Genomic DNA, 230,686 nt, shown 5'->3' with positions numbered 1-230,686 from the left:
AGCTTAGATCGATTTAAGGAACGCTTCTTTGAAAATGCTTACGCAACTATGCATACCACTGGACAAGGATATATGATGGCTTTTCAAGCCTCTGGTCCGCATGCTGCTGACCGTGCGATGGAAGCTGTAGCCTTTGGCTATGATGAATTGAAGAGATTCCCAGAAAAGAAGTTTTGGGATAAGCCAATGGGAAAGTTTAATGTTCAATTAAATAAAAGTTGGAAACCAATGCCAAAAGGACTCAGCATGGTAGTAGGTTGCAGTACCTTTCCTACTTGGAATTCAGTACCAGGCTTATATGCGTCTTTAATCACTGGCAACCCTTGTATAGTCAAACCACATCCGGGTGCTATTTTACCAATGGCAATTGTAGTTTCTGAAATTCAAAAAGTATTAAAGGAAAACGGGATTGATCCAAATGTTTGTCAATTAGCCCCTGATACCTATGATAAAATGATCACTAAGGACTTAGCGGAAAATAAAGCCATCAAATTAATTGACTATACCGGAAGTGCTACATTTGGTAATTACTTGGAAGGTCTGGACGGAAAAACTGTTTTCACTGAAAAAACCGGTGTCAATTCAGTTATACTGGATTCAGCAGAAAATATAGATAAGGTAGCTCAAAATCTAGCATTTTCTGTTTGTCTTTATTCTGGTCAGATGTGTACATGTCCACAAAACTTCTTTATACCAGAAGATGGTATCAATACTCCTGATGGGAAAGTAAGTTTTGAAGATTTTGCTGAAAAATTAGTAGCTAGCATCAACGGACTCGTAGATAATCCGAAGGCAGGCCCATTTGTTTTAGGAGCTATTCAAAATCCAAATACTTTAAGTCACACTGAAGAAGCTAAAAAATTAGGTGGAAAAGTATGGTTAGAAAGTAGAAGTATTGCTAATCCAATGTTTGAAAAAGCAAGAACTGCTACACCAATTGTAGTTGAAATGAATGCATCAGATGAAGATAAATTCACTAAGGAGCTATTTGGCCCAGTAGTACTACTAATTAAAACAAAGGATACTAATCAATCAGTGGATTTAGCTTCCAGTTTAGCAGAAAACCATGGAGCCATATCGTGCGCTGCTTACACTACAGATGAAAATACCAAAAACCTGATTATGGATAAAATGGGAATGGCAGCTACATCTGTTAGTTTTAACTTAACAGGAGCTATTCATGTTAATCAAAATGCTGGATTTTCTGATTTCCATGTAACCGGTGGTAACCCCGCTGGAAATGCTTCCTTAACTAATCCGGAATATCTAATCAAAAGATTTACTTGGGTTGGGTTTAGAGAACCTGCATAAGTCTATTCAAATTTTCATTACGGTAAAACCTGAGCTGAATGGCTTGGGTTTTTTTTGTACTTAAGCTAAAAAAACACCTCATGAAATTTTAGCAGAAATTAAAATAATCATATTTAAGTAGATCAGGTATAAGCACTTTACTGTAAACACTTAAATTCAATATGGTGATTCACCTAAAAAAATAGGGCTTATCAGCCAGCAAACAAATATTTCATCACTAAACATGTGCTTCATCGGAAATCTCAATTATCTCGTCAATCTAAAAATCAAACCCATCGAAAACGAGCATCTTCATATAAGATAATTCGATATAACCCTTTATCATTGCGTAATCATCATCATTCATCTATTTTTTTATCGCTAGCAACATCAATAATCCTATACTCTTTAAACAAAAAACTGATGAAAGCACTTAATATTTTACAAGTAGAAGACAATGAGATTGATGTTCTGATAACTCAAGAAACTCTAGAGGATAGTTGGTTTGTAAACAAATTAGATTCCGTGAGCACTGCAGAAGAGGCAATTTTATACCTTAATAGAAAACCTCCGTTTCAGTCGGTAGAAACACCCGACTTAATCCTGCTAGACATAAATTTACCTGTTAGCAATGGTTTTACAGTTCTCCTAGAAGTTAAAACTAATCCCAAATTGTCAAATACAAAAGTTATAATTTTATCATCATCCACCAGTCGCTTAGATAAGGAATTTGCCATGAAAAATGGTGCTGATGATTTTTTTGAAAAGCCTCTTGAGATTGATTTGTTAAAAGCACTTATTCTAAATTGGAAAGGAAATTCTAAATTCAAAAATGGTGCTGTATCTGAAGCCCCACAATGATCAAGTCTGTTTATTTGAAAATCGCACACTTTAACTCAGATCAATAGATAGCAGAACCATTTGACTTTAAGTGCAAGCTAAACCTCTATTAGAATCGAGATTGTAAAGTTCAGAATAGTAAATGGAAACCAAAACCCCTTAACTTATACTTACTTACTACCTAAACCACGCGAAGAACCTATGTTCATTTCAGATAGCTTCTCACCACCTTTAATACCGAAATCAAGCGTTCTGATGGGAAATGGTATGGTAATATCATTTTTATCGAATGCTTCCTTGATAGCCATAATGGCTTTTGATCTCATTTCTAAATAACTTGGGTTAATAGGATACTCTATCCAGAATTTGATTTCAAAATTTATAGAACTGCTACCAAACTCAGCATAAGTGAAAATCATCTCGTCCTTTCTTATTACGTCTTCCAAATTATCTAAAGTGCTTAAAACTAAATCTTTTACCTTTTTTAAATTATCTCCATAAGATACCCCTACTGCCAAATCAATTCTTCGTTGCTTTAAAACTGAATAATTAGTGATAGGATTAGACAACACATCTTTATTAGGAACATAAACTTCCTGACCCTGAAAAGTCCGAATAACAGTTACTCTCAAGTTCGTTCTACTTACCTCCCCCATCAAATCTCCAAGCTGAATGACATCATCAATTAAAAAAGGCTTCCTAAAGGCTAAAATAACTCCTGAAACAAAATTTGCAGCTATATCTTGAAACGCAAAACCTAATGCTAAGCCCACTACTCCAACGCCAGCCAAAAGAGAGGTCACGGCCTTGTCCAAATTCAAAATATCTAAAATAATGAACAAGCCTATTCCCAGCATTGCATAATAAATAATAGTAGCAAATAGGTTTTCAAGAGCCTTATTATCAGACGACTTCTGAAATATTTTAATGAAGACTTTCCGTGAAAATTTTGCGATGACTAAAAAGAGGATTAAAAGAATCACGGATAATAACATATTGGGAATCATATCAACCAATATATCCATCCACGAATCAATTTTGGATGTTACAACTTGTAAGGGTTCACTTAATTCAGTTTTTACAGAATCTATTTTATTATTTTGCATTTTGGAAGGCTAGTATCTTTATGATATAAGTGATAAGTTCTAAATAAATTCTACAAAACCAAAATATTTTCTTATCATTAACCCATGTGCTATGATGTTGCTTATTTCACACAAAAGAAACAGAAATATAAGAAAAGGCATCCTGATAAGGATTTGAGCGCCTTGGAATCATTGTTTGACGAAAACGGAAACCCAGTTAAACCAATGTTTCACATCACGGGCTTCGATCATCCTAAACTGCCAGTGATCACAAATCTCAACCCAGATCAATTTGCATTGTTCGAATGGGGATTAATTCCTTTTTGGGCCAATGACAGGGAACAAGCAAATGAAATTCATAATAAAACCATTAATGCCCGTGGTGAAACCATGTTTGATAAGCCATCATTTAGAAAAGCATCAACAGACAGAAGATGCATAATTATGATTGACGGATTTTTTGAACACCAACATAAAAAAAAGCAACAGCTGCCGTACTATATTAGCTTGAAAGATAATTCACCTATTAGTTTAGCTGGAATTTGGGAAGAATGGGAAAATCCTGATAGTGGAAATACAATTTCCACTATCAGTGTGGTAACAACTAAGGCAAATCCTCTGATGGCAAAAATTCACAATAACCCAAAATTAAAAGAGCCACGAATGCCTTTGATTCTCCCCAGAGAGCTAGAAACTGAATGGTTGACAGATATCAATGATAAAGTAAGTGAAGAACAAGTAAAAGCTTTGATTCAACCCTTTGACGAAAACCTTATGCAAGCGTGGTCTGTGAAACCAGTAAGAGGAAAGAAAATTAAAACCCAAACAAAAGATATTATCGCCAAGCATGAGTATGGAGAGCAACTGGGGTTGTTTTAAAAATGACTTATTAAACTAACTTTTATAGATTATAGTTTTATGACTCTATTTTCATCAAAACAGTTGCAAAGCATATAGGGTAGATTTTCATTTAAGAAAGAAATAAGAAATGCAATGCTAAGTAATAGATTTAAGTCTTATTCAGCAAAACGAACTTCTCCTGATCGGCACTTCTTACTTTTTGTATAAAGTCTTTAAATTCCTCATACTTCTCAACGGGATATTCCCCATCCACCATCTTGAATTTCCTTACAAAAATTATTTCCTGTCCCTCTTTCTTTAATTCCCTGAAATATTCACCATATTCTGAATTCAATTCCAGCCTTGTTAAATCTTTTTCCAAAATATGAAATTGATCCATTTGATACCGAATAGTATCATATTGAGTATAACCATAGGTCACTTTAATAGCTGTTTCCCTATCCTTATTTGGTAAATTCGGTAAATAACTATCCAAATATCTCCCGGGAGATATAAACTTTCGATCTCCCATATTTACAAACTCAGAATTAGAAGTGAATTCTACCCTGTAGCCCGCTTCCGGGATCGGGTTATCCGTTAATGCAAGCAAGTTTGAATTTCCTATCTTTTGTCCTCCCCACTCGTGATGTTTTCTTAACCATTTTTTAAATTCATTGGAATCTTTCCAATATAATCGGTCAAAATCATGATTTTCAATTTGCATACCCTTATAATTCCTTTCAAAGGCAATAGAAGTTTCCTCAGCATCTGTCATATCCACTTTTACATAGGTAAACTGAGCATTAACATCCGGAGAATACTTCTTAGTACTTATCAATTTACCTCCTTCGGGAGTTATCATTAGCGCATTTCGATTGCTGGTAAAAGTGCCCGTATAACCAAATGGATTGGTTTGAGAAGTACACTCTAAAAAAATGGTGTCTTTTTCCATTGGAACCGTCACAATCGCATGATTAAAATGAGCATTTGGAAAATCCTCCTTTACTTCATTCTGATATTTTCCAGCTCTTATGAGAGTATAAAAACTGTAAACCTCATATCGCTCCAATAAGGCTTGTGTATAATTAGACAATGCTTTACAGTCACCATATTTCTTTTCATGTACAAAAGAAGCTTCGAAGGGCTGCCACCCCCCGATTCCTAATTGAATACTCACATATCTCGTATTATTTTGAAGATAATCATAAACTAACCTGATCTTATCCATGTCAGTGTTTGCATTCTTAATTCGGCCATCCAAATCAGATAGATCTAAATTTGAAATATCATCTCTTCCTTCATTTAATTTTGCCATCCATTTACCGAAGGATTCCCATGAAGACATATCGCCCTTCACTCCATCCATTTCAAAATTCTTAGGTGCTGTATATAGTATAGGGGTATAATCCTCTAAACTATAATTATAATACTCAAATTCAAAAGTCGATAAATTTTCTACTGTCCATTTATAAATATTTGCTTTGCCGTCTTTGCTTATTTTGGGTTCCGCTAATTGATACATTTTATATTGAATTCCGTTGCCCGAATAATCTTCAACTGTAAAAGAAGCACTTTTCACTTCCATATTTTCTTCCTGCTGCGGACGCCAGATGGGGTAATGCAATGAACCTGATTTATGCAATTCATAGGATACTTTCAGGATATAAGGATAACTGCTAAGTTTAGGTTCAAAGTATTTCAATCTGCTATCAGATGCAGTATTACTTAAACCAACTCCATAATCTTCAAAATCCTTTAGCTTTATTTTTTCAATCTGCTTGCCATCTAAACTATGAATAGATACCTCGGCATTTTTAATTTCGGTAAAATCATCATAAAAAATAGCAATCTCCTTTGCCCTCCCTGCATATTTATTTCGAATGATAGCTACATATTCATTTCGAATTACTGCTTCTTTTTGACTTTTGATTACAAAAACAGTTTGGTCCTTGAGCACAGTTGAATTTATTTTCACGCCGGATCCGGATTCTGCCATCGCTGAAAAGCTCACAGAAATAAGTAATACGGCAACTATTATTGAAAACTTCATTATTTCTTTAAAACAATTAGTTCGGAATGTTTCTTCTCTATCATTTCATAAAACTGCTTTAGCTGAGGATATTCCTGCGTTGAAAAATCTGTTTTAGCAATCGAGATATCACTTCTTAAATTAATTGTATTACCTTTTTGACTAATTTGATAGATAAATTTTCCGCCATTTTCCGGCAACTTGACTAGTGCACTCTCAGGTAATTCCGCAGTATAGCCTTCTGGAATAGTAAAGATCGTATATAATTTATAATTCTGCTGATAGGCAAAATCAATAGGTGAAAACCTACTTTCCTTTTTAAATGGATTTTCATTGATTGTACCATTAGTAGGGATTTCGACATAAATTATATCCGAGCTTTCATTGGTTTTGTGAACTTCGTACTTCATATCTACAGGTCTTGTAAGATCTAATTCAGATATTTCTACATTTGCTAATTGTCCAGTTTGACTACTGGCAATAATATCTTCTTTATATTTATCAACAGTGATTTCGTCAATTTTTTTGATCGTTTCAAGGGCTGCATAACCTTCATCTCTCCTACTCACATGGCTAACTATGGAATCAAGTGTTATTTCAGTTTTCACCATGGTTGTGTGATTGTATATCGAGTTTTGCTTTAGCTCAACCCAATTCCCTCCGCCTTCCGATACCAGCCAACCTTTACCGTTCCTACATTTCAACGGTAGCTGGCCAAATGGTAATTCACTAGCAACGTCACAGAAATAGCCCTTTCCATCTACTTTCACAAAAGCAATTACGTAATTAAAATCACTGTATGACGGGTATACAGGATGCACAATTCCATGACCTCTTGTACTCAAAATAATTGGATATGCTTCTATTTCCTTTTCTCGAAGTGCTGCAATAAAGCTGAGATTAATATCTGCTACGTTTCCTTTCTTATTGTCGTAAGCAGTTTTGCCTGCATCCCCACTTAGGAATGCATTTTTTTCATCCCAATCAAAATGATTTTGTAAATGGTCATATATTTCAATGGCATTCTGGGTTGAACTCTGACTGCTAACTTCAAAATCCCTTATAAATCTGCCTTTCTTCAATTTTTCACCGAAGGAATAACTTTTGATTAACTCTGCATTAAATTTAGGATAATTTCCAGCCACAACATTTACCGGGCTACGGGGAAAATTAGTAGAAACTAATTGGAATTCAAGCCGGCTGGGCACACTTCCCTTATTGTTCATAAACGGCTCGTCTTCAAGTGGCATAATATTTTTTGCTACCAACCTAGAAATTCTATCGGTCGAGGATATTTTGCCGCTACCTCTATCTATTTTACCATCAGTTCCCAAGTTAGACCAGCTGATAGTATAATCCCTTCTCATATTCTCTACTTTGGAATCTGCAAATACTACATTACCTAATTGAGAATTTTGATAATTAAACCATTCCGGAATGCTATACCTGAAATCACTGAAAGCTACTGGAATATCTTCTTGAAACTGCCAAGTATGTAAATTATTCAGATAATCAGATGTTTTAATATAGCTATATTCGACAATGGAACCAGATTTAATGTTGGGAATTGCAAAACTGTACTCTACCCAGTTCTCATTAATTCTCTTTTTATAAATATCCCTTCGGCTTAATTTGCTTTCTTCTATCTTCCCACCCACCAAATTATGAGAGTAGGCCTTAATTGCTCCAATATCTTCTTTAGATCCTCCTTTTTCTGGTTCATAGGCTCTGATTTTAATATTACCTGCATCATCGGCCTCGGTAATATCAAAGATTTTTTTTCTTACACCAACTTCTATTCTATATTGCCAGCCGGCATCTTGATCATATTGAAATTTCAAATCTCCATATTCAGCAATAATCATAGCTTTCGCATCAGGATAAAAACTGCAAGAATCAATAGCCATGTCTGCTTTATCTACCTTTCCTATTTTAAAAGGATACTTTTGGCTCAATATAGTTACAGGAAATAAAACTAGAAGGACTAGGACTAAGACGTAATTATTTTGCATACAATTGTTTTTTTAAACTTCTAAAGTACGTGAGTTTTTCAAAAATCAAAAATTGATAATGAAATTTTTATATAAATGTAAGGTCAGCTATATATAAATATGATTGGCATCATTATTTTCTGAAAGGATATTTCTTGAAATGTGTCACTGCCTATGAACAAATCGAATATTGGGTTTTGGAAAAAGTAGAGCAAAAGGATGATATCTTGTTGATTAAAGACAGGAAGTCAAATAATTACTTTACTCAAGGTGATACTTTAATTTTGTTGAAATGTACAAAAAAGCTGCCTCATTGATGTAATGAGACAGCCTTCATTAATTCTATTACTACTTTACTTAGTCAGCCGATTCCACTTCGGGTAGCAAGATAGCTTCCACAAATTGGTCTTCTTTTAGGAATTCATTAGCCGCTACTTTTAGGTCCTCAGCTTTTAAAGACTTAATTTTGTCTTCTGTAACAATAAAATTACTTAAATCATCATCGTAATAATAAAAGCTATAAAGTCTGTTTAACCAGTAGTCGTTCTTCTTTAAATCCTCTTTCAATCCCTTCAATTGTGCTTCTTTCACCTTATCTAGATCTTCTTCTTTCACTCCATTTTTCTTAATATCAAGTAAGATTTCGTGTGTAGTATTTACTAGATCTTCTACATTTTCAGGTCCACATGGAAAGGCAATCCTAAATGAATAACGATTTTCAGGCAATCTTTGCATACTACCTGAAGCACCTACGCCATACACCCCACTTTTTTCTTCTCTCAAAATATCAATCAATTCATTGGTAACCAACTCACCCAAAGAACTTAAATGATAACTTTTCTGCCTATCATATTCTGTTTCACCATGATACAATATAGTAGCATAACTTTTTTGGTCAGTTCCCTTAATGATCTCTTCCTTTACTACTCCTTCTGGCGGTCGAATTCCTAAATCAACCCAATTATCTTTTCTCTCCACACTTGGCAAACTACCTAGATAAGTTTCCAGTAAGGGTTTAATCCCTTCAACGTCAAAGTTCCCTACAAATACAAAAGTGAAATCACTAGCATCTGCAAATCGATCTTGATAGATTTCGTATGCTCTTTTAAAATCAATTTTATCTAAATCTTCAGCTTTAGGAAAGCCACCGCCTCTTGGGTTATCTTGAGAAAGGATCATGCTCAACTTATCACTGTAATAAAATTGTGGGTTAGACATTAAATTACCGTACAGCATTTTGTTTTTACTAACATATGATCCAAAAGCTTCTTCGTCCATTCTAGGGGCTGTAAAATAAAGGTTTGTTAATTGAAACATTTCCTCCAAATCTTGTGGACTGGCTTGAGCACTAAACCCTTCTGACAAACTTCCTATATATGGATTTACTCTAACTGTTTTACCAGAAAGCATTTTCTGAATATCTGTATTTGAGAAATCTGCAACTCCAGCCTCAGAAACTAATGATGTGGCATTAGTCGCAGAGTAATAATCTTCCATATCATATTGACTATGTCCACCAAAGCTAAAAGCTCTCATTTTTACTTCGTCATTTTTAAACTCAGTTGGTTTTAATACCACGCGAACTCCGTTGCTTAACTCTAATTCAGTTACACCTAAATCTGTTAACGAATTTTCTTTTACGACCTTGCCTGCTTTGGGAGCGGTGGTCATGAAGCTTTCGGCCACTTCTTCATCTTTATAAGGTGCAATATCGGAGCTTTCCACTTCGTTCAAAATTCCCAAAATAGATTCCTCTGTTGGCATCTCTACACCTTCCTTTTCAACTCCAGTCAAAACAACCACCCTATTTTCTTCTGTAATCCACCTATTAGCTAACTGATTGATTTCTGGAAGTGAAATAGTATTGATCAAATTTTTATAAAATTCAAACTCAAATTCAGCTCCAGGAATAGGGTTTTCGCTCAAGAAATGCTGGATGTATGCACTAGCAAACCTATTTGATTCTGTTTTATCCAATTCTTTAACTCGCTTTTCAGCATTATTTAAAAATGTCTTTTTGTAACGCTCTAACTCGGATGAATTAAATCCATGCCTCTTCACTCTTTCATTCTCTTCTACAATCGCCTTAACTCCATTTTCAAAACCATTTTCACCTACAATGGCAAAAGAGGAATAGGCACTCTTAGTTCGAACCATTGGTGAAAAATTAGTACCGGCAAACAAGAATGGCGGCTCAGCAGACTGACTTAATTCATTCAATCTTTGGCCCAACATACCGTTATACATACTGTAAACCATGTCCCTTCTCATGTCAGATAACTTCTTCATGTCCTCATTATCATGCTTGTAGTAGAGTTGAATTTGATTAAAGTTGGCTTCTTTATCAGATACGATGCTAACATAGGTATTTTCATGAGCTGGTACTTCATATAACTTCTTCTCTTTTGGTTTTTTAGGATTTTTCAAATCACCAAATCGCTTTTTGATTTCCTTTTCCATTTCAGTCGGATCAATATCACCTACAGCAATAACCGCCATCAGATTCGGACGATACCAATCCGCATAGAACGAGCGAAGCGTTTCATATTCAAAATTTTCTAAGATTTCCTTTTTACCAATCGGTAATCTCTCCGCATAACGAGAATCTTTAAAAAGAACTGGGAAATACTCATCTCTCATTCTTTGACTAGCACCTTGTCCTAATCTCCACTCTTCCAAAACAACGCCTCTTTCCTTATCGATTTCCTCCTCTGTCATTAGTAAACCGTTTGCCCAGTCTTCAAGCACTGTCAGGCCATTTTCAATAGTTTCCTTATCAGTTGGGATTGGTAAAATGTAGACGGTTTCATCAAAACTTGTGTAAGCATTCAAATCAGCACCAAATTTTACTCCTGCGGATTGTAAATAATCCACTAATTCATTCTTTTTAAAGTTTTCAGTCCCGTTAAATGCCATGTGCTCAGTAAAATGTGCCAAGCCCAATTGTGAGTCATTTTCTTGCATGGAACCTGCATTAATTACCAAGCGGAACTCCACCTTGTCCTCTGGTTTTTCATTTTGACGGATGTAATAAGTTAAGCCATTTTCTAAGGTCCCAATCTTCACTTTTGGATCCAATGGGATTGGTTTCTTTAAGGACTTTTCAATTTCCGAATTCTGCGACCACGCAAATCCTGCTGAAAGAAAAAGCAAGAATGCAATCGCTAAAGATTTCATTTTAAGCATAATTTTAAGATTTGTTTATTTTTAGAAAAGTGTAAATTATGTGAAAAATCTTACACACACAACTATCTCAATAGTTTTGTTTTAAAAACCCAACAAACAATGTCAACTGCCAGTCGTTCATTAAAAACTATGAAAGTAAAATTCAAAGAAGTTTCTAACGATAAGATTAAAGATAGCTTTCTGGAAGTCCTACATAAGTACCCAGACTTACATGATTTTTCTATAACTCTTTTTCAAAAAAGAGTAAAAGCTTCTACTATGCAAGCCCAACCAATCATTACTTTTAAAGATCTGTTTAAGCGCGTGAAAAAATATAGAATAAAACTAGGTGTTTATGTCAGTAGCAGTGAAAGCTTGAAAGTAGAAGACGTGCCCAAGAAAGTCTTAATTGGATGGTTTGCACATGAATTGGGACATTTAGTTGATTATTTATCTTACTCCACCGTAGGCATGATTAAATATGGCTTAAGGTACATCACATCCAAGTCATTTAAAATGAAAGCAGAGCATGAAGCGGACTATATTGCTATAAAAAATGGTTTTAGAGAAGAAATTATTGCTACCAAGGAATGGGTTTTAAACCATGATTTAGTAGGGCAAAAATATAAGGACGTTCTTAATAAATACTATTTATCAATAGAGCAAGTAGAACTGTGTAATATTGATGATGCTCCGTTTCAGCCAATAGTAAAATAAAAAAAGCTCCCAAATAGGAAGCTTTTTAAGTGAGATTTATGACCAATCTTTTAGCTCAGTAAATCTAAAATATGAGTTGGCCAGCGATTAATTACCACATGCTTCTTTAGTCTTCCTCATAATAAGGACTTGGCCAAACATCATTGCTACCGTTGACATCAGGTAGAATTTTATTTGGATCTAGTTCAATTTTTTCGACTTCTTTTCCAGTGCTTAATAAATGATTCCAAGAATCCCCTCTCTGCCAAATCTCAACGGGAAGTTCTACAATTTCATCAGTACCATCGGCATATGTTACTTTCATTTTTACCGGCATTGGTACATCTCCTTTATTAGCTAAAACCAATAAGTAACTCCCTTGATAAGGATAAACCCCGTCTAAAGCAATATCAATATTTCCATTTCCGTAGAACCAAGTTCTCCAGAACCACGACAGATTATCTCCAGAAACATTTTCCATAGTATTGAAGAAATCGCCAGGGGTTGGGTGTTTGTAAGCCCAACGATTTATGTATGCTTTAAATGCATTATCAAATCTTTCATGTCCCAAAATGTATTCTCTTAACATCAATAGTCCCATGGCAGGTTTCATGTATGCAATCATACCAAGATTTCTCGTGTTCGCCACATCAGGATATGTTGCGATTTTTTCTCTGTTTTCACTCGTCAACCAGCCCACATAACTTCTTGTCTCATCCAAATCATCAGCGAATTCTCCTTCATTAAATTCTTCCGATGAATAGAAGTTAATGAAAGTGTTAAAACCTTCATCCATCCATGCATATAACCTTTCATTACTTCCTACTATCATTGGGAACCAGTTATGTCCAAATTCATGATCAGTTACTCCCCATAAAGATTTGTTTTTAGATTTATATCCACAGAAATTTAATCCAGGATATTCCATTCCACCGATATCAGCGGCAACATTGACTGCGTTCGGATATGGGTATTCAAACCACTTATTTGAATAATGTTCAATTGAAGCTTTTGAATATTCTGTTGAACGTCCGTAGCCATCTTCTCCATCACTTTCTTTAGGATACGCTGACTGAGCCATAGCTTTTTTACCACTTGGTAAATCAATCTTAGCAGCATCCCAGATAAATGCAGGTGATGAACCCCAGGCCACATCTCTAGCATTTTCGATTTTAAATTTCCAAGTAATATTTCCAGATTGTTTTGGTCTTGTTATGGAAGGATCCCCCACTTCTTCTGCTGTGATAATATGTACAGTTTCATCACTTTTGGCAGCTTTTTCCATTCTGCTTTGCTGCTCTGATGTCAATACCTCACTAGGGTTTAGTAACTCTCCAGAACCCACAACAATATGGTTGTAGGGAACTGTAACATTGTATTCAAAATCACCATACTCCAAATAAAACTCACCAGCACCTAAGTATGGCTGAGTATTCCAACCTTGGATATCGTCAAAAACCACCATTCTAGGATACCATTGAGCCATGGCGAAGATAGTCCCATCATCAACTTTTAACTGACCCATTCTATCCATTCCTTTTACTGGAATCTTATATTCAAAATTCATACTGATGGAAGCGGTGCCACCATTAGCTTCAATTGGTTCATCAAAGAATACTTGCATACGAGTGTCATTGATAATATGCTTGCTTGAAGGATTTCCTCTTCTTCCGCTGATCGCCTTTACGTTAGTAATATTATAACCACCGTCCATATCTCCAGCATAACGGTTTCCTTGAATTGGAGTGGTCAAAGTTCCTCTTGAAGTCTCTGTAAATCGATTCTGCTCTAAATGAAGCCAAACAAATTCTAATTTTTCAGGACTGTTATTAGTATAATCAATAGTAATTTTACCATTGATCATTTCATTTTCCTCATCCAAAGTGACATCTATTTTATAGTCTGCACTATTCTGCCAATAATTATGCCCAGGCTTTCCAGAAGCTGACCGGTACTCATTACCATTTCTGTCACCAAAAAATTCGAATAGATCCTGATTGTTTTCTTGCGGGTTCTGTGCAAATAGGCTAGTCATCACTCCTACGCACATCAAAACTGTTAGCTTTAGTACTCTCATATATTTTATTTAAGGTTTAAATTCACTAAAACACGAAATTAAAAGAAATTTATTGCCAAGCATACTAATGTTTGATAAATGGAGTAAGGAAGCTGTTAATCCCTGATACTTTTATGCTAGCATAGGTTAACAACAAAGTAATTTATCGCGATTAATTGTCCATTCTATAAGTTTATAATTTCATATATTTTCGTAGATTAGAATGATAATTTGAAAGCCAAAAAATGTCCGACAATCAAGATTTTTCTTCTTTAATAGATACTCTGGAATGCAGATTTAAGAAAAACATGCATAGGCACGAAGAGCTTCAATGGCAGGAAATTCGTTCCAAATTAGACGCTAATAGAGAAAAACTGTTAATACTACATAATATGGAAGAAACTGGTGGTGAACCAGATGTTGTAGGTTTAGATGAAGAAACTTCGACCTATCTTTTTTATGACTGCTCCACTGAAAGTCCAAAAGGCAGACGTAGTATTTGCTATGATAGAGCTGCACAGCATGGACGAAAAAAATACCCCCCTAAAAGTAATGCTGAAGTAATGGCCGCGGAATTAGGTGTGGAACTTTTAAATGAAAAAGAGTATCGATATTTACAGCAATTAAATCCTGTAGATACCCAAACTTCAAGTTGGATCAAGACTCCTGCAGAAATAAGAGATTTAGGAGGCGCATTGTTCGGAGACTATCGCTATGGTGCTGTATTCATCTACCACAATGGAGCGGATTCTTATTATGGGGCGAGAGGATTTAGAGGATGTTTGAAATTATAGCTTCACACAATAAATAAAATTTTCGTGAACAATATTTCCCTAACGAACGTTTGTTTATTATATTTGGACAATGATTACCAAACCAAAAGTAAATAGAAAGCAGCAAATTATTGAAAAAGCCACTGAACTTTTTCAAAAGCAAGGCTATGCAGCAACTAGTATGCGCGATTTAGCAGGATATATTGGAATTGAAGCAGCAAGTCTTTATTCTCATATTAAATCAAAAGAAGAGATTCTTCAAAAAATTTGCTTTCAAATGGCTACCGATTTTTTTCAATCTTTAGAAAAAATAGAATTGGAGAAGTTAAGTGCTGATGAAAAACTAAAAAAAGCGGTGGTTTCACACGTCAATGTTTTGACTAAAGATAGTGCAGCTAGTGCCGTTTTCTTTTCGGAATGGAGGCACTTAAGTGAATCTTATTTGCAAGATTTTCTAACGATGCGAAATAATTATGAAAATAAATTTATACAAATACTAATAGATGGTCATAAAGAAGGTGTCTTCAAAAGAATGGATGCAAAATTCACTGTTTTGGCGTTGCTTTCTTCAATCAATTGGATGCCTTCTTGGTACAAACCAGAAGGTAAATTAAGTCCTGAAGAAATAGCTGAAAATGTAACAGATGTTTTCATTAATGGACTAAAAATTAGATCATAGATTATGCTAATAAGGCAAAAACAAGAGTAAGGTAATTGGGACCTGATATCAAGAACCAGGCAACAATTTCTTGTTTAATTTAAAAAACGTAAAAACGATAAAATTATGTACGGAGGCGGACAAGTATTTGAATCTTCATCGGTAAACAATGAATTATTGAAAGATGAAGACCCACAAAAATTAGCTGAGTTTGAAGCACGAATCGAGAGAGGTGAAAAAATTGAGCCTAACGATTGGATGCCTAAGTTGTATAGAAAGCAATTAGTTAGAATGATTGAACAGCACGGTCATTCTGAGATTATTGGTGCTTTGCCAGAAGGGACTTGGATCACAAGAGCTCCCGGCTTCAAAAGAAAGTTGGCATTGATGGCAAAAGTGCAGGATGAAGTGGGACATGCTCAATTGCTGTACGGTGCAGCAGAGACTTTAGGTAAAAGTCGCGAGCAAATGATTGAAGATCTGATTACTGGAAAATCTAAGTATTCAAACATTTTCAACTACCCTACCTTCACTTGGGCTGATTCATGTTTTATTTCATGGCTAGTGGATGCAGGTGCTATAGTTAACCAACTGGCTAATGCTCGAGGTAGTTACGGACCTTATTGTCGTGCTCTGGACAGAATTTGTGCGGAGGAATCTTTCCATTTAAAATATGGTCACCACTGTGTTATTCACTTGGCAACTGGAACTCCAAAGCAAAGGGAAATGATGCAAGAGGCAGTGAATAGATGGTGGGCACCAATGATGCATTTCTTTGGTCCTTCGGATAAGATGTCAACGCATACGCAAATCTTAACTAAGTGGAAAGTGAAAATGGCCACTAATGACGAATGTCGTCAGCAGTTCTTGGATATGTATGTACCTAAAATTTGGGAATTAGGATTGACTATTCCTGATGAAAATCTAAAGAAGAATTCTGAATCAGGTGAATGGGAATTCACAGAGCCAGATTGGGAGGAATTCAAGAGAGTGATTAATGGTGATGGGCCATGTAATAAAGAGCGTTTAGCAGTAAGGAGAACTGCTGAAGAAAGAGGAGCTTGGGTAAGAAGAGCATTGACGGCCAAAACAAAAGGCGAAGAGTACGTGGCACCGCTGGCTTAATAAATAATGAAATAGCTGGATCTTTCGTGATTCCCGCGAAAGCGGGAATCTTATTTAAGTAAAAGTAGTATTTATCATTAATTTCTAATTATTAATTTAAAATATGTCTGATTTTTTAAACTCTTTAGATCCCAGGATTAATAGATTAAATATCCCTGCTGATTTTGGTACAACATTCCCTTCAAAAGAAAACAAAGATCAATTTGTCACTTTTGAAGTATTCGTACAGCCAAAGGAAAATAAACCGTATCAGCATGAAGGTATCGTTCATGCCCCAACAATTGACATGGCATTTTTATTTGCTAAGGAACAATTCAGCAGAAGAGGCATGAGTTGCTCTGGCGTCTGGGTTGTAAAAACAGACAATGTGCAAGTATCGCCTATTACTGAAAATAATGAAGATATCTATGACTTCATCCATGAGGAGATAATGGAAGGAGCTGAAAAAGGGAAAACAGAAAAGTATGAAATCTTTCATTTGAAGAAAAGAGGTAAGCAGCATGCTCATATTGGTAGCTTAGAAGCTTCTTGCTTTGAAGAAGCACTCCTTAAAGCCAAGAACCAATTTCAGGAAGAAAAATCTGTGTTGAACATTTGGGTTGCAAAATCGGAGGAATTCATGAAAATTGACGGAGCTGATTTTGCAGATATTTGGGAAACCCTTCCTGAAAAGAAATACAGAGATGCCATGGATTATAAAGCAACTGAAAAAATCAAGAAATTTAAAGCAGAACAAAACGCATAAATCATGACGGAAGAAGCATTAAAAGATTTATTATATAAAATAGCGGATGATTTATTGATTTTAGGTCATAGAAATTCCGAATGGACTGGAGTGGGCCCATTACTTGAAGAAGATATTGCATTTTCTTCTATGGCACAAGATAAGGTTGGGCAAAGCTTAGCTTTTTACAATTTGTTGCATCAATTAGGAGAACAAGATCCGGACACTGTTGCTTTCACTAGAAACGCTGATCAGTTCCATAATAGTCAGTTTGTGGAATTACCCATAGGTGAATATGATTTTAGTTTAATCCGCCATTTCCTATTCGACCATGCAGATTATATTCGATTTAGCATGCTCGCTGATTGCCCAATAGAGGAAGTCGCTCAAGTTGCCAGAAAATTAAAAGGTGAGATTAAATATCACGTGATGCATGCCAATACATGGATTAAGCAATTGGCTACTGCAAATGAGGAGGCACATGAAAAATTGCAAAACAGCTTAAATGAGGCTTTGCCTTATGCTTTGGGTGTATTTGAGCCTTCCAAATTTGAAAAAGAAATCATCGAAGCTGGAGTTTACAAAGGTGAAAAAGCTATAGAAGATCAATGGAAAGAAAATATAGCCATTGTTTTAGGAGAAGCTGGTTTAAATTTACCTGATTGGAATACGGTTGAGCCGATTTACGGAGGAAGATACGGGGAACATACCAAACACTTGCAACCATTAGTAGAAGAAATGAGCGAAGTGTTTAGAGTTGATCCTACGGCAGATTGGTAATTATACTTTCGACAAAATAAATTCACTCTGCTTAGCCATGGTCAGGCATACAACAAAAACTGTCAGGTCTTTCTAAAATCAAAGACTATAAATGTGATATTTAGCATATTTAAAATCTTATGTAAACCTGACAGGTTTCAACACAAGAACGAGAGAAAAAGGATTACGCATTTGAAATAAAATATTGAAGAAATGATATTAACTGAGGATAAAATATTGGAGATGTTGAAGGAAGTAAAAGATCCTGAAATCCCTGTTATTTCATTAGTAGATTTAGGGGTGATAACTGGTATTGAAATTGATAATGATCATATAACAGTAAATATGACTCCTACTTTTATTGGATGTCCTGCTATGGATTATATGAAGCAGGATGTTGTGGACGTCCTAAATAAAAATGGAATTGAAAATCATACTGTCAATTTAAACTTGAAAACCACTTGGAGTTCTGATCTCATTTCAGAAGAAGGAAAAAGAGCTTTAAAGAAATTTGGACTTGCTCCGCCACCAGTTCATAACAATGTGATAGAAGACCTAGATATTATCGAGCATGCCGAATGTCCCAACTGTGACAGTACAAATACCACATTAAAATCACCATTTGGTCCTACTTTATGTAGATCATTGCATCACTGCAATAATTGCGGTGAAGCATTTGAAAGTTTTAAGCCGATATAAGCTATAACTGATTAAAGAATAAAGCCTGTCATATATCGTCTTATGACAGGCTTTATTATTTCCGGAACCTTCTTATTAGTAATTCTAGGAAATCACTACAGCAAAATCACATCAAGAACACTGTTAGGAATCTCAAATCCACAGAAAAATACTCCAACTCCTAACACTTTCTGTTTTATACTGGTGTTTTGAAGTGCTAATGGCAATGCGGTGACATTTACCATGGCATAAAAAATAGCAAAAACGATCAATGAAAGAATAATCAACATATCATTGGGGATAGTGAAAATTCCAATTGTACTCACTCCGGCAAATACTAAACCTATTATTAATAATTTAACTATATTTTCTTTTGTAACTCTTCGACTAATCACGATTGAAAAAATAGCTGTTAGGATCAACACTAATGAAGAGACCCATTGTCCGCTTATGCCCATTACAGATTTTAATTTATCTAAGTAATCTGGAAATACTTCAATGATAATTCCGGAGAACAGTCCCATACCAATTCCAAGAAAAATAACTTTTCCCATGTTGGTTTTAGGATTATAATCATCAGGTCGGGTTTCTTGACCCTCATCTGTTATTGCCATGGAGTTCTTTCGCAATAGGTAACCTGAAACTGAAACAATTATTCCTCCAACTGCGAATGTTGCGGCTCCACCCAAGAAGTCAATAATATCTACAATAACAGGTTCCAAGGAGTAAAGCAAATCAGAAGTAATTGTTAAAGCAGCTACGGTAATTGGCAATTTAGTACTTGGACTAAACATTTCTATTGTAGAAATAGCCGGACTTGTAAATAAGCTCATAGCAAATAGCCAGAGAATAACTAAAACAGGTAGTGCGTAAAGAACAAAAGACCTCGGAGGATTAACAATTAAAGTAAAAGCAACGGTCATAAAGATCATTGCAGCAAAACTAACGCCCAATGTAATTATACGAAGTCTATTTCCTAGTCTATCTCGATACTTATCACCCAAATAACCAGCCAATGGAGGAGTTAAAATAAGTATGATAGCTTGCCCCCAAATAAGTATAGGTGCAAACTCTTTCATATCAAATGTATCAAGAAGTGCTGGTTGGTATCTATGATAGGCGATCCAACCTATAATTACGGAAGCATAAAGTGCTAATAAGCTGATCATTTGCTTCCACTGAATTGCAGATGTTTTTTGATTGTCCATAATAAAAAAGTCTTTACAGTTTTTCCAAGTTACGAAAGCAATGTACTTTTCGGATTTTCTGTAAAGACTTTTTAACTTAAAATATTAGACTATTTGTCAAATGTTGACTTCAAATGTTTATCAGCATCAAAAGCATTGTTTTCTCTATTAACATCTGCCATACCTTCATTTTCATCAATCACCAAACTATTAATGTTAGAGGCGCTCTGACTCAATTCAAAAGTATAGCTTGGGTATACCCATGGCCAATCTGCCACCGTTTTCACATTCACATCTGATTTAAAAGATTTTTCACCTCTCATAATTCTCAAAGGAATATATATAACTTCACTTTTTCCGTCATTATAGGATACAGTTACTTCTAATGGCATTGGCATTTCACCAATTTTCTCCAAAGTAACAAAGGTTTTACCATTCTTTTCCAATACTGATTTTACTCCATAATCAATCTGTTTAGTAGAATAAACCCAATATTCTTTAAACCAATCTAATTCTAAACCAGATGCTTTCTCCATTACTCTGATAAAATCATTGTCATTAGGATGCTTGAATTTCCACTCATTAAAGTAAGTCCTCATGGCAGGATAAAAAACGTCCTCACCCATTATATATCTCAGCTGTCCTAAAAAAGTGGCACCTTTAGAATAGGCAGCTCTTCCGTAAGCGAAATTGGTCATATAATGATCCGCATGTGTACTCATGGGTTCTTCATAGCCACTTTCTGCTAATGCTAAATACCCTCTGTAATTTCCTGACTGCGGGTTTTCTTGGCCTTGCTCCATTATTTCATTCATAGTTTCAGCAGCTCCAAATGAGGTAAAGCCCTCATCCATCCATTCATATAACGATTCATTTGATGCTAAAACTCCTTGGTACCAGCTATGGAACATTTCATGAACCGTCACACCTACCAGACTTCCTAGACTTCTTTCTCCAGTAATTAAAGTAGACATTGGATATTCCATTCCACCATCGCCACCTTGAATAACTGAATACTGTTTATACGGATATTTTCCGAATGTTTTGTTCATGTACTCAAATGCTTTAACAGTATACTCAGGTAACTTTCCCCAGTTTTCTTCGGTATTTTCGTTTTTCTGATACAAGAAATGCAATTCTGGACCATTAGGAACCTGAGCCTTTACATGAGTATAATCAGGATCAGCTGCCCACATAAAATCAATAACCTGTGGAGCTTTAAAATGCCAAGTAAGCTTACCATTTTTTCCTTTGCCTGGCTTAACCCCATCAGCCTGATACCCGTGACCTACTTCATTAGGATTTTGAACATAACCTGTACCTCCTAATACAAAATCTTTATCAATGCTAATCTTCACATCAAAATCAGCCCAAATACCATGAAACTCTCTCCCTATATAAGGATTAGAGTGCCAGCCTTGGTAATCATATTCTGACATTTTAGGATACCATTGCGCCATGGAATAGCTAATACCTTCAGCATTATTTCGACCAGTTCTTCTGATTTGCTCAGGAACTTGTGCTTCAAATTCCATTTCGAAGGTTACGGTTTCGCCAGATTTAATAGGCTTGTTCAAATCTACTTCCAAAATAGTTCCGACTACTTCGTAATCTACTTTCTTACCATCTTGCTTAAGGCTGATTATTTTTTGATAGCCGATTTGATCTTCGCTTAGTTTACTTATTCTGTCCCCTACTCTTCTGTCTGGATCTTTAATTGTTCTTGAACGAACATCCATCATACTGTTAGGTTGAAAAGCATTAAAATACAAATGATAAAAAACCTTGTTCAGCTCATCCGGCGAATTATTGGTGTAGACTGCCTTTTGTTTCCCATCGAAACGGTGGGTTTCCACATCCATATCAATCTCCATTTCATATTTTATGGCTTGTTGCCAACGATCTTTTGTTTGTCCGAAAACAAGCGTGCTCATCAGACTAGCAATAAAAAATCCTATTAATTTTATTTTCATAATGATTAAAATTTGGTTTTACTTAATCTCAAAAATGGTTAAATCTATTTAATATGACAATGAATTTTATATAAGCTTCCTAAAATAGCTGATGAAAGCCCGTTAAAAGTACTTTCCCGATTAAAAAATTTAATTTTCATATGATAAAATTGTAATGCCTGTTATTTATTTCTAATTTTCTACCTTTGTGAAAGAGAAAGCTAAGAATATGTTAGATTATAACACCCAAAGACCTGAAATGAAGTTAAAAGAATATGGACGCAATGTCCAAATGTTGGTCAAACATTTGCGCACCGTTGAAGATAAAGAACAACGCAATAAAATGGCCTTCACTGTAGTAGATTTGATTAAGCAATTAAGCAGTGGTCCAAAAGACAATAGCAACGAAAACATGCAAAAATACTGGGATGATTTATACATCATGTCAGATTTCAACTTAGAGGTAGATAGCCCCTTTCCTATGCCTGAAAAAGAGATTTTAGGTAAAAAGCCACAACCTGTGAAATATGCTTCGGAGGAAGTAAAATTCAAGCACTATGGTCGTAATGTTGAATTATTGGTTGAAAAAGCAATCAGCCTTGAAGATCCAGAGGAAAAACAAGCCGCAGTTTATTATATAGGTCGATTAATGAAGACCTTCTACACGACATGGAACAGAGATAATGTAACCGAAGAAGCTATAGCTGACAACATCAAACAACTTTCAAATGGAAAACTAAGCGTTGACATTGAACATGTTAAAGCTACAAATGCATTTGATACTATCTTCAAAGACAATAGACCTAGAAACAACAATAAAGGGAAAAGACCTTCAAAAGGAAGCAACCAAAAAAGAAGAAGAAACTAATCAATGGGATCATTTAAAATAACCGGAGGGCAAAAACTTTCCGGTGAAATTCATCCTCAGGGCGCAAAAAATGAGGCATTACAAATTCTTTGTGCTGTTTTATTAACACCTGAAAAAGTAACTATTCATAAAGTACCTAATATTGTCGATGTCAATAAATTAATTGATTTATTGGAAGATTTGGGTGTGGAAGTCAATAAAATTGGTGAAGAAAGTTATGAATTTACAGCAAAGTCTGTAAAACTCGATTTCTTCGGTACAGCCGAATACACGCAAAAGGCGGCTTCATTAAGAGGTTCAATCATGCTGTTAGGGCCTTTACTGGCAAGGTTTGGAAAAGCGATGATTCCAAAACCAGGAGGAGATAAAATAGGAAGAAGAAGATTGGACACTCACTTTATCGGCTTTCAGAAGCTAGGAGCAAAATTCCTCTTTGAATCGGAAAAGAATTATTATCATATTGATGCATCTAGCCTTACTGGTGCCTATATTCATTTAGATGAAGCCTCAGTAACTGGAACTGCCAACATCATCATGGCTGCTTCCATGGCCAAGGGGAAAACCTCAATTTATAATGCTGCCTGCGAACCCTACATCCAGCAACTCTGCAAAATGTTGGTTAGAATGGGGGCGAAAATCGAAGGTATCGGTTCCAATTTATTACATATAGAGGGGGTTGAAAGCTTAAAAGGCACTGAACATACTATGTTGCCCGATATGATTGAGATTGGGAGTTTTATTGGATTGGCTGCTATGACCCAATCCGAAATCACCATTAAAAATGCTGGTATTCAGCATTTGGGAATCATTCCTGAAACTTTTAAAAGGCTTGGAATCACAATGGAGTTTAGAGGCGATGATATATTCATCCCTTCTCAACAGCATTATGAAATAGAAACTTTTATTGATGGTTCTATTATGACTATAGCAGATGCCATTTGGCCTGGTTTTACTCCCGACTTATTAAGTATTGTATTGGTAGTAGCCACACAAGCAAAAGGAACTGTCTTGGTTCATCAAAAAATGTTTGAAAGCAGACTATTTTTTGTTGATAAGTTAATTGACATGGGGGCTCAAATCATCTTGTGTGACCCTCATAGAGCCACAGTAATCGGACTTGACAGACAAATTAATTTGAGAGGTATATCCATGACCTCCCCTGATATTAGAGCTGGAGTTTCTTTATTGATTGCTGCTTTATCTGCTGAGGGGGAAAGTACCATTCATAATGTTGAACAAATCGACAGAGGTTACCAGAATATTGACGAGCGTCTAAACGCTTTAGGTGCCAAGATTGAGAGAGTGGATTGAGCTGATGTTGGAAGTTTTCAGACTTGCATGAAGGATCACAAATGTTGTAAGAGTCACTTGTTATAGCCAGGAAAGCAATTTCTACTTCGTTTTATTGTGGAATTAGTTCTAAAGAATTTTATAAAAGAAATTATGGCTGTAACATTAGTCACCTCGACTATGAATCCTTTCCTTATCTTTGTAAATTAGAATTAAAATTAATTGTATGAAAAGCTTAATTATATTTATTGCGTCAGCAGCTCTTTTAATAGCTTGCACACAAGGAAATGCGCAGGATAATCTTACCGTAAAAGAATTGAATGCCATTGAGTTCGATAAAGACGATAATAAAGTTGTGTTGGATGTTAGAACTCCACAAGAATATGCAGAAGGCAGAATTACTGGAAGTGAAAATTTGGATGTTTTAAAAACAGATTTCTTTACCACTTCAATAGCGAAAATGGATAAGGAAAAAACTTACTATGTAATCTGCAGGTCAGGAGCAAGAAGTCAAAAAGCAGTGGCTCAAATGAAAGAAGCTGGGTTTAAAGATGTTTACAACATTTCAGGAGGAATGCAGGCCTGGGAGTCTGCAGACTTTGAGACAGAAAAATGAGCAGATTCTTTAAAGAATTTAGTCAGTCTACCCTTTCATATTATCAAGCCTTTCAATTTGTGCGAAAACACAAGCTGAAAGGCTTTATTTTGGGTGCTGCTTTTTTCAACTTATTTGCATTTTTGTTTGTTGGGGTTGTCGCATGGATTTACACAGGCACCCTCATTGATTTTATCTATAGCTTTTTCAGCTTCCCTGAAGATTGGGAAGAATGGGGGAATTTAATTCAGATACTAACTGCAATATTTATCAGAATAGTCCTTATTTCTCTGTATATCAATCTTTTCAAATACGTTATCTTAATCATTTTCGCTCCTGTCCTTGCTGTTCTTTCCGAAAGGACTCAAAACATATTAAACCAACAAAAGAAATCCATTAATCTTATACGATTGATCTCTGAAATAGGAAGAGGTATGCTAATGGGATCTATTTTGATTGGTCTCAATGTTCTACTTTACTTATTTCTAATATTCCTAAGTTTAGTATTCCCATTCCTCTCTCCTGCTTTAGCAGTTGTAGTGTTTTTACTCGAAAGCTTTTTCTTTGGTGCGTCCATGCTAGATTATAGAAATGAATATTACCAACTAAGCATTAAAACAAGCTTACAGAAAATTTTCAAGCATAAAGGGCTTGTTTTGGGTAACGGTTTAGCTTTAAATCTGTTTATACTAATACCCTTTATTGGTGTATTATTTGCGCCCTCTTTTGCTTTAATAGCATCAGGAATTCATGCCAATAAAGTTATTAGTTAATTTTTTAACCTAAAAATTAGAACTGTTATGGCAATTGAAAGTAGAAACCCATTCAATAATGAGTTAATTAAAACATTTGAGGAAGAAACTGACCATGAAATTTTGAAGAAAATTGAGCTCGCACAAGTAGCTTATCTAGACTGGAAATCTACCAACTTTACCCACCGCAAAGAATTAATGCTGAAAACAGCAGTTCTACTTCGTGATAGAAAGGAGCAATATGCTCATCTAATGACTCAGGAAATGGGAAAAGCCAAAAGAGAGGCTATAGCTGAAATTGAAAAATGTGCTCTAGCTTGTGAATACTACGCTGAAAAAGCAGATGAATTCTTATCCAATAAAAAATTGGAAGTCCCAGAAGGAGAAGCTTACATTGCCCATGATCCAATTGGCATTGTATTGGCAGTTATGCCCTGGAATTTTCCTTTTTGGCAAGTTTTCCGATTTATTGCGCCCAACTTAATGGCAGGAAATATAGGCTTATTGAAACACGCTTCAAATGTACCACAATGTGCTCTAGCCATAGAAGAGGTCTTAATTGATGCCGGTTTTCCAAAAGGGTGCTTTCAAACCTTATTAGTTTCATCTTCTAAGGTCAATATGATATTGGACGATGATAGAGTAAAGGCCGCTACTTTAACAGGTAGTGAAGTGGCTGGAAGTAAAGTTGCAGAACGGGCCGGTAGCAAGCTGAAAAAAACTGTCTTGGAATTGGGTGGAAGTGATCCATTTATTGTGCTAGAGGATGCTGAAGTCAAAGGGGCAGCCATTTCAGGAGCAAAAGCCAGGATGATCAATAATGGGCAAAGTTGCATTGCTGCGAAGAGGTTTATACTGGAAAAATCAATTGCAGATGAATTTTTGGCCTATTTCAAAACAGAGTTTGAAAATATTAAAATTGGAAATCCAGCAGATGAAAATTTTGATTACGGCTCAATGGCTAGGGAAGACTTAGCTATAGAGTTAGAAGAACAAGTAGAAAAATCAATTAGTCAAGGAGCTAAAGTAATAATAGGAGGAAAAAGAAATAAAGCTTTTTACGAACCTACTATCTTATCCAATGTAACAGCAGGAATGCCTGCCTATGAAGAAGAATTGTTTGGGCCTGTGGCAGTGGTATTAATTGCAGAAGATGAACATCATGCTATTGAATTGGCAAATGATTCAAGGTTTGGTCTGGGCGGATCATTATGGAGCAAGGATATAGAGAAAGCAAAGCGTCTGGCTCGTCAAATTGAAAGTGGGGCTGTGTATATCAATAAATTAATGGCTTCTCATCCAGCAGTGCCTTTTGGTGGTGTAAAAATGAGTGGGTATGGTCGAGAATTATCTGAACTGGGAATTAAGGAATTTGTGAATCAGAAAACGGTTTGGGTGGCTTGAGTAAATTGGGCGCTACGGTCTAACAATTCTAGCATTGAACATTCAAAATACAAAAGAGCTTTAAGAGATGAATTTACATTTTTCGGAAAAGGCTTTGTCCAATAATTCAATCTCGTACTAACAATGTTTAGACAGTTCTAAACTTCAAACCGCGATAGGATAAACAATGTCTAACATTGGGGTTAGTCCACCAACACATTAGAAATGTAGGTCGATTTAGTCAGCATCCATAATAAGAAAAAAACAATTGCCCATTTTAAATAGACATCGTAATAATCCTTGGTGTCTTTATATCTAGTTTCTTTGATTTCTGCCTTTTCATATTCATCAATAATACTGAAAACTTGCTCAAGTGCCTGATTATCTGTAGCTCTGTAGAATTCACCCTCACCTATTTCAGCAATCTGCTTTAAGCCCGTTACGTCCATGGAATTTTCAATATATCTGGTCCTCCCAAAAAAATCTTTTCCATAAGGCACTTTTCCTTCTTTACCTATGGCAATCGTGTAGATTTTAATATCATAAGCATTTGCTAATTTCGCAGCAGTTTCTGGGTCAATATTACCAGCGTTATTATCTCCATCACTCAGCAAAATCAAAACTTTTGATTTTGAGTCTGATTCTCGCATCCTATTTGTCCCTACCGCTAAGGCACTACCAATTGCAGTACCGGATGCTTCCATCATCTTAAAATCAATATCAGAAATCTGATTCTTAAGCATTTTGTAGTCCGTAGTTAAAGGCGATAAAGAATAAGCTTCACCACTAAAAATGGTCAAACCAATTCTATCTTGAAATCTCCCATCAATAAAATCATTAGCCACTTGCTTGGCGGCTTCAAGGCGATTAGGAGTGAAATCCTGAATTTTCATGGATTCTGAGATATCCAATACCAGCATAATATCAATTCCTTCAGTCCACTGTTCTACTCTCTCATTAGTTTGTTGAGGTCGAGCCAATGCTAATAACATCAGCAAAGCTGAAAACAAAAGTAGCACAATAGGGATGAATCGTAAGATAGAGGAAAATTGAAAGCCAATACCTTCCCCGCGGAATGCCACTGGTACTTTTGGGCTTAATCTTTCTTTCAACCATTCCACGAACAAATAAATAATTGGGAGGGCAATCATAGCATAAAAAGCCATCGGAAATTCATATTCAAATGCTTTAAGCCTTTCGGGTAGAAACCAATCTAAACTTAACCAATCATTACTTTCCATCTGCTATCAATTTAATTCGTTCATCCAAAATAACATCGGCATAATTTAATAGAAATGAGAAGGAATCTGTAGCATTATTCTTTCCTTTTGAACTATATATCACTCGGTCTATAGCTTTCAGATTCTCATATAATTCATCATTCTGCTGCATTTGATTGATCTCTTTACTGGTCAATTTTCTATAAGGCGAATTAGAAATAAATTCGGCATGCTTTTTCCAACTATGAAGCAACTTTTCAATCTTATCAACAGACATTTCGCCAACAGAAGAAAGTTTAGCCTCCATTGATTCTCTAAATTTCTTGTGACGTTTGTTTAATCTCCATATTCGCCATTTCTTTCTTATTTTCTTCCCAAATATGATAATAATCAAAAGGGTAACAATACCTAAAGCAACTAAAAAAGCTATTAAATAAGGATAATTAAAGTCTTTATCAAGCTTAGTAATGATGGCATCAGTCTTCATTTTCAAACTATCAGAGACCACCTCAATCTCTTCTTTCAAAAATACAGAATCCAAATCGGCATAAACAGCGGTACTATCCTTGCCCTGAATAATAAAAACCGGAAGCTTTAATTTTTGAATTTTATCAATTTCAAAAGAAGTCAGCGTATAAACTACACTATCAAAACTTTGCGTACTATCTGATTGAGTAGGGAAATATTCTTTGCGACTATATTCAAATGGCTCGAAATTATAGAGTGAATCAGGCATTAGTATCTGAAAATCCGCTGGATACTTTATACTCAAACTGTATTGTATGCGCTCCCCTATGGCCATACTGTCCTGGAGGAATTTCCCCTTAGGTTCGATTTGTTGACCGAATAAATGTATTACAAATGCAAGACTGAAAATTAAGCTCAACCCGTATTTCTTCATGCTTTTTTCTTGCTTAAATTTCTGATTTTAAATAATTTAATTAACTGAGAAGTGTAATCTTCTTGAGTATCTATCAGCAAATAATCTGCCTGATTTCGTTTACAAATATCCTTCAATTCAGCAGAGTAGTCCTTATTTTTTTGCTGGAATTGCTTTTTAAAACTCGCACTAGAGGTATTAACCCATCTAGTTTTACCTGTCTCTTTATCCTTAATAGGGACAATACCTAACATTGGTAAATCCGTCTCCAGCTTATCCTTGATGTGAATTACTATAAGATCGTGCTTGCGGGCTAAAGCTTTTAAATGATGTTCATAGCCTTCATCTACAAAATCACTAATCAAAAATATGACACTTCTCCTTTTAACCAAGCCTAATAAGTACAAAAGCCCCTTATCTAGACTTGTTTTTAAGGATTTAGGCTTTAAACCAAAAAGCTTCGTTATAGCATAATAGCCATGCTTTTGTCCTTTTCCAGGTTTGACATAAAGTTCTCTTTGATCCGAATAACCGACCATACCGACCTGACTACCTTCTTTTAAAGCTGAGATACACAAAACCCCGGTGATTTCTTTGGCAATATCTGATTTCTGTTGGCCCTCCAATCCAATTTCTTGAGATGCACTAACGTCAATTAAGAAATAAACATTCTGCTCTTTATCTTCCTTGAAGGTCTTCACAAATGTGCCATGCCCCTTTGCGGATACGTTCCAGTCAATGGATCTGACGTCATCACCATACTGATAAGGACGCACATCGTCAAACTCTAAACCCGAGCCTTTAAATACAGAATGAAAATCTCCCTGCATTTGATTGTTTACGGCTTTCCGGATTTTTATTTCATATTTTCGAAGCTTTTTGAACAGCTCCCTCATAATAGCTCTTTTAAATTGTTAATTTTGCCTTGCATTAAAATCAAACGAAAAAGTAAACGATAATTGTCTTTTTCAGTTTCCAAAAATACTTTTGGCAACGAATTTGATAAAGCAAATTGTAATATTAGTATAAAAATGAGAAAACTTATCTACATCATCGCAATATTAACAATAGTTTCCTGTAGTGGAAAAGAAGAACTGCCAAAAGGCATTATCCCACCGGAAAAAATGGCACTTATTCTATCAGATATTTATCTGGCTGAACATAAAGCCGCCAATATTAGTTTAAAACCAGATTCTTCAAAAGTTGTATTTAGACACTATGAGTTAAAAATATTAGAAGATTACAATACAAATGACTCAGTTTATAAAGAAAGTTTTAGATACTATCTTGAATATCCTGAAAAATTAGAAGCTGTATATGACATTGTAATCGATACTGTCAGCTTGAGGGAGCAAGTTGAAAATGCCAAAAAGAAGCAAAAGTAAGCCTGAATTAATTTATGATATTACCCCAGGATTTTGAGCAAAGAATAGGATTTGATAAAATTAGAACGTTAATTTCTGATGAATGCAGCAGTAATTTAGGACAAGCTATTGTGGAGAAAATGAGCTTTATTAGAAAATTTGAAAAGCTTGAGCCACTTCTAAATCAAACTAATGAATTCCTAAAGATCTTTCAATCAGGAGAACACTTCCCCTCCAGCAATTTTATAGACGTGAGTCACTTCATTAAAAGGGCAAAGGTAAATGGAGCTTTTTTTACGGAAGATGAATTTTTCGACCTAAAACTAAGTCTTAAGACTATTTTGGACTGTATATCCTTTTTTGATGAATATGAAGAGGAATACCCTAAATTATTTAACTTAAGAAAGGCTGTTGAATTAGAACCGTCTTTATATAAAGCCATAGATGCCAAAATTGATGACAAGGGCGACTTAAGAAATAATGCCAGTCCAGTCCTACAGCAAATCAGAACTGACATTTTTAAAGCACAGGCACAACTGAGAAGGGAAGTTGAAAAAATATACAAGCAGGCCTCTGCAAATAAATACACTCCCGAAGATGCCTCTATTACAGTTCGAGACGGAAGGATTGTAATACCCGTACTGGCAGAATATAAAAGAAGGGTAAAAGGATTCATTCACGATCAGTCAGGAACTGGCCAAACGGTGTATATTGAACCAACCGAAGCATTAGAGCTTAATAACGAGGTAAGGGAACTGCAGTATGCAGAGCGCAGGGAGATCGTGAAAATTTTGACTCAGTTAACTACACTAGTTCGACCTGAGCTGGATAATCTGGAAAAGGCATATAAATTTTTAGGAATAGTAGATTTTATCAGAGCAAAAGCACGTTTTGCACAAAAAATCGGGGCCGTGCTCCCGCAATTGGAAAATGCAAGGATTATAGAATACCGAAATGCCGAACACCCGCTTTTAAAACTTAGCCTTGCCGAAAATAATAAAAAGGTAGTACCGCTTTCCATTCAATTGAAAGGTGATAAAAGGATTTTGATAATTTCAGGCCCCAATGCAGGTGGTAAATCCGTGGCATTAAAAACAGTGGGCCTTTTGCAATTTATGTTGCAATGCGGTCTGTTAATCTCTGTTCATCCTGATAGCAAATGTGGACTGTTTTCAAATTTATTTATCGACATCGGGGATCAACAAAGTATTGAGAATGATTTGAGTACTTACAGCTCTCATCTTCAAAACATGAAAAACTTCCTTTTGAATTCAAATAAACAGACTTTGTTTTTGATCGATGAATTTGGAACTGGTACAGAGCCTCGATTTGGAGGTGCAATAGCTGAATCAATTTTGGAAGAACTTTACAGCCAGAAAGCTTTTGGGGTGATTACCACACATTACGACAACATCAAAAACTTTGCAGTAAAAAATCAAAATGTTGTCAATGGTGCCATGAAATTTGATGAACGAAATTTAGAACCGCTATATGAACTAGAAATTGGAAAGCCAGGCAGTTCATTTGCAATAGAGGTTGCAGAAAAGATGGGCATCCCTCCTGCTATTCTTAAAAATGCCAAAGGAAAGATCGGTACCGAACGAGTAAATTATGATAAGCTTCTAAATCAATTAGGAAAAGAAAAAAGAGAGCTTGAAGCTAAAATCAAAGAAATACAGAAGAAAGAGGGACATCTAGAGAAAAGCGCACAGGATTATGATGAACTCAATCAATTTCTAAAAACACAAAAGAAACAAATCATCATAGAAGCCAAACAAGAAGCTAAATCTATTATTAAAGAGGCCAATAAACGAGTTGAGCAAGCCATCAGAGAAATAAAGGAGTCGCAAGCGGAAAAAGAGCGGACCAAAAAAGCCCGCAAACAGCTTACTGATTTTGATCAAAAACTGGAAGACCCAAAAGAGAAAAAAGTTCACGAGCCTGCTAAAGCCAGTTTCAAACATGCAGATGGGGAAATAAATGTGGGTGACTATGTAAAAATTAAAGGACAAGATACCATAGGTGAAGTTTTATCCCTAGGACAAAAGGAGGCAGAAATCATGTTGGGAGAGCTAAAATCTAAGGTGAAACTTAACAGATTGGAAAGGATGTCCAAAACGGCCATTAAAAAAGAGAAAAAGAAAAGTTTTTCAGGGACTTCAACTGGAATGATGGAACGCAGTACAAATTTCAAGCATCAAATAGATGTAAGGGGAATGCGAGCAGAAGAAGCCATACAGGCTGTGGATAGATTTATTGACGATGCGATGGTACTAGGCTATAGCGAACTGAGTATTTTACACGGTCGCGGAGATGGAATCTTAAGGAGATTTATCAGGGATTATTTGAAGCAATACAATTATGTAAAATCTTTAAAGAATGAACATGAAGAACGAGGCGGGGATGGAATTACCTTAGTTACATTGAGTTAGAAATTTAATTATTAAATTCCATTAAAAAGTTTTGTTTTCAAAAACTAAAATCCCTTTCTTTGCACTCGCTTAAGGGAAAAGCGGTTAATTTTCCCGCCTTTACATATAGATTTTGGTCCGTTAGCTCAGCTGGATAGAGCAACTGCCTTCTAAGCAGTAGGTCTCAGGTTCGAATCCTGAACGGATCACCACAAGCCTTGCAATTTTATTGTAAGGCTTTTTTTATGCTTTATAATTTTTTCGTTAGCTCAATCGAGTAGTGAATCCGTATTCAGTAATCGCTTTTACAACACCTACACCAGAGACAAACTTTTCAAATAGAAAAAAAAGTATAAAGATCTAGCAGTCTCACCTATAATAGACAGATTTTAAAATTGCTTTTGTCAAAAACTCAACATCACCAGCCACCCTAGGATCATGATTTTCTGAGATTTTACTTGAATAATGAGCTACTTCTCCATTCTCGAGATTTATAACCAACAATCGCAGATCAGAAAAAGGCTTAGATTGTGGGGCAATTATGAGTGAACTAGTCGCTATTCCAGTTGTTAAATTGTAATGGGGTTCATATAATGGATTGAATGTAGCTCTGTATATTAAAATCAAACCATATTTTGTTTCTGCAATTCCAATATTGTTCAAAAAGCCTTTTGGTACAATTTGACCATCTAATATATTTTCTGAAAATTCAAGGCTTTTGCATACTTCAAATAATTCGTCAATATCTTGATATGTGAGTTCTTGACCAACAATTGAATACTTAGAAGAAAGTGTTATTTTACTAATTTCTGATATAATAATGCTATTAGATGCGCCAATCAACAAGTTGTTTTTCTTATTTTCTCCGTCATTTTCTTCTACTAAAACTATTGGCGTCAGTAGGGTTAATGAATCAACTGTAGACCGCTCTGCTTTATAACTTGACGAGAATTTACCGGTAGTACATGCTGCTGTTGAAGCAAATATAGTAACTAGAACAATGTTCCTGATTTTCATTAGCCTTTATAATTTTGAAGCTTACCAACCTGAGAGCTTGCACTTTGATTTAATAAATAATCTTAAATTCGGCAGTTTTTCAATTAAATTTTAAGTTACTAAACAAATTGAAATGCAAAAATATTATGTTTCTTTCTGTTAGTATCAATTTTCTGTATATTCAGTTTAAAATAGAGAATATGCAAAAAATACTTATCGGCTTGTTGATCCTCTGCTTCACTACCGTAGCTATGGCTCAAAAAAGGAAGCTGCCAGCTACTCTTTCGAACTGGGATGGTAACGAATATGCACCAAAGCTTACGGCTGATGGACGCACCATCATCTATATGTCTGATTATACAGATTCGGGAGACCCAGAAATTTTTATGAGCAGTGCAACAGGCACTAGCTGGGAAAGGGGAATGCCTATTCAAATCCCCAATAAAGACATGATTCCTTTTGGTTCATATAATTTATCATACGAGGGTGATCAACTGATTTATTCATCCCGTAAAGGGCCAAATATTGGCGGCTATGATATTCTCTTTCAACAAAAAAAGGGAAGCAACTGGGCTCCAGCAATTAATCACGGAAAGCCACTAAATTCTCCCTTGCATGAGATGGATCCAACGCTTTCGGCCGATGGAAAAACCTTATATTTTAGTCGTTGTGAAACATTAGATCCAGTTGACGGCAACTGTAAACTGTTTTCAGCTGAGTATTTGGGAGATGTTTATTGGAAAGAGCCACAAGAGATCCAGATAGATTTAGCCTCGTCATCCTTCGTTAATCCTGTGATCTTGCCCGATAATAAAACTATATATTTTGCTGCACTTAACAGCAACGGCAACTATGATTTTTACATGAGCCGAAAGGAAAACGATAGCTGGAGTAAAGCTGTGCCCATGGACTTTTTGAATACAAGTGCCCATGACCGTTATATAGGTGTTACGGCTTTAGGCGATGTAGCTTACATCCACGAAAAAGGTGAAAGAGGTTATGATCTATATATGGTTAAAGTTCCGGAGGAATTTCAACCCGCTAAGGTGTACTATTTAGAAGGAACTGTCACCAATCTTCCAGCAAAAGCATTAGTTAAGGCAACTGATCTGGAATCAGGTGAAGAACTAGCTCGTTTAATACTCGGTTCTGACGAAAAGACATTTGGAATCTATTTACCGGAGAATCATCAGGTTGATTTTTACATTGAAACCAAAGAGCAGGGCTTTGGCTATTATAGTGAGTTTTTGAATCTGGACAGTATGCAATCTTCTAAAAAGGTGGTGAAAGATATTACTCTCCCCACTTTACAAAGGGGTGAGCTATTTCCAATCTCTATTCGATTCAAAGATTATACTTCTGATTTCGCAATCGGTGCGGAAGAAGAGCTGGCCCGATTGATTACACTAATGAAGCAAAACAGGGGCTTCGAGTTTAAGATGGAGATTTATCAGCAAAGCATCACCGAATCGGAGCAGTATGCAGATAGTCTTCCGGAAATTCGTTACGACACCGTTTTAGTAGACTATAATCAAATTGATACTCTTGCAACAGAGACTAGCATTCAATCTGAAGTTGATAGCACGGCTTTAGAAGAAAAACCGACAACGGAAATTGTATCCATCTACCACAATGATTTAACCCAAAAGAGAGCTGATGCCATTAAAGCCTATTTGCTCGACAAAGGAGTGCCGGAAGATATGTTTAGCGTGAGTGGAATGGGCGAAAGTCGTGAGCTGGATTATTCAGATATAGAAGAAGCAAAAAACAGTAAAGTAGTATTTCGATTGGAGTAGTAGGATACGTTTTTTTTTGTTAACAATTCTGTAAAGAAACTAAGGCTGCTTTATATACAATGTACTTTATTAACAATCTACTAATAAAACAGTCAATAAAAAAAGCCCATAATTAGGTTTAAATCAAACTCAAAAACTATTTCCATAGAATTAATAAATATTTAAATCGACACCTAAAAATGGATAAAATGAAACACCCATCCATATTCGGTACTATACTCTACAGCTGGGGCGGGAAGTTTGGTGAGATTTAAGGCTTCTAAAATCCCATTGAACAATTTGCTATTGCTTTTAAGTTGAGTATAGTCAATATCAGGAGATAGGAAAAACTGCCGGTAGCGGTTGATTTGGGGCGCTCTTTCTCCGCTGATCCAGTTAGGATTTTTAAATTCAGATAGCATCCCTCCCGCACTATAACCCACTGCTAAATTTAGCCATTTTGGGATGCTTTGATTGGGCATAAGTTTATGAATTCCCACACTCAACCAATAAGTCTGCGCATTATAATCTGTAAATAAACTCTCCAAGGCATTTTCACCTAAAACTCTGGGGTTCACTTTTGAGTAGCTAGTCGGGAAATACGAAAATTTGAATTTCACTACTTGCTCATCTGCAAATTTTTGCTGGAGCATAAATAATAGTGTACCTGCACTATTCGCATAAACGTCACCCCAAGAAAATCCATAACCTTCATACAAACCATCAAATATTTCTATGGGTAATTGGAAAATAAATCCTAAACTTCCACCCAGAAAAATAGCTGTGTTTTCATTAACACCACTCCATTTGAGCATTTCATAGCCTGCCCTGCTTTGATGATAGGCAATGTAAGCATGCGCTACCTTGTCCATCTGCTTCCACCCTGCATTATCATCGTAAAAATGCAGAGGTACCCTTTCATGGTCTTTATACCAAACTTCAGATAAATACAAAACACCAGCTGTATAAGAGGCAGCGGTCAAGCCCACTGAAATCCCTATTCGTTTTTTATTCAGTCGGGTTGAATCGTTTTGAGCAACAGATGACTTCGATAAAAAAAATATTAAAATAGTTATTAGAATTAGGTTCTTTTTCATGCATTTGATAAACTCTCTAACAACAGACACTATTTTTAAGGAAAAGGATTGAAATTGGAAAATATCATTGATTAATTATGCTAGTTTTTTATCTCAGGCATAAATGGTGTGTCGTCAACTATGGAATAAAGACTGGTCAGTGTGACACTTAGCGAATTCCATCAAGAATAAAATTTTAGTAAAAGTGAAACGGTACGATTAGTCTAATCAATTTATTCTTGATTTGATTATTGAAACAGAGTTTCAATACGACAAGATTCCTGCCTCCGTACTTGCAGTACGGGACAAGTTGCGCAGGAATTATGCACTGAACGGAATATTTCTATAGAAAACAATAGAGTAATATATTAGAGATTAACTCTCCGTCCCTTTACTATTCATACTCCTGACCGCTCTTTCAATTCCTGCTGGAGTCAGTGGAAACATAGGAATCAATTGCTTGATTAACTGAATAGTGTAAGTATGAGGCCAATATTTGATAGGCTCCGGATTAAGCCAGACACATTTCTTGAATTTTTTGGGGATTGACTTTAGACTTTCTATACTTAAAGAATTGATTTCATAAGGTGCCATGGCGGCATCACCCATGATAAAGACGCGATAATCTTTGTTGTGACTTAATAGCTTTTCAATAGAAATGGCTTTCGTTCTTCTTTCATCAGTGTAAACTCGATCATAAATAGTATTATGGAAATAATAAACTTCCAAATCGTGGGCAAAACGGGTGCGCATTTTTCGGAAGAGATTCTGAACCGTACGAACATAAGGCGCCATGGAATAACCACCATTGTCAATCAAAACAATAATTTTCAATTCCTCATTTTTCTCGCTTGACATTTCAGGAATAAATAACCCACCGCGCTTTAAGCCAGATTTAATCGTGTTGGGGACATCCAATTTCTCGGTGGCGCTTTCTTCAATAACTCCTTTGATAGAAGCTAAAGCCGCATCTATATTGTTATCATTTAGCGTAGAATCTCTGTCAATAGGAAAATAATTTTTGTCTCCCATCACTTTTCTGGCCATCTTCCCTCCTCCTTGTCCGCCTACACGAATTCCATTCTTTGCAGCTCCTCCATGTCCATAAGGAGAAATACCGCCTGTACCGATCCAATGACTTCCTCCACCATGTCGGGTTTTCTGCTGTTCACGGACTTTTTCCATCCGCTCGAGCAATTCTTCCAATGATAATTCGGAATAATCCGCCATTTTATCCAGTTTTCGTTCTGCAATCTCATCATCATCAGAAATCGGATCGGTGTCTTCCTGATCTGGATTGTCTTTGTCCCAAATCTCTTTACCAGAAACTACTTCTTTGATGTCATAACTGGTCAAATGTACTTCGTCCAGAAAAGTATTAATTAGCTCCTCATCCGTAATATCTCGATCAGCTTCTTCAACATAATCCGTTTTCCATGTTTGAAAAGTTTCAGATCGCAAAATGGCATCTTCTAAGGTTTGACCTGGCTTGATAGGAATATAAAGGAAATAAGCATAATAGGCTTTCGTAAATGGCCCCATATCTGCAGGCTCTTTTACAATTATTCCTTTAAGCACATTATAAATGTCGCCCAAGGTCTTTACCAAACCTTTTTGCATAGCTTTCCGCAGTAACAGCAAAGTGCGCACGTCTGCTTTCAGGCCATGTTCTCTGAAGTGTTCGGGTAATGAGCTGAGCATATTATTATATTTTAAATCGCATTACAAATGCATTTCTTTACGGATCCTCGTTACAAATGAGGACGAACAAATGAAGTAATTCCTATCTAGTCCTCGTTTGTAACGAGGATCCTATAATTATCGAGGGTTTAACTCGAATACCTTAATTCAAATTACTTCCAAAACGTTCATCAGCACCAATCATTCTACTTACTCTTTCCATGTCAGCCTGTGTTTTAATTAGTGCACCAATTCCTTCTAAGCCGGAAATCTTTTTGACAGCATCAGCAGGAGCCATTTCACTCATATATTTCAACCAATTCAAAATCTCTCTGGTTGTAGGTGCTCTTTCTAATCCTAGTCTCCTTAAATGATAAAAGACATCTAATGCAACTTTAACCACCTTTTCATCCATAGCAGGATGATGCTTATCAATAATCTTGGCCATAGTGTCTTGATCAGGGAAATCGATATAATGATAAATACATCTGCCTTTAAAGGCGGTTGGCAATTCTTGTTCTCGATTGGAAGTAATAACGATAGCAGGCATATCTTCCTCAGAAACTTCAATCACTTCTCCAGATTCAGGCATAATGAATTTTCTATGGCTTAAAGCATACAGTAAATCATTGGGGAACTCCCTTGGTGCTTTATCAATTTCATCAATCAATAAAACAGAATTAGGTTTGCTGTAAGCTTTAGCCGCAGGTCCTTTAACCACATAATCCTGTAATTTTTCAGGGTTTCTATCACCTGTAGTCAATTTGCTATCTAATCCTTTTTCCTCTCTTTGTGCATTGAGAATTTCAATTTGAGAATCACGTAAGTACTTTACGTGATCAAAGCGAGCAACAAATTGCTCTACATTACTTTTAGAGCCAACCGGATAGACTTCTAATTCTAGCCCCCTATCCTTTGAATAATGAATGGGCAATTCTGTTTTCCCTGTTCCGGGCTCTCCTTCTATCAAAAGTGGCATACCTAGAGTTCGTGCCATATGAAATGCCTGTGCTAAAGCGGGATCGCATAAATATTTTTCGGATCCTGTCCAATGAGATGTTTCTGCCATAATGTTTAAAACTGACTGAAGTGATTATAGTTCCAAAATGAAAAGCCAAAATTGAAATTAAATGTTTGGACTTCCAAGGAATCAGGTGTTGAGGTGAAGAAGTTAATAAGTATTGAGGTTGTTAGTTCTTCAATCCTATTCTTATGAAGCCTAATTCATCTTCAATATTTAAATGGAAATGGACTTTGCCGCCTTTTACAAAGAGCGGATTGGCATAATTATTAAACATCATCAATTCTTTTTCACCGATTAATTCCAGATATTCATCATATACAAGCATGGAAACTTTATATGTAGAATTTTCTCGTTTATCATCGTAAACGGCTTCATTTGTAAATCGATAAAACTTCATATTACTCTCATCCCAAAAAAACTCCGAAAATCTTACTTCTTCGTTTATCGAATAGATTATTTCAACTACTTCTTCTCGAGATTCGGAACTGTTTTTATACGCTTTTTCCTTTCCTTCTGGAATCAACTTATGATCAAAAGTTCTATATTTTAATTTGTTTGTATTTTCATTATAGATATAAACATCATTAAAGGCCGAATTTGAAATAATAATACTATCTCTTTTAAAACCGAACTGAACTCGCTCATGATGATCTGTTAGGTATCCACCATTTCTTCGAAAAACAATTTTATATCTTTTCAACTTATCAAATTCCGGTAGCAATATCCTTTCCGCATTTTTTTCTTCAACATTAAGTAGAAACATAAGTGGTTTAAAATTGTCGGTACCGAAATGCATGCCTGTAATGAGTGAACCGTCTTTATTTACTGAAGCAAATTCAAATCTTTCGGAGGCGGTTAAATCTCCTTTTATCCAATCTTCGTTAAAATTTACATTGTTAAGCTGATTTCCCTGCAAATCAAAAATCTTAAAAGACTCAAAATCCTCAATTCCAATATTACCATTGGGAAAAATTTTCAAACTCCGCACCTGGTTTGAACCTAAACCATTTGGACCTTCTTTTTGAAAATTTACTTTTTGGTCAAGCTTATAATTTTCAAGATCAATTATTTCAAGGACAAAACTATCATCATCAAAATTATAGAACACAGTCTTATCGTACGATATAGCTGGATTGTCCATATAAGCTCCGGCCATTAAAATTACGCCCTTCGAATCAACTTGAACGGTATCAATTTCTAATTCAAAATCGAAATAAGCTGATTTGGTTTGTTTTTCATTTACTGATTCGCAAGACCAAAGGATAACACTGAAAAAAGTTAATATTAATAAATCCTTCACGGAAAGAGGTTTAATTTGCTAGTAAACGCAATAAGGAAACTAAAATTTGATTTTACTCTTTAAATTTAGAAAAGAAAATTACCTTAAATCATAAGATGGTAATTTGGGTTCTCTTGAAAAATGAAAAGTATCTTTAATATATTTTAAAACGAAAATTAAAGCATCATTTTTGAAATATGATTATGTTTAAGATCTCAAAATTAGTGATTTTGGGTATCATCTGAAGTTTAAGAAATTATAGACATATGTGTATTCCAAATTAAATTTTGTGCTTTATACCTTTTCTTTTTGCTACTATATAACAAGACTAAAAACTAGCTAAAGCTGGAGATTTAACCACAGAAGAATCAAAAGAAAACAAAAGAACAGCCAAAGGCTGTTTAACCCTGGCTCATATCCTGTAACACAGGACCATTTTGTTATCTTCTTTGAAGTTCAGTTCAATAGACTGCGGTTACTTGAACAAAAAGAAACAAAAATTCAAGACAAAAATATGCTACAACCCACACCCTCGTCTGGCTTGTCTGCACAAGCAGGCCCGCATTCCTGCCTGCCAGCAGGCAGGTTTGTCCTCCCTCCCGCTCTCTATGAGCAAATTTTATTTGGCTTGAAAGCTTTGTAGTATTTATCAAGAGAACCCTAATTAGAAGGAGATATACCAATTGATCGGCACAGGCACGATAAATTAAGACTTTTTAAAAGTTAAGTCTAAATTTTCCGGTATAGCCTGTCTCGTGATACAGGAACGGTAGCTCTATTAATCAGGAAACTTGAACTAATTTTTCATATTAGGGATAATAAAACTGACTGTGGTTCCTTCCTTAGGTTTTGATTCAATCTTCACATCACCATTGAGCTTACTTACAGTTTCTTTTACAATATAAAGCCCTAGCCCAGAACCGGCATTATCGTCTGTTGCTCGGTAAAACATATCAAAAACCTTATCAATATGCTCTTTTTCAATTCCTCGTCCATTATCCTTTATATTGATTACAGCCTTTTTATTTTTAGTAGAGATATCGATATCAATCTTAGGAGACTTCCCGTTTCTGTAACGAATGGAATTTGATATCACATTGTTCATAATCACTTTCAATCTCCAAGGATCTGAATAAAAAGCATCTTTTAAATCAATATTCAGACTTTTTTCAACTCCATTATTAGCATTGGAATATTTCAATTGCTCGAAGGATTCATTAATAATCTTTTCAAAATCAATTGCTTCCTTCCTCACTTCCAATCTGGCGTTTCTTGATTGATCCAGGATTTCAGTAATAAAAGTATCCTGAAGCTTAGCACTTTGCTCTATTTTATTCAAATAAGTTGTTTTTAATTCAGCATCGCCATCTGACTTAGCCAAATTCAATAAGCCCAACATGCTGGCAATGGGCGCTCTTAAATCATGAGAAACCCTGTACACGAAATTATCTAATTCGGCATTGATTTTTCTCAGCTCCAAATTAGAACTTTTCAATTCCTCTTCTGCCTTCTTTCGGGTTGAGTTCTCTTTCTCTAGCTCTTTAGTTCTGGTTTGGACTATTCCCTCTAGATTAGAATTCAGACTTCTCAACTCATTCTGAGCTTCTGTTCTTTCCCGCTGAGTGGCAGACAATATAATGGTGGAGACACTGATTACTCCCAAAAAGATCTGCAATATCAACATGGCATTATTAGATGTCTCCATCACAAATGGGCCGATATCCTGAGTAGTCATGTAAACTGAAATTAATCCGATAATGATTGTCCCTGTCATGGCCACTGCTAAATGAAAACGGAAAGCCAACCACAGCAATAAGGGCAAAACCAAAAAAGGAATGGACTGTTGAACCGGATATCGAAGGCTTTCTTGACTTAGGAGCGTGAAAACAATCAATATGGCAAGACTAAAAAATATGACTTCTAATAAATGACCTCTTTTAAAATCTCTGCTAATAGGTTCTTTAAATGACAAAATGAATGGAGTGAAAAGCAGTATCCCCACAAGGTTCCCGACCCACCAGGTAACGAAACGAGTCAAGAATTCATCAGTAGATACTAATCCTTGGTAATAAAGTGCTCCAGTACCAATAATAGCGCTGACCAAAGCAATAATAAACCCTACCCCTAAAAATCTAAATACATGAATAGATTTACTGAAAAGCTGATCTTTTTGGATCCATTTCTCTATGAGAAAATTTCCTAAAAGAGCTTCTAGGGTATGACCCGCTGCAATAACAGAAGAGAGTAAAATTACTGAATCAGAAGATAAGTCTCCGGTATTCCAATAAGCTAAAATATTGGCTAAAAGCGCTCCTATGGTGATACCAGGCCACGCTTTTCTGCCTAATAAAATTAGAAAAGCTAAAGCTAAGCCTGATGGAGGCCAGGTAGGTAAAATATAGATATCCTCAAATACTAGAAAGTAGCCTAGGCGGGCAAAAAAGAAATACCCCATGGCTACGAATAGTATTATTAAATCTTGTTTATATTTAACTATAGCTTTTAGCTGCATTACTTAACTTGCTTATTATTAGTTAAATATGAAGCTTTTTTCTGAAATAGTTTCTATGAATTGCGGATTTTTATCGATAAGGGATATAAAAAAAGCGGTATAAGCGTATCTTGACGCACATATACCGCACTTAAAAGAAACCAAATATTAATATTTTGAGGCCATTATGGCATCCGACAATTCTTGAGCAATTTCCTTCATTCCTTTTTCTGAGTTTAAATATCTTTCAGATTCTGAATTTGAAAAATAACCAATATTATACAATACTGCGGGACTCATTGCATTTTTTAAAACATAGTTTCCCTCCGTATATCCTACTTTAAACTTTCTATTTATTTCTTCAAATTCCTTCGATAATAATTCTCCAAAATATTGAGATGCAGCTGAATGTTCACTTTGATAATTGTAAATAGCAGTCATCATCTCTTCTTCTTCATCTTCATGCAATTCCATATGAAGCGAAATAAATAAATCAGCACCTTCTGACTTGCTGACCCTATCTTTAAGACTCAGGAGCTCATCTTTATCTCTAGTCAAGGTAATTTCCACCTCATCAGAACTCTTGAAATTTTCAAATACCTGATTTGCAACCATTAAAGCTATTTCACTCTCAGAAAGATTTGAAGAAACAATACCTTGGTCTCTGCCTCCGTGGCCAGGATCTATTACTACTTTCAGTTTTTGATTGGGCTTACCTAATTTTATAATATCCTTCTTTTCAATTGAAGTATACCTTTTGAAATCAAAGTCATTTATAAAATCGACAGGGTTCAAAAATCCTTTATTAAGTTCTTTAACCTCATAATGGAGATGAGGGCCAGTAGATTCTCCTGTTGTCCCTGCCTTTCCTATGATGTCTCCTCTTTTGACCTTATCACCAGATTTCACTTCAATATCAGACAAATGAGCATAAACTGTTTCGAAAATCCCATTATGGCTAATTCTAATAATTTTACCCCAGGATATTTCATTGATAATCCCGGCTTCCACCACAATCCCATCTGCTGTTGCCAAAACTGGATTGCCCTTGTAGGTCTTTAAATCTATTCCCTCATGCATTCTTTCTACTTGTAAAATGGGATGGATTCGCTTTCCAAAACTTGCGGTGAGTTTTACACCTTCTGCATCTTTTAGTGGAAAAATAGAAGGTGTATAACTATCTGATAGATTGACAACATAGTCAAATACATCTGAGACATCGTTTTTTAAAGGAGCTACAAATTCCTCACCTTCTCTGCTTGAAAATGAAAAGATCAGAAAGACCATAAGCGGCAATATGAATAGATAATGCCATTTCGATAATTTTTGGTTTTTGTTCATCATTTTGATTCTGGTTTTAATGGTGTTCAATTTGAAATAGTTTGCAGAAGAAATTACTTTTTGTGCATTAATTTGTTGGAATAGTATTTCTTGATAAGCAATGGGATCTTGCTGCAAGGCTATCACTTCTGCATCAGCTTGAAATTCATGAGTTTCGATTAATCTGTTCCTAAATAAATAGAGCAAAGGATTGAACCAAAATATGGACAGTATGACTTCCATCAATACCCTATCTATTGAATGTAGCTTTTTGACATGAACCAATTCATGCTCCATAATGGTGTCAAATGAAGTCGAATCTAGTAAGCTCTTCGGAATAAATATAGATTTAAAATAGCTGAAAGGGCTTTCAATTTGACTACAATAAATCCTATGCCCATTTTTACTAATTTCTTTAGATTGTCTCTTTAACCTAATGAGTTCAAAATGACTATATATCAACTTCATTAAAAATAGAAGACTGATCAATGAAATTCCAGCAACAATCAATTCGGTAGTAAAATCTGATTGATTTATTCTTTCAACTGGTATTAGTTCAGCTTCTGTATTGGAAAATTCAGCCAAGTCTGACAGTTCATACCAAATAGGTTTATCAACTTCCAGATAAGGTTCATAGGATTGAAATTTCGGAATCGACATAAATGGAATTAAAAAACCAATAGCTAACGTAAAGATTAAATAAAATCTGTTGATGCTATGTCTTCCACTTTTATGAAAAATCAATGTATAAATCAAATAGAAGACAGCCTGGATAGCAATCACTTTAAGAAGATAAATTAATATTGCGTTCATTTGTTTTTCTTTTGGATTTCATCATCAATCATTTTCCTAATTTCTTTCAACTCCTCCACCGACAATTCCTTACGAGATGTAAAAAATGAAGCAAATTGCTTATACGAATTGTTGAAAAAATCACTAACCAATCCTTTCATTGAATGATTGGAATAATCTTCTTTGCTAATGAGAGGATAATAATGTTTGGACTTTCCATGTAAATCAAAACCAATAATACCTTTTCTCACCAAAACATTCACTACGGTACTTATAGTTGTATAAGCTGGTTTAGGTTCTTTATATTCATCAACTATATCTTTTAAATAAGCTTTTTTAAGCCCCCAAAGATGTCTCATTAATTGTTCTTCTGCTCTGGTTAATTCTTTCATAAGGCAATTATATTACTATTTTAGTAGTAATACAACTATTTTATAAATTATTATACTATATTTATAGTAATAAGGCGATCAAATTATTGAAATCTCACAAAAGCATATTTGAGAATACTTTAAAGCAGACACCTACACTGATTCTATATTAGTTGCTAAGCCAAATTATAATCCCTAGATTTGAACAATTATCAAGTAAAGCAGTTGCATTTGTAACTTTTTAGTAACCAAATCGCTATTTAAAGCTTTAAAATTTATAAAATTTCCAATACAGAAATTATAATTTAAAATCAGTTTTTAATTAACTTTTAAGTTATCTATGAACAAAATTTTAAGATTAATTCTCACCCTTTTTTTAATAGCATCTTCAGCCCAATTTTTACAAGCAAAATATTCACAGTCTAAGGATTCTCTGAAAGTCGAAGTTGAAATTATCAATCCCTCTTCTACAATCAATAATGGGGAAATCAAATTGAAAGTGACTGGAGGTACTGAACCTTATCAATATAGATGGTCTAATCAAAACACCGCTTTAACGGCTTCAAAAGCATCTGGACTTATAGAAGGGAAAGAATATACGGTACAAATTTCTGATGCTAATAATCAAATTATAGATAAAAAAATCACCATTGAAGCTGAATCCATTACTGAAAATTTCAACTCTGTTTTCGACCCTGTGGTGGAAATCATGGGAAATGTGCTTTTTTGGGATCCATTTGCCGCTATGGGATTGTACGACCCAATTGTGATGACCGATAAGGAAATGATAAGAACACCTGATTGGAATGCAAGAACAGATAAGATTTTTATACTTAAAGAGAAGCTAGTTCCAGATGGTCAACAAGTTAAAAAAGGTGATCCTATCGCCATCGTTTCTATAGACAAGAAAGATGCTGATACAGTGAAAGCAACGGCTGATGGTGAATTACACTTCAATGTAGAAGAAGGCAATGTCATTTTTAGCCCAAATAATACAAAAGATTTAATTGAACAAGGAGCTCAATTTTTCGCAAGTATCAAGTTTGATGAAGAACAACCGTTATTATACGCAAACGGAGATACAAGAGAAAATAGCATTCCATTTATAGTAGTATGGTTGATTGCTGGTGCGGCTTTCTTTACTGTAAGAATGGGCTTCATCAATATTCGCGGATTCAAACATTCCATAGACTTAGCCAGAGGGAAACACAGTGATCCTAATGCCCCAGGTAAAGTAACGCACTTTCAAGCATTAGCAACAGCAGTTTCTGCAACTGTTGGATTGGGTAATATTGCAGGGGTAGCTGTCGCAGTTTCTATTGGTGGTGCTGGAGCCACCTTTTGGATGATTTTAGCCGGTTTCTTAGGCATGTCCTCGAAATTTGTCGAATGTACGCTAGGTGTAAAGTACAGAGAGATTAAGGCAGATGGTAAAATTTTCGGTGGTCCGATGAACTACTTGCGGTACGGCTTAGAGAAACGTAATATCAAAGGATTGGGTAAGGTATTAGCCGGAATCTTTGCAGTACTGTGTATTGGTGCTTCATTTGGTGCTGGAAACATGTTCCAATCTAATCAGTCATTCCAAATTATGGCATCGCAGTTTACTGTATTAGAAGGCTGGGGATTCTGGTTTGGAATCGGATTGGCAGTTTTAGTAGGTATTGTCATTATCGGTGGTATTGAAAGTATTGCCAAAGTAACAGAAAAAGTAGTTCCAATTATGGCTATTGTTTATGTAGTTGCCGCTTTGGTTATTATTGGAATCAATTATGAAAATATAGGACCTGCATTTTCAGCTATTTATAACGGTGCTTTAAATTCAAGTGCACTTAAAGGTGGATTTTTAGGAGTATTAATTATCGGATTTCAAAGAGCCGCCTTTTCAAATGAAGCGGGTGTGGGTTCTGCAGCTATTGCACACAGTGCCACAAAGACACACAATGCCCCTTCAGAGGGTTTTGTAGGTTTGATGGAGCCATTTATTGACACGGTAGTGGTTTGTACGCTTACCGCATTAGTATTAATCTTCACTGGAATGCACGAAGTACCAGATGTTACAGGTGTGAAATTAACGGCTCAGGCCTTTGGTTCTGTAATCGGTTGGTTCCCTTATGTATTGGCTATTGCGGTATTCCTTTTTGCTTTTTCCACCATGATTTCATGGTCATATTATGGAATGAGAGGATGGACTTATCTTTTTGGAAAAACTAACAAATCAGAATTAGCTTATAAAATCACTTTCTTAGTATTTGTTGTAGTGGGTGCATCTGTGAGTTTAGGTGCAGTCTTGAGCTTTTCAGACATGATGATATTGGCCATGTCTGTCCCGAATATGATTGGACTTTACATTATGTCTGGTGAGGTAAGAAAAGATTTAGCTCACTACTTAAAGAAAAAGGCAGCGGGTAAATTAGGCCAACCTGATGATGATTTGAAAGCAGATGTATCTGCTATAAAAGGTGACGACTGATTATCTAATAATTCTATTCAAGACTTCCGACTTGTTTTGTCTTGAAATGGGCAACTGTTTGGATTTGACATTCAGACAGTTGCCTTCTATTGATTCCACCTTGCTAATGTTCACTATATAGCTTTTGTGGGATCTTATAAATTGTGCTGGAGGCAGTTTTTCTTCCATACTCTTCATCGTCATTAAGGAGATGATTTTCTGCGAATCTGTATGTATAATTACATAGTTTTCCATTGCTTCAACATAGCAAATTTCTTTTATCACTACTTTCTCCAGCTTTTGATCTGATTTCACAAAGAAGCAATCTAACGCTCGATCTTTTGCAGATTCCTGATTGTTTGAATTCTCCAAAACAAATCGATCTTTCGCTTTATTAACTGCTTTTAAAAAGCGATCGAAAGGATAAGGCTTTACCAGGTAATCAATCACATCCAGTTCGTAACCCTGTAAGGCATAATTAGGATAAGCAGTAGTAAAAATCACCATGGGAGGTTTAGAAAGTGATTTTAAAAATTCAATTCCAGTGATTTTTGGCATTTGAATATCAAGAAATATCAAATCAATTGATTGTTCAGATAGAAGTTTATTAGCTTCTAAAGCATTTTCGCAAGAAGCAACCAGCTCTAAAAATGCAATCTCCGCAACATAGGATTTTAAACCTTCTGCTGCCAGGTGTTCATCTTCCACAATTAAAACTTTCAAGTTCTTACTCATAATCAGATAAGTCTAGTTCAAGATTTACGATAAATAATTCATCTGTTCTATTGATCGCCAGCTGATGTTGATTTGGAAAAAGCAAGGCCAATCTTCTTTTTACATTGGCTAAACCAATTCCTCCCTCCTCTTTTGGTGCCGATTGCAGGTCAAAAGTATTTGATAATTCTATACTTAATTCTGAAGATTTTTTTTCAATCATCAAGTTAACAATATTCGATTTGTCGGTATCAGAAGAAAGGTGTTTAAAACAATTCTCCAGAAAAGGAATAATTAGTAAAGGTGGAATAGAAAAGCCCGATAAATCACCTCTCCTCTCAAAATTTACTTGCACTCGATGAGCTCTTCGAAGCTTTTCTAGCTCAATATAATTCTCCAAATACTGTAGTTCTTCCTCTATGCTAATCTGGTCCCCACTAAAGTCATACAGTTGGGAGCGCAGTAAATCAGATAATTTGATCAACATTTCCGCAGCCTTATCAGGATCCATTTTAATCAATACATAAACGCTATTGATGGTATTAAATAGAAAATGCGGATTGACTTGGGCTTTCAAATAGCTAAGCTCAGATAAAAGACTTTCTTGCTTTCGTTCCTTTTCAAACTTTTGCTGACGAGATTTGTCTATCATAGATTTGATCCCAATCAAAACTCCTCCCATAAAAAGATTAGAGATCAAAAATACAGAATATACCATAAGAAATTCTTTTCCGAAATAAAGCGGCATTTGATCTCCTAAAATCAAATAGATTACTCCATACATCACAAATGACAGGAAAATTGCGAGCAGTACATAGCCCATGAAAAATAACCACGGCTTGCCTTTTTTGAAACTGAAAGCTGACAATACATATTGCGATATATAATACATCATCGCATGAGAAACTACATAAACCGAAGTGACCAACAGCAAATCCATTTTATCTTCATAAAAACCGTAGTAGCCAGCCATGGCTATGGAAAAGTAAATTAGCCAACCGAAAAGGTGATGGATTTTGTATTTTTTTAACTGTTTCGCAATCATTCCCTAAAGATATTAAAGAAGACGCTATTCACAACTTGGCTTGACAAACTGCTTGTATGAATTGACGAATGGTATTTGGAAGTGATATTTCATAAGGCTCCTAGCGTTTTGTGCAGGAATGCAGTTGGTCAATACAATCCAGCCAATGGTCAATCAAATTTAATTAACTCAAAATTCAGTGCTTGATTTGAGCAAACAAAACAAAAAAGTCATGAAAAAATTATTCTTAAAATTACCAACAGCACTATTGAGCATTGCCCTTTTAATGATGGCTACAGAAGCAAAATCTGAAAACATACTGAGCACCACAATAGTTGGAAAAGGACAGCCTATGATTCTCATTCATGGCATGTCGTGTTCAGCCGATGTATGGGATGATGTAACAGCTCATTACAAAAAGGATTATGAAATCCATCTAATAACATTAAAAGGGTTTGGGAATAAAGAAAATGTGGAGAGCGAGCATTTCTTAAAAGAAGTCAAAAATGAGCTGATAGACTATGTGAAATCCAATAAATTAAAGAATACCATATTAATGGGCCACAGTATGGGAGGTTTCCTATCGCTTTGGGCAGCAGCAGAAGCTCCCACACTTTTTTCTAAAATCATTGCTGTAGATGGTATCCCCTATTTTCCTGCCGTACAGATGCCTGGAATTACTCCAGAAATGGCTCAAAATATGGCTAATCAAATGAATACCAATATGAAAAATGTAAGCGAAGAAGCTTTTGCACAACAGCAGAAGATGATTGTCGCAGGAATGATTGCAAATGAAGACAAACGACAGAAAGTAGTTGAAATGGGGGTCAATAGCAATAGAACGGTGACCACTCAAGCGTATGGCGAAATGTACACCACCGATATTCGTTCGGAAATGGAAAAGGTAAAAGCACCTGTTTTGGTATTAGGCGCATGGGCAGCATATGAGCAATATGGTAGTACCAAAGAAACTGTTGAAAATAATTACAAGGCGCAATGCAAAGATATTGATAATGTGAAAATTGCGGTTGCAGATGAAGCCTATCACTTTATTTTCTACGATGAGCCTAAGTGGTTTTTTAATCAGGTGGACAGTTTTTTAGCTTCAAAATAATTGAAATCTAGAGTGTGATGGTGATTCACACTCTATTCTTATTCACCAAAAAATAATAAAATCATGATGATCATGTCCGTATTATTAAGTGTGGCAATTACATTCTACATCCTCATAGTAACAGGGAAAATCAAAAAAGTAAAAAAGTAAAAAAGCCTTCCATTATCTTTTCCTGACTGGCTCTAAAATAATTCTAAGCAGAAGCACGGCAATCAGAATTGTTACTAAGGCTAAGGATTTCTCAAATATTGATGCCGCCAATATATTTCCTAGCGTATTTAACAGAAACATTAAAAAGAATAAACTCAAGCCTATTCTTGATATGATTAACCAGACTTTTGACTTAGCCCGCTGTCTTATTAAAATCAGTAAAAAACAGAAGCTTGAAGCCAGGATTGAAACCATCTCCAATTTTATAAATTCATTTGAACTTGTAATTTCCCCACCCCAGGTATATTTCATAAAAAAATCAATCTCAAAAAGCGTGAGGGATACAATCAAAATGTGAAATGCAATTAAGAAGCCAATCAATAACTGACTTATAGTTAGAGCCTTTCGAAAAGTAATAATTTGTGACATAGCAGAACTTTCAAAGATTTATTTAAAAAGTAAAAATTCAACATAACGGAAGGCTGATGCTAAAAGATTTGATCTTTCGGCTGCTTTCACCTCAAATGTATCGAGGGTAGTTCGATTGATCATTCTGCCCCCCGAAAAGACAATCTGAGGTTGTTCTAGAGTTGCTAAATTATCAAAAGGATTATCATCTACAAGCAACAGATTTGCCACTTTACCATTTTCAATAGTACCAAAGTCATTTAAGAATTTATGAGTTTTGGATGGATTTATGGTCGCTGTTTTTAAAACTTCATAATTTCTTAGTCCAGCTTGCTTGTAAAATGCCAGTTCCTGATGAATGGATTTCCCGGGAATAGTCACCCCTATTCCCGCATCAGTACCACAAACTATGTTTACACCAGCTTCGTGCAGTTTGCTAATAGCCAATAAATGAAATTCATGTTGATTTCTAATGCTAATTTCAATTGTGCTATCATTTCTTTTTGCACTATTCCATCGACTAAATTGCGCTTCACTATCCACCATCCGTATTAAGGGATTCATATAATTCAAATCCGATGAATTTAGAATACTATCATTTATAATCATTTTATAAATATTGTGATAGACAGTAAGTGTGGGACAAAAGGAAGTACCTTCAGCTTTTGAGAAATCTTCAACTACCTTTCCCAATTTTGCTGAATCCAATTTGTATTCCAATGGTTGCTGCACTATATCTTCCGCATGCTCAACTGATCTAATTTGTGGATTGAAATGATAATCATAAGCAACTTTATAACTCGGGTGGGCAGCAATATCCAAACCGCTAATCTTGGCTTGATCTATTACCACGTCAAAATATTCCTGAGGCAATCCATAATAGGTTTTGATGAAATCATAGCCTTTTTCCTTCGTATCGATAACTATCTGTCGAGCTTCCTCTTCACTGAAAATCTGAAAATTATCATCCCCAATGAATTCTGAACCTGTAAGCTTAGGGCCACTAGTAAAAAAATTAGGACTTAAAATCTCTCCAGATTCAATCAATTCCTTCATTCTTAAATGCATTGGCTGACCCCATAAGTTTCGTACTGTGGTGACTCCACTGGCTAAATACAAACCTAATTCGTATTCATCCCAAACATGCACATGCATATCGATCAAGCCAGGCATCAAGTATTGATCTTTACCATCAATGATGGTGTGTTGCTCCACGCTAATATCATTTGAAATTTCAGTTATCGCTCCATCTTCGATGAGCACCATTTTATCAACTAAAACAGTGTCGGAGGACATGGGCACAATATTTACATTTTTTATCAGATAAGAATTTCTTTCCGCTTCAGGAATGTTGGAGATTTTTAAATAATGAGTGCTTCGGTTATCCAATAAGAATACGGCCACAATAAAAATTACGATAACTGAAATAAGTACTGCAATAGCTTTAGCCGCTATTTTCAAGAGTTTCATTTCTTTTAAAAGTAAAGTCTACTAGAGTTAATACACCCGTAAATATAGTAGTTTCAGAATATTTAAAAATAGTATTATTAAGTATTTATCAACTTTTCACCTGGCCATTCTTGATCTCTCAGAGTTCTTTTGAACTATAATAGAATTGCATTATCCGGTAGAATCAAGCCTATTGACATACAGCTTGTCGTTTAATTCATTAGTCATTTAGGACAAAATCCAGTATTGATTGATTAAATCCACTTGGATTATCTAAAAAAGCTTCATGGCCTGCATTTTCTATTACTACAAATTTACTTTTACCAATGAATTGATGCGCACTATCCAATTCATTAAAGGGCGCAATATTATCGTAGAAACCTGTCATCAGTAGAATAGGTACTGCTATTTGATCTAAATCATCGAAGTAATTCACATTTTTCTCATTTTGCCAGAGCAAATCCCCAACCATATCATTATCCTTCCTTTTTAGGTATTTTACAGGGTTATACGGCTTTGAAAATATTACCTTAGCTACCATAGATAATGAGATTTTCCTTTTGCTTGCTTCAAAAGCTTTATCAACATATTCATTCCATTTATTGCTACTTTCAAGGTCGTCAATGACCTTTTGATGGCTCATCCAGTCATAAGCATTTTGCCAATATTCGGTTTTCACTCCTTTTTTGATATTGTCAGCTGCGATCAATTTCAAATATTCTGGTCTAAAATGATTATAGCGGGCATCCGAATAATCTGAGGTAAAAGGTGTAGAAGCGAGTATGGCGCCTGATAGAATTTTTGATCGTTCAGGATGACTGCTTAAAGCCTGTAGGATCATTTTCCCTCCTGCACTGTGACCAAACAAATAGACATCTACTTTATACTTATTCTGTAAATAATCCGCAATGGCCAATGCATCTAAACCAAATTGCTGATAGGTGATTTTTGAACTGTCAATTTGCGAGACTTTACCATTTAAACCTCTTTGATCATAATAGGCAATTGCTAATTCCTTTTCGAGAGAATTTTTCCATTTTGGATAATCAGATCTGGCAAAATCAATGGCTGTTTCTCCTGGCCCACCCTGAACAAAAATCAGCAATTTACCTGATTCCATATTACCTCTCACCAATACGGGGAAATCATAATTATCAAATTGAATCTTAAAGAATTCATTAATGAGGTGCTGTGCTGAAATACTATTTAGGCTCAGCAAGAAACCTACTACAATATATCTAATGCGCCTCATCTTTCTATTTTCAAATTACTCACTAGGTAAAGTTTTAAGGGAAATAAGAACATCCTCAATTTGTTGCCATTTTAAATTTTCTAATTGATTCTTGATCTGCTTTTAGGCTAACTCTGATCACTCTAATCCTGAATTTTTCGAAAGGATGCCTTCCTTTGTTTCCAAAATTCATCTTCATCCTCATTAGGCTTGCGGACAAAATCGTGTTGCCACTCTCCCTCTAAATTGTCATTGGAATCTATTCGTAAATGAAAATCGGCAAACATGGGCGTCACGGCTATTAAGTGCAGGGAATCCTTTGTACTTGATTTAACAACGACTGGATAGACTTCTCTTTTACGACTTCTCTTGAACGCGATTTCTCCTATCACTAAACCATTTTTAGTGCTTTCTAATGTGAGTTTGGCTTTCTTGCTTTTGCCATACAAAGAAGTGACTTTACCTGTCCATTCCCTAGTCAAGTACTCACTGTTTATATTAACACCTGCTTTTGCTCTTTTAGCATCCAGAAAAATTTGGGCGATGGCGTGTGCTTCTGCATCATTAAAGAATACATGTTCACCTGTATTACTCATATAAGCCAAAACTATCTTCTGTTCTGGCAAAAGCAGCCAATGCGTTCTGGCTGTAGGCATGCTTCCATTATGATGCCAGACTTCAGTATCGATTTTGCTGGAACCTAACTCCCATCCCAATCCATAGTAGGTCAACGCTCCATTCTTGAGATGTAATGACTTGGTCAATGTATCTACTGTTGATTTTTTGAGAAAATCGAAATTGATAAACTGATGCCCAATTCTGACCAAGTCTTCCGATGTTGACAAATAACCGCCCCCAGCGTACATGAAAGATCTGTTTTGAAAAGGTGCCAGTTCTCGCCTTTTTCTTCCTTTAATATAAAATTTACTGATGTCCTCAGAATCATGATTAGGAGAATCAAATGAAGTATTCTCAATTCCCAGCTGATCCCAGCTATCATTCATGATCTTTTCAAAAGAAACACCAGCAGCTTTCTCCATTAGAGCGCTCAAGAGTACCCAGCCGTAACTTGAATAGCCATATTCTGTACCAGGCTCAAAATCCAGTGGGTCATCGCGAAAAATAGTTACCGCCTCTTGAACTGTTTTGTAGTTTTTAGTTCTGAATTTAGGGTCGGCATCATTATAATGTCGGATTCCTGAAATGGAGCCCGCTAACTGCCTTACAGTAATTTCTTTCGCAGGAGCAGGATAATCAGGAAGGAAGTCTTCAACAGTATTGTCTAAACTGATCAGATTATCTTCCAGCAAATTTCCTAGTGCTATGGAGGTCAATGGTTTTGCAAGACTAGCCGTTCTAAACTGAGTTTTGCTCGTCACTGGAACAGCATTTTCCAGATCAGCATAACCCATGGATTCACTCCAAATCATTTCACCATCAATCATTACTGCAACTTGCAGCCCAGGAATATTAGTTTGCTTTTGATGTTCCTGAATGAGGAATCTCGCTTTGGCAATTGCTTGATCATATTCTTGTGCTACCAAAGAATAGCCCAATAAGAAATATGAAATTAATGCTGTGATTCTTCTGACCATCACTTCGAAATAGATTTATTATTAATAATGAATTCTTCTCCGCTTGATTTCACAAGCTTTAAGCTGTCCGTATTAATCAGAGTCCCAACATGCATTAGATAGTCACAGTAATTATCAAATAACTCTCTTGGTGTTTTGCCATTTACTGAATTTAATGTGTCCCCCAAATCAAAAGGTAAATCTTCAGTAGTTCTATCAACCACCCATTGATTATCATTCAAAACACCTGGAATGAATGGAGCATTAGGATCAATACTGACAGTCTTTCTTTCAATCAACTGAATTATATTCTTATCATAATTAATAATTACCTCAAAGTGCTTCAAAAACTCATTGCCCAAGAGCGCTTTTCCGTTTGCGGAGAAATTAACAGGAATACTAGTCTGAAATCCATCAATTTCAACTTCCAACTGTTTTTCAATAAGCGTATCCGCTTTGGCTCCGTAAATTCCAGTAGTTGATCTGTCGAAAAATAACTTTTCACTTCCTTCAAATTCTTTGGCTAAGGCAATGGGTAATACTAAACCACCATTATAGCCCACATCAAATAGGATGTTCTGCGCTTCCTTTCCACCTATTTTCATACTAATCAATGGCGTTCCAGAAAGCAATGGGTTATCAAATTCAATATTGTAAGCTGATTCTTTAACTACAAAGGGTTGATCTGAAAAATAGATCATCTGATGTTCGTAATCAATTTTCCAGTGGGCTAGCTTCATAATATTAGCCCCAATGATGCCATGCTGCGCTATGCAAGGACTGGCAGACTGCTCATCATACTCAACTTTTCCAGCTCCGACATTATAAAAAGCCGTTTCTCCAAAAACTAAGGAGTCTATTCTAGTGACCTCAATTTTTCTAGTTACTCCAGCTGCGGTAGAATTGGATTTGGTAGTGATGGTTTTCATACTGAGCGACTCTGCCAATCCCTTTTCAATTTTGCTATTGAAAGCGCCCGTATCAAAAATAAATTCTCGCTCTGTGCTATCACCATTTACTTTTGCTTTTACCACAATCAAGTCCTTTCTCATCTCAAAAGGGATGGCTTGTACAAACTTCTGACGCTTTAATTCTCCGCCACTTAATAACTGTACATTTTTTAAGTAACTACAGCTTATCAAAGTACTGGAAAGGATGATGACTACTAAGTAAAAAATATTTTTCATTTTGTGTTAAATTTTAATTCTGTTTTGTTTGTCCAGTATATTATAAATGGAATTCCGATTAGTGAAGGTAATGCAAAAGCTAAAAATGGATTCATGAATTCAAACCGTGTGACCATAGTAGAGAAAAAAGCGGTAAAGGTGGCAATATAGCCGCCCATCATATTTCCTAAATGATAAGTGTACCAATGATAGGCTTTTTCAGGTTTGGAAATAAATGGTTTCATATTGATGTAACTGAGGTACATTCCCCCAAGACCGAAACCTGCAGAAAGCAATACGCCAGGCACATTTATATCTGGTGTAACCGCATAATAAACGGCCATGCAAACAAATGAAAAGTTGGCTATGAAATTTATTGATCCTGCCAACCAATCAAACCATCTGGCTTCCTGCCCTTTGTGAAGCTTTTTCAATTTTAATATGCGAACTCCAGCAAAAACACTGTAGTAGCTGATGAAAGCGATTAAAAATAAGAACTTATTGAATTTATAAGAAGCTATTGTGATTCCAGTGATAAAGACCACTAACATTGCCACTGAGTATATTTTCCCAGCTTTTTGATGCGTTCCCTTCCCTTTGGTGGAACTTATGGCCACTGCGCCACTCAATATAGCAATTGCCCCTGCGCAAATATGCACGTATAATATATTTTGAACTATGTAATTCATATGATTAACGAGTATTTATGATTCTATTAGGATAAATAACCAATTGAATGATGTTGAATTCAAATTGATCGACTCTTGATATTTCTCCAGTAGGATTTTTGACTTTTTGTAGAGGATAATATCGAAGGTTTGTTCGTAAAATCCAGGTCTCCAATGGAGATGGAACTATGTCCCAGCCAAATATAATTCCAGGCGAAATCATTTTTGTTCTGGCTACTTCACTTGTCATCACATCATCTTCAAATTCAGCCGCACCCCATCTTTCATAGCTAATACTTGGTCCAATGAAAGGGACAAATCCATTGTAATCCCAGAAGAATTTGAACGCTTCTAATGCCACAGATCGTCTTCGAATTACGTGCTCTAGACCGTAGCTATTTGAATTTGAGCTGTAATCTCTATAACTAAAACCAATATGAAGCCCCGCATCATGAAATAAGTAGCCTAGCCCAAAATCCCAATTAAATTCGCCTTTATGCCGTGGTAAAGACTGCTGCTCACCTTGAGAGAATTGCGGGGCCTGCAAGAAATATGCTGCGCTCGGTGCGATACCAATAGAAAAGCTATTTAGTTTCCCTTTACTTCTCAATTCGTCTTCCTTCTTCTTGGTAGATTCATTTTTATAGCCTTTCTCTTCCTTTAGTGTCGTATCAAAATACTTTACAATCCCAACTGAAAAGTAATTTCGCGGTAAATGAAATATTTCTCTTTGATTTCGGCTCGTATAGAACTCTTTTTTGTTCGTGGGTACCCACATAAGTTCCGCATTGAGTTGCCATCCCTTATAAGCATAGGAAACCCCTGCTAAGGGCGATGCAGTGAAAAATAAATCATCTCTGCTTCCTAGCTCTTTATGATCCAACTTGAAAACCATCTGGTTAAATGAAACACCAGCATAAGGTCTCAATTTACCAAATTCCATTCTCCTTGGATAGTACCGAGCACTTAAATCTGCTCCTGGTTGAAAGAAATACTCAGTTTCTTCTGCCACTTTTTTATCCCCCAAATGACCAAGAGGAAGATTAACATTGAAATCCCATTTTCCCCAGAAATGCAAGCCTCCTATATTAAACCTTGGAGAAATAAGGGTTGGAAATTTACTACTCAAACCGTCTGATACAAATTGACCTTGTGTTGGTACTATCTGTGCATTAAATCCTATATAGGTTTGAGCAAATCTATGTTTGCTTTTCTCCTCCGTGTAGACTTGCGCATGGAGTATTTCAGTAGTGATTAAAATAATAAATGCTAATAGAACCTGCTTCATTTTTTACTTTTGTGTTTATGAATGATGAAGCAAATATGAGTTGTCAAATCAGCATTTGAGAAGTGATGAGTACTGTTTGGTATTAATGGGAACGATTAGGTGTAAAAAGGAAGCCCCTAAAAATTATGATTGATTTTCTCTTTTAATTCAGCAGATTTTGACCTGGCCACGGGAATGGAAACATTAGCATATCGTAGGATTACTTCAAAGTTTCTAGCATTACCCTGGACTTTCTGAATATGATTAAGGTTAATCAAATAACTTTTATGACAATGAAAAAAGGAATCATCTGGCAGCTGATCTGCTAAGTTCTTTAATCTATTCCTTATTAACTCCTTTTTGATTTCATTAGCTTCATTTATATAATATAAATCAAGATAATTTCCATCTGATTGTGCCCAAAGTATCTCCTTACTGGCCAACTGTAAGACCAACTGGCCATTTTCAGCTCTAATGGAATGTGTAAAGGCATGACTATTCTTTTCATGAGTTACCTTTTGGCTTAAATCCACTGCTTCCTTTAATTGCGTCCTCTGATAGTTATATTGCTCAAACAAAACCATAAAAAGTATGGGGAAAGCGCTAAATAAAAGCGTCTTGATGAAAACCATTCTAAACAAAGCAAAAGGACTACTATCTGCTATATCGATCCCTAAAAATATGATGAAAATGGTGAATGCAATCAAAATCAATACTGTGAAAATAAGAAAGACTTCCTTACCCAAGGTCCAAGCATCTTCATCCATCCATTTGGGAAAAGTGAATTTCAATAATTTCACTGAAATTAAAACCAAACTTGATGCAATTAGACCGAAACCTAGCGCAAAAGCCAAAACATAATTGATAGGAAGACTATTAAAACCCAGTGGTTTAAAAATAAAAATTAATAGAAAAGTAAAAATTCCGGGAATTACTATACTGGCAGAATTAAAAATGAAAGGATGTGGTTTTTGAAAAATGGAAAACATACTAGCAAAAGTAAGGGTTGCTTTTCACTTCCCTACAAAACTCAACAAATTAAAACTCTCAATTTTTTAATAATTGCTTTTTGCATTACTAATTATATATAACCAACCAATAATGAGCTAGAATGATTTTATAATTATGCGTTTAAGTAAAGAAATGAATTAAAAATCAAACAATAATTAATAGACTATCAATAAATTTTATTGGTTTTCAAAAGCACCCACATCAAAGCTTGCACCAGATGGTCTTGGCCTCCTCATGATGTCAATATCGACACCGAAGTTTGACACATTAGTTCCAGCATCAATTCCAGGCGAGTCTGGCAATAATTCAAACTCATAAGAATCTAGGTTCTTAAATTTCACGAAATTCAGATCTTGAGTAGCGATATTATGAGAAGTATCAATAGCGTCTATTTGTGAGCCAATGGCAATCAGCTGGTCGCTAGCATTAATTACCAAATTGTTTTTAAATCTTCGGACGGCATCTCTTTTATCAAAAATTACAAAGCCATATTCCCCAGAGTTTATAATATGATTATTAAAGAAATTTAAATATGGATTATCAAATATCAGGTCAAACTCATTTCCCCCATCGACACGAATACCACTTTTCCCAGACTCCATTATTATATTATTATAGACATCATTGTTTCCACCAATATTCAGCATCCTGAGTCCATTTCCTGTTCCTTTAATAATAACATTATTATAAAACAAACCTGTCATTGGTCCACCAATAAGAACGCCTTCATTTTGTCCATTTTCTGCACGAGTCCCATAATTAAAGATATAATTATCATAAATTTCAATATCTTCGTCTCCGTTTTTGATTTGCATACCATCATAACCCGTGTTTTCTATAATATTAGAAAAAACCTTAAGTCTTTTTATAACATGAGGATAGACAACATTAGGACATGAGTTACCAGTCCAACCAGCATGAAAACCATGTCCTATATATAGTCCTTCTCCGTTAACATTATGGACATAATTATTTCTAATAATAATGTCCGTCATTGTCCAAGGTCTGGCTGGATCTTCAAATAATTCACAATCTTCGTAGGGACTTGTTTTTAGTCCTATTCCAGCAAATCCGTCATTATTACCTGCAACTTCTAGATGGGCAATTTCAAATTGATTAGAAAACGTCCTCATCAACACATAAAATCCAGTGTTTGTAGTCACTTTAATACCGTAATTTGAACCACCACCATCTCCTAATAGCTTAAAATGTGAAGAATACTCAAAACTAATTCCTCCAGGTTTTGTGGCTTGAATAATTGCTTGACCATTACAATTTCTAATTATGACGGGGTTTGCCTCAGTACCATTGATGTTAGAAAACAACAGTCTGTCATAAGCTACCTTACTATCCAAGCATATAATATCACCGGGCTCAATATTCAATTCTTTACCATCCGTTTTGTAATCTGTGACTATGTACGTACAATCATCACAGTCAAAAGTCTCAAAATTAAAATCATTTGATGGTATTAGGGATGATTTACTTTCGGGCTCTACGTCACTGCTATTGCGACAACTTAAGGATAGTGATAAGGAAACAAAAAGAATAAGAATTGATAGTAAGGTCCTCATATCGCAATTAAATTTATAATAAAGATAGGAAAAAATAATATTAAATCAAGTTTTCTTGTAATATTTCAGTAATAGTCAAGACCCTTTAGCAGCGTCTTATGACTTGATAAAATATATAGAAATAAAAAATTCTCTCAAAACAGGATAGTGCTACTGTAGCTATTAAATATTTCAATTTACTTCTTCTACTTAAATAGCTATTCAATTGTTTTTGAAAAGAACTTGGATAGTTAAAAAGACAGTCCTAAACCAAGGTCATGTTTCTCTTTTTCTATTGCATCAAAGATTATATTTTCATCTGGCTCATTGGAACCATCAATATGATTCTTAACTTAAAGAATCATCCATACTTCAAAAACTTGTAAAAAATACTGAAAAGGTACTGACTTCCTTTTCAAATATTAGTTATCTTGAATTATGGACTGGATTTATGAGACAGACAAAACGGGAAATTACCGCTATTCCTTAGGTAAAAAAGGAAAAAAGACCTTGATATGCATTGGCGTAAATCCTAGTCAAGCAAAACCAGAACAGTATGATGGTACAGTTTCATCTGTTGAAAGAATTGCTCTTAATAATCAATTTGATAGTTGGATTATGCTCAACCTTTATCCTCAAAGAAGTGCCGATGCAAAATTGCTTCATCACAAAATTGAAAAGAAATACCATGAACAGAACCTAGAGATTATTGAATCTTATCTTGAAGAGGATGAGGTATTTATATGGGCAGCATGGGGAAATCTTATTGATTCAAGACCTTTTTTAAAGCATTGTCTATCAGATATTTTCAATATGAGTCAATTTTACGATTGTCAATGGCTTTCGGCTGGAGAACATTTGAAAGCTGGTCATCCCAGGCATCCTTTGTATTTAAAAAAGACTACAATCCTATCTGAATTCGATATGGAACACTATATGGAAACTGTCATTCAACCTGAGGATGATAGATTTTAGCTGCATTTTTATAAATCTCTTCTTTATCTAAAGTCATTGGTTTTAAATCCTTATTGACAAACATTTCCATTTGATCCGTATAATGAGGACTTTCAGGCTTGGAAGAAGCCCCATACGGCATAATAGATTCCAATTTTGGTAAACCCTCACCAAATCGAGCCAGTAAAATATAAGATTCTCCTACATAGGTCTTTTCCTTTAAGCCATCTCCGAACTTATTAGTGTACATTGGTGCAATCACATCAGGTAAACCCTCTATAGGCATTTCTGTTTCTCCACGCTTATGTACCTGCAGTTTGCTAAGCGGGACTTGAATGGTGCCAAATTCAGCTATCAATTGGGATTGGGATTTTTTAACAATTTCAACACCTTTAGCTTTATCGATCTTTTTTCCTTTTGCATGTGTGATTAACACTTTCATCAATCCGGCACCCACGCTTTCACTTTCCGCTTTTCGATCCCATTTCTGAAGAATGGTCAAATATTCTTCTATTTCAGGATAATCCTCAGGCGTTAAGCTGAAAATGATATTAACATCTTCAACAAATTGAAATTGATCTGGATATTGAATATCAAATTTTATCCTTTTGAAATCCTGATAACTCAATTTCACTTTCTTACTGATTAAGCTTTGGAAACGAACACTCCTATTGTTATCCTTTATAGAAAATCCCATTTCTGATGGAAAATCCAAGGAATCCAGATTTTCTTCGTATGCAGTAGCATTAAATGGAGTATTATTCATATTGAATAAATATCCTGATGCAGGATCGAGGTAGCTAGGTAGTTCATCATAGGAATGATACTGATTCCACAAGGTGGCAGAAGTATCTCCAGGCAATACCTTATCCCACCTATAATTAGTATTACGCAGTGGTAATTTAGCATTGCTAACATAGTAAATGTGATGGTCTCTATCTGCATAAACAACATTAAAGTCTGGAAGCTCTAAGCGTGAAATGACTGATTGAAATTCTTCAAAATTTTTAGTTTTGGTCATTTCATACCATTGCTGAATGGCTTTCAAATTCTTATTCGAGCTGAAGCTTACAGCAAAAAAACCATTTTTATTTTCTAAAACAGGACCATAAACACTATTGTAATAAGTTTTGGAAATCGGAATAGATATTCCCAATATCTTCACCTTAAGCTTGGCTTTTCGCTTTTCTAATGCCAAAACTTCACCATCAAAATAGTAATGCTCTTTTTTTTCATTATGCATTCTTAATTGATAAACATCCATTTTATCAGGGTGATTCACTGTATGTGCCCAGCCCAAATTTTCATTTACTCCATGGAAAATAGTAGGACTAGCAGGAAAGAGTGAGCCTAGCATATTCAATCCATCTTCACTGTGCATATGAACTTCATACCAACTTGCTGGTCCTTCAAAGGGTTGATGGGAATTCACGGCCAAAAAGCTTTCACCTGTAGTTGTTTTAGTTTTGCTGATAGCGATGCCGTTTGAACCAATACCAATATACGGATTATTGAATTTCTTGTTAGCAGCTATATCTCCTACAATTTTATCTACCCCACTCATGGATGATAATGATAAAACAAAGGCGGTCAGCATATCATCTTCGATTACCGGAAACAATTTTCTATGCAGTACTTCTTTATGGTGCTTTTCGGCATAAGCATTAATTCCTTGAATATACCCGTCCAATAGGGCTCTAAACTCTGGCGATAATTCGTTCTTCTCCTTTTCAACAAGATCGGGAGCACCAATAAATTGTGTAAAAAAATCAATTCCTGCTCCATCTTTCCCGAATTGTTGTCCTGCCATCAGTTTACCGGCAATCAATGTTGATTGAATCGTTTTAAAATCATCCTCTGCATGAGCCCAAGCTAATCCGTAGGCTACTTCTGCATCAGTTTCAGCATAAATATGTGCCACACCCCACTGATCTCGAACAATATCAATTTTTTGGGGTGTGATCTGGGCGCTAACGGATTGAAGATATAAAACCAAAAAGAATAGTAGGCTATATTTCATATAAGTCGTTAATTAAACTAAGTGTTAAATCTCTAAATTTATTAAGGAAAATTTAAAGTCAACATAATTTCCCTATAATTGTAATCAAATTTTTATGGAAAGATCATTCAAAAAGAATTATGATTAAATACAATCCCAAAAACTGGTTAGGTCTAATTTTTCATACCTATAGTAGACAAGTCGTTAAAACTTTGATGCCCGCTTTATTGATAATGGGAGCATACACTGGAATTGTTACTTTCTTGTTAGAAGATTACTTTAAATTAGAATTCAATAGTACAACCGTGGTGCACTCGCTGTTAGGTATAGTTTTGGGTTTATTCTTGGTTTTTAGAGTCAATTCTGCCTACGACAGATGGTATGAAGGAAGAAAATTGTGGGGATTGCTATTGAATAATTCCAGAAATCTGGCTTCCAAAATAAATGCTTTTATTCCAAAAGAAAATGATAAAGACAGAGCATTTTTTAAAGGATTAATTCCGGCTTTTGCATTTGCCTTAAGAGATCACTTAAGGAAAGGTATAAAACCGAAGCACTTGAAATTAGTTGATGAGGAAATTCTACATGAATTAACTAAGAAGGAGCATATACCTAATGCAATTACTTCCTTGATGTATCAAAAGCTTAATAAGCTATTGACTGAAAACAAGTTAAGCCCTCATCAATTTTTTGTTTTAGATAAAGAGATGAAAGAGTTTTCAGATATCTTGGGGGGCTGCGAAAGAATAAAAAATACACCTATCCCCTATTCTTACAGCATGTTTATTAAGAAATTTATCTTTACTTACACAATTACACTACCACTCGCATTTATTACAGAGTTTCATTACATGACGATTCCTATAGTTTTATTCATCTTTTTCATTTTGATCAGTGTTGAGTTAATAGCTGAAGAAATTGAAGAACCTTTTGGAGGCGATGTGAATGACCTACCTACTGGAGAACTGTCAGAAAAAATTGAAACGAATGTTAAAGAGTTGTTTGATTGATACAATTAACTTAGTCTTCGCCATTAAATAGAGTTATATCCTCATAAATTTTTATATTGCTGTGTAAATGAAATGTATTTATGGAGCGTTATGATTTAGTGATTATTGGAGCTGGCCCTTCTGGTTACGCTGCAGCCATGAGGGCAGTAGATTTAAAGAAAAAGACACTTCTAATTGAAAAAAATGTTTTAGGAGGAGCCGGTATTACCAATGGTGCATTATCTTCTAAAACGTTATGGGAACTATCCCGCGATATGTTAGCATTTCGCAAGAATTTGGATCGCTATCATCTTGAGCCTCCTAAAGCCGTGTGGGAGGAAATTCAATTGGAAGTTCAAAATGCAGTAAAAGAAAGGGTTCATTTATTATCCAGCCATCTGACAGAACTTCAGAATAATTCAAAATACAGTCCATACATCAATTTCATTGAAGGAGAAGCATGCATTGTTAGTGATCATATTGTAGAAATTGAAACCCAGCAGGAGCGATTAGCTGTTGAAACTGACTACATAATTATTGCCACTGGTAGCAGGCCCAGGTATTTGCCTAATATTCCAGTAGATGAGGAACATATTCTGACTAGTGATGGCATTGAATTAATGGATGGCTTTCCTAAGAGCATGGTTATCGTTGGAGCCGGAGTTATAGGTTGTGAGTATGCAACCATTTTTTCTGGCTTTGGCCAAACAAAAGTGTATCTAATAGATAAGGGAGATTCAATTCTTCCATTTGAAGACCCAGATGTTGTTTCTGTAATTGAGAAAAATTTAGAAATGCAGGGCGTGCACATTCATAGAAACTCTTCCCTATCTCATATCGAGAGAAAAAATGGAAAAGTTAGCTATACATTGAATTTTTTGGACGGGCACCAAGAATCTTTTGAAGTAGACAAAGCGCTGGTGTCCGTAGGGAGGGTTCCCAACTATGAGAATTTGTGGGAAGATGCTGTTCGTGTCAAAATGGGGCAAAGAGGCGTAGAAGATGATGACACCAAGACATCCGTGAGGAATATTTTTGCGGTTGGAGACATCACGGCAGACATCAACTTGGTGAATGTTGGAGAACTAGAAGGGAGATATGCAGTTGAAAAAATATTTGGTAATCCACGCAAGAAGCTTGTATACGAAAATATCAGTACCATAATGTTTCTAAATCCTGAAGTCGCAGGCGTAGGTTATAATGAAAAGGCAGCTCAAGAAAAGGGATTGAATTATAAAGTTGTAACTACTGATTATTCCACCATCGCCAGAGCCGTTGCCAAACGAAACACACAAGGTTTTATTAAACTGCTAGTGACTGATGATGAAGAAATGAAGATATTGGGAATGAGAGTAGTCGGTGAACAAGCTTCTGCTGCAATTCAAGCTGTAGCACTTTTAATTAGTATGAACAAAGGGATTGAGGAATTGGCTGAGTGTGTGCATCCACATCCTTCTATCACGGAAGGAATCCAGGAATCAGTAAGAGCTCTTTTAGGTAAATCCATTTTAAAATCAGGATTGTTGAAAAATAAAGTAAATTGTTATTGTTACGATTGCCACAAAAAAGAACGTATGACCATTTAATGGTGATGGACGGTTTAACAAAAATCCTTGCTGAAGGTTTGTAAAAATAAAAATCTATGAAAAATATTATTCTCGTATTCTGCTGCTTCATTACTTTAAATTTAAATGGACAAGATATAATTAAAACAAATGATGGAGATATTAAAATTCATCCAATTGTGCATGGAACCTTGGCCCTTGAATATAAAGAGTTTACAATTTATGTGGATCCCTACGGAGGCGCAGAAGGCTTCAAAGGGCTTAATGATGCTGATTTAATTTTGATTACTGATATCCACGGAGATCACTTAAATAAAAAAACGTTAACTGCCCTCAATACTAAAAAATCTCATTTTGTAGTTCCTGAAGCGGTGGCAAAACAAATGGAAGGAATTGATAATTCCGAAATAGAAATTTTAAACAATGATAACAGCACATCTTTCAAGGGTATTAAAATAACTGCCGTCCCTATGTACAACCTTCCCGTTGATGCTGAAAGTAGGCACCCCAAAGGAAGGGGAAATGGTTATTTATTGAATATTGCTGATAAAGTGATTTATATTTCTGGAGATACTGAAGATATTCCTGAAATGCGAGCCTTGAAAAATATTGATATCGCTTTTGTATGCATGAATTTACCCTATACTATGTCAATTGAACAAGCCTCTGATGCCGTATTGGAATTTCAACCTAAAATTGTTTATCCTTTTCATTTCAGAGGACAGGGAGGTTTTGCAGATGTAGAAAAATTCAAATCTGTAATTAATTCTACGAATAAAGATATAGAAGTAAGATTGAGGAATTGGTATACTGAAAACTAAAAGTAAAGGATTAAAAGCTTAATATTGTTTTGAGAGTATATTTATAATAAATTGAAGTGATTAAGCTTTAATATTAAATATATGCTGGTAAGAATAGTGATTTTCTTATTTTTTGTGTTTCCTGCAATTTCCTTTGCCAACGACCAAACAGACAGTCTTAAGAATGTATTGAAGGCGGAGATTGCAGACAGCACTCGGGTAAACATATATAAAGACCTACTTTATAATATGAGTACTTCGGAACCGTCTCAGGCGATTTTTTATGGTCAGCTCGGATTAGATTTAGCTAGAAAAATAGAGGATGTATATTCTGAAATTCAGTTATTAAATAATCTGGGAATTTCATACTACGGTTTAGGCGCTTACGAAAAAACCTTAGAATATTTTTTGAAGGTCTTAGAGTTGGAAAAGGAATTAGATAATCTACCCTCCTTATCCAGAGCGATGAACAATGTAGGGATTATCTACGATGAAATCGGGAGACTAGATAAATCAGCAGATTACTATGAAGAGTCTCTAAAATTGAAAGAGTCCTTCCAAGACTCCCTTGGAATTTCCACCACTATGAGCAATTTGGGATTACTATATCTCAAAATGGAAAAGCCTGAAAAAGCTATTCAGTACTTTCGAAAGTGCTATTTGATTGATAAAAGGCTAAATGATCCTGTTGGAATTTATAATTCCCTACACAATATTGGCATTTACCACAAAGATTTCGGAGATCAAGATTCAGCAGTATATTACATTGAAAAAGCTTTACTGGCTGTACCTAAAGGAGAGAAACACTTTGATAAAACCTATATCGTCAAAAGTCTGGCGCAAAGCTATTTGAGAGTAAAAGACTATGACAAAGCGAGCAAATACTTTCAAAGAGCTGTAAATTCCGCTATTGAAGTTGAAGCTTTGGATGTTTTGAGGGAATCCTACAAAGGCTTGTCTGAAATCTATGAAAACAATGCACAATTTGAAAAATCTTTATCGGCATATAAGAAATACAAGGCTTTAAACGATTCTATTTTTAACCAAGATTTTAATAGTAAAGTATCACAGCTAGAAAAGAACTTTGAAATCCAGTCTAAAGAAAAAGAAATTCAACTACTGACGAATAAAGCAGAGATTACTAGCTTGCAATTGACAAGAAGGGAATACACAAATTACTTTCTGATTGCCCTAGGAATTATGTTGGCTGTGGTGGCATTTATCAGTTACAACCGATTTCAAATCAAAAACAAATCACATAAAGTCCTCCAGCTAAAAAATGAAGAAATCAATTTACAAAAATCTGAAATAAAAGAAAATCGAGATGAAATTGCTGCTCAGAGGGATAATATTCTAGATCAGAAACATGCTTTAGAGGAAGCTAGTTCTGAAATCATGAAAAGTATCTGGTATGCACAACATATACAACAAGCGATACTACCCGATCTAAACCAGATCAAATCTGTTTTTCATGAGTTTTTCATGCTATATATGCCAAAATCAATAGTCAGTGGTGATTTTTATTGGTTTACTAAAAAGGATGATAAAATATTTTTCGCTCTTGCTGATTGTACTGGACACGGTATTCCAGGAGCATTTATGACAGTCATGGCCAATGATTTGTTGAATAGCATCGTCATCCAACAAGATGAACATGATTGCGCCAATATCTTGAATTTATTAGATGAAGCCGTCTTGAGCAGTCTGCAATACAAAGGCAATTCATCCAATGATGGATTGGACATTGCACTATTTTGTATAGATTCAAAATCACGAGAACTCACCTTTTCTGGTGCTGGAATAGATATGTTAGTATTCCAGAAAGAGGAATGGAGAACATACAAAGGAGAAAGATTCTCGATCGGTGGATTTAAAGAATCGGAATTTAAAAATGCTAGAAACAAAAAGCTAAATCTTGAAGATGACGCCCAGATTTATTTTTATACCGATGGCTATGTGGATCAATTCGGTGGGAAAGAGGATAAAAAATTTATGAGAAAGAGGCTGAGCTTAATTTTGGATGATATAAAACTACTACCTTTTGAGCAGCAGAAGTTAAAACTGGAAAAAGCCATTACTGAATGGAAAAGTGATCGGGAGCAGACTGACGATATTTCCTTTACTGGAATAAGGATTTGATTGGGAATCGGTTGAAAATCATCTCGAAAGAATGCCATGAATCCACTACGATGTACTAGTAGAAATCGGATAAAATGAAAAGCAACAAGACTCAAACTAGGGGTTAAAACCCTGCTAAATTTTTAATTAGAGTTCATTAAGCGAAATAATAAGATGACGGATTTCAAATAAGTACATTTAAGTCTATTACAGTACAGAATTCTTAAATCAATTTAATTCTTCAATAATACTTAAATCAAGACCCATCATCCTGACGGATGATGAGTGCTTTTCTTATACTTATCCAAATTTTCCTTTCAAGGCTGCTAATTTAGCCTGCAAATCTCCTTCCACTTCTTTTTCTTCCTGTTTTTTCTTGAACTTTCCTTTTGGTTTTTCTTCTTTTGACTGTTGCTTAAAAGGATCCTTTTTCATCGAAAACGATATTCGCTTTCTTGCCTCATCTACTTCCAAAACTGTTACTTCCACTTTTTGCGCCACATTTACCACTTCAGCTGGGTTACTTACAAATTTATCAGCTATATGACTTACATGTACTAGTCCATCTTGATGTACGCCAACATCTACAAATGCCCCAAAATTCGTAATATTAGTAATAATGCCTGGAAGTTTCATCCCTACTCTCAAATCCCTTATTTCATTAATTCCCTCTGTAAATGAAAAAGCTTCAAATTGCTCTCTCGGATCTCGACCTGGCTTGGCCAATTCCTGCATAATATCTTGTAGGGTTGGAAGTCCAACGGTTTCCGTCACATAGCTCTTCATATCCAATTTTTCCCTCAGTTCTTTTCTTCCCATCAAATCAGCAATGGTTGCATTCACATCTTTGGCCATCTTATTGACAAGTGCAAATCGCTCCGGGTGAACTGCACTGCTATCCAAAGGATTCTTGGCATCGCTAATTCGTACAAATCCTGCCGCTTGCTCAAAGGCTTTGTCTCCCAAGCGAGGTACTTTCCTCAATTCTTCTTTGCTCTTGAAAGCACCATTTTCATTTCTGTATTTTACTATATTTTCAGCTATGGAAGGTCCCAAGCCAGAAACATAAGTCAACAACTGTTTACTGGCAGTATTTAATTCGACACCCACATTATTCACACAGCTTACAACCGTATCATCCAAACCAGCTTTTAACTGATTTTGATCAACATCATGTTGATACTGCCCTACTCCTATTGATTTAGCATCTATTTTAACCAATTCAGCCAATGGGTCCATTAATCTTCTTCCAATAGAGACTGCTCCCCGAACTGTTAAATCATACTCCTTAAACTCTTCTCTTGCTACTTCTGAGGCTGAATAAACAGAAGCCCCGCTCTCATTTACCATGACTACAGTTATTGAATTTGGCAATCCTATCGAATTAACAAATTTTTCAGTTTCTCGACCTGCAGTACCATTTCCTATAGCTATAGCTTCTACATTATATTTTTCTACTAATTGTAATATCAAAGCTGCAGCCTTTGCAGTTTGTCTTTGTGGCTCATGCGGATAGATGGCTTCATTAAACAATAATTTTCCTTGTCTATCAAGGCAAACCAATTTGCAACCCGTTCTAAAGCCCGGGTCAACAGCCATCACATTTTTCCTCCCCATTGGAGCTGCCAATAAAAGTTGTCTTAGGTTATCTGAGAACACTTTGATTGCTTCTTCATCGGCCTTTTTCTTGGTGAAAATACGAATTTCAGTCTCCATACTAGGTTTCAGTAAGCGTTTGTAAGCATCTGTAACAGCCAATTTTACCTGCTCTGCTGCTTCATTTTCACCCTTTACAAAATGCTTTTCCATTATAAAAATTGCATCTTCCTCCTCCGGACTGATATCCAGCATTAAAATCATCTCCTTCTCTCCTCTTCGCATGGCCAAAACTCTATGGGAAGGAGCAGTTTTAACATTTTCTTCCCATTCAAAGTAATCTTTGTACTTCTGACCTTCTGTTTCTTTTCCGCTGAGCACTTTAGATTTGAATTTCCCTTTTTCTAAAAATAGCTTACGAATGTCGGTTCTAACTTCCGCGTTCTCATTAGCCCATTCTGCAATGATATCTCTAGCACCTTGCAAAGCAGCCTCAACATCTGCCACTTCTTTTTCTTCATCAATAAATTTGGCTGCCTCAGCTTCTAGATCAATGCTGCCTTGTTCAAAAACAAGTTTTGCTAAAGGCTCCAGGCCTTTTTCTCTGGCAATTGTAGCTTTGGTTCTTCTTTTCGGCTTGTATGGCAAATAAATATCTTCCAACTTAGCCATCGTTTCGGCCGCATTGATTTCCTTCTCCAATTCAGGAGTCAGTTTTTCTTGCTCTTTAATGGATTTAAGGATAGCCTCTCTCCTTTTATCTAAATCACGTAATTGCTGTACTCTATCCCTGACATCAGCAACTGCAACCTCATCCAGACTACCTGTCATTTCTTTTCGGTAACGAGAAATAAAGGGTACGGTAGCTCCCCCATCCAATAATTCCACAACTGCTTTAACTTGTTGAGGACGAACATTTAATTCGCCCGCTATTTTAATAATATGATCCATGTTTTCCTTCAGATTCTAGACTTTCTAAATGTTACTTGAAATTCAAAATGCTAAGATGTCTACCCGTGCTTATTCATTCAATATCCTAACACCTTACGCACCCTCCCAATAGTTTTCGTAGCAATTTCAGTTGCTTTTTCTTCTCCCTTTTCTAATTTTTTATGGAGCTCATCTAAATTCTCCATATAATGATTGAAGAGTGCTCTTTCTTTAACAAATTTTTCAACTATCAATTCATATAGAGCTTGTTTGGCATGACCATAACCATAGTTCCCAGCTTCATAGTTTTGTCGCATTTCAGCAATCTGAGCTTCTGAAGCTAATAATTTATAAATATTAAAGACATTGCAAGTATCAGGATTTTTTGGTTCTTCCATAGGCGTACTGTCCGTAATAATTTGCATTACATTTTTACGGAGCTTCTTATCCGTTTGGAAAATATCTATGGTATTACCATACGACTTGCTCATTTTCTGTCCGTCTGTTCCAGGGATGGTCATAATTTGCTCATCGATTCTAGCCTCGGGCAATACGAAAATATCACCATAACGATGGTTAAAAGCACTTGCAATATCACGAGTCATTTCCAAATGTTGCTTTTGATCTTTACCAACAGGCACAATATCCGCATCATAAAGAATAATATCACAGGCCATCAATACAGGATAAGTAAATAGCCCAGCATTTACATCTGCCAACCGGTCCGATTTATCCTTGAAGGAATGTGCGTTGGCCAACATAGGAAAAGGTGTATAACAGCTCATATACCAATTCAATTCCGTGACTTGTGGAACTTTCGACTGTCTGTAAAATAAATTTTTATCCGTATCAAAACCAAAAGCCAACCAAGAGGCAGCTACAGCATTAACGTTATCTTGGCGAACATCCGCATCTTTAATAGTAGTTAGTGAATGTAAATCCGCAATAAAAAAGAAGCTTTCATTTTTTGCATCTTGAGATAATTTAATAGCTGGAATGATAGCGCCTAGTAAATTACCCAAATGTGGTTTTCCTGAGCTTTGAATACCCGTTAAGATTCGTGACATTTTATAAATTTTTCTTTCTGATGATTTTATCTAAACTATAATTCCCTCCTCCGTTCAAAGCCGTAACAGAAAAAACTGCTGCATATAGTAGTCCTAACTCCTGCTTTCCGAACGGATCACCACCATGGACTACTAAAGCGGCAATCAACATGGTGAATAAAACGGGTACACTCGCCAAACGGGTGTAAAGCCCTAAAACTACTAAAATCGAACAAATAAATTCTGCAAAAACAGTTGCAAACAGACTGACCTCTTCCCCCAAACCAATAGGATCTGCAAAGCTGAAATCCCCACTTAGTAATTTCATAAACTTTGGATAACCATGGGTAAGCATCATCAATCCACCTGCAAGACGCAATATTAACAGACTTGTATTTTTAAATGGCATAATTTTTTAAATGAAATTCATGAATTGTTCTACATTTATTAGGAAATACAAAATTCATTGAGAATTGTAGATTTCAAAAAAGAAGATTTGCTTATCTTCGTTAATAACAAAAAACGAATTTATGAAGAATATTCATTTGCTTAAAAGTTCACCTGCGATTGTTTTTCTATTTTTTATCCACATTACAGTATTTGCACAAAATAATACCGCTAAAATCACATTTCTAGAAGATAAGCACGACTTTGGAACTATAGAAGAAACAGGAGGGATTGCCGAGTATAGTTTCAAATTCGTAAATGATGGGACCGATTCTATAAAATTAACATCTGTAAGGGCTTCATGTGGTTGTACTACTCCATTTTGGGAGAAAAATGCTTTAATGCCCGGGGATACAGGTAAAATCGAAGTTGCCTACAACCCGTTAAACAGACCCGGTAAATTTGACAAAACGGTAACAATCAGAACTTCAGGAGAGCCAGAAACTAAAATCTTGCGGATTGCAGGATATGTACAACCCAGACCCAAAACTATAGAAGATGAATATAGTACTGAAATCGGAGGCATCAGGTTAAAAAGTAAGTTTATTAACTTTGGAAATATCACCACAGAAAAACCAATAAGTAAGCAAATTGAAATCTATAACCAAACTGAAGATACTATTAAGGTTTTGGATAGATTTGTTTCCGCTGATTTCATCAAAGTAACCAAACTACCTGCGATAGTTCCACCTAAGGAAACCACTGAAATTGAAATCAACTACCTTCCTAAATCAAGGGCTGATTTAGGCTTTATGAATGATCCTTTGACACTTTTTACTGATGAGTTAGAGAATAGCAATAAAGCCATAAATGTGATAGCCACCATTAATGAATACTTTCCTCCCATGACTGAGGAAGAACTGGCTAATGCACCTCATATTGTATTTGAAACGCAAGAATACGACTTTGGACATATTAACGAGGGGGAAAAAATGACCCATAGTTTTAAATTTACTAATACTGGGAAAGACTCCTTAAACATTCGAAAAACCAAAACCACTTGTGGTTGCACAGTTTCAGAATTATCCAAAATGGATTATGGACCAAATGAATCAGGTGAAATAAGCATTACCTATGATTCCAAAGGAAGAAGAGGCACTCAGATCAAAAGAATAACGTTGTTTTCTAACGATCCAACCGCTCCAACTCAAGATTTGATTATTAAGGCTTATGTCAGGGATAATTGATAGAGATTTGATTTGTGCCTAATTTATCATTTGTAATTTTTTACAAATCTAAACACGGCACATAATTTGATTAGGATTTGTTATATTAGCTTCATGTCGTCAACTTTTAAATAATTGAAAATGAGAATCCTATCAATCTTATTATCGTTCTTATGTGTAGAAATGAGTTTCTCACAAGAAGTCAAAAACTACTCCCCGGACGAAATAATTGTAAAATTAAAACCGAGCTCAAATACAAGTCCAAACAATCGTCTAATAAATCAGAAATTTGGGATTAAGCTTTTGGATTCAATTAATAGTGTACAAGATTTTGATCAATTGAATTTAATTGGTAATAAGGAAAAAAAAGATACTTATCTATTAAAATTTAAATCCGCTAAGAACATTGATCAATTGATCAATATTTACGAAAATACGGACTTATTTGAATACGTGGAACCAAACTTTATTGGCACAGGCGGGGGGCAAAGAGGAATGTCATCGCCAACCGATGACCCGTATTTTTCGCGACAATATGGGCTATTTAATGATGGCTCCTTTCAATTATCTCCGTCAGTTCAAGATGCAGATATTGATATGGAACTAGCTTGGGAAATAGAAAAGGGAAGTTCTTCAATTACTGTTGCTGTACTTGATGCCGGACTTAGAATGAATCATCCTGAATTTAACGGAAGAATATGGAGCAATCCTAATGACACCATGGATGGGGCTGACAACGACAATAATGGATATACGGATGATCTGCATGGGTGGGATTTTGTAAATGAAGATAATGACCCCTATGATGATCACGGTCATGGAACCAATGTAAGCGGAATTATCGCTGCCGGTCATAATGAAATTGGATATGCAGGAGTTGATAAATTTGCAAAGCTTATGACTTGCAAAATTCTAGACGCAAACAATTCTGGTTTGTATTCTTGGTGGACTGAAGCGATTTATTATGCCGTTGATAATGGCGCAGATGTAATTAATATGTCTGTAGGAGGCTCTGGCTTTTCAGCATCAATGCAAGAGGCGATAGAATACGCTTACAATCAAGGTGTTACGGTTGTAGCATGCATGATGAACGAAAATAATGATGTTACCTACTATCCAGCAGGCTATTCAAGCACGATTGCCGTAGGCTCAACAAATGCAAATGACGAACGGAGTTCACCATTTTTCTGGAGCCCATCTAGCGGAAGTAATTTTGGTAATCATATTGATGTGGTTGCTCCAGGTAATTACATATATGGCTTGAGCCATACATCTGACACCAATTATGATACTTATTGGGGTGGTACTTCACAAGCAACACCATTGGTTACTGGCTTAGTTTCTTTGCTATTATCACAAGACCAAAGCAGAACACCAAATACTATTAGGAAAATAATCCGAAATAGTGCGGAGGATCAAGTCGGAAGTTTTCTTGAGGATAAAGCAGGTTTTGATATTTATTACGGCTATGGACGAATCAATGCACATGTAGCGCTACAAGATGAGGTATTATCTGTCTCTGATCCATTAAATGAAAAAAGCTTAAAAATTTTTCCAAACCCAACAACTAACTTCATACAACTTGAGAGTTCAAGTGATTATGAGGAAATAAGAGTAACTGATTTAAGAGGTACTGAATTTTACAATAAAAAAACTGATTCCAATTTAGAAGTATTGACAATTAATATTTCTGATTTCCCAGTCGGTTTATATATTGTCAACATAATAGGTAAGGACAATCAACTTATTCAATCCAAAAAGATAATCAAGAATTGACAGACGAGAAGCTCTAATGTTGTAACATCCCATTCTACAGGCCCTTCTGAAGGACCTTTGAATCTCTTATTCAATACGAACACTGACAGCTTCTTCTCCTATTACTTCTAGACATGTGACATACACTTGCTCCCCAACCATACAGATGCTTCCACCTTCCTCTGCCGTTTCATATCCCAAACGAACCCGCTGGCCATCTACGTAATCAAAGTTCCATAATGGATCTTCCGTTGCGCCTTCTGGCAATGGAGGAGTTCCACACCAGCCCCATCTCCAAACAGGCTCAAGGTAATCACCATTGTCTAACTGAAAAACAAATCCACAACCATCCATACCAGTTAGATCGACAACTGTTGCAGAATAAATACAATCTTTTGAAGTTTGGGTCTCATGAAAGTCACAGGACCAAATACAAAACAAAAGAAAAAATAATCCAGTGAATGATTTCATAATAAAATAGTCTTGATCGTCTTTAAGACCCAGTTTTGATGTAGATGGTTGGAAAATACACACTTCACGAAAGTCTCAACAGGATAATGCATATTTGGTATCAATCTAGCTGGGGGAACATATTGGCGTTCTACCCTCTACAAAACTAAAGCATATTCAATCATCAGAGTAAAAACTTAATACATTAAAAATATTTATATAGAAAATATGCTTAAATTGATAATAAACGCTAGAAACATCTCATGCAGCAAAAGATAAGTACTACTTCAATAATATTCTTTATTCTGACCACAGTTAGCAGTTGTAATACTGATAATAATAAATCAAATGATATGGCACAGCAAAACGAACACTCAGGCTCTTCACTTTTACGAGGAGACACCACACCAAAAGTGACAGAAATTGGAGGGATTTTCTTCTTTTCTGAAAATCCAGAAAAAACTAAGAAGTGGTACTCCGACAACTTAGGGCTTGAAACTAATGAATGGGGTTCAAGCTTTGAATTCAGGAACGCAAATAGGCCAGAAGAGATAAACTATTTGCAATGGAGTCCATTCAAAAATGGAAGTGAATATTTTTCTCCATCTAAGAAAGAATTCATGATCAATTATAGAGTTCAAAATATCGAGGGACTTGTGAAAAAACTTAAAGATAATGGGGTGACGATCCTTGACAGTATAGAATCCTTTGATTATGGAAAATTTGCTCGCATAATGGATGGAGAAGGAAACAAGATTGAACTATGGGAACCTATTGATAGTGTTTTTACTGAAATGGGTGGTAAAACTACCAAATAAACAGTAAATTCAATTGATCATTTCAGTTCCTTGAAACTATAATTCACACTTGATGAATTTCACAAGAACATGAAAATTGTAATTGCTATTTTCCATATGTGATTAGAAGATTGCGACTATAACGAAAAAAATTAAAATGTATATAATTTACAGGAAGGATGAGCAATAGGGACCAAATTCATAAATTTTATACCGCTTTGTCTGCTGGAGATAGTAATGAAATGGTAGCATGTTATCACGAAACCATTAGCTTTCAAGATCCAGTTTTTGGGTTATTGGAAGGAAAAAGAGCCAATAAAATGTGGGAGATGCTACTTTCAAAAAACACTGAAAACACGAGATTCACTTTTTCTGGCATTGAAGCCACCACTGAAATAGGAATGGCTAAATGGGAAGCTGAGTATTATTATGGGAAAAGGAAAGTCATTAATAAAGTAAAGGCCGAATTTAAATTCAAAGACGGGAAAATAATTGAACATATAGACACCTTTGATATGTGGAAGTGGACCCAACAAGCATTTGGAGCAACAGGCTATCTATTGGGCTGGACTCCTTTTATGAAAAAGGAGATTCGAAAAACTGTAAATAAAAAACTAGACAGATTTATTGAAAAAAATCCGGCTTAATAACAAAATAGCACCAAGGAAAATCCTCAGTGCTATTTTATTTTTTAATGAATTAAAAACTGCTTGAAGATACTTTAGAAAAGCATTTATTGATAAGAATCAAAACAGGCTAATTCCAAAGAATATCTGTAAAACGCTTATTATAAAAATTGCCCCTACTACAAATGGAGATATAAATCGTACCATGAATAAAATCATCTTCTCTAAAAAGGTGCCTTCCAAAGTTGCATTGCCAAAATAAAGCTCTTTTTGAAATCCTTTGTTTTTCCAAGACCATCCTGCAAATATCGCAATAAAGAAGCCACCTAAAGGAAGTGCTAAATCAGAAAAGACATTTTCAATTACTGTAAAGAAATCTTTATCTGCCCCTCCATAATAAGTGAAGTTGGTAAAAAATTCTGAAGCCCCTTGTGAAAGCATAGTTGGCAATCCTACAAAGAAAATAAATGTTGCTACCAAGTAAACGGTTTGTTTACGATTGGTTTTAAATTGATCTGTAACAAATGCAACTGGTACCTCTAATAAAGATACAGTAGAAGTTAGTGCCGCAAAACATAAAAGTAAAAAGAAAGAAGCTCCAATAAATGGTCCAATGCCCCCCATTGTTTCAAATATTCCCGGCAAGGCTACAAAAACAAGTCCAGGCCCCGCATTAGCTTCAATGCTTGGTTGGCTAAACACTAATGGGAAGATCATTAATCCCGCTAAAAAAGCAATAGAAATATCTGCAATGGTAATCAAAGCAGCAGCTCCTACTATACTATCATCTTTACCTACATAAGAACCGTAAGTAATCAATGCGCCCATACCTAGCGATAGTGAGAAAAAAGCTTGCGCTAAGGCAGTGTAAAAAGTATTGGCGTTGATCTCTCCAAAATCAGGGACGAGGTAAAAGGATAATCCGTCCATTGCACCATCTAGAGTCAATCCATAAGAAATTAAACCTAAGATCATTGCAATTAATAATGGCATCAGGATCTTTGTCCACCTTTCAATTCCTTTTTGTACACCACCGGCCACAATCAAGGCGGTTAAAACCATAAATCCTATTGAGTAAAGAAGATTATCCCAGATATCCGAAACAAATCCACCAAAATATTCGCCATAGTTTACACCTTTACTTAGTAGACCGCCAAAACCAATCTGAATAAAATAACCAAAAGCCCAACCTGCTACTACATTGTAAAAGCTAAGAATCATAATACCAGACAAAACTCCTAGCAAACCAACTAGACCCCACTTTCGATTTCCAATTTTATTGAATGCTCCGAACGGGTTTAATCTTGTATTTCTACCAATCGCTGTTTCAGCCAACATTATAGGTAGGCATATTAAAAATGCACAAGCTAAATAAATAACTAAAAATGCAGCTCCTCCATTTTCTCCTACTTCATACGGAAACTTCCAAATGTTACCTAAACCTACTGCAGAACCTGCTGCAGCTGCTATAAAACCTAAACGGTTAGAAAAACCTCCTCTTGATGCCATGAATTAATTTTTAGGTCGTAAATATATAGGATTAATCCAATAGCGCAATATGAATTACTTACTGATGTGAAGAAATTGTTATGAATGGATAAAATTTAGCTTTTGAAACCAGGTATTAATTGGTTTTTCATTAAATAAGCGATGCCAAAAGTTGAGATAAATGAAAAACTACTGTATAGAATAGCCATTGTGCTTATATCCGCATTTCCCACAACTTGATTGGCGATAAATAATGCTAGCACACTATTTTGTAAACCTAACTCAATAGCAATAGTAAAATTTGACTCATGACTTAAGCCAATGAACTTGCCGATTCTGTAACCAATCAGCATTGTAATCACATTAAATAAGAGTAATGGAATAATAAGATTTAAATGGCTAAAATAATCTATTTCCTTGTTATCCTCATCCAAAAATATGACTGCCAAAAGTGCAATTATTAATAATGCAGGCAAAATAATCTTTAATGGCTTTTTCAATGGTTTAGTGAAATTTTCTGACGTAAACTCATTAATTAGCACACCTAGAGATGCTGGAATAATGACCGTATAAAATACCGTGGCAGTCGTCTCCCAAAAATTCAATTCAATAGTCTGCTCCTTTCCCAAAAACAAGAAAAAACTTAATTGCAAAATTGCTGGAATCGTAAAAAGAATAATAAAGCTATTGAAAGCAGTCATAGAAATAGAAAGTGCTACTCTCCCACCCAATATCTTCGTCACTAGATTTGAAGCCGTACCTCCTGGACAAGCAGCTAATAACATAAGACCTACTTTATAAATAGGTTCAATTGGCCAAAAATAGACCATTAACAAGGCGATCAAAGGCATTATAAGCATTTGACTAATTACTCCTGAGATGACCGCTTTTGGTTGGATAAAGACTCTATGGAAATCTTTAAATTTTAATTCCAATCCAATCCCCAGCATAATCAGGGCAATGGTAAATGGCATAATAAAATCGACAAAAGATTGTTGCATAAAAAGCTTATTGAACCTAATTAAGAAGCATTGTATTCAGATAATATTTGGATAAAAAATTTATGCTACTTAACTTATAGTTTGAATTAAATAAATTAAAAATCATGAAAAAATTTTCAACCCTATTTATTACGCTCATAATATCTATAAGTTCTACATCATATTCTCAAGTGAGCTGGTTAATTAACGAAAAAATTGCAAAGGCAATTGCAACGGAAAAAGACCAATTAATTCTAATGGATTTCTGGGCCACATGGTGCGGACCATGCCGAAAAATGGACAGTGACATGTGGAACACTGAAGAATTTAAGGCATTATCTGAAAATTTCGTGCCTTTAAAAATTGATATCGACAGAGAAAAGGAATTAGCGAGATCCTACAATGTCAGGTCAATTCCTCATGTCGTTTTAGTTACTGCCTCTGGTGAGATTGTTTGGGAACAAACAGGCTACAGTCATTCAGCACCTTATGAAAAGATACTAAAAAACTTACCGGAAAGTTTAAATGGCATTAACACAAAATTGTTGACTTTAAGTGAAGACTTCAATGATGAAGCTTATTTTTCTATTGGAGACAGCTACTTGGAATTAGCTATGGAAAACAGTGAAGATTTGAAAAGAGGTTTCTTTGCACTAAGCGATAATTATTACAAAGAAATTACAAAAAACAGTGACAGTAATGAAAACATTGCATTAGCTGAAATGAAAATGCTATTGAATGATGCATATTTAGGAAGATATAATAGAGCCGTTAGAAAAGTAGATAAAATCGAAATCAACCAAAATGAAGAATTAGCAGATATGAAACAATTTATTAAAGCATATTGCTTCAAGTGCGAAGGTGATAAAAAAGCTTATGAAGAAGCAAAATCACTTATTACATCGGAAGAATATTTATCTCAGTTAGAAGAATAATAAGCTTTAAATTAACGAATGATACAATGAAATGGCCTGATAATAATTAAGTTATCAGGCTTTTTTAATTTCAGTACCAATCAATAAACTAATTGGTTTTATTCAAACACTAAATTAAGATTAATTAAAAATCTTTAAAATAGGGTTACTGACAGGATTGTTTTTTACAGAAATTATTTAACATCTTTTCAATAAGCAGGTTATTTCGGCAAGGCATATTTTATATCTTTGCCACAGCTTAAAAAATTAAAATATACTATGGAAAATATAGCAGTAATTGGTTCTGGAACTATGGGCAATGGCATTGCGCATGTATTTGCTCAGAATGGTTTTAAAGTTTCGTTAATAGATATCAATGAAGCCGCTCTAGAAAAAGGAATGGCAACTATTGGTAAAAATTTAGACCGACAAGTCAAAAAAGAAATAATAGACGAAGCCAAAAAAACAGAAACATTAAATAACATTACTACTTTCACAGAAGTATCAAAAGGAGCTAAAAATGCAGATTTGGTTGTTGAAGCTGCCACTGAAAATACTGATTTAAAACTAAAAATCTTTAAGGAATTAGATGAGGTTTGTGATGCTAAAACTATATTAGCTTCTAACACCAGTTCCATTTCAATCACAAAAATTGCTTCTGTTACCAATAGACCAGAAAAAGTGATTGGCATGCATTTTATGAATCCAGTTCCAGTGATGAAATTAGTTGAGATTATCCGTGGATACTCGACTTCCGATGAAGTAACAAATAGAATCATGGAGATGTCTAAGAAACTAGGCAAGATTCCTGAGGAAGTAAATGACTACCCTGGATTCATTGCTAACAGAATCTTGATGCCGATGATTAATGAAGCTATTTTCAGTTTATTTGAAGGTGTAGCGGGAGTAAAAGAAATTGATTCTGTAATGAAATTAGGGATGGCACATCCTATGGGTCCATTGCAGTTAGCTGATTTCATTGGATTGGACGTTTGCTTGAGTATTTTAAATGTATTGCACGATGGCTTAGGTGACCCTAAATATAGACCGTGTCCGCTACTAATCAATATGGTACAGGCTGGAAAAATGGGAGCTAAATCGGGCGAAGGCTTTTATAACTACAGTCATGGAACCAAAGACTTGGTAGTAGCCAATACCTTCAAAAAATAATGGAAGGATTAAATCCTGAAATTCTAAAAGATTTAGTCAGAGTAAAGATGCCCTTTGGAAAATATAAGGGCACTTTACTTTGTAATCTGCCAGTCTCCTATCTGGAATGGTTCAAAAGAAAAGATGGCTTCCCGTCTGGAAAATTAGGAATGCAAATGGAAACATTATGGGTAATAAAAACTAATGGATTGGAAGACTTACTTCAACCGCTAAAGAGGTAAACCATAACCACAAAATTATACTAAAAACACACTGTTTTAGCTAAGTACTTTTAGAATGAAAGACTTTAAAAACTCTTTCATAACTGAGATTTTTAGGGATTGTAAACATACGTAATTGACAAAAGTCAAATAGATATATCTTTCTCCAACTCTATAAAAACCTTTATACTCTTAGCATTTAATTTTTTGTACGCTGAATATAGATGGCCGGGATTAAAAGCACCATCAAAGTAGGATTTATAATCAATCGATGGATAAAACTAATATACATATGGTCGATGGACGTGTTAAATCGTAAAATGAAATAGGGTATCAACAAGAAGAAAAAACCTACTGCTTCAACCATCAAGCCAAATTTCACATACTTTTTCTTATAAAATAAGCCATAAATCAATAAAAGAACCAAATTATCATTGATCAAAAACCTAATTGTTCTATTGACAATAAACTGATATTTTGAATTCAAAGATTCAGAAAATAATAAACTATAATCAAAACGTTGCCCTATAAAGACAATAGCTAAAGCGGTTAAACTTATAATTATAAGTGCTACTCTAAGCGTCCTATCTGGTTCCAGCCAGTCTTTACTTTTCATTTACTTTAAAAATCCAAAGTGCCCACATACCAAAAACTGCAACATAAATAAATGCAGTAAATAAATACTTATGACTGAAATAAAGGAAATCAGGCATTGATATTGTAACATGAAATAATAACAGAATCCGTAGAAGATTAAATATATGAATGACCAGTAATCCTAAGGGAATAAACCACAACATTTTGTTACCAACATTTCCATAAGCAAAGAGAAAAGCAAGAAAAATTACCATTACATTCAGCCCATTGCATCCTTCATAAACTGATAAAACGGCTCTATCGGCCTTAAAAATATAAATGCTTTTTAAATCTTCTTTTGGACCAGTAGAAATTTCCACTTCATAAAGATCAATGATTGCTGCAGTTTGTTCCGTTACCCACTGCGTCATAATATCAGCTTTTCCTTCAGCAGCGTCCAAATAGAAGCCATAGATAACATTCAAGATGATATATAAGCCAATGAACTTGGCTAGAAAGAGAATTGATGGCTTAAAATCCTGATATAAACTCACTGATCCTTAATTTTTGCTGGAATCCCAATCGCTGTTTTATTAGCTTCCAGGTTTTTTGTTAGCACACCACCAGACCCCAAAACAGAATTTTCACCCATTCCCAAACCATTCAGAACATTGGCACCACTACCAACAAAAGCACATTCTCCTAATTTTACATCTCCAGCTAAATTAGAAGCAGGCATCAAAGAACTATAATTGCCTAACTGGCAATCATGTCCAATTGTGGCATTCAAATTCACTACCACATAATCTCCAATTTTAATATTCGTGGTCAGGTTAGCACCAGCACAAATAATACTACCTTTTCCAATATGAATAAGATCATTGAATATAGCATATGGAGATATCACTCTTGAAAACTCAACTTTAGGATTCGTTATTTTCTGCACTACCTTCTTTCTAGTTTTACCATCTCCAATTGCTACAGCAACTGAAATGGGTCTCTCCCAATTATTAAGCTTTTCAGTATTACCTAAATACAAATCACCAAATTCTTCTGATTTATTTTGATCATCAAAAAAGCCCAAAAAATGATACGGATAGCCCTTTTTTATTAATTGCTGGACTATCAAATTCACTTCCCTGCCAAAGCCACCTGATCCAAAAATTGCGATCTCCGTCATCTATAATGTTTATTTAACTATTCTTGCTGGATTTCCTACCACAACCGAGTGATCAGGAATGTCTTCCACAACAACTGCCCCAGCTCCTATTGTGCACCACTTACCTACTTTTATTAGTGGAATAACAGTCGCTCCTGCCCCTATTAAAGTCCCTTCTCCTACCTCTACGCCACCGCATAGGGAAGCATTTGGTGCAATATGAGCAAAACTTCCAATTTTACAATCATGGTCAACACTTGCCGAAGTGTTGATAATCACATGCTCTGCAATTTTAGTATCCGCATTAATTATAGCCCCTGCCATAATAACCGTTCCCTCTCCAATTTCAACATGCGAGCCAATATTGCAAGTTTTATGAATTGCAGTACCAAACTCAGCATTTTTTAATTGATCAACTACTTTTTTACGGGTACTATTTTGGCCTATTGATACGATACATTCTTCGATAGCTCCTTTAAATTCAATCGTTTTACCGAGCACAGGAATCCCCCAAAGTTCCTTTTTGGTTTCATCTTCATCATAAAATCCAATAACCTGTACCTCTTGTGATAAAAGAATGTCCACAATTACTTTTGCATGTCCACTTGCCCCAAATAAATACATTTACAATAAGTTTTTAGTAATAATCGGTTTTAAAATTAACTACATAAATAGTTATGATAATATATTATTTAACGACTAATAACAAAGAAATACCTCGATTGTACTAAATAAAGTATCCCTTAAGGGGAATTAAGCGACTTGCACTAATCAAATACAATCTCAAATTCCACTCTCCTATTTTTTCTTCTGCCCTCAGCTGTGTCATTACTTTCTACTGGTTGCATTTCTCCATATCCTACAGCATCTAATCTTAAAATAGCAATACCATGATCCATTAAATACCTCTTAGTGGCTTGTGCTCTCTTATGGGACAGTAACAAATTGGCATCATCATTTCCTTGATTATCTGTATGTCCGGAAATTTTCAATTTGTAATCAGGGTTTTCTCTCATTACAGTTACGACTTTATCCAAAATCGGCAGGGATTGTTCTCTTATTACATCAGAGGCCAACTCGAATTCAATTCCTTCCAAGGCTTCCTTGAGTACTTCCTTTGTTTCTTCAGTAATTTCAGGGCACCCCTTATTTTCAGCAACTCCTGCTAATGTTGGGCAATCATCTTCGGTGTCAATAATACCATCTTGGTCAGTATCTTTTGGTTTCGGTTTTTCCCAATTCATACTAATTATTTTTATGGTAATCCGATCTTCCAGTGCAATTCCATTTTTTAAGGCTAAATCTGTAATTGAATAGAAAGATTTTTTTTCTCCAGCACCTTTTATTCTCAATCTATCGCGATGAATATTTTTCTTTTCAAAGTATTCACTCACAGCTTTAGCTCTATTATAAGCTAACCTATCATTTTCTGCAGCTAATGGTAATTGGTTAGTATGTCCTGTGATTTCAATTTGCATTTGAGGATAGCTTTGTAACAAAGATGCAAACCTATCTAATTCAAAATATGCATCAGATCTGAAGATATCAGCATTACTCACGAAAGTAATGTGATGAACAGGAATCTCAGAGCCCACTGCAACAGGAAGCATTCCTAACTTCTGCTCCTTTTCGAAGTACTCAGTTAATTTAGTTAAATCTTGATATTGCAGGATTCCAATATATCCTTTTTTTACAGCTACATACTGATAGAGCGTACCACTTTCTAAAATGTGAGAAAACCCAGTTTCTGCATCGGAAATGACATCCTCCTTCTTCTCATAATTATTAGTATTAACAAATTCAATTTGAGCTTCTAAATTATCACCATTTGAAGCGTTAAGTACCTCCCCTTTTAAAATCAAGACAGGGTCAGGTCTAAATTTGTAAGGAAGTATCATTTCATAAATATCCTTAGAACCCGCTATACTGCCCTTAGTAGTTACAAAATAGGCGTTTTCTCCTGCAGCATCAATTGTATAATACGCTTCAAATTCTTTGGAATTTACATCCGCACCCAAGTTTTCGGGTTTTGACCAGTTCTGCCAGCTGTCATCCAATCTTTTGGAATAGAAAATATCAGCATCGCCATATCCGTTGTGACCATAAGAGGAAAAAAATAGTGTTTTATTATCAGCTGCGAGAAATGGGGAGAATTCTGGAGATGTGGTATTAATTTGTCCACCCAAATTTACAGGCTTAGACCAATTCCTTTCATCAATTCTAAAACTGACGAATAAATCTTGATCACCAAAGCTTTCTTCCGTTTCAATTGCTAATAAAAGGGTTCTTTCATTATTGGATAGGTAATAATCAATATATTCATTTAAATTATAAAATTCTTGAATGTAAATCATCTGAGGATATTGCCATCGTCCACCTTTTCTATAAGATATAGAAGCACCATCCAGCACGTCTCCATACTCATTATAGCCGTTAATAACCAGCAAAGTATTACCATCAGGCGTAACTGAACTTACTCCATTAGGATATTTATCATTCAAGGGCTCTCCAATATTTCGAGCCTCCGACCAAGATCCATTTTGCCGCTGAGCAATATATATATCTTGAGGATCTTTAGAACCTGAATAATTCTCAGGGTAATTCTGTCTCGCAAAAAACAAGGTATTACCATCAGGTGAAATCACGGGCTTTGTTTCTTGATATGATGAGTTAACGTTGGAACCTAAGCTTTTAGGTATTTCTTGCTGTGCCCAACATAGGTTGCTTGTAATAATGGCTAGAAGGACTGATAGAACTTTATGCATGAGTCGCTATTTTATACAAATTAATCGAAATATATGCATTTTCAGAAAGCATCTACTATTACTTTTTAAAATTTGCCATCGAGAATGCCTTCTTTCACTAATTCTGTAATAATTAATTCTGTCATATCACTTTTAAATCGGAACTCATCACGAATATCCATCACGTACGCCTTAACTCTCATTTTATAAAATGAATTGGTATTATTCACTTCATTCAGGAAAAGTACAGTAATCGACTTTCCCAAATAAATATATTTAGACACTGTGGCTGCTTGTGTGGCAATTTCTCTCGTTTTAATCGTATCAACTGTCAGTGGCAAATAAATTTCAGCCACTACCTGGCAGTTCGGCTCTCCAGCATTGGAATTGGATAGAGAACTGTTCATCATCACTGCATTCGGAACTGAAACTAAAGAATCATCTGGTGTAACTATTCGTGTTGATCGCAAACCTATTTCAACCACTTCACCATAGTATTTGTCCACCTCTATTTTATCCCCAGAGACAAATGGTCGATCTAAAAGAATGACAATTCCTCCAAATATATTCTTTAAAATATCTTGTGAAGCAAAACCTATAGCAACTCCGATAGAAGCGGACACGGCTAGCATTGATGCGACTGATGGTTTGTAAATAACTACAATTATTAAAATCAGTACGATCATCCAACCCACGATTTTAACAATTGGGATTGAGCCTTTAAAGGCAATTCGGTATTTGGTGCTGCGTTCCGCTAAGGCATTTAGGATATAAGTAAGGATTCGAATAAAAACAAAACCAAATAGCAGAAATACAATGGTATAGAATATATTTCCACTAGAAACCAAGTTTGTCAACTCTTGTATTTTATTGTCGTCTATCCCACCCTCTTCCGAACCACTAGCCGTCTTTAAAACTAGTGTATCAGCTACAGCATCTTTCTTAATTGAAGAGATCGGCTCTGAATATTTATTATTGGTTCCTTTTTTGCCTATTTCCTTTACTAGTTTATTGGAATCAACTTTAACTTCAGGACTTTGAATTGAATCGATCCTAATTTGTGGTAGGCTTGAAACAATTGGATCTTTCCCTTCAAAAATACTGTCCTTGCTAACTTCCGTACTGTCTTGCGCCTGACTAATATTTAAAAGAAAAAACGCAAGAAGAAAGCAGAGAATCCATTTTACCTGTCCAGTTTTCATAATAGATTTTTTGATTTAAGTAGTTGAACAGTATTTCTGTAAATAATTGGGTTCACCAAAAATTGGCCTCCTTTCTCTATCAAAACTCCATCCTCTAATAGTTCTATAAGTAGGAATTTCGCTTTGGTTTTGCTGTACGACAACACGATTGCAAGTTGATCTACATTTAGTCCATCGTGCATAATCAAAGCTTGTACAATAAATACCCTATCGCTTTTTAAGGAGGATAAAAAGCTAAAGTCAGGTTTTTTGAAGCTTCTGATAATGATGGTTTGATCATCGACATTTTTGGTGGATAGTAACCAGAACATTAATGCCATACTGATATTACTTTTGGCAAAATTATTTAAATCTTTGAAAAATCGATCTTTTAAGTACTGTTGCTTCTCGCGATCATCAAGCTTTTTAAACTTCTTGTCATTTGCATCTTTTTCCAAAGCCTCAAATTTAATTTTGAAGCCGCTAATTCTATTTCTTTTAATTATCAATTGACTTATTTCATCGTCTTCTAGAGGCTCCAATGGCACATGATAACTAAAAAATGCACTCATTTTTAAAGACCTTTCCAAATATTCAAAAGTATAAATAGACATGGAGCCAATCCAGAATACATTTTTCTGAGTGGCTGTCATTATATCAACAAATTCGACCAAAGATTTCTGCCCGTGCAGTTTTCTCAAAAATAATTTCTGCAAATTCTCAAAAATTATGATACGCTTTTTACCTGCATTTAGATAGTCGATAATTGCCTGTTTGTCTGTCAATCCGTCCTCCAATTGCTCAGATAAACTATTAAATAAAACTTGCGGATCAGGGTCATTAAATTTCAGCTCTATGCGTATTGGAACAATATTGAATTTAATATTTTTCACTGCATAGTTTATTAGAGAGGTCATTCCGCTCCATTTTTCAGCGGTGATCAGCACGGAAGCATACTTGCCATTTATCCATGCAGAATAGGCTTTTGATATTTTTTCAATCTCACTCTCCCTCCCTTCAAAAAGAACCATGTCGGTCAATGGTTCAATTGCATACAACTTCTTGTAGATAACTGGCAAGCCCTCAATGACTTGATTAGATTCATTTAAAAAGTCAGAAACGGCACGATTAGGTTCATTTTCGATTGTTGCAGACAAAAAGCGCTTTGATAATGCTACCTTTAACTCCCAAGCCCTTTGGTAATACCTTAAGGCGAATTCCTTGAGAATATTATAATAACGCATTGTAAAATCTAAAGCCTGCTGTGTAATTGCCTCAGATTTTTGAATAGCCTTCGCTTTGCTGATTCTTAATTTTACAGCAGATACGTTTTCATTTGCCTTTAATTTTTGGAGTTCTTGAATCAATTCTGCACTCATTTCATTTAATTCTATCTGTGCATTCTTGATAATCTCTTGAAAATCAGCGCCTACTTCTTTAGCTGTATTTTCAGCTCGTTCGAACCCATCAACAATAATATTTCTTGCTTCATTCTCATCTGCTTCTGCATCTAACGAATTGGAAGCTGTGCTCAATACATATTGTACAATCTCATCAATATCACCCACCTTAACAAGTAAATTACCCATCTTCTGAAAAATAACACTTTTCAAAGTTTCTAGTTTATCACTTAATTTAGGTTCAATCTCAAATGATAATAATTCATAATTAGAAATACAGGACAATTCACTATCATCCAAAGGCCCATCAAACTGATTAGATTTGGTTACTACATACTCAGTTCCAAGCTTTTCTATACGATCGCTTACCAGATATTCTAATCTATCTAACTCGTTGAGGAACGTGTTTTTAGATAAACTCTCTTGCATCTTTTGAATCAAGCCTTTGTCTAACTGCATATTTGTGATATACTTTACTTGAGTTATCTTTTTAGCTATATTCTCCTCTGTTTTCCCATGCTCATTAAATGTAGCTTGAGCTTCGGCCAAAAATTGTTCGATTGGGTGGATATAATTGTTCTGCAATTGTTTATTCCATTCAGCTACATTTAAATCTAAGCCTTCAATACTTTCTTGTATGAATGATTGTAAAGCAGATAATTCCAACTCGGAGCGCCAATCTTCGAAAAGCGCGTAAATTGTATTATTCCATTTGTGAACCCCTTTAGAGAACTTTTTATTATATTGATGATACTCTTTTTCTAGGCGCTTTGCTGTTAGTAATTTATCATTTAATTCAATTGTTCCTGCTATCTCAAATTCTGAATCATAAATCTCACATAACTGAACGTACTTTTCATTGATATTTAGTTTAATCGTTTTAAAAAAATCCTCATTAAAGCCAATTCCTTCTGTCTGGAAATCTTGCTGATTTTTATCAACGGGAAGATCTTCATACGCTCTAAGCCGATCTAAAGAAGCTGTAAATTCTCTTAATATTTCTTGACTAATCTCATTAAAAGTTTGCTGAAAACCGTTGAGAAAATGTCTCTGAAATAAGGTCTTTGCTTTAATTTGATGCTTCCAAAAAACAATAGGCTTTTTATTCTTCCTAAAAAGATTGGTGAAATGCTGCGGTAGCTTTCCCATTCTAAAAAAGAAAATCTTAAAAACCTTTCTAAATTTTAAGCCAAATCCATCTTGTTCCTGAATATGAAATCTTGCTGCCTGTTGGTGTTTAATAATAATGTCAGGAACGTTGATTAAATTATTTTTAAATTCTTCGATCAAAGATCCGTGAAGGTTCTCAAAGTTTGCCTGCTCTAAGTGAGGTCGTTCAGCGATGGTGTTTTTGATATATTCAAAAATTGCTTGCTTATACTCATCAGTTTCCTTAAAACTTATACTTTCAGACTGAGTTGGCTTTTTCTCTTTTACAAATTCAAGATGGCTAATAATAAAATCCTTTTTTTCCTGAATAAGCTTTTGAAAATAATCTTGCAAAAATGAATGCCATTGAGAAGCAAGCTGTTCCTGATTTTCTTCCATTAATTAATTAATAAACGCTTTTAAATTTAGTGCATTTTAGTAAATAATCAATACTGTAACAAAGAAACAAGATGGAACTTGGTTTGTAGCTCCAATTCCATTTCAAGATTATCATATTGTATTTTTTCTTAAATAACTCTCTACTAAAGCTTACCACTCTCAATGAATATCCTTACCTTTGCGCTCTGATTGAAAAAATGCTATGATTAATACCAGTAATTTAACCCTCCAATTTGGAAAAAGAGTTTTATTTGATGAAGTAAATATCAAATTTACACAAGGAAACTGCTATGGTGTAATTGGTGCCAATGGAGCAGGAAAATCCACTTTCCTCAAAATTCTCTCTGGAGAAGTAAACCCTACCAAAGGTTCTGTAAGCTTAGACACAGGCAAAAGAATGGCTGTCCTAAAGCAAAACCATAATGAATTTAATGAGCACTCTGTGTTGAATACAGTGATGATGGGACACGATAAATTGTGGAACAACATCAAAGCCAAAGAAGAACTATACAGCAAGCCTGATTTTTCCGAAGCAGATGGTATCAAGGTATCAGAATTGGAGGAAGAATTTGCTGAAATGGATGGCTGGAATGCTGAATCCGATGCTGCGGCACTTTTGAGCGGACTAGGCATAGAGGAAGAGCATCACTATAAATTATTAAAAGACATTACAGGTAATTATAAAGTACGAGTACTTTTAGCACAAGCTCTATTCGGTAATCCTGACGTTTTGATTCTCGATGAGCCTACTAATGATTTAGATATTTACACCATTGCCTGGCTAGAGGATTTCTTATTAGATTTTAAAAATACTGTAATTGTAGTTTCTCACGACAGACACTTTTTAGATACCGTTTGTACGCATATAGTAGATATTGACTTCAGTCAAATCAATATGTTCTCTGGTAATTATTCATTTTGGTATCAATCTAGTCAATTAGCATTATCCCAGAAGTCATCAGCTAACAAAAAGGCGGAAGAAAAAAAGAAAGAATTACAAGAATTTATTGCTCGATTTAGTGCCAATGCCTCTAAATCGAAGCAGGCTACAAGTAGAAGAAAATTATTAGACAAAATCAATGTAGAAGATATAAAACCCTCTACTCGTAGATATCCTGCCATTATTTTTAATCAAAAAAGAGAGGCAGGAGACCAAATTTTACAAATAGAGAAATTGAATAAATCCGTAGAAGATAAAGTCTTGATTAAGGATTTAGATTTATTTGTGAATAAAGGCGATAAAATTTCTGTTTTAAGTAAGAACAGTTTGGCGACCACTGCCTTATTTGAAATTTTGAACGGCAATATGCAAGCTGATTCAGGTAGTTTCAAATTTGGACAAACCATCACGACCGCCTATTTACCAAATCATAATGATGAGTATTTCCAAGGCAATGAAAACCTAATCGATTGGTTGAGAAACTATTCAGATGAAAAAGATGAAGTTTACATCCGTGGGTTCTTGGGTAAGATGTTATTTACTGGAGAAGAGACTTTCAAATCCGTGAATGTATTGTCTGGAGGAGAAAAAGTCAGATGTATGGTTTCAAAAATGATGCTTACAGGTGGTAATCTATTGATGTTAGATGAACCTACCAACCACCTTGATTTGGAGTCTATTCAGGCTTTTAACAATGGCCTTAAGGATTTTCCTGGTACTGTTATCTTTACATCGCATGATCACGAGTTTACCAATTCAGTGGCAAATAGGATTTTAGAGCTTACACCTAACGGGGCTATCGACAGTTTAAAAACTTACGACCAGTATATGGACGATGATAGAATCCAGGAACAAAGAGCTGAACTATACGGCAAAGTGACTGCTTAAGCTGCACTAGAACTTTAAATTCATTTTTCAGTTTAATAGGATTAATGAAAACATTTTTAAAAATCATAAAAGGCTTACTAATCGTAGTAGCCTTTTTCTTTTTAGGTTATTATATGGTAAAATATTTTGTCCCTTCTGTCGGTAAAGCTCCAAATTCGGAGGAAATGGCTCAGTCTCCTTACTATTTTAAAGGGAAGTTTATTAACTCGGTACAAACTAAAAGTGCTGAGTTTAGTCAGGTTCCACAAATAGTAAGGAATTACTTTAAAAGAGACGTGGAGACAAACCCTAGCACTGACTACATTTTTACTGAAACAAATAAGCTAGAAAACGACAGTATTTTACAAGTGAATTGGTTAGGACATGCTGCAATGTTGTTTTACAAAAATGGAAAGTATGTACTGGCAGACCCAATGCTGGGCGAAAGAGCTTCGCCTTTCCAGTTTATGGGTCCAAAAAGATTCAGTGCCCCACCAATATCAGCTGAAAATCTTCCGGAATTAGAAGCTGTAGTGATTTCCCACGACCACTATGACCATTTGGATTATGAGACCATCAGAAAGATTACGGCTAAGACCAAATACTTTTACGTACCTACTGGCGTAGGCGCTAGTTTAGAATACTGGGGAGTACCTTCAGAAAAAATAAAAGAGTTTAGTTGGTGGGATACTCATACCGAGAATGGAATTAGTATCACTGCCACTCCAGCACGTCATTTTAGTGGCCGATTATTTAGTCAAAACAACACTTTTTGGGCCTCGTGGGTGATTGAAATGGAGGGAGAAAACATTTATTTTGGAGGGGATACTGGCATTTTTGATGGCTTCAAAGAAATTGATGAAAAACTAGGACCGTTTGACTTAGCAATTATGCCCATCGGAGCGTACAATGATGCTTGGCACGATATTCATATGGATGCTAAAGAGGCTGTTGATGCTTTTCAACAAATGAGGGCTGGAAAATTATTTCCAATTCATTGGGGAACTTTTGATTTGGCATTGCACAGTTGGTTTGAACCGATTTTGGAATTGGAAAACATATCAATTGAGAGGCAAATCCCCTTACTAAGCCATCCTCAAGGTAAATGGTTTAGAGTAGATGATGATAGTGATAATGCTTGGTGGAAGAAATATTCAAAGGAGATAAGTGGTGAGTGAGACATCCCTGGAAGTAATATATAGAGACGAGCATATAATTGCCATCAATAAGCCGCATGGCTTGTTGGTTCATCGCACAAAAATAGCTACCGAGACGGATTTATTTGCATTGCAACTCCTGAGAGACCAAATTGGTCAAAAGGTTTATCCTGTTCATCGGATAGATCGAAAAACCTCAGGGATACTCCTGTTTGCACTAAGCGAAGAAGTAAATTCCAGTTTGACTGCTGTATTTAGGAATCAGAAAATTGAAAAAACATATTGGGCCATTGTAAGAGGATTTACGGATTCAGAAGGTACAATTGATTATCCATTGAGAAAAGAAAACGGCCAAGTTCAAGAAGCTACTACCCATTATCAAACCTTAGCACAAACTGAAATCGATGTTCCATTAGGAAAATTTGAAACTTCTCGCTATTCTTTGTTAGAAGTTGAGCCCAAAACTGGAAGAATGCATCAAATTAGAAAGCATTTAGCTCATATTGATCATCCCATAATAGCGGATCGACCCCACGGGTGCAATAAACAGAACAAATTATTCAAGGAAAAATGGAGCATGGATAGCATGCTTTTACATGCCAAGGAAGTCAAGTTTAAACATCCTGTAAGCGGTGATGTTGTACATATAAAAGCAAATATTTCTTCGGAATTTGACAGAACCTTAGGCTTTCTTAATTTTGATTTGAAATAGAAATAATGCTTTCAAATATCCAGATTTTTGGAGGCTTTATACGTATATAACTATAGGATAACCAAGATGAGTAAGAAAAATAAAAAACATAGAGACGGGATTGTTTATTCAACTTCTAATGATTTTGAATATGATTATGAAAGCCAAGAAGAAAAAGAAACAATACCGCCTTCGGAGCAAAATTTAAAAGTGCAATTAGATAAGAAAGCCAGAGCAGGTAAGAAAGTAAGTCTGATTACTGGTTTTATTGGAAGGGAAGATGACTTAAAAGCCTTAGGAAAACAGTTAAAATCAAAATGCGGTGTTGGTGGTAGTGTGAAAGATGGTGAAATCTTAATTCAAGGTGATTTTCGAGATAAAATACTAGAAGTTTTACAAAAAGATGGCTACAGCAAAGTTAAAAAAGTGGGCGGTTAGACGAATACGTTTTTACAAAGACAAATATATATTTAAGCTCAAACGATACACTATTGCGGTACTCAGCTCGGATAAATCAGATGTTTCCATAGCCTTTAGTTATGCTTTTGGGACAATGATTGCCCTCTTGCCTACACCTGGTTTTAGTACAGCAATAGGTATAGGCTTTATGACTATTTTTAAACAGCTTAACAAAATGGCTGTTCTGCTTTCCATGATGGTATGGAATGCCATCACTATAATCCCTATTTTCTGGTTGAGTTATAAAATTGGCAGTAGCATTTCCAACACTCTTCCTGATGTGGAGGTTCAAAATGAAACTGTCCGACAAGTTCTTTTATTCTTCAAGCAGTTTGCTTTGGGCAATTTAGCTCTAACCATCCCGATTTCAATTGGAAGTTATTTTTTGGCGATTTTACTTTTACAATTAGCAAGAAGAATGAGGCTAAGAAAGACTGAATATAGAAAGAGAGAATCTGCTTAAATAATCTGTTCCTCTTCCGTCACTAATAATGACATATATCAGGTTTTCAACTAATTGAGGTCAGTGAATCTCACTATAGTTATTTCTACATTTATGATACAGATCACAAAATCAGTAAATCAATGTGATTCGTTTAGTTGAAATTCTTAACCTATAAAAAATAGAAGCCATGATTAAGCACATATTAGTCCCAACCGATTTTTCCGATTGTGCATTAAATGCATTGGAATATGCCTTACAATTTGCTAAACAAATAAATCCAGAGGCAGAAATTACAATACTGAATGCGTATACAGTACCCTTAGCCTACGCTGATTTAAATATAGCCTACGATGTGGGTGAAAGCGAGGTAGATATAAAGCAGTACATCGATTCAGAATTCAATCAATTAGAAGACAAACTTCCACTTTTAAAGGAATTCGAATATGAGACTATAAAAACTGAGAACTACGTAAAAGATGCCATTGAAGAATATTCCCTTGATAATCCTGTAGATTTAATCATCATGGGCACTAAAGGAGTGAGTGGAATAGATGAAGTGATTTTAGGAACCAATGCACACCGAGTAATAAAAGCTGAAATAGCACCTGTATTGGTAATTCCAGGAGAAGCTAAATATGAAGACATTAAAAATATAGCATTGTCAAGTGACTACAAAGGAATTATAGCAGAGTTGTTGGATCCAGTAAAAGCAATCAGACAGGCTTATTCATCTAAAATCCATTTGATACATGTAAGTCAAGAACCCATGTTGGATAAAGAGAAAGCCGAAGAAGCTAAAAATCTTGAATTGCATTTAAAAGGACTTCCTCATCAGTATCATTTCATGGTCAACAAAAATGTCGAAGAGGGAATTGATGAATTCGCTGACAACAATAAAATTGATCTATTGGTAGTGTTACCTAGAAAGAAGGGATTGTTTGAAAGCCTTTTTGGAAAGAGCGAAAGCAAATCCTTGATTTTCCATACCGATGTGCCTCTGCTAGCACTCTCACCTAATAAAAGGAAGATTATTGAGGCTGATTAAGAGGGAAAAGATAACTTCCGGTCTGTGTACCACCGACTGGAAGTTTCTTGCTTGCAGACTGAAAGGAAGTACATACTACTAATAAGACAGTAATACTACTGTGATTCCCTATGCAACAATTGCTACAAAAAATATGAAAATAAAATACTAAATTAGTAAAAATCAAAAACATGAACATAAAAAATCAAATAGGGCTAGATAATGAAAAAGCAAAACAACTAGCAGGAAAACTGAATGAACTTCTTGCAAACTATTCAATCTTTTATCAAAATACTCGAGGATATCATTGGAATATAAAAGGTGAAAAATTCTTTGAACTTCATGTGAAATTTGAAGAATTGTACAACGATTTGATCTTAAAAATTGATGAGGTAGCAGAAAGGATTTTAACTTTAGGTTATACTCCCAAACATAATTATGCCGATTACCGATCAATTTCTAAAATTAAGGAAAGTGTAGAAGTAAAAGATGGGATAAAGGCTATTGAAAATATATTAGAATCCTTTAAAACAATAATTATATTTCAACGGGAATTGCTTACTTTATCATCTGATGCGGATGATGAAGGAACAAATGCATTAATGAGTGATTATATTCGAGAACAAGAAAAATTGGTTTGGATGTACTCTGCTTTTCTGAATAAATAATAAAGAAGGCATTCGTAATTTATTGAAAGCTCAGAAAAAGTTGAAATTAAAACTCCATAATAGGACACTACCTATCATGGAGTTTATTTTTAACACCAATTTGTACCGATAAATCCTCAATAGTTTCTAAACCCAATTCTTTTGCTTGTTTTTTTCGCATCAAAATGGCAAAGGTATTATTGAATCCTAGCGTTGGGAACCACTCAAATTGAAATTGACTACTGGATTCCTTTTTCACGAAATCATATACCATTTCGGGATTAGAAATTAAGTTAGCTCTCTCCTTTCCATCTGTTTCCAAAAGCAATAATAAGGCTGTGCCCGTATATTCAGGATATATATCAATTTCATCATTCTTCATGGCGTCCATCAATAATTTAGTGCCACCAAAACCTAATTTCAGCTCTACGTTCAAATCAGTATTTTCCTCAATGATCAATTTAAAAAGATGAGCCAATATGTAGTTTTCAGTAAATGCCTTACTTCCAATTTTAATTGATTCCGTTGACAGATTTACATTATCAGAATTCCCTAGCATTTCTTTGGATTCAAGAAATTCCAGTGCCACTTCTTCGGGTTGCATTTTTTGTTCATCTACCTTAAAATTCATTTCCATCATCTCCGCATTGCTGATCTGGTTTTCCAGTTTTTTCAGACTTGTGCGAATTTTGGGATATCTGTTAATAATAGATTTTCTAGCAACAGGTGCTGCCTCATAAGGAGGGAAATAATTACGATTATCGACCAGTGTTTTCAAATCGTAGGCTTTAATTCTTCCATCAGTTGAAAATCCACTAATTACATCTACTTCTTTACTGGCCAACGCCTTATACATCAATCCTATTTCCATTTCAACATAATCCAGCTCGAAATCATAAGCTTTGAATAACCCTTGTAGTCCATCTTCACGATAGACAAATTCGGAAGGAAATCCACCTAACAAATCACTTTTGTCTGATGCAATATTCAATTTTTGGAAAGCAGACATTAGGAGATAGAACAAAACCCCTCCAAACAGAATGACTGAAAACCCACGAATGACTTTAAAACTACTTTTCTGAATTCTGCCTAAAATAGCATCGAAAAATAAAGCCAATAATGAAGCAGGAATCGCACCAGCCAAGATCATATTGGTATTATTCAGTTGAATCCCTTGAAGAATAAATTTACCTAGACCACCTGCAGCAATGAAAGCACTTAATGTGGCCACTCCCACGTTTATAACAGAAGCCGTCCTAATTCCAGCCATGATGTATGGCAAAGCCAGAGGTAATTCCACTTTAAATAGAACTTCCACAGGTTTCATTCCCATAGCTATTGCAGACTCCTTAACAGAGACATCCACCTCGATTATCCCTGTGTAGGTATTTCTCACTATGGGAAGCAAAGCATAGAGAAATAGTGCAATGATGGCAGGAACTACTCCGATCCCAAAAAATGGCAGCAGAAAGCCCAATAAAGCTAAACTGGGGATAGTTTGGATGGTATTGATCACTGAAAGAACCGTTTGGGTCGATTTTCTGAATATGGCGATCAGTACACCAATTACAACACCCAATACTACCGCAATACATAAAGAGACTAATGTCAATTCAAGGTGTTCTAATATTTGCTTTAGAACTTCCCTTTTATTCTTGAGCAAGAATTCAAAAAATGACATCATCCTTTAGCCTCCTTCCATTTATAAAAAGCTTCTATAATCAATGCATGCTGCTGACTATCGGAATTCTGTAAAAAATCAAGAACAGAAATACGATCATTTGATTCTTTCAAAATATTCTGTTCTAAAAATGGTTGAATTTCAGATATAGAAACAGAAGCCAAGGAAGCTTGGAATTGATCACCTTTTACGAAATTCTTTACTAGATCATTTTTAGGTTGAAATAATATTTCTTGCGGAGTTCCCAATTGTTGAATTTCACCATTGGCCAACAAACAAATCCGATCTGCCAAACTTACGGCCTCCAGCACATCATGAGTTACCATCACTGCTGTAAGTTTTTCATCTTGTTGAATTTGTCTAAACTCATTTCTGATTCCTACTCTGGATATGGGATCCAGGGCACTGAATGGTTCATCCAACAAAACCATCTTTGGATGGGCAACTAGTGCTCTTGCCAACCCGATTCTTTGTGCTTCACCACCACTTAATTCAGATGGAAACTTCTTAGCATAAACGGAAGGTGACAATCCCACTTTATTTAACCATCTATATACTTTCTCTTTAATAATTTCTTCACTTTCACCTTTCAATCTCATGATTGATGCAACATTATCATAAACCGAATAATGCGGAAAAAGCCCAACTTTCTGAATAACATAGCCTATTTGCTTTCTTAAGTTATATAGTTGATGTTTTCTTAAATCCTTATCTACAATCCTAATGGAACCGGAATCAGGGTTTTCTAAACCATTGATCATTCGGAGCATAGTAGTTTTTCCACTTCCACTTGCTCCTAACAAAACCATTAGCTCTCCTTCTGTCACTTCTAAATTAATACTTCTCAGCACTAATTGATTATCAAATTTTTTCTCAATATTTTGGAAGGCAATCATATGCTTGAATTTACTGCTGAAAAGCTTAACAGAAAAAGAATGTTTCCTAATTTTCAGCCAAAGCAAACAAAATAAGATCTAATTGGTATTTACTAAAACGATTTGCCAAGATGCTACACATAGATACAGACTCCATCTCTAAGATGCAAAGTCGATACCAAGCTAATTTCTTTAACACAGTGTCAGGATTTAAGAGTGCCAATTTGATTGGAACTGCTAATCAAAATGGCCATACGAACTTGGCAATCTTCAATTCAGTTATCCATTTGGGTGCTAAACCTCCACTTCTGGGTTTCATTTTGCGACCAACAACTGTTGACAGACACACCTATGAAAACATAAAGAAAACAGGTTATTATACTTTTAATCATGTTCACGAAAGCTTTATTGAAAAAGCTCATCAAACTTCCGCCAAATATGATCGAAAGACATCGGAATTTGAAGCTTGTGGATTTGAAGAGGAGTATTTTGACAGATTTCATGCACCCTATGTTAAAGAATCTCATATCAAATTAGGACTAAAATTTAAAGAGGAGCATTTAATCACAGCAAATGATACCATTTTGATAATAGGAAAAGTGCTGCATGCTTATTTGGATGAAAAATTGATTGCAGAAGATGGCTCGGTTGATATTAGTTCTGCAGGAACCGTGACTATTTCGGGTTTATATGAATATCTAAGAACAACAAAGCTGAAAAAATTTGAATACGCTAAACCATAATTCAAATTGTACAAAACTTTATATATGTAAATGAGTATAAGAAGCAACAAGCAAATAATATTACAAAAATGAAAAGAATTAAAATAGGGAAATCGGTAAGTGTGGTAGCTATTCTTTTAGCATTAAGTTTTCAATCATGTGCACAACAAAACAATAGTTCAGAAAACAAAAAAAGTTTAAAGTCGCACACTTTTGAGGTGCAAAAAACTGAAGCAGAATGGAAAGAAATTTTAAGTCCGCTAGAATATAAGGTTTTACGAGAAGAAGGAACTGAAAGAGCCTTTACAGGAATATATAACGATTTTAAAAAAGAAGGTATATTTATTTGTAATGGTTGCAAGACTGAACTCTTTAGCTCAGAAACAAAATACGAAAGTGGGACGGGCTGGCCAAGTTTTTATAAGCCCTTAAATGATCAAAACGTTCTGGAAGTCGTAGATCGTTCTTTAGGAATGGTTCGAACAGAAGTTGTTTGTGCTAGCTGTGGAGGTCACTTGGGACATGTTTTTGAAGATGGACCAAAGCCGACTGGATTAAGATATTGCTTAAATTCTGCTTCTTTAGACTTTAAAGAAAAGTAAAACTTAGCGCACCCCTTTTTCTGGATATTTTCCTTTGATCGGTCTATAAAAATCTTTGATCTTTTCAATAATTTCAAACATATCTCCATTTGTTGAGAAACTAGGACCGACTCCAGCTATTTTATTTTCATAGTCTAAATATCCACATAATATTGGTACACCAGCACCTTCAGCTACTCTATAAAAACCAGTTTTCCATTCAGGTTGATAACTTCGAGTACCTTCAGGTGTTACTAATATAACTAGCTCCTCACGTTCATCAAAAAGCTGAATCATTGCCTCTGTCATGGATTGTTTTTTACCGCCTTTGTGTGTCCTGTCTATTCCAATAGCACCAAAAGCATTCAAAATCCATTTCAAAGGACCTTTTAATAGTTCTTTCTTAACAGTGTAACGTACAGGTATTTTGAGAATGTAAAAGGCAGATCTTGCCCAGATCAAATCCCAATTTGAAGTGTGAGGCGCAGCGATCATTACTGCTTTTTTAACATTTGGAGGTATTTTCGCGGATACTTTCCAACCACCGAGCCAAAGAATAAATCGAGCTAAATAAAGCGCCATACTGTATAAGAATTAGTACGACTCAAATATAATCAGAATCGGATTAGTTATTAGTTGTTTACACTAACAAATACAGTATTTCTCTTAGAATCGTACACATCCGCTTCAGTTAAATCAATGGATTTCTGTATCTCATTTGATTTCTGTGCAGAATATTGAGAATTATCCTGCTTATAATAACTATTACTGATAACTAAGCTTGACGCTACTATTGTTAGTAACAAAAATGTGGTAAAAAATCTTCTCATATTTATATCCTTCCTATTGTCTCAGTAGTAATGACACAGAAAGGTTGAGAAAGGTTGGTGTAAGATTTTAAATAAAATTGAATTACTTGAATAATACAAATATTATAATTTACAGAATTTAGCAATAAATCATCTATACTAGCTTATTAAAATCATAAACCTAAAATGATTAATCTTTTTCCAAAGTGTACATATATTAGAAAAATATAAGTATTTTTTTAAATAAAAGTAAAAAAGCTTATCAAAACAAATGGAGCATTTGATTCAATAAGCTTTCTAATAATCAATATTGATATTTATTATGATTTAATTTTACCGTACTTATCAGCCCATATATCTTCTAGTTCCTCAAGGCTTCTTCCCTTGGTTTCAATGATATATTTATTTGTAAATATGATCAACAATAATATACATGCTCCAAAAATGACATAAGGTAAAGATTTATTCCAAACAACTTCATTGTGCTGACTATCAGCAATAATTGGGAAACTTTGAGAAACAAGATAATTCCCCCCCCATTGAACAGCCACTGCTATTGACATTGCAATACTTCTGATTTTGTTTGGAAACATTTCAGAAAGTAATACCCATGTAACGGGTCCCATACTCATAGCAAATGAAGCAATGAATAATAAGACTCCTATTAGGGAAATTAGGCCAACTTGCTCAAAGTATAGAGAACCTCCTAACAATATAAATCCCGTAAGCATACCGAACGAACCAATCATTATCAGAGGCTTTCTACCTAGCTTATCAACTGTGAACATAGCCACAAACGTAAATACAAAATTCACAGCTCCCAGCAAAATCTGTTGGGCTAATACATCATCTTGCGTATATCCTAAAGCTTTTTCAAAAATATCACCTCCATAATATAACACAGCATTAATCCCCGTTAATTGTTGGAATAAAGACAATAAAGAACCAATTAAGATAATGGCTAAAGCACCTCTTTGGAATAAATTAACCTTAGTTTTTTCAACTTTTCTTTCTTTAGCCAAGGAAAGTTTTATTTCAGATAATTCAATCTCGGCTTCTTTTTCTTCATGCAAAGAATCTAACACTTTTTTAGCTTCTTCATCTCTTCCAACCAATACCAACCATCTAGGGCTTTTAGGAATGAATAAAGTAAGGACAAAAAAGATAATACATGGGATTAATTCAGACCAAAACATCCATCGCCAGCCTGAATCTATTTTACCTTGTTCAGTAGCATAGCTTTCACCGATATAATAAGTTGCTAAGAAAACCACAAAAAAACCAGTTACTACAGCCAATTGATAGAATGTCACCAATACTCCTCTTTTATCTCTTGGTGATATTTCAGCAATGTAGGTTGGTGCAGCCATGGAAGCCAATCCAATAGCTAATCCCCCTACAACCCTAAAGAAAACTAATAAACCAACACTCTCAGGTAAAAACGGGGGTAAACCAGAACCTGCTGCAGAAATTGTGAAAAGTGCCGCTGAAAAAATAAGTGTTACTTTACGGCCAATCTTTGTAGTCATAGGCCCAGCAATCAGTGCCCCAACGAGACACCCTAGCAAAGCACTACTCACTACCCAACCCTTCATGGCAGAACTTAATTCAAAATATTTACTAAAATAATACTGGGTGCCGTTTATAACACCTGTGTCATAACCAAAGAGTAAACCACCTAAGGCAGCAACTGACGCGATTAGTATTAAAAGTCCTTTCTTCGACATTTTTCCAAAGTATTTTAAAGTGAGAAGCTATATTACCAAAATTTTTTGGTGTATAAACATCTAACTGCAGTAATTTTTATAGATGGCATTATATTTAAACCTATGGAATTAAAATTATTTCGGTAAATCAGGTTTCTGTGAATAAACCCTTACATAGTCAATCACAAATTCTTGAGGAAAACTAGCTTCGTCAATACCGTGTTTTCCACCCCAATTTCCACCGACTGCTAAATTCAAAATTAAATGAAATTCATGATCAAAAGGCCATCCCGATTTTCCCTCACCATTTTTATAGACAGCATGATAAGGGACATCATCGACCAACCATTCAATTTTTTGTTCCGTCCATTGAATAGCATAAGTATGAAAGACTTTATGTGCATCTTTGAGCTTTATTGAATCTGATTTTTCCGTACCTTTTGTATGATTATAGTTTTCGGTGTGAATGGTTCCATAGACTGTCCCTGGATTATAACCAACATACTCCATAATATCTATTTCACCATCTCTCGGCCAATCCATTTTGCCCTCAACGGTGGGTAACATCCAAATTGCAGGCCATGAACCTTTACCTATGGGTAATTTTGCCCTAACTTCGATATATCCGTATTTCCAATCACTTATTTCTCTGGTGGTAATTTTTGCTGAAGTAAACCCTTTTTCGTTGTCCTCTAAAGCATTAATAATTAGTTTACCATCCTCTAATCTAAGATTTTCAGCGTTTTTGGTATAGTATTGTGCTTCATTGTTTCCGAACCCACATAAATCTGGACAACCATTTCCTTCTGTTATATTCCAAAATTTTGAATTGGGCAATCCACTTCCATCAAATTCATCAGACCAAATCAAATAATCATCCTGCTCCTTGCATTGGCTAAAAAATAATAGAAGGCCGATTATAAAGACATATCTCATTTTAACTCAAATTTTTTGTATTGCTCTACAGTTGAGTTCGTGCCTATAAAGACTCTGAAATCACCTTTTTCCAACGTTAAATCCCCATTTGATTTATAATATGAAAGCATCTGTTTCTTTATAGAAAATTCAACCTGTACAGTTTGTCCTGCTTTGACTTCAACCTTTTGGAAAGCCTTCAGTGACTTGATCATTGGCGTTTCTTCTGCCTCTAAGTCTTGAATATATAACTGTACAATTTCTTGTCCGTCCACTTCACTAGTGTTTTGAATAGTTACCGTGGCCATTATTTCTTCATCCTCTGTCATTGAATTCTGCGATAATTCAATTTGTCGATAATCAAATTTTGAATAACTTAAGCCAAAACCAAAAGGATATAAAGGTGAATTATCCACATCGGTGTGATGGGTATAAAATACTTGCCCAGGAGCTGTTGAAGGTCTTCCAGTTGTTTTATGGTTATAATAAATAGGTATTTGACCGACTTGACGAGGAAAGCTCATCGTCAACTTTCCTGATGGATTATTTTGGCCTACTAAAGTCTCTGCAATGGCAATACCAGCTCTTTGCCCGAGATGCCAAGCCTCCAATATGGCCGGGATATTTTCATCTTCCCAGCTCAGCTCTAATGGTCTCCCATTCATTAATACCAATATAATATTAGGATTTACTGCATGGATTTCTTTAAGCAATTCTTTTTGCAAGCCTGGTAAACCAATGTCTGCTCTACTTCTACCCTCACCGGACATATAAGCAGTTTCGCCTAAAGCCATAATTACCAAATCTGACTTCTTGGCTAATGCTTTTGCTTCTTCGAATCCGGATTTATCTCTCTCATTAATTACTTGTTCTTGAAAGAAGTTATTAGGTCCAATCGATAATTCCACTCCCTCAGCATATTCAAAATTTACGTCTTCAGGAAAAGTCTGTTCCAAACCTTCATATAACGAAACTGCTGAGTTAGCTACAGCTTGAGCTCTCCAGTTTCCTAATGGTGTATCTTTGTCTTTTGCCAATGGTCCAATTACTGCAATGTTTTTAGCACTTTTAATGGGCAATAAAGATCTTTCGTTCTTTAGAAGCACAATAGACTCTTTGGCTATTTCCTCCGCTAAATCATGATGCATTTCATTCCCAACAATTTCGTTTTCTCTTTCTGAATTAGAGTATTTAAAAGGGTCATCAAATAAACCCAATTCAAATTTTAATTGTAGGACATGTTTTACTGCCTTATCTATTGCAGCTATGTCAATTTCACCTTCTTCCACTAATGAAGCAAGGTTTCTAATATAGGCCGTTCCTTCCATGTCAATCTCACTACCAGCAGAAATGGCTTTTTTTGCAGCATTTTTCAAATCTGGGCTCACTCCATGATTAACTAACTCCCCTATGGAATTCCAATCTGAAACAACAACTCCATCATAGTTCCATTTTTTACGAAGAATGTCCTGTAGCAAATATTGGTTAGCAGTGGCAGGAACAGCATTGATATCATTAAACGCATTCATGAAGCTTGCTGCATTTGCTTCACTGGCAGCTTTGAACGGAGGCAAAATATGATTGTGAAGAATGTAGTTATTGATATTAACTGAATTATAGTCTTTACCGCTTTCAGCGTATCCATAACCGGCAAAATGTTTGGCAGTCGCAGCTATGGTTTTATTATGGCTCAAATCATTTCCTTGAAAACCATTAATCCTTGCTGTAGCAATTTCTGATTGTAGGTATGGATCTTCTCCAGCCCCTTCCATGACTCGTCCCCATCTAGCATCAACAGTCACATCAATCATAGGAGCAAAAGTCCAGTGCAAGCCAGAGGCGGCCGATTCTGCTGCAGCGGCTTGTGCAGTTTTTTCCATTAGCTCCAGATTCCAAGAAGCACTTTCGGCCAAGGGAACTGGAAACATTGTTTGATAACCATGGATTACATCATAGGCAAATAGTAAAGGAATACCCAGTCTGGTATTCTCAACTACTAACTTTTGCATTTTTAATGTATTTTCAGCTCCCAATAGGTTCAAAACCGAGCCTACCTGACCAGAAATCAATTGCTGGTAGCGAATACTATCTTGCCCTTTTTTGTTGCCAGGACCCGTAAACTCGCTTCCTAAACTATATTGATTTAATTGACCAATTTTTTCTTCCAAAGTCATTATTGAAAGCACTGAATCAACTCGTGCTTCATATCTATTTCCTGTTTCTTCGACTCTATTAGGCTGATTGCATGAAAGAACTATTAGTGAGAGACAAATCACCCCAATTATTTTTTTTAGGAGTCTGGTCATAGCTGTTTTAAAGTTTTATGGTTGTAGGTCAAATAATTTATTCCGGTTGTTGAAAAACTCTTACGTAATCAATCCACATTTCCTGTGGAAAGGTAGTGGTTTCATCGGGATACTGTGGCCAGTTACCGCCAACAGCAACATTGAAAATAAAGAAAAACTCCTCCCTAAATTCGTCCAAATGAGATGGGGTCGTGTCAATGCTTCCATAAGGCTGATCATCAATAAGCCATTGAATTGAATTTTCATCCCATATTATTGAAAAGACATGAAATTTATCTGCCAATGTGCCCTCTGAAAGATTTCTACTATGTCCAAAGTTTGCATAGCCTTGATTACTTTGCCAATGAACAGTTCCATGGACAGTTCGTTCCCTACCTTGACCACCGATCATCTCCATTATATCAATTTCACCACAAAATGGCCAGCCAACCTGTCTGAAATTTGATCCAAGCATCCATATTGCTGGCCATATTCCTTGTCCATATGGCATTCTGGCTCTTATGTCAAACCTACCATATTTAAATTCTTTTTTGCCTTCTGTTATAATTCTAGAAGATGTGTATTCCCTGCCTTGAAAATTCTCTTCTTTGGCTTGAATCACTAGATAGCCCTCATCTAGGCGTGTATTCTCTTCTCTATAATACTGCGATTCATTATTTCCCCAGCCATTACTCCCAGTGCCAATTTCAAAAGTATAATCATCTGAAAGTTGTTCAGCTTCGAATTCATCTTGCCACACTAATTCATAGCCTTCGTATTCCAAAGGGCTTTCATAACCTTCAAAGGAAGGCTCGAATGGGTCTTCTGGATCTTCTTCATCTTCTGGATTAACATCCTGAATTTCAATGTCACCCGTCTCACTGATAAAATCATCGCTGGTTGCGTGTGCTTGAACAGTGATTTCATACTGACCTGATTGTTCATAAGTATATTGGGCTGTACCGCTTGTAGATTCTTTAAAATCATCTGGGTTTTCTCCAAAATAAAATCTATAAAAATTGACCAAATCGGCTGAGGCGTTGACTGATACCACCCTAGGATTACTTTCTGATTTAACAATCTCAATTGCAAGATTTTCAGGTAATTTCACTACATCATCAATAGGAGCATCCTCGCAAGAAGCGAGGACACCCATGATGAAAAAACAAATTAAATTAAACTTAAACATTACTACTTTTTATTGTACATCAACATCATCAACATAGAAAGTACCAGTGCTTGGAACCTCCCAGCTTGGGAATAGCACTAATCTGTCTAACGAAAGTCCTACTCCAGCTGATAAGTCGAAACTTAGCTCAGTCCATTCTTCTCCAACACTAACATCAGCATCTACTTCAACAAATTCACCAGCTGAATTTTCCAGCTTGATTCTGAACACTCCAGTAACAGGAGCCCAAACTTTTAGCGTTAAAGTAGTGCCCTCTTCAATGGTAGGAGCCTCTGCCAAGTCAAAAAATGAACCAGAGAACCCTTGAAATCCTTTCACTAATTGTAATACGTTAGAACTAGTGTTGATTCCCGATTGGTCAGGATTTTCAACTATTGATGCCTCATTTCCTTCAAAAGATGACAAATCAGGAGTTTGAGTCTCAAACCCAATCGGTAGCGTTGCTTTTACTGAGCCACCAGGATTACTGTCAAATCCTTCTGGCACCAATCTTAAATACCAAACAAGATCAGCATTGGCTGCGTCTTCAAATTGAAGAAATAATTCATTCTCAGAAATACTCACTACTTTGTAAGTTTGAACTCCAGTATAGTAGCCAATAAATCCATCTTCATTTATACTTAGTGTGGTATCACCTTCTTCACCTTCAGCAGGAAAGCTTAAGTTCCAATTTAAGTTTTCTGCAGGGGTAAATGGAGCAGTTAAATCACCAACACCAGGATCGTAAGCGTCAGGAAATTGTTCTTCTTGCTGAGCATTCAGATAAATATCTCCTTGGGTGGCCATGTCAAATCCAAAATCTGCTAAAATGAATGTATATCTATCATTATACATACCTGCTCCAACTTTTTCATTCACACCTGCAGCGTAGTATTTAGGATAATCACCATCATAGTCTCCATTTTCAGGACTAGGTCCAACACCAAAATGACCAGCAGATGCGGAGTCTACTGCCCAAGTCTTTGAACCACCACCATCGACACCTCCAGTTAGAAGATTGTAAAGTGCATTATCAAGCAATGTTGGGTCTGTTTCAGCAATTTCAATCTCTTGAGTATTCGATGCACTTCCTCCGTCATTGAAAACTGTCAAAGTCACCTCATAGCTTCCAGCATTTGGGTAAGTACCTGTAACAGTTGCTGATTCATCAGCGCTCTCTCCATTTCCTAAATCCCAAACGTATCGATTAAAACCATCAACCGAAGCTGTAAACTCTAGAATATTATCGCTTTCAGCAGTGGCCTGAAAGGTAAAAGCAGCATCAGCTTCAGTTGGGGGATCTACCAATGTTGGCTCTTCTTCTTCATCGCAGCTCATCAATACGAATATTGCTGCAATCATCATAAATTTTCCAAATAGATGTTTCATAGGTAATTATTGTTTTAGTTATAGATTTATATTAGTTATTAGTATCCTTGATTTTGATCCCAAGTGCCACCGGCCAAATCGATTTCGGTTTGTGGTATTGGGAAAAGCTCATTTTTATTAGACTCAAATCCGTCAATTTGCGCAGCAGCCTGACCTGTTCGCACCAGGTCCCAGAAGCGGTATCCTTCCCCGGAAAGCTCTAATCTTCTTTCTTTCCAAATTGCGGCAGTTAAGCTTTGACCGCTAGCACTAATAGCTGGCATTCCTGCACGTTGACGAACTTGATTTAAATAGCTCTGAGCGAGGGCGTCATTTGCTCCTGATTTTCTATTATGAGCTTCTGCAGCCATTAATAATACATCAGCGAAACGGATGACTCTGTAGTTTACCGGACTTGTTAAATCATTATCTGGTAAACCTAACTCTGCAGATCTTTTAATATATTTATTATTGAAGTATCCAGTATGACCTCCCCCACCCACAGCATAGCTTACACTAGGGTTAGATGTGGCAAAGGCTTCTATGTCTAGAATTGTTCCATTCCTCCTGATGTCAGAAGGATCAAATTCATCATAAAGATCTTGAGTAGGCAAATTGTAACTGTTACCATCACCATAAATCGGTCCGCTATATTGTCTAATCCCGTGGAACCCCACAGCAACATTACCTTCTAAGCAAACAAAACAATCATAAGATCCCCCTTCTAGGCCGGTGTACTGAATTTCAAAAACTGACTCTTGGTTTCCCTCTTCATTCACGCTAAATAATGCTGCAAAATCCTCGGAGGTGTTTACTTCAACCAATCCGTATGGACCTTCATCAATTACCCGGTCAAAAATTTCAGCCGCTTCAGTAAATTTATCCTGATAAAGATAAACTTTCCCTAAAAGGGCTAGGGCAGCGCCTTTGGTCACCCTTCCTTTGACAGGATTGCTCCAATCTAGTACTTCATGAGAAGAAATTAAATCAGCTTCAATCTGACTATATATATCACTAGCTGCTGCTCTTTCAATAGAAGTGGCTTCCTCAATACCGATCCTTCGGTCAATGATTAATGGCACTGCTCCAAAAAACTTTGTTAATTCAAAATAATAGTAAGCTCTCAGAAAATAAGCTTCCGCCAAGATTTGATCCTTACCTTCAAAATCAATCTTCTCCTGATTTTCAAAAATGTAATTTACTCTCGTAATACCGGCATAGTTATATCTGAGAACACTTCTTAATTCTTCATTAACCCCACCATGAGTCATCGTTTCAATTTCGTGTAATCCACGAGTATCATTAACACTCTCGCCACCAGCAATCGCATTATCAGAAGCAATTTCTCCTATCCATTGTGTTAAATATGAAGTTTGTAATAAATCATAAGCCCCTATCAAGGCACGCTGATAATCTTCAGGTGTATTAAAAAAGTTATCGGCATCTTGTGCATATAAAGGATCAATTTCTAGCTTATCGTCACAAGAGGTGAAAAGCCCGAATATGCTTATAAATGTAATTGTATATAAAATCTTTTTCATAGTTCAATCAGATTAAAAGTTTAATGAAACACCGCCCATGTATACTCTTGCTTGTGGGTAAATACCATTGTCAACCCCAGCTCCAAATGGAGAAGGTGAACCCACATCAGGATCAAATCCTAGATATTTTGTAATAGTTAAAAGGTTATTAGCAGACACATAAACCCTGAATTTTGAAATCTTTGCTAAGTCCAACCAGCTTTCGGGAAAAGTATAGCCCAATTGAATGTTTCTCAACCGAGCAAAAGATCCATCTTCTACATAGAATTGTGAAAAGTTTGTATTTTGTGTTTGCCCTGTTGTCACTCTTGGAACTTCACTACTACTTCCAGGTGAAGTCCAGCGATTTAGAACATAGGAAAGTTGGTTGGCGTAAGGTTGTTGACGTTCATAATTCCTAATAATTTCTTGGCCTAAAGCTGCAAACATATTAGCAGAAATATCAAATCCTTTGAATGAAGCAGATAGATTCAACCCCATTGTAAAATCTGGAATAGGACTGCCAATCATAGTCCGGTCGTTATCATCGCCAAATGAAATTTCTCCATCACCATTTTGATCAACAAATCTCAAATCACCTGGTCTTGCATTTCTTTGAGTTGGACCCGCGTCTATTTCTGCTTGATTTTGGAAAATTCCATCTGTCTCATAGCCAATAAAATAACCAATTGGTTTTCCCGGTTCCAATCGAGTTGCCACAACTCCTCCAACTCCAAATTGGGCACCATTTTGAAATTCTAAACCATCGGGAACCGCTAAAACTTCATTTTTTAAATATGTGATATTATAATCCACACTAAATCTTAAACCTGAAGCTGTTTTATTACTGTAACCTATTTCGAATTCGACACCAGAATTTCTCACATCACCCCCATTAATAATTGGAGGCTGGCCTCCAGCTCCATAGGTACCTAAAATCGCAGGTGCAGGCGGTTGAAATAATAAATCTCGTGTGTCTTTGATAAAATAATTGGTCGTGAAGTCCAAATTCTCTAAAACCGTCAAGTCAAATCCAATATTTGTTTGCTGAGTAGTCTCCCATTTCAAATCAGGATTGCCTGCCCGACCAATGGCTGCACCAATCTGAATTACCTCATCAAACACATAGTTCCCTTCACCACCAAGCAGCGCCCGGTATCCGAAGTCACCAATTCTATCATTTCCAATAACCCCAAAACTCGATCTCAACTTTAGGAAATCAACAAAGGAGAAATCAAAAAACTCTTCGTCTGATATAACCCAAGCACCAGATAGAGATCCAAAATATCCTATCCTATTATTAGGACCAAAGCGAGTAGATCCATCTCTTCGAATAATTCCAGAAAGAAGGTATCTTTTTTGATAATCATACTCCGCCCTTAAAAATTGAGAAGATAATCTTTGAAAACCCTGACTAGATCCTGTATTATTTAAATATCCATTTACAGCCAAGTTTGTTGATATATCGGCTAAATCAATATCATTATTAGGAATATTGAAGGCAGTTCCACTAAGCCCTTGAAATGAGGTTTCATTATATGATACTCCTAATGTGCCCTTTACGGTATGAACATCGTTGAACTTTCTTTCATAATTAACAAAGCCCTCTAAAATGTAATCAAGATAGGTTGTTCTTGCTTCCGTAACGCTTGCGCCTCTTTCAAGAATAATTCCATCATTTTCTGGATCGCCAATTTCAATTAAAACGGGATCTAAATCTTCATTTGCGGCAGAATTTTGTGCTTTTCCAAGACCATACCAAACCAATGGATTAAAACCCTTAAAGTCAACGATAGAATAGTTGTATCCTAGGCGACCGTTAACAGTAAAATGCTCATTTAGATCATAAGCTAATTCCTGCTTCCCTGTAATTTTATTTACAAAAGTTTCATTGAATGAGTTTTCCATTTGAGCCAATGGATTTATAATATCAGCAATTCTATCTAGGTAGGAATACCTTCCATCGGTTCTAACAGACTCAGTCGGATAGGCATTTATGGTATTGTACAAGACCGAACCTATGCCGTTCTCTGGTAAGCCACTACTAATCTCGTGTGTGAATAGCAATACATTAATAAATCGCATTCGATCAGAAAAATCCGTGGTGAAATTTAGTCTGCCATTATATCTTTCAAATTTAGCTTTCTCACCTCCTACAATACCTTCTTGATTAAAGTAAGATCCACCAATATTATATGAAGTATTTTCATTTCCACCAGATAGACTCAAATTATAATTTTCGATTGGAGCCTGTTGAAATACTTCACTTTGCCAATCTGTGCCTTCTCCAATCTGGGTATTAGCAAAAGGAACTGTTTGGTTATTTGCGCTGAATGCTTCATTTTTAATAACTGCATATTCACGAGCATTTAATAAATCTAGCTGCTTTGCTGTTTCTTGAATACCGTAATACCCATCAAAACTTAAACTTGGTTTCTTATTCTTTTTTCCTTGCTTCGTTTCAATCAATACTACTCCATTAGCAGCCCTAACACCGTATATACTAGCAGTAGCATCTTTTAAGACGTTAACTGATTCAATATCCGATGGATTCAATGCATTTAAGCCAGCCTGATCATAAATAACTCCATCAACAATAATTAATGGGTTATTATCACCATTTGTAGATATACCTCTAATTCTTATATTTGATGAGCCTCCAGGAGAACCAGAGTTTGTAGTTATATTTACACCAGCCACGGCTCCTTGCAAGGCTTGATCCAAACGAGGAACTTGCCGTTCCGTGATTTTCTCAGCATTTACTTGTGAGGTGGCTCCTGTCAACTCTTTTTTGGTCGAAGTACCGTATCCCACCACTACCACCTCACTCAGAGAACCAAAGTCAGGAACTAATTTCACATTAATAACAGAACGGTTGTTGATGCTCTCTAAAACAGTTTCATATCCAATAAAACTAAACCGAAGTTCAGCATCTTCATTAACTAACAGTTTGTAGTTACCATCGAGATCTGTAGTAGTACCTTCAGTGGTCCCCACTATCATAATATTGACACCAGGAAGTGGCTCATTATATTCGTCAGTCACTTTCCCGGAAACGTTCACCTGTCCTGCTGAAACGAAGGCGCATAAAATAAAGACAGCCAAAGATAAAATTTGCTTCATATTTATTTTGTTTAATTGTATCAATAATTTTAGAAGCTTTCCTAGCAAAAGCTCTGACCAAATGACCATTAAATAAAACACTAAGCAAATTTTAACAATACATCATAACTACATCAAGTCACAAAAACATACTTCTCAAAAATTCATCAAATAAATAGATCTTCTGTATTTAAACACAATAAAGACCATTTATTGTAATAAAAATTTTTCCGTTTTTTTCTACACTATATTCTCCAACATTACTACAATCTTATCATATTTTACTAAATTGTAAACTATTAATGATATGGAAATGAAATACTACAAGGGATTTTTATTACTCATTATTGGACTCCAACTATTAGCTTCTCATGGGCATGGCCAGTCTACAGGTTATCCATTTTATAAATACTATTCAAGTCAGGATTATCAAGGCGGAATTCAAAATTGGAAGATTACTCAAAGCCAGGCAGGTCTCCTGTACGTTGCCAATAATTTTGGACTTCTGGAATTTGATGGTACCAATTGGAACAAATATTCTTTAGAGAGTGGTACAAAGTGCAGAGATGTATATGTTGATTCAAATGGAAAAATATATATAGCAGCTCAGGGTGACTTTGGTTATTATATTCCTGACCAAAAGGGGAAATTAACTTTTGTCAGCCTGGCGGATAGCATTCCTGATGAAAACCGGAACTTTGATGAAGCATGGAGGGTCTTTAAAAAAAATGATCAAATACTATTCTGTACTTTTGATGATATCTTCATATATAATTTATCAGGTCGATTAGTCAATATTGTTAAACCAGAAACCGATCCTGATAATTTTTTCCTGGTAAACAACAAATTATTCCTAAATCAAGCCGGTAAAGGTCTGTCGGTTATGGAAGATGAATTGGTAAGACCTACATCCTACGGTGATTATTTCAGTAAAATGACAATAAGTGGAATAATTGAGCTGGACAACGATCAATTGCTAATCAGCACCTTGAAAAACGGAGTTTACTTGAAAACAGGCGGCCATATTGACGTTTGGAATAAGCTTAGTCAAGCGACTTTTAAGAACTCTAACATCAATAAAATGAAGAGGCTTCGGTCGGGTAATATTGCCATCGGGACTCAAAATGACGGCCTTTATGTTTTGAATGTTAAAGGTGAAATTCAATTGCATTTAAATAAGGGAAAAGGAATAGAAAACCGAACCGTTCTTTCTCTACATGAAGATATTCAAGGGAATCTATGGTTAGGTCACAATAACGGAATTTCTTCCGTTGCCTTAAATTCTCCCTTCGAACATGTAAACGAACAAACTGGATTACCCGGCACTGGATATGATGCATTGCTAATTAATGACACCCTCTTTTTAGGAACAAATAATGGCCTTTACTACAAAAATATTAACCATAAAAACCACTTATTCGAAGAGGTTAAGAATACGATAGGTCAGGTCTATACGGTTCAAAATATTAATAATGAAGTGATTCTTGGTCATCATGCCGGCACTTTCAGAATTAGAAATGGCACGGCACAAATCATTTCTGAAATCCCTGGAACTTGGACTTTTTTGGATTTAAGGAAATATCCAAATTACGTCATTCAAGGTAATTATAAGGGTTTATCATTATTTAAGAAAACAGATAAAGGTATAGAGTTGCTGCATGAACTTAAAGGTTTTGAAGAATCATCACGCGTAATGGAAGAAGATGAAAATGGTAATATTTGGATGACACATGGATATAAAGGTGTTTATAAAATAAAATTAGCAGATGATTTAGAATCTGTAAGTGCTGAATATTATGGGATTGAAGAAGGCCTACCCTCTAAGGTTTTAATTAATGTATGGCGACTTAATAATACCGTTATATTCTCCACTGAAGATGGCCTTTACGAGTACGACCAAATGAAAGACCGCTTTGTCAAATCATCTTTCTTGTCAGACCATTTTCCGGCTGAAACACAATTTGTAAGCTTTGCAGAAGATGCATTGGGAAATATCTATTTCGTAAGTATGAAAGAAACAGGAGTCCTAGAAAAAAGTACTAACGGAAAATATAGGAAACATACTTCCGTATTTAACCAATTGAAGAATGCTTTAAATGATGATCTGCACAAGATAATTACTTTGGATGCAAATAAGGTGCTGTTCGCTGCAAAAGAAGGATTTGTTCAATTTGATAATACGATTCAAAAATTACAGGACATAAATTTTGATGTCATCTTTACCAAGGTGGGGATTTCTAACTCGAAGGATTCAATCATCACCTATGGCCGGCAAATGAAAGGGGATGCAGTTTCTTTCAAACAATTAAATCAAGAAATCGAAATTCCGTATAAAGAAAATTCTATAAGACTGGAGTATAGTGCTCCATATATGAATGGGCAATTCCAGAATGAGTATCAATATTGGCTTAAAAATAATGAAACTGGTTTTAGCGATTGGTCAGTGAGAACAGCTAAAGAATACACGAATCTAAAAGAAGGTAATTACATATTCCAAGTGAGAGCAAGGAATGTATATGGTCAATTAAGCAATGTAGCTACATTTGAATTTACGATATTACCACCCTGGTTCAGAACAACTTGGGCATATAGTCTATATGTAATAACAGGACTTGTCTCTTCTATTTTAATATTTCTGTTCATTGAGTTAAGATATAAAAAGAAAACCGAGATTATAACTGAGGAGAAGGAGAAAGAAATTACGAGAATAGACAGTGAGCTCAAAACATCCGAAGAACAGCTTGAACATCTTAAAAATGAAAAGCTAAAATCAGAAATAAAGCTTAAAAATAAAGAATTGGCGACATCTACAATGCACTTAATTAATAAAAACAGTTTTATTAATAGCATTAAATCAAACTTGAATACAATATCAAAAAGAAGCAAAAATCAAGAAGTTAAGCATGAAATCAGTAGAGTGGTTCATAATATAGACAAAAACATTTCTGCAGATGATGATTGGGAACATTTTTCCATTCACTTTGACCAGGTCCACGGGGATTTCATAAAAAGATGGAAAAATGATTATCCTAATTTGAGTCCACAAGAGATTAAATTAAGTGCATATTTAAGGATGAACTTAAGTACTAAAGAGATTGCTCATCTGCTGAATATTTCAGTTAGAGGGGTAGAAATCGCAAGATATCGATTGAGGAAAAAACTGGAACTAGAACGTGCCGACAACCTGCAGGAGTTTATATTGAAGTATTAAAAATTAAATAAACCTGTCAGGTTTTGAAAATACAGAGCATAGACTAATCACATTATGCAAAATACAATCAATGAAACCTGACAAGTTTCAGAAAATTATCAAAAGGATTACTGCCCCAACACGATGGCAAAGATCAACGGTGCCACTATAGTTGCATCTGATTCAACAATAAACTTAGGAGTATCAATATCTAATTTACCCCATGTAATTTTCTCATTAGGAACCGCTCCAGAGTATGAGCCATAGCTAGTAGTTGAGTCAGAGATTTGGCAAAAGTAACTCCAAAACGGAACATCTGTGTATTCTAAATCTTGATAAAGCATAGGAACTACACAAATCGGAAAGTCACCTGCTATACCCCCTCCTATTTGAAAGAATCCAACTCCTTCTGTTCCAGCATTCTTCTTATACCAATCTGCTAAGAAAGTCATGTATTCAATTCCAGATTTCATTGTTGAGGGTTTAAGCTCTCCTTTTACACAGTAGCTAGCAAAAATATTCCCCATTGTGCTATCTTCCCATCCAGGAACTATAATCGGTAGGTCCTTCTCTGCTGCAGCTAACATCCAGCTATTTTTAGGGTCAATTTCATAGTACTGTTCTAAAACACCAGAACGAATCAATTTATACATAAATTCATGTGGAAAATAACGCTCCCCTTTTTCTTCAGCGTCTTTCCATATTTGAAATATGTGTTGTTGTAATCTTCTAAAAGCTTCCTCTTCAGGTATGCAAGTATCAGTCACTCTATTTAGCCCTTTTTCCAACAAATCCCACTCTTGCTGGGGGGTTAAGTCTCTATAATTTGGTACTCTTTCGTAATGGCTGTGAGCTACTAAATTCATTAAATCTTCTTCCAAATTAGCTCCCGTACAACTGATTATCTGCACTTTGTCTTGCCGGATCATTTCAGCAAAGGAAATCCCTAACTCAGCTGTGGACATAGCTCCAGCTAAGGTTACCATCATTTTCTTGCCTGATTCTACATGATTCTTATATCCATCCGCTGCATCAATTAAAGCAGCCGCATTAAAATGTCTATAGTTATGTCTTAAAAACTCTGTGATTTTCATAATTAATTATTTGTCAGTAAAAATAATCAAAAATGCTGAAGGGCTAATAATATCAAGCGATAATTCAGTAAGTTTCTAGAACAGCATTTACATTTTTCTTTAAAACTGCCTTAACTGGTAACTGTCTCATTTTAGCCACCAATATTGACCCATAAGTTGTAGTCAGCAGCATGCTTACCATTTCTGAAACATCTGAGCTTTTGGTTACTTCGGTTTGGAATATGGCTTCAAGCATATACTTCTCTAATAATTTATCAAATGCCAATACCTCCATATTTTGGATTTCTTCTTCGTGTGGAAAAAGCAATAGTTTTTCAGCTTTCTTTATACTAATGGGTTTTAAAACCAATGGCGAGACCGCATGGTACTTTATTAGGTGTAGGATTACGGAATGATAATTTTCACATAAATTACCATAACGATCAAATATTAGTTTTACGGCTTTAATACCTTTAATATCATTCTTTTGTAACTCCATGCTGAGCTCAAAAGCCCATACTCGCATAAAATACAAGAGAAGATCTTCTTTCTGGGGGAAATACCTAAAAAATGTAACCTTTGATATTCCCGCCTTTTTACAGAGTTCAGTCACGTGAATATCTTGGAAATTTTGTTGCCTAAGCATTGTTTTGGCAATTGATAATATCAGTAATTTCAATTTAGCTGACTTCCTTTCCCTTAAACTTATCCCCTCATTAGCCATTTAGCCCATTTAAATTTTAATGATAGTGAATTCAACCCTGCGGTTCAACTTACGGGTAGCCTCTGATTTATTACTAGCGATTGGTCGAGCACCACCATATCCTTTACTTTCTAATCTACCAGCTTCCACCCCTTTCTCAACTAAATAATCCTTAATCCTATCTGATCTTTTCTGCGACAGTTCAATATTTAATTTTGCACTACCAGTATTATCAGTGTGACCTGAAAGTTCGATCTCAATTTTTGGATTCTTTTTAAGCATGCTATACACGCGATCCAGTTCTTCGAATGAACCATCCAAAATATCGGCAGTGCCTCTTTGAAAAAGAACACTTTTAAGCTGGATGGTTGTCCCTTCTTCTAAACTAATTAGTTCCAACCTGATCGTTTGATTTGCATTGATAGTATCTGTTTTGATCGTCTGCAAGTCGTCTAAGTAACCATCAACAGAAATATCCACGGTGTAAATAGAATCCTTAAATAATTTGGTCTTGTAGGATGAGGTTCTCCCCATAACTATTTCGGAATATGAGCTTTTACTCATTTCGTTGACCCCTTTGATGAGTAATTGAGGTTTTAGTTGACTGCCCGTGAAGCCATCAACCACTTCAAATTGTACTTGAATTTTCTCACGAACTGTAGCATTATTCTTGTTTGAAGTAGTATTTAAAGCCAAAACTGATTGCGAAGAAGCTGTCATACTTTTTTCAGGCTCAGGCTCAATTACCACCTGGTTTGGCGTTTTTGTTTTCAAAATATTACCTAAACCAATACTATTAACAGTATTAACTAAAAGAGCATTTTCCCCATCATCAATAAGTTTAAAGTACCAATCTGCTCCCTCTGAATTTACACTCGCAAGATTTACGACTTCTGACCAAGTAGTCCAAGTGGCATCCCTCCTTTTCGTGTAAAAAACATCTCTGCTACCTTTTCCACCTCTTCCATTTGAACTAAAAAACAATGTTTTGTTATCGGAGGCTAAATAGGGTGTTAATTCTTGAGCCTCTGTATTGATGTCAACTCCCAAATTCCTTAATTCAGTCCATTCATCAATTGATTTTCTGAAAGTATAGTATATATCTTCGTTTCCTCTGGTAGCAAAACTTTCAAGGCTTAAAACCATTATTTTTCCATCCTTGCTAAGACTTCCTGATAAATGCTCGGATTTGTTTTTGTAATAGGGAATGTCCACTGGTTGAGGTTCACTCCAATTCTCCCCAATTCTCCTTGAATATGAAACTCCACCCTTTCTAGGATTTTTATAATTTCCTACAACATACATAATATTGTCGTCAGGAGTGATTCCAATTACAGCATTATAATTTGTATTGTTCACAGGTCCTCTAAGCCTTTGAGCAACAACCCATTCCCCATCAATTTTTTTGCTGAACCAAATATCACCCAAGTCTCTTTCTCCCCCAGCATTCTGTGGATGATTCTTTTTTGTGAAATACATTGTCTTTTCATCTGCTGACAACACTGGGGCTATATCGTCATAAATGCTTTCCAATGAATCAATAATAACAGGTTTCTCTTGACCCTTACAAAGGAAACCAATGGAATGAAACATGATGAAAAACATTAAGCTTAATCGCATTCTTTTAAATTTTTATAACACAATATAATTGAAAACAACAAATGTTACAATTGGCAAACAGAACAAATCTTACTTCAAATTCTTAAGATAATTTAAGGTAAAGAATCATTATAATTAAATATTTGGATGCTAATCTAATACAATTTTTGCTAAAATCAACTTAAAGTTATAAAATAATTAAAGCTGTGTTTAAAGTTGTTAATCAGATACTTATGAAAAAATAAAATTATTGAAAATTAAAAAATATAGTAGATTACATTAGAAGGAAATAAACCTCTTTACATAAAATTGTAAATAAAAATATTGAATTCCAGTACATCAAAGTCTAAAAAAAGAAATAAAACGATCAGCATAAAGCACAATTAATTGTCCTTCTCCTGATAGATTAAAAGAGGATGGGTGCTTAAATATGTAATTTCTGTTGATACACTATTCCCCAGCAATTTTTCAAAGAAATTCCTTTTTCGCTTCAGTAAAACAAGAACATCTCCCTGTTGTTCATTAACAAACTCTTCTATTCCACTGCTTATATCTTTCTTGTATTCCTTTAAATAGTAACTAATTTTATCATAACCTAAGAAGCTAGATAACTCAGTCTTAAATTCCTCGTAGCTTTTTTCATTCATCACATTCTTAGAATGGCTTACGTGTACAAAGCGAATCCTGCTTCGAAAGGAATAAACAAAACTAACTAATTTCTGCATGGTGATTTTGTCATGTTCAGAGTAATCAGAAGCATACACCACAGAATTCCAATTTGTAAAATCTGCATCTAGTGGAACTGTCAATACAGGGATTGTAGAATTTTCAACAGTTCTCAAAGTCCTACTCCCTATTATGGTTTTGCGACTATACCCGTTTCCTTGCGTTCCCATGATGATTAAATCATACCCATGCTTAGAGGCATACTGACTAATAGAGTTATTTATATCTCCTATAGAAAGAACAAAATCACATTCAAACTCATACTCTTTTTCAATTTCTTCTGCTAACGTACTCAATTTTTCCTTGGCATGTTGCTTCAAATTATCAAAACTAGATTTTTCATCTTCCAATGAATGAAGAAATTCTTTTTCAGAAAAAATATGGATGAGTGTCATACTTCCTTTTCTGATTTGCAAAAGTTTTGAAGCATACTCTAATGCATTAAGGGAATAAGCTGAAAAATCTACTGGGCACAAGAATCTATCCATCGTATTATTAATTTATTCTAATTTATAAAAAAAACATTTTATTACGGCTGACTAATAAATTTATTTCCATAAATGTAAAACCTCCAAGGTAATAAAGCATCCTCCTCCGCATAATCAATACCAATTCGTGTAGTTTTCACAATTTTATCTATACTATTGTTGCCCTCCGCTATAAATAAATCATCATTATTTACGAGATCAACCCCATTATAGGATTTATCTATTGCCAGAGCTTTGCATAATTTACCTGGACCGGAAAAAGCTAGGGGAGTTATTTTATCGGTATTCCTTCTTTCCATCATGATATTAGTTCCTCTAATAGGTTCAATTGCCCGTATCAATACTGCATCAGCTTTTCCTGCATTGTTCGTGACAATATTTAATAAATTATGAATACCATAGCATAAATAAATATATGCAGTACCTCCCTCTTGATACATTGTTGAGCTTCGTTTCGTGAATTTTCCCAAATGAGCGTGACATGCTTTGTCCATCAATCCGGAATATGCCTCTGTCTCAGTAATCATAGCTTCACAATATATCCCGTCAATATTGCTGCAAATTACTTTACCAAGTAAGGCTTGTGCTACACCAACCACATCTGGATTTGTAAAAAATGTTCTACCTAGTCTTTTTTTTGTAACTTTCATTCAGAAAAGCAGTTTTTGATTGCTAAATACATTTTAATTTTACTAAAAAACATAATCATTATGAAAAGATCAGTATTACTATTTACTCTATCTATTTTAATAATAGGTACGGTTGAGCTAAAAGCCCAAATTGAAATCCCGCAGCCTTCACCTAAAGCAAAGGTCGAAACAACAGTTGGATTAACAGATGTCTCCATAAGCTATTTTAGACCTAGTGTTAAAGGTCGTCAAGTTTTTGGAGCGGGAAATGATTTTCTTCAGCCCTACGGAGTTCTATGGAGAGCTGGAGCTAATAACGGGACAGTGTTAGACCTAAGCACTGATGCCGTGATAGCTGGAAATAAAGTTGAGGCTGGAAAATATTTGGTTTTAATGACTCCAGGCGAAAATGAATGGGAATTTATACTTTACAGTGATCTCTCTTTAGGGGGTAACGTAGGTAATTTTGATGAATCCAAACAAGTTATTTCAGTAATTCAAAAAGCAGAAAAATTAGATGAAGCTGTTGAAACTTTGACCTATCAAATATCAGATATTTCTGCAACTAATAAGTCAGCAAACATTCATTTCGAATGGGAGAATGTAAGTGTAAAGATTCCATTTGAAGTAACATACGATGATAAAGTAATGGCTCAAATACAGCAATATACTAGAGTAAGCCCAGGAAACTTAATTACAGCTGCTAATTACTATTACACAAATGACAAAGATCTAAACCAAGCATTGGAATGGATTAATACGTACCTGGCTGAAGGGAAAAATAGTGATCAATTTTGGAATTTGCACCTAAAGGCTCAGGTCCTAGCGAAAATGGGAAATAAAAAGGAAGCAAAGAAAGTAGCTGAAAAATCAATAGAGTTGGCTAAAAAGAACAGTTCCGGTGACTTCGGATATGTAAAAAGAAATCAAGATTTAATTGACTCTTTATAATTAAAATTTTTAAAGAAGGGGGAAATCACCCCCTTCATTCATCAAATTTGGAAAGATCTAAAATTTTAACTTCCGCTTTACGAGATCTATCTTCACTTCCACCAGAGAGGACTCCAAAGCCGCGAGCTGCTAATCTATCTTCCTCTATTCCTTGGCTTACGAAAAATTCGAGCACTGACTGCGCTCTCTTATTGGACAACTCATAATTATATTTGGGATTTCCATCAGATGAAGCAAATGCAGATATTTGAATACCTAAATTTTGATGGGATTTGAGAAATTTGCTCATATCCATTAATTTTGCTTCATGCCTTTCTAAAATATCCGTAGAATTAACATCAAAGTAAACCTGATAAGCTGAAATGTTTAATACTGAGTCTATTAATTTTTTTATCTCTAATTCTTCATCGGTCACAAATTGATTATCCGTTTTCTTCAATTTAGCAATTCTATCCCTAGCCGTAATACCTAAATCTCCCACATGCTTAACCATATATATATCCGTAAACCCCAGTCCTTCTTCTCTAACCGATGCTAGGTACCCTCTTTCGCCATCAGAGGTAGGATGGAAATACACCTCATCGTCCACCGTGTTTACTGGGTAACCCAAATTCTCTGGCTTAATCCAGTTCTCTGTTTTCGGATCATATTTAGAAGTAAATACATCAAACCCGCCAAAACCTTTATGGCCTTTGCTACTAAAATATATTGTAATCCCATCTTTCGCCATATATGGCCCATCTTCATCTTCTTTAGTATTGATTTGGGGTCCCATGTTAAAAGGTCTTTTCCATTGCCCTTCCTCTTTATAGCAGCCGTAAATATCAAAGCCACCAAAACCACCTGGTCGGTTTGAAGCAAACATCATAAATTCCCCGTCTTCAGAAACCCAAATTGATTGTTCCGCAAATCCTTGAGAGTTGATTCGGCCTTGTATTGGCTTAGGTTTACTCCATTGTTCATCTGCACCCTCAGTTGCATAATAAATATCTCCATTCCCTTCATCTGAATAAATATAAAGAGTTTTGCCATTACTACTTAAAAACAAATTTGAATCATGATAAGGTGTATTAATATTTTGACCTATATTTTTTGCTTTACCCCAAGTCACACCTTTTCTCTTCGAGATGTAAATGTCTTCAAAATAAAAATTGTCTTTATCCACATTTTCATTCGTATTTTCCTCCTGCCTTCGTGATGTGAAAATCATGACGGTTTCTTCTTCATTTAAAACAGGGGCATAATCAGGCCAGGTAGAATTTACATCCTTTCCCACATTTTCAATCGTATAGGAGGAAGGCATACCAATGATTTCCTTAGCATTCCTACATTCTTCAATTCTGTCATTAACATCATAAATTGATGTCTTATCTCCGCCACGATAACTTTTATTAGCTTGTAGTCTCCTTTTATAGAGATCAAAATGCGATAATGCTTTTTCAAATTCTAAGCCGTACTGATATCCACGCCCAAGAAGATAATCTATATTAAACCTGTATTTAGGATCCATCCTTTTGACCCTTTCAAAATACTTAGTAGAGTAATCTCTATTAACTGTTTCTAAAAACAGCTTGCCAGCCATATAATTAGCTCTAATATTCATGGTGTCAGCTTCTGTGGCCTGAACGTAGATATCTTTCGCTATTTCTATTGCATCTTTTGCTTCCGCATAAACCTGATCCGCCTGGTCCATATAAATTTTTGCCAACTCAGGGTCTTGCGTCAAGCCATTAAAGCTAAAGAGGAGCGAAATCAAAAAAGAAAATAACTTTATTTTCATATAGATTAGAAAAATACAACTAGAGAACGAAATCTCCAAATATTGCACAAAATACAACTTGAATAAAAACTACAAGTAAAAATAAAAGATTCTGTGTAAGAGCTCACCTATTCTTAAAAAATTGATAAACTAGTCCAGTCATAATCACAATCCCGCAACCAAGGAGATTGAACCATAAATATGCCATTTCACTAAAAAAATAAAAATACAATACGACAGCTTGAGCCACCAGAGCCCCGATAAAAACAGCATTACCTTTAATATAATTAATAAAGAAACCGGATAAGAATACGCCCAAAATAGTTCCATAAAATATTGATCCGAGGATATTTACTGCTTGAATAAGATTATCCAATAATCCAGCAAAAGTGGCAAATAATACTGCTACAATTCCCCAAAATAGTGTAAAAAGCTTTGAGGCGATTAAGTAATGCCTCTCACTTCCATTTTGAAAAATATTACGTTTATAAATATCAATTATGCTCGTGGAAGCCAAGGCGTTTAGCTCGGAGGCAGTAGAAGACATAGCAGCAGAAAAAATGACTGCCAACAAAAGACCTATAATTCCCTTGGGCAAGTTTTCCATCACGAAAGTAATGAAAACATAGTCTGTATCAGTTGTCTCCAAATCTTCATTTGTATTTTTAATTATAGTTTTAGCTTCTTCTCGAAGTTGATTCTCTTGGTCATGAATTTGAGCTATACTTTGCTTCAGTACTTGAATTTCATCTCCTTGAGCTTCAGACAATAATTGCACTTGTCTTCTCTTTTCTTCAAATAGATTGGAGTACTCTTTTTCTACAGCTTGATATTTTTCTTTTTGTACAGGATATAGGTACACTTCATCTTTTGCAGCTTCATTGAAGAAAACTGGGGCTTGATTAAATTGATAAAATACAAAAACCAAGGCTCCAATAAATAGAATTACAAATTGCATAGGGATTTTCAATAACCCGTTAAACATCAACCCTAATCTACTCTCTGTTAATGACTTACCCGAAAGATACCGAGCCACTTGGGACTGATCGGTTCCAAAATATGATAAAGCAACAAATAATCCTCCAAGCAATCCTGTCCAGAGAGTATACCGATTTTCCAAATCCAGGTCAGTATTGATTAATTCCAGCTTCCCCATGTGCCCTGCTAATTTGGTCGCTTCTGCTAAACCAATGTCCTCAGGTAGTAATTTTATTACAAATAAACCGGCCACAATCATCCCTCCCATCATCACAATCATCTGATGTTGTTGGGTTTGACTTACTGCTTTTGTACCACCACTTACGGTATAAATAATTACTAATGAACCTATCACTACAGTGGTATAGACTAGAGGCCAACCTAAAATAGTAGAAAGTATAATTGCAGGAGCATATATTGTAATTCCAGCTGCTAATCCTCTCTGGATAAGGAAAAGAAAAGCACCCAAAACCCTAGTTTTCAAATCAAAACGGGATTCTAAGTATTCATAAGCAGTGTATACTTTTAATTTATAGAAAATTGGTAAAACCCAGATGCTCAAAATTATCATGGCTAGGGGCAAACCAAAGTAAAACTGAATAAAGCCCATCCCACTGTTATAAGCTTGCCCTGGGGTAGACAAGAAGGTGATAGCACTGGCTTGAGTAGCCATGATGGACAACCCAATAGTCCACCATTTCATACTGTTATCTCCTTTCAAATAGGATTCTATATTTTTACTTCCTTTGGTTTTGTAAACGCCATAGCCCACTATAAGCAAGAGCGTTCCGAAAAGAATTATCCAATCTAATGAGCTCATTTAAAATACAATGTTATAGCATAAAAAATACTTATTAAAATGACCAAAACAGTGATCAACAACCAATAAAAGTTTTTCCATCTGCCTAAAACAGGTGGTTTATTGTCTTCTAAATCTTTATCATTTTCCATTGTTGGAAATTAGATGGATTTTTCGAAAATAAAAAATGAGTTTTGGTGAATGGTAATAAATCAAAAATAATCCTTGGATCTCCTGAAAACAGAAGGCTTCGTAGCTCCATTAAGGTATTATTTCCAATACGAACGGCACAAAGGAAATGCCCAAACAAACCGATCTATAATTTTGACATAAAGATGTTTTGGTATATAATTACACAATCACTTTACTTCAATCGTTTCTTTTTCTGTCAGTATTTTCTTCATAGCAACAGCAACACCATTAGTCCATCCAAAACCATCTTGCAATGGATATTCGCCTCCACCTGCTTGCAAGCTAGTATCTGCTACATTATATTTTTCCATCATCTTTCCCGTCTGCTGGTAAACTTTCTCATTTAAACCTAACCATCTATCCATAACCTCAAGCCCCAAATCATGCTGTCCGTAGTTGAATAATGCCTGCACTCCAATCCACTGCAATGGTGCCCATGCATTTGGGTAATCCCACTGCTGTCCACTTTCTATGGTAGTAGTTACAAACCCTCCAGAAAGTAGAAGACTATCTTGCATTTGCTTAATGACCATTCGAGCCTTGTCTTTTGGAGCAATTTTAGCGAATAGTGGATAAGCAATCGCCATGCTTAAAATACTAGTATGTTTCTTGTTCGAAAAGTTATAATCCGCATATCTTTTTTGCTTTTCATCCCAGAGGATGCTGTTAATGGCATTTTTTCTGCTATTCGCTTTCTCTAAGTATAAGTCGGCACTATCGAGTTGCTCATTCCAGTTGTATGCTTGAGCAATTTTAATTTCTGAAAAATACAACAACACATTCAAATCAATCGGAATAATACTTGTAGTTTCAATCGTTTCCATTTTCTGTGAATCAGCCATCCACCTACTACTATAATCCCATCCAGATTCTGCCCCTGCTCTTAAGTCCAGATATGCTTTTTCATTTGGTAAATCATATTCATGTACCAATTCATAATCTTCTTTAAAAGACTCCGGTCTTGGTCTTGAAAATGCATCATAATATCGGTTTAAAACAATATTATCTTCCAATAAAACCACTCTACCCGCAGCAGGTTGCATTTCGGTTAAGGTCTCCTTACCTTTCATCCAGAATCCATATTCCTTCTTTAATTGAGGCAGATATGATATAAAACTTGTACGATTACTTGAATATAACTCATCAACCATAAGCGCAAAAAATGGGGGTTGACTTCTTCCTGTGTAATATGCACGGTTTCCATTTGGGATGAACCCTAAACTATCAATAAGAGAAGCAAAGTTATCCAGCATGTTCTTAGCCAATTCATCTTTACCGGAGGCCTTTAAGCCCAGCATAGTAAAATATGAATCCCAATAATATATTTCTCTAAAACGTCCACCAGGAACAACATAAGGTTTTGGTAAAGGAATGAGGGAAGAGTTTTGTATCGTATCTTTTGATCGAGTTAAAATTGGCCATAGACTTTCGATATGTTGGTACATATCTTTTTCCTGATCTGATTGAAAATCAGTGATTGGATTTTGCGGTAACTCAAAATGTGCTAGAACAAAGGACTTTAAGTCAAAATTCACTTGACCTTTTTCAGCCAGATAAGTAGCCTGAATCTTTTCTAGACTTACTTTGGGTATGCAATCGACAAAAGTTTTTGAATCCTCAAAAACCTCTCCTAATTGAACGGCCCTAAATAACTCAGAATCATAAAATTCTAAGTAGTTGTCTAGTTGATTTCGGTCGGTATTTCCTTGTTCATTTTCTTGCGAACAAGAAGTTGAAAGCCATATTAAAATGAACAAATAATAGATTTTTGATTTTGTCACACGATTTCCCATCATTTAGTTGGTAGCTATTGCCTGATTATCTCTAAACTTCAATTTTTTCCTAATCAAATCCCCTATTTTATTTCCTTGCCAAATACCTTCTTCAATAGCTCTTCTGTAATGAATACCTCCGTACAAACGACTAATAGCTGCTTCTTGTGAAGCCTCCTTAAATGAATTAAATTCACGACTAGGTAATCCAAATTTTACTTCTGTGCTATCCACAAAGCTAAAGTTATCGCCAAAAACATCTGTAAGCGCGTTTGCAGCAGCAGTAGAAATCACACTATGACCACTAGTATACTCAGGAAAAGGAGGCGTTTGCAAAGTAGGTGTCCAGTCTCCATCAATACTTCTATTAATGATTGTTTCTGGACGAATTAGATTGGAACGGTATTTCTCGTCCCAGCAAGAAATAAATCCATCTGCCAATGCGATAGAGGTTTTAGTGTAGGCGTGACTGCTTTTTATTAAATCAGCTGAATCTAGAAGGGCAGCTATTTTAGTAATTCCCATCCAATGTCCACCAGGAGTGATTTTTTTTGTAGCAAACATAACATGGCCTGTAATATTCATTACATATGGATTACAATCCCAAAAGGAAGCTATTTCCTTCTTCTCTTCATCAACCTCTTTCACCACTGTGTAAACTTCCATCATTTCTTTATAAAATGGACTGTTTTCTTCCATACTAAATTCGTATGGAGGCTGTGGAATATATTGGTCGGCACTATCCAAAACAAAAGTTCTAATTTTGTTCCAATGTGGTTCAATGGCTGCCATATAAGCAGGAGGTGTGGGCTCCCAATGATGTGCTTGATCACTTAACGGATGCTTAGACATGGTTCTAGTTTCCTTGTAATTGTCTTCATTTGCCCAATCAACCATATGTTGATGAACCTCAGTTGCATATTCAACCGAAGCTTTCCATTCTGAATCATTTAGGCCTCGTTTCTCTAAATCAGTCTTCCAGTTGGCTAACCACTCTTCTATTTTTTCTTCTGAAAATATCAACTTTTTAGACATTAAGTAATTGGCATAAAGTGCAGAAATCAACAAATTCACCTGCTCATCTTTTGGCCTAGGTATCGGGTTTAATCCATTGATCTGACCAGCTAAGGAGGAATAACTAGAATCCTGCAATGCTAAAACCTCGTAGCTGGAAATCGCAGAGTAAACGTAAACTCTACTAGCAACTGGTGGAGAAAAAATATCATGGACTGTAATATCAGTTACTTCTTGCATTAAAGAATGCAAATCACCTGCGTTTACCGGAGTTTTATGATTATTACTTTGAGAACAGGAAAAAAATATCCCAAAACCTATTAAAAAATATAATACTTTTCTTTTCATTACTGAATTATTTACTTTTTTCAATTGCAATTAATTTTAAGCTATTATCATTTCTTGCAACCAAAATATAATTATTATCATTCACTTTTATCGACTGCATATTCCTGACCTGACCGTCAAGTCGTAAGTTTCTCGCCTTTTTGACTTTAATAACTGAATCTTGAAATTGAAAAACGGTGCCAAATTGTGCATCATATTTACCCATTTCAATATTATTCTCATAAAAATTACCCGCCCCTAAAAGTTCCCTACTACTATCAGCATCAATAAATTCAATTGCATTTAAGGTTGAAATCTGCAACTCCATAGGTAAGACTTGGGCTATAAATTCTCCATTTCCATCATTTTGATAATAGTAGCTAGAAAAATCATTAGCTGACAATTTCTTAGATTCTTCTAAATCCGTACTTCCAAAAATTTCGTCCAAATTAGCTCTAGAAAAATCTTGGGCATATTTCCACTGCTTCTTAAGGTTCGGTAATTGCTTCAATAATTCAGCATGATTAGCAAAGGGGATTTCACGACCATCAAGAAAATAGGTTAATACAGGATCTGTTTGACCATTGTCATCAAAATCCTTAATATATAAATTGACTGGCTCCTTTTCTGTGGGTTTTATTCTGGAATTTTCTCCTGTATTGCCTGCAATTATATCTACTAGTCCATCGCCATTAAAATCTCCAGTCTTCACATGCTTCCACCATCCTTTTTGAGGTCCCACATCCCGAAGGCTGAATTTATCACCTTCGTTCAGCATGATTTTAATAGTTCCCCACTCTATTGCCAAAACAATATCATTTTTTCCATCTCCATTAATATCTGTTGCACTTGCATCCGTAACCATTCCTAAATTATCCAAAAAGGGTGCAAATGACTTATTTGCTAATTTGAAACTACCGCTTTGATCGTTTATGTATAGCTTCGACTCTGGATCCAGACCATATCCGTAAGGAATAGCTCTCCCACCAAAAAAGACATCCACGTATCCATCATCATTAAAATCAGCAACCGTGACGGTTGAAGCAGTCATATGACTATGCTCAAATACATACTTTTCATTGAAATTACCTTGTCCATCATTTAGATAACCCCTTTGTGTGATATACTCAGAATCACCTCTGTATTCGTTTCCACCTGAGGCAATGATTATATCTTGATCCCCATCATTATCAATATCAGTAAAAACAGCATCGACATCTTCAAAAGTACTATCACTTTCGATCAATGGTTGTTCGGTAAGTTGAAATTTCCCTGCATTTGTTTGTATCCATAGCTGACTGGCTACTCTTTTTGATGAACCGAAAAAGAAATCCTCTTTTCCGTCCCCATTTACATCAGCAACCGAAAGTGCAGGGCCTTCGGAGGAAACCATATGAGGCATTAAGGGCTCCCTGAGAAATTCAACAAATGGATTTTCTTCATGAACTACTTTCAAATCCAATGAATCTTGCATTTCGGTAATTTCATAATCATATTCTTGCGGATGCAATGTGCTAAAATCAAATTGAGGTAATCCTTTTTGATATTCTACTTTGTACAACCTGTCATATCCTAAACTGCTTAAGCTTTGAACTTTGTCATTGGGCCAGATTAACTGAATACTTTCTACTTGACTACTGTCACCCACAGCAATATGGAATTTATCTTGAGCTGAGCTTTGAAAACCTTTAACTGGATAGTGCTCATAATTTATTGATTGGCCATTTTTCAACTTTACAATGACCCTACTACCAATGGCATTGCGATTATTTTCAGTACCCAAAAGATCCAATTGAATAAACTTACCACTTCTGCCCTTTTCAACAGCAGTATTTTTATAGATAAAAGGCTTGTCCTCTAAATTGTTAACGACAATATCCAAATCACCATCATTATCCATATCAACATAAATAGCTCCATTGGAATAGGAGTTTTTGTTATTGGAAATATAAGAACTGACATCATCAAAGGTTAAGTCAGCATTGTTGGAGAAAAAACGATTGGGCAGCTTTATTTTTGGCATTTTCTCTACTATTTCTAGATCTTCTTTATCAACCATGCCCATCTCGGTTTTTTTACGTTGATCGATATTGGAGTTCATGAAATTCATATAGTCAATATCGTTCATCCTTCTAGGAATTCCATTGGACACAAATAAATCCTTTTGTCCATTATTGTCAAAATCCATAAAAAGGGGCGCCCACGACCAATCAGTTGCATAAACCTCTGAATAAAGTGCAATCTCACTAAAAGTACCATTTTGATTGTTTAATTGAAGGTTATTCCTAGCAAATTGATCATTATATCCAAAATCCTTTTTAAATCGGTAAACATCAAAAGCATCTTCTCCCAAGCTACTTTTTAAAATTTGGGGGTCATAAGGAAGCATATCAAGAGAAATGATATCACTAAATCCATCATTGTTAATATCTGCCAGATCTACACCCATAGAAAACCGGCTCGTGTGCTGAATTTGTTCAGTCAGGATTTCTTTAAAGGTACCGTCCTTCTGATTGATATAGAGATAATCATTTTCATGAAAATCATTGCCCACATATATATCAGGAAAACCGTCATTATTCACATCTCCCACAACAACTCCCAGGCCATAGCCAATCACTGAACTATTAATCCCGCTTTCTTTGGTGGCATTTACGAAGGTACCATTATCATTTCTAAAATACCTATCTCCAGAAACATTACTAGTTTCGCCCTCAAAAGAGTCTCTTTTTCCGAACGTCCCATTTTGATGAATGCTGTGATTAAGCTGAAACATATCTAAGTCTCCATCTTTATCAAAATCGGCAAATACTGCTTGGGTACCGAAGCCTGCCAAATCTAAATCATAAGCAATAGCTTCATCCTCAAAAACAGGAATACCGTTTTCTATGCTTTTGCAAATAAACAGCTGATTTGAACCTTTAAGTACTTCATGATCACCTACTACATTCACATAGATATCCAGCATACCGTCCTGATTTATATCTACCACTGAAGCACCAGTGGACCAAAACCCTTTTCCTATAATTCCTGCTTCTTTACTTACATCCTTGAAATTAAAATCCCCTTCATTAACAAAAAGTTTGTTTTCTCCCATATTGGAGGTAAAAAATAAATCAACCAATCCATCCTTATTGAAATCCCCAGCAGCCACTCCTCCTCCATTGTAAAAATACATATAATCAAAAAAGGAGAAATCTGTTGTTTGCTGTAAGTTGTTCTCGAAATCTAAACCAGTTTTCTGAGCATCTAATAATTCGAAGTAGTTTTCCTTTGAATCATTACAAGCGGAAACTACTTGGAACAGAAGAATAAGTAAAATAGCATTCGAAAACTTTGAAAGCTCATTCTTCATAGAACAAAATCTTATACTCGTTACTTTCATTTAAATTATTTTATTTGTAATACTATTGGTTTATCATCATTGATTCCAAAGAGTAAATGCTCTTGATTATTAATATTAATGGCGCTTATTGATCGGACATTACCGTTAATACCTAGACTCTTATGCTCTTCCACCACACTAAATTCACCTGTCCCGTCTCCGAAGAGCACTAATCCATCATTTGCATCTAATTTACCATATTGCGGTTTAAAATCTCCCTCATTTCCAGCTAGAATCAAGTCTAAATTACCGTCTTGATTGACATCTATAGCCTTTATGGCATGAATTACTGAAAATTGTGCCTCAAAAGGTAAATCCACTTTTTCAAAATCACCATCCCCCTTATTCAACATTACAACAGTTTGAAAGGTATTAGCAGCTTTATAGGAAGCATTTTCTATCTTGTCAGCCCCCATTAAATCTACAATTGACTTTTTACCATAATCTTCATATTTCAAACTTTGCTTTTTCAAACCGGGCAATTGACCGATCATTTCACCTTTTTGCTGTAGCGGGATATCCCTTCCATTAAGGGTTCGAGTTAGAATTTTATCTTTATCACCATTGCCATCAAAATCCTCCAACCATATTTTTACAGGCATTTCGTCAGTAGCGGTAAAATAGAAATTATCTCCTCTATTTCCTACTACCAAATCAGCAAGACCATCATTGTTCAAATCAGATATTTCAACTGTATTCCACCAGCCTTTTAATTCTTGCAACGGATTTTTCTCTAATTTTTTTAATTGTTTTCCTGTTATTTCAAAAATTTCAACTCCCATCCATTCACCTACAAGGATTAGGTTTTGATTTCCATCTTGATTGATATCTGCTAATTTAGCATCTGTTATCATTCCTAAATTATCCAAGTCTATCGCTCTTCTAATGGTCATATCTTTAAAATTTCCATTACCGTCATTTTCAAAAAGGAAACTTTTTGGACTTTGACCATATTCTTGAGGTACAGATCGACTGCCTACAAATAAATCTAAATCCCCATCATCATCATAATCAAAACTTAAAACCACTGATGTATTAAGACCAGTTTCCGGAATTGCTTCTTTTGATTTTTCAAAAGTCTCCGACTTAGTTTGTACAAATAAGTGATCGTTAAAAACAGGGTTATTTTCTGATTGATGGTTACCACCAGATCCAAAATAAAGATCTAATAAGCCGTCACCATTAGCGTCAAAAGCATGAACGGCAGTTACTTCATTTTCAATGTCACTGAGTTGAGTGGATTTAAAACTACCGTTAGGCAGTTGAAAATAAACAGATGAACTTTGTCCTTTTGCAGCTCCCATAATCACATCATCTAACCCATCCTTATTCAGATCGATTACTTGAAAAGTCGGCCCTTCCTTAGAAAGCATTCTCATGATCAATCCTTCATAATAGAAATCTACATGATGATCCTCTTCGTGAGATTTAAAATCATGATTAACTTGCTGAAAATATTGTTTAGTCGTTTCTTTTAACAATGGAGTTACTGCTTCTCCTTCTTCTTTGGTTTCGTCCTTATAATTAATTTTGAGTAAGGTATCAATTGGAGGATTTTGAATTAAACTACTTAGTTTATCGGGCCAAATGACTCTAATGGAATCAATCTTTTGAATGTTGCCAAGACCAAAATGTAAATTATAATCTACAGAAGACTGAAAACCTCGTGTGGGCATCATTTGTCTGTGAAATTGCTTTTCTCCTGAATAAACTTGAACCTTTGCCCCTATGGCATCCCTATTGGGCTTTTCAAATGCTAAGGCTACCTTCAGGAAGTGAGTACTGTCCGTTTTAGCATTACTTTTATAGATTGTAGAAAGATGATTCAAGTTACTGACAATGACATCCAGGCTACCGTCATTGTTTAAATCGGCATAAGCGGCACCATTAGAGAATGTTTCCTGACCCATTCCCATTTCATGTTCTTTACTATTAAATTGCAAGTTGCCTGAATTGATAAATAACTTATTGGCTTGTGGATTACTAGGCATTTTTGCCAAAACATCCTCCATTTTATCTTTCTTGCCTGTCAAAACCATTCTTTGCACCACATCATTGGCAAAGAAATCCATGAAATCCGCATCAGTTACATCTTGATAAACACCATTACAAACAAAAATATCATTATAGCCGTCCATATTGGCATCAAACATCAAGGCGCCCCAACTCCAATCAGATTGGGCTACTCCAGCATACCATGCAATTTCCTGGAAGCTCCCATTTCCGGTATTTAATTGAAGCGCATTGTGCATGTACTGATGATAAAAGTCTCTGCGGAGCTTCAGTTGGTAAGTATTATAATTCTCGAATTGTAATTTTTGCTTAATCAGTTGATCTGTTTCAGGTATCATCTCTGTGGTGAAGATTTCCGGATAACCGTCATTATTAATATCAGCCAGATCCGCTCCCATGGAGGCTAAACTCATATGACCCATCCATTTTTTGCTCTCTTCTGAGAATGTACCATTTCCTTGATTGATATATAGATAATCCCGCTCAAAGAAATCATTGGAAACATAAATATCCTGTAAATGGTCACCATTGATATCACCAACAGTTACTCCTAATCCAAAGCCTATTAAGGAACCGTAAATTCCTGCTTCTCTGCTAACATCAACAAACTGTCCATTATCATTACGTAGTAATTTGTCTCCCCCTCCTTTTACAAATTCCTTTACATCCCAATCTTCTGCATACAAATCCCTTTTATTACTATTATTCAGGGTATTAACTGGAATAAAGGAGTTATTTAGTATATAAACGTCTAAATCACCATCCCCATCGTAATCAAAGAAAGCAGCATGAGTGGTGTAGCCTGGCTCATTCAAGCCATATTCTTTTGCCTTTTCCGTAAAGGTATTATCACCATTGTTTATAAATAATTCATTAAACGGATTTCTACCTTCTTCATAACCAGCATTACTTACATAAATATCTTTGTAGCCATCTTGGTTGATATCTACTATACTAACCCCAGTACTCCAACCCCCATAGCCTTTAAGACCAGCACTTTCTGTAATATCTTCAAATTGGAAATTACCTTTATTGAGATAAAGCTTATTATTGACCTGATTCCCAGTAAAAATTATGTCTTGCAGGCCATCATTGTTGATATCTACAACACCTACCCCACCGCCATTGTAAAAATTTCTATAGGAAAAAATATTGAACTGATCTCTATTTTCTACTTGATTGAGGAAGGTAATGCCTGTTCTAGAAGAATCTAGCAATTCATAAGTAATAATTTCTTTTGTAGTAGTCTTTTCATTTGTGGAATTGTTATCACAAGCCAAAAAAGGAATAAAAATAAGAATTAAATAAAAAAATGATTTTTTAATAGACATGATTATTTAGGCTTTTAGAAGCTTAAATGTATAAAAAAAGGATAATGAAAATAAATTCATTATCCTTTTTAAGTTGTTAGTTAAATTTAATAACCTGGATTTTGTTCTAAATTAGGATTGGTACTAATCGCTAAAGAAGGTATCGGAAATAATACCCTAAATTCTTCAGTATTATCCTTATACGACCATGGCTGGGTAAAAGTCCCAAAACGAATCTGATCTTGCCTTCTCCAAAATTCAATATACATTTCTCTACCTCTCTCATCTAACATCTCCTGTGCATCCAATGAAGCTAAAGGAGAAGCTCCTCTAATATCTCTTAAGTCATTTACTAGTTGAAGTGCTTCGCCAGTATTGCCTTTCCATAGGTTAGCTTCAGCTTTCATTAATACAGCATCAGCATATCTGAATAGAATTTGTCTGCCTGGGAATGCACCCCCATTGTCAGGATGATATTTAAGTACCCTAATTCCAGTTGCTTCACTATTGCCAGCTAATCCCGGTAATTCCGACTTAAATGCAAGAGGCTCTCCATTTCTAGTAGATAATTCCTGTCCATCATAACCGTATTGTTGTCCAACAAGGAATCCATAACCATAACCTTCTTCAGGAACAAAGCCCCTTCTAGTTTCTTGGTTAGACCCAGGAGTATTGGAATTTGCATCACCTTCAAAGATGCTATAGAATTCAGCAGTAGTACAGAAGCCATTCCAGCCACCACCAGCATTTCCATCAATTTCATTATGGTTATAATGAAGTGTATTCCAAATTCTACCTCCTGCATCTCTTTCTAGAGTAAAGATAGATTCATTATCAGGAGCAGGATCAAAAATCTCAAAATAATCTTCTTCCAAAGAGAATCCAGCAGCAGTTACTGCATCTACAGCTTCAATTACTCGATCCATATCGGCATTATCTGGTGCAGATCCAGACGGATTACCTAATAAGATGTGCTTATTAAGGTAGAACTTAGCTCGTAAAAAATGAGCTGATGCCTGAGAAGCCCTTAAAATCTCACTATCATCTCCAGGCCCGATATTCGGAAGATTTTCTATTGTTGTATTACTTAAATCTTCTTCTATCAATGTAACTGCCTCTTGCCTGCTCAAAACACGAGGGTCAGTATCAACACCATCATTTGGATCTCTAAACGGAACTTGTCCCCATAGATCCATAATAATGAATACATTCAATGCTCTAAGGAATTTAGCCTCCGCCAATTGCTGAGGGTCAGCTTCCGATTCTGGAGCAATTATCTGATTTAATGCAAAAACATTCGAATTTTGATTATTCCATGCATTTAAATTAAACTGATGAGTTGCATCCCAAGTGTGCTGATGCAATGTTCTCCATACCCCGTTGTCACCCCAGTCGGTACCTCTAGTAGGAACTAATTGGGCATCAGAGGAGACCTCCATTAAAGCATAAGTATTATCTTGGCTTCCTACGGAATTTGCAGTGCTTACGTAAGCACTAGTGAGGTTTTCACCTGGATTCACACCACTAAATTCACCAGAAACATCATCTACCACGACAGAATCCAGCTCCTCTACCTCCAAGTCAGTACAAGACCATGCAAGCACTGACAATCCAACTAATAATATTTTAAATTTATCCATGATTAATATTTTTTAAAATGTAACATTCAAACCAACTGTTAAAGTTCGTGGTCTAGGGAAAGAAGTATAATCAATTCCTAAAGACGGAACACCATTTAATGATTTGTTAACGTTTACTTCTGGGTCTAAGCCTGAATAGCTAGTTAACACAAATAGGTTTTGAGCATTTGCATACATTCTTAAATTTTTAACAAAAGTATTCCCACTAAGATCAAAATTATATCCTAGTGAAAGGTTTTGTAATCTTAAAAAATCACCTTTTTCTAAAAATCTTGTAGAAACATCAGGAGCGTTAATTGGAGCTTCGTCAGATTCCAATACATCAGCAGTAACATTTCTACCATTTCCATAAGCACCAGCAGTGAAGAATGCATTAGCAGTGTTGTTATATATATAATGTCCAAACTGACCATTCATGTACACACTCAAATCCCAATTTTTGTAGTTAAAAGTGGTATTAATACCCGTATTATATAGTGGGATAGGGCTGAAACCTAAGAATTGTTGAAAATCTCCATCATTATATTCAGCTATGCCGTTTTCGTTATAGCCTGCAAAATCACGCAAATAATAAGCAAATAGAGGTTGTCCCCCAGTGATACGCTGTGCAAATGCACCTGTTAATCCTTGACCAGAAATTTCACCGGTATCAATAGAACCGTCATAATCATTTACTTGATTCTTATTATACGCTACATTAAATCCAAAATTCCAACTAAAATCTGCATTATCTATAATAACGTAATCCATAGACAACTCAATACCTTGATTTACAACATCTGCAGGTAGGTTGAACCATGTAAATGGTTGTGGCGCTGGCTGAGCAGAAGTAACTTGTATTAATAAGTCAGTTGTATTTTTTCTATACAAATCAAAGGTACCTGATAATCTTCCGTTTAAAAACCCGAAGTCTATACCAACGTTAGTCATGGCAGTCTCTTCCCATCTTAAATCAGGATTATCAAAAGCCACCGTAGTCAAACCAGGTCTAATTATATCTCCTCCATCATTAAATCCTATATCTCCATAGTTTTGTCTTCTTTGGTGCAAATTATGCGGTATTTCTTGATTACCTGTTACACCGTAACCTAACCTAAATTTCAGGTTATGGAAACTATCTGGAATAAAAGATTCATCCGACACTCTCCATGCAAAGGCTGCAGATGGAAAAACACCATATTTATTTTCTCCTCCGAATCGAGTTGATCCATCAGCTCTTATTGTGGCCGTAAATAAATACTTATCTAATACATTATAGTTCACCCTACCGAAAAATGATTGCAATTCATCTACTGTTGCAAAACGATTTTCAATTAACTTTTCAACTGGCATAGTTGGCCTAGCTCCTAAATCTTCTGATCCTTCTTCTAATCTATTAACAAAAAATTGATCGTTTCCTGGATCATACCCAAACTGTTGATAATCACCTGAAATAGCACCTCTAACAGCACCACCTGCAGATTCAAGATCGGAGATCATTTGATTCATGTCGTTAGTATTAAAACCAAATCCTTGCAGCGTATTTCCACTTCTGTTAAATTCTTGATAAGAATAACCACCCAAAATATTTAGGTTCCCCTCGCCAATTTTTTTGTCAAAGGTTAATAAAGCTTCGAATAAATTACTGCTTGATTCAATAGTCGCTATACCACCTCTTCCATTGTCAAGAATATTACCAGCCAATAACTCTGGTGAAGCCGCTTGATTCCTCACTGAATTAGCATTGTCAAAACCCCCATTTATTCTAAAATTCAATTCTTCAGTAATATCATAATCAAGAGATAAATTAATTAAAGCTCTGTCAGTTTGTGCCTCATCTAAATTATACTCCAACATAGATAAAGGATTTCTAAGTCCTCCGACTTGACTGCTTGCATCAGCTGGAAATGTAGGATTAGCAATGTAGGCAGCACCGAGTAAATCTCCTTCAAAGCCTGCATTATTTGTAATTGGAGGCGCAACATCATTAATTCTTGATAGTGTTATCTGCGTAGAGAAGTTTAATTTATCATTTAAAAAACTTTGATTAAAATTTAATCTGGCATTTAATCTTTCCATTGCAGAATTCTCAATCACACCTTGTTGATTTTCGTAACCAGCAGAGACTCTATAACTACCAGTCTCATATCCATTAGCATAAGATATATCATGTTTGTGGGAGATTGCAGTTCTGGTAATTTCATCTTGCCAATCAGTATCCGCACCAAAATCTAACTCATTTGGATCTGCACCGTACTCACTTAGGTTCCCTAAATATTCTTCCCTATCTAATAAATCAAATCTATTTGCAGCACTTGCCACACTTACTGACGTATTGTAAGAAATGTTATTTTGCAAACCTTTACCACTTTTGGTAGTAATTAGTACGACACCATTTGCTCCCCTAGCACCATAAATAGCTGTTGCGGAAGCATCTTTCAAAATATCCATACTTTCAATATCATTAGGATTTAGAAAGTTTAGCGGGTTTCTTGGTGAAGAAGTACCGCTACCAACATCAAGACCTCCAGCTGTTACATCATCTCCGGTCAAAGGAATTCCATCTACTACAAATAAAGGATTATTACCATTTCTAACAGATGATGTTCCTCTAATTCTAATGTTCACGCCCGCTCCAGGCTCCCCAGAAGCAGAAGTGATTTGTACACCAGCAGATTTACCTTGAATCAATTGTTCGGGAGAAGCAATTACACCACCATTAAACTCTTTGGCAGTTACACGTTCAACAGCACCAGTCGCATCTTTGGCTTCAACTTGTCCATAACCAACAACTACAACTTCTGAAAGCTGCTCCACGTCTTCTTGAAGTTTAACATCAACCACACTTCTGCTCCCGACATCAATAGTTTGAGATTTGTAGCCAATATAAGAAAATTTCAAATCCACGTCTCCTGAAATGGATAACTTGAATTTCCCATCAAAATCAGTAGTTGCACCATTAGAGGTCCCCACTACCAATACGTTTACCCCCGGAAGACCCTCTCCGGTTTTTGAGTCCGTGACAGTTCCCGTGATTGTCCTGTCTTGTGCATAAAGGCTACCGAAGGATAACCAAAACACACTTGTCATAATTAGTAAAAAGTGTCTCATGAATTTTTGAATTTTAGCCGTTTAAAAGTTCCATAATTTAATTTTAGTTTTTGTAATTTTTCATTTGTTTTAAAACATCTAAATCATAACTGTTTATATTATATTTGGTTTTTAACTTAAACTTAACAACAATGTAAATATTACATAATTTCCCTGCAAGGCTTTCAGTGTATTTTGTACACTTAGTTAGTTACGTAATCGTTTACGTAAATATATTTTCGTTTTATTTATAATCTTTCTAAATAAAAACTGCTACTTTCATCAATTTAATATCAACATGAGCAAACATAATATTAGACTGAAGGATATTGCAGAGGAATTGGGTATCAGTATCCCCTCTGTATCCAGGGCCTTGAATAACAAACCAGACATTGGAATTGAAACAAAAAAGAAGGTATTTGAATTAGCAGAGAAGCTTAATTACCAGCGAAATCAATTTGCCATTAATTTCAAAAACCAGCAATCTTTTATAATTGGTGTAATAATACCTCAGATAGTACACCACTTCTTCTCAAACGTAATTAGCGGAATCATAAACGAGGCCGAGAAAAGAGGCTACAGTATTATGCTATTTCAAAGTAACGAATCATTTGAATCAGAACTCAAAGGAGTAGAAACCTTTCAGAAAAGTATGATTGACGGATTGATCATATCTCTATCCGACAACACAAATGATGTTAGTCATCTTAAATACCTGCAAGAGCATAATGTACCTGTAATTCTAATTGATAAGATTACTGATGAATTAACATCTGCTAAAATAATTTGCGATGATTTCAAGGGGGCATACTTTGCAACTGAGCATCTTATTAGTTTAGGCAAGAAAAAAATTGCCCATATAACCGGCTCTTTAAATCCATACACTACAAAAGAAAGATACAGAGGATATAAGTCAGCATTAAAAGACTATGGCTTAGGTTTTAACGAAAAATTGGTTAAAAAATGTAACCTGGTTTCACGAGAAGAAGGCTATACCACAACTTTGGCCCTTTTAGCAGAAAATGAAATACCCGATGCGATTTTCTGTGCTACAGATCCTACCGCAATAGGAGCAATTAAAGCAATTAAAGAAAAAGGATTGCGAATTCCTTTTGATATCGCAGTCATGGGATTTAGTGATTGGAAAATGTCTTCTGTGGTAGAGCCACCACTTTCTTCGGTATCCCAACCTGATTATGAGATGGGTAAAAAAGCCGTTGAGCTTATTACAGAAGAAATACACTTGACTAGAGCAAATAAGCCCATAAAATATGAAACCTTTGTCATGGAAACTTCACTAGTTATTAGAGAATCCACAATGGGAAAAAGATAAAAGCACCTGTTTAACTTGGCACTTCTATCATTTTAAGATCAATTAATTTTGATTCCTCATAACCAATAGACATGTAGCCAAAAACCCCTCCTGCAGACTCAGCTACTCTCTTAGCAATATCTTTCATGGAGCTTATAAATTGCGTTGCCCAATCCTTATCAACTTTATTTAATACTGTATTTAACTTCTCCAAGTCCTCAATGACTACCTTACTTCTTACTTCCGCATCTTGTGGATAAGAATTTAGCAATTCATTAAGACTCTTTTCAAAATCAGGAGCGATTTCCTGGTAATAACTTAACAGCTCCCTCCGAGCTTTACTCTGCTTAATTTTTGTAAGGTTTACTGCTTCTTTCAATTCACTCTTGCTAATTTGGTCATCTGCACCAGCAATTAAAATAGTAACCATCGCTGGTATTTTTTTAAGTAAATCGATTTCTGATTCCGATAGGTTTTTTAGTTCTGTTATCATAGTTTATGCAATAGTTAGATTCTTAGGCAATATATGTATTCAAAAAAATTATTATTACTGATTTACAAATTAATATTCTATTTTCGATTAACCTATCCCAATGTTCTGTAAACTTGGGTACTATTTCGGAAAATTCTTATGATGATTAATAGTCTCTATCTGATATTGATGATGTTTCATATGCGCCACAAAAAATTGCATGGTTTGGAGTATGTTTAGCTTCCCTACCGCAGGATGGGAAAATATGAAATGACCGATTTTCTCTTTATCAAAATCAGTTAAAAAAGTAAACATATCACTTCTGATCTTGTCCCATTGATGTGAAAATTGGTGCGGATCCTCGCTTATATTTAAACTTTCTTTTTTTTCACCAAGAATTTTGGGTGCTTGATATTTCTTCCTTGAATTCAGTCTATTTACCAGCATCATTGTTTTGACCGCAGCTTTTAATCCTACCTTTTCATTTTTTCTGTTGAAGTCGAAATTTTGCATAAACTGTAAACTTATGTGCTCAGATGTATACAAATGCTGCATCACATCAAGCATTGACCATGACCCTACTTCTGGGTGAAAATTTAACTGCTCTGGACTGAATACTTGAAGTAAAGCATCGTAATAAGCTTTACCCTCTTCCATACGTTGCCAGTGCTTCTGAATTTTTGAATCCATAATAATTTCTAAAAATTTAAAGAATTTGAAATTAGGAATTTTATTGAAAACAATTACTTAATTATAGCAAAAGTCATCCATACAGGTAGGTGGTCAGAAATATCTTCTGCATCTCTTAAGACGTCAGAATCAATTTTTCGAATCTTGTTATTATTATAAAATATATAATCTAATCTTTCATAAGGATCTTCTGAATTGAAAGTGAAGAAGCGCGATTCATTCTTAAGGTATCTATCTTTATCTATTGCCTCACCGATGAACGGACAATCTAAAAATATTTTAATACTTTTTTCAGCTTCACCCACACTTGTAGCAAAAGGTGGGCGACTATTAAAATCTCCCATTAGTATTACAGGAAACTCTTTTGCAAAATTATTAAAAACTTCTAAAACTATTTGAGCCTGACTTTCTCGAGTCTCCTTATCGAAGGCTTCCAAATGAACATTCATGATAATTAAAGTATCTGCACCAACTTGCACTTTACTTATTTGAAGTACTCTATCCAAATAAAAGGCATCATAATAAAAGGGTGTATTAAATGGTTTATCCAATACCACTAACTCGTTAGATAGTATTTGACTTTTACTAAGAATACCTTGCCCAGAATACATCCTTCCAAAATGAATATTTATTGGAAAGTAAGGGAATGGAACATATGATTTATCCCAGTTTACTGAATAGGCACCCTGTCCAAAATTCAGATATTTTCCTAAGCTGTCAAATTGGTTATATGTAAAGCTCCTAGCAGAATTAAAATCAACTTCTTGCAATCCTATAAAATCAAAATTGTAGGGCTCAAGAAGATTCACTGCTCTTTCAAAATTACCACTAAACAAGGACTCCTTTCTAGTAATTGAAAGGTTATTTGTCATACCTGATAAGTACCCTATATTATAACTTAAAACGGACAAAGTATCATAGTCCCTTTTCAACGAATCGCCATAGGTAACTACTTGATCATATTGACTCTGATCATTAAAGGATGAACTAGCCCAGAAATAAAAACCAGTAGTAGCAAAAATTACTAGTACGGAAATGGATACCAAAATCTTCTTCATTTTATGAAAATACAAAACTCCAAAGAAACAAACTGAATAATAGAAAATAAATTCAAGATCTAGCAAAAAATAATATTTAATTATTCTAAGATCCAAAAAATAACTAAAACAGAAGAGAATGAAAGTAAACTTAAATCAAACTTCTTATGCACCTTCATCAGATAAAATACTAGAAAACTACATATCAATATAATACCATTTACAGCTTAGAAATAAATCTCACATAAACATTAGTGATATTACATTTAAGCGAAAATACGCATTTTGGTAATGGTAAAAATAGACCAAATAATATATGGACTGTAAAATAAAACAAAGAACTTCACCTGGGTAATTAATTAAAGTAATACTACACTTAGCACCGATTATAATTTCATTCATAACATCTTATAACAAATCAACCAAGTATTACATTAATATGGAAATACTGTCCAAATAATATTCTGTTAAGGAGCATTTTTTTATTTACGCTAAAAATTAAATAAGCAGATGATATTTTAATAAAATTCTCACCAACATCGTTTAATACAATTTTTATTTATTAAGATCAACGTCATCAAGGATGCTAATCACTGATAATTTTTTAGGTTTTGAAAAAGATACATAAATTAGATATTCACTAAAATTGCACTTTAACAATCTACCCCAGCCTTTTCTGTAAATTCTTAAAACTATCACCAATTGCTTAAGTTTGTGATGGGACCCATAGGAAAAACAGATATGAAAAGATTTTCTAACATTGAGCAGTACGGTACATTTTTCAAAAGCTTAATTCAGAAAGAAAGGAAAGCAGAAATGGAGTTTCATTTGCACGAAATTCAGCACTACTCAGGCCGGCAACGGGAAGCAAAGGGCAGGGCCATTTTAGGCTTAACTGGTAAGGATGCAGGTTCAGGAATTGGAGGTGTATTTTTAGTAAAACTGGTCAAAGCGTCTGGGCTTTCTGACAATGAAATTTCCAATGGTGATGTAGTCATTATCTCGAAGGAAACACCAACCGGAAAAGAAGACCAAGCCACAGTGGTGAGCAAGACAAAACGCAGTATAACTATAGCATACAATAAGCTACCACCCTATTTGGTTTTTGGCAGAAATTTAAGATTAGATTTGTTCTCTAATGATATCACTTTTCAAAGAATGACGGAGGCAATTGACAAACTACAATTGCTGCCTTCCTTGCAAAAACACATACAATCAGTAATTGCATTAAATGAAGAAAAAAATAATTCCGATTTAAACAATATTGATGATGACATCTTGAATAGCAGACAAAACAAAATCATTCAAAAAGCACTTTCATCAAATGATATTTTTCTAATACATGGCCCACCTGGAACTGGTAAAACCACTACCCTATCCCATTTGGTAAAAGCATTGTTCAAAAAGGGTAAAAAGATATTGCTGACAGCTCCTTCCAATACCGCTGTTGATAATATTTTAGAAAAATTGCAGAGACTCGAAATTCCTGCTACCCGAATAGGTAACCCTATTCGCATGGATGAAAACCTACTTAGTTTGAGCTTAGATGTCCAGTTGCAAGATCATCCTGATTACCAACAAGCCAACAGTATTTGGAATAGAATTCAAGTGCAAAAAAAAGAACAAAATGATTACGTTCCGGCTACAGGACAAAACAGAAGAGGGCTAAGTGATAACAAAATAATACAATTGGCTAGCTCTAAAAAACCCTACAGGGGAATACACTCTGCAAAGCTCAGAAAAATGGCAAAATGGATTTCAATTCAGCAAGAGATTAACAAAAATTATGAAGAAGCTCAGGCTCTGCAAAATAAAGCAATTGAAAGGATTTTGGAGAAAAGCCAGGTGATTTGTACTACAAACTCCTCGGCCGGCAGTGATCTTTTGAAGGATATTATTTTTGATATTGTATGCATTGACGAAGCAACTCAATCAACGGAACCAGAATCTCTGATCCCATTGGTAAAAGGAAAAAAATGGATTCTAGCAGGCGACCATCAACAGCTACCACCAACTGTAAAAGCTAAAGAAGCAAATGAATTAAAAACCAGTTTGTTCGAAAGATTTCAATCGGAACTTCCGTCTGACCGAATGGATCTATTGACAATTCAGTATAGGATGCATCAGGAGATAATGAGATTCTCAAATGAAAATTTTTATCAAAACAAATTAAAAGCTCATCCCTTGGTTTCAAAACACAGTTTAACCGATCTACCTGGATTTGATCCTTATCGTTTTGTAAACCCAATGATTCAAGAGGTAGTACAAGCTTCTAAACCAGTTGTTTTTCTTCCTTGTCCAGAAGGAATTGAAAAACAGTTAACAGACAGCTATTCCTTTTTCAATCAAGCAGAGATAGATTTAACTAAAGAAGTCACTGACGCTTTATTGTCTTCCCGTTTGTTTCCTGAAGACATCGGAATTATTTCTCCATATGACCAGCAAGTAAGCCGTTTAAAGTCTGCACTAAGGGATTACCATGTCGAAATAAAATCCATTGATGGATTTCAAGGAAGGGAAAAAGAAGTCATTGTCTTAAGTTTAGTAAGATCGAATGCAGAAGAAAACATAGGTTTTTTAAAGGATTATAGGCGTTTAAATGTTGCACTTACTAGAGCCAAAAGAAAATTAATAATAATAGGGAACCCTAAAACATTGATTTCAGATCCCATGTACAAATCTTTGATCAAAAATAACTATATTCAAGAACAAGCATGAATTAAGACTTATATTTATGTTTGTGGCAATAAAATCGATTATCCTGCATGAGATTTAACTTTCTGATACTTTTTACGGTTTTCTTCAATTTATCTTTTGAATTACACCCCCAACAATTATCTAGTTCCCAAGACAGTATCATTACAACGCTTAATTCCTTGAGATTCAATTATCCTGATTCTGCTTTGGATCATATCAATAACGAAATACAGGCAACAAAAAATACTAAAAGTGACTACTACGCAGAGTTACTTTTCCTAAAATCAGCTATTCAGTATGTACAAAGTAATTATCTGGAGTCCAGAAATACGTACAGGAAACTATATAATCTATCTCATGAAATCAGTAATGATATAGGAATTGCCCGAGCATTAAATGGAAGAGGATTAATTTATCTAGGAAGAGAACTCTATGACGAAGCTGTAGTTGAATTCAGTAAAGCACTAAAAGTCAATAAAAAAATAGGCAATCAAAGAAATATTACTGTCAATTTACTCAATATTGGAATTTGCTATCAGGAGTTGGGAGAGTTAGAAAAAGCACTAGATTCTTATAGAAAGTCTTATAGTATTGCAGAGCAAAATGATCTCCCTATTTACGCCTTGATGAATATGAATAGACTAGGGACAGTTTTTTTAGACCAACTGGAACTAGATTCGGCTGAATATTATTTACTAAAAGTATATTATGACTCACCAAATCAATGGGAAAAAAGCTATAATTTGAGTGGCTTGGCTGAATTAGAATTAAAAAGAAAGAACTATCACAAAGCAATAGAATATGGAGCTGAATCATTAAGAATTGCCAAGGAAATTGGTGCTAAATGGGATGCCTCGGAAGTTGCTCTTAAATTAAGCCAAGCACATGAAAAGTTAGGATACACCAAAAAAGCCCTAGAATTCCATAAATTACATAAAAGCTATAGTGACAGCCTGTTAAATGAGGAAATGAATCGCGAAATCAACTGGGCCGAACTACAACAAGCTAAAGCTGAAAATAATCAACTCAATATTGAAAAAGAACTACTTTCCGCCAAATCAGATAGGAATATGCTGACCATCTATTTGATGAGTGCTCTCATTTTATTTTTGGTAATTTTGGCTTTTCTATATCGGAGACATTTAAAACAAAAAGACAAATACAATCAAAATCTAAGCAGCATCAATAAGCAGTTAGCTGACAAGAAACTTTTAATAGAAATACAAAATCAAGAGTTAAAAGAAATCAATAATACTAAAAACAGGCTCTTTTCAATTCTTTCTCATGATTTACGATCTCCGATTAGTTCTGTTAAACAATTATTAGAAATTGGTGACAAAATCTCTACAGAAGACTACACAAAGTATAGTAAAAAGCTAACCAAAGAAGTTGGGAAAGTTGATGAACAAATCAATGCCCTCTTGAAATGGGCTAACACGCAAATGGATGGTTTCGAAACCAATCCCCAGAAAATCAAATTAAGTGATTATATCAGTGCCTACATAGAAGACATTAGTTTTATCGCAGATGAAAAAGAGGTGGAAATCATTCATCATATAGCAGATTTTTATGCGTGGATTGACCCGTTTCAATTAAAAATAATTGTGAACAACTTACTCAATAACTCGCTAAAATATACTTCCAAAGAAGATCAAATTAAAATTGATTATTTAGCACATGGCAATCAAATCCAAATACGTATTGAAGATAGTGGAATGGGAATGGATGAGGAAACCTTAGCAATAATTAAATCCAGTAGTAATAATCGAACCTACTCAAAAGAAGGTACCTCAAAAGAAATCGGAACAGGTTTAGGAATGCTTCTTGTGAAACAGTTTTTGTCCTTCAATCACTCATCAATGGACATAGAAAGCAAAGAAGGGACAGGAACACGTTTTGTTCTAAGCTTCCCTAAAGCGAAAGATAACTGACTATGATTTTCACTCTTATTCATTATAGCCTGCATTTTATTGCACCATTAGCTATTGCATATCTATACAGCCCTAAAAAATGGAAAAGGGCTTACTTGATTTTAATCGGAACTATGCTGGTTGACCTAGATCACCTGTTAGCAAGCCCAATTTTTGATCCTGAAAGATGCAGTATTGGTTTCCATCCTCTTCACTCCTATTTCGCAATATTGATATACTTATTCTTATTATTTCCAAAAATAAGTCGTCTGGTGGCAATCGGCTTGCTTTTTCACATGTTTACTGATGGCCTAGACTGTATACTTCAAGGAACTTTCTAAATAGGCTGAAACGGAAAAATTATAGGTAAAAAGACAGTTGCTAAAATCCAAAATAATAAATTAAGCATCACCCCTACTTTCGTGAAATCGGTGAATTTGTAACTACCGGCTGTATAAACCATGGTATTAGTTTGATAACCAATAGGCGTCATAAAACTTGCAGACGCAGCAAAGGTAACCGCCATCAAAAAGGGCGTAGGCAGTAAACCTAGTTGCGTACTTATCGCTATTGCAATTGGTGCCATTAATGCAGCAGTGGCATTATTAGACATTAGTTCGGTCAAAAATGATGTTGCCAAGTATAATCCACTTAACACTACAATGGGGCCGAATGAGCCTAATTGACCTAAAAGTCCCCCAGCGATTTTTTGATCTAAGCCGGTATTGGTCAATGCTACTCCAAAGCTTAAGACCCCTGCTAATAAAAAGACTATCTTCCAATTTATGGCTTTATAGACTTCTCGCATATTCAGGACATTCAACAAAACCAAGGCCACAACTCCTGCCATAACCGAAATTACAATATCTAGTATTCCGAAGGTCGCTAAAGCAATCACGATACCAAGCACGGAGATTACAATCAAAAATTGCTTCTTATTAAAGTCAATTACATGATCAGATGAAAGGAGAGCAAAAGGAGCGTTCTGACTCATTTCCTTTTTGCGAAGCTCTTTTACGTAGTGAGATTTCACTTCTGCCAATAACACATCCCCTGCTTTTAGTTTAATATCATATAAATCTTCGTGCAAAACCTCTTCCCGATGCTTTATTGCTAGCGGAGAAGCCCTGAATCTCCTACGAAAGTCTACTTCCTGCAAGTTTTTACCGTCAAATTCGGAATTAGCACTAATAACCATCTCCACCAGCGAAGTACCAGTACCTTGCAAGTTATCGCCTGCCATTTTCAAGGATGAACCTTCCAATACTTTAGCTCTGCTTTTTAACTCTTTAATATTTGATAAATTACAACGCACCTTAAGTATATCTCCAGCATGTAAAATAAAGTCCCCCTGTGGTAAGTTGTAGCGCGTGCCATTCCTATTGATTTCTAAGATGTCAATTTTTAAATCATTAACCAATGCGCTTTGCATTATGGTTTTTCCTATGGAATCAGTGTTTTCTTGTAATTCAATTTCAGTGAGATACTCTCTCATACCAAATTTCTCTTCAAGATTTTCATCGTTTCTTCGATTTTTAGGCAAAATCCGTGAACCAATTAGCATCATATATAAAGTACCTACCAAAACCAAGATTAAACCAAACGGCAACAATTGAAACATACTAAAACCTTCATAGCCGTACTCTTGCGCTATACCGCTTACTAAAACATTTGTAGAAGTACCTATGTACGTACAGGCTCCTCCAAAAATGGAAGCAAAAGAAAGTGGAATTAGTAATTGAGAAGGACTTTTACGTGTACTCTTAGCAATTTGTATAACCACCGGTATAAAGACAGCAACCACCGGTGTATTGTTTATAAAAGCGGATATCAGCGCAATCAATAACATCATCAAAACCAATCCCCAACGGAAATTCCTCTTGAATATGTCAGATAGTTTATAGGCCACAAATTGCAAAGCGCCAGTTTTCAAAAGAGCTGCACTCATGACAAACATAAAAGCCACAGTAATAGTGGCGGTATTGCTAAATCCTTGAATTCCTTCAACCGGACTAATTACACCAGTTATCACCAAAGCACAGATAATAACCAATCCGATCAGATCAACTGAAAGTTTTTCAGTGACAAATAAAACAATTGCCAATAGAATGACCGCTAGCGTCACAATAACTTGAAAATCCATACATTAGGTTTAGTCACACAAATATAGGATGGAAATACTATAAATCTACTAAACCTATAGAGAATTAGATAAATTCAATGATTGACGATTAATAAACAGCGATGAGAATGATTATTGGGGTTAAACCAAAACGATAAATACTAAATACTTTTCAGTACCTAATAATCATTGAAGTAAATCAATTAATTTCTAAAACAATGAATAAAAACTTCAAAGAAAAAATCTACGTTTCTTTAAATACTATCATAAATAGCTAAATTACAATAATGGACCATGTCAGATTTGAAAAAATTCAAGATACAAGTTTCCTGATTCTCGATTATTCTAGGGCTTCGGAAGACTTGATGATAGATAGATTAGAATATGCAAGAGAATTACTTTTAGAAAGAAATATAATAACACCTATCATCATTATTGTTAATGACAAAAACTACTTCACACCAAAATTTATGAGGAAGAGTGAACTTGTCTATGCCAAAATAAAGCACTTAATAAAAAAGGATATTGGAATTCTTGGTTTATCCTCAACCCAAAGACAAATTCTAAAGTCATTCGTAATACTGGGTAACCGAAAACTTAGAGAGTTCCATTCAAAAGATGAGGCAATAAAATTTCATCGCTTTGGAGCCTCTTAAAACTAACCACCTGATTCGTTTTATATTCCATATTGCATACAAAACAGATCCATAATATTGCCTTTTAATTATCAAGATTTGTCAAAAACTTAAATGGAGTACCACCTAGGTTTCGCTCTCCAAACTGTTTTTTCAAAATAGCGAATTCTTTTTTGTGATTAGTAGGTAATACGTTTCGAATGGCATTCAAATTCTTGATATTGCTTATTAAATCTACATCTAATTGATCGTAAGGTAAACCAATCATTCCGCAAATTTTCTCCCCTAAAAGATAAGCCATCATGGTTTCAGTTGGAAAACGAAATGGAAGAGGTTGATTTTTAATATAGTTTTGTAAATTTACAGCCAACATTTCACCTTCTTTTGAAGATCTAAAATTTCTGCTTTTTATCTTGTGCTCTAAAATAAAAGCATCTTGATTATTTTCAGGAAGAAGATGACTTTCTACTCCCAGCATTTTCCCGATAATATTCCAATACCTAATATAGTGCAAAGAATCACTACTTGAGATGCTAAAACCCAATTTTCTCAAGCCACGAATGGCTATCAAAGAGAAAGAAAGATTAGTCCCTGCCATGTCCTCCTGATTCACAGGGACACCTAGATCAGAACTCCATTTATTAGATTTATTTAAATGGTAACGGATGGCCGCATGCATCAATCTTACCTTAGCTATACTAATAAATCCTTTCCCGTTTGGAGTAAAAGCTTCCGGGCTACAAACATCAAAAACGAATTCAGCCGTTTCCGTTAATCGCTTTTCAGGCTGTTCATATATCCTTTTGGAAAAACTCAGTACTTTAGCACCCTCAGCTGCAGCATAACAATATGGCAATGAAAGCATTCCTAAACACAGCATGATGGCGGAAGCATGCTCAACATAAAAGTTTGCCCCCCTCTCTTTAAGATTTTCGTCAATTTGGTAGGCTTTAATTTCTTTAAAATACTGTTTCAAACTCTCTGGAAATGCATCAGGAATGTTCTGATGATTGAAGACCAGTTGATTGTAAGCGTTATTGGATAGCGGATTAAAGCCACGTTCAAATAAGTCTTTTACTGTTTCATCGGCTAAATTATCACCTGTTTTATGGGCTAAATCAAGAGCTTCGTTAGGATATTTAATTGCTTTTGTTTTCACTATATGCTTAACTCAAAAGTAGAGAAATTGATTTGATAACTTACCAATAATTAAGCTGGAGAAAACAAAAAAGTTGCTAGGTGCATCCTAAACCCATCCTCAAAAAGAATGAATAGTATCAACCCTACTTCTCAATATCTCCCATCTGAATATTTAAAGCTTTTACGCTGATTTGAATTTCTAGAATAGAAAGCAATAAGGAAATCATCAAAAGCACCAGAGAAAATCCAAAAATGATACTGCCCACCATTTGATATTCTTGATAAATTGTGAACATGCTTACTACGCAAAAGAATAGGGAGGAAATCCCTAATAACTGCATATTTCGAATCAAAATCACCCTTTTTTTCAAATTGGTAATTTGAGCTTTAATATTTACATCTTTCTCATTCATATACCTACCATGCAAATTTCTTATCAAATTGGCTAAAGCTAAAAACCGATTGGTATAGGCCAATAATAAAAGAGAAATTGCTGGAAACAATAATGCAGGTGTCGTTAAGGAAATCTCCATTAAAATTTACAAATTCATTTTCTTCAATTCAGAAACGGCAAAATCTACAGCCCGTGCCGTTAATGCCATATAAGTTAGGCTTGGATTTTGACAGGCTGAAGAAGTCATAGCAGAACCATCAGTTACAAATACATTGGGTACTTCATGCAATTGGTTATGTTTGTTCAACATAGAAGTTTTGGCATCTCTTCCCATTCTGGCAGTTCCCATCTCATGAATACCGAAACCCGGAATTGCAGGTAAATTCACTGCCTCAATATTTTTTCCCCCAGCAACTTCTAGCATTTCTTTGCCAGTTGTCATCATATCCTTACGCATGGCTTTTTCATTGTCTTTGAACTCGCAATCGATATGCAATGTAGGCAAGCCCCATTTATCTCGTACATTTTCATTTAATGTTACTTGATTGTCTTCGTATGGCAATGTTTCTCCAAACGGCATAAATGACATTTCCCAAGGACCTGGTTTCATTAAAGCATCTTTAAAGTCAGCACCGAAACCAGCTAATCTGTTTCCATAGCCCCATCCTACTCTATTCCCTCCTCCTTGAAAACCATAACCTCTAATAAAATCAGGATGTTGCGATTTTATATTTTGGAAGCGGGGAACGTAAATACCGTTGGGTCTATAACCTGTATGATATTGATCTTTAAAATCATCAAATTCTGCCTTCACATACACTTCAAAATGATGATCCATCAGATGTTTACCCAAAGTACCGCTCGTATTACCTAGTCCTTCTGGAAAGCGATCACTTTTGGAATTGAGCATAATCCAGGTTGAACCAAGTGTAGAGGCGCACAGGAAAATCACTTTGGCATAATATTCATGATACTCATTAGTTTCTGCATCAATAATTCGAACGCCCTTAGCTTTATTGGTTTTATCGTCTAATATTACCGATTCTACTATTGAATGAGGTCTTAGAGTCATATTTCCAGTAGCTGAAGCTGCTGGTAGCGTAGAGGCCTGACTGCTAAAATATCCCCCATAAGGACAGCCCCTACTGCAAAGATTGCGGTATTGACATTTTGTTCGGTTATGTTTATTTTGCGTTAAGTTTGCCGTTCTACCAATAGTCATAAATCGGTCATCCCAATTCTTTTCTATAGCTCCTTTTACTTTGTCTTCAACGCAATACATATCCATGGGAGGTTGAAATTTACCGTCAGGCAATTGCTCATAGCCTTCATTTCGGCCAGAAACCCCAATAAATTCTTCAACTTTATCATACCATGGCGCTAGGTCTTCATATCGAATAGGCCAATCCACTCCTATTCCATCTTTTGCATTAGCTTCGAAGTCCATCGGAGCTAATCTATAACTTTGTCGTCCCCAAGTTAAAGATCGACCACCAACATGATTACCTCTTATCCAGCGGAATTCTTTGTTATCAGGATGAGTATACGGGTTTTCTTTATCATTAACCCAGAAATGTTTTGAGCCCTCATCAAAAGCATAAGTTTTACTCTGAACATAGTATTCTTCCTGAACTTCTCTTGATTCCTTTCCCCTATGTTCAAACTCCCATGGAGCCCTGTTCATAGTAGGATAATCTTTAATATGCTCAACATTCCTACCTCTTTCAAGCACCAATGTTTTCAGGCCTTTTTCACACAATTCTTTTGCTGCCCATCCACCAGAGATTCCCGATCCCACTACGATGGCATCAAATTGATTTTTTCCTTTACTCATTCTTAAAAATAATTTCCTACTCTTAATTTTTGGTTTGATTTCATTGGTTCACAAGCTAGAAGTTGTGATGGAACTGGGATATAGTCCAAATGCTTTGTCATAATTTCTTCAGAAGTGAAATACCCTAATAGTACAAGTTCCTTAAGCATAAGAAAGAAAGGTTTTTTCTGAGGGGCAGAATCAAAAGATAAGTGTTGTATCTCGCTTTCCAGACCATATAAGAAATCGTACTGTTCTTGATTGTTTAAATCTGTAAAAATTTTTCCGTTCTTTAATTGACTTTCTTTTTCAACAGATGCTAACCCATTTAAAAATTGCTTTTGTTCATCATCATTATAAACCTCATCTACCATTTTATCTACAAAAACATCAACTCCAACATCTAGTGCTCCAGGGGTATTTGTTCTTGGTAAAATTTGATCAACCATAGCAGCTATTATCAATGCTTGTTTTTCATCGAGGAATTGAGGCTTCCATCCCAAAGGCTTTTTACTATCACAAGACTGAATCAAATGCATCAACAGTGGTGAAGTAGCAGCAAAACCTAATGCCATTCCTGTTTTCTTTATCGCTTCTCTTCTGTTCATTCTCGAAATTTATGTAATCAAATTTAATATTAAGTAAGTTATTGTTTAGTTTCAAGAAATAAGAAATGAATTCGAATAAAGTTTATATAAATGGGAAAAGATATCTATAAAATCAGCCATTTATGCAATTCCTTTCCTGATAACTCCAGTTGAACAGTGCTAATTCGACTCGCTGGCTATGAGTCACTGTCATAAAAATATGGTTTGATTAGAAATTAAAATTGAAGAACTTAAAAGGTTTAATATGAGCAGGATCTTAAAAATGGGAATGATTGGGGGCGGACCTGGCTCCATGATCGGAGATATACATAGAATTACAGCCACCACTGGTGGCAAAGCTGAATTAGTATGCGGTTCTTTTAGTTCCACATTAGAAAAGTCATTGATTAAAGGCAAAGAATTAGGATTGAAAAGGAATAGGATTTATGAATCCTACCAAGAAATGATTGAGAAGGAAGCTCAATTAAATGAAAAAGAACGGATGGATTTTGTAGCTATTGTAACTCCAAACCATCTCCATTTTGAAACAGCAAAACTGGCATTGGAAGCTGGTTTCCATGTTATTTGTGATAAGCCTCTAGCTGTAAACTATGCAGAAGCCTTGGAATTTCAAAAAACGGTGGATAAAGCCAAAGGCGAATTTGCTATGACCTATACCTATAGAGGTTATCCACTACTGGAAAAGGCGAAAGAATTAATACAATCAGGCCATTTAGGACAAATAAAAAAGGTAAAAATAGATTATTCTCAAGGCTGGTTGTCACAATTAATTGAGGCAGATGGACATAAACAAGCAAGTTGGCGAACGGATCCGAAAAAGTCAGGAATTGGTGGCACTATTGCGGATATAGGGACGCATGCCTTCAACTTATTGGAGTCGGTTAGCAGCCTCCAAGTTAAATCGCTTACAGCTGATGTCTCTACTTTGGTACAGGGGCGGAAAATTGATGATGACACCAATGTTTTGATGGAAATGGAAAATGGTGCCAAGGGATATTTGTCAGCCAGCCAGATTTGTACGGGTGAGGACCAAGATTTGAGCCTGCACATTTACGGAAGTAAAGCTGGGTTAATATGGGATCATAATCAACCCAATTTACTCACTATCAAATATCCCGACTTCAAAGAAGAATCCATTAAGGGTTTGGAAAAAGAAGCAGGAGAAGGTAGTAGAGTAAATATACCCGGTCATTCTCCTTATTTCACCGAAGCATTTCAACGAATTTATGAAGGTTTCTTTGATTCTATACTTAGTAATGAAAGTAAAAAAAGCTTCGTACAGGCTGGAATTAAGGATGGTGTGCGGGGGATGTTATTTATTGAGAAAGCGATTCAGTCTTCTAATGAAAGGAAGTGGGTGTCCATGTGAGCCTTTCAAATATTTTAACAATAGCTTAAAATCAATAGACCCCTACCTTCACAGTGCTGACGCACACAATAAAACAAGCAGGAAATATAATATGTTGAATTCAATTTCCTGCCCAATTTCACACTCCCCTAAATTTAAAATAGTAATTTTGCTTTTCATTTAAAGTTAAAGCATGAAACCCAATACAGATCCCAATAATTTTAAATTTTCTGAAGATATTCAAGTTCGATGGACTGATTTAGACCCCTTAGCCCATGTCAACAATTCGATCTATATACAGTACTTTGAAATAGCCCGAGGCAGATATATGCTAGAAGCATCCCCATCATGGGATTGGCATAAGAATATGTTCTTACTCGCCAATATCAATTGTAATTATTTATTGGAGTTAAAAATTGGAATGCCGAGTACAAAATGCTGGGTCCGTACAAAGGAAATAGGCAAGAAAAGTTTTGTTATAGAATACATGATCACAACAGAGGATAAGGTGGTACATACAATTGGTACATCTATTCAGGTGATGTTCGATATGAAAAGTAAAAATACTATTGAAATTCCACATTGGTTAAGAGAAGAATTAATTGCCTATGAAAAAGATGGCAGTATTATTATGAAATCTTAACTTAATCCTTTTCGAATAAATATTGACTGAATAAAAACAATGAATCTTCTTGAAAAAGCATCAAAAATAGATTTATCAGAATACCACTACGAATTATCAGAAGATCGAATTGCTAAGTTTCCATTGGAAAAAAGAGATCATTCTCGATTATTGGTGTATCAAAATAAGCATGTTCATCACCAGCATTTCTATGACATTACTTCTTACCTACCTGAAAAAAGTAGCCTGATATTCAATAATACCAAAGTCATTCCAGCGCGAATTCATTTCAAAAAGCAAAGTGGAGCTAAAATTGAGATCTTTTTACTTTCTCCTATTGAGCCAACTCCTGAAGTAGCCCAGGCTATGTTAGTGAAGAAAAAGTGTATATGGCACTGCATGATTGGCAATAGGAAAAGATGGAAAGCTACAGATACACTAGAGCGCTATTTTGAGTCGGAATATGGAAAAGTTAAAATTTCAGCCACTTATACAAATTATGAAAAGAACGAAATCCAATTTGAGTGGGACAATCAAATAATTCCTTTTGTAGAAATAGTGGAAATGATGGGAAGCACACCTCTTCCACCCTACTTAAATAGATCGGCCACTGAGGAAGATAAACCAAGATATCAGACGGTTTATTCAAAAAATGAAGGAGCGGTAGCTGCTCCAACCGCAGGTTTACACTTTACTGATGCTATTTTAGATAAGCTTCAGCAATCACATGCTATTCATGAATTGACTTTGCATGTAGGGGCTGGCACCTTTCAGCCGATTAAATCAGAGAATGTGTTGGACCACAACATGCACTGCGAACAAATTCAAATTGCTAAAGCTACTATTGAGTTTTTAGCAGAAACAGAAAAGCCCATAATTGCTGTCGGGACCACCTCAGTTAGAAGTTTGGAGAGTGCGTACTGGTTTGGAGTGCAATTGATTAATGCAACAACCAAGACTTTTCATATAAAGAAGCTTTACCCTTATGAGCATGGGTTTGAAAACTTACCTAGCAGAAAGGATAGCTTTCAGGCCGTATTGGAGTACATGAATGAAAATCAGCTAGACAGTTTACATGGAGATACTGAAATATTCATTTTTCCAGGTTACGAATTCCAAGTTGTAAATGGATTAATCACCAATTTTCATCAACCAGAATCAACATTAATGCTTTTGATTGCAGCATTTCTTGGAGCGGATTGGAAAATAGTATATGAAGAAGCTTTAAATAATAAGTATAGATTTCTATCTTATGGAGATTCCTCCTTATTATTACCTTAAATCACTATATTCGATTTATGGAATCATTTGAAACTGGAATAAAAGACTTTTGGGCAAAATTAAACGAATTACTGAATGTAGTAATTTTTGATATTAAGGGCAGTGATTTTACTTTGCTGACACTGATGTTCATTATTATTTCCAGTATATTATTAGTTTTTTTATCTAAAAGACTTAGTAGAATACTTGTCAAGCGTGTCTTAAACAGATACATCAAAGACACAGGCGTTTCTGATTCTATAGGTACAATTTTCAGATATTCTGTAATTGTGATTGGATTCATTACAATCTTTCAATCCGCGGGATTTGATCTTAGTACTCTAGGTTTATTAGCAGGGGCTTTGGGTGTAGGTATTGGTTTTGGTTTACAAAACGTTACCAACAATTTTATTTCAGGAATTATTATCCTTTTTGAAAGACCTATTAAAGTTGGAGATAGAATTGAGGTTGGTGATATAAATGGTGATGTACATTCCATTTCGATGCGTTCTACCACAGTGATTACAAACGACAACATATCCGTCATAGTTCCTAATTCAGAGTTCATTAATAGCCAGGTGATTAACTGGAGCCATAATGATAGAAGGGTTAGATTTAAGTTTCCTGTAGGAGTTTCTTATAATGAAGATCCAGAAAAGGTACGAGCAGTAGTATTGGAAGTAGCCAATAACCATCCTGGTGTTCTAACCGAGCCTGCTCCTGACTTATGGTTTGAAGGATATGGTGATTCTTCTTTAGATTTTAATTTAACGGTTTGGACCTCAAGTTTCATTCAAAGGCCAGGTGTTTTCAAGAGTCAATTGTACTATGATATTTTCAAGAAGTTTAGTGAACACAATATCGAAATTCCTTTCCCGCAGCGAGATTTACATTTGAAATCAGGATGGGAGAAGACCACTGACCTTAGAAAATAATCTAAAAAATAAAGTACTTGGTGTAGAGAAGTTAAAATAGTATTAGTATGGGTTAATTTAAGCATATTAATAACATAATAAAGTGCTCAATATTGATTCTTGTAATCTGCAACATGTTTTCTAGAATTTTAATACCTAATCCTCAAAATGGACAAATTTTTCATCATAGATTTTGACAGCACGCTGACAAGAGTTGAAGCAATGGATTTATTGGCTTCTATTTCACTTCAGGGTTTACCGCAAAAAGAGGCCGCTGAAGCCAGAATTAAAGAACTAACTGATTTGGGAATGAATGGTGAAATCTCATTTCGCGATTCTTTAAAAGAAAGACTTTTGTTATTGGAGGCAAATATATCTCATCTACCTCAGTTAATAGAATTACTAAAGAAGCAAGTTTCTATATCATTTCAGCGAAACAAGGAGTTTTTTGAAAAGTATGCAGAAACAGTATTTGTAATTTCAAACGGATTTAAAGAGTATATTACACCTATAGTTACTGAATTAGGAATTAAAGAAGACCACATCTATGCCAACGATTTACTATTTGATGCAACTGGCAAAGTAACAGGGTTTAGTGAAGATAATCCATTATCACGTGATGGCGGCAAGGCCGAAATTATTCGCAAACTAGATTTGGATGGTGATATTTATGTAATTGGGGACGGACATAATGACTATGAAATAAAAGCTGCAGGATTAGCCAATAAATTTTATGCCTTTACTGAAAACGTAAGTCGCGAAAAAGTAATGAAAAAGGCAGATCATATTGCACCTTCACTAGAAGAAGTACTATTTGAAAACAAAATTATGTCAGCATTTTCGTATCCTAAGAACAGAATTAAGGTTTTACTGTTAGAAAACGTTCATCCCATTGGGGTAAATCTTTTGGAGAAAGAAGGTTTCACGGTAGAAGAATACCCAGCCGGGCTAGATGAAGCAGAATTGGCAGAAAAAATAAAAGGAGTTTCAATTTTGGGGATACGTTCCAAAACACAGGTTACAGCTAAGGTCTTAGAAAATGCCGATCGACTAATGGCTATAGGAGCTTTTTGCATTGGCACCAACCAAATTGACTTAGAGGAAGCGCAAGAAAGGGGAATAGCAGTTTTCAATGCACCTTTTAGCAATACACGATCCGTTGTTGAATTAGCAATTGGTGAAATTATAATGCTTACCCGTAATATATTTGATAAAGCCGTTTTAATGCACCAGGGAAAATGGGATAAATCAGCAACTGGCAGCAAAGAAATCAGAGGTAAAAAACTGGGAATTATCGGGTATGGTAATATCGGTGCTCAGCTATCTGTGGTAGCAGAAAGTATTGGCTTAGATGTTTACTATTATGACTTAGAAGAAAAATTAGCACTGGGGAATGCTACCAAGATTGATAGTTTAAAAGATTTGCTTCAGACAGCAGATATAATCAGCTTGCATATTGATGGAAGACCGGAAAATACAAATGTAATCACGGAAGAACAATTCAAGCTCATGAAAGACGGGGTGATTTTCATCAATTTAAGTAGAGGCCATGTTGTAGATATTGCAGCATTGAAAGGCAATATAAAATCTGGTAAGATTGCTGGTTGTGCAATAGATGTTTTTCCTGACGAGCCCAAAAGCAACAAAGACCCTTTTGAGTCCGAATTGATCGATTTACCCAACACTATACTGACTCCCCACATTGGCGGAAGTACTGAAGAGGCCCAAGTAAATATAGGTAATTTCGTTCCTAACAGGATAATGGAGTATATCAATACGGGAACGACAACAAATAGTGTAAATTTTCCGAATTTAACTTTACCTAGGTTACAAAATGCTCATAGACTAATTCATATACATAAAAATGTTCCGGGCATCATTGCTAAAATCAACCAGCTTTTTGCTAAGCATGAAATCAATATTGCTGGACAGTATCTAAAAACTAATGAAAAAATCGGGTATGTTATTACTGATATTGACAAAGCCTACTCCAAGGATTTGATTAAGGAATTGAGGGCGATTGAGCATACTATTAAATTTAGGGTCTTGTACTAAGTTCAGAGGTTTTTAGGTAAATAAGTATCTAAACACTCTCCAGAGTCAACATTTTTTAGTTTAAGCAGTATAAGGCTATAAAACAGCTTATGAAAAAAATTATAGGAATCATTAATATTGTATCTGTAATCGCCATTGTTTATTGGAATTATTATGTAAGCACTGCGGCAATCAATGGCAATAAGATGGGCCAACTAAGTGATGAAATAAACAGTCTCTTTACTCCTGCTGGCTATGCTTTCTCCATCTGGAGCATTATATATTTAGGCCTATTGATAAATGCTATTTGGTACTTGATTCAAGCTTTCAAAAATAAGTATTCTGAAACATTGACTCAACAAGGGATTTGGCTGGCCCTTGCTAATATTGCTTCTGGATTTTGGTTATGGTATTGGTTAAACGAGCAGTTTTTACTGTCCGTAGTTTTCATGCTAGCGATTCTAATTGCCCTAATGATAGCGGTAATTCGCTTGGGAATGGAAAGATGGGATGCGCCAGCCAACATCATAGGTTTTGTCTGGTGGCCAATTTCTTTGTACAGCGGATGGATTACAGTGGCGACAGTAACTAATATCGCAGCATATCTTAAGACGGAAAATTTCAGTCTATTCTTTTCTGAAGAAGTTTGGACCATTATTATGATATTGGTCACTACCATCCTGTTTCTATATTTCTTATATAGACGATATATGCGTGAGTTTAATGCTGTGGCTGTTTGGGCATTAATTGCAATAGCAATTCGACATATGAATGATTTTAAATCAATAGCATATACTGCTATTTCTTGTGCAGTATTGATTACCATTTTATCCTTAATTCAAGGGTTCAAGTACCGGAAAGACAATCCTTTTGTTCCCAAATTTCTAAAATAGGAGATTGAAGCAGTTAGATGACTAAAGAGTTACAATCGAATTATCTACTGGGTAAAGGAGGATCACTAATAGGAGGTTCAGGTATCAGGAATTGAATGAGAAAACCAGCACCAACTCCTATTACGGCAGTGCTTACAAGTTGTAAACTTAAGGGAATTTTTCTCTTGATAATGAAATAATCAGTATAAACGACATCATCACGGTTTCTTTTATCGCTAATTCGGAACCTATAATTATCGCCTGGTTTAACTTTTACAGGTATTTGAATACTAGTATTTCCATTATTAGGCCTTTCTTCAAAAGAAACGATTAAATCTTCTCCTCTGTATAGTTCAAAATTCAAAATATTATCTCCTCTACCCCCTGACCAAATGACATCGTGCTCCTTACCTCTTTCGAATTCCCTCCCTTCTGTTATTCCATCAATAGTAATAAATGGAACATAGTAATTTCCTTTTAATTCAAGTGAAATGTCCCCCTCAAAGTCAGCTCCCAATTCATTTTTTGCATGCCAAATCAACTTTTTATTATTACCAACAGGTATATCTACTCCTACATCGCCACTCACCTGCTCCATCGGTTGAATAAAATTATCCTTGGAAATGTAAAGATTCACAGTATAACTGCGATCAATTCTTTCATCCAGAAGGTTGTACATCACTTCAATGTTTTCACCCTTCATTTGCACGTTCATGATCTGAATTTCCTGGGCATAGGAATAATAACCAAAAACCGTTCTTAAAAACAAAATGAGACATATATTTTTCAATTTCAAAATCATAATGAATTCATTAATTGGCCACAAATACAAAATCACTTCCATTTTCATCAGTTCCAAATTCACCAAACCTAGGAGTTGTGCTTAATCTCTCCATATACAATTTGATTTCATCCAAAATGAGAATTCTATCTTCCCCTCCATAAGTTTTTAATGCCTCTAAAAAGCTTTTAGCAAAAGGAGAATGTGATCCTCTAACGCCATCGGACACATATTCTTTTCCTCCAGAAGTCAGATATTTTCTTGTTCGCTTAGATAATTTCTTGACCAAATAGGCTTTGTCATCAATATCATCGTATAAGGCAGATCTTGAAGACGCTAAAACTGGATCAAAAGTACCTCCGAAACAAGCATCCATTGCTAAAAAGATGTGTTCACACGGAATGTTATTAATATTACTTCGGATTCTGTTGTGCGATATATAAGTATTTTTACTCACATCATTTATGATGGAATTTCTGGCCACCAAGAAGCCCTCTCCGAAAACTTCATCGTAAATGCCATGACCTGCGAAAAATATAAATAATTGATCTTGTGGTTTATATTTTCTTTGCGCGTATTCCCGCAATTTTGTCATTACCTGATCTTGGTTTGGATCCTTTACAATCTCGATTTCAAAGCCATACCTGTCTTCTAGTTCCTTTCCGATTGCCTCAGCATCGAATATTGGATTAACTAAATCATTCCAATTATCATATCTATTGGTAGCAAAAAGCAATGCATAGTCCTTTCGATCAATGGTGACAGCATCTCCTATGGCATCCAATCCTACCATTATGCTTCTATGCTCTTTTACGATGCCTCCTTCCTCATTTGTAGCAGTGAGTTCGATCCAGTTTTGACCTTTGATTACATTCATAGTCAAATCTATTTGTACATTAAAAGGATCATCAATTTCACCAGCCCTTGAACCAATTTTTCTTCCATTTTCTCCCAGACTGACATCAAGCATAACACTTTTTAAGGGAATACTAGAAGTTATAATTGCCTTTAATTGCACATAATTTTCCTGGGTATTGGTATATTCAACTTTTGGAAAAACCCAATCAATGGTCGGTAGTGAAGTATTAAGTTCAACACCTTTATAATCTATAACAATTTTATTGGTCTTATCTGTCACAATTTGAGCAGATGCCCAGATTGCCACCATGGAAAACATAATTGTTAGCCCAGATTTCAAGCTCTTAAAATTCATATTATCCATTCTCTATTTATTTAAAATTACTTTTCTGAATATCGTTTGCCCATTAGGACCACTTACTGCCAATTTATAAATCAGCATACCAGAACTTACATTTTCAAAATCCTCAAAATCTAGTTGAAAATTGTAAATACCTGCTTCATAAACCCCTTCTGCCAAAGTTGCTAACTTACTACCGTCAGCACTATAAAGTGAAAGCAAAATCTCATAATTCTCCATTGCCTCTGGTAACAATATATTCACATTGTTCATGCGGTTCGTTGGATTAGGATATGGATTTCCCATCAACATTTTAAACGGAAGTGGCAGCTCATTTTTATTTTCAGTGAGATGAATTGAGATTTGATGGTTATCCTTTATATCTAGGGAAATGCTGTTGATCTCATTCATATTGACCAGGACCCCATTCTCTTCATCAATTATCCATAGCTGCTTCACACTATTTTTAAATGCTTCATTATCCCAGCTTAGTTTTACGGTTCCTTTCAATTGATTGGAAGACAAATTAAATAGCCACCTCTCTATATTAGCGGAAGGTCTAATATCTTGCTGGAAATAAGGGTAAAAATAATCCTCATGACGAGTATACATCTCTGTGAATTCCACAAATCTAGGAACTTGCATCTTGTCTAAATGATCCTTTCCTAATAGAGCTTCTTCCGACATCCCGATGTTAGCTATGTTTTTCAATCCATTTGCAAACTCAATATTTATTGGACACTTCCATCGAGCTTGGTCAATATTACCAGAAAAATAATTCTCTTCATTCCCGGCTACTCTAAAGGAAGAAGATCCCCGTAAATTGATCACTAATTCCGTGTCAATATCAGACCAAACAAATGCACCTTCAAAAGCATTAATTAAAATATCTTCTTCGAACCCATTATCTTGAGGGTCGTAAGTTAAAGTCCTTGCAACGCTATTAAAAACTTGATTTGCAGAACGTACAACATCCCAATTTAAGGTGACATTATAGGGATTACCAATTTGGTTCCACCCTTCACGCAAAACCATATTAAAAGGAGATGCAATATTCACTTTTCCACTTCCAACTTTAATTTGGGTTTCCTCTTGGGATTTAAAATTTAGCCAATAGCCTTTGCCAAGTTCTATTCGATTAATACCAGCACCTGCGTCCACATAGTTAGTTCCATCATAATGCACCAATCGCCACTCGGTTTCATATTCCAGCTGACCAAGGCTGCTGAAAATAGTTTCTATTAAGTTATCGTCTAGAATATATGGAATTGAAAACATCTGCCAACGCGAACTTATGTTCAAAAGTGGAATTATGCTACTTTGTTCGTTACTAAAACTTCTGGAAATTAGATTTCTTGACCTCAAAATACTTGTAATACCATCTGTAATAAAAAGCTCAAATTCAAAGCCCAATTCATCAAGCATGAACTCTTGAACCGTAAACCTGTACTGCTGGTTACCTATGGTCGTCAAGAGAACACTATCTTGCCAATTATTGTCCAGTATCCCTTTGTATCGAATCAGGCAGCTTATTTGCCCCTGGCCTCCACCGAGTTGAATATCTATGGGAACTGATTCTTCTCCAGACCGAAAATCCTCTTGGAAATCAAAATTAGATAAAGCTAAGGTTTGAGAATTGGTGGAAACTATTACTTCAACTGCATTTGAAGGAGGTGAAACACCAGATGAATTTCCTGCTTTAACTCTGTATTTGTAAGAATTCCCTTCTACTAAGTTAGATACGCGACTTGGAATGGCCAAGTCAATAATCTGTTCGGTGTAGGTAAAAAAATCATCGTCTGTCACCTCCAAAATATAATAATCAGCACCAACTGATGGATCCCAATTAGCAGTAAAGGAAGTAGCAGCCACGGTTGAAGCATCTCTAGCGATCGGTTGCGCAGGAATGGTTCTAAAAACATATACATTAGAATAAGCTGAATTTCCAGAGCCATTTTGGGATTTTAATCGCACCTGGTATTGAAGGCCAGGACTTAACTCTTCAATGAGAAATTCATTATCATCTACTGCGATTCCTTGGTAATTATTAATATAAGTTTGAAATCCATTATTTGATACATCCAAAAGATATCGATTTGCTCCTTTTACATTTTCCCAGCTAATTAAAGCAGTATTTTGCTGTATCTCCAGAGCTGTCTCCAAAAATGGATTAGCAGGAATCGTGACAAATGAAGTATCACTATAATCGAATGGCGTTATTAGACCACTGCTTCCGTTTTCATTTGTAGATTGCAGTCTGGTGTAATAAGTGGTACCCGGTTCTAAGTCCTCTAAAATTTGAAAAGCCACTGCAACAGGAAAATTCTCAAATATTGCACTATCTGTCAAATATTCCGGACTAGTATTAACATCAATTAAATACGATTCCGCTCCGGAAGGATTACTCCAGCTTACAGAGGCTGAGTTTTGAGTGATATTATTGATAATATTAAAAGAAGGCGCTTTAGGAATGGTCTCTATTGCAACCACATTAGAATAATTTGAGCCTCCTGAACTATTAAAAGCCCTGACCCGAGCAAAATAGGTTGTACCTGCTTCAAGATTTCTTACTGTATCTGTACTTTGACTTTTGTCAATCGTTCTCGAAATTTCATCCTTGCCATAACCAGCTAAAAATAAGTTTTCATTTGAAAAGCTAAAGTCAAGAGAAAGTTGTAATTCGTAGCCATCAAAAATTTCAGGAATGACCTCCCAATTTAAAATCGCGTCATTTTGTGTAACTCCCGACAAATAATTAGTTGTGTTAAATATTGGAGCTTCAGGTCTAGTTAAAATCATTAAAGTATCGGAGGTCTCTGAAACTCCAGATGAATTCTCGGATAACAAAGTAACGAAATATTCGCTTCCAGGCACTAAATCATTTATTATGAATGTATTTACATCTTTTGAAATATCCACTCCATTGAAGGAAGTTACAAGATTTTCAAATTGCATATCTTCAGCTAAATATAGTATGTACTTGTCAAACACTCCAGTTCCAGGATTCCAAATTAGCTGAAAACTGCTCTGCGTTATTGAATTACGAATAGTAGTTTCATTTAAATCTGGAGCCGAGGGTTTAGTAAGAAAACTAACTACATCACTATAACGAGAGCTACCTGAACTATTATTGGCCTTAATCCTGCCATAGTAGTTGGTCCCAGAAGAAAGCCCCTCTATCAAAGTGCTATTTATGTCACTGTCAATTGATTTTGAAGCATATCCTGAAATCAAATCTGCCTCATCCGTGAATGTTGAGTCAGTAGAAATCTGCAAAATATATTCATCAATTTCGCCAGCTAATAAATCCCATACTAGTACAGCATCTCTCTGATTTAATTGTCCTTTGGTGATGGGTTTAAATGAAGGCTTAGCAGGCAAGGTTAATACTTGATTTTGATCTGTAAAGTCTGACTCTCCATTAGCATTTATTGCCTTAATTCTATAATAATATTTGGTGGCAGGATCTAAATCTCCTATAGAAATACTTCTATCAGTTATATTGAACTCAGAGATAATATCACTAAAGTCCTCTTCAAATGATAATTGAACTTGATAAGACGAGGCCCAAGCCTCATCAAAACTTATGCTGAACGAGTTAGATTGAATAGTATCGAGAGGATATAAATACGGTTTCCCTGGTACAAAAGTGATTTGCCAAAGGTCATTATATCCAAGCACAGTATTTGTCCTTCCCCCAAATAACCAAAAAGCATTATTATCATTTTTAAATCCCATGGCGCGTTCTCTGTTGCCAATAACGTTAGTCGGATCAACAATTCCTTTGGTTCCGTAGTTACTAAAATTATAGTGTGGGGCCAGAAGAACTAATTCGTCAAATGTTGCCTTACTACCTCCAAACCACGTCCATTCATTTGTTCTGACATCATATCTCCATAGGTCATTGAACCATTCGCTAACTGCAACTCCACCAAAAAGCCATAAATTACCAACATTATCTTTCCAATGCGTATAACCATACCTTGCTGGTGGATTATTATCGGGATTAGGAACACCTAAAGTACCATAATGACCAGTTGCATTGACGCTATTGGAACCTTTCATCCATATCCAATTTTTCGTTTCCGGATTATATTTCCATAAATCGTTAAGCAGCCCCAATTGTGAGGCTTTGTCTCTACCTTGTCCACCAAATACCCAGAAATTACCTTCATCATCAACCCAAGATCCCGTATATCTTCTTGACCCAATTTCATTTTGGTTGTTTTCCTCTCCTTGCACTCCATAAGACCCCGGAATATTTTGGCTGTTGCGGCCTGAAATCCATGTCCAAGTTTTAGCAGTCGGATTAAATTTCCACAAATCATTGTAGTATTCGAAGCTTTCATATCCACCAAATAGCCAGAAATTGCCCTGTTCATCTACCCAAGAAGTGGCACTGCTTCTTGCTCCTGGACTATTATTAATATTAGGAATACCTTTGGAACCATACTTCCCTTGTTCATTTGCTTGACTGCTACCACTTTCCCAAGTATAAATTTCCCCAATAGGATCATAGCTCCAAAGATCATTAAGCCAAACGATATCTCCTCCATCACCAGCAGCTGAAATTCCACCAAAAAACCATAGCTTGCCGTCATTGGCATACCAGGAATTACCATGCCATCGTGATCTGGGTTTGTTGGTTACTGCTCCTAGTCCTTTTGTTCCATATACTCCTTTTGTGCTATCTGCATCCACCGACCCACCATAATAAGTCCAAAAGTCATTATTGGAATCGTATTTCCACATATCATTCAGCATCCCTAATCCTGAATTAGCATTGGGACTGCCTCCATACAGCCAAAAATTCCCATCATTGTCAACCCATGTGTGACCTCCATTTCTTGCTTTTGGAAATAGTTTAGTTCCAGCTCCTAATTCACCAATCGAGCTTGTTACCCTTAGACCGGCAGTTTGATTAATTCCGTCTAACCATGTCCACTCTTTTGTTTCAATATTATAACTCCACAAATCATTATAAGTACCTGCTCTACCTTGAGTAAACTTATAGCCACCAAACATGATTAGCTGACCTTCATGATCAACAAATGTATTTCCATTATCACGAGCCCCCGGAATGTTTTCCGATGAAGGAATCCCTAATTCACCATAATTGCCAGTGTTTCCAGCAAAGTTAGGTCCACCCTCCCAAGTCCAAAAATTACTATTAAAATCAAAGGACCAAAAATCATTGAGTCGATCTAAAACTTGACCATTGACATCAACTCCCAATCCTCCAAAAACCCAAAGTTTATCATCTTGGTACCAAACTTGCGCACCTGACCGTGCGCCAGGTTGATTAGAGGGATCAGCCTCACCAAGGGCAGTATAAACGCCAGCTTCATCACCCTGATCTCCTCCAGAAACCCAAGTCCATTCACTATTTTGAGGATTATATTTCCATAAATCGTTTCGATTACTATTTTCACTAGATGTTTGACCGCCAAAAAGCCAAAAATTACCTTCTCCATCTTGAAAGGTGGAAAATAACTTCCTTGATTCGGGAATAAAGTTTTCATTTGATACCCCTTTTCCCCCGTGGTTACCTAAGGAATTAACTGTATCAGCTCCAGCCAACCAAGTCCAAATATTATCTCCAATGTCATAAAGCCATAAATCTCCCAAAAACCCAAGTTCACCATTTTTATCATAGCCTTCACCCCCGAAAATGAAGATGGAATCATTGGTAATCCAACCATTCGTGGCGAGTCTGGCCCCTGGCCGATTATTGACATTTGCTTCATTGAGATTACCATATATTCCACTTGCATTGTCATCTTCAATACCTGAAATAAAATCCCAAGTTGAGGTTTCAAAATTATATTTTCTTAAATCAGCAGTCATTACCTCACTGGCAAATTCATCTAGGCCTTTACCTCCAAACATCCATAAATTACCGTCATTATCAGAAATATAAAAACTTTGAGATTTGGAAATTTGGGCTTTTCCATCCTTTCCTGGCACCCAATTTGAGGTGCTATTAGGAATTAATCCACCAGATGAGAAATCTAAAAACGGAAAATTAAAATTTGTGAATCCAATTTTGGAAATAAAATTACCGCTTCCATCATTAATAATATCTGAGAAGTTATAGAAGCTTTCGTTTTCCAGAACCCCGTCAATATAAATTCGAATCCTTTCATTTATTCCGCTGATATCTTTTTCAATTGTAAATGCCACATGATGCCATTGGTTATCCGTAATATCATTGCCATTCTTCCTAACGCCATAAGGCCCTCCGACATTAAATACATCAACTGCCAGACCTCCACTTTGTATAAAAAAAGTGATCCCTCCTTCAAGCCAGAAACTTTCAGCCCCTGGTGGCGCCCACGAAAATAACGTTCCATCTTCCGCGGTTTTGAACCAGGTTTCAATAGTATAGTTATCCTTAAAAACTGCTAGGTTAGGAATTTCAATATTATCTTTTAAACCATCAAATTTTAAAACTCCTGTAGATTCAGCTGCAGCAGGTAAAGTACTTTGATTAAAATTGGAATTAATACCATCTAAATCAAATCCAATGATATTGCCATCGAAATTATTAGAAGTATTATCTAACACATGTGAAATTCCGCTGTTATCCCCCTCAGGAATTCCGTCATTAAAATCGAAATAGGCCATGAGCCCAGCACTTTCAGGATCTACATCTAATAAATTGTTGACAAGCTCTTGTTCTGTTCTTGCCACGTTCCAGACTCTTAATTGAGCTATTTCTCCCTTAAAATAGGGAGCATCTCTATTTGTAAAATTAACTAGCTTTCCATCGAAATCATTGATTGATTTGTCGGCCAAAGTATCGAAAGCAATAGTTTCCAAAACTTCCGTATAAGACACTGCAAATCCCCCTCCTCCAGGGCCACCTGTGGTAGAGGGATCTTCCGTGTATTGTGAGAATTCTACATCAAAGTATCTGTTCTCCTCTGGCAAAAAAAGTGAAATCGGATTATCCACAAAGCCCTCGGGACTATAGTACATATTTAAGTAAATCTCATAGAAGGTATCATAACTTTCTGGCTCAGCTTCTGCGGTAGTCCCTGTCGCCCACTCGGTCTTAAATGGTTGGTCAAAAGAATTGAAAACAGGAGTAGTAGCATAATTAAATAATGGATAGTCATTTTCCCTGGTAATCTTTACGTCAGGTGATAGCCTCCATTGGTTTTCCACTAAACTATTATCTACAGAATCTTCCCTCGAAAAATATTTGATTTCTGTATCTAGAATGATGGTTTCAGTATTATCGCCATTTGCAATACCTTGATTAAAATCAAAGTAAGCTGTTAATCTACTATCATTCGGTAAAACGGCAGTGTTCAATTCGTTTATTACTTCGCTTTCTGTCTTCGCGTAATTCCAAATTACTACATCATCAATTGAGCCTTTGAAATACGAAAACCGTTGACGACCAATCATGGTCGCCATCAATGTAGTATCAGTATCATCTATAAGCGCATCGAAATCATCTTCAAGGGAATTGATAAAATCTCCATTGATATAAAACTTAATCAATTCATTTGCACCATTTTCATTAATTTCCACAGACATGGAGATATTATTCCATTCGTTGGTTTCTATATTATTAGAAACAAAGTGTTGGACAAATCCGGGACGTTCAAAATATAAGGCATTATTAACCAAGAATAATCCGAAATTGGTGCTTACACCATCTGGATAGCAACAGCTAAAATTGTCTAGAGAAATAAGCCCTTGATAAGCATTATTGTCAACTCCTTTTCTAAATGTAACTTCCCATGTAAAATCACTTCTATACGGGATTAAGCCGTCTACTTGAACGTAATCATCTTTTCCGTCAAATCTAAGTGCATTGTCATTTTCTGCTATGCTATTAACTGCTATATTTCCACTGAGGTACTTCCAAACACCATTGTCTTGGTCATATTGCCAGAAATCGTTTAGGATTCCGTATTTCCCCTCGGATGAATATCCTTCCCCACCAAAAATATAATAATTTCCATCTTCATCCTGCCAAGATGCCGCAAACTGCCTTGGACCAACATAAGTCTTTTGTAAAGAACCAGAGGGATTCACAGTCGTATCTCCCCCAACCCATTTAAAATTAGGGGTTTGACTATAAACTTTAATGCTGAAAAGAATCAATAAAATTATAAGAAGTTTTTTCACTCTATTACTCAATTTTTGCAACCACCACAAACAGTAAACTGAACTGCTATTATATACTTTTCTGAATATCAGTAGCTTACAAAAACAATGTAGCAAAAAAACTTATCTCATGCTATTTTTAGGATATATTTTTTACTAAATATTAATATTTTAATATTAGTATCGGGATATTTCTGATTATCAACAGAATATATCAGAAACAGATGAGCGAGAGCAATAAAAATGATTCAATAGCTTTTTCCTGAAATTATGAAACGTGAGAACTAAAAATGAAGTAATACTTTGTCTAAAAAGGTTCTGCTATTATTACTAAAAACTATTAATTGTAGAAGTGCCTTAAAATTAAGGATAAAGAGGAAATTATTCTTACTGCAATTCAATCTTATCAATAATCAAGCGGAAGCTTTCTTTTTTCTTATTGCCAATCAAAAATACCAGCTGTTCAATCGAATCTCCAGAAAAATTGGGCATATCTAACTTTCGACCTCTAAATGACGGGGACATCTCGTGCAAAGGAATTGAAATTTCCTGCCATTCGCCAGAAGTGGGAAACTCATTAATGTAGGAATAATAATCGCTTTGACTTGCCTTAATTCTAAATTGATATTTTTTCCCATCTCCTTTTAATCTAAGCACTACTTTATTGTAGCCTTTTACACTCATCTTTTCAAACTCATATTGAACAGAGGAAAAACCTCCATTATTTTCCGTAGTTACATATCCAGTGAACACTCCATGACCATCCTTAGATAACTGAAAAGTTCCATTTGACATCCCTCCCATTACGGCATCATCCACTACACTCCAGGTATTTATATCTTTATTGGAATCGAAATCAAAGATTATGTTGGTATGCATTGTAAATAGGATTAAACTGATAAATATAAATTTGAACATTATGCATTATTTATATATTCTTACTAATGCGATGAAAACAACTAGGAAAGTGGATTTGTTTATATTACCTGCATGGCATCGGAGATTAGATGATTAAGCACTAAATAAAGCTAAATTTATTTTAAAAAATACTAAAATAATTTCTTATGAAATCAGAATGAATTGACACAAAAGACCTGAATATACCCAATGTCTGTTTTCTATCACAGAAAAAGATAATGAAAGAGAAGTTTAAACAGCAAAGAATCGAGAGAGGGTTTGACGAGAGTGAAACATGGGGCCTCGATCACACCATTGCTAGTTTTATCATTCCCCGATTGGAATGATATCAAGAAATAGCGAATAAGAGATTAGCAAGGGATAAAAAGCAAGTTGAAAATGATGATACTGTTTTAGAAGCTATGAAATTGATTGAAAGAGATGAAGGAATTCATGATTGGAAGAAAGAGGAAGAAGAAACAGTTGCAACAGGCCTAGCACTCTTTCCAAAAGTGTTTTTAAAGTTGTGGTGGTGACATGATTTAAAATTGTTTCATATATTCTACCTTAAAATATTGATTTCAATTTCAGACAGACGCTATTCAAATTCAGAAGAAAATTCAAAGGTACTACTAAGTGAAAATTTCCTTTAGCGGAGATCCAAAGATATGAATAGAATTTTTAGAAAAGTGAAAAAGTAATAGCTAAATTCATTAAGCATTTGAGTATTACATTTATAAATAGGAATAAGAGTCCTAGATCTATTCCCTAAACCAATTAGCTCAGGGAAATAAAAATACTATGAATCACTTTATAATATGGAAAGATATGAGGGTGTTTTACGGCAGCCACCCTCGAACTATCACAAATCACAGCCACCCTATAATTCAAGTTGTGGTAGCCGTGAGTGACAATTTTTTATCAAAGGATCATTTAGGTAAATGGGTAAATAAAAAGGGTCTATTAATTGCGCCGAATTTTCCTCATGAGTGTGACGCCAGCAATATTCCCATAATCAGCATCGAAATTGATCCCGAGTCCAGTCTGGGAGAATGGATATTGAATAATCAATTGAAAAAACATGCTATAATTGATATTTCTTTAACTACTCTTGATGCAATGGATATCAATACATTTTTAGAAAATCTTAATCATAAAAACTGGTCAGCAATTCGAACTATGATCCATGAGGCTTTCTATTTAACGGTAGACGAAAATGTTTCTCGAAAGGACGAACGGATCACCAATGTGGTAGAATATATTTCTGAAAATATTCATCAAAATCTAAATACAGAAAGCTTGATGGAAGTAGCTCACCTCAGTGAAAGTAGATTGCTACACCTTTTCAAAGAAGTGATGGGCTTGCCGATTCGTAATTACATTTTATGGCACAGACTTCAAATCGTAATTGAAATGGTTATGCAGGGAGAACCCCTCACTGCTGCATCTTACCAAGCTGGGTTTGCCGACCAAGCCCATATGACAAGAACTTTTACTAAAATGATAGGGATTCCTCCGTCCCTACTAACTAAGAATAGCAAATTCGTTCAAGTTTCCATTCCCCACTAGCAATAGCTTTGTAAAAAAGAAAATACAAAGTTATGAGTAAGACAAACAGAATATCATTAATTGTGCTAATCGTATCGGTAGTAGTTATTGCTATCAATCTAGTGTTTATTTTGAACAGTGGAGAAAACCCGAGTAGAAAAAATTATAAGCTTCCTGCCACCGAGTTATCCGAGAAAGCCTGGGGAGAAATATTAGCTAATAATTCAGCCATCGATCAATTTAAAGTACTTAAAACAGGGTCTGTTAAAGTCCCTCGCAGTGGGATGTTAAATACTGATAAATTAGACGATAAAAGTAAATTAAAAGAGTTTTTATGGGTAGATGTATTTGTTTTCATGTTCCATCATCAAGATAGAGGCTGGTACATTATTGATACGGGACTAGATAGTTCCTTCCAAAAGGATGGTAATATTAACGGATTTTTGGCCTCTAATTATATTATCGAGTCAAAACAGACTTCAGGTCAGAATATTGGCGCACAATTACAAAGAGAAAACAAAGAGATCAAAGGAATATTCTTTACGCATTTACATGGAGATCATACTGCTGGAATGCCCGAGATTGATCGTTCTATACCTAAATACATTGGAAAAGGAGATAAATACCTCGATTTACCTTTTTTATATAGCTCCAACCATCTAACTTCTAAATCAATACTTTACGAAATGGATTGGGCGGAAGGATTCAGCAAAAAACCTTTTGATTATGTAATGGATATATTTGGTGATGGATCAATATTAGCAATTCATACACCTGGTCACTCTAAAGGTCATCTGTCGTATTTATTAAATACCACAGAAGGTTCCATACTTTTAACCGGTGACGCCAGTCATACTAAGTACGGCTTTAAAAACAATATAGAACCAGGATGGGTGGATGATCAAAAAGCTGCAGTAAACAGCTTAAATCAGTTAAGAAGTTTTCATGAAATGTTCCCTCAGGTCGAAATCATCTATGGCCATGAGCGCTAATCTAAATCAGTGTAGGATTAAAAATAAGCATTTAACAAATTGGCAGTACTTTATGAAATAAAATAGATCAAGAAATGAAAAAAGCATATATATTTTTATTTGACGGGTATTCAGATTGGGAGATTGCATTTTTAACTCCTGAGTTAAAGAAAAGCAAGGATTGGGATTTAGTTTACTTTTCTCAGTCCGGTAGCATGGTATCTTCTGCAGGGGGGCTTCAAATACAACCCAGCATTTCGCTAGAAAATCTAATTATTGAAGACATTGACCTATTAGTGCTACCCGGAGGTGATGCTTGGGAAAAGGGATCTAATAATGCTCTGGAAGCAATGCTAGTAGAGCTAATCGAGGCTGAAAAGCCTATTGCTGCAATATGTGGGGCGACTACTTTCCTTGGTCAATTGGGCATATTAAATGGTATAAAACATACCAGCAATGATCTTTACTATCTGAAATCAAGTGCCCCAAAATACAAGGGAGATGAAAATTATCAAAATACACTTTCAGTTACTGATGACAATATAATTACAGCCAATGGCATCGCTCCGATTGAGTTTTCAAAACATGTTTTTGAGTTTATTGAACTTTATGAAAGCAGTATTGAAAAGTGGTTTCAATTGTTTAAAAATGGGATTTGGAGTGAATAGAATAGTAAGAACTGAGACAAAGAGCTCATAAATTTTCCAACTGAAAGCACGAACCAATATGTTGGTCAACCTAAAAAATAACTTATGTTAGAAATAAGATTGAATTGTGAAAATTGTAACAAACAACTTTCAAACGATAGTAGCGAGGCAATGATATGTACCTATGAATGTACATTCTGTAAAGATTGTGTCGAAAATGTTCTGCAGAATGTCTGTCCTAATTGTGGCGGAGGTTTTGAAAAGCGGCCTACAAGACCAAAAGAGATGCTTAAAAAGCATCCCGCTAGGGATAGCAAAATCTATAAACCTGTAATAGAAAATAAATATCTAGAACTATACGTGGATATTAATCCAAGAGAAAGATAATGGAATGAGATTCCTTTGCCAAAACTTGCTCAATAACTTAGGCAAAGTAATTCAAGCAGTGTGGGGAAAGAAACAAATAATTGTATGTATAATCACCTATTAAAAACAGGTAAATAATGAAAATTCCGATTTATCAGATTGATGCTTTTACTGATCAATTATTTGGGGGGAATCCAGCTGCTGTTTGTCCGCTGGAGAATTGGCTAAATGATAAGGTACTCCAACAAATAGCTATCGAGAATAATCAAGCTGAAACAGCATTCTTTGTAAAGATTAAGTCAGGCCAATACCAATTAAGATGGTTTACACCTGAATTCGAAATGGACTTGTGCGGGCATGCCACCTTAGCATCAGCTTTTGTAATCATGAACCATATTGAAACAGCTCTGGATTCCATAACCTTTGAAACCCAAAGCGGCACCTTGAAGGTTCAAAGAACAGGAAAGTTTTACGAATTAGATTTTCCATCTAGGCCAGCAGCACCGTCTTCTCTTCCTACTATCATTTCAGATTCTTTAAACATACAACCTAAGGAGGTATGGAAAGCACGTGATTATTTATTATTATACGATAGTGAAGAAGAAATACGTAACCTAAAACCCAATCAGCAGCTATTAAACCAAATCAATATTGATCCCGGAGGAATAATTGTAACTGCTAGAGCTGATCGCAGTGAAGTAGACTTTGTTTCTCGTCTTTTTGTACCTCAAGCCACTATCTTTGAAGATCCTGTCACGGGTTCGGCTCATTGCACGCTTGTTCCTTTCTGGGCAGAAAAATTAAATAAAACTCATTTTAGTGCCCATCAAATTTCAGAAAGAGAGGGCCAATTAATTTGTGAATTACAAAACGATAGAGTCTTGATCAAAGGAAAAGCAATTCAATATATGGAGGGAGTAATTGAATTATAAAGCAAGCAAGTCTCGATTATATTAAACATAACTTCATTAAAGATATGGACCAGTTCCCAGGTAATGCTTCATCAGCAAGAATGAGCAGTCCTTCTTGGTGCATCATAAAATCCAAATTGCCGTTGTCCAGGTGCAAGGCGCCAAGATAATCGTTTTTGTTGGGGATTTCTATAGGAAAGGAAAGGTTTTGGCCTTATGGAGACCCTAAGACCAGAGTGGGTTTAGGGATGAATTCTTTGATTATTGGGTTGATCCTAGGGATAATGTAGAACCAAAAGATTTAATTCTATTGCTTTTACTTCAACTCAATCTTATCAATGATTAAGCGGAAACTCTCCTTTTTCTTATTCCCAATTAAAAAGGCGACTTCTTCAATTGAGTTCCTAGAGAAATTAGACATATTCAGTTTCCTACCTCTAAAAGAAGGGTAAAAATCACTGAGAGGGATTGATATTTCTTCCCATTCACCTGTGGTAGAGAATTCCCTAATGTAGGAATAGTAATCGCTTCTACTAGCTTTTATTCTAAACTGGTAATCTTTTCCATCACCTTTCAATTTTATCACCACATTTTCATAGCCTTCCACACTCATCTTTTCAAACTCATATCGAACAGAGGAAAAACCTCCATTATTTTCCGTAGTTACATATCCAGTGAACACTCCATGACCATCCTTAGATAACTGAAAAGTTCCATTTGACATCCCTCCCATTACGGCATCATCCACTACACTCCAGGTATTTATATCTTTATTGGAATCGAAATCAAAGATTATGTTGGTATGCATTGTAAATAGGATTAAACTGATAAATATAAATTTGAACATTATGCATTATTTATATATTCTTACTAATGCGATGAAAACAACTAGGAAAGTGGATTTGTTTATATTACCTGCATGGCATCGGAGATTAGATGATTAAGCACTAAATGAAGCTTAATTTATTTTAAAAAATACTAAAATAAAAAAGTCTCTCAAAAATTAATTTGAGAGACTTTACTTATGAAATAGTACACCCGAAGGGAGTCGAACCCCCAACCCTCGGAGCCGAAATCCGATACTCTATCCAGTTGAGCTACGGGTGCATTTCTAATTAAGAATTAGTGAATTACGAATTACGAATTTTAGTATTGCCATTCGTAATTCGTAATTATTCAATTCATAATTCGTAATTAAGCTAGAGCTTCTTTTACTCTTTCTGCTGCATCTTTCAATACAATGGCAGAAGTAACTTTCAAACCTGACTCTTCTATGATTTTTGCGCCTTCTTCTGCATTTGTTCCTTGTAAACGCACTATGATTGGCACTTTAATGTCTCCTATGTTTTTATAAGCTTCTACCACGCCTTTAGCCACTCTATCGCAACGAACGATACCGCCAAAGATGTTGATCAAGATAGCTTCAACTTTAGGGTCTTTCAAGATGATTCTAAAACCTGCTTCAACAGTTTGCGCATTTGCGCTTCCCCCTACATCCAAGAAGTTAGCAGGATCACCACCTGATAGTTTAATGATATCCATAGTGGCCATTGCAAGTCCGGCACCATTTACCATACAACCCACATTACCATCTAATTTTACATAATTCAAGCCTGATTCAGCCGCTTCAACTTCAGCCGGATCTTCTTCTGACTTATCACGCATTTCCGCAAGATCCTTATGTCTGAACAATGCAGAATCATCCAAATTCACTTTTGCATCAACTGCTAAAATTTTATTATCAGAAGTTTTAAGGACTGGATTGATTTCAAACATCGATGAATCAGTTGCATCATAAGCATTGTATAGTGAATGAATGAATTTCACCATATTTTTGAAAGCATCCCCTTCCAAGCCTAACTTAAAAGCAACTTTTCTTGCCTGAAATCCTTGTAAACCAACTCTAGGGTCGATCCACTCTTTAATAATCTTCTCTGGTGTATTTTCTGCAACATCTTCAATATCAACTCCACCTTCTGTAGATGCCATGATTACATTACATCCTTTGGCTCTGTCTAGTAATATACCAACATAATATTCCTTTGGCTCATTTTCACCAGGATAATAAACATCCTGAGCTATCAATAATTTATTGACAACTTTTCCTTCTTCACCAGTCTGATGAGTTACCAATGTACCACCTAAGATAGCCTTAGATTTTGGGGCAACATCTTCTAAGCTTTTGGCCAATACAACACCATTTGAGTCTGTTTCTTTCACTTTTCCTTTTCCTCTTCCTCCTGCATGGATTTGTGCTTTTAGCACATACCACTCAGTACCAGTCTCTTGATTGAGCTTTTTGGCAGCTTCAGTAGCTTCTTCCGGTGTATCGGCAACAATTCCTTTCTGAATGGTTACTCCGTACTTTTCAAGTATTCCTTTAGCTTGATATTCGTGTATGTTCATTCTTGGATAATTTTTGTGCGAATGTACGGCATTAAATATTATTATTCAACCAGAATTGGCAATATTCAAGTGAAAAAGTGTTGATGTATTGAGGTGGGCAAGGGTTGGGGTTTTTAGGCGGATTAGTTTTTAGGTGAGCAGCTTTGCAGGTTTGCAGCTTTTCAAGTTGGTTTTGTACAACAAGATTTAAAATAGGATGCTGATGATTGAATTTTTTTTATTTTCATATTCCAGATAATTCAACTTTCATATTTCAAATTTCTTGTTTTCATTATCTTTGAGCCATGAGTATATTGAGAGCTGAAAATATTCAAAAGCATTACGGAGACTTAAAAGTCTTAGACGGTATTGATTTCAAGCTAGATGCAGCAAAAATTAATGCTATCGTGGGGCCCAGTGGTGCTGGAAAAAGTACCTTATTACATATTTTAGGAACTTTAGATCAGGCCGACAGTGGCGAACTTTTTTTCAATGATCATGATATTAGTAAGCTTTCCGGAAGTAAATTATCCAATTTCCGTAATAGCTCCATTGGTTTTATTTTTCAGTTCCATAATCTTTTGCCTGAATTTACCGCTGAAGAGAACATTTTAATCCCCGCCTATATTTCCAAAATAGATGAGAAATCTTCGATAGCTAGAGCTAAAGAATTGATGAAAATTCTTGGTATCGATAAAAGAGCAGATCATAAACCAGGTCAGCTTAGTGGTGGTGAACAACAAAGAGTGGCGGTTGCGAGGGCCTTAATGAATAATCCGTCTATCGTATTTGCAGATGAGCCAAGTGGCAATCTAGACTCTAAAAATGCTGAAGAGCTTCATTCACTATTCCTGAAATTACGCGATGAATTTGGGCAGGCGTTTGTAATCGTTACGCATAACAAAGACCTTGCTGCTATTTCGGATGAACGACATCAAATGAAGGATGGTAAGTTAAGTAGATTGCTTTAAGTTTACCATTTGATTAGGTCATTAATGCCCTAATTACCTTTTTCAAGAGAACATACTAAAGTCGAGAGAAAAAACAAATCAAATATGGTAGCTGATTAATAATGCTTCCTTATCACTCCTAAGAAAGACTATTTTACATAAATTCTAGAATTGTCATTTTACATTCAGATTTCAGGTTTCTTTTCTCCCCTAAGTATTTCCCCTAATTATTATTTCCGTTTTCTGCCGATTTATAGGATGATACTGTCCCGCATATTTGTAATATCATTCATCAAAATAAATCAAAATGAAAAAGGTATTCATCATTCCGACCATTTTAGCATTCTTGTTAGGATTCAAAATGAATTCAAAAGCCCAAGACGTTTATTTCTCACAGTTTTACGCCAACCCTATTTATTTGAATAGTGCCTTGGCAGGTTCCGAAGGAAATCCCAGATTAACTTTAGCCCACAGACAACAATGGAGCAACTTGCAGGCTTATAACGCCTCTTATTTTTCATTTGATACGCCTTTGGGCAAACAATCGGGTCTAGCCATACATGCACTTAACGACCAGCAAATGGACGGGGTCATCAAAAATAATGCAATAGGTACTACCTTATCCCACAGAATAGAATTAAATAATAGAGCTGTAATCGGTAGTGGTATTTCCTTAAACTATTTTCAAAAATCATTTGACTGGAGCGGCCTAACTTTTGAAGATCAACTTAGCGCAGGTAGCAGTGACCGCTACCCAACAGCCGAACGATTTGGTCAGTCCAGAACCAATATGGTGGATATTGGTGTAGGTTTTGTATATGCAACAGACAAGTTAGTGGCAGGATTAAATATTTCTCATATCAACACTCCTCAAGAAAGATTTAATCCAGAATCAGATGCTATTTTACCGAGAAGATATTCTGCTCATATCGCTTATAGATTTCAAAAGTATTCTTACAGCAAAAAAGCTTATTCCCTCACGCCATCTATTGTTTACGAAAACCAAGCGGCTATGGAATATTTAAATGTAGGTGGCTATTGGAGTAACAACTTCCTGACATTAGGAACATGGTACAGACTGAAGCAGGCAATGGTTTTTACCATTGGTTTTTCCTATCAACAATTCAATTTAGGATATAGCTACGACCACAGCTTACAAAATGCACAAATTAATTACGGGGCCACCAACGAATTCACAATGTCTTACCGATTTCAATGGAAAGGAAAAGACCCAAGCAAACAATATAGAGGGAAATGTCCTGATTTATATAAAAGCTTAAGATAAAACTAAAAATATTTGGGGAGTGATGACCCTAAATGATGGATGATGATGAATTGGGCAGATTGTGCAAGCAGTCTGCCCTTTCTATTTGACTAGATTTATAATTAAAAGTGTCAACAAGAATAACATTTTCACTTCTCATTTTTAGCTTGAAATTAAAAAGCTTAATTTCGCTTTTATAAATTTATGGAAATGATCAACACAGCATACATTGTAGATATAGCCCGAACTCCGGTTGGCAAATTCGGAGGCACTTTAAGTAGTATAAGACCAGACGATTTGGCTGCACACATCATAAAAAGCCTACTGGAAAGACAAGCTAATTTTGACAAATCATTACTGGAGGATGTCATTTTTGGCGCTGCCAATCAAGCAGGGGAAGACAACAGGAACGTGGCGAGAATGGCTGGATTAATGGCTGGTTTACCCTTAGAAGTTGGCGGGATAACTGTCAATAGATTATGCGCTTCGGGTTTGCAGTCCATTATGGACGCCAGTAGGGCCACCATGTTAGGCGATGGTGATGCATTTATAGCCGGTGGGGTTGAAAGCATGACTCGCGCTCCTTTTGTAATGGCAAAAGCAGAAACAGCTTATTCCAGAGTCCAGGAAGTTTACGACACCACTATTGGATGGAGATTTATAAATCCCAAGTTAGCAGAAATTCATTATCCTTTTGCAATGGGTGAAACGGCAGAAAACGTTGCAGAAAAATGGAAGATTAGCAGAGATGCACAGGATGAATTTGCACATAATTCCCAGCTTAAGTATGATGCCGCACACAAAGCAGGAAAATTCGATAATGAAATAGTTCCAGTGTCTATTCCTCAAAGAAAAACAGATGATATATTATTCGATAAAGATGAGCACCCAAGGCTCTCTTCTGTTGAAAAATTAGCTTCATTAAAACCTGCTTTCAAAAAGGACGGCTCTGTTACCGCAGGAAATGCTAGTGGCGTAAATGATGGTTCGGCCGCCAGCCTAATCGTAAATGAGGAAACATTAAAAAAATTCAATTTAAAACCAATAGCGAGGGTTGTGAGCATGGCAATCGCAGGAGTAAGTCCTGATACCATGGGAATAGGGCCAGTGCCAGCTACCCAAAAAGCATTGAAAAGGGCCGGACTTAGGGTATCGGATATTGATCTGATTGAATTGAACGAAGCATTTGCTTCTCAATCTATTGCCTGCATACAAGATTTGGATTTAAATCCAAATATCATAAATGTCAATGGTGGTTCTATTGCAATAGGTCATCCTTTGGGTGCTAGCGGAACTAGAATTTCAGCTACACTTTTACATGAAATGCAAAAAAGAGGTGATGTTAAATACGGATTGGCGACTATGTGCGTAGGAGTAGGCCAGGGCGCAGCTATTATATACGAAAAACTTTAAAGAAAATGGATTTAGAGAGAGTAAAACGATTTTCATCATTTATCTATTGGATCCCAGCGGTAATAATCATAATGGGCAAACTTCCAATTCCTGAAATGGCATTTATTGCATTGCCACTCCCCTATTATGCAGTATTCTATTTTCTATATACTAAAACAGAAAAATCACAAAGAAATAGAATTGAATTTGCCCGTTTGATACTGGTCACAATTTCACATTTTGTATTATATTATATGATGTTTCATAGGTAATTTTCAGCCATTTATTAACTTTAAAAATTATTTCAATACACAGCAATTAAATCAAAGCAAAATGAAACAGTACCACGACCTAATGCAGCACATTTTAGATAATGGAACACAAAAAGGCGATAGAACCGGGACCGGTACAATCAGCGTTTTTGGGTATCAAATGCGTTTTGATTTATCGGAGGGTTTTCCAGTCGTGACTACTAAAAAACTGCACTTAAGATCCATTATTCATGAATTGCTTTGGTTTTTAAAAGGGGAAACGAACATTCAATATTTAAAGGAAAATGGCGTATCGATTTGGGATGAATGGGCAGATGAAAATGGAGAATTAGGGCCTGTCTATGGTTCTCAATGGAGAAATTGGCCTACACCAGATGGAAAGCATATTGACCAAATCAGTCAAATAATTGATCAAATCAAAAATACTCCTAATTCGAGAAGAATTATGGTAAGTGCATGGAATGTATCTGATGTTCCGAACATGGCTTTACCACCATGCCATGCCCTATTTCAATTTTATGTAGCGAATGGTAAGTTAAGCTGCCAGCTATATCAACGCTCGGCAGACGTGTTCTTGGGAGTGCCTTTTAATATTGCATCTTACGCACTTTTAACTATGATGGTGGCTCAGGTTTGTGATTTAGAAGTTGGAGAATTCATCCATACGCTAGGAGATGCGCATTTATATTCCAATCATTTGGAACAAACAGAATTGCAACTTTCCAGAGAGCCCTTCCCTCTTCCTACAATGAAAATCAATCCAGATGTTAAAAGCATATTTGATTTCAAATTTGAGGATTTCGAATTAGTGGACTACCAATGTCATCCACATATTAAAGCAGTCGTTGCAGTCTAATTATTTTACATATTGAAAAAGTTAATTCTTGCTGTACTCATACTATTTTGTAGTTTTTCAACGATAGCGCAAAGTTATGATTGGTATCTTAATGGTCAAGTCATTAAAGGCTTTATTCTCAAGCATAATGAATACGTGAGTCATTTAGCCAATTCTCATCCCACTGGAATTGAATTCAGTTTGCAGCAAAAGCTAAATGGGAAAAGAGAATGGGAAAGCCTGTACAATAAACCTTTGGTCAGCTATGGCTTGTCATATTACAATTTACACAATCCAAAGTTAGGTCATTTAGTGGTGGGAAGTGCAGCAATGGATTTACCACTTCGCAGAACTGAAAATACTGCCTTATATTTTCGCATTGGTACAGGATTGGTTTTTAGTACAAATCCTTATGACAGGGAAACCAATAACCAGAACAATATGGTGACTAGCACCATTACTTATCTGTTACAAACTAGATTAACTTATGAAATAAAGTTTAATGAAAACATAAGTTTTACACCGAATCTCAACATTACACATAGTAGCAACGGAGCACAAAGAGCCCCTAACAGGGGTGTTAATATTATTACAGCTAATATTGGTTTATCTTATAAAATCAAATCTGCAAATGAAGATGAGTCCCGCGAAATCAAGCCTTTAGATGCACCTCCCTATCAAATATATCTCTTACTAAGTGGAGGAAGAAATACCAGAACTTTGCAAGTAAGGAAACCAATGCCCTTTTTCAACCTCCTTTTGTTCGGCCAAAAATTTGTTAATGCTAAAAGCGATTGGGGACTGGGCCTAGAATATTTTCATAGTTATGCTTTAAAAGAACAAATCAGAACCAGTTGGTTTAGGATTAATCGTAATGAAGAAATACGTGACTTTAGGCGTCTAGGTCTACTCATTGGTCATGAGTTGAAATTTGGAAAGCTAGGATTTATTACTCAATTGGGTCTGTACATTTATGATCCTAGTAAATTAAATATGCCAATTTACCAACGCTATGGCTTGAAATATCAATTTCATGAAAACTTTTTGGCACAAGTAGCTTTGAAAACACATGCAGCAACCGCTGAACAGGCAGAAATAGGAATTGGATGGAGATTTTAAGAAGAAATATCGTACTAGTATTTGCATTTTTGTTCATCACTATTGGTTCAGCTTGCGATTCTGAAGAAGCTTTTGACTGCTTCAAAAAATCAGGAGAAGAAATTACTATTAGAATTAATGACTTTGGAAGTTTTAATGAACTCCTAATTTATGATGATATTGAATTGGAAATAGTGGAAACGGATCGTGAATTCTTTGAATTAACTTATGGCGAGAATTTGATTTCCAAAATAGAGATGGAAAATGAAAATGACTCCCTTAGCTTTTTCAACCAGAATTCCTGTGGTTGGACCAGAGATTTTGAAAAACCAAAATTAAAATGGTTCACTAATAAAAGTACTATCAATATTCTATGTTTGAGTGATGGAGACATTTCAGCTCCAGATACAGTTAGAAATGATTTAAGATTAAGAATTGAAGATGCCAGCAATGAAGTTGATTTAAACATCAATAATAATAACACCAACATATCAAGCAATTCTTCAACGAATTTTAATGTATCAGGAAAAGCAAATAGCTTAAGAATTGCAGCTTATTTTAATGATGGACAGTTTGATTGTAGCGAATTAGTAGCAAATAGGGCTACAGTACTACAAAGAGGTTATAATGATATTATTGTCAATGTAAAAGATAGTCTGAAAGGCAGCATTGAAAATGCGGGAAGGATTCTCTACACTGGTAATCCAGGAGTAGATGTTTCCGTTAGTAATGGTGGAGAGTTAATCGATTTGGAAAAAGAGTAATTATGAATATCACCAAGCCAACATTATTACTAAATAAAAATATTGTTTGTAAAAATATTGAAAGAATGGCTGCAAAAGCCAAAGAATTCAATTGTGAACTTCGGCCTCATTTCAAGACTCATCAATCGCAACAAATTGGAGAATGGTTTAGGGAGTATGAAATCAACAAATGTGCTGTCTCCTCTTTAGAAATGGCAAAGTATTTTTTCAATGCAGGATGGACAGATATTACTGTGGCTTTTCCCTTAAATATATTGGAACATACCACAGTTAACGATCTAGCAGGAAAGATAAAATTGAATTTATGCGTTGAATCTCTTGCAACTGTTCAAGCACTGAATGACTTTTTGGTGCATCCTATTGGTGTTTTTTTAAAAATAGATGCAGGTTACCATAGAACAGGCCTTGGTGCTGAAAATTATGAGGAAATTGAAGACATCCTTATAGCTTTGGAAAGTAATAATCTCATTACCATAAAAGGTTTTTTACAGCATGCCGGACATACTTATCAGGCTAAAGGCAGAAAAGAGGTTGGTAAAATCCATGATTATACTTCAGAAAAAATGATGAAGTTGAAAGAGCATTTTAGTCAAGAATTCCCGGATTTGATCATTTCAAATGGAGACACTCCTACTTGTAGTGTATGCGAAAACTTCGATCGTATAGACGAAATGCGCCCTGGTAATTTTGTATTCTATGATGTGATGCAAGCAGAAATTGGTTCTTGCAGATATGATGATATAGCCGTAGCTATGGCCTGTCCGGTAGTGGCCAAACATCCCGATAGAAATGAAGTGATTGTTTATGGGGGTGCCATTCATTTCTCCAAAGATCGAATAGAGAAAGATGGCAATACTATTTATGGTCTGATTGCAGAATCAGGAGAGCATAGCTGGAGCAATCCTAAGAATGGCTGGTTTGTCAAAAAGCTTTCCCAAGAGCACGGCACAATTCATGTACCTGATGAAGCTTTTGATTCTATTAAGATAGGAGATCTGCTGTACGTTCTTCCCATTCATTCTTGCCTCACTGCAAATTTAATGGGAAAATATCATACGCACGATGGCGAGGAGATTAAGATGTTTCAGTACAGAAGCTAGAAGTTTGGAGCAAGAAGCCCGTAGTGTCTCAATCCGCCTCCATATAATCCAAAGTCAAATTGATAAATGCTTTCACTCCTGTGAGCATTCCGCTTTCATCAATATAGAAATCCGGGGTGTGGTGACCTCCTAAAGCTTGTCCTTCTAACTCTGTTTCCGGTTTCCCACCGATAAAGAAATATAGCCCTGGAATTTCATTTTGGAAGTATGAGAAATCTTCTGCTCCAGTAATGGCCTTCATTACATGCAGTTTTTCTTCTCCTACTGTTTTTTGGAGAGATGACACCATCTGATTGGTTAAATCAATGTCGTTATAGGTTAATGGCGCATTTTCAACTATTTCTACATCCGCAGTTGCCCTGGCTATTTCAGCAATATTAGTAGCGGTTAATTTAATTTTTTCATGAATCATTTCTCTCATACCTTCATCTAAAGTCCTGATTGTTCCTTCCAACATGGCTGATTCTGGAATAATATTAAATCGGTTACCTCCTTTCATGATTCCTACTGTCACCACAGCTGCTTCTTTAGTCAACTCTGAGTTTCTAGAAACAATATATTGCAAACTGTTGATGATTTGAGCTGAAACAGCAATTGGATCTACACTAGCCCAAGGAGTAGAACCGTGAGCTTGCTTACCTTTGATGTTGATTGTAAATCGATCAGAAGCAGCCATTATGCCTTCTGTTTTGTATTTAATATGTCCGACTGTAGTTCCGGCATTAATGTGCAAACCAAAAATAGCTTCTACATCAGGGTTTTTCAGCACACCTTCTTCCACCATCATTTTGGCTCCTCCCCTTTCTCCGGCAGGAACACCTTCTTCCGCGGGCTGAAATATAAACTTTATGGTGCCAGGAATATCTTCTTTTATCTCACTGAATACTTCTGCAACGCCCATCATAATAGCGATATGTGTATCATGACCACAGGCATGCATTACTCCTGTTTCCTGACCGTTATATTCAGTAACGACTTCAGATTTAAAAGACAAGTCATTTCGTTCAGTAACTGGTAAAGCATCTATATCAGCTCTTAATCCGACTACTGGCCCTGGCTTCCCTCCTTTTAAAATAGCTACAACACCAGTGTGAGCAATCCCGGTTTCAACATCTAAACCTAAATCTTTCAAATGCGCTGCTATTTTTTTAGCAGTTTCATACTCTCTATTGGATAATTCTGGATTTTCATGAAAATACCTCCTCCATTCTACTACCTTGCCTTCAATAATATCAGCTTTTTGTAAAGCAATTTTGTGTAAATCTTGTGAGTAGCTAAAGGCAGGAAATATTATTATGGCCAATAGTAAAGTAATGAGCTTTTGCATGATGTTAAGATTTTAAAGAAGCTTAAATATATTAAAATAATTTAAGGAAATGTATACAGGTTTGAGCCAAGTAGTTTGAGTTGGAACTAAACAAATATATTTTATCCCCTTTTAAAAGCTAATTTGCTATCTGTTGAATCTTTTTCATCAAAGGCGTAACCATCCAAATCAAAGGCTTTTAGATCCTCTACTTTGCCAATCTGGTTTTTAACAATATATCTGGCCATCAATCCTCTGGCTTTCTTTGCGAAAAAGGAAACAATTTTATATTTCCCATTATTAAAATCCTTAAACTCCACGTCAATGATTTGGTAATCCTTTTTCAATTCTTTTATATTGACAGACTTAAAATATTCATTCGAAGCCAGATTGACTAATATTTTATCGCCCTGTGATTTGATATCCTTTCTGAGTTGGTCGGTGATTTTATCTCCCCAAAATTCATAAAGGTTATTGCCTTTATCCGTTTCCAATTTAGTACCCATTTCCAATCTGTACGGCTGGATTAAATCTAAAGGTCGAAGTAAACCATACAAACCAGATAAAATTCTGATATGTTGTTGGGCAAAATCGTGTTCTTCCTGAGTAAAATCCTCAGCTACCAAACCTTGATAAACATCTCCTTGAAAGGCTAGCGCAGCTTGTTTGGCATGTTTTGGAGTTCGCTTTTTAAAATTATCATATCGCTCCACATTTAATTTTGCCAAACTATCACTAATACTCATCAAGTCCTGAACTTCCTCTTCTGATTTCGTTTTGAGCACTTCTATTAATTGATGAGTTTCCTCATTAAAGCGTGTTTTTGTACTTCTTAAATCAAATTGTTTTTCAAAATCCAGACTTTTTGCTGGTGAGAGTATTGCAATCATGTTTTTTCTTTATTTTGAATTATAAACTTAGCACTTATTAAAATGTTACGAATTAGATATTAGAAGCTAGAGTCTAGAATCTAGATCCTAGATTAATTCGTGCTTTTATGCTTGAGTCCATAGTATTACATGCCAGTTACTATTATAAAATCTTTCTTCCATCTTTAGGCTGATCAAAGCTATTAATATCATTTCCATCTTCATAATTTAGCCGTTGTATTGTTCCCCCATTGGGGTTTATCGGGCTTTATACTTTTCTTTCATTTCCTCAGGAATCCTCTTTGGCCTTTTGCTTTTTGCATCCAATAAACACCAAAAAGTTCTAGCTTCTGCTTTGGTCTGGGCTGTTTCAGGATTAAAAATTCGCGTCATTCTTTCTGATCTCACCCCTTCCATGGAAGCCACCCACGTTTCAGCAATAATTGGCTCATCGGGTCTAATTTCCTTTTTGTAATCAATTTCATGCCTCAATGCTACCCAAAGATTGACTTCATCATCATTTTGACCGGAAATATGTTTCCAATGCGCTTCGGCAACATCCTGCACCCATTGGAGATAAACCACATTATTTACATGTCCCAAGGCATCAAAATCAGTGGTTCTGGGTTCTATTTTTAGCTGGAATTTCTTCATTTGAAAATAATTGATTGACTAGCTTTAAGCTTCCCATTGTCCAAATTTTCTTGCCCGTAAACAAACGTCTTCGGACTAACTTTCAAAGTTTGTGATTTCGATGATAAATTATGGATAACATGCAGTTTCTCATCATCAATAGCTCTAGTGAATGCCAAAAGATTTCTATTCTGATTTTCAAATTCTTCGATACTGCCTTTTGTCAGTAATTCATTGTGATTTCGTAAATGAATCCACTTTTTATAATGATTTAATAAGGAATTAGCATTTTCCTCTTGTTGGCTTACTGGACCCACTGTTTCATCTGAGGTAAATTCAGGATCCATCCAACTCGTTCTCAAAGTATCACTATTGGCATCTATCCATAAAAATGGTTCTCTGATATTAGGATCGGGTTTTTTGCCCAACATCCCGATTTCTTCCCCGTAATAAATATACGGAGTACCTGGCAATGTTAATAAAATGGAAGCTGCCGTTTTAGCTTTAGTAATATCTCCTTTAAAATTACTCATCACTCGGTTTTGGTCATGGTTACTTAGAAAAATAGCATCTTGATAATCATCCGTAGCAGATTTAAAAACTTCCCTTTGTTTAATCAAACGACTAATCAAATCCTCATTTTCTAGATTCACCCATTTAGGTCCTTCAATAGTTGCTGCAACATTTTTACCTTGGATAACTGACTGCTGTATGCTGCCAGCTAAATCAAAATTAAATAGCGCTGGCAGACCTTTAGCAAATTCTTTTACGATTTCAGATGAAGACCAAACTTCTCCTACCAAATAGACATCCGGCTTAATCTTACGCATCTCGTCTCTGTATTCTTGCCAAAATTTGTAGGAATCTTTTAATCGATCATCTGGAAAAATATGCTTGGCCGCATCCAATCGAAATCCATCCACTCCTATATCGTCCAGCCAGAATCTTCCTATATCATATATTTCTTGCCTTACTTTAGGATTATCAAAATTTAAATCTGGCATGCCGCCCCAGAAGAAACCATAATAATGCTTTTCATTTTTTTGATTATTCACAGCATGCCATTGGGTGATATTATCAGAATCTTGGGTTACTTCTTTTTTAGCAATTTGATCTGCTATACTATCTCGATCTGCCCAAACATAATAATCTCTATAGGGGTTATCACTACCTTTTTTAGCTTCCTGAAACCATGGATGATCAGATGCGGTATGATTAATAATCATATCTATCACCACTTTGATATTTCTTTTATGCGCCTCTGAAAGGAAAATTTTAAAGTCCTCCATGGTACCATAATCAGGATGAATGGCTTTATAATCTGTTACATCATACTTATGGTAACTGGGCGAAGGCATAATAGGCATCAACCAAACTGCTGAAATCCCTAAGTCCTGTAAGTAATCAAGCTTCTGAGTAGCGCCTTTAAAGTCCCCGATTCCATCACCGTTACCATCTGCCCAAGATTGGATGAAGATCTCATAAGCCACTCCATTAGGAAAATCTGCTTCTGCTTGGGATTTTTTTTCTTTCATATCTGGCTTATTACAGGCGGTAAAGTTTAACAAACAAATAAGATAAAAAATAGTCTTGAAGGAATTCATAAGGCTGCGAATTAAATAATCTTTGTAGAATTTCAGTATAGTAAAAATAAGAAAAGTTGCCTGGAATTATGTTCTAAAATTGTAAATCTAAAATTCAGCTCTATAAAAATAGAAAAAGCACAAGCTCTAAGCCTGTGCTTTTAATCCTTTATTCTAGGCTGTAAGTTCTAGACTCTAGATTCTATCAATTACGCCAATTTATTTATACAATTCAATTCTTTAAAAGCTTGCTTCAAACGTACAACCATACTTTCTTCTCCTTTTCTTAACCAAGCTCTTGGATCATAGAACTTCTTATTTGGAGCATCAGGATCTTCAGAAGTTCCTATTTGTTGTTGTAACCTATCTTCGTTATCGTTATAGTAATTTCTTACTCCATTCCAGAATGACCACTGCATATCTGTATCAATATTCATTTTTACTGCTCCATATCCGATAGCTTCTTCAATTTTTTCTGGTTCTGAACCAGAACCACCATGGAATACGAATAATACTGGCTTATCATCTGTATTATGTTTCTTTTGGATATGATCTTGAGAATTTTTTAAGATGTCAGGACGCAATTCTACATTACCTGGCTTGTAAACTCCATGAACGTTGCCGAAAGACGCAGCAATTGTGAAATTATCGCTCACTTCTTTTAACTGCTCATAGGCATAAGCAACTTCTTCCGGCTGCGTGTATAATCTACTGCTGTCCACTCCTGTATTATCAACACCATCCTCTTCACCGCCTGTAATACCTAACTCAATCTCTAAATGCATTCCCATTTCAGCCATTGGTTTCAAGTACTTTTTACAAATCTCAATGTTTTCTTCCAACGGCTCTTCAGATAAATCAATCATATGAGAACTGAATAATGGCTTTCCATGAGTTTTATAGAATTCCTTTCCAGCTTCCAATAATCCATCAATCCACGGTAATAATTTTTTAGCGCAATGGTCGGTATGCAAAATTACTGGAACACCGTATTCTTTAGACATTAAATGCACGTGATGAGCACCCGCAACTGCTCCTGCAATTGCTGCCTTTTGCCCTTCATTTGACAACCCCTTACCAGCATTAAAAACCGCACCTCCATTGGAAAATTGAATAAAAACAGGAGAGTTGACTTCTCTCGCAGTTTCCAAAACTGCATTGATAGAATTATTTCCTATCACATTTACTGCAGGCATTGCATATTTATTGTCTTTCGCATGATGAAGCAGGTTCATCATTTCTTCTCCGGATAATACTCCTGGTTTAGCCATGTTTTTATGTTTTAGTGAGTTAATTTTATTTTAGAATCCAAAAATGACAATAATGGTACAAATATAAAAGAGAAAGCGGTTTTAATGTTTATGATTTGATGAGCTCACAAACTGATTTGATAATTTAGCATGTAATGTAGGAAATATGATATTGATTTAAAAAAAACAGGGAGCAAAGCCCCCTGCATTTTCGTTTTATAGTTGTTTATGAAGAAGAAAAACTTTAATTAATATCCATCATTTTGTTCTAGTTCAGGATTAGCTGCCAGGTCAGTAGCCGGAATTGGAAATATTTCTAAATGATTACTAATTGAAGTACCATCAATGTTATTTCCTTTCCATGGCCAAGTGTATTCTCCGCCTGTATAAAGACCGAATCGAATCAAATCAGCTCTTCTATGACCTTCCCAATATAATTCTCTAGCTCTTTCATCCAAGATGAAATCCAATGTCAAATCTCCTGCAGCAATGTTCCCAGAATTATCACCATAAGCTCTTTGTCTTAGTTCATTAATGAAGCCTAAAGCTGTGGCTTCACTGCCGCCTCCACCTCTCAAAACAGCTTCTGCATACATTAAGTACGCATCTGCTAATCTAAACATGGGATAATCAGTATCTGCGAATTCAGTATTACTTCCCTGTTCTCCATCGGTGGTCAAATTTGTATATTTTGGAACTGCATAGCCTTCCGTGAAAACGGTTAAATCAGCGATCTCTAAAGACTGCCCATCAGTGAAAAATATAGCCCTATTATCAATATCACCTGTTTCATCAGGAAACAATTGAATCAAGTTTTTAGTAGTCCTTAAACCTGCCCAAGCTCCACTAGTACCGTAATCAGCAGATACCATATTACCGCCCATTGAACCGTTGATTAAAAACGTTGTACTTCCATATCCTTGGGTCTGGATACCATCTGAAGGTAAAGTAAAAATCAGCTCATTGCTTGTGTGATTATCTGCTCTAAAATTCAATTGATAATCTCCTTCAATGGAATATGGGCCATTTAATACTTTTTCTAATGCTGTAACTGCTTCAGTATAATAGTCTGTACCAGTATAAACCTCTCCATTAAGATATAATTTTGCTTGCAGCATCCACAGGGCAGCTTTGTCAGCTCTACCATATTCATTTTGCTGAGGATCAGGCAATTCATTTTCAATGGCACTTAACTCATCTGTTATGAAATTAAAAACCTCCTCTGGATTGTCCTGAACAGGAAAATCAGTAGTAATACTTGTCACAATCGGTATATTTCTAAATAGATCTAAAGCATGCCAATAAGCAAGCGCTCTCAAAAAGCGAACTTCACTTCTATAGCTCTGTGCCAATGCTCTTTCCTGCTCATCATATCCATAATCAGCCAACAAATCATCTGTACTTTGCTCCAAGAAGTCATTGCTATATGAAATGATCAAAAATAATCGGTAATACAAAACCCTAACGAATTGATTGTCTGATGACCACGAATGAGTATTTAAATCCTGAATACCCGCATCTTGCCAAGCAATAACCGCTTCATCAGTGGTTAATTCTTGAGCTTTCCAATAAGCTCTGATGTAGGAAGTAAACCCCTCATCATTTACCAATGCTAAATCAGCATCACCTGCCGGTCCTTGCTGACCAGTTAAACTATAAGATGCATAAATCTTAGCCATGTACCTTTCCAAGTTTTTAACATCTTGAAAGGCTATATTGGCTGTTTCTCCGAACTCAGGTCTTAAATCCAAATCAGTACATGAAAGGGTGAAGCCTGCTAGAATTATATATATAAATTTCTTCATTTTCTTAGATTTAAAATTTTGCGTTTATACCGAAAATAAATGCAGTTGATGGCGGATAGATGTTGTTGTCAATCTGAACTTCTGGGTCCAATCCACTATATCCTGAAATCGGAAGCATATTTTGAACAGTACCATATAATCTCAACCTAAAATCTTGGATAGCATTAAAATTATATCCTACAGTAAGGTTATCTAACTTTAAGAAATTACTGTTTTCAATGTAGTAGTTTGACAGTAGTTGTCTATTCTGAAAACCCGTTTCAATTACAGATTCATGCACATTATTCAAAATTTGTGCTTCAGTCAACCTACCATACCATCCATTGGCGGAGGCGGTGTTATTATAAGTTTGTCCACCTAATTTTGCTCGTAGCGTCAGCGCTAAATCAAAATTCCCATATCTAATGTTTGATGCGAAATTTGTCAAAATTGGGTGAATGGCTACACCTTGCGTTTGTAAGTCATTTTCGTTGATAATGTTGTCACCATTAACATCTTCATAAATGCTGTTTGTACCACCTACAAGTGGTTTTCCTGCAGCGTCATATAAATGATTGTAAGAATAGAAAGTAGAAATCGGCTGCCCAACTTGCAAAACCTGTATTGTTCTACCGATATCGCCTGATATTCCACCTACCTGAATCCCAGGGCTATCTTCATCAATTTCATTATTAAGTTTCACAATTTTATTTTGATTATAGGTGAAATTATAGCCTATATCCCAGCCAAATTTTTCGTTGTCTATTGCTATGAAATTCAGTCCCAATTCAACTCCTTTATTGTTCATTTCTCCAATATTGGTAGTTACCCTATCTCCAACATTAGTTGCAGCAGCTACTGGTACATTAAATAACAACTGATCAGTTGTTTTATCATAAAAATCTAAAGTACCTGATAATCTTCCATTTAGTAATGAAAAGTCAATTCCGATATTGGTTGAAATTAATCTTTCCCATTGAATATTCGGATCCACTGCAGTAGGTCTTAATAACTGAATATATTCATCTCCAAATTGGTAAGTCGCACTAGCATCACTCAAGAAATAGAATTTATCATATAAGTAATCTCCAATATTCTGATTTCCTGTTTGACCCCATCCTACTCTTAATTTCAAATCGTTAAATGTTCCTGTCAAACCCTCGAAAAAATCTTCTTCAATAATTCTCCAACCTAGGGCCGCTGAAGGGAAAAATCCATACTTATTTCCAAAACCAAAGCGAGTGGAACCATCCATTCTTCCGGTTACTGTCAGTAAATATTTATCATCATAAGAATAATTAATTCTTCCGAAATAAGATTGCAATTGATTGGTAATTGGAATCGCTCTGTATAGATCTATAAATTCTCTTGGTATAACAGTTGGATCGTTAAAGCCTTTGCTATCATCAGTTAAATTAATACCTTCATAGCCAGTCGTTTCTCTAAAAACTTCTTGGAATTCATATCCTCCAAGCACATCAATATCATGTGATCCAAACGACTTATTATAGTTTAAAGTAGTAAATAAAGTGGTGGTGTATGCATTGTTAGTGGATCTTTGCATATACCCATCTCTATTGTCATTTCTTAAGGTGAATGGCTCAAAAACCTTATTCTGACCGTTTCTTAAATCATAAGAACCGGTGGCACTCCATGTCAAACCTTCTATGCCCGGAATCTTTAAGTCAAAATTAATTGAGTTAAAAGACCTTCTATTTTCACCGATACTTTGAGTTTGTTCAAGTGTTGAAACTGGGTTAATCGGATCAATAGAAGAAACATCCCATTCATAATAGCCTCCAAATTCTTCTGCTTCAGAATCATAAACTGGTTTGGTTGGATCGAAAGATACCGCGCCACCCACAACATTTGGTTTATATTGATCGTTCGTCAATGCATTTTTGGTATTAAAAGTAATATCCAAATGATCATTCAAGACCGTAGTTTTTAATCGCATACTCAATCGAGTCACTTGGTTCCTGTCTCCTCTTAATACTTCTTTATTATCCATATGATTGACAGAAACCAGATAATTAATTTTTTCAGTTGCACCAGAGAAAGACAAATTATGATTTTGACTTAAAGTACTTCTAGTTACCTCATTGAACCAATCTGTGTCTTGGTCACCTAATCGCCCTTCGTTTTGGGGACTAAATTGACGGATTGCATTTCTGAAATTTTGAGTACTTAAAAAGTCTGGTTCTCTTAAAACTTCTGAAAAAGCAAATGAACCATCATAAGTAACTGTGTTTTGACCCTTTTTACCCGACTTGGTGGTGTATAAAATAACCCCTGCAGCCCCTCTAGAACCATAGATTGCTGTTGCAGATGCATCCTTTAAAACAGTAACACTTTCGATATCGGCTGGATTTATGAAATTATTCGCGTTTCTTGTTCCAGAGCTACCATCATTGCTAATGGGAACACCATCGACCACAATTAATGGTTGAGCCTGTGCATTTATTGAGCCCACTCCTCTAATAGTGATTCCTCCACCACCAGCTCTTGTGTTCCCAGGAGTCACGTCAACTCCAGCAATTTTACCGGTTATCAAGCGCTCTGGACTAGCAATTTGTCCTCTATTGAATGACTCTTCCTTTACCGTACTTACAACACCAGTCACGTCCTTTTCTTCTTGCGTTCCATAACCAACAACCACTACTTCTCCCAATTGAGAAATATCTTCCTGCATCTGAACATCAATTATAGACCGAGCGCCTACCACTATCTCTTGCTTGGAATATCCAATAAAAGAAAAAATCAAAACATCATTAGCATCTACTTCAAGCTTGTATTCCCCTTCCAAAGAGGTAGTTGTTCCTTGCGAAGTTCCTTTAATTTTAACACTGGTTCCAGGTAGAGTCTCACCAGTAATAGCATCAGAAACCGTTCCTGAAACGGTCCTTTCTTGCGCTTGCAATTGTAAAGTGATAAAAACCACAAGGAAAGCTGTGAGCATCCCTTTGAAGATAGCCGTGCCATCCCTCCGTAGCGTCCCACTTTGTGAGTATGTATAATTTTGATCCATATTATGATTTATTTAAAAAATTAAAACTTTATGATTTTTTGTTGTTTGCGAATACCCTCTTCTTGAAAATTGACTAAATAGACTCCTGAATCCAATTGAGATAAATCAATTACAAATCGATTTTGGTTTTCTTTTATTTCAAACTGGATGGATTTACCACTTAGGTCTGTAATAAAAATATTTTCAATTTGCTTTTCTGTCTCGATGAAAATCTGATTTTGAGCAGGATTTGGAAAAACTTTTACATTTGAACTCCAGCTTGATTTTTGACGAGCAAGAACTAATTCTTCTTGATCTTCATCATCCACATAATTTTCTATAGGCTCGCTGGTCAATATTCTAAATTCCCCTGCGATTAGAGTAATGGAGACTTCGTTTCCAATTTCATATTCTTTTCCAGTGAAGTAGTCATACCATGTACCCGCTTGAATAATCTGTTGGTCAAAAGTTTGAGTACTTTTACTGAAATTTCCCACCATCACTATTTTTACATCATTATTATTAAACCTAGCCCATTTCAAATCGCCACTCGCAGACCATTGGAAATTATCCTTGTTAATATAATCAGTTCTTGTTTTCAATTTGATTAGGCTTTGGTAAACCTGAAAAAGCTTTTTTCGCTCCGGATCTTCAAGGTATTCCCATCGGGTTGGCTTTACCCCTAACCTATCATTGTTCAATTCCTCATCGTAACCAAACTCACCAAATTGCCAAATCATTTTAGGCCCTGGAGCCATAAAGAATAAAGCCGTATTCAACTTCAATCTTTGCATTTGATCTGCTAAGCTACTTGATGAACTATTTTTCAAATCCCAGGCCACTCTTTCCTCATCGTGGCTTTCCATATAACCAATTACATGAGGCTCTTTCCAACCTTTGCTTTGATAACTCAAGCCACTGACTGAGGCACTATTTCCTTTGGCCAAATTTCTAAAATTGTGGTTTTCATTACCCCAAAGCATCATACCATAATCAGCCAGTTCTCTTTCTTCAGAATTTTCAGCAAAATGTTCTAAAATCACGTATGATTCTGGATCAACTGACCATTGAAAATCGGCTAGCCTTTTTAATAATGTAATTCTTGAAGCATCATATTGACCCCAAGCACCCACGTTTCCTAGTGTGTTTTTTTGAGTGAAGCCTTTAGATAAATCATATCGATAACCATCCACGTGGTATTCTTGCAACCAATAAGCCACTACCCTATCTACATAATCTTGGGTGTATTGACTTTCGTGGTTCATATCATAGCCAACATTAAAATCGTGACGTGCACTGGTGTTAAACCAAGGGTTTTGTGAAGTTGGGTTACCGTAATCTCCTTGATTAAATAATCTTGCCAAAGAATTTCTACCAAACTGGTGGTTTAAAGCAATGTCTAAAATGATCGCGATTCCACGATTGTGGGCTTCATTAACCAGCGTTTTAAAGTCATATTCCGTACCGTAAAATTTATCCAAAGCCAACATCGCATAAGGATTATATCCCCAACTCAAATTTCCTTCAAATTCCATTACAGGCATAAATTGGATGGCATTAATGCCTAAATCTTCGAGATAATCTAATCTCGCAGTTACAGCATCGTATGTCCTTAATTCTGTGAAATCCCTGATCAATAATTCATAAATCACTAAATCTTCATTTGCTGGCTTCTGAAAACTGTCATCCGTCCAAGGAAATTGGACTTTATTGGTTTGAATATAGCTCACAGCATGAGCTGTTTTTCCGGATGGATATGGCATTAAATCAGGGTATCGGTTATCCCTAATTATTTCAGGATCATCATATTCCGACCCTATTTTTTCAGCATATGGATCAGCAATGGTAATTTCTCCGTCCACTAGGTATTGGAATTGGTATTCTTGGCTTGGTGTTAAATTGCCAATTTCAATCCAAAACTGATCCCCATCTTTTTTCATTAGAAACTCATCCGAAAGGCTCCAATCATTAAAGGTACCAATCACAAATACATTTTCCTTAGCGGGAGCAGTCAGTACAAGGTGGACAGCAGTGTCATCTTCGCCATAATTTATTCCGTTTTGCAAACCATCAGGAAGCGGTTCATTGCCAACTACTGGATTCACTATATAGGAATAATTAAATAACTCCTCATCCGTACCATTTCCTGCTTTGATGATTAAGTCGTGAGCTTGACCATCATCAATTACAGTATGCTCGTAAGAAAATTCGGAAAAGTCTGATTCTTCATATTCCAAATTTCCATCCACAAAAAATTGAAAATGTGCTGGCTCAGAAGAAGATAATTCAATACTTACAATCTCATTTGCTTCATAAAATCCATAATTACCTGTTGGGGAAGCAATATTCACTGAAAAACCTTTACTTATTTCTGTAATAAAGTCTTCAGTTTGACCATCAGCCCAATCATTGCCTTTTAAGAGCATTCCTATTTGGGAAATAACATCAGCGTTTTGGTCGTAAAATGTCGTGGGAGTTAATGAAATACGGAATAAGGTTTGACCGTTTTCAGTTATTTTTTCAAGTTTAGCTTGATTGCTTGCTTCTGGATCAGAATCTGCAGGATTAATATTGGAGGGCGCATCAATACTTTTATCAGGTAGCCACATCCACATATAGGCATCATCGAGTGAAGCTAGGTTTGTTCCTGTCACATCATATGTGATGGTAATCTCTTGATCCGCAGAAAAGAACTCAGGGGTAATATCTGGTTGAATATCACCTTGAGCCTGACTTAAGGCAGGAATACAAAATAGAATTAGGAGGGAAAGTAACTTGTAAAATTGTTTCATATAAATCTTAAAAGAAAGACATGAGCTTTGGCTCATGTCTTAAAAATATGTTTGAATTTTATTATTGAGCAGTAATGGAAGAAGTATAATTCTCCCCATCAAATGTCAATGTTACCGTATAAGTACCATCAGCATCTACACTTAAATTATCTCCACCTGCAGATAGTGCAGTTGGATCACCACCTAAGTTGAAATCCCAGCTGTCACCAGCTCTGAATTTATACTCTCCACTGAAATCTCCTGTAAGCGTATAAGTGGTAACACCTTCCGCGAAACCTTCAGCAGTCATGTCTAAATCTTCATCCCAACTTGCTGATGGAGAACCTTCACCGATTACTCCCCATCCAGTAGCACTCATAGTCGAAATCCAAGTATCACCTTCATCTGCGGTAGATAGCGTTATATAATAAGCTCCAGCAGCTGGCGCTTCAATATCCGCTCCATTCACGGCTAACGTAGCTTCTGACCCATCAGCAGGCAATGTTCCGCCTATGTTGAATGCCCAGTCATCATTTGTTCTGAATTTAAATCTTCTTCCTTGATCATCAACACTGTTTTCACCAAAATAAACTACACCTACCCATTTATGTACTCCATCAGTTTCACCAGTGTAATGTAAGTTTCTGTCAGCGTCAAATCCATTAGCATTTGCACTTCCTATAACTCCAAACTGGTATTCTGCAGGGTCAAAAGTAATTTCTTCAGCTTCACCAGTCTTGTTAAATTCAACAAATGCACCCCCGTCATTTTGCAACTCTACACTAATGGTGTACAAACCATCCTCTTCTGAAAATGGAATATCACCTCCGCCAGGAACAAGTGCATCAGCAGCACCTCCATAATTAGTAAATGCAATATATCCCGTTCCTTCTTCATTACTTCTAATGATTTTCCAGCCGTTATTGATTCTTAATTTGTAGTTTTCATTTTGTCTTATTTCAACATCAGTAACTTCAAATGCAAAGCCATCTTCTGGATTTGAAGAAACTACATCCATATTAACATCAGACCATCCAGAAGGAGCACCAATGAAAGAAACGTTTACAACTTCCATTACAATCAATTCAGTAGTTGTTTCATCATATGAAATCTTAAAGAATCCATCATTAGCAATAGTAATTTGGTCTCCACCTTCTTCCATAATTGCCAAGCTATATCCAGATGTCACTTCATCTCCTGTTAAATCTTCTCCAGCTACTTCTGTCATAGCCCCTCCTAATGTTGAGGTAATTTCTCGAGATTCAACTGAAACTAGATTATAAGCACCAGCAGATAAAAACACATAGTTTCCAAAAAAGCCTTCTCTTTCAACTGCAACATTCCCTTCACCTTCTACCGTTTCTGGCTGAAGTCTAGTGTTCTGTGTTGGGTCTTCACCATCTACTGCGAAATAGTAGCCATCCGCAAGAGCAAGACCATCCTCATCAACATCAATTGTTGGCTCGTCTTCATCACATGAGACCATAAACATAGCTGCGGTCAGCAACAATGCTAGGCTCCATAATTTTGTTAAGTTTTTCATAATTTAATTGTTTTAAAGTTTACTTAATTTTTCGGTCCTAAAGTCGCTTTATTTTTGTTGCGCAACTCTATTTTCCACTGTTCAAGTTTAGTGTAAGAATTAGCCTCAAAACAGTTGAAAGGAATATTTTTTACCGCAATCGTTTGCGCAATCGTTTGCGTAAACCAATGTTTTTTCAGATGTTTGATGGATTTAAATTCTTAATGAGATAAACTGGTGATTATCAATTAAAAATTTGATTTTTACCGCTATGTCTTCTGGAAAAAAAAATTGAAAAGTAGGAGTTACATGCCATAAGTATTAAATGGTCGGTGCGCCACCAACCATGGTTGTAGAATGATCGGCATGACACCGACCAGCAAGAAGAAGATTAAATTAAAAACCAATGAAAAAAGCAAACATCACCATAAAAGACATAGCGAAGGAATTGGGAGTCTCTCCTTCTACGGTTTCTCGTGCCTTGAAAGACCATCCAGATATCAGTGTTGATACCAAAAAAGAAATCAACGAATTAGCCAAGAAACTAAATTATCAACCGAATACAGTAGCCCTAAGCCTTCGACAAAGCAAAACCAACACTTTGGGTGTGATTATACCCGAAATTGCCCATTTCTTCTTTTCTGCCGTCATTAGCGGCATTGAAGATATCGCCCATGATGCCGGATATCACGTCATTATCACGCAATCCAATGAATCCTTTGAAAGGGAAGTGATGAATACCAAAGCCTTATTTAACTCTCGCGTTGATGGTATCCTGATGTCGGTTTCTAGAGAAACAGAAAATTACGATCACTTACAAAGTTTATTGGATTATGATATCCCATTGGTTTTCTTTGACCGGATTATTGATTCGCTTAATGCATGTAAAGTGATTGTCAATGATGAGCAAGGGGCCTATGAAGCCACCACGCATCTCATTGAACAAGGTTGTTACAGAATAGCTCATTTGGCTGGACCACAAAACTTAGCCATCAGTAAAAACAGATTAAATGGATATAAAGCCGCATTGGCAGATAACCGGTATATGATAGATGATAATCTGATCAAAGTCTGCGGTTTGGGCACCTTTGAAGAAGCCGAATCTATTACCAATGAAATTTTGGATTATCGTTTTCCACCGGATGCCATCTTTGCTAATAATGATGTGGCCGCTTATGGGGCTATGATGGCAATTAGAAAGAAAAAGTTACGCATTCCAGAAGACATTGCCATTGTGGGCTTTAGTAATTGGCGGTTTTCAAGTCTCATCCAGCCTGCTCTGTCTTCAGTCACCCAGCCAGGCTTTAAAATGGGGCAAGAGGCAACGCGCTTGTTAATGAAGCAAATCAATAAGGGCGAAGATGAGGAAAGCATTACGGAGACCATTTCTTTGAAGACCAATTTGGTAGTAAGGGAATCTTCGAAGAAGATTTAAATAGATTCACAAGCGATTTTATTTGACCACTACTTAACAGGTATTTTTTGGCAGAAATACTATAAAAAAAATCTTAACTCTTAAATAGAATGTACCAGTCGCATAAGTATCCGTCAGTAGCGGGACGCTGGCGACAGGGTGAGACAGTGGAAATTGCTGTCGCCTCTAGCGGATTTATTGAATGCATTATTTGTCAAAGCGAATTTTCCACTATCCGCAAGCTTGAAAAATTACAAATCGTATACCTGTAAGACCCCTATACACTTTTGGTTCTCTACCACTAAAAGCGCATTAATTTTATACTCCATCATTAATTCTTCGGCTTTCTTAAGTTTCATTTCTTTGTCAATGAATTTAGGTGAGCTAGTCATGATGTCTTTCGCTTTCATATCCATAAAGGCATTTTTTTGGTTTTTCATCCCTCTTCTCAAATCACCATCTGTAATGACACCTGCTAACTGCCCGTTTTCTTCCACTATAGCAAGCCCTAGCCTACCATTAGACATAGTACCAATCACTTCATCCATTTCGCGTTCAGCATCAATTACGGGCAAATCCGTAGAGCGCATCACATCCTTCACCGTCATTAATAGCCTTCTACCTAATGATCCTCCCGGATGAAACAAGGCAAAATGCTCCGGTTTAAAGTCACGCTCTTTCATTAAGGCCACGGCTAAAGCATCTCCCATCACTAAAGTAGCAGTAGTTGAAGAAGTAGGCGCTAAATCAAGCGGGCAAGCTTCTTGCTCTACATTAACATTTAAATGAAAGTGCGTATTTTTAGCCAATGTTGATGCGGGATTACCACTTACTCCTATCACCTTATTACCATTACGTAAGAAAAAAGGTATTATTTTTAACAATTCATCCGTTTCTCCTGAATTGGAGATGGCCATCACAATATCATGATCTTGAATCAGTCCCAAATCCCCATGGTACGCTTCTCCAGGATGGAGAAAATAACTTGGGGTTCCTGTGCTGGAAAATGTTGCTGCAATCTTCTTTCCAATAATACCAGATTTACCCATTCCTGTGACGATTAGCTTTCCTTTGCTTTCCATGATGGCGTTAACAGCTTTCTCGAAATCATCCGTCAACAAACTAGCTAAATCCTGTACTGATTTAGCTTCAATGGCAATCGTTTCTTTAGCAGATTCTAAAATTCGACTCATGCTGTTAATTTTTTTATTAAATCTTTTAAATCCTTTAAAAACAATTGGTTTGGTCCGTCACTCCATGCCTCCTCTGGGTTTGGATGTGTTTCAATAAAATATCCATTGGCTCCAAAAGCTTTTGCTGCCAATGCCATATTTGGAACAAATTCACGATTCCCACCGGTTTTTCCTCCTGCTCCTCCAGGTCTTTGGACCGAATGAGTACAATCCATCACAACAGGAAAGCCATGCTGCAACATATCTGGGATATTCCTGAAATCAACCACTAAATTATTGTAGCCGTACATATTGCCACGCTCTGTCAATAAAAGCTGCTTGTTTCCTGCTTCAGTTACCTTTTGGCAAGGATATAACATATCTTCTCCAGACAAAAACTGTGCTTTTTTTATATTTACAATACGACCTGTTTCGGCAGCTGCCAACAATAAATCAGTCTGACGGCACAAAAAGGCAGGGATTTGCATAATATCCACCACATCCTGCAATAATGCTGGTTGATACGATTCATGCACATCAGTTGTCACGGGCAGATTGTAGGTTGCTTTGATTTCCTTTAACCATTCCTTCCCTTCTTCTAAACCAGGACCTCTTTTAGCTGATGCTGAAGTACGATTTGCCTTATCAAATGAAGATTTAAAAATAATCTCGACTCCTAATTCATTTTTAATGCTCACCAATTCTTTGGCTACTGAATGCAGTAAATCCATACTTTCCATCACACAAGGGCCAACAATAAAAAATGGCTTATCTGCGGTTAAATTCTGATATAGTTCTTGCGACATCTATTTAATAATAAATATTATAACTGTTAAAAGTAAATCTGAGTGCAAAGTTGCTATTTTAAAATTCAAAATAGAAATAAATGAATTCCAATCCATAAAAAATATCCCAAAGAGTTATCCCCCTCCAGAAAACCCCAAAAATCGACCAATTTAAAATCCTGTAATAGCTATATAATTTAATTTTTAAATACAAAAAGTTAAATTGCAAACGTAACCGCAAACGATTGCGCTGATTTTATAGTTAATTGAATACTATGAAATTTTAATATTCAATACTTTAGCAATTCTTTTAAAGGATAAATAGATGATTAGTTCACAAACCATAAATAAACCCAATCTCAACCTTCACTGCGGAAAAATTGAAAACTATAAGCGCAATGCTTATGGAATTTCCGGAAAAACCGAAAATGCCTTTTTTAGAATATCCGTTGTACAAAAGGGGATTTTTAAAATTCATATAAGCAGAACAGAAAATTTTGACGAACATTCTTATGCAGTGATCTCTAAATCGGTAGGTATTGATTTCTCCATTATTGATTCTAACGGACATATAGAACTAAAAACTGAAGCGCTAACTTTAGAAATTAAAAAGGATCCGTTTACTGCTATTTTCAAAGATATAAATGGTGAAATAATCAGTGAGGATGACCATGCATTGGGAACTTCCTGGATTGGCGAACAAGTTACCACCTACAAAAAGCTACAAAAAGGAGAGAGATTTATCGGATTGGGTGAAAAAACGGGACCGCTGGACAGAAAAGGCACAGGCTACCAAAACTGGAATACAGATCATTTTGGATATCCACCAGATAGTGATCCTTTGTATTGTACGACTCCTTTTTATATCGGCATCCATAGCGGTTTGAATTACGGTATTTACTTAGACAATTCACATAAAACTCATTTTAATTTTGGTGCTTCAAACAGACGATTCTCTAGCTTTTCAGCTGATCAGGGAGATATGGCCTATTATTTCATCCATGAAGATTCTATTGAAGATATTATAAGTTCTTATACCGATCTGACTGGTCGAATGGAACTGCCCCCTATTTGGAGTTTGGGCTACCAGCAGTGCCGTTACAGTTACAAACCCGACAAAGAAGTAATTAGTATAGCTAAATTTTTCCGGGAAAAAGAAATCCCAGCCGATGTAATTGTTTTGGATATCCATCATATGGAGCAATACAAGATTTTCACCTGGGATGGAAAAGATTTCCCCAATCCAAAGCAAATGATTGAAAAGCTTGAGGAAATGGGATTTAAAGTGGTAGTGATTTGTGATCCTGGAATAAAAATCGAAGAAGGCTACGAAGCTTATGATTCCGGTAAAAAAGAAGATGTTTTTATTAAATATCCTGACGGTGAATACTATGAAGGAGAAGTTTGGCCCGGATGGTGCCATTTCCCTGATTTCACCAATGGACAAGTCCGAAATTGGTGGCAAGATAAACTAAAAGCCTATACTGACTTAGGAATTCTGGGGCTTTGGAATGATATGAATGAAATTGCCACCTGGGGGCAATATTTACCTGATTTAATGGAATTCGATTACGAAGGTGAAAAAGCCTCGACTCGAAAAGCCAGAAATGTTTATGGCATGCAAATGGCCAGAAGTACCTACGAAGGGGCTAAGCAAAATTCTCCCAATAAAAGAGTATTTAATCTAACAAGAGCCGGTTTTTCTGGGATTCAGAGATACGCTGCCGTTTGGACTGGTGATAATGTTGCAGATGACGAGCATATGTTATTGGGCGTTCGTTTGGTCAATAGCTTAGGATTAGCAGGAGTTGCATTTTCGGGTTATGATATTGGAGGTTTTGCGGGAGATGCAGATAGTCAATTATTTGCTCGTTGGATTTCCATTGGGGCTTTCGCACCATTCTTCAGAGGACACAGTATGATTAACAGTAGAGATTCTGAACCTTGGGCTTATGGAGAAGAAGTAGAAGAGATTTCCAGAAATTATATCAATCTAAGATATAAAATGATGCCTTATATCTATTCAGCTTTTTACGAAGCACATGAAAAAGGTATTCCGGTAGCTAGAAGTTTGGCTATTTATCATCCTCATGACGAGAAAATCTATAACTCTTTGTACGAAAACCAGTATTTCTTTGGACCGGACATCATGGTGGCTCCCGTAGCCAGTAAAGTTAATTTAGCAAAAGTATACTTTCCAGAAGGGGAATGGTACGATTTATTTGATGATACTTTCTATAGAGGGAATCAGGAAGTCATCGTTGAATGCCCAATTGAGAGATTACCTGTTTTTGTGAGAGCTTCGGCAATAATTCCAATGCAGGACAAACTGGAAAATTTAAGCCAAAACAATAATGATTGTCTGCATTTGCATATTTACGGGGGCAAAGAAAAAAATAAATATGAATACTATGAGGATGATGGAGAAACTTTCAATCATGTGAGTGGAGATTTTTATAAAAGACTGATTGAGTTCAAGCCTGAAAACAGACAGTTGACTCTACATCAAAAGGAGGGAAATTACAATAGTCAATATCAGAAAGTTAAGGTTTTCTTTCATGGATTCGAAGGAAAATTAAATGGGAAAATCCACATTAATCAACAAACCATACCGTTGGACAAAGAAGATTTTAATTTTGTAGATCAAATTTCTAACTTCGATCCCTTACCTGAAAATGAAAGAATTAATTTAAAGGTAAACGATCTACCAAATGCTATTTTCAATTTAGAAGATGGGAGAATAGATATTGATTATTAGTCCTTACTATGCAACTAGATTTTTATATGCAGAAAAACATCTTTTTAATCGCCATTGCCATATTTCTTTACTCTTGTGAATCTGTTAATGAGAACCATCAACAGGAATCTATCTTATCATATCCTGAAAAAGCTAAGGCTATGAATATTTATGAGGTAAATATTAGGCAGTATACTCCAGAAGGTACAATTGAAGCCTTTCTCCCTCATCTGGACAGATTAAAAAATATGGGAGTTGATATTTTATGGGTTATGCCTGTTCAACCTATTGGAGTAAAGAACCGGAAGGAGCCTTTGGGAAGTTATTATTCTATTAAAGACTACACTGCTGTAAATTCCAATTTTGGTGTTTTGCAGGATTTCAAAAAATTGGTTACCAAAGCCCACGAAAATCAAATGATTGTACTATTGGATTGGGTGGCTAACCATACCGCTTATGATCACCATTGGGCACAAGAACATCCTGAATTTTACAATTTAGATTCTGCAGGCAATCTACAATCACCTGTAGCAGATTGGACTGATGTTGCAGATCTTAATTATGAAAATGAAGATTTACATCAAGCCATGATTAATGAAATGAAATGGTGGATTACCGAAACTGACATTGACGGTTTCAGATGTGATGTGGCAGGAATGGTACCAAATGAATTTTGGAAAAAAGCTATTGATAGTCTTGAGGCTACAAAAGATGTTTTTATGTTGGCAGAATGGGATGAACCCAAAATGCATGATGCAGGATTTGACATGACCTACGGCTGGGAATTTCATCATTTATTGAATGATATAGCAAAAGGACACGCAAATGCTGATTCTCTAGTAGCATACCTGAAAAAAGATGTTGAAAAATATGATTCTTCAGCTTTCAGAATGTATTTCACCTCCAATCATGATGAAAATAGCTGGAATGGGACGGTTTTTGAAAGGATGGGGAATGCTTATGAAGCTTTGGCTGTCTTAACTGCAACAGTTCCAGGAATGCCGCTGATATACAGTGGTCAAGAAGCAGGACTGGACAAGCGATTACCATTTTTTGACAAAGACACTATTGACTGGTCAGAATTAGCTTATGAAGACTTTTATAGCCGATTGTTGCTACTTAAGCATAATAATCCTGCCTTGTGGAATGGGGCTTTTGGAGGAAGTTTTCAAGAAATTAATAAACCCCAAAATTCATCTAAGATGCTTGCGTTCAGCAGAAAAAAAGATGATAATGAGGTGTTAGTCATCATGAATTTATCTGATTCTACGCAATCATTTGTCATTGATAAGAACTATACAGGAAAGACCTATCAGAAGGGTAATAATCCAGAACTTACAGTTACCTTTTCTGAAAATCGAGAACCTCTTGCCTTTGATGCTTGGTCTTATATGATTTTAACTCAAAACAGTTTGAAAGATAAATAATGGATAACATATCGATAGCCTCTGAAAAACCAAAATTAAGCTTTTGGGAAATTTGGAATATGAGTTTTGGTTTTTTAGGTATTCAATTTGGCTTTGCCCTTCAAAATGCAAACGTAAGTCGGATATTTGAAACACTAGGTGCAGAAAAAGAGAGTCTACCTATATTATGGTTAGCCGCTCCAGTGACAGGCCTAATAGTGCAGCCCATCATCGGCTATTATTCGGATAAAACCTGGATTCCAAAATGGGGAAGGCGAAGGCCGTTTTTTGCTATTGGTGCTATTCTAGCGACTATTGCATTATTTATTATGCCAAATTCTCCTAGTCTGTGGATAGCAGCCGGAATGCTTTGGGTAATGGATGGTTCAATCAACGTCAGTATGGAGCCATTTAGGGCTTTTGTAGGCGATATGTTACCTAACGAACAGCGATCCAAGGGATTTGCACTACAAGCATTTTTCATAGGAATTGGAGCGGTGGTTGCCTCTGTATTACCTTATGTCCTAACCAATTGGCTTGGATTCAGCAACGAAGCCCCGGATGGACAGATACCTGATTCAGTCAAATGGTCATTTTATATCGGAGGTGTTGCATTTTTAGCTGCGGTAATGTGGACCGTTTTCAATACAAAGGAATATCCTCCGGAAGATATTGAGAAACTCAAAAAGGAAAATAGTGAAAGAGGCGTTTTTACAGGCTTAGCAGAATCATTTATGGGAATATTTAAAATGCCCAAAACAATGGTTCAATTGGCATTCGTCCAGTTTTTTTCATGGTTTGCTTTGTTTGCCATGTGGATTTATACCACTCCAGCAGTAACTGAACATATTTATGGAACCACTGATCCTAAATCCATTCTTTATAATGAAGGAGCTAATTGGGTGGGAGTTATGTTCGGTGTGTACAATGGAGTAGCGGCTTTTGCAGCATTTTTATTGCCAAAATTATCCAAATACTTTGGTCGCAAAGGAACACATATGATCGCATTGTTTTGTGGTGCTGCCGGACTCATCTCCATATTTTATATTAGCGATCCAAATTTATTGGTATTCAGTATGATTGGCGTAGGAATAGCTTGGGCTAGCATACTTTCCTTGCCGTATGCCATGTTAAGCAGTGCTTTACCTTTTGATAAAATGGGCTATTACATGGGTGTTTTCAATTTCTTTATTGTAATCCCACAAATTGTGGCCGCGGGAATTTTAGGATTCATACTGAAAAATTTCTTCAGCAACGATGCAATTTATGCTTTAATCATTGGAGGCACTTCTTTAATTCTGGCTGGAATATTAAGCCTTTTTGTTACTGATGATGATAAGGAAAAACAGCTGGCTTAGAGAAGAAGCAAATTCCTTTAAAGCGATTAAAATTTAACCCCTAAATATGAAAGATCAGGATTTGATTTGATAGATGTATTAAATCTTTACAATTTGATCAAAAATGCTTGGCTTTATTTATTAAATTTATGATTTATGATGTCATCAGTTTAGACATTTGCTAAAACATAGAATTGATCGAAATGAGGCTACAACGATTTTTAATATTTTTAATTGTTTTTTTTACCGGCTTTGTTTCGCATGCTCAGAATTCTAATGGGCAATTTTGGACGGAAAGTAATGCTAGAGCTTCTGCAAGATTAATTTCGACTGAAAAACAAAAAATTTACAAATTAGCTGTTGACCAGTTAAAGGCAAAATTAAATCAAAATTCAAAATTAAATTTTAGCATCCCCTACCCTGACGGAGCATTTCAGGAATTCAAATTGGAGGAAAGCCCTATTATGGCACCGGCTTTAGCTAAAAAATATCCCAACATCAAAACCTATAGTGGGAGAAACCCTACAACTGGTGAAACTCTACGATTAGACCTAAGCAAAAAAGGATTTCATGCCATGGTCTATTCCACTGAAGGCGTATTTTTTATTGACCCCGTCCAAGATCAATCCAACGACTACCAAATCTATTATAAAAAAGATTTGAAAAGAGATCCCAAAAAGCCAAGATTTGAGGAATTAGAACCTATCATTGCAGATGATGTTCAATTTCAACGAATGCAATCCATGGTTGAATCTGGTAATGTAAATCAACCTTCCGGAACACAATTAAGAACCTATAGAATAGCCGTGGCAGCAACGGGCGAATACACTGAATTTCACGGAGGTACTGTGGAAGATGGTTTGTCTGCCATAGTGAGCACTATGAACAGGGTCAACAGCATTTATGAAAAAGAAATTGCAGTAAGAATGGTGTTAGTAGAAAATAATGATGAAATTATTTTTACAAATAGTAGTACAGACCCTTTTACAGTTGATGATGTCGGGATATTAATTGATGAAAATCAAGTAGTCCTAGACAGTATAATTGGTAATCAAAATTATGATTTAGGGCATAATTTCTCAACTGCTGCTGGTGGACTAGCAGGATTAGGAGTGGTATGTAGATCAAATTCAAAAGCAAGGGGAGTAACAGGTATTAATCAACCCATTGGTGATCCCTTTGATGTGGACTATGTTTCACACGAAATTGGTCATCAATTTGGGGCGCCACACACATTTAATGGAACAGTCAGTTCTTGCGGGCAGAACCGTTCCGCTAATTCCGCATATGAGCCAGGTAGTGGTTCCACCATAATGGCTTATGCTGGTATTTGTGGTGGCGATAACATTCAAAATAATAGTGATCCATATTTTCATACGGCCAGCTTAGATTTCATGAATGCGTATATTCAAGATAATGCGGGGAATAATTGTGCCGACATTACGGAGACAGGCAACAACCTTCCGATAGTAGAAGCTGGCCAAGGTGGTTTTACAATCCCTATTAGTACACCTTTCCAGCTAAATGGGTTCGCTACAGATCCTGATGGCGATCAGTTAAATTACGCTTGGGAGCAATTTGATTTGGGACCTGCCGGTTCTCCGAATTTACCTCAAGATAATGCACCATTATTCAGATCCTTTTCACCTACTCTTGACAGTTTTAGAATCTTTCCACAAATATCGGATATCCTTAATGGTACACAGACCAAGGGTGAAATATTACCGGATTATGCAAGGAATCTTAACTTTAGACTTAGCGTACGTGATAATCAAGCAATAGCGGCTGTGGATCATGATGAAATTAGTTTTAGTGTAACAGATATAGCCGGCCCGTTCATTGTTGATACCATTTCTGGGGACTACAGTGGACTCAATATTATCACAGTAAGCTGGGAAGTGAATAATACCAATATAGCTCCGGTAAATGCAGCATTTGTGGATATATACCTCTCCACTGATGGAGGACAAACATTTTCTGTAAAAGTGTTGGAAAATACAGAAAATGATGGCTCAGAACCTATTGAATTACCAAATATCAATACCAATCAGGCAAAAATAAAAGTGGTCGCCTCCAATAATATTTTCTTTAACATTAGCCCGGACGTTTTTACCATTACAGAAACCACCGAGCCAACCTTTACTTTGGAAGCTGAAATTGACAGTGATCAATATTGCCCTGAGGATGAAATTACATTTACCATCAATATAACTTCTATTTTAGAATATGATGAAAGCATTAATTTATCAGTAAGTGACTTAGCAGATTTTGAGGTTAGTTTCGATCAAAATACACTTGCCCCTGGGGAAAGCACTATCTTAACAATCACCAATACCAACCAAAATACAGGAGAATTTAATTTCACATTGGAAGCCAATACGGTGGACAAATCAAAAAGTAAAGAATTGAGCTTTAATGTAGTTGATTTCCCGACAGCACCCAATATTACTTTTCCTGTGGAAGCGGACAACAATATCAATTTAAGCCCAACTATAATGTGGGAAGACAGTAATTTGGAGGCTAACTACTTATTAGAAATCGCTTTAGATAATAATTTTAATGAAAAAGTAGATTCTGTAGAGGTAGTTAATGCAAAAGAATATAAACTACAAGAGAACCTGCAAAGACTCACAAGCTATTTTGTGCGTGTAAAGGCAATTAATAATTGTGGGGAAAGTGATTTTTCTGATGTTATTTCCTTTTCAACTGCAGATATTATTTGTGATTTATACGAAGGAACGGATTTGCCTTTATCAATTTCATCTGAAAATGTAGATACAATTCAATCTATTATAAATATTCCATACTCAGGAAAAGTTGAATCTATTGGCATAAGCAATTTAGTAGGTACGCATTCCTATATTAATGATTTAAGTTTCATATTAGAAAGCCCTACTGGTACTCAAATCACTTTACTCTCCAATATTTGCGATGATCAGGATAATTTTAACCTATCCATTAGTGATGAGGGAACATCATCAGAATTACCTTGTCCTCCAAGCGATGGGGAAACCTATCAATCTGAAGAAGCCCTCAATACCTTAAATGGAGAAGAATCAGAAGGAGAATGGAAATTAATAGTTATTGATCGTTTTGCAGCAGATGGTGGAGAATTGCAATCATGGTCACTTGATCTGTGCTTACTGGATGTTGTAGCTCCTGAAATTCTAGCACCCACTAATTTAACCGCGAATGAAAATGTAACAGGAACTGTGGAACTCTCTTGGACAGATAATTCTGAAAATGAGACTAGTTTTATTATTGAAAGATCGACAGACAACAATTCAAATTTTCAGGAATTTGCTGATGTAGATTCCAATACCTCAACATATTCTGATACCGATATAGTAGGACAAACCCAATATTTTTATAGAGTGAAGGCTGTATTAGATATATTTTCATCGGATTATTCGAATGACATCAATATTACTACCCAATTACAAGTACCTCCTGCCCCCTCTACAATAACTGCCTCTAATTTAGAAAGTGGTAATGTTTTGATTCAATGGACAGATAATACTGATTTAGAAGAAGGTTATATATTGGAAAGATCGCAGGGTGATAACACTAACTATAGTAATTTAGCAGAATTAGAAGCAAATTCCTTTGATTTTGTAGACGAAACAGTTGAAGAAGAAAGTGTATATTTCTACAGAGTAAAGGGATTTAATGAGAACGGAGACGGCAATTATTCCAGCGAAGTAGAAATTGAAACTTTGATTGGATTGCCGCTTGCCCCAACCGATCTAGACTTTGAGTTATTGAATGATAGTACGGTAAGGCTCAACTGGGCTGACAATGCTCAAAATGAAAGTTCTTACAGGGTACAAAGATCTGATAATGGAAATGATTTTATTTCTGTGGCTGAATTGGAAGTTGACAGTAAAAGTTATGAAGAAATATTAAATTCTGGCAACTATAATTATAGGGTATTGGCTAGAAATACGAGGGGAAATTCTAACTTCAGTAATGAGGTTACAGTTGAAATAGATCTAGAAAATGGTGTTCTTAGTGTTCGAGATGAATGGAAATCAAAAATTACTTTATTTCCCAATCCTGCCCAGCAAATTGTTAATCTCAAAAATGAGAGTCAATATGAAATTGAAAAAATTCAGATTAGAAATAGCTTAGGCCAGAAAATAAGAGATGTTAAATTTAATGATGCAACGGAACTCGAGATTTCTATTCAAGATTTGAATAGTGGGATTTATTTCATTTATCTGGAGACCATTGATAATGTCCTTATTAAACAGTTGATGGTCAAATAGTTTTTATCCTATGGTCGATTTTAAATCTTGATTAAATACATTCAGAGTGTCATTTAGGAAATTTTATTTTTCCAATCAAAGAAAAATATCTGAAATCTTAAGAAGATATACCGATGGGTTGGCATAAGTAGTATAAATTCAGACTTTTGAAAAAATCAGGTCTTAATTTCGGTAACTCAGTTAAAATTCCACATGCCTTGCAAACCACATAAAATATTGATTGAAGATTGCGGGTATGAGAACAAACCTGCCTGCTGGCAGGCAGGAATGCAAGCCAGACGAGGATGCGGGTTGAAACTTATTTTTGTCTTGAATTTTTGTTTCTTTTTGTTCAAGCAAAAAGAAAAAGTAGACACTGCAAAAATATAATTTGATACATACTTTATTAAAAAACATATAAACCCCCAGATATTGTCAATATCCTTCGATTTTAGGGTTTTGTATATGATTGTAATCTATAAAAGACTTTTTAAATTTGTTTAGAAGCAATTTTAGAGTTTTGTTTAATAATCAAGAGTACCCTAATTTCCCATCATAGCCTATTCCGCTTTGAAGAAACGATAGTTTTATTAATCGAATTCAAGTTTTTACTGTTAAAACCTCTTGAGTCTTCTTCAAGCTCTAGGGTGAAATTCCTTCAAAGTCTGACTTAAGAAATCTCTATCCAGATGGGTGTAAATCTCAGTAGTGGTGATGGATTCATGCCCCAACATTTCTTGCACCGCCCTAAGATCGGCCCCGCCTTCAATCAAATGAGTAGCAAATGAATGCCGAAAAGTATGTGGACTTACCTTTTTTCTCAATCCTGCCATCACTACTTGTTTTTTAATCATTGTAAATACGGAAACACGACTTAATGAACCTCCAAATCGATTTAGGAATACAAAATCCTTTGCCTCTGGTTTTGGCTGTTGATGAATTCTCACTTCGTTGATATAAATTTTCAATTGATTGGCTGCAGATTTCCCCATGGGAACCAATCTTTCTTTACTCCCTTTCCCAATTATCCTCAAAAAGCCGATATCAAAATAGGTATTCGATATTTTCAATCCCACCAATTCACTGACCCTCAATCCTGACGAATACAAAACCTCAAGCATTGTTCTGTCCCTTTGGCCATTTGAAGTACTTCTATCAATTGAATTAATAATGCAATCAATTTCATCAAGACTTAGCACATCTGGTAATTTTCTACCCAGTTTCGGTGCTTCCAACAACTCAGCAGGATTCTCAGCAATAATATCTTCAAACAAAAGATACTTGAAAAATCCTTTTATGCCTGAGACGACTCTAGCTTGAGTATGCACTGTCATCCCCAGTTCATTTACATATTCTAAAAAATCATGTAAATCTGTGGCAGAAACTTCCAGTGGTCCAACATTTCGATTGGAGATATCCAAAAACTGTTTTAGCTTTAAGACATCATGTACATAAGCAGCAACAGAGTTTTCTGCTAATGAACGTTCCAATTGCAAATAATTTTTATATTCAGTTAAAAATATGTCCCAAGCCATAATCGAATGTAATGGATAAAAAGAAAATCATTATTATCAATGGTCCAAATTTAAACCTTTTAGGCAAAAGAGAACCTGAAATTTATGGTGCTTCCGGCTTTGAGGAGTATTTCTTGCAATTGCAAAAACACAATCCTGATTTGGTGCTCGAGTATTACCAATCAAATATTGAAGGGAAATTAGTGAATAGAATTCAAGAGACTGATGGCAAATATGACGGCATTATTCTTAATGCAGCTGCATATACACATACCTCGGTGGCCATTCATGATGCTATTGGGGCTATTTCAGTACCTATATTGGAAGTTCATATCTCCAACATCTACAAAAGGGAGGAATTCAGACATAAAAGTATCATTTCATCTAAATGCATTGGAATGATTTCTGGACTTGGTCTAAAAGGATATCAATTGGGATTAGAGTACTTTAAAACTATGAAAAGAAAAAAATGAAAATCGCTATAATTGCCCATGATGGAAAAAAGCCCGAGATGGTTTCTTTCCTGAACAAAAATAAAGATAAACTGAAGGAAATTGAATTGGTAGCCACTGGAACAACTGGTAAATATGTGGAAAATACAGGCTTAAATGTAGAAAAACTACTTTCTGGCCCGATTGGCGGAGATGCACAAATAGCTGCACTTTCAGCTGAAAAGAAATTGGAGATGGTACTCTTTTTCAGAGATCCATTAGGCAAACACCCACACGAACCTGATGTGCAGATGTTAATGAGAATTTGCGATGTCCATAATATCCCGATCGCCACTAATCCAGCTACAGCGCAATTGCTTATTGACGCATTTTGGCGGAAACAAATGGACTAAGGATTCTTAAATACTGATTATCAATAGATTAATTTAAATTATTCGACCAACGCTATTGCTAAAACTTATGAATTGTATTATATTACAAATAACTATAAACTTTTCATGCAATGGGCGATCGCGAATTTATTCAATCAGGCACAACAGGTCCACGTCTGAAATACCTTTCTAAAATCTTCAATAGCTACACGAGCGCTTGGATAATTTCAGCCCTATTAGTAACTGCTACCTACGGATACTTTTTTCAATCGGAATACCTGCAAGAATCAGGTCCATGGAAATTAGCATTGACTTTAGGGGGTGAATTCATTCTTGCACTCATATTGACGGGATTCATTACTTTATTTATTTATGATAAAAGGCAAACCTCTACTCCTATTCAACGTGTTTTTCCAGTGGTCATATGGGGTCGAAAATTTCTTGTGAAAGTAGGTCCATTACTGCGACAATACCTATTTTCTAATGACCAAGAGGAAACACCTTATAATAGAATCACCAGAAACTGGATATATGCGACTTCAGCAGGAGTTAGTAACACCATTGGCTTTGGTAGCCAAATAGACATGGATAAAGTAGGGACTACGCTTATAATGCCCGCCACATTTACCAATACCAAAACTAAGACAGGAGATGAAACAGGTCAATTTTATAAAAAAGTAATTGGTGAGCATACGGGAGTTCAAACCTATACTTTAAATCATTTTGTTCATATCAGTGCCATGTCTTACGGAGCTCTTTCTTACAATGCTCATGCTGCTTTGAGTAAAGGAGCTAAGTTGGCAGGAATACTTCATAATACTGGTGAGGGATCATTAGCCCCTTGCCATGAATATGGTGGAGCAGATTTAGTATTCCAGATTGGAACAGCCAAATACGGGATTAGAACTGAAGATGGGGATTTGGATGAATCACTTTTAAAAAAGATGGCTGATCATCCTCAAGTTAAAATGTTTGAGATAAAGCTGGCACAAGGAGCTAAACCTGGCAAAGGAGGCATGTTGCTAAAAGAAAAAATCACTGAAGAAATAGCAAAAATAAGAAAAATCCCGATGGGAAAAGATGCCTATGCACCTGCAAGGCACAAAGAATTCTCTGATGTAGCTGGACTTTTTGACTTTATAGATAAAGTGCGGAAAATCACCAATAAACCTGTGGGCATAAAAATGGTGATAGGTCATACTGTAGAGATTGAAGATATAGCCAAAAAAATGAAAGATGAGCCAGGCAGGGGACCTGATTATATGGTTATTGATGGCGGAGATGGCGGTACAGGTGCCTCCCCGCATGTTTTGAGTTCTTATGCAGGCTTACCTATGAAGCAAGCAGTAGCCGTAGCTGACTGGGCTTTAAGACACAATGGCGTAAGAGATAAAGTAGTGCTTTTTGCTAGCGGTAAAATCGCTACTACCATCGATATTGCCGTTGCCATGGCCTTAGGAGCTGATGCCGTTTACATTGCCAGAGGCTTCATGCTTTCATTAGGCTGTATTCAAGCCTTAGAATGCCATACAAACGCGTGCCCTACAGGCATAGCAACTCAAAACAAGCGCTTACAAAAAGCCTTGGATATAGAAGCCGCAGCCAAAAGGATTGCCACCTATGCTGATGCGCTCTATAAAGAAACTCAAATGCTTGCTGAATCATGTGGTTATGAAAGCCCTAATCAAATTACAGCCGATGATATCATGGTCGTCACTTCCCCTGGTCATTTAGATTATCTTTCAGAATTGCAAGGTATATCCGCCTTTGAAGCTAGTCAAGAAAGAAGATTGGCTAAAGAAAAAAACATGAGTGTTGGAGAAATGAAGATGAGGCGAGAAGAGGTTTGATGAAAAATATTATTAAAGGCAGCTTTCTTTTTCATCAAATTATCGATTTTCTATGCTTTAGGTGTCTTGTCCTGAAATAGCTTTACACAAATAAAGCTAATCATGGGAATAAAATACAGCGAAAGTACAATTTATGAGATCTGTAGAAGGATAGACACAGGCGAGATCAGCTACAGCGATGCACAGAGAGAATATGGCGTAAAAAGTCAAGGTACTAGTGGCCCTTGGCTTAGAAAATATAGGGCAGAATTGCCCCCCAACTGACGCACGCGTGTCGCGTGTGCCTATCTGCAACAAAGCCTATATATGCTAATTTACAAAATCAATTTCCAAAACACCTTTACCACCACTATAATCAATAGCACTACTATATTTCCAATGATGAGCCTCATATACAAAACCTGCAACTACTGGATTCTGATGAATGTAATTAACTTTTTGATCGATCACAGCATTACTGTACAATTCTATAGGTTTATTATTATGTTGCCACAATTGACTGCTTTTCACATTACTGCTCTTTGAACCAGCCCTTTTAAACATCCAAAGCATCCATTCCTTTCTACTTTCTTGTATATTTTCCTTTATGGATGCTTGCAATTGCTTGGAGGTAAATTCTTTAAACCTTCCTAAAACTTTTTCCGGGTTATTTTCTTTGGCTCTGAAAATCAAATGTAAATGGCTTGGCATAATACAATAACAATAAATTTCCATTCCTTTATTTTTTCTACAGTAATCCAAGCTATCAATAAGGATTGAAAAATACTGTTCCCGTACCATCAAATCAATCCAATATACTGTGGCAAAACTTACGAAATACAGACCTTCTTTATTATGAAATTTGTACTTTCTGCTCATATACAACTAGGTTAAGGTTGATAATAAATATTTTCTCAATTATTTTCTGACTTTGGTTAGAGACTCCCAGCTAGCGCACGCGTGTCGCGTGTGCCTATCTGCAACAAAGCCTATATATGCTAATTTACAAAATCAATTTCCAAAACACCTTTACCACCACTATAATCAATAGCACTACTATATTTCCAATGATGAGCCTCATATACAAAACCTGCAACTACTGGATTCTGATGAATGTAATTAACTTTTTGATCGATCACAGCATTACTGTACAATTCTATAGGTTTATTATTATGTTGCCACAATTGACTGCTTTTCACATTACTGCTCTTTGAACCAGCCCTTTTAAACATCCAAAGCATCCATTCCTTTCTACTTTCTTGTATATTTTCCTTTATGGATGCTTGCAATTGCTTGGAGGTAAATTCTTTAAACCTTCCTAAAACTTTTTCCGGGTTATTTTCTTTGGCTCTGAAAATCAAATGTAAATGGCTTGGCATAATACAATAACAATAAATTTCCATTCCTTTATTTTTTCTACAGTAATCCAAGCTATCAATAAGGATTGAAAAATACTGTTCCCGTACCATCAAATCAATCCAATATACTGTGGCAAAACTTACGAAATACAGACCTTCTTTATTATGAAATTTGTACTTTCTGCTCATATACAACTAGGTTAAGGTTGATAATAAATATTTTCTCAATTATTTTCTGACTTTGGTTAGAGACACATGCGACACGCGTGCGCTAGCTTTGCTAATGTATTGTCCTAAAATTACTATAAATACTAAAGTAATTAGTAGGAAGAATTTAGCAAATTATTTTTAACTAAAAGTTTAATAAAAAATTAATAACAATATAAAATATCTTCTATAATTATTAATAAGTAGCATTTACTTAGCTACTGGCAGTCATAGATTGGCGCACGCGTGTCGCGTGTGCCAATCTATTTCTCAAAACCACCTTAAAACCCAATTAAACATAATATGACATCAAGGTGACACCACTATGTCGTAACAAAGTCCATCATTTAAAAATAGTTTTGTACTTTAACAAATCGAAAAATGATGGAAAAAGAAAGTATCGCAAAAAACTTAGTTTACTATCGTAAACAGCAAGGATTATCTCAAGAAAGGCTATCGGAAAAGTCAAGTGTCACGGTAAGAACAATCCAAAGAATCGAGAAAGCTTCCGTTAATCCGCATCTGGACACTCTTAAATTATTGGCAGTCGGATTGGGTATTCAACTAGAAGATTTAAAGCCTTTAGATAACCCAAAAGAAGAAAGCATTCAAACAAAATGGCTATTGCTCTTTCATGGTTTGCCACTATTAGGAGTAGTAGTTCCTTTCTTCAATATCTTTACGACTTTGTTCCTATGGGTACATAAGCGAGAAGACAATCCAATCTATGATTTACATGGTAGAAAAATCCTTAACTATAACATTTCAATTACCCTAATTTTTATCATTGCATTTATTGCACTACTAACTGTGGAAGGTTATGGCTTCCTTTTCTTTGTAAGCGTTGTACCGATCAATTTTGCCATCATCATTTTTAATATGTTTTATGTGGTGAATAAACAAAAATGCTATTACCCTTTCGCAGTCCCTTTTCTTTCACTCAAAAGAAAAGCAAAACATGTTCTAATCGCACTGCTAGTTATATTTTCTTCCTGTTCAGCTCCTACTGAGCATGTCATAACTCGCTTAGATGGAAGCAAACTAACCCTTGACTCACTGGAACAAAAGGTAAAGCTCCTCATAAGCAAAGCTGAAGTCCATGGTTTAAGCATGACTATTTTAGAAAACAATAAGGTTTCCTATCAAAATTCATTTGGCTACAAAAACTTTGAGGATAAGACCGTTTTAACTGACACCACCAGTATTTATGGGGCATCCCTTAGTAAAGCTGTATTTAGTGTTTTGGTAATGAAATTAGTGGAGGCAGGCGTTTTAGACTTGGACACTCCATTGGAATCATACTTGCCCAAGAAGATCTACCAGTATGAGCCACAAACCCGTTGGCACGATGACTATTCAGATTTAGAAAATGATACGCTCTACCATAAAATCACCACAAGAATGTGCTTATCCCACACTTCTGGCTTCCCAAATTGGAGATGGTTTGAAGCTGATAAAAAGCTGAGAGTTAAATTTGAACCTGGAGAAAAGTATCTCTACTCTGGTGAAGGCATGGTATATCTCCAAGTAGTCATTGAAAAAATTACAGGAAAAGGATTAGAAGAATTGGCTCAAGAAAAAATCTTTACCCCTTTAGAAATGGACAACTCCAGCTTTCAATGGCAAACCCAATATGAAGCAGATTTTGCTTATGGGCATAACAAAAAGGGCGAACTGTATCAAAAAGACAAGGACAATGAGCCCAGAGGTCCCAGCACCTTAGAAACTACCGCATCAGATTATGCTTTATTTCTAGAAGCAGTTTTAAATAAAAAGCTCTTGAGTCATCAAAGCTGGAATGAAATTCTACAACCTCACACCCGAATTAAATCTAAAAGACAATTCGGACCACTCTCCAATGAAATAACTGATGAATATGATATCATTCAGCTTTCCTATGGATTAGGCTTTGGATTATTTAAAACACCTTATAGATGGGCAGCATTTAAGGAAGGGCATGGCAATGGTTTTCAACACTATTTCATTCTGTTTCCAAAAACAAAAAGCGGAGTTATGCTCATGACTAATAGTGATAATGGGGAGAGTATTTTTAAATATCTATTAGAATTATCTATTAAGGATACTTTTACTCCTTGGAGGTGGGAAAACTACCTTCCGTATGATCATGAAATATGATTTACTTTCTATGTGATTTATATATCCTAGTAATATTTTCTAGAATGTTAAATAGGATATATAAACTCTATTAAAACCGCAATTAGAACATCCAAATCCGAATTGCGTTTTAATAACAATATAAGCAAAGTTAATTACAATCATGAAACGAAGAATTCTCTGATTAGAAAGTAGTTTTCAGAGTACCCCATCTCATTTTATCAAAAGTTGTATTTTCAACCAAACATTAATATCAAATTAAGTTTATCTTTAATATTAAAACTACGATATTACAAAGCACTGTTAAAAACAATTACACCTGACAAAATTGATTAGCACGATTAAAACAAGTATTAAGATCTTTCAGCCTACCAGCGGGGAAAATTAATTTATTAATAATAAATATTGTTTTTATTCATTTTTTCTCCAAAAACAATAACACAATCCTATGTTTTAAAGTTTATTGAATGTATTTTACATTATTGCTATGTAATACAACTAGTTCAGGATTAAATTAGAACTACAATCGATTCAAATATGATCCTATGAGTTAGAGCCTGAAATAAATACTGAGGATAATATATTCTATTTCAATATTTCTTTAGTAAGTATTTTCAATTATTTAATTTTATGCAAGCTTTTTCATTCTTTCAATTCATTTGAACTAATTTAATAATGAGCCATTGATTACTAATTCAAATAAAACTAAAAGAAATCTTAGAGACGCGAGTAGTGAGTCTAATCTGCTATCTAAAATAATAGTTATTTTAGTTTTGATTTTGTTGTCAGGTCATGAGAGCTTGTGTCAATTCTACCCAGCAAAATTATATTCCGTTCGTGATGGAATGCCTACAAATGCTATTTATGACATCACCCAATCTCCAGATGGGACCTTGTGGTTCATGACTTCTAAAGGTGTTGCCGAATATAACTCGCTTGACTGGAAACTTTACCCCGACAGTCTCCAGCTTCCTAACTCCCCTTATTCTTTCATTAGAGCACTTGATGATGGGTCAATTTGGGTTGCGGGCCAGAACAGTGAAGGTTTTACGATTAATTATTTGAAAAATGAAAAATGGCATTCAATTAAGACTGAAGCGATCGATAAAGTAAAAAGTAAGTTCACTTTTGATGTTAAAATGAAACAGAAGGGTTACCAATTGGTAATAGGCAATCAAAATTATCTACAGATATTAAATACCTCAGAGGATAAATTGGAGAGAGTTCTGTTACCCACTACTAAATCCGCTGAAATCTACTCGGTCTCTTTTCGTGAGGATAAAATTTACATTCCTAGTTCTGAAGGGCTATTTGTATTTGACGAAACTATAAAGTCACATGAAGTGACTAAGCTTTTAGGCTCGAAAAAAGAAATTCTTCAAATTACATGGCACAATAATCACTTATATCTTTTGGGTAAGAATTGGCTAGGACATTATAAAAACGATCAACTGGTGTATTTAAGCAAGAATACTGGGGTCAACAATATTAGTCAATTCAATAAGCATAATTTAACCATTGACCAGTTTGGAAGGATATTTTTTAGCAGTATGAGTTCTGCACGCTTTTTAGATCCTGCAACAGGTAAAAGCGAAATCTTGTTCGTGAACGGTCGGATTTTCAATGCAAAGAGTAATAAGATTTTTGTAGATGACGAAAACAATATCTGGGTTGGAGATCATCGTGGGCTTTTCAAGTTTAATGTATTAAGATTCCAAAATTACAATGAGAATATCGGATTAGCTGATGACGAAGTTACTGCTATCTCCGAGTATCAAGATCAACTAGTTTTAGCTAATAAAGCCTATTTGAACTTTTTAGAACAAGGGGACATCAAGAAAAAAATCCCTGTAAACTATGAAGTAGGCATTAGAATACTTGACATTGCATATGATGGTCAAAACGTATTGTACATGGCCACCAATTCAGCTGGTTTACAAGTATATAATGGCACTAAGGTAGCTAATATTAAATTACCAAAGCTTCAGGAAAATAGGATAACTACCGTGGAGTTTATCGATGACAAATTGTTTTTTGCTAGCATGGATGCTTTGTTTTCATATGAGGGAGGACAAATAACAAAAGAGGTTTCTGTATCTGGAATTAGAAACATTAAAGATTTAAGTGCCGATAGTATTGCTGCCGTTAGTACAAACAATGGTTTGTATTTGTACCACCCTAAAACAAAGGAGCTAAAACACATCACGTCTAAATCTCTCAATTATCGAAACGTATATGATATCTGTAGCTGGAATGGCCAATACTTTGTTGGTACAAATGGTGGATTGGCAATAATTAAAAACAATGAGATTATTCCCTATTTCACAACTGAGAAATTAAATAGAGTTGCAATTTATAGTGTATTTGTAAGTACAAATAATAAATTATGGATAGGGACCAACGAAGGTGTATTTATATGGGATGAGGAAAAACTAGTTAATTACAATCGTTCGCACGGACTAATTGGTGATGAAATAAATAGAAATGCCTTTCTTCAAATCAATAAGAAGAAAGTTTGGATAGGAACTGAGTTGGGTGCTTCTGTTTATGATTACAGCAAAGACATCAGTATGGAGATTATTCCGAATCTAAAAATAACCAAAGCATCTACATTAAACGGCCAGTCCTTAAAAGAAGACAGTAATATTTTAAATTATGATGACAACACTATTGAATTTCAGTTTATAGGAGTATCATTTTTTGACGAAAATCAAGTAAAGTATCGATATAAGTTAGTGGGATTTGATAATAAGTACCTCTATATAAATAATCCAAATTCAAATTCTATTCGGTATACTAATTTGCCCCCCAATGATTATGAATTTCTAGTGGAAGCTAGCATTGATTCTAACCATTGGAGTAATCCAAAAAGCATAAGTTTCACTATTGAGAAACCCTTTTATTCGACCTACTGGTTCTTGATTTCTTTGGCCCTACTTATTATCATCATTCTTTATTCAGTTTACAGAATCCGCTTTAATATAATACTCCGAAATCAGAAAAAGCTTAAAAAAGAGGTTAGTCAAAGAACCCAGGAAATTCAACGGATGAATGACGAAATTCAAGCTCAAAATGAAGAGCTAATGAGTCAAAGTGAAGAAATAGCTACCAATAATGAGCGACTAGAAGAGGTAGTTCAAGACCGAACTCAAAAACTGCAAGAGCAGAATGAGCGCCTATCACGTTACGCTTTTATGAATTCCCATGAATTAAGAGGGCCAATATGCAGAATGATTGGCTTATTAAATGTCCTAAAAATCACAAAACCAAAGGAGCAACAAAAAATATTGGATCTGATACAAGCAACAGGATTTGAACTTGATGCTATAACAAGAAAAATAAATCAAACGCTGGATAGTGGAGATTTAAGCGAGGCATATGAATCATATAGTATAGAAAATATTAATGCTGAAATCAAAGCTAATAAAGAATCGAAAAAGTGAAACTATGCTGATCACATCAACTTGATAGGTTTAAATAGTCCAATGGTATTGAATTTGTATCTGTGCCAGTCCTAAGCCTTGCTTAAACTACTTATTTCACCTTAATCAACACACTGAAAAACATCTGTTAGCTGTTCTTCAAATATACGTTGCTGATTAATCGCAGCAAAGTTCATACATAAAACAACCCCCTTCGCTTCTAACACGAAGCAGGTAAAAATAAAAAAGTCACGAGCGGATTACTCATACGCACTTCCTTGCTGCACTTGCTCTCGTGAATCTGCGCCTTCGGCTTGATTTCGAACCTTCGGTTCTCATCCGCTGGAAAGCTTATGCATAAAAAAACCTCCTACCCTATTGCTAGTGTAGGAGGTAAAAATAAAGAGGTCACGAGCGGATTCGAACCGCTGTAGATGGTTTTGCAGACCACTGCCTAGCCGCTCGGCCACGTGACCATTGTCGCATTTGCGATTGCAAAAATAGACATATTATTGTGCTTGTCAAATAGAGAATTCAATTATTATTAAATAATTTCACATTAAGCTGACTATGAATAGGATAAATATATCCTCAAAAAATAAAAAGCCATCTACTTATTCAGCAGATGGCTTTCCTATATGATTGAAAGAAATAAGATTTACTCTTTATCTTCTTTCTTATCGTCAGCTTTTTTCTCTTCAGCTTTTGCCTCTTTCTCATCCGCTTTAGCTTCTTCCTTCTTGGCTTCTGCCTTCACTTCATCCGCTTTTGGCTCTTCTTTCTTAGCTGCTTTTTTAGCTTCAGCTTTTGGCTCTTCCTCTTTTTTAGGAGCAGCTTTTTTCTTGCTTCCGCCTTTAGCGTCATCTTCCATCTGAGTTTTCAATGCTGATAGAGCATCTAAATCACCCAATGTGGATGAAGAAGCCTGTTGCTTAGGAGCTGATTTCTTCTTACCACTGCCAGTTGCCGGCTTCTTCTTAGGAGCCGCTTCTTCAACTTTTGCGTGTGTATGTAAGTGAGAAAGAACAATTCTCTTATCATCTTTAGAGAATTCTAATACTTGGAATTCTAATGACTCTCCAACTTCTGCCATTGAGTCGTCAGCTTTCTTCAAATGCTTAGTTGCAGCAAAACCTTCAATGCCGTATGGAAGCTCCAATATCGCACCTTTTTCGTTTTTGTTCAACACAGTACATTTGTGCTTCGATCCAACAGTAAATACTGATTCGAAAGTATCCCAAGGATTTTCTTCCAATTGTTTATGTCCTAATGCTAATCTTCTGTTATCAACATCAAGTTCTAAAACAACAACGTTCAACTCTTCTCCTACTTTCACGAATTCAGATGGATGCTTGATTTTCTTAGTCCAGCTTAAATCAGAAACGTGAACCAATCCGTCAATACCTTCTTCTAACTCGATGAACAAGCCGAAGTTAGTCATATTTCTAACCACACCTTTGTGCTCAGTACCAACAGCATATTTCGTCAATACTTCTTTCTTGTTCCAAGGATCTTCAGTTAGTTGCTTGATACCAAGAGACATTTTTCTTTCTTCTTTATCCAAAGTAAGAACAACAGCCTCTAGCTCATCTCCAACATTGATGAAATCCTGTGGATTTCTCAAGTGCTGTGACCAGCTCATTTCAGAAACGTGAATCAAACCTTCAACACCTGGAGCAATTTCCAAGAATGCACCGTAATCAGCAACATTAACAATTTTACCTTTCACTTTAGAACCTACATCAAGGCCTTCAGCCAATGAGTCCCAAGGGTGAGAAGTCAATTGCTTCATACCTAAAGAAATACGTTTCTTGCCTTCATCAAAGTCTAATACTACAA

171 protein-coding genes and 3 tRNA genes (2 of these 174 running past the window's edge) are annotated in these 230,686 nt (G+C 35.6%); 77 read left to right on the top strand and 97 right to left on the bottom strand.

Translation table 11 applies throughout. The annotated features are described in order from the left end of the window. On the top strand, positions 1-1,311 hold the 3' portion of the coding sequence (paaN, locus tag AAC601_RS09275; RefSeq protein WP_340153065.1) for a phenylacetic acid degradation protein PaaN. It extends 351 nt beyond the left edge of the window; 1,311 of the gene's 1,662 nt are visible here — the last part of the coding sequence; its start codon lies beyond the left edge, outside the window; it ends in the stop codon at positions 1,309-1,311. Between the two features lie 402 nt (positions 1,312-1,713). Continuing rightward, positions 1,714-2,151 (top strand): response regulator, encoded by a 438-nt coding sequence (locus AAC601_RS09270; RefSeq protein ID WP_340153064.1) that lies wholly within the window; start codon positions 1,714-1,716, stop codon positions 2,149-2,151. Positions 2,152-2,300: 149 nt separating this feature from the next. On the opposite strand, the gene AAC601_RS09265 is transcribed toward AAC601_RS09270, so the two are convergent. Beyond that, complete coding sequence (locus tag AAC601_RS09265) at positions 2,301-3,236, bottom strand: mechanosensitive ion channel family protein (protein ID WP_303268980.1); 936 nt, start codon at positions 3,234-3,236, stop codon at positions 2,301-2,303. Positions 3,237-3,320: 84 nt separating this feature from the next. On the opposite strand from AAC601_RS09265, the gene AAC601_RS09260 reads away from it, so the two are divergent. After that, a complete protein-coding gene (locus tag AAC601_RS09260; protein WP_303268979.1) occupies positions 3,321-4,094 on the top strand; it encodes an SOS response-associated peptidase in 774 nt (257 codons plus the stop codon). A gap of 130 nt (positions 4,095-4,224) precedes the next feature. On the opposite strand, the gene AAC601_RS09255 is transcribed toward AAC601_RS09260, so the two are convergent. The 3 genes from AAC601_RS09255 to AAC601_RS09245 all read right to left on the bottom strand — a co-directional run bounded on the left by AAC601_RS09255 (position 4,225) and on the right by AAC601_RS09245 (position 11,252). After that, on the bottom strand, positions 4,225-6,105 hold the full coding sequence (locus tag AAC601_RS09255; protein WP_303268978.1) for a DUF3857 domain-containing protein: 1,881 nt from the start codon (positions 6,103-6,105) through the stop codon (positions 4,225-4,227). Next, the gene (locus AAC601_RS09250) at positions 6,105-8,096 is read right to left on the bottom strand and encodes a hypothetical protein (RefSeq protein WP_303268977.1); all 1,992 of its coding nucleotides are present in this window, start codon (positions 8,094-8,096) and stop codon (positions 6,105-6,107) included. Before AAC601_RS09250 ends, AAC601_RS09255 begins: the two co-directional genes overlap by 1 nt. A gap of 336 nt (positions 8,097-8,432) precedes the next feature. After that, positions 8,433-11,252, bottom strand: a complete 2,820-nt coding sequence (locus AAC601_RS09245) for a M16 family metallopeptidase (protein WP_303268975.1) — start codon at positions 11,250-11,252, stop codon at positions 8,433-8,435. Between the two features lie 138 nt (positions 11,253-11,390). Between AAC601_RS09245 and AAC601_RS09240 the strand changes: the two genes are divergently transcribed. After that, on the top strand, positions 11,391-11,957 hold the full coding sequence (locus tag AAC601_RS09240) for a hypothetical protein (RefSeq protein ID WP_303268974.1): 567 nt from the start codon (positions 11,391-11,393) through the stop codon (positions 11,955-11,957). A gap of 106 nt (positions 11,958-12,063) precedes the next feature. Here AAC601_RS09240 and AAC601_RS09235 read toward each other — a convergent pair whose 3' ends face one another. Continuing rightward, positions 12,064-14,013: a M1 family metallopeptidase gene (locus AAC601_RS09235; protein ID WP_303268973.1), complete on the bottom strand. Its 1,950-nt coding sequence runs from the start codon at positions 14,011-14,013 to the stop codon at positions 12,064-12,066. Positions 14,014-14,237: 224 nt separating this feature from the next. Between AAC601_RS09235 and AAC601_RS09230 the strand changes: the two genes are divergently transcribed. The 6 genes from AAC601_RS09230 to paaD all read left to right on the top strand — a co-directional run bounded on the left by AAC601_RS09230 (position 14,238) and on the right by paaD (position 18,730). Continuing rightward, the gene (locus AAC601_RS09230) at positions 14,238-14,786 is read left to right on the top strand and encodes a DUF4256 domain-containing protein (RefSeq protein WP_340153063.1); all 549 of its coding nucleotides are present in this window, start codon (positions 14,238-14,240) and stop codon (positions 14,784-14,786) included. A 70-nt stretch (positions 14,787-14,856) separates the two neighbouring features. Then, positions 14,857-15,444 (top strand): TetR/AcrR family transcriptional regulator, encoded by a 588-nt coding sequence (locus AAC601_RS09225; RefSeq protein WP_303268969.1) that lies wholly within the window; start codon positions 14,857-14,859, stop codon positions 15,442-15,444. Between the two features lie 105 nt (positions 15,445-15,549). Further along, a complete protein-coding gene (gene paaA / locus AAC601_RS09220; RefSeq protein ID WP_340153062.1) occupies positions 15,550-16,548 on the top strand; it encodes a 1,2-phenylacetyl-CoA epoxidase subunit PaaA in 999 nt (332 codons plus the stop codon). A 103-nt stretch (positions 16,549-16,651) separates the two neighbouring features. Beyond that, positions 16,652-17,293, top strand: a complete 642-nt coding sequence (locus AAC601_RS09215; protein WP_340153061.1) for a phenylacetic acid degradation b — start codon at positions 16,652-16,654, stop codon at positions 17,291-17,293. A gap of 3 nt (positions 17,294-17,296) precedes the next feature. After that, positions 17,297-18,052, top strand: a complete 756-nt coding sequence (gene paaC / locus AAC601_RS09210) for a 1,2-phenylacetyl-CoA epoxidase subunit PaaC (protein WP_303268965.1) — start codon at positions 17,297-17,299, stop codon at positions 18,050-18,052. Positions 18,053-18,244: 192 nt separating this feature from the next. Beyond that, positions 18,245-18,730 (top strand): 1,2-phenylacetyl-CoA epoxidase subunit PaaD, encoded by a 486-nt coding sequence (gene paaD, locus AAC601_RS09205; protein ID WP_303268963.1) that lies wholly within the window; start codon positions 18,245-18,247, stop codon positions 18,728-18,730. Between the two features lie 95 nt (positions 18,731-18,825). Here the strand turns inward: paaD and AAC601_RS09200 are convergent, their stop codons facing one another. Both AAC601_RS09200 and AAC601_RS09195 read right to left on the bottom strand, forming a co-directional pair. Further along, positions 18,826-19,917, bottom strand: a complete 1,092-nt coding sequence (locus tag AAC601_RS09200; RefSeq protein WP_303268962.1) for an MFS transporter — start codon at positions 19,915-19,917, stop codon at positions 18,826-18,828. An 89-nt stretch (positions 19,918-20,006) separates the two neighbouring features. Then, positions 20,007-21,869: a M1 family metallopeptidase gene (locus AAC601_RS09195; protein WP_340153060.1), complete on the bottom strand. Its 1,863-nt coding sequence runs from the start codon at positions 21,867-21,869 to the stop codon at positions 20,007-20,009. Positions 21,870-22,056: 187 nt separating this feature from the next. Between AAC601_RS09195 and AAC601_RS09190 the strand changes: the two genes are divergently transcribed. The 5 genes from AAC601_RS09190 to AAC601_RS09170 all read left to right on the top strand — a co-directional run bounded on the left by AAC601_RS09190 (position 22,057) and on the right by AAC601_RS09170 (position 26,757). Beyond that, entirely contained in the window at positions 22,057-22,716 is a 660-nt protein-coding gene (locus AAC601_RS09190) for a DUF4290 domain-containing protein (RefSeq protein ID WP_303268959.1), read from the top strand. Between the two features lie 3 nt (positions 22,717-22,719). Beyond that, on the top strand, positions 22,720-24,027 hold the full coding sequence (gene murA, locus AAC601_RS09185; RefSeq protein ID WP_303268958.1) for a UDP-N-acetylglucosamine 1-carboxyvinyltransferase: 1,308 nt from the start codon (positions 22,720-22,722) through the stop codon (positions 24,025-24,027). A gap of 205 nt (positions 24,028-24,232) precedes the next feature. After that, a complete protein-coding gene (locus AAC601_RS09180; protein ID WP_303268957.1) occupies positions 24,233-24,622 on the top strand; it encodes a rhodanese-like domain-containing protein in 390 nt (129 codons plus the stop codon). Next, entirely contained in the window at positions 24,619-25,374 is a 756-nt protein-coding gene (locus AAC601_RS09175) for an EI24 domain-containing protein (RefSeq protein WP_303268955.1), read from the top strand. The genes AAC601_RS09180 and AAC601_RS09175 overlap by 4 nt, the downstream gene beginning before the upstream one ends. 27 nt (positions 25,375-25,401) lie before the next feature. Next, positions 25,402-26,757, top strand: a complete 1,356-nt coding sequence (locus tag AAC601_RS09170; protein ID WP_340153059.1) for an NAD-dependent succinate-semialdehyde dehydrogenase — start codon at positions 25,402-25,404, stop codon at positions 26,755-26,757. A gap of 182 nt (positions 26,758-26,939) precedes the next feature. Here the strand turns inward: AAC601_RS09170 and AAC601_RS09165 are convergent, their stop codons facing one another. Genes AAC601_RS09165 through AAC601_RS09155 form a run of 3 tightly spaced genes read right to left on the bottom strand, consistent with a single transcriptional unit; the run spans position 26,940 to position 29,732 of the window. After that, on the bottom strand, positions 26,940-27,977 hold the full coding sequence (locus AAC601_RS09165; RefSeq protein ID WP_340153058.1) for a VWA domain-containing protein: 1,038 nt from the start codon (positions 27,975-27,977) through the stop codon (positions 26,940-26,942). Beyond that, the gene (locus AAC601_RS09160) at positions 27,967-28,857 is read right to left on the bottom strand and encodes a hypothetical protein (RefSeq protein WP_340153057.1); all 891 of its coding nucleotides are present in this window, start codon (positions 28,855-28,857) and stop codon (positions 27,967-27,969) included. The genes AAC601_RS09165 and AAC601_RS09160 overlap by 11 nt, the downstream gene beginning before the upstream one ends. Further along, complete coding sequence (locus AAC601_RS09155) at positions 28,854-29,732, bottom strand: DUF58 domain-containing protein (RefSeq protein ID WP_303268949.1); 879 nt, start codon at positions 29,730-29,732, stop codon at positions 28,854-28,856. The genes AAC601_RS09160 and AAC601_RS09155 overlap by 4 nt, the downstream gene beginning before the upstream one ends. 135 nt (positions 29,733-29,867) lie before the next feature. Between AAC601_RS09155 and AAC601_RS09150 the strand changes: the two genes are divergently transcribed. From AAC601_RS09150 to AAC601_RS09140, 3 genes are all read left to right on the top strand, one after another. Then, positions 29,868-30,221, top strand: coding sequence for a DUF4296 domain-containing protein (locus tag AAC601_RS09150; protein ID WP_340153056.1), 354 nt, complete (start codon positions 29,868-29,870; stop codon positions 30,219-30,221). A gap of 14 nt (positions 30,222-30,235) precedes the next feature. Then, entirely contained in the window at positions 30,236-32,632 is a 2,397-nt protein-coding gene (locus tag AAC601_RS09145; RefSeq protein WP_340153055.1) for an endonuclease MutS2, read from the top strand. 114 nt (positions 32,633-32,746) lie between these two features. Continuing rightward, positions 32,747-32,823: transfer RNA gene (locus AAC601_RS09140), tRNA-Arg, on the top strand. 157 nt (positions 32,824-32,980) lie between these two features. Here the strand turns inward: AAC601_RS09140 and AAC601_RS09135 are convergent. Beyond that, the gene (locus AAC601_RS09135) at positions 32,981-33,628 is read right to left on the bottom strand and encodes a hypothetical protein (protein ID WP_303268911.1); all 648 of its coding nucleotides are present in this window, start codon (positions 33,626-33,628) and stop codon (positions 32,981-32,983) included. Between the two features lie 179 nt (positions 33,629-33,807). Between AAC601_RS09135 and AAC601_RS09130 the strand changes: the two genes are divergently transcribed. Further along, positions 33,808-35,403 (top strand): OmpA family protein, encoded by a 1,596-nt coding sequence (locus AAC601_RS09130; RefSeq protein WP_303268909.1) that lies wholly within the window; start codon positions 33,808-33,810, stop codon positions 35,401-35,403. A gap of 173 nt (positions 35,404-35,576) precedes the next feature. Here the strand turns inward: AAC601_RS09130 and AAC601_RS09125 are convergent, their stop codons facing one another. The 7 genes from AAC601_RS09125 to AAC601_RS09095 form a co-directional block, all read right to left on the bottom strand. After that, positions 35,577-36,479 (bottom strand): DUF2279 domain-containing protein, encoded by a 903-nt coding sequence (locus AAC601_RS09125; RefSeq protein ID WP_303268907.1) that lies wholly within the window; start codon positions 36,477-36,479, stop codon positions 35,577-35,579. Between the two features lie 354 nt (positions 36,480-36,833). Then, positions 36,834-38,159, bottom strand: coding sequence for a hypothetical protein (locus AAC601_RS09120; RefSeq protein WP_340153054.1), 1,326 nt, complete (start codon positions 38,157-38,159; stop codon positions 36,834-36,836). A 142-nt stretch (positions 38,160-38,301) separates the two neighbouring features. Further along, the gene (locus tag AAC601_RS09115; protein ID WP_303268904.1) at positions 38,302-39,207 is read right to left on the bottom strand and encodes a MoxR family ATPase; all 906 of its coding nucleotides are present in this window, start codon (positions 39,205-39,207) and stop codon (positions 38,302-38,304) included. A gap of 121 nt (positions 39,208-39,328) precedes the next feature. After that, positions 39,329-40,462: a DUF4221 family protein gene (locus AAC601_RS09110; protein ID WP_340153053.1), complete on the bottom strand. Its 1,134-nt coding sequence runs from the start codon at positions 40,460-40,462 to the stop codon at positions 39,329-39,331. Between the two features lie 775 nt (positions 40,463-41,237). Then, positions 41,238-42,953 (bottom strand): MASE1 domain-containing protein, encoded by a 1,716-nt coding sequence (locus AAC601_RS09105; RefSeq protein ID WP_303268900.1) that lies wholly within the window; start codon positions 42,951-42,953, stop codon positions 41,238-41,240. A 147-nt stretch (positions 42,954-43,100) separates the two neighbouring features. Then, positions 43,101-45,065 (bottom strand): N-acetylmuramoyl-L-alanine amidase, encoded by a 1,965-nt coding sequence (locus tag AAC601_RS09100; RefSeq protein WP_303268899.1) that lies wholly within the window; start codon positions 45,063-45,065, stop codon positions 43,101-43,103. Further along, on the bottom strand, positions 45,062-45,436 hold the full coding sequence (locus tag AAC601_RS09095) for a BlaI/MecI/CopY family transcriptional regulator (protein ID WP_303268898.1): 375 nt from the start codon (positions 45,434-45,436) through the stop codon (positions 45,062-45,064). Before AAC601_RS09095 ends, AAC601_RS09100 begins: the two co-directional genes overlap by 4 nt. 319 nt (positions 45,437-45,755) lie before the next feature. Here AAC601_RS09095 and AAC601_RS09090 point away from each other — a divergent pair, with 319 nt between their 5' ends. After that, a complete protein-coding gene (locus AAC601_RS09090) occupies positions 45,756-47,888 on the top strand; it encodes an amino acid carrier protein (RefSeq protein WP_340153052.1) in 2,133 nt (710 codons plus the stop codon). Here AAC601_RS09090 and AAC601_RS09085 read toward each other — a convergent pair whose 3' ends face one another. Next, on the bottom strand, positions 47,889-48,602 hold the full coding sequence (locus AAC601_RS09085) for a LytTR family DNA-binding domain-containing protein (protein WP_303268896.1): 714 nt from the start codon (positions 48,600-48,602) through the stop codon (positions 47,889-47,891). Beyond that, the gene (locus tag AAC601_RS09080) at positions 48,595-49,626 is read right to left on the bottom strand and encodes a histidine kinase (RefSeq protein ID WP_303268895.1); all 1,032 of its coding nucleotides are present in this window, start codon (positions 49,624-49,626) and stop codon (positions 48,595-48,597) included. Before AAC601_RS09080 ends, AAC601_RS09085 begins: the two co-directional genes overlap by 8 nt. A gap of 211 nt (positions 49,627-49,837) precedes the next feature. Between AAC601_RS09080 and AAC601_RS09075 the strand changes: the two genes are divergently transcribed. Further along, entirely contained in the window at positions 49,838-50,719 is an 882-nt protein-coding gene (locus AAC601_RS09075) for an alpha/beta hydrolase (RefSeq protein WP_303268894.1), read from the top strand. Positions 50,720-51,316: 597 nt separating this feature from the next. Here AAC601_RS09075 and AAC601_RS09070 read toward each other — a convergent pair. The 8 genes from AAC601_RS09070 to AAC601_RS09035 form a co-directional block, all read right to left on the bottom strand. Then, positions 51,317-52,747 (bottom strand): amidohydrolase family protein, encoded by a 1,431-nt coding sequence (locus AAC601_RS09070; protein WP_303268893.1) that lies wholly within the window; start codon positions 52,745-52,747, stop codon positions 51,317-51,319. A 199-nt stretch (positions 52,748-52,946) separates the two neighbouring features. Beyond that, positions 52,947-53,978, bottom strand: coding sequence for an alpha/beta hydrolase (locus AAC601_RS09065; RefSeq protein ID WP_303268892.1), 1,032 nt, complete (start codon positions 53,976-53,978; stop codon positions 52,947-52,949). A 122-nt stretch (positions 53,979-54,100) separates the two neighbouring features. After that, on the bottom strand, positions 54,101-55,552 hold the full coding sequence (locus tag AAC601_RS09060; RefSeq protein WP_303272110.1) for a serine hydrolase domain-containing protein: 1,452 nt from the start codon (positions 55,550-55,552) through the stop codon (positions 54,101-54,103). After that, positions 55,552-56,718, bottom strand: coding sequence for a retropepsin-like aspartic protease (locus tag AAC601_RS09055; RefSeq protein WP_303268890.1), 1,167 nt, complete (start codon positions 56,716-56,718; stop codon positions 55,552-55,554). Before AAC601_RS09055 ends, AAC601_RS09060 begins: the two co-directional genes overlap by 1 nt. After that, positions 56,715-57,386 (bottom strand): hypothetical protein, encoded by a 672-nt coding sequence (locus AAC601_RS09050; protein ID WP_303268888.1) that lies wholly within the window; start codon positions 57,384-57,386, stop codon positions 56,715-56,717. The genes AAC601_RS09055 and AAC601_RS09050 overlap by 4 nt, the downstream gene beginning before the upstream one ends. 4 nt (positions 57,387-57,390) lie before the next feature. Beyond that, positions 57,391-58,653 (bottom strand): hypothetical protein, encoded by a 1,263-nt coding sequence (locus tag AAC601_RS09045; RefSeq protein WP_303268886.1) that lies wholly within the window; start codon positions 58,651-58,653, stop codon positions 57,391-57,393. A 116-nt stretch (positions 58,654-58,769) separates the two neighbouring features. Further along, a complete protein-coding gene (locus AAC601_RS09040) occupies positions 58,770-59,621 on the bottom strand; it encodes a LytTR family DNA-binding domain-containing protein (RefSeq protein ID WP_303268884.1) in 852 nt (283 codons plus the stop codon). A gap of 198 nt (positions 59,622-59,819) precedes the next feature. Next, entirely contained in the window at positions 59,820-61,217 is a 1,398-nt protein-coding gene (locus AAC601_RS09035) for a right-handed parallel beta-helix repeat-containing protein (protein ID WP_303268882.1), read from the bottom strand. Positions 61,218-61,634: 417 nt separating this feature from the next. On the opposite strand from AAC601_RS09035, the gene AAC601_RS09030 reads away from it, so the two are divergent. Continuing rightward, the gene (locus tag AAC601_RS09030; RefSeq protein ID WP_303268881.1) at positions 61,635-62,171 is read left to right on the top strand and encodes a DUF1643 domain-containing protein; all 537 of its coding nucleotides are present in this window, start codon (positions 61,635-61,637) and stop codon (positions 62,169-62,171) included. Here AAC601_RS09030 and AAC601_RS09025 read toward each other — a convergent pair. After that, positions 62,143-64,170, bottom strand: coding sequence for a penicillin acylase family protein (locus AAC601_RS09025; protein ID WP_303268879.1), 2,028 nt, complete (start codon positions 64,168-64,170; stop codon positions 62,143-62,145). The two genes, AAC601_RS09030 and AAC601_RS09025, sit on opposite strands and share 29 nt — an antisense overlap. A gap of 119 nt (positions 64,171-64,289) precedes the next feature. On the opposite strand from AAC601_RS09025, the gene AAC601_RS09020 reads away from it, so the two are divergent. The 4 genes from AAC601_RS09020 (at position 64,290) to AAC601_RS09005 (ending at position 69,642) form a co-directional block, all read left to right on the top strand. After that, on the top strand, positions 64,290-65,159 hold the full coding sequence (locus AAC601_RS09020) for a bestrophin family ion channel (protein WP_303268877.1): 870 nt from the start codon (positions 64,290-64,292) through the stop codon (positions 65,157-65,159). 80 nt (positions 65,160-65,239) lie between these two features. After that, complete coding sequence (locus AAC601_RS09015) at positions 65,240-66,724, top strand: NAD(P)/FAD-dependent oxidoreductase (protein WP_303268875.1); 1,485 nt, start codon at positions 65,240-65,242, stop codon at positions 66,722-66,724. 56 nt (positions 66,725-66,780) lie between these two features. Then, the gene (locus AAC601_RS09010) at positions 66,781-67,524 is read left to right on the top strand and encodes an MBL fold metallo-hydrolase (protein ID WP_340153051.1); all 744 of its coding nucleotides are present in this window, start codon (positions 66,781-66,783) and stop codon (positions 67,522-67,524) included. A gap of 81 nt (positions 67,525-67,605) precedes the next feature. Beyond that, a complete protein-coding gene (locus tag AAC601_RS09005) occupies positions 67,606-69,642 on the top strand; it encodes a tetratricopeptide repeat protein (RefSeq protein ID WP_303268869.1) in 2,037 nt (678 codons plus the stop codon). A gap of 279 nt (positions 69,643-69,921) precedes the next feature. Here the strand turns inward: AAC601_RS09005 and AAC601_RS09000 are convergent, their stop codons facing one another. The 3 genes from AAC601_RS09000 to AAC601_RS08990 form a co-directional block, all read right to left on the bottom strand. Continuing rightward, positions 69,922-72,168 (bottom strand): Tex family protein, encoded by a 2,247-nt coding sequence (locus tag AAC601_RS09000; RefSeq protein WP_303268867.1) that lies wholly within the window; start codon positions 72,166-72,168, stop codon positions 69,922-69,924. Between the two features lie 77 nt (positions 72,169-72,245). Then, on the bottom strand, positions 72,246-73,214 hold the full coding sequence (gene trpS, locus AAC601_RS08995; RefSeq protein WP_303268865.1) for a tryptophan--tRNA ligase: 969 nt from the start codon (positions 73,212-73,214) through the stop codon (positions 72,246-72,248). 1 nt (position 73,215) lies between these two features. Next, on the bottom strand, positions 73,216-73,602 hold the full coding sequence (locus AAC601_RS08990; protein WP_340153050.1) for a DoxX family protein: 387 nt from the start codon (positions 73,600-73,602) through the stop codon (positions 73,216-73,218). A gap of 121 nt (positions 73,603-73,723) precedes the next feature. On the opposite strand from AAC601_RS08990, the gene AAC601_RS08985 reads away from it, so the two are divergent. Both AAC601_RS08985 and AAC601_RS08980 read left to right on the top strand, forming a co-directional pair. Beyond that, the gene (locus AAC601_RS08985) at positions 73,724-74,827 is read left to right on the top strand and encodes a DUF1573 domain-containing protein (protein WP_303268863.1); all 1,104 of its coding nucleotides are present in this window, start codon (positions 73,724-73,726) and stop codon (positions 74,825-74,827) included. Positions 74,828-74,947: 120 nt separating this feature from the next. Continuing rightward, positions 74,948-76,582, top strand: a complete 1,635-nt coding sequence (locus AAC601_RS08980; protein WP_340153049.1) for a S8 family serine peptidase — start codon at positions 74,948-74,950, stop codon at positions 76,580-76,582. 66 nt (positions 76,583-76,648) lie between these two features. On the opposite strand, the gene AAC601_RS08975 is transcribed toward AAC601_RS08980, so the two are convergent. Continuing rightward, the gene (locus tag AAC601_RS08975) at positions 76,649-77,032 is read right to left on the bottom strand and encodes a hypothetical protein (RefSeq protein ID WP_340153048.1); all 384 of its coding nucleotides are present in this window, start codon (positions 77,030-77,032) and stop codon (positions 76,649-76,651) included. Positions 77,033-77,274: 242 nt separating this feature from the next. Here AAC601_RS08975 and AAC601_RS08970 point away from each other — a divergent pair, with 242 nt between their 5' ends. Both AAC601_RS08970 and AAC601_RS08965 read left to right on the top strand, forming a co-directional pair. Next, on the top strand, positions 77,275-77,829 hold the full coding sequence (locus tag AAC601_RS08970; RefSeq protein ID WP_340153047.1) for a VOC family protein: 555 nt from the start codon (positions 77,275-77,277) through the stop codon (positions 77,827-77,829). A 158-nt stretch (positions 77,830-77,987) separates the two neighbouring features. After that, positions 77,988-78,455, top strand: a complete 468-nt coding sequence (locus AAC601_RS08965) for a nuclear transport factor 2 family protein (protein ID WP_340153046.1) — start codon at positions 77,988-77,990, stop codon at positions 78,453-78,455. Positions 78,456-78,554: 99 nt separating this feature from the next. Here the strand turns inward: AAC601_RS08965 and AAC601_RS08960 are convergent, their stop codons facing one another. Both AAC601_RS08960 and AAC601_RS08955 read right to left on the bottom strand, forming a co-directional pair. After that, positions 78,555-79,943 carry a sodium-dependent transporter gene (locus tag AAC601_RS08960; RefSeq protein ID WP_303268857.1) on the bottom strand — a complete coding sequence of 463 codons (1,389 nt, stop codon included), beginning with the start codon at positions 79,941-79,943 and terminating at the stop codon, positions 78,555-78,557. Positions 79,944-80,038: 95 nt separating this feature from the next. Further along, positions 80,039-80,923 (bottom strand): hypothetical protein, encoded by an 885-nt coding sequence (locus tag AAC601_RS08955; RefSeq protein WP_303268856.1) that lies wholly within the window; start codon positions 80,921-80,923, stop codon positions 80,039-80,041. 104 nt (positions 80,924-81,027) lie between these two features. Between AAC601_RS08955 and AAC601_RS08950 the strand changes: the two genes are divergently transcribed. From AAC601_RS08950 to AAC601_RS08940, 3 genes are all read left to right on the top strand, one after another. Continuing rightward, on the top strand, positions 81,028-81,837 hold the full coding sequence (locus AAC601_RS08950; protein WP_340153045.1) for a thioredoxin domain-containing protein: 810 nt from the start codon (positions 81,028-81,030) through the stop codon (positions 81,835-81,837). 258 nt (positions 81,838-82,095) lie between these two features. After that, on the top strand, positions 82,096-82,986 hold the full coding sequence (locus AAC601_RS08945) for a 3-hydroxybutyryl-CoA dehydrogenase (RefSeq protein ID WP_303268854.1): 891 nt from the start codon (positions 82,096-82,098) through the stop codon (positions 82,984-82,986). Further along, complete coding sequence (locus AAC601_RS08940; protein ID WP_303268853.1) at positions 82,986-83,207, top strand: DUF3820 family protein; 222 nt, start codon at positions 82,986-82,988, stop codon at positions 83,205-83,207. The genes AAC601_RS08945 and AAC601_RS08940 overlap by 1 nt, the downstream gene beginning before the upstream one ends. Positions 83,208-83,385: 178 nt before the next feature. Here the strand turns inward: AAC601_RS08940 and AAC601_RS08935 are convergent, their stop codons facing one another. The 7 genes from AAC601_RS08935 to AAC601_RS08905 form a co-directional block, all read right to left on the bottom strand. Further along, the gene (locus AAC601_RS08935; RefSeq protein ID WP_340153044.1) at positions 83,386-83,802 is read right to left on the bottom strand and encodes an exosortase F system-associated protein; all 417 of its coding nucleotides are present in this window, start codon (positions 83,800-83,802) and stop codon (positions 83,386-83,388) included. Continuing rightward, complete coding sequence (gene xrtF, locus AAC601_RS08930) at positions 83,792-84,316, bottom strand: exosortase family protein XrtF (protein WP_340153043.1); 525 nt, start codon at positions 84,314-84,316, stop codon at positions 83,792-83,794. The genes AAC601_RS08935 and xrtF overlap by 11 nt, the downstream gene beginning before the upstream one ends. After that, positions 84,313-84,942: a NeuD/PglB/VioB family sugar acetyltransferase gene (locus AAC601_RS08925; RefSeq protein ID WP_303268850.1), complete on the bottom strand. Its 630-nt coding sequence runs from the start codon at positions 84,940-84,942 to the stop codon at positions 84,313-84,315. Before AAC601_RS08925 ends, xrtF begins: the two co-directional genes overlap by 4 nt. Positions 84,943-84,951: 9 nt before the next feature. Continuing rightward, entirely contained in the window at positions 84,952-85,545 is a 594-nt protein-coding gene (locus tag AAC601_RS08920) for an acetyltransferase (protein WP_340153042.1), read from the bottom strand. A gap of 143 nt (positions 85,546-85,688) precedes the next feature. Further along, on the bottom strand, positions 85,689-87,686 hold the full coding sequence (locus AAC601_RS08915; RefSeq protein WP_340153041.1) for an OmpA family protein: 1,998 nt from the start codon (positions 87,684-87,686) through the stop codon (positions 85,689-85,691). 65 nt (positions 87,687-87,751) lie between these two features. Continuing rightward, the gene (locus AAC601_RS08910; protein ID WP_340153040.1) at positions 87,752-88,867 is read right to left on the bottom strand and encodes a mechanosensitive ion channel domain-containing protein; all 1,116 of its coding nucleotides are present in this window, start codon (positions 88,865-88,867) and stop codon (positions 87,752-87,754) included. Then, complete coding sequence (locus AAC601_RS08905; RefSeq protein WP_340153039.1) at positions 88,864-91,794, bottom strand: hypothetical protein; 2,931 nt, start codon at positions 91,792-91,794, stop codon at positions 88,864-88,866. The genes AAC601_RS08910 and AAC601_RS08905 overlap by 4 nt, the downstream gene beginning before the upstream one ends. 202 nt (positions 91,795-91,996) lie before the next feature. On the opposite strand from AAC601_RS08905, the gene AAC601_RS08900 reads away from it, so the two are divergent. From AAC601_RS08900 to AAC601_RS08870, 7 genes are all read left to right on the top strand, one after another. Continuing rightward, a complete protein-coding gene (locus AAC601_RS08900; protein WP_303268845.1) occupies positions 91,997-93,622 on the top strand; it encodes an ATP-binding cassette domain-containing protein in 1,626 nt (541 codons plus the stop codon). Positions 93,623-93,666: 44 nt separating this feature from the next. After that, positions 93,667-94,779, top strand: coding sequence for an MBL fold metallo-hydrolase (locus AAC601_RS08895; protein ID WP_340153038.1), 1,113 nt, complete (start codon positions 93,667-93,669; stop codon positions 94,777-94,779). Then, entirely contained in the window at positions 94,772-95,470 is a 699-nt protein-coding gene (locus AAC601_RS08890; protein WP_340153037.1) for a pseudouridine synthase, read from the top strand. Before AAC601_RS08895 ends, AAC601_RS08890 begins: the two co-directional genes overlap by 8 nt. A 66-nt stretch (positions 95,471-95,536) precedes the next feature. Continuing rightward, complete coding sequence (locus tag AAC601_RS08885) at positions 95,537-95,887, top strand: translation initiation factor (RefSeq protein WP_340153036.1); 351 nt, start codon at positions 95,537-95,539, stop codon at positions 95,885-95,887. Continuing rightward, a complete protein-coding gene (locus tag AAC601_RS08880) occupies positions 95,853-96,371 on the top strand; it encodes a DUF2062 domain-containing protein (RefSeq protein WP_340153035.1) in 519 nt (172 codons plus the stop codon). The genes AAC601_RS08885 and AAC601_RS08880 overlap by 35 nt, the downstream gene beginning before the upstream one ends. Positions 96,372-96,540: 169 nt before the next feature. Beyond that, complete coding sequence (locus AAC601_RS08875) at positions 96,541-97,398, top strand: universal stress protein (protein WP_340153034.1); 858 nt, start codon at positions 96,541-96,543, stop codon at positions 97,396-97,398. A gap of 170 nt (positions 97,399-97,568) precedes the next feature. Then, the gene (locus tag AAC601_RS08870; RefSeq protein WP_303268839.1) at positions 97,569-98,045 is read left to right on the top strand and encodes a Dps family protein; all 477 of its coding nucleotides are present in this window, start codon (positions 97,569-97,571) and stop codon (positions 98,043-98,045) included. A 67-nt stretch (positions 98,046-98,112) separates the two neighbouring features. Here the strand turns inward: AAC601_RS08870 and AAC601_RS08865 are convergent, their stop codons facing one another. Both AAC601_RS08865 and AAC601_RS08860 read right to left on the bottom strand, forming a co-directional pair. Continuing rightward, positions 98,113-99,708: a glycine betaine ABC transporter substrate-binding protein gene (locus AAC601_RS08865; RefSeq protein WP_340153033.1), complete on the bottom strand. Its 1,596-nt coding sequence runs from the start codon at positions 99,706-99,708 to the stop codon at positions 98,113-98,115. Further along, on the bottom strand, positions 99,705-100,601 hold the full coding sequence (locus AAC601_RS08860; RefSeq protein ID WP_303268836.1) for an ABC transporter ATP-binding protein: 897 nt from the start codon (positions 100,599-100,601) through the stop codon (positions 99,705-99,707). The genes AAC601_RS08865 and AAC601_RS08860 overlap by 4 nt, the downstream gene beginning before the upstream one ends. A 110-nt stretch (positions 100,602-100,711) precedes the next feature. On the opposite strand from AAC601_RS08860, the gene AAC601_RS08855 reads away from it, so the two are divergent. Next, positions 100,712-101,323 carry a flavin reductase family protein gene (locus AAC601_RS08855; protein WP_303268834.1) on the top strand — a complete coding sequence of 204 codons (612 nt, stop codon included), beginning with the start codon at positions 100,712-100,714 and terminating at the stop codon, positions 101,321-101,323. A gap of 68 nt (positions 101,324-101,391) precedes the next feature. Beyond that, a complete protein-coding gene (gene msrB / locus AAC601_RS08850) occupies positions 101,392-101,904 on the top strand; it encodes a peptide-methionine (R)-S-oxide reductase MsrB (protein WP_303268833.1) in 513 nt (170 codons plus the stop codon). Between the two features lie 3 nt (positions 101,905-101,907). Here the strand turns inward: msrB and AAC601_RS08845 are convergent, their stop codons facing one another. From AAC601_RS08845 to AAC601_RS08805, 9 genes are all read right to left on the bottom strand, one after another. Further along, complete coding sequence (locus AAC601_RS08845) at positions 101,908-102,465, bottom strand: 1-acyl-sn-glycerol-3-phosphate acyltransferase (RefSeq protein WP_303268832.1); 558 nt, start codon at positions 102,463-102,465, stop codon at positions 101,908-101,910. Between the two features lie 50 nt (positions 102,466-102,515). Next, positions 102,516-102,713, bottom strand: coding sequence for a hypothetical protein (locus tag AAC601_RS08840; RefSeq protein ID WP_303268831.1), 198 nt, complete (start codon positions 102,711-102,713; stop codon positions 102,516-102,518). A gap of 299 nt (positions 102,714-103,012) precedes the next feature. Continuing rightward, positions 103,013-104,419: a sugar porter family MFS transporter gene (locus AAC601_RS08835; RefSeq protein ID WP_303268830.1), complete on the bottom strand. Its 1,407-nt coding sequence runs from the start codon at positions 104,417-104,419 to the stop codon at positions 103,013-103,015. Positions 104,420-104,533: 114 nt separating this feature from the next. Continuing rightward, positions 104,534-105,334 carry a glycoside hydrolase family 16 protein gene (locus AAC601_RS08830; RefSeq protein WP_303268829.1) on the bottom strand — a complete coding sequence of 267 codons (801 nt, stop codon included), beginning with the start codon at positions 105,332-105,334 and terminating at the stop codon, positions 104,534-104,536. Then, positions 105,331-107,619, bottom strand: a complete 2,289-nt coding sequence (bglX, locus tag AAC601_RS08825; protein WP_303268828.1) for a beta-glucosidase BglX — start codon at positions 107,617-107,619, stop codon at positions 105,331-105,333. Before bglX ends, AAC601_RS08830 begins: the two co-directional genes overlap by 4 nt. A gap of 37 nt (positions 107,620-107,656) precedes the next feature. Beyond that, entirely contained in the window at positions 107,657-108,754 is a 1,098-nt protein-coding gene (locus AAC601_RS08820) for a glycoside hydrolase family 16 protein (protein WP_303268827.1), read from the bottom strand. A gap of 42 nt (positions 108,755-108,796) precedes the next feature. Then, complete coding sequence (locus AAC601_RS08815; protein WP_340153032.1) at positions 108,797-110,155, bottom strand: PKD domain-containing protein; 1,359 nt, start codon at positions 110,153-110,155, stop codon at positions 108,797-108,799. 38 nt (positions 110,156-110,193) lie between these two features. After that, a complete protein-coding gene (locus tag AAC601_RS08810; RefSeq protein ID WP_303268823.1) occupies positions 110,194-111,675 on the bottom strand; it encodes a RagB/SusD family nutrient uptake outer membrane protein in 1,482 nt (493 codons plus the stop codon). Positions 111,676-111,687: 12 nt separating this feature from the next. Next, positions 111,688-114,777, bottom strand: a complete 3,090-nt coding sequence (locus tag AAC601_RS08805) for a TonB-dependent receptor (protein WP_303268821.1) — start codon at positions 114,775-114,777, stop codon at positions 111,688-111,690. A 292-nt stretch (positions 114,778-115,069) separates the two neighbouring features. On the opposite strand from AAC601_RS08805, the gene AAC601_RS08800 reads away from it, so the two are divergent. Further along, positions 115,070-117,967, top strand: coding sequence for a triple tyrosine motif-containing protein (locus AAC601_RS08800; RefSeq protein ID WP_303268819.1), 2,898 nt, complete (start codon positions 115,070-115,072; stop codon positions 117,965-117,967). Between the two features lie 107 nt (positions 117,968-118,074). Here AAC601_RS08800 and AAC601_RS08795 read toward each other — a convergent pair whose 3' ends face one another. The 5 genes from AAC601_RS08795 to AAC601_RS08775 form a co-directional block, all read right to left on the bottom strand. Beyond that, complete coding sequence (locus AAC601_RS08795) at positions 118,075-119,040, bottom strand: deoxyhypusine synthase family protein (RefSeq protein ID WP_303268817.1); 966 nt, start codon at positions 119,038-119,040, stop codon at positions 118,075-118,077. Between the two features lie 64 nt (positions 119,041-119,104). After that, positions 119,105-119,743 (bottom strand): TetR/AcrR family transcriptional regulator, encoded by a 639-nt coding sequence (locus tag AAC601_RS08790; protein ID WP_303268816.1) that lies wholly within the window; start codon positions 119,741-119,743, stop codon positions 119,105-119,107. Between the two features lie 9 nt (positions 119,744-119,752). Next, a complete protein-coding gene (locus AAC601_RS08785) occupies positions 119,753-121,342 on the bottom strand; it encodes an OmpA family protein (protein ID WP_303268815.1) in 1,590 nt (529 codons plus the stop codon). A 362-nt stretch (positions 121,343-121,704) separates the two neighbouring features. Further along, positions 121,705-122,535 (bottom strand): universal stress protein, encoded by an 831-nt coding sequence (locus AAC601_RS08780; RefSeq protein ID WP_303268813.1) that lies wholly within the window; start codon positions 122,533-122,535, stop codon positions 121,705-121,707. A gap of 41 nt (positions 122,536-122,576) precedes the next feature. Continuing rightward, positions 122,577-123,185 carry a DNA-3-methyladenine glycosylase gene (locus tag AAC601_RS08775; protein WP_303268811.1) on the bottom strand — a complete coding sequence of 203 codons (609 nt, stop codon included), beginning with the start codon at positions 123,183-123,185 and terminating at the stop codon, positions 122,577-122,579. 60 nt (positions 123,186-123,245) lie between these two features. Between AAC601_RS08775 and AAC601_RS08770 the strand changes: the two genes are divergently transcribed. Continuing rightward, a complete protein-coding gene (locus AAC601_RS08770) occupies positions 123,246-124,115 on the top strand; it encodes a DUF2911 domain-containing protein (protein ID WP_303268809.1) in 870 nt (289 codons plus the stop codon). Between the two features lie 34 nt (positions 124,116-124,149). On the opposite strand, the gene AAC601_RS08765 is transcribed toward AAC601_RS08770, so the two are convergent. From AAC601_RS08765 to AAC601_RS08730, 8 genes are all read right to left on the bottom strand, one after another. Next, on the bottom strand, positions 124,150-125,895 hold the full coding sequence (locus AAC601_RS08765) for an OmpA family protein (protein WP_340153031.1): 1,746 nt from the start codon (positions 125,893-125,895) through the stop codon (positions 124,150-124,152). 103 nt (positions 125,896-125,998) lie between these two features. Then, positions 125,999-127,672 (bottom strand): sodium:solute symporter, encoded by a 1,674-nt coding sequence (locus AAC601_RS08760; RefSeq protein WP_340153030.1) that lies wholly within the window; start codon positions 127,670-127,672, stop codon positions 125,999-126,001. A 338-nt stretch (positions 127,673-128,010) separates the two neighbouring features. Beyond that, complete coding sequence (treF, locus tag AAC601_RS08755; RefSeq protein ID WP_340153029.1) at positions 128,011-129,600, bottom strand: alpha,alpha-trehalase TreF; 1,590 nt, start codon at positions 129,598-129,600, stop codon at positions 128,011-128,013. A 39-nt stretch (positions 129,601-129,639) separates the two neighbouring features. After that, complete coding sequence (locus tag AAC601_RS08750; protein WP_303268804.1) at positions 129,640-130,977, bottom strand: vanadium-dependent haloperoxidase; 1,338 nt, start codon at positions 130,975-130,977, stop codon at positions 129,640-129,642. 7 nt (positions 130,978-130,984) lie between these two features. Continuing rightward, on the bottom strand, positions 130,985-134,311 hold the full coding sequence (locus tag AAC601_RS08745) for a VCBS repeat-containing protein (protein ID WP_303268803.1): 3,327 nt from the start codon (positions 134,309-134,311) through the stop codon (positions 130,985-130,987). Between the two features lie 35 nt (positions 134,312-134,346). After that, positions 134,347-137,685: a VCBS repeat-containing protein gene (locus tag AAC601_RS08740; RefSeq protein WP_303268802.1), complete on the bottom strand. Its 3,339-nt coding sequence runs from the start codon at positions 137,683-137,685 to the stop codon at positions 134,347-134,349. Positions 137,686-137,771: 86 nt separating this feature from the next. Next, on the bottom strand, positions 137,772-139,304 hold the full coding sequence (locus AAC601_RS08735; RefSeq protein ID WP_303268801.1) for a RagB/SusD family nutrient uptake outer membrane protein: 1,533 nt from the start codon (positions 139,302-139,304) through the stop codon (positions 137,772-137,774). Between the two features lie 12 nt (positions 139,305-139,316). Then, the gene (locus AAC601_RS08730; RefSeq protein WP_303268799.1) at positions 139,317-142,394 is read right to left on the bottom strand and encodes a TonB-dependent receptor; all 3,078 of its coding nucleotides are present in this window, start codon (positions 142,392-142,394) and stop codon (positions 139,317-139,319) included. Positions 142,395-142,671: 277 nt separating this feature from the next. On the opposite strand from AAC601_RS08730, the gene AAC601_RS08725 reads away from it, so the two are divergent. Continuing rightward, positions 142,672-143,706, top strand: coding sequence for a LacI family DNA-binding transcriptional regulator (locus AAC601_RS08725; protein ID WP_303268797.1), 1,035 nt, complete (start codon positions 142,672-142,674; stop codon positions 143,704-143,706). A gap of 10 nt (positions 143,707-143,716) precedes the next feature. On the opposite strand, the gene AAC601_RS08720 is transcribed toward AAC601_RS08725, so the two are convergent. The 3 genes from AAC601_RS08720 to AAC601_RS08710 form a co-directional block, all read right to left on the bottom strand. Further along, complete coding sequence (locus AAC601_RS08720; RefSeq protein ID WP_303268796.1) at positions 143,717-144,178, bottom strand: hypothetical protein; 462 nt, start codon at positions 144,176-144,178, stop codon at positions 143,717-143,719. Positions 144,179-144,298: 120 nt separating this feature from the next. After that, on the bottom strand, positions 144,299-144,847 hold the full coding sequence (locus tag AAC601_RS08715) for a DinB family protein (protein ID WP_303268795.1): 549 nt from the start codon (positions 144,845-144,847) through the stop codon (positions 144,299-144,301). 53 nt (positions 144,848-144,900) lie between these two features. Then, on the bottom strand, positions 144,901-145,905 hold the full coding sequence (locus tag AAC601_RS08710) for an endonuclease/exonuclease/phosphatase family protein (protein WP_340153028.1): 1,005 nt from the start codon (positions 145,903-145,905) through the stop codon (positions 144,901-144,903). Between the two features lie 720 nt (positions 145,906-146,625). On the opposite strand from AAC601_RS08710, the gene AAC601_RS08705 reads away from it, so the two are divergent. Genes AAC601_RS08705 through AAC601_RS08695 form a run of 3 tightly spaced genes read left to right on the top strand, consistent with a single transcriptional unit; the run spans position 146,626 to position 150,832 of the window. After that, positions 146,626-148,602: an IGHMBP2 family helicase gene (locus AAC601_RS08705; RefSeq protein ID WP_340153027.1), complete on the top strand. Its 1,977-nt coding sequence runs from the start codon at positions 146,626-146,628 to the stop codon at positions 148,600-148,602. 47 nt (positions 148,603-148,649) lie between these two features. Further along, positions 148,650-150,512: a tetratricopeptide repeat-containing sensor histidine kinase gene (locus tag AAC601_RS08700; RefSeq protein WP_340153026.1), complete on the top strand. Its 1,863-nt coding sequence runs from the start codon at positions 148,650-148,652 to the stop codon at positions 150,510-150,512. Positions 150,513-150,514: 2 nt separating this feature from the next. Continuing rightward, on the top strand, positions 150,515-150,832 hold the full coding sequence (locus AAC601_RS08695) for a DUF6122 family protein (RefSeq protein ID WP_340153025.1): 318 nt from the start codon (positions 150,515-150,517) through the stop codon (positions 150,830-150,832). Here AAC601_RS08695 and AAC601_RS08690 read toward each other — a convergent pair. Then, the gene (locus AAC601_RS08690; RefSeq protein WP_340153024.1) at positions 150,829-152,634 is read right to left on the bottom strand and encodes an SLC13 family permease; all 1,806 of its coding nucleotides are present in this window, start codon (positions 152,632-152,634) and stop codon (positions 150,829-150,831) included. The genes AAC601_RS08695 and AAC601_RS08690 overlap by 4 nt on opposite strands. Positions 152,635-152,900: 266 nt before the next feature. On the opposite strand from AAC601_RS08690, the gene AAC601_RS08685 reads away from it, so the two are divergent. Further along, on the top strand, positions 152,901-153,269 hold the full coding sequence (locus AAC601_RS08685) for a hypothetical protein (RefSeq protein WP_340153023.1): 369 nt from the start codon (positions 152,901-152,903) through the stop codon (positions 153,267-153,269). 64 nt (positions 153,270-153,333) lie between these two features. Here AAC601_RS08685 and AAC601_RS08680 read toward each other — a convergent pair whose 3' ends face one another. The 4 genes from AAC601_RS08680 to AAC601_RS08665 all read right to left on the bottom strand — a co-directional run bounded on the left by AAC601_RS08680 (position 153,334) and on the right by AAC601_RS08665 (position 157,203). After that, a complete protein-coding gene (locus AAC601_RS08680; protein ID WP_340153022.1) occupies positions 153,334-154,407 on the bottom strand; it encodes an oxygenase MpaB family protein in 1,074 nt (357 codons plus the stop codon). Between the two features lie 124 nt (positions 154,408-154,531). Then, positions 154,532-154,921 carry a DUF2721 domain-containing protein gene (locus tag AAC601_RS08675; protein ID WP_340153021.1) on the bottom strand — a complete coding sequence of 130 codons (390 nt, stop codon included), beginning with the start codon at positions 154,919-154,921 and terminating at the stop codon, positions 154,532-154,534. A 6-nt stretch (positions 154,922-154,927) separates the two neighbouring features. Continuing rightward, complete coding sequence (locus tag AAC601_RS08670; RefSeq protein ID WP_303268777.1) at positions 154,928-156,616, bottom strand: GMC family oxidoreductase; 1,689 nt, start codon at positions 156,614-156,616, stop codon at positions 154,928-154,930. Between the two features lie 2 nt (positions 156,617-156,618). Further along, on the bottom strand, positions 156,619-157,203 hold the full coding sequence (locus AAC601_RS08665) for a gluconate 2-dehydrogenase subunit 3 family protein (RefSeq protein ID WP_340153020.1): 585 nt from the start codon (positions 157,201-157,203) through the stop codon (positions 156,619-156,621). A 244-nt stretch (positions 157,204-157,447) separates the two neighbouring features. On the opposite strand from AAC601_RS08665, the gene AAC601_RS08660 reads away from it, so the two are divergent. From AAC601_RS08660 to AAC601_RS08635, 6 genes are all read left to right on the top strand, one after another. Continuing rightward, positions 157,448-158,572: a Gfo/Idh/MocA family oxidoreductase gene (locus AAC601_RS08660; RefSeq protein WP_340153019.1), complete on the top strand. Its 1,125-nt coding sequence runs from the start codon at positions 157,448-157,450 to the stop codon at positions 158,570-158,572. 172 nt (positions 158,573-158,744) lie between these two features. Continuing rightward, positions 158,745-159,194, top strand: a complete 450-nt coding sequence (locus AAC601_RS08655) for a thioesterase family protein (RefSeq protein ID WP_340153018.1) — start codon at positions 158,745-158,747, stop codon at positions 159,192-159,194. Positions 159,195-159,233: 39 nt separating this feature from the next. Continuing rightward, a complete protein-coding gene (locus AAC601_RS08650; protein WP_340153017.1) occupies positions 159,234-160,454 on the top strand; it encodes an S-adenosylmethionine:tRNA ribosyltransferase-isomerase in 1,221 nt (406 codons plus the stop codon). 17 nt (positions 160,455-160,471) lie between these two features. Further along, positions 160,472-161,368: a mechanosensitive ion channel domain-containing protein gene (locus AAC601_RS08645; RefSeq protein WP_340153016.1), complete on the top strand. Its 897-nt coding sequence runs from the start codon at positions 160,472-160,474 to the stop codon at positions 161,366-161,368. 147 nt (positions 161,369-161,515) lie between these two features. Next, a complete protein-coding gene (gene serA, locus AAC601_RS08640; protein WP_340153015.1) occupies positions 161,516-163,402 on the top strand; it encodes a phosphoglycerate dehydrogenase in 1,887 nt (628 codons plus the stop codon). An 89-nt stretch (positions 163,403-163,491) separates the two neighbouring features. Then, positions 163,492-164,274 carry a hypothetical protein gene (locus AAC601_RS08635; protein ID WP_303268768.1) on the top strand — a complete coding sequence of 261 codons (783 nt, stop codon included), beginning with the start codon at positions 163,492-163,494 and terminating at the stop codon, positions 164,272-164,274. Positions 164,275-164,314: 40 nt separating this feature from the next. Here the strand turns inward: AAC601_RS08635 and AAC601_RS08630 are convergent, their stop codons facing one another. The 4 genes from AAC601_RS08630 to AAC601_RS08615 form a co-directional block, all read right to left on the bottom strand. Then, positions 164,315-165,043 (bottom strand): hypothetical protein, encoded by a 729-nt coding sequence (locus tag AAC601_RS08630; RefSeq protein WP_340153014.1) that lies wholly within the window; start codon positions 165,041-165,043, stop codon positions 164,315-164,317. Positions 165,044-165,065: 22 nt separating this feature from the next. Continuing rightward, positions 165,066-166,256 carry a caspase family protein gene (locus AAC601_RS08625; protein WP_303268766.1) on the bottom strand — a complete coding sequence of 397 codons (1,191 nt, stop codon included), beginning with the start codon at positions 166,254-166,256 and terminating at the stop codon, positions 165,066-165,068. A 3-nt stretch (positions 166,257-166,259) separates the two neighbouring features. Continuing rightward, positions 166,260-174,377, bottom strand: coding sequence for a kelch repeat-containing protein (locus tag AAC601_RS08620; RefSeq protein ID WP_340153013.1), 8,118 nt, complete (start codon positions 174,375-174,377; stop codon positions 166,260-166,262). 366 nt (positions 174,378-174,743) lie between these two features. Next, entirely contained in the window at positions 174,744-175,235 is a 492-nt protein-coding gene (locus AAC601_RS08615) for a CIA30 family protein (protein WP_340153012.1), read from the bottom strand. 819 nt (positions 175,236-176,054) lie between these two features. Here AAC601_RS08615 and AAC601_RS08610 point away from each other — a divergent pair. The 5 genes from AAC601_RS08610 to AAC601_RS08590 all read left to right on the top strand — a co-directional run bounded on the left by AAC601_RS08610 (position 176,055) and on the right by AAC601_RS08590 (position 179,717). Next, positions 176,055-176,822, top strand: coding sequence for an AraC family transcriptional regulator (locus AAC601_RS08610; protein ID WP_303268761.1), 768 nt, complete (start codon positions 176,055-176,057; stop codon positions 176,820-176,822). Positions 176,823-176,854: 32 nt separating this feature from the next. After that, positions 176,855-177,793 carry an MBL fold metallo-hydrolase gene (locus AAC601_RS08605; protein WP_303268759.1) on the top strand — a complete coding sequence of 313 codons (939 nt, stop codon included), beginning with the start codon at positions 176,855-176,857 and terminating at the stop codon, positions 177,791-177,793. Between the two features lie 74 nt (positions 177,794-177,867). Continuing rightward, complete coding sequence (locus AAC601_RS08600) at positions 177,868-178,440, top strand: type 1 glutamine amidotransferase family protein (RefSeq protein WP_303268758.1); 573 nt, start codon at positions 177,868-177,870, stop codon at positions 178,438-178,440. Between the two features lie 84 nt (positions 178,441-178,524). After that, positions 178,525-178,806, top strand: a complete 282-nt coding sequence (locus tag AAC601_RS08595) for a DUF1272 domain-containing protein (RefSeq protein ID WP_303268757.1) — start codon at positions 178,525-178,527, stop codon at positions 178,804-178,806. 116 nt (positions 178,807-178,922) lie between these two features. Next, positions 178,923-179,717, top strand: a complete 795-nt coding sequence (locus tag AAC601_RS08590) for a PhzF family phenazine biosynthesis protein (RefSeq protein ID WP_303268756.1) — start codon at positions 178,923-178,925, stop codon at positions 179,715-179,717. 295 nt (positions 179,718-180,012) lie between these two features. Here AAC601_RS08590 and AAC601_RS08585 read toward each other — a convergent pair whose 3' ends face one another. The 3 genes from AAC601_RS08585 to sucC form a co-directional block, all read right to left on the bottom strand. Continuing rightward, complete coding sequence (locus tag AAC601_RS08585; RefSeq protein WP_303268755.1) at positions 180,013-180,504, bottom strand: CIA30 family protein; 492 nt, start codon at positions 180,502-180,504, stop codon at positions 180,013-180,015. A gap of 225 nt (positions 180,505-180,729) precedes the next feature. Continuing rightward, positions 180,730-180,803: transfer RNA gene (locus AAC601_RS08580), tRNA-Arg, on the bottom strand. An 87-nt stretch (positions 180,804-180,890) separates the two neighbouring features. Further along, positions 180,891-182,102, bottom strand: coding sequence for an ADP-forming succinate--CoA ligase subunit beta (sucC, locus tag AAC601_RS08575; protein WP_303268754.1), 1,212 nt, complete (start codon positions 182,100-182,102; stop codon positions 180,891-180,893). 290 nt (positions 182,103-182,392) lie between these two features. Here sucC and AAC601_RS08570 point away from each other — a divergent pair, with 290 nt between their 5' ends. The 7 genes from AAC601_RS08570 (at position 182,393) to AAC601_RS08540 (ending at position 189,756) form a co-directional block, all read left to right on the top strand. After that, positions 182,393-183,052: an ABC transporter ATP-binding protein gene (locus AAC601_RS08570; protein WP_303272107.1), complete on the top strand. Its 660-nt coding sequence runs from the start codon at positions 182,393-182,395 to the stop codon at positions 183,050-183,052. 286 nt (positions 183,053-183,338) lie between these two features. After that, positions 183,339-184,316 carry a PorP/SprF family type IX secretion system membrane protein gene (locus tag AAC601_RS08565; RefSeq protein ID WP_303268752.1) on the top strand — a complete coding sequence of 326 codons (978 nt, stop codon included), beginning with the start codon at positions 183,339-183,341 and terminating at the stop codon, positions 184,314-184,316. A 192-nt stretch (positions 184,317-184,508) separates the two neighbouring features. Then, a complete protein-coding gene (locus AAC601_RS08560) occupies positions 184,509-185,708 on the top strand; it encodes an acetyl-CoA C-acyltransferase (protein WP_303272106.1) in 1,200 nt (399 codons plus the stop codon). A gap of 312 nt (positions 185,709-186,020) precedes the next feature. Then, entirely contained in the window at positions 186,021-186,815 is a 795-nt protein-coding gene (locus tag AAC601_RS08555) for a thymidylate synthase (protein WP_303268751.1), read from the top strand. A 12-nt stretch (positions 186,816-186,827) separates the two neighbouring features. Then, positions 186,828-187,913, top strand: a complete 1,086-nt coding sequence (locus AAC601_RS08550) for an acyloxyacyl hydrolase (RefSeq protein WP_303268750.1) — start codon at positions 186,828-186,830, stop codon at positions 187,911-187,913. Next, positions 187,901-188,656: a DUF2807 domain-containing protein gene (locus tag AAC601_RS08545; RefSeq protein WP_303268748.1), complete on the top strand. Its 756-nt coding sequence runs from the start codon at positions 187,901-187,903 to the stop codon at positions 188,654-188,656. The genes AAC601_RS08550 and AAC601_RS08545 overlap by 13 nt, the downstream gene beginning before the upstream one ends. A gap of 2 nt (positions 188,657-188,658) precedes the next feature. After that, the gene (locus AAC601_RS08540; protein WP_303268747.1) at positions 188,659-189,756 is read left to right on the top strand and encodes an alanine racemase; all 1,098 of its coding nucleotides are present in this window, start codon (positions 188,659-188,661) and stop codon (positions 189,754-189,756) included. Between the two features lie 28 nt (positions 189,757-189,784). Here AAC601_RS08540 and AAC601_RS08535 read toward each other — a convergent pair whose 3' ends face one another. The 9 genes from AAC601_RS08535 to AAC601_RS08495 form a co-directional block, all read right to left on the bottom strand. Continuing rightward, a complete protein-coding gene (locus AAC601_RS08535; RefSeq protein ID WP_340153011.1) occupies positions 189,785-191,083 on the bottom strand; it encodes an amidohydrolase in 1,299 nt (432 codons plus the stop codon). Between the two features lie 101 nt (positions 191,084-191,184). Then, positions 191,185-191,952 carry a peroxide stress protein YaaA gene (gene yaaA / locus AAC601_RS08530; protein WP_303268743.1) on the bottom strand — a complete coding sequence of 256 codons (768 nt, stop codon included), beginning with the start codon at positions 191,950-191,952 and terminating at the stop codon, positions 191,185-191,187. Positions 191,953-192,189: 237 nt separating this feature from the next. Continuing rightward, positions 192,190-192,585, bottom strand: coding sequence for a thioesterase family protein (locus AAC601_RS08525; protein WP_303268741.1), 396 nt, complete (start codon positions 192,583-192,585; stop codon positions 192,190-192,192). Further along, positions 192,582-194,099: an alpha-amylase family glycosyl hydrolase gene (locus AAC601_RS08520; RefSeq protein WP_303268739.1), complete on the bottom strand. Its 1,518-nt coding sequence runs from the start codon at positions 194,097-194,099 to the stop codon at positions 192,582-192,584. The genes AAC601_RS08525 and AAC601_RS08520 overlap by 4 nt, the downstream gene beginning before the upstream one ends. Positions 194,100-194,356: 257 nt before the next feature. Continuing rightward, positions 194,357-195,418, bottom strand: coding sequence for a class II fructose-bisphosphate aldolase (gene fbaA / locus AAC601_RS08515; RefSeq protein WP_303268737.1), 1,062 nt, complete (start codon positions 195,416-195,418; stop codon positions 194,357-194,359). Positions 195,419-195,645: 227 nt separating this feature from the next. Further along, the gene (locus AAC601_RS08510) at positions 195,646-197,202 is read right to left on the bottom strand and encodes a RagB/SusD family nutrient uptake outer membrane protein (protein ID WP_303268734.1); all 1,557 of its coding nucleotides are present in this window, start codon (positions 197,200-197,202) and stop codon (positions 195,646-195,648) included. A 10-nt stretch (positions 197,203-197,212) separates the two neighbouring features. Next, positions 197,213-200,209: a SusC/RagA family TonB-linked outer membrane protein gene (locus AAC601_RS08505; protein WP_340153010.1), complete on the bottom strand. Its 2,997-nt coding sequence runs from the start codon at positions 200,207-200,209 to the stop codon at positions 197,213-197,215. Positions 200,210-200,229: 20 nt separating this feature from the next. Then, positions 200,230-202,980, bottom strand: a complete 2,751-nt coding sequence (locus AAC601_RS08500) for an alpha-amylase family glycosyl hydrolase (protein ID WP_303268730.1) — start codon at positions 202,978-202,980, stop codon at positions 200,230-200,232. Positions 202,981-203,041: 61 nt separating this feature from the next. Continuing rightward, complete coding sequence (locus tag AAC601_RS08495) at positions 203,042-204,502, bottom strand: hypothetical protein (RefSeq protein WP_340153009.1); 1,461 nt, start codon at positions 204,500-204,502, stop codon at positions 203,042-203,044. A 385-nt stretch (positions 204,503-204,887) separates the two neighbouring features. On the opposite strand from AAC601_RS08495, the gene AAC601_RS08490 reads away from it, so the two are divergent. Continuing rightward, entirely contained in the window at positions 204,888-205,916 is a 1,029-nt protein-coding gene (locus tag AAC601_RS08490) for a LacI family DNA-binding transcriptional regulator (protein WP_303268726.1), read from the top strand. Between the two features lie 230 nt (positions 205,917-206,146). On the opposite strand, the gene AAC601_RS08485 is transcribed toward AAC601_RS08490, so the two are convergent. Together AAC601_RS08485 and kdsA are read right to left on the bottom strand one after the other, a co-directional pair. Then, positions 206,147-207,088 carry a KpsF/GutQ family sugar-phosphate isomerase gene (locus tag AAC601_RS08485; RefSeq protein ID WP_340153008.1) on the bottom strand — a complete coding sequence of 314 codons (942 nt, stop codon included), beginning with the start codon at positions 207,086-207,088 and terminating at the stop codon, positions 206,147-206,149. Further along, positions 207,085-207,873 carry a 3-deoxy-8-phosphooctulonate synthase gene (kdsA, locus tag AAC601_RS08480; protein WP_303268722.1) on the bottom strand — a complete coding sequence of 263 codons (789 nt, stop codon included), beginning with the start codon at positions 207,871-207,873 and terminating at the stop codon, positions 207,085-207,087. Before kdsA ends, AAC601_RS08485 begins: the two co-directional genes overlap by 4 nt. A 304-nt stretch (positions 207,874-208,177) precedes the next feature. Between kdsA and AAC601_RS08475 the strand changes: the two genes are divergently transcribed. From AAC601_RS08475 to AAC601_RS08460, 4 genes are all read left to right on the top strand, one after another. Further along, positions 208,178-210,610, top strand: a complete 2,433-nt coding sequence (locus tag AAC601_RS08475) for a glycoside hydrolase family 31 protein (protein WP_303268720.1) — start codon at positions 208,178-208,180, stop codon at positions 210,608-210,610. 26 nt (positions 210,611-210,636) lie between these two features. Beyond that, a complete protein-coding gene (locus tag AAC601_RS08470; protein ID WP_340153007.1) occupies positions 210,637-212,016 on the top strand; it encodes an alpha-amylase family glycosyl hydrolase in 1,380 nt (459 codons plus the stop codon). After that, positions 212,016-213,353 (top strand): MFS transporter, encoded by a 1,338-nt coding sequence (locus AAC601_RS08465; protein WP_303268716.1) that lies wholly within the window; start codon positions 212,016-212,018, stop codon positions 213,351-213,353. The genes AAC601_RS08470 and AAC601_RS08465 overlap by 1 nt, the downstream gene beginning before the upstream one ends. A gap of 182 nt (positions 213,354-213,535) precedes the next feature. Next, positions 213,536-217,600, top strand: coding sequence for a reprolysin-like metallopeptidase (locus AAC601_RS08460; protein WP_340153006.1), 4,065 nt, complete (start codon positions 213,536-213,538; stop codon positions 217,598-217,600). Positions 217,601-218,214: 614 nt separating this feature from the next. On the opposite strand, the gene xerD is transcribed toward AAC601_RS08460, so the two are convergent. Then, entirely contained in the window at positions 218,215-219,114 is a 900-nt protein-coding gene (gene xerD / locus AAC601_RS08455; protein WP_340153005.1) for a site-specific tyrosine recombinase XerD, read from the bottom strand. Between the two features lie 11 nt (positions 219,115-219,125). Between xerD and aroQ the strand changes: the two genes are divergently transcribed. The 3 genes from aroQ (at position 219,126) to AAC601_RS08440 (ending at position 221,766) form a co-directional block, all read left to right on the top strand. Next, positions 219,126-219,566, top strand: a complete 441-nt coding sequence (gene aroQ / locus AAC601_RS08450) for a type II 3-dehydroquinate dehydratase (RefSeq protein ID WP_340153004.1) — start codon at positions 219,126-219,128, stop codon at positions 219,564-219,566. Further along, on the top strand, positions 219,563-219,937 hold the full coding sequence (locus tag AAC601_RS08445; protein WP_303268708.1) for a methylglyoxal synthase: 375 nt from the start codon (positions 219,563-219,565) through the stop codon (positions 219,935-219,937). The genes aroQ and AAC601_RS08445 overlap by 4 nt, the downstream gene beginning before the upstream one ends. 110 nt (positions 219,938-220,047) lie before the next feature. Continuing rightward, entirely contained in the window at positions 220,048-221,766 is a 1,719-nt protein-coding gene (locus AAC601_RS08440; RefSeq protein WP_340153003.1) for an FMN-binding glutamate synthase family protein, read from the top strand. 309 nt (positions 221,767-222,075) lie between these two features. Here AAC601_RS08440 and AAC601_RS08435 read toward each other — a convergent pair whose 3' ends face one another. Together AAC601_RS08435 and AAC601_RS08430 are read right to left on the bottom strand one after the other, a co-directional pair. Then, the gene (locus AAC601_RS08435; protein WP_340153002.1) at positions 222,076-222,624 is read right to left on the bottom strand and encodes a transposase; all 549 of its coding nucleotides are present in this window, start codon (positions 222,622-222,624) and stop codon (positions 222,076-222,078) included. A 119-nt stretch (positions 222,625-222,743) separates the two neighbouring features. Then, a complete protein-coding gene (locus tag AAC601_RS08430) occupies positions 222,744-223,292 on the bottom strand; it encodes a transposase (RefSeq protein WP_340153002.1) in 549 nt (182 codons plus the stop codon). A gap of 399 nt (positions 223,293-223,691) precedes the next feature. Between AAC601_RS08430 and AAC601_RS08425 the strand changes: the two genes are divergently transcribed. After that, the gene (locus tag AAC601_RS08425) at positions 223,692-225,446 is read left to right on the top strand and encodes a serine hydrolase (protein WP_340153001.1); all 1,755 of its coding nucleotides are present in this window, start codon (positions 223,692-223,694) and stop codon (positions 225,444-225,446) included. Positions 225,447-226,108: 662 nt separating this feature from the next. Next, positions 226,109-228,868, top strand: coding sequence for a triple tyrosine motif-containing protein (locus AAC601_RS08420; RefSeq protein ID WP_303268704.1), 2,760 nt, complete (start codon positions 226,109-226,111; stop codon positions 228,866-228,868). Between the two features lie 384 nt (positions 228,869-229,252). Here the strand turns inward: AAC601_RS08420 and AAC601_RS08415 are convergent. Continuing rightward, positions 229,253-229,323, bottom strand: a tRNA-Cys gene (locus tag AAC601_RS08415). A 182-nt stretch (positions 229,324-229,505) separates the two neighbouring features. Further along, positions 229,506-230,686, bottom strand: the 3' portion of a protein-coding gene (gene rpsA, locus AAC601_RS08410; RefSeq protein ID WP_303268703.1) for a 30S ribosomal protein S1. It continues 802 nt past the right edge of the window; 1,181 of the gene's 1,983 nt are visible here — the last part of the coding sequence; the start codon falls outside the window, past its right edge — the gene reads right to left on this strand; its stop codon occupies positions 229,506-229,508.

Origin of the sequence: uncultured Marivirga sp., assembly GCF_963974845.1 — a bacterium.
Lineage (GTDB): Bacteria > Bacteroidota > Bacteroidia > Cytophagales > Cyclobacteriaceae > Marivirga > Marivirga harenae.
The sequence above is the reverse complement of the archived record's forward strand: the minus strand, read 5'-3'. Positions and strand labels throughout refer to the sequence as shown.

Excerpts from the sequence above, each read along its gene's own strand:
- AAC601_RS09270 (WP_340153064.1), top strand. The coding sequence starts at position 1,714 with ATGAAAGCACTTAATATTTTACAAGTAGAAGACAATGAGATTGATGTT.
- AAC601_RS09265 (WP_303268980.1), bottom strand. The coding sequence starts at position 3,236 with ATGCAAAATAATAAAATAGATTCTGTAAAAACTGAATTAAGTGAACCC.
- AAC601_RS09260 (WP_303268979.1), top strand. The coding sequence starts at position 3,321 with ATGTGCTATGATGTTGCTTATTTCACACAAAAGAAACAGAAATATAAG.
- AAC601_RS09255 (WP_303268978.1), bottom strand. The coding sequence starts at position 6,105 with ATGAAGTTTTCAATAATAGTTGCCGTATTACTTATTTCTGTGAGCTTT.
- AAC601_RS09250 (WP_303268977.1), bottom strand. The coding sequence starts at position 8,096 with ATGCAAAATAATTACGTCTTAGTCCTAGTCCTTCTAGTTTTATTTCCT.
- AAC601_RS09245 (WP_303268975.1), bottom strand. The coding sequence starts at position 11,252 with ATGAAATCTTTAGCGATTGCATTCTTGCTTTTTCTTTCAGCAGGATTT.
- AAC601_RS09240 (WP_303268974.1), top strand. The coding sequence starts at position 11,391 with ATGAAAGTAAAATTCAAAGAAGTTTCTAACGATAAGATTAAAGATAGC.
- AAC601_RS09235 (WP_303268973.1), bottom strand. The coding sequence starts at position 14,013 with ATGAGAGTACTAAAGCTAACAGTTTTGATGTGCGTAGGAGTGATGACT.
- AAC601_RS09230 (WP_340153063.1), top strand. The coding sequence starts at position 14,238 with ATGTCCGACAATCAAGATTTTTCTTCTTTAATAGATACTCTGGAATGC.
- AAC601_RS09225 (WP_303268969.1), top strand. The coding sequence starts at position 14,857 with ATGATTACCAAACCAAAAGTAAATAGAAAGCAGCAAATTATTGAAAAA.
- paaA (WP_340153062.1), top strand. The coding sequence starts at position 15,550 with ATGTACGGAGGCGGACAAGTATTTGAATCTTCATCGGTAAACAATGAA.
- AAC601_RS09215 (WP_340153061.1), top strand. The coding sequence starts at position 16,652 with ATGTCTGATTTTTTAAACTCTTTAGATCCCAGGATTAATAGATTAAAT.
- paaC (WP_303268965.1), top strand. The coding sequence starts at position 17,297 with ATGACGGAAGAAGCATTAAAAGATTTATTATATAAAATAGCGGATGAT.
- paaD (WP_303268963.1), top strand. The coding sequence starts at position 18,245 with ATGATATTAACTGAGGATAAAATATTGGAGATGTTGAAGGAAGTAAAA.
- AAC601_RS09200 (WP_303268962.1), bottom strand. The coding sequence starts at position 19,917 with ATGGACAATCAAAAAACATCTGCAATTCAGTGGAAGCAAATGATCAGC.
- AAC601_RS09195 (WP_340153060.1), bottom strand. The coding sequence starts at position 21,869 with ATGAAAATAAAATTAATAGGATTTTTTATTGCTAGTCTGATGAGCACG.
- murA (WP_303268958.1), top strand. The coding sequence starts at position 22,720 with ATGGGATCATTTAAAATAACCGGAGGGCAAAAACTTTCCGGTGAAATT.
- AAC601_RS09180 (WP_303268957.1), top strand. The coding sequence starts at position 24,233 with ATGAAAAGCTTAATTATATTTATTGCGTCAGCAGCTCTTTTAATAGCT.
- AAC601_RS09175 (WP_303268955.1), top strand. The coding sequence starts at position 24,619 with ATGAGCAGATTCTTTAAAGAATTTAGTCAGTCTACCCTTTCATATTAT.
- AAC601_RS09170 (WP_340153059.1), top strand. The coding sequence starts at position 25,402 with ATGGCAATTGAAAGTAGAAACCCATTCAATAATGAGTTAATTAAAACA.
- AAC601_RS09165 (WP_340153058.1), bottom strand. The coding sequence starts at position 27,977 with ATGGAAAGTAATGATTGGTTAAGTTTAGATTGGTTTCTACCCGAAAGG.
- AAC601_RS09160 (WP_340153057.1), bottom strand. The coding sequence starts at position 28,857 with ATGAAGAAATACGGGTTGAGCTTAATTTTCAGTCTTGCATTTGTAATA.
- AAC601_RS09155 (WP_303268949.1), bottom strand. The coding sequence starts at position 29,732 with ATGAGGGAGCTGTTCAAAAAGCTTCGAAAATATGAAATAAAAATCCGG.
- AAC601_RS09150 (WP_340153056.1), top strand. The coding sequence starts at position 29,868 with ATGAGAAAACTTATCTACATCATCGCAATATTAACAATAGTTTCCTGT.
- AAC601_RS09145 (WP_340153055.1), top strand. The coding sequence starts at position 30,236 with ATGATATTACCCCAGGATTTTGAGCAAAGAATAGGATTTGATAAAATT.
- AAC601_RS09135 (WP_303268911.1), bottom strand. The coding sequence starts at position 33,628 with ATGAAAATCAGGAACATTGTTCTAGTTACTATATTTGCTTCAACAGCA.
- AAC601_RS09130 (WP_303268909.1), top strand. The coding sequence starts at position 33,808 with ATGCAAAAAATACTTATCGGCTTGTTGATCCTCTGCTTCACTACCGTA.
- AAC601_RS09125 (WP_303268907.1), bottom strand. The coding sequence starts at position 36,479 with ATGAAAAAGAACCTAATTCTAATAACTATTTTAATATTTTTTTTATCG.
- AAC601_RS09120 (WP_340153054.1), bottom strand. The coding sequence starts at position 38,159 with ATGCTCAGCTCATTACCCGAACACTTCAGAGAACATGGCCTGAAAGCA.
- AAC601_RS09115 (WP_303268904.1), bottom strand. The coding sequence starts at position 39,207 with ATGGCAGAAACATCTCATTGGACAGGATCCGAAAAATATTTATGCGAT.
- AAC601_RS09105 (WP_303268900.1), bottom strand. The coding sequence starts at position 42,953 with ATGCAGCTAAAAGCTATAGTTAAATATAAACAAGATTTAATAATACTA.
- AAC601_RS09100 (WP_303268899.1), bottom strand. The coding sequence starts at position 45,065 with ATGAACGCAATATTAATTTATCTTCTTAAAGTGATTGCTATCCAGGCT.
- AAC601_RS09095 (WP_303268898.1), bottom strand. The coding sequence starts at position 45,436 with ATGAAAGAATTAACCAGAGCAGAAGAACAATTAATGAGACATCTTTGG.
- AAC601_RS09090 (WP_340153052.1), top strand. The coding sequence starts at position 45,756 with ATGAACAAAATTTTAAGATTAATTCTCACCCTTTTTTTAATAGCATCT.
- AAC601_RS09085 (WP_303268896.1), bottom strand. The coding sequence starts at position 48,602 with ATGAGTAAGAACTTGAAAGTTTTAATTGTGGAAGATGAACACCTGGCA.
- AAC601_RS09080 (WP_303268895.1), bottom strand. The coding sequence starts at position 49,626 with ATGATTGCGAAACAGTTAAAAAAATACAAAATCCATCACCTTTTCGGT.
- AAC601_RS09075 (WP_303268894.1), top strand. The coding sequence starts at position 49,838 with ATGAAAAAATTATTCTTAAAATTACCAACAGCACTATTGAGCATTGCC.
- AAC601_RS09070 (WP_303268893.1), bottom strand. The coding sequence starts at position 52,747 with ATGAAACTCTTGAAAATAGCGGCTAAAGCTATTGCAGTACTTATTTCA.
- AAC601_RS09065 (WP_303268892.1), bottom strand. The coding sequence starts at position 53,978 with ATGAGGCGCATTAGATATATTGTAGTAGGTTTCTTGCTGAGCCTAAAT.
- AAC601_RS09060 (WP_303272110.1), bottom strand. The coding sequence starts at position 55,552 with ATGGTCAGAAGAATCACAGCATTAATTTCATATTTCTTATTGGGCTAT.
- AAC601_RS09055 (WP_303268890.1), bottom strand. The coding sequence starts at position 56,718 with ATGAAAAATATTTTTTACTTAGTAGTCATCATCCTTTCCAGTACTTTG.
- AAC601_RS09050 (WP_303268888.1), bottom strand. The coding sequence starts at position 57,386 with ATGAATTACATAGTTCAAAATATATTATACGTGCATATTTGCGCAGGG.
- AAC601_RS09045 (WP_303268886.1), bottom strand. The coding sequence starts at position 58,653 with ATGAAGCAGGTTCTATTAGCATTTATTATTTTAATCACTACTGAAATA.
- AAC601_RS09040 (WP_303268884.1), bottom strand. The coding sequence starts at position 59,621 with ATGTTTTCCATTTTTCAAAAACCACATCCTTTCATTTTTAATTCTGCC.
- AAC601_RS09035 (WP_303268882.1), bottom strand. The coding sequence starts at position 61,217 with ATGAGGACCTTACTATCAATTCTTATTCTTTTTGTTTCCTTATCACTA.
- AAC601_RS09030 (WP_303268881.1), top strand. The coding sequence starts at position 61,635 with ATGGACTGGATTTATGAGACAGACAAAACGGGAAATTACCGCTATTCC.
- AAC601_RS09025 (WP_303268879.1), bottom strand. The coding sequence starts at position 64,170 with ATGAAATATAGCCTACTATTCTTTTTGGTTTTATATCTTCAATCCGTT.
- AAC601_RS09020 (WP_303268877.1), top strand. The coding sequence starts at position 64,290 with ATGATTAAATACAATCCCAAAAACTGGTTAGGTCTAATTTTTCATACC.
- AAC601_RS09015 (WP_303268875.1), top strand. The coding sequence starts at position 65,240 with ATGGAGCGTTATGATTTAGTGATTATTGGAGCTGGCCCTTCTGGTTAC.
- AAC601_RS09010 (WP_340153051.1), top strand. The coding sequence starts at position 66,781 with ATGAAAAATATTATTCTCGTATTCTGCTGCTTCATTACTTTAAATTTA.
- AAC601_RS09005 (WP_303268869.1), top strand. The coding sequence starts at position 67,606 with ATGCTGGTAAGAATAGTGATTTTCTTATTTTTTGTGTTTCCTGCAATT.
- AAC601_RS09000 (WP_303268867.1), bottom strand. The coding sequence starts at position 72,168 with ATGGATCATATTATTAAAATAGCGGGCGAATTAAATGTTCGTCCTCAA.
- trpS (WP_303268865.1), bottom strand. The coding sequence starts at position 73,214 with ATGTCACGAATCTTAACGGGTATTCAAAGCTCAGGAAAACCACATTTG.
- AAC601_RS08990 (WP_340153050.1), bottom strand. The coding sequence starts at position 73,602 with ATGCCATTTAAAAATACAAGTCTGTTAATATTGCGTCTTGCAGGTGGA.
- AAC601_RS08985 (WP_303268863.1), top strand. The coding sequence starts at position 73,724 with ATGAAGAATATTCATTTGCTTAAAAGTTCACCTGCGATTGTTTTTCTA.
- AAC601_RS08980 (WP_340153049.1), top strand. The coding sequence starts at position 74,948 with ATGAGAATCCTATCAATCTTATTATCGTTCTTATGTGTAGAAATGAGT.
- AAC601_RS08975 (WP_340153048.1), bottom strand. The coding sequence starts at position 77,032 with ATGAAATCATTCACTGGATTATTTTTTCTTTTGTTTTGTATTTGGTCC.
- AAC601_RS08970 (WP_340153047.1), top strand. The coding sequence starts at position 77,275 with ATGCAGCAAAAGATAAGTACTACTTCAATAATATTCTTTATTCTGACC.
- AAC601_RS08965 (WP_340153046.1), top strand. The coding sequence starts at position 77,988 with ATGAGCAATAGGGACCAAATTCATAAATTTTATACCGCTTTGTCTGCT.
- AAC601_RS08960 (WP_303268857.1), bottom strand. The coding sequence starts at position 79,943 with ATGGCATCAAGAGGAGGTTTTTCTAACCGTTTAGGTTTTATAGCAGCT.
- AAC601_RS08955 (WP_303268856.1), bottom strand. The coding sequence starts at position 80,923 with ATGCAACAATCTTTTGTCGATTTTATTATGCCATTTACCATTGCCCTG.
- AAC601_RS08950 (WP_340153045.1), top strand. The coding sequence starts at position 81,028 with ATGAAAAAATTTTCAACCCTATTTATTACGCTCATAATATCTATAAGT.
- AAC601_RS08945 (WP_303268854.1), top strand. The coding sequence starts at position 82,096 with ATGGAAAATATAGCAGTAATTGGTTCTGGAACTATGGGCAATGGCATT.
- AAC601_RS08940 (WP_303268853.1), top strand. The coding sequence starts at position 82,986 with ATGGAAGGATTAAATCCTGAAATTCTAAAAGATTTAGTCAGAGTAAAG.
- AAC601_RS08935 (WP_340153044.1), bottom strand. The coding sequence starts at position 83,802 with ATGAAAAGTAAAGACTGGCTGGAACCAGATAGGACGCTTAGAGTAGCA.
- AAC601_RS08925 (WP_303268850.1), bottom strand. The coding sequence starts at position 84,942 with ATGACGGAGATCGCAATTTTTGGATCAGGTGGCTTTGGCAGGGAAGTG.
- AAC601_RS08920 (WP_340153042.1), bottom strand. The coding sequence starts at position 85,545 with ATGTATTTATTTGGGGCAAGTGGACATGCAAAAGTAATTGTGGACATT.
- AAC601_RS08915 (WP_340153041.1), bottom strand. The coding sequence starts at position 87,686 with ATGCATAAAGTTCTATCAGTCCTTCTAGCCATTATTACAAGCAACCTA.
- AAC601_RS08910 (WP_340153040.1), bottom strand. The coding sequence starts at position 88,867 with ATGAAAACTGGACAGGTAAAATGGATTCTCTGCTTTCTTCTTGCGTTT.
- AAC601_RS08905 (WP_340153039.1), bottom strand. The coding sequence starts at position 91,794 with ATGGAAGAAAATCAGGAACAGCTTGCTTCTCAATGGCATTCATTTTTG.
- AAC601_RS08900 (WP_303268845.1), top strand. The coding sequence starts at position 91,997 with ATGATTAATACCAGTAATTTAACCCTCCAATTTGGAAAAAGAGTTTTA.
- AAC601_RS08895 (WP_340153038.1), top strand. The coding sequence starts at position 93,667 with ATGAAAACATTTTTAAAAATCATAAAAGGCTTACTAATCGTAGTAGCC.
- AAC601_RS08885 (WP_340153036.1), top strand. The coding sequence starts at position 95,537 with ATGAGTAAGAAAAATAAAAAACATAGAGACGGGATTGTTTATTCAACT.
- AAC601_RS08880 (WP_340153035.1), top strand. The coding sequence starts at position 95,853 with ATGGCTACAGCAAAGTTAAAAAAGTGGGCGGTTAGACGAATACGTTTT.
- AAC601_RS08875 (WP_340153034.1), top strand. The coding sequence starts at position 96,541 with ATGATTAAGCACATATTAGTCCCAACCGATTTTTCCGATTGTGCATTA.
- AAC601_RS08870 (WP_303268839.1), top strand. The coding sequence starts at position 97,569 with ATGAACATAAAAAATCAAATAGGGCTAGATAATGAAAAAGCAAAACAA.
- AAC601_RS08865 (WP_340153033.1), bottom strand. The coding sequence starts at position 99,708 with ATGATGTCATTTTTTGAATTCTTGCTCAAGAATAAAAGGGAAGTTCTA.
- AAC601_RS08860 (WP_303268836.1), bottom strand. The coding sequence starts at position 100,601 with ATGATTGCCTTCCAAAATATTGAGAAAAAATTTGATAATCAATTAGTG.
- AAC601_RS08855 (WP_303268834.1), top strand. The coding sequence starts at position 100,712 with ATGCTACACATAGATACAGACTCCATCTCTAAGATGCAAAGTCGATAC.
- msrB (WP_303268833.1), top strand. The coding sequence starts at position 101,392 with ATGAAAAGAATTAAAATAGGGAAATCGGTAAGTGTGGTAGCTATTCTT.
- AAC601_RS08845 (WP_303268832.1), bottom strand. The coding sequence starts at position 102,465 with ATGGCGCTTTATTTAGCTCGATTTATTCTTTGGCTCGGTGGTTGGAAA.
- AAC601_RS08840 (WP_303268831.1), bottom strand. The coding sequence starts at position 102,713 with ATGAGAAGATTTTTTACCACATTTTTGTTACTAACAATAGTAGCGTCA.
- AAC601_RS08835 (WP_303268830.1), bottom strand. The coding sequence starts at position 104,419 with ATGTCGAAGAAAGGACTTTTAATACTAATCGCGTCAGTTGCTGCCTTA.
- AAC601_RS08830 (WP_303268829.1), bottom strand. The coding sequence starts at position 105,334 with ATGAGATATGTCTTTATAATCGGCCTTCTATTATTTTTTAGCCAATGC.
- bglX (WP_303268828.1), bottom strand. The coding sequence starts at position 107,619 with ATGACCAGACTCCTAAAAAAAATAATTGGGGTGATTTGTCTCTCACTA.
- AAC601_RS08820 (WP_303268827.1), bottom strand. The coding sequence starts at position 108,754 with ATGGGTGTCCTCGCTTCTTGCGAGGATGCTCCTATTGATGATGTAGTG.
- AAC601_RS08815 (WP_340153032.1), bottom strand. The coding sequence starts at position 110,155 with ATGAAACATCTATTTGGAAAATTTATGATGATTGCAGCAATATTCGTA.
- AAC601_RS08810 (WP_303268823.1), bottom strand. The coding sequence starts at position 111,675 with ATGAAAAAGATTTTATATACAATTACATTTATAAGCATATTCGGGCTT.
- AAC601_RS08805 (WP_303268821.1), bottom strand. The coding sequence starts at position 114,777 with ATGAAGCAAATTTTATCTTTGGCTGTCTTTATTTTATGCGCCTTCGTT.
- AAC601_RS08800 (WP_303268819.1), top strand. The coding sequence starts at position 115,070 with ATGAAATACTACAAGGGATTTTTATTACTCATTATTGGACTCCAACTA.
- AAC601_RS08795 (WP_303268817.1), bottom strand. The coding sequence starts at position 119,040 with ATGAAAATCACAGAGTTTTTAAGACATAACTATAGACATTTTAATGCG.
- AAC601_RS08790 (WP_303268816.1), bottom strand. The coding sequence starts at position 119,743 with ATGGCTAATGAGGGGATAAGTTTAAGGGAAAGGAAGTCAGCTAAATTG.
- AAC601_RS08785 (WP_303268815.1), bottom strand. The coding sequence starts at position 121,342 with ATGCGATTAAGCTTAATGTTTTTCATCATGTTTCATTCCATTGGTTTC.
- AAC601_RS08780 (WP_303268813.1), bottom strand. The coding sequence starts at position 122,535 with ATGGATAGATTCTTGTGCCCAGTAGATTTTTCAGCTTATTCCCTTAAT.
- AAC601_RS08775 (WP_303268811.1), bottom strand. The coding sequence starts at position 123,185 with ATGAAAGTTACAAAAAAAAGACTAGGTAGAACATTTTTTACAAATCCA.
- AAC601_RS08770 (WP_303268809.1), top strand. The coding sequence starts at position 123,246 with ATGAAAAGATCAGTATTACTATTTACTCTATCTATTTTAATAATAGGT.
- AAC601_RS08765 (WP_340153031.1), bottom strand. The coding sequence starts at position 125,895 with ATGAAAATAAAGTTATTTTCTTTTTTGATTTCGCTCCTCTTTAGCTTT.
- AAC601_RS08760 (WP_340153030.1), bottom strand. The coding sequence starts at position 127,672 with ATGAGCTCATTAGATTGGATAATTCTTTTCGGAACGCTCTTGCTTATA.
- AAC601_RS08750 (WP_303268804.1), bottom strand. The coding sequence starts at position 130,977 with ATGAAAAGAAAAGTATTATATTTTTTAATAGGTTTTGGGATATTTTTT.
- AAC601_RS08745 (WP_303268803.1), bottom strand. The coding sequence starts at position 134,311 with ATGAAGAATGAGCTTTCAAAGTTTTCGAATGCTATTTTACTTATTCTT.
- AAC601_RS08740 (WP_303268802.1), bottom strand. The coding sequence starts at position 137,685 with ATGTCTATTAAAAAATCATTTTTTTATTTAATTCTTATTTTTATTCCT.
- AAC601_RS08735 (WP_303268801.1), bottom strand. The coding sequence starts at position 139,304 with ATGGATAAATTTAAAATATTATTAGTTGGATTGTCAGTGCTTGCATGG.
- AAC601_RS08730 (WP_303268799.1), bottom strand. The coding sequence starts at position 142,394 with ATGAGACACTTTTTACTAATTATGACAAGTGTGTTTTGGTTATCCTTC.
- AAC601_RS08725 (WP_303268797.1), top strand. The coding sequence starts at position 142,672 with ATGAGCAAACATAATATTAGACTGAAGGATATTGCAGAGGAATTGGGT.
- AAC601_RS08720 (WP_303268796.1), bottom strand. The coding sequence starts at position 144,178 with ATGATAACAGAACTAAAAAACCTATCGGAATCAGAAATCGATTTACTT.
- AAC601_RS08715 (WP_303268795.1), bottom strand. The coding sequence starts at position 144,847 with ATGGATTCAAAAATTCAGAAGCACTGGCAACGTATGGAAGAGGGTAAA.
- AAC601_RS08710 (WP_340153028.1), bottom strand. The coding sequence starts at position 145,905 with ATGAAGAAGATTTTGGTATCCATTTCCGTACTAGTAATTTTTGCTACT.
- AAC601_RS08705 (WP_340153027.1), top strand. The coding sequence starts at position 146,626 with ATGAAAAGATTTTCTAACATTGAGCAGTACGGTACATTTTTCAAAAGC.
- AAC601_RS08700 (WP_340153026.1), top strand. The coding sequence starts at position 148,650 with ATGAGATTTAACTTTCTGATACTTTTTACGGTTTTCTTCAATTTATCT.
- AAC601_RS08695 (WP_340153025.1), top strand. The coding sequence starts at position 150,515 with ATGATTTTCACTCTTATTCATTATAGCCTGCATTTTATTGCACCATTA.
- AAC601_RS08690 (WP_340153024.1), bottom strand. The coding sequence starts at position 152,634 with ATGGATTTTCAAGTTATTGTGACGCTAGCGGTCATTCTATTGGCAATT.
- AAC601_RS08685 (WP_340153023.1), top strand. The coding sequence starts at position 152,901 with ATGGACCATGTCAGATTTGAAAAAATTCAAGATACAAGTTTCCTGATT.
- AAC601_RS08675 (WP_340153021.1), bottom strand. The coding sequence starts at position 154,921 with ATGGAGATTTCCTTAACGACACCTGCATTATTGTTTCCAGCAATTTCT.
- AAC601_RS08670 (WP_303268777.1), bottom strand. The coding sequence starts at position 156,616 with ATGAGTAAAGGAAAAAATCAATTTGATGCCATCGTAGTGGGATCGGGA.
- AAC601_RS08665 (WP_340153020.1), bottom strand. The coding sequence starts at position 157,203 with ATGAACAGAAGAGAAGCGATAAAGAAAACAGGAATGGCATTAGGTTTT.
- AAC601_RS08660 (WP_340153019.1), top strand. The coding sequence starts at position 157,448 with ATGAGCAGGATCTTAAAAATGGGAATGATTGGGGGCGGACCTGGCTCC.
- AAC601_RS08655 (WP_340153018.1), top strand. The coding sequence starts at position 158,745 with ATGAAACCCAATACAGATCCCAATAATTTTAAATTTTCTGAAGATATT.
- AAC601_RS08650 (WP_340153017.1), top strand. The coding sequence starts at position 159,234 with ATGAATCTTCTTGAAAAAGCATCAAAAATAGATTTATCAGAATACCAC.
- AAC601_RS08645 (WP_340153016.1), top strand. The coding sequence starts at position 160,472 with ATGGAATCATTTGAAACTGGAATAAAAGACTTTTGGGCAAAATTAAAC.
- serA (WP_340153015.1), top strand. The coding sequence starts at position 161,516 with ATGGACAAATTTTTCATCATAGATTTTGACAGCACGCTGACAAGAGTT.
- AAC601_RS08635 (WP_303268768.1), top strand. The coding sequence starts at position 163,492 with ATGAAAAAAATTATAGGAATCATTAATATTGTATCTGTAATCGCCATT.
- AAC601_RS08625 (WP_303268766.1), bottom strand. The coding sequence starts at position 166,256 with ATGGATAATATGAATTTTAAGAGCTTGAAATCTGGGCTAACAATTATG.
- AAC601_RS08615 (WP_340153012.1), bottom strand. The coding sequence starts at position 175,235 with ATGCATACCAACATAATCTTTGATTTCGATTCCAATAAAGATATAAAT.
- AAC601_RS08610 (WP_303268761.1), top strand. The coding sequence starts at position 176,055 with ATGAATCACTTTATAATATGGAAAGATATGAGGGTGTTTTACGGCAGC.
- AAC601_RS08605 (WP_303268759.1), top strand. The coding sequence starts at position 176,855 with ATGAGTAAGACAAACAGAATATCATTAATTGTGCTAATCGTATCGGTA.
- AAC601_RS08600 (WP_303268758.1), top strand. The coding sequence starts at position 177,868 with ATGAAAAAAGCATATATATTTTTATTTGACGGGTATTCAGATTGGGAG.
- AAC601_RS08595 (WP_303268757.1), top strand. The coding sequence starts at position 178,525 with ATGTTAGAAATAAGATTGAATTGTGAAAATTGTAACAAACAACTTTCA.
- AAC601_RS08590 (WP_303268756.1), top strand. The coding sequence starts at position 178,923 with ATGAAAATTCCGATTTATCAGATTGATGCTTTTACTGATCAATTATTT.
- AAC601_RS08585 (WP_303268755.1), bottom strand. The coding sequence starts at position 180,504 with ATGCATACCAACATAATCTTTGATTTCGATTCCAATAAAGATATAAAT.
- sucC (WP_303268754.1), bottom strand. The coding sequence starts at position 182,102 with ATGAACATACACGAATATCAAGCTAAAGGAATACTTGAAAAGTACGGA.
- AAC601_RS08565 (WP_303268752.1), top strand. The coding sequence starts at position 183,339 with ATGAAAAAGGTATTCATCATTCCGACCATTTTAGCATTCTTGTTAGGA.
- AAC601_RS08555 (WP_303268751.1), top strand. The coding sequence starts at position 186,021 with ATGAAACAGTACCACGACCTAATGCAGCACATTTTAGATAATGGAACA.
- AAC601_RS08545 (WP_303268748.1), top strand. The coding sequence starts at position 187,901 with ATGGAGATTTTAAGAAGAAATATCGTACTAGTATTTGCATTTTTGTTC.
- AAC601_RS08540 (WP_303268747.1), top strand. The coding sequence starts at position 188,659 with ATGAATATCACCAAGCCAACATTATTACTAAATAAAAATATTGTTTGT.
- AAC601_RS08535 (WP_340153011.1), bottom strand. The coding sequence starts at position 191,083 with ATGCAAAAGCTCATTACTTTACTATTGGCCATAATAATATTTCCTGCC.
- yaaA (WP_303268743.1), bottom strand. The coding sequence starts at position 191,952 with ATGATTGCAATACTCTCACCAGCAAAAAGTCTGGATTTTGAAAAACAA.
- AAC601_RS08525 (WP_303268741.1), bottom strand. The coding sequence starts at position 192,585 with ATGAAGAAATTCCAGCTAAAAATAGAACCCAGAACCACTGATTTTGAT.
- AAC601_RS08520 (WP_303268739.1), bottom strand. The coding sequence starts at position 194,099 with ATGAAAGAAAAAAAATCCCAAGCAGAAGCAGATTTTCCTAATGGAGTG.
- fbaA (WP_303268737.1), bottom strand. The coding sequence starts at position 195,418 with ATGGCTAAACCAGGAGTATTATCCGGAGAAGAAATGATGAACCTGCTT.
- AAC601_RS08510 (WP_303268734.1), bottom strand. The coding sequence starts at position 197,202 with ATGAAGAAATTTATATATATAATTCTAGCAGGCTTCACCCTTTCATGT.
- AAC601_RS08505 (WP_340153010.1), bottom strand. The coding sequence starts at position 200,209 with ATGGATCAAAATTATACATACTCACAAAGTGGGACGCTACGGAGGGAT.
- AAC601_RS08500 (WP_303268730.1), bottom strand. The coding sequence starts at position 202,980 with ATGAAACAATTTTACAAGTTACTTTCCCTCCTAATTCTATTTTGTATT.
- AAC601_RS08495 (WP_340153009.1), bottom strand. The coding sequence starts at position 204,502 with ATGAAAAACTTAACAAAATTATGGAGCCTAGCATTGTTGCTGACCGCA.
- AAC601_RS08490 (WP_303268726.1), top strand. The coding sequence starts at position 204,888 with ATGAAAAAAGCAAACATCACCATAAAAGACATAGCGAAGGAATTGGGA.
- AAC601_RS08485 (WP_340153008.1), bottom strand. The coding sequence starts at position 207,088 with ATGAGTCGAATTTTAGAATCTGCTAAAGAAACGATTGCCATTGAAGCT.
- kdsA (WP_303268722.1), bottom strand. The coding sequence starts at position 207,873 with ATGTCGCAAGAACTATATCAGAATTTAACCGCAGATAAGCCATTTTTT.
- AAC601_RS08475 (WP_303268720.1), top strand. The coding sequence starts at position 208,178 with ATGATTAGTTCACAAACCATAAATAAACCCAATCTCAACCTTCACTGC.
- AAC601_RS08470 (WP_340153007.1), top strand. The coding sequence starts at position 210,637 with ATGCAGAAAAACATCTTTTTAATCGCCATTGCCATATTTCTTTACTCT.
- AAC601_RS08465 (WP_303268716.1), top strand. The coding sequence starts at position 212,016 with ATGGATAACATATCGATAGCCTCTGAAAAACCAAAATTAAGCTTTTGG.
- AAC601_RS08460 (WP_340153006.1), top strand. The coding sequence starts at position 213,536 with ATGAGGCTACAACGATTTTTAATATTTTTAATTGTTTTTTTTACCGGC.
- xerD (WP_340153005.1), bottom strand. The coding sequence starts at position 219,114 with ATGGCTTGGGACATATTTTTAACTGAATATAAAAATTATTTGCAATTG.
- aroQ (WP_340153004.1), top strand. The coding sequence starts at position 219,126 with ATGGATAAAAAGAAAATCATTATTATCAATGGTCCAAATTTAAACCTT.
- AAC601_RS08445 (WP_303268708.1), top strand. The coding sequence starts at position 219,563 with ATGAAAATCGCTATAATTGCCCATGATGGAAAAAAGCCCGAGATGGTT.
- AAC601_RS08440 (WP_340153003.1), top strand. The coding sequence starts at position 220,048 with ATGGGCGATCGCGAATTTATTCAATCAGGCACAACAGGTCCACGTCTG.
- AAC601_RS08435 (WP_340153002.1), bottom strand. The coding sequence starts at position 222,624 with ATGAGCAGAAAGTACAAATTTCATAATAAAGAAGGTCTGTATTTCGTA.
- AAC601_RS08430 (WP_340153002.1), bottom strand. The coding sequence starts at position 223,292 with ATGAGCAGAAAGTACAAATTTCATAATAAAGAAGGTCTGTATTTCGTA.
- AAC601_RS08425 (WP_340153001.1), top strand. The coding sequence starts at position 223,692 with ATGATGGAAAAAGAAAGTATCGCAAAAAACTTAGTTTACTATCGTAAA.